General features: G+C 61.8%; 225 protein-coding genes, 5 pseudogenes and 1 riboswitch (2 of these 231 only partly in view). Of the genes and pseudogenes, 96 read left to right on the top strand and 134 right to left on the bottom strand.

What is annotated here, in order from left to right; translation table 11 throughout:
* The 3 genes from otnI to ACYF6X_RS13105 all read left to right on the top strand — a co-directional run.
* Positions 1-264: the 3' end of a 2-oxo-tetronate isomerase gene (otnI, locus tag ACYF6X_RS13095; protein ID WP_130018437.1), read on the top strand. 513 nt of this gene lie to the left of the window's left edge; 264 of the gene's 777 nt are visible here — the last part of the coding sequence; its start codon lies beyond the left edge, outside the window; the stop codon is at positions 262-264.
* A 105-nt stretch (positions 265-369) separates the two neighbouring features.
* Complete coding sequence (locus ACYF6X_RS13100; RefSeq protein ID WP_063988821.1) at positions 370-1740, top strand: GntP family transporter; 1371 nt, start codon at positions 370-372, stop codon at positions 1738-1740.
* Between the two features lie 63 nt (positions 1741-1803).
* The gene (locus ACYF6X_RS13105; RefSeq protein WP_063988820.1) at positions 1804-2334 is read left to right on the top strand and encodes a GNAT family N-acetyltransferase; all 531 of its coding nucleotides are present in this window, start codon (positions 1804-1806) and stop codon (positions 2332-2334) included.
* 3 nt (positions 2335-2337) lie between these two features.
* On the opposite strand, the gene ACYF6X_RS13110 is transcribed toward ACYF6X_RS13105, so the two are convergent.
* Complete coding sequence (locus tag ACYF6X_RS13110; RefSeq protein WP_130018436.1) at positions 2338-3210, bottom strand: LysR family transcriptional regulator; 873 nt, start codon at positions 3208-3210, stop codon at positions 2338-2340.
* 91 nt (positions 3211-3301) lie between these two features.
* Here ACYF6X_RS13110 and ACYF6X_RS13115 point away from each other — a divergent pair, with 91 nt between their 5' ends.
* A complete protein-coding gene (locus ACYF6X_RS13115; RefSeq protein ID WP_130018435.1) occupies positions 3302-4282 on the top strand; it encodes a nitrilase family protein in 981 nt (326 codons plus the stop codon).
* 90 nt (positions 4283-4372) lie between these two features.
* Here ACYF6X_RS13115 and ompX read toward each other — a convergent pair whose 3' ends face one another.
* Entirely contained in the window at positions 4373-4891 is a 519-nt protein-coding gene (gene ompX / locus ACYF6X_RS13120; RefSeq protein WP_033637662.1) for an outer membrane protein OmpX, read from the bottom strand.
* A gap of 400 nt (positions 4892-5291) precedes the next feature.
* On the opposite strand from ompX, the gene rhtA reads away from it, so the two are divergent.
* Together rhtA and nanQ are read left to right on the top strand one after the other, a co-directional pair.
* Entirely contained in the window at positions 5292-6179 is an 888-nt protein-coding gene (gene rhtA, locus ACYF6X_RS13125) for a threonine/homoserine exporter RhtA (RefSeq protein WP_004939202.1), read from the top strand.
* A 132-nt stretch (positions 6180-6311) separates the two neighbouring features.
* Positions 6312-6779, top strand: coding sequence for an N-acetylneuraminate anomerase (gene nanQ / locus ACYF6X_RS13130; protein ID WP_063988817.1), 468 nt, complete (start codon positions 6312-6314; stop codon positions 6777-6779).
* Here the strand turns inward: nanQ and ACYF6X_RS13135 are convergent.
* Entirely contained in the window at positions 6761-7312 is a 552-nt protein-coding gene (locus ACYF6X_RS13135) for an AAA family ATPase (protein WP_130018434.1), read from the bottom strand. The two genes, nanQ and ACYF6X_RS13135, sit on opposite strands and share 19 nt — an antisense overlap.
* A gap of 356 nt (positions 7313-7668) precedes the next feature.
* Here ACYF6X_RS13135 and dps point away from each other — a divergent pair, with 356 nt between their 5' ends.
* The 6 genes from dps (at position 7669) to ybiO (ending at position 13520) form a co-directional block, all read left to right on the top strand.
* Positions 7669-8172 carry a DNA starvation/stationary phase protection protein Dps gene (dps, locus tag ACYF6X_RS13140; RefSeq protein WP_004939215.1) on the top strand — a complete coding sequence of 168 codons (504 nt, stop codon included), beginning with the start codon at positions 7669-7671 and terminating at the stop codon, positions 8170-8172.
* Positions 8173-8312: 140 nt separating this feature from the next.
* Positions 8313-8579: a DksA/TraR family C4-type zinc finger protein gene (locus ACYF6X_RS13145; protein ID WP_063988815.1), complete on the top strand. Its 267-nt coding sequence runs from the start codon at positions 8313-8315 to the stop codon at positions 8577-8579.
* A gap of 339 nt (positions 8580-8918) precedes the next feature.
* Positions 8919-9662, top strand: a complete 744-nt coding sequence (glnH, locus tag ACYF6X_RS13150; RefSeq protein ID WP_004939223.1) for a glutamine ABC transporter substrate-binding protein GlnH — start codon at positions 8919-8921, stop codon at positions 9660-9662.
* Between the two features lie 101 nt (positions 9663-9763).
* A complete protein-coding gene (gene glnP / locus ACYF6X_RS13155; RefSeq protein ID WP_019454487.1) occupies positions 9764-10423 on the top strand; it encodes a glutamine ABC transporter permease GlnP in 660 nt (219 codons plus the stop codon).
* On the top strand, positions 10420-11142 hold the full coding sequence (glnQ, locus tag ACYF6X_RS13160; RefSeq protein ID WP_004939230.1) for a glutamine ABC transporter ATP-binding protein GlnQ: 723 nt from the start codon (positions 10420-10422) through the stop codon (positions 11140-11142). The genes glnP and glnQ overlap by 4 nt, the downstream gene beginning before the upstream one ends.
* Positions 11143-11294: 152 nt before the next feature.
* On the top strand, positions 11295-13520 hold the full coding sequence (gene ybiO, locus ACYF6X_RS13165; RefSeq protein ID WP_130018433.1) for a mechanosensitive channel protein: 2226 nt from the start codon (positions 11295-11297) through the stop codon (positions 13518-13520).
* Here ybiO and ACYF6X_RS13170 read toward each other — a convergent pair.
* From ACYF6X_RS13170 to rlmF, 6 genes are all read right to left on the bottom strand, one after another.
* On the bottom strand, positions 13517-14521 hold the full coding sequence (locus tag ACYF6X_RS13170; RefSeq protein WP_130018432.1) for an alpha/beta hydrolase family protein: 1005 nt from the start codon (positions 14519-14521) through the stop codon (positions 13517-13519). The genes ybiO and ACYF6X_RS13170 overlap by 4 nt on opposite strands.
* A complete protein-coding gene (locus ACYF6X_RS13175; protein ID WP_130018431.1) occupies positions 14509-15147 on the bottom strand; it encodes a GNAT family N-acetyltransferase in 639 nt (212 codons plus the stop codon). The genes ACYF6X_RS13170 and ACYF6X_RS13175 overlap by 13 nt, the downstream gene beginning before the upstream one ends.
* An 11-nt stretch (positions 15148-15158) precedes the next feature.
* Complete coding sequence (locus tag ACYF6X_RS13180) at positions 15159-15728, bottom strand: TetR/AcrR family transcriptional regulator (RefSeq protein WP_063988811.1); 570 nt, start codon at positions 15726-15728, stop codon at positions 15159-15161.
* Positions 15729-15910: 182 nt separating this feature from the next.
* The gene (locus ACYF6X_RS13185; RefSeq protein ID WP_130018430.1) at positions 15911-17215 is read right to left on the bottom strand and encodes a methyl-accepting chemotaxis protein; all 1305 of its coding nucleotides are present in this window, start codon (positions 17213-17215) and stop codon (positions 15911-15913) included.
* A gap of 309 nt (positions 17216-17524) precedes the next feature.
* Positions 17525-20527, bottom strand: a complete 3003-nt coding sequence (locus tag ACYF6X_RS13190) for an autotransporter outer membrane beta-barrel domain-containing protein (protein ID WP_130018429.1) — start codon at positions 20525-20527, stop codon at positions 17525-17527.
* Positions 20528-20736: 209 nt separating this feature from the next.
* The gene (gene rlmF / locus ACYF6X_RS13195; RefSeq protein WP_197816395.1) at positions 20737-21702 is read right to left on the bottom strand and encodes a 23S rRNA (adenine(1618)-N(6))-methyltransferase RlmF; all 966 of its coding nucleotides are present in this window, start codon (positions 21700-21702) and stop codon (positions 20737-20739) included.
* A 118-nt stretch (positions 21703-21820) separates the two neighbouring features.
* Between rlmF and ACYF6X_RS13200 the strand changes: the two genes are divergently transcribed.
* The 3 genes from ACYF6X_RS13200 to ACYF6X_RS13210 all read left to right on the top strand — a co-directional run bounded on the left by ACYF6X_RS13200 (position 21821) and on the right by ACYF6X_RS13210 (position 23800).
* Positions 21821-22450 (top strand): flavin reductase family protein, encoded by a 630-nt coding sequence (locus tag ACYF6X_RS13200; RefSeq protein ID WP_130018428.1) that lies wholly within the window; start codon positions 21821-21823, stop codon positions 22448-22450.
* A 167-nt stretch (positions 22451-22617) separates the two neighbouring features.
* The gene (bhsA, locus tag ACYF6X_RS13205) at positions 22618-22878 is read left to right on the top strand and encodes a multiple stress resistance protein BhsA (protein ID WP_063988808.1); all 261 of its coding nucleotides are present in this window, start codon (positions 22618-22620) and stop codon (positions 22876-22878) included.
* A gap of 286 nt (positions 22879-23164) precedes the next feature.
* Positions 23165-23800 (top strand): carbonic anhydrase, encoded by a 636-nt coding sequence (locus ACYF6X_RS13210; protein WP_004939270.1) that lies wholly within the window; start codon positions 23165-23167, stop codon positions 23798-23800.
* A 63-nt stretch (positions 23801-23863) separates the two neighbouring features.
* On the opposite strand, the gene ACYF6X_RS13215 is transcribed toward ACYF6X_RS13210, so the two are convergent.
* The 4 genes from ACYF6X_RS13215 to ACYF6X_RS13230 are packed head-to-tail and all read right to left on the bottom strand — an operon-like array spanning position 23864 to position 28875.
* Positions 23864-25720 carry a M3 family metallopeptidase gene (locus tag ACYF6X_RS13215; RefSeq protein ID WP_107227404.1) on the bottom strand — a complete coding sequence of 619 codons (1857 nt, stop codon included), beginning with the start codon at positions 25718-25720 and terminating at the stop codon, positions 23864-23866.
* 46 nt (positions 25721-25766) lie between these two features.
* Positions 25767-26726: a DNA-binding protein YbiB gene (ybiB, locus tag ACYF6X_RS13220; protein WP_406880024.1), complete on the bottom strand. Its 960-nt coding sequence runs from the start codon at positions 26724-26726 to the stop codon at positions 25767-25769.
* A gap of 38 nt (positions 26727-26764) precedes the next feature.
* A complete protein-coding gene (locus tag ACYF6X_RS13225; RefSeq protein WP_130018427.1) occupies positions 26765-27394 on the bottom strand; it encodes an FMN-binding negative transcriptional regulator in 630 nt (209 codons plus the stop codon).
* A gap of 56 nt (positions 27395-27450) precedes the next feature.
* The gene (locus ACYF6X_RS13230; protein WP_130018426.1) at positions 27451-28875 is read right to left on the bottom strand and encodes an MFS transporter; all 1425 of its coding nucleotides are present in this window, start codon (positions 28873-28875) and stop codon (positions 27451-27453) included.
* Between the two features lie 99 nt (positions 28876-28974).
* Here ACYF6X_RS13230 and ACYF6X_RS13235 point away from each other — a divergent pair, with 99 nt between their 5' ends.
* Complete coding sequence (locus ACYF6X_RS13235) at positions 28975-29814, top strand: helix-turn-helix transcriptional regulator (RefSeq protein WP_107227400.1); 840 nt, start codon at positions 28975-28977, stop codon at positions 29812-29814.
* On the opposite strand, the gene ACYF6X_RS13240 is transcribed toward ACYF6X_RS13235, so the two are convergent.
* The 4 genes from ACYF6X_RS13240 to prpB form a co-directional block, all read right to left on the bottom strand.
* On the bottom strand, positions 29811-30440 hold the full coding sequence (locus ACYF6X_RS13240; protein ID WP_130018425.1) for a LysE family translocator: 630 nt from the start codon (positions 30438-30440) through the stop codon (positions 29811-29813). The genes ACYF6X_RS13235 and ACYF6X_RS13240 overlap by 4 nt on opposite strands.
* A gap of 80 nt (positions 30441-30520) precedes the next feature.
* Positions 30521-31972, bottom strand: a complete 1452-nt coding sequence (locus ACYF6X_RS13245; protein ID WP_107227473.1) for a bifunctional 2-methylcitrate dehydratase/aconitate hydratase — start codon at positions 31970-31972, stop codon at positions 30521-30523.
* A gap of 40 nt (positions 31973-32012) precedes the next feature.
* Positions 32013-33176 (bottom strand): bifunctional 2-methylcitrate synthase/citrate synthase, encoded by a 1164-nt coding sequence (gene prpC, locus ACYF6X_RS13250; RefSeq protein WP_063988802.1) that lies wholly within the window; start codon positions 33174-33176, stop codon positions 32013-32015.
* Positions 33177-33209: 33 nt separating this feature from the next.
* A complete protein-coding gene (gene prpB / locus ACYF6X_RS13255) occupies positions 33210-34100 on the bottom strand; it encodes a methylisocitrate lyase (RefSeq protein ID WP_063988801.1) in 891 nt (296 codons plus the stop codon).
* 245 nt (positions 34101-34345) lie between these two features.
* Between prpB and prpR the strand changes: the two genes are divergently transcribed.
* On the top strand, positions 34346-35935 hold the full coding sequence (gene prpR, locus ACYF6X_RS13260; protein WP_130018424.1) for a propionate catabolism operon regulatory protein PrpR: 1590 nt from the start codon (positions 34346-34348) through the stop codon (positions 35933-35935).
* Between the two features lie 3 nt (positions 35936-35938).
* Here prpR and ACYF6X_RS13265 read toward each other — a convergent pair whose 3' ends face one another.
* On the bottom strand, positions 35939-36847 hold the full coding sequence (locus tag ACYF6X_RS13265) for a DMT family transporter (protein ID WP_130018423.1): 909 nt from the start codon (positions 36845-36847) through the stop codon (positions 35939-35941).
* A gap of 136 nt (positions 36848-36983) precedes the next feature.
* Between ACYF6X_RS13265 and ACYF6X_RS13270 the strand changes: the two genes are divergently transcribed.
* On the top strand, positions 36984-37418 hold the full coding sequence (locus ACYF6X_RS13270; RefSeq protein WP_130018422.1) for an Lrp/AsnC family transcriptional regulator: 435 nt from the start codon (positions 36984-36986) through the stop codon (positions 37416-37418).
* Here ACYF6X_RS13270 and dinG read toward each other — a convergent pair whose 3' ends face one another.
* From dinG to ACYF6X_RS13290, 4 genes are all read right to left on the bottom strand, one after another.
* The gene (gene dinG / locus ACYF6X_RS13275) at positions 37419-39617 is read right to left on the bottom strand and encodes an ATP-dependent DNA helicase DinG (RefSeq protein ID WP_033646901.1); all 2199 of its coding nucleotides are present in this window, start codon (positions 39615-39617) and stop codon (positions 37419-37421) included.
* 66 nt (positions 39618-39683) lie between these two features.
* Positions 39684-40076 carry a tautomerase family protein gene (locus tag ACYF6X_RS13280; RefSeq protein ID WP_107227395.1) on the bottom strand — a complete coding sequence of 131 codons (393 nt, stop codon included), beginning with the start codon at positions 40074-40076 and terminating at the stop codon, positions 39684-39686.
* The gene (locus tag ACYF6X_RS13285; protein WP_049200944.1) at positions 40066-40398 is read right to left on the bottom strand and encodes a carboxymuconolactone decarboxylase family protein; all 333 of its coding nucleotides are present in this window, start codon (positions 40396-40398) and stop codon (positions 40066-40068) included. The genes ACYF6X_RS13280 and ACYF6X_RS13285 overlap by 11 nt, the downstream gene beginning before the upstream one ends.
* A 124-nt stretch (positions 40399-40522) precedes the next feature.
* Entirely contained in the window at positions 40523-41179 is a 657-nt protein-coding gene (locus tag ACYF6X_RS13290) for a glutathione S-transferase family protein (RefSeq protein WP_063988796.1), read from the bottom strand.
* Positions 41180-41420: 241 nt separating this feature from the next.
* Here ACYF6X_RS13290 and ompC point away from each other — a divergent pair, with 241 nt between their 5' ends.
* From ompC to ACYF6X_RS13305, 3 genes are all read left to right on the top strand, one after another.
* Positions 41421-42518: a porin OmpC gene (gene ompC, locus ACYF6X_RS13295; protein WP_025302059.1), complete on the top strand. Its 1098-nt coding sequence runs from the start codon at positions 41421-41423 to the stop codon at positions 42516-42518.
* Positions 42519-42696: 178 nt separating this feature from the next.
* Positions 42697-43548 (top strand): GNAT family N-acetyltransferase, encoded by an 852-nt coding sequence (locus tag ACYF6X_RS13300; RefSeq protein ID WP_107227393.1) that lies wholly within the window; start codon positions 42697-42699, stop codon positions 43546-43548.
* Positions 43549-43565: 17 nt separating this feature from the next.
* On the top strand, positions 43566-44396 hold the full coding sequence (locus ACYF6X_RS13305; protein WP_130018421.1) for a 5'-nucleotidase, lipoprotein e(P4) family: 831 nt from the start codon (positions 43566-43568) through the stop codon (positions 44394-44396).
* A 3-nt stretch (positions 44397-44399) separates the two neighbouring features.
* On the opposite strand, the gene ACYF6X_RS13310 is transcribed toward ACYF6X_RS13305, so the two are convergent.
* The 6 genes from ACYF6X_RS13310 to ACYF6X_RS13335 all read right to left on the bottom strand — a co-directional run bounded on the left by ACYF6X_RS13310 (position 44400) and on the right by ACYF6X_RS13335 (position 48982).
* A complete protein-coding gene (locus ACYF6X_RS13310; RefSeq protein WP_107227390.1) occupies positions 44400-44918 on the bottom strand; it encodes a GNAT family N-acetyltransferase in 519 nt (172 codons plus the stop codon).
* Positions 44919-44920: 2 nt separating this feature from the next.
* Complete coding sequence (locus ACYF6X_RS13315) at positions 44921-45490, bottom strand: helix-turn-helix domain-containing protein (RefSeq protein ID WP_130018420.1); 570 nt, start codon at positions 45488-45490, stop codon at positions 44921-44923.
* Between the two features lie 68 nt (positions 45491-45558).
* Complete coding sequence (locus ACYF6X_RS13320) at positions 45559-45870, bottom strand: AzlD domain-containing protein (RefSeq protein ID WP_038880577.1); 312 nt, start codon at positions 45868-45870, stop codon at positions 45559-45561.
* Complete coding sequence (locus tag ACYF6X_RS13325) at positions 45867-46577, bottom strand: AzlC family ABC transporter permease (protein ID WP_130018419.1); 711 nt, start codon at positions 46575-46577, stop codon at positions 45867-45869. Before ACYF6X_RS13325 ends, ACYF6X_RS13320 begins: the two co-directional genes overlap by 4 nt.
* A 71-nt stretch (positions 46578-46648) precedes the next feature.
* Positions 46649-47497, bottom strand: a complete 849-nt coding sequence (locus tag ACYF6X_RS13330) for an AraC family transcriptional regulator (RefSeq protein WP_107227389.1) — start codon at positions 47495-47497, stop codon at positions 46649-46651.
* A gap of 30 nt (positions 47498-47527) precedes the next feature.
* Positions 47528-48982: an MFS transporter gene (locus ACYF6X_RS13335; protein WP_130018418.1), complete on the bottom strand. Its 1455-nt coding sequence runs from the start codon at positions 48980-48982 to the stop codon at positions 47528-47530.
* Between the two features lie 103 nt (positions 48983-49085).
* On the opposite strand from ACYF6X_RS13335, the gene ACYF6X_RS13340 reads away from it, so the two are divergent.
* The 4 genes from ACYF6X_RS13340 (at position 49086) to ACYF6X_RS13355 (ending at position 51718) form a co-directional block, all read left to right on the top strand.
* The gene (locus ACYF6X_RS13340) at positions 49086-49739 is read left to right on the top strand and encodes a helix-turn-helix transcriptional regulator (RefSeq protein ID WP_063988789.1); all 654 of its coding nucleotides are present in this window, start codon (positions 49086-49088) and stop codon (positions 49737-49739) included.
* A 177-nt stretch (positions 49740-49916) separates the two neighbouring features.
* Positions 49917-50411 (top strand): DUF2878 domain-containing protein, encoded by a 495-nt coding sequence (locus ACYF6X_RS13345; RefSeq protein ID WP_063988788.1) that lies wholly within the window; start codon positions 49917-49919, stop codon positions 50409-50411.
* 103 nt (positions 50412-50514) lie between these two features.
* Positions 50515-51435, top strand: coding sequence for a drug/metabolite exporter YedA (gene yedA / locus ACYF6X_RS13350; protein WP_063988787.1), 921 nt, complete (start codon positions 50515-50517; stop codon positions 51433-51435).
* 106 nt (positions 51436-51541) lie between these two features.
* Positions 51542-51718, top strand: a complete 177-nt coding sequence (locus tag ACYF6X_RS13355) for a hypothetical protein (protein WP_016928550.1) — start codon at positions 51542-51544, stop codon at positions 51716-51718.
* Here ACYF6X_RS13355 and ACYF6X_RS13360 read toward each other — a convergent pair.
* The gene (locus ACYF6X_RS13360; RefSeq protein WP_063988786.1) at positions 51706-52617 is read right to left on the bottom strand and encodes a LysR family transcriptional regulator; all 912 of its coding nucleotides are present in this window, start codon (positions 52615-52617) and stop codon (positions 51706-51708) included. The genes ACYF6X_RS13355 and ACYF6X_RS13360 overlap by 13 nt on opposite strands.
* Positions 52618-52715: 98 nt before the next feature.
* On the opposite strand from ACYF6X_RS13360, the gene ACYF6X_RS13365 reads away from it, so the two are divergent.
* The 3 genes from ACYF6X_RS13365 to ACYF6X_RS13375 all read left to right on the top strand — a co-directional run bounded on the left by ACYF6X_RS13365 (position 52716) and on the right by ACYF6X_RS13375 (position 54280).
* On the top strand, positions 52716-53081 hold the full coding sequence (locus ACYF6X_RS13365) for a DUF6516 family protein (RefSeq protein WP_130018417.1): 366 nt from the start codon (positions 52716-52718) through the stop codon (positions 53079-53081).
* The gene (locus tag ACYF6X_RS13370) at positions 53081-53461 is read left to right on the top strand and encodes an HVO_A0114 family putative DNA-binding protein (protein WP_077267519.1); all 381 of its coding nucleotides are present in this window, start codon (positions 53081-53083) and stop codon (positions 53459-53461) included. Before ACYF6X_RS13365 ends, ACYF6X_RS13370 begins: the two co-directional genes overlap by 1 nt.
* Before the next feature lie 138 nt (positions 53462-53599).
* Positions 53600-54280, top strand: coding sequence for an SDR family oxidoreductase (locus tag ACYF6X_RS13375; RefSeq protein ID WP_242512573.1), 681 nt, complete (start codon positions 53600-53602; stop codon positions 54278-54280).
* A 6-nt stretch (positions 54281-54286) separates the two neighbouring features.
* Here ACYF6X_RS13375 and ACYF6X_RS13380 read toward each other — a convergent pair whose 3' ends face one another.
* From ACYF6X_RS13380 to ACYF6X_RS13415, 8 genes are all read right to left on the bottom strand, one after another.
* Positions 54287-55048: a phosphate/phosphite/phosphonate ABC transporter substrate-binding protein gene (locus ACYF6X_RS13380; RefSeq protein ID WP_080473363.1), complete on the bottom strand. Its 762-nt coding sequence runs from the start codon at positions 55046-55048 to the stop codon at positions 54287-54289.
* A gap of 28 nt (positions 55049-55076) precedes the next feature.
* The gene (locus ACYF6X_RS13385; RefSeq protein ID WP_048233049.1) at positions 55077-55850 is read right to left on the bottom strand and encodes an ABC transporter permease; all 774 of its coding nucleotides are present in this window, start codon (positions 55848-55850) and stop codon (positions 55077-55079) included.
* Positions 55847-56782, bottom strand: a complete 936-nt coding sequence (locus ACYF6X_RS13390; protein ID WP_460923854.1) for an ABC transporter ATP-binding protein — start codon at positions 56780-56782, stop codon at positions 55847-55849. Before ACYF6X_RS13390 ends, ACYF6X_RS13385 begins: the two co-directional genes overlap by 4 nt.
* Positions 56779-57933 (bottom strand): ABC transporter permease, encoded by a 1155-nt coding sequence (locus ACYF6X_RS13395; RefSeq protein ID WP_277986708.1) that lies wholly within the window; start codon positions 57931-57933, stop codon positions 56779-56781. Before ACYF6X_RS13395 ends, ACYF6X_RS13390 begins: the two co-directional genes overlap by 4 nt.
* 67 nt (positions 57934-58000) lie before the next feature.
* Positions 58001-58930 (bottom strand): glycine betaine ABC transporter substrate-binding protein OsmF, encoded by a 930-nt coding sequence (osmF, locus tag ACYF6X_RS13400; protein WP_060442279.1) that lies wholly within the window; start codon positions 58928-58930, stop codon positions 58001-58003.
* Positions 58931-58970: 40 nt separating this feature from the next.
* Positions 58971-60002, bottom strand: coding sequence for a fatty acid desaturase (locus ACYF6X_RS13405; protein WP_130018414.1), 1032 nt, complete (start codon positions 60000-60002; stop codon positions 58971-58973).
* 865 nt (positions 60003-60867) lie between these two features.
* Positions 60868-61236, bottom strand: coding sequence for a cell envelope integrity TolA C-terminal domain-containing protein (locus ACYF6X_RS13410; protein ID WP_063991274.1), 369 nt, complete (start codon positions 61234-61236; stop codon positions 60868-60870).
* Between the two features lie 43 nt (positions 61237-61279).
* Complete coding sequence (locus ACYF6X_RS13415) at positions 61280-62191, bottom strand: LysR substrate-binding domain-containing protein (RefSeq protein ID WP_130018413.1); 912 nt, start codon at positions 62189-62191, stop codon at positions 61280-61282.
* 140 nt (positions 62192-62331) lie between these two features.
* Between ACYF6X_RS13415 and ACYF6X_RS13420 the strand changes: the two genes are divergently transcribed.
* The 3 genes from ACYF6X_RS13420 to ACYF6X_RS13430 are packed head-to-tail and all read left to right on the top strand — an operon-like array spanning position 62332 to position 65462.
* Positions 62332-62976 carry a hydrolase gene (locus tag ACYF6X_RS13420; protein WP_046686653.1) on the top strand — a complete coding sequence of 215 codons (645 nt, stop codon included), beginning with the start codon at positions 62332-62334 and terminating at the stop codon, positions 62974-62976.
* A gap of 47 nt (positions 62977-63023) precedes the next feature.
* Positions 63024-63569 carry an antibiotic biosynthesis monooxygenase gene (locus ACYF6X_RS13425; RefSeq protein WP_038880135.1) on the top strand — a complete coding sequence of 182 codons (546 nt, stop codon included), beginning with the start codon at positions 63024-63026 and terminating at the stop codon, positions 63567-63569.
* 21 nt (positions 63570-63590) lie between these two features.
* Entirely contained in the window at positions 63591-65462 is a 1872-nt protein-coding gene (locus tag ACYF6X_RS13430) for an amidohydrolase (protein ID WP_130018412.1), read from the top strand.
* 102 nt (positions 65463-65564) lie between these two features.
* Here the strand turns inward: ACYF6X_RS13430 and ACYF6X_RS13435 are convergent, their stop codons facing one another.
* The 3 genes from ACYF6X_RS13435 to ACYF6X_RS13445 form a co-directional block, all read right to left on the bottom strand.
* Positions 65565-66695, bottom strand: coding sequence for a Gfo/Idh/MocA family protein (locus ACYF6X_RS13435; RefSeq protein WP_130018411.1), 1131 nt, complete (start codon positions 66693-66695; stop codon positions 65565-65567).
* 228 nt (positions 66696-66923) lie between these two features.
* Positions 66924-67547, bottom strand: a complete 624-nt coding sequence (locus ACYF6X_RS13440) for a glutathione S-transferase family protein (protein WP_130018410.1) — start codon at positions 67545-67547, stop codon at positions 66924-66926.
* A gap of 9 nt (positions 67548-67556) precedes the next feature.
* The gene (locus tag ACYF6X_RS13445) at positions 67557-67739 is read right to left on the bottom strand and encodes a DUF1127 domain-containing protein (RefSeq protein WP_130018409.1); all 183 of its coding nucleotides are present in this window, start codon (positions 67737-67739) and stop codon (positions 67557-67559) included.
* A 180-nt stretch (positions 67740-67919) separates the two neighbouring features.
* Here ACYF6X_RS13445 and ACYF6X_RS13450 point away from each other — a divergent pair, with 180 nt between their 5' ends.
* Positions 67920-69359: an aminotransferase-like domain-containing protein gene (locus tag ACYF6X_RS13450; protein ID WP_130018408.1), complete on the top strand. Its 1440-nt coding sequence runs from the start codon at positions 67920-67922 to the stop codon at positions 69357-69359.
* Here ACYF6X_RS13450 and ACYF6X_RS13455 read toward each other — a convergent pair.
* Complete coding sequence (locus tag ACYF6X_RS13455) at positions 69347-69769, bottom strand: NUDIX hydrolase (RefSeq protein ID WP_130018407.1); 423 nt, start codon at positions 69767-69769, stop codon at positions 69347-69349. The two genes, ACYF6X_RS13450 and ACYF6X_RS13455, sit on opposite strands and share 13 nt — an antisense overlap.
* A 106-nt stretch (positions 69770-69875) precedes the next feature.
* On the opposite strand from ACYF6X_RS13455, the gene sseA reads away from it, so the two are divergent.
* A complete protein-coding gene (gene sseA / locus ACYF6X_RS13460) occupies positions 69876-70721 on the top strand; it encodes a 3-mercaptopyruvate sulfurtransferase (protein WP_130018406.1) in 846 nt (281 codons plus the stop codon).
* Here the strand turns inward: sseA and ACYF6X_RS13465 are convergent.
* Positions 70718-71587, bottom strand: coding sequence for a LysR substrate-binding domain-containing protein (locus ACYF6X_RS13465; protein WP_107227471.1), 870 nt, complete (start codon positions 71585-71587; stop codon positions 70718-70720). The two genes, sseA and ACYF6X_RS13465, sit on opposite strands and share 4 nt — an antisense overlap.
* 105 nt (positions 71588-71692) lie before the next feature.
* On the opposite strand from ACYF6X_RS13465, the gene ACYF6X_RS13470 reads away from it, so the two are divergent.
* The 3 genes from ACYF6X_RS13470 to ACYF6X_RS13480 all read left to right on the top strand — a co-directional run bounded on the left by ACYF6X_RS13470 (position 71693) and on the right by ACYF6X_RS13480 (position 74110).
* Entirely contained in the window at positions 71693-72262 is a 570-nt protein-coding gene (locus ACYF6X_RS13470; protein WP_063991264.1) for a DUF4865 family protein, read from the top strand.
* A 76-nt stretch (positions 72263-72338) separates the two neighbouring features.
* Positions 72339-73556 (top strand): FAD-dependent oxidoreductase, encoded by a 1218-nt coding sequence (locus ACYF6X_RS13475; protein WP_130018405.1) that lies wholly within the window; start codon positions 72339-72341, stop codon positions 73554-73556.
* A 41-nt stretch (positions 73557-73597) separates the two neighbouring features.
* On the top strand, positions 73598-74110 hold the full coding sequence (locus tag ACYF6X_RS13480) for a GNAT family N-acetyltransferase (protein WP_063991262.1): 513 nt from the start codon (positions 73598-73600) through the stop codon (positions 74108-74110).
* Between the two features lie 22 nt (positions 74111-74132).
* Here ACYF6X_RS13480 and ACYF6X_RS13485 read toward each other — a convergent pair whose 3' ends face one another.
* Entirely contained in the window at positions 74133-74645 is a 513-nt protein-coding gene (locus ACYF6X_RS13485; protein WP_063991261.1) for a DUF2165 family protein, read from the bottom strand.
* Positions 74646-74779: 134 nt separating this feature from the next.
* On the opposite strand from ACYF6X_RS13485, the gene ACYF6X_RS13490 reads away from it, so the two are divergent.
* Positions 74780-75043, top strand: coding sequence for a type II toxin-antitoxin system ParD family antitoxin (locus tag ACYF6X_RS13490; protein WP_107227373.1), 264 nt, complete (start codon positions 74780-74782; stop codon positions 75041-75043).
* Between the two features lie 71 nt (positions 75044-75114).
* Positions 75115-75327 (top strand): type II toxin-antitoxin system RelE/ParE family toxin, encoded by a 213-nt coding sequence (locus ACYF6X_RS13495; protein ID WP_233221914.1) that lies wholly within the window; start codon positions 75115-75117, stop codon positions 75325-75327.
* Between the two features lie 7 nt (positions 75328-75334).
* Here ACYF6X_RS13495 and urtE read toward each other — a convergent pair whose 3' ends face one another.
* From urtE to trpS, 15 genes are all read right to left on the bottom strand, one after another.
* Positions 75335-76033: an urea ABC transporter ATP-binding subunit UrtE gene (urtE, locus tag ACYF6X_RS13500; protein ID WP_063991260.1), complete on the bottom strand. Its 699-nt coding sequence runs from the start codon at positions 76031-76033 to the stop codon at positions 75335-75337.
* A 12-nt stretch (positions 76034-76045) separates the two neighbouring features.
* Positions 76046-76852: an urea ABC transporter ATP-binding protein UrtD gene (urtD, locus tag ACYF6X_RS13505; RefSeq protein ID WP_130018404.1), complete on the bottom strand. Its 807-nt coding sequence runs from the start codon at positions 76850-76852 to the stop codon at positions 76046-76048.
* Positions 76849-77925 carry an urea ABC transporter permease subunit UrtC gene (gene urtC, locus ACYF6X_RS13510; protein ID WP_041034054.1) on the bottom strand — a complete coding sequence of 359 codons (1077 nt, stop codon included), beginning with the start codon at positions 77923-77925 and terminating at the stop codon, positions 76849-76851. Before urtC ends, urtD begins: the two co-directional genes overlap by 4 nt.
* A complete protein-coding gene (gene urtB, locus ACYF6X_RS13515; protein ID WP_130018403.1) occupies positions 77925-79505 on the bottom strand; it encodes an urea ABC transporter permease subunit UrtB in 1581 nt (526 codons plus the stop codon). Before urtB ends, urtC begins: the two co-directional genes overlap by 1 nt.
* 56 nt (positions 79506-79561) lie before the next feature.
* Positions 79562-80830, bottom strand: coding sequence for an urea ABC transporter substrate-binding protein (gene urtA, locus ACYF6X_RS13520; RefSeq protein ID WP_063991257.1), 1269 nt, complete (start codon positions 80828-80830; stop codon positions 79562-79564).
* Positions 80831-80856: 26 nt separating this feature from the next.
* A complete protein-coding gene (locus ACYF6X_RS13525) occupies positions 80857-81576 on the bottom strand; it encodes a GntR family transcriptional regulator (protein ID WP_063991277.1) in 720 nt (239 codons plus the stop codon).
* Between the two features lie 14 nt (positions 81577-81590).
* Complete coding sequence (gene uca / locus ACYF6X_RS13530; protein ID WP_130018402.1) at positions 81591-85211, bottom strand: urea carboxylase; 3621 nt, start codon at positions 85209-85211, stop codon at positions 81591-81593.
* A 2-nt stretch (positions 85212-85213) separates the two neighbouring features.
* Positions 85214-87043 (bottom strand): allophanate hydrolase, encoded by a 1830-nt coding sequence (atzF, locus tag ACYF6X_RS13535; RefSeq protein ID WP_130018401.1) that lies wholly within the window; start codon positions 87041-87043, stop codon positions 85214-85216.
* Between the two features lie 254 nt (positions 87044-87297).
* Positions 87298-90441 carry a right-handed parallel beta-helix repeat-containing protein gene (locus ACYF6X_RS13540; protein ID WP_130018400.1) on the bottom strand — a complete coding sequence of 1048 codons (3144 nt, stop codon included), beginning with the start codon at positions 90439-90441 and terminating at the stop codon, positions 87298-87300.
* Positions 90442-90629: 188 nt separating this feature from the next.
* A complete protein-coding gene (locus ACYF6X_RS13545) occupies positions 90630-91094 on the bottom strand; it encodes a YehS family protein (protein ID WP_004939471.1) in 465 nt (154 codons plus the stop codon).
* Positions 91095-91325: 231 nt separating this feature from the next.
* Positions 91326-92225 (bottom strand): phosphonate ABC transporter, permease protein PhnE, encoded by a 900-nt coding sequence (gene phnE, locus ACYF6X_RS13550; RefSeq protein WP_033637591.1) that lies wholly within the window; start codon positions 92223-92225, stop codon positions 91326-91328.
* The gene (gene phnE, locus ACYF6X_RS13555) at positions 92222-93085 is read right to left on the bottom strand and encodes a phosphonate ABC transporter, permease protein PhnE (RefSeq protein WP_063991254.1); all 864 of its coding nucleotides are present in this window, start codon (positions 93083-93085) and stop codon (positions 92222-92224) included. The genes phnE (ACYF6X_RS13550) and phnE (ACYF6X_RS13555) overlap by 4 nt, the downstream gene beginning before the upstream one ends.
* 78 nt (positions 93086-93163) lie before the next feature.
* On the bottom strand, positions 93164-94096 hold the full coding sequence (gene phnD, locus ACYF6X_RS13560; RefSeq protein WP_025302014.1) for a phosphonate ABC transporter substrate-binding protein: 933 nt from the start codon (positions 94094-94096) through the stop codon (positions 93164-93166).
* 41 nt (positions 94097-94137) lie between these two features.
* Positions 94138-94971, bottom strand: coding sequence for a phosphonate ABC transporter ATP-binding protein (phnC, locus tag ACYF6X_RS13565; protein WP_130018399.1), 834 nt, complete (start codon positions 94969-94971; stop codon positions 94138-94140).
* A 117-nt stretch (positions 94972-95088) separates the two neighbouring features.
* The gene (trpS, locus tag ACYF6X_RS13570; RefSeq protein ID WP_130018398.1) at positions 95089-96096 is read right to left on the bottom strand and encodes a tryptophan--tRNA ligase; all 1008 of its coding nucleotides are present in this window, start codon (positions 96094-96096) and stop codon (positions 95089-95091) included.
* A gap of 290 nt (positions 96097-96386) precedes the next feature.
* Here trpS and ACYF6X_RS13575 point away from each other — a divergent pair, with 290 nt between their 5' ends.
* Positions 96387-97262: an NAD(P)-dependent oxidoreductase gene (locus ACYF6X_RS13575; protein WP_130018468.1), complete on the top strand. Its 876-nt coding sequence runs from the start codon at positions 96387-96389 to the stop codon at positions 97260-97262.
* Between the two features lie 33 nt (positions 97263-97295).
* Here the strand turns inward: ACYF6X_RS13575 and ACYF6X_RS13580 are convergent, their stop codons facing one another.
* From ACYF6X_RS13580 to ACYF6X_RS13590, 3 genes are all read right to left on the bottom strand, one after another.
* The gene (locus ACYF6X_RS13580; protein WP_107227365.1) at positions 97296-97823 is read right to left on the bottom strand and encodes a cysteine hydrolase family protein; all 528 of its coding nucleotides are present in this window, start codon (positions 97821-97823) and stop codon (positions 97296-97298) included.
* 29 nt (positions 97824-97852) lie between these two features.
* Positions 97853-98956 (bottom strand): suppressor of fused domain protein, encoded by a 1104-nt coding sequence (locus ACYF6X_RS13585; RefSeq protein ID WP_038880072.1) that lies wholly within the window; start codon positions 98954-98956, stop codon positions 97853-97855.
* A 163-nt stretch (positions 98957-99119) separates the two neighbouring features.
* A complete protein-coding gene (locus ACYF6X_RS13590; protein WP_130018397.1) occupies positions 99120-99992 on the bottom strand; it encodes an oxygenase MpaB family protein in 873 nt (290 codons plus the stop codon).
* Positions 99993-100233: 241 nt separating this feature from the next.
* Between ACYF6X_RS13590 and ACYF6X_RS13595 the strand changes: the two genes are divergently transcribed.
* The 4 genes from ACYF6X_RS13595 (at position 100234) to ACYF6X_RS13610 (ending at position 103465) form a co-directional block, all read left to right on the top strand.
* On the top strand, positions 100234-100677 hold the full coding sequence (locus ACYF6X_RS13595) for an acetyltransferase (protein ID WP_015377088.1): 444 nt from the start codon (positions 100234-100236) through the stop codon (positions 100675-100677).
* Between the two features lie 263 nt (positions 100678-100940).
* Entirely contained in the window at positions 100941-101966 is a 1026-nt protein-coding gene (locus ACYF6X_RS13600) for a methionine ABC transporter ATP-binding protein (protein WP_130018396.1), read from the top strand.
* Entirely contained in the window at positions 101959-102627 is a 669-nt protein-coding gene (locus ACYF6X_RS13605; protein ID WP_033637581.1) for a methionine ABC transporter permease, read from the top strand. Before ACYF6X_RS13600 ends, ACYF6X_RS13605 begins: the two co-directional genes overlap by 8 nt.
* 19 nt (positions 102628-102646) lie before the next feature.
* Positions 102647-103465, top strand: coding sequence for a MetQ/NlpA family ABC transporter substrate-binding protein (locus ACYF6X_RS13610; RefSeq protein WP_063991248.1), 819 nt, complete (start codon positions 102647-102649; stop codon positions 103463-103465).
* Between the two features lie 282 nt (positions 103466-103747).
* On the opposite strand, the gene ACYF6X_RS13615 is transcribed toward ACYF6X_RS13610, so the two are convergent.
* Complete coding sequence (locus tag ACYF6X_RS13615) at positions 103748-104392, bottom strand: TetR/AcrR family transcriptional regulator (protein ID WP_063991247.1); 645 nt, start codon at positions 104390-104392, stop codon at positions 103748-103750.
* Positions 104393-104568: 176 nt separating this feature from the next.
* Between ACYF6X_RS13615 and bhsA (ACYF6X_RS13620) the strand changes: the two genes are divergently transcribed.
* The 3 genes from bhsA (ACYF6X_RS13620) to dapF all read left to right on the top strand — a co-directional run bounded on the left by bhsA (ACYF6X_RS13620) (position 104569) and on the right by dapF (position 106266).
* On the top strand, positions 104569-104826 hold the full coding sequence (gene bhsA, locus ACYF6X_RS13620) for a multiple stress resistance protein BhsA (RefSeq protein ID WP_033637578.1): 258 nt from the start codon (positions 104569-104571) through the stop codon (positions 104824-104826).
* Between the two features lie 193 nt (positions 104827-105019).
* Positions 105020-105277 carry a multiple stress resistance protein BhsA gene (gene bhsA, locus ACYF6X_RS13625; RefSeq protein ID WP_130018395.1) on the top strand — a complete coding sequence of 86 codons (258 nt, stop codon included), beginning with the start codon at positions 105020-105022 and terminating at the stop codon, positions 105275-105277.
* A 113-nt stretch (positions 105278-105390) separates the two neighbouring features.
* Entirely contained in the window at positions 105391-106266 is an 876-nt protein-coding gene (dapF, locus tag ACYF6X_RS13630) for a diaminopimelate epimerase (RefSeq protein WP_107227364.1), read from the top strand.
* Here dapF and ACYF6X_RS13635 read toward each other — a convergent pair.
* Both ACYF6X_RS13635 and ACYF6X_RS13640 read right to left on the bottom strand, forming a co-directional pair.
* The gene (locus tag ACYF6X_RS13635; protein ID WP_063991244.1) at positions 106241-107539 is read right to left on the bottom strand and encodes an SLC13 family permease; all 1299 of its coding nucleotides are present in this window, start codon (positions 107537-107539) and stop codon (positions 106241-106243) included. The genes dapF and ACYF6X_RS13635 overlap by 26 nt on opposite strands.
* An 84-nt stretch (positions 107540-107623) precedes the next feature.
* Positions 107624-108529 carry a bifunctional helix-turn-helix transcriptional regulator/GNAT family N-acetyltransferase gene (locus ACYF6X_RS13640; RefSeq protein ID WP_130018467.1) on the bottom strand — a complete coding sequence of 302 codons (906 nt, stop codon included), beginning with the start codon at positions 108527-108529 and terminating at the stop codon, positions 107624-107626.
* A gap of 500 nt (positions 108530-109029) precedes the next feature.
* Here ACYF6X_RS13640 and amyA point away from each other — a divergent pair, with 500 nt between their 5' ends.
* Positions 109030-110520 carry an alpha-amylase gene (amyA, locus tag ACYF6X_RS13645; RefSeq protein WP_063991242.1) on the top strand — a complete coding sequence of 497 codons (1491 nt, stop codon included), beginning with the start codon at positions 109030-109032 and terminating at the stop codon, positions 110518-110520.
* Positions 110521-110640: 120 nt separating this feature from the next.
* Positions 110641-111489 (top strand): PA4780 family RIO1-like protein kinase, encoded by an 849-nt coding sequence (locus tag ACYF6X_RS13650; RefSeq protein ID WP_063991241.1) that lies wholly within the window; start codon positions 110641-110643, stop codon positions 111487-111489.
* A 9-nt stretch (positions 111490-111498) separates the two neighbouring features.
* On the opposite strand, the gene ACYF6X_RS13655 is transcribed toward ACYF6X_RS13650, so the two are convergent.
* Positions 111499-111717: a DUF7661 family protein gene (locus tag ACYF6X_RS13655; RefSeq protein ID WP_025301999.1), complete on the bottom strand. Its 219-nt coding sequence runs from the start codon at positions 111715-111717 to the stop codon at positions 111499-111501.
* Positions 111718-111786: 69 nt separating this feature from the next.
* On the opposite strand from ACYF6X_RS13655, the gene ACYF6X_RS13660 reads away from it, so the two are divergent.
* Positions 111787-112614, top strand: coding sequence for a helix-turn-helix transcriptional regulator (locus ACYF6X_RS13660; RefSeq protein ID WP_130018394.1), 828 nt, complete (start codon positions 111787-111789; stop codon positions 112612-112614).
* Here ACYF6X_RS13660 and ACYF6X_RS13665 read toward each other — a convergent pair.
* The 3 genes from ACYF6X_RS13665 to lsrG form a co-directional block, all read right to left on the bottom strand.
* On the bottom strand, positions 112590-113180 hold the full coding sequence (locus ACYF6X_RS13665; protein WP_063991239.1) for a LysE family translocator: 591 nt from the start codon (positions 113178-113180) through the stop codon (positions 112590-112592). The two genes, ACYF6X_RS13660 and ACYF6X_RS13665, sit on opposite strands and share 25 nt — an antisense overlap.
* A gap of 83 nt (positions 113181-113263) precedes the next feature.
* The gene (locus ACYF6X_RS13670; RefSeq protein ID WP_063991238.1) at positions 113264-114169 is read right to left on the bottom strand and encodes an EamA family transporter; all 906 of its coding nucleotides are present in this window, start codon (positions 114167-114169) and stop codon (positions 113264-113266) included.
* Between the two features lie 87 nt (positions 114170-114256).
* Positions 114257-114550, bottom strand: a complete 294-nt coding sequence (lsrG, locus tag ACYF6X_RS13675) for a (4S)-4-hydroxy-5-phosphonooxypentane-2,3-dione isomerase (RefSeq protein ID WP_043146917.1) — start codon at positions 114548-114550, stop codon at positions 114257-114259.
* A 192-nt stretch (positions 114551-114742) separates the two neighbouring features.
* Between lsrG and lsrK the strand changes: the two genes are divergently transcribed.
* The 6 genes from lsrK (at position 114743) to ACYF6X_RS13705 (ending at position 120294) form a co-directional block, all read left to right on the top strand.
* Complete coding sequence (lsrK, locus tag ACYF6X_RS13680; protein ID WP_165384397.1) at positions 114743-116308, top strand: autoinducer-2 kinase; 1566 nt, start codon at positions 114743-114745, stop codon at positions 116306-116308.
* Between the two features lie 221 nt (positions 116309-116529).
* The gene (locus tag ACYF6X_RS13685) at positions 116530-117714 is read left to right on the top strand and encodes an MFS transporter (protein ID WP_063991236.1); all 1185 of its coding nucleotides are present in this window, start codon (positions 116530-116532) and stop codon (positions 117712-117714) included.
* Between the two features lie 59 nt (positions 117715-117773).
* Positions 117774-118667, top strand: coding sequence for a LysR family transcriptional regulator (locus tag ACYF6X_RS13690; RefSeq protein WP_107227358.1), 894 nt, complete (start codon positions 117774-117776; stop codon positions 118665-118667).
* Positions 118668-118746: 79 nt separating this feature from the next.
* Positions 118747-119088: an HNH nuclease YajD gene (gene yajD / locus ACYF6X_RS13695; protein ID WP_016928619.1), complete on the top strand. Its 342-nt coding sequence runs from the start codon at positions 118747-118749 to the stop codon at positions 119086-119088.
* A 271-nt stretch (positions 119089-119359) separates the two neighbouring features.
* Positions 119360-119995, top strand: coding sequence for an AAA family ATPase (locus ACYF6X_RS13700; RefSeq protein WP_033637564.1), 636 nt, complete (start codon positions 119360-119362; stop codon positions 119993-119995).
* A complete protein-coding gene (locus ACYF6X_RS13705) occupies positions 119992-120294 on the top strand; it encodes a hypothetical protein (RefSeq protein ID WP_063991234.1) in 303 nt (100 codons plus the stop codon). Before ACYF6X_RS13700 ends, ACYF6X_RS13705 begins: the two co-directional genes overlap by 4 nt.
* Positions 120295-120319: 25 nt before the next feature.
* Here ACYF6X_RS13705 and ACYF6X_RS13710 read toward each other — a convergent pair whose 3' ends face one another.
* The 5 genes from ACYF6X_RS13710 to ACYF6X_RS13730 all read right to left on the bottom strand — a co-directional run bounded on the left by ACYF6X_RS13710 (position 120320) and on the right by ACYF6X_RS13730 (position 125811).
* Positions 120320-122563 (bottom strand): xanthine dehydrogenase family protein molybdopterin-binding subunit, encoded by a 2244-nt coding sequence (locus ACYF6X_RS13710; protein WP_130018393.1) that lies wholly within the window; start codon positions 122561-122563, stop codon positions 120320-120322.
* 2 nt (positions 122564-122565) lie between these two features.
* Positions 122566-123018, bottom strand: coding sequence for a (2Fe-2S)-binding protein (locus ACYF6X_RS13715; protein WP_063991232.1), 453 nt, complete (start codon positions 123016-123018; stop codon positions 122566-122568).
* Positions 123019-123034: 16 nt separating this feature from the next.
* Positions 123035-124366 (bottom strand): c-type cytochrome, encoded by a 1332-nt coding sequence (locus ACYF6X_RS13720; RefSeq protein ID WP_130018392.1) that lies wholly within the window; start codon positions 124364-124366, stop codon positions 123035-123037.
* Positions 124363-124887: a MarR family winged helix-turn-helix transcriptional regulator gene (locus ACYF6X_RS13725; RefSeq protein ID WP_063991231.1), complete on the bottom strand. Its 525-nt coding sequence runs from the start codon at positions 124885-124887 to the stop codon at positions 124363-124365. Before ACYF6X_RS13725 ends, ACYF6X_RS13720 begins: the two co-directional genes overlap by 4 nt.
* Positions 124888-125055: 168 nt before the next feature.
* Positions 125056-125811, bottom strand: coding sequence for a CDP-diacylglycerol diphosphatase (locus ACYF6X_RS13730; RefSeq protein ID WP_165384396.1), 756 nt, complete (start codon positions 125809-125811; stop codon positions 125056-125058).
* Between the two features lie 236 nt (positions 125812-126047).
* Here ACYF6X_RS13730 and ACYF6X_RS13735 point away from each other — a divergent pair, with 236 nt between their 5' ends.
* Complete coding sequence (locus ACYF6X_RS13735) at positions 126048-126848, top strand: alpha/beta fold hydrolase (protein ID WP_130018465.1); 801 nt, start codon at positions 126048-126050, stop codon at positions 126846-126848.
* A gap of 28 nt (positions 126849-126876) precedes the next feature.
* On the opposite strand, the gene ACYF6X_RS13740 is transcribed toward ACYF6X_RS13735, so the two are convergent.
* The 5 genes from ACYF6X_RS13740 to ACYF6X_RS13760 all read right to left on the bottom strand — a co-directional run bounded on the left by ACYF6X_RS13740 (position 126877) and on the right by ACYF6X_RS13760 (position 130993).
* Positions 126877-127602, bottom strand: a complete 726-nt coding sequence (locus ACYF6X_RS13740; protein ID WP_107227354.1) for a substrate-binding domain-containing protein — start codon at positions 127600-127602, stop codon at positions 126877-126879.
* On the bottom strand, positions 127595-128374 hold the full coding sequence (locus ACYF6X_RS13745; protein ID WP_130018391.1) for an ABC transporter ATP-binding protein: 780 nt from the start codon (positions 128372-128374) through the stop codon (positions 127595-127597). Before ACYF6X_RS13745 ends, ACYF6X_RS13740 begins: the two co-directional genes overlap by 8 nt.
* Positions 128367-129368, bottom strand: a complete 1002-nt coding sequence (locus tag ACYF6X_RS13750; RefSeq protein WP_063991226.1) for a FecCD family ABC transporter permease — start codon at positions 129366-129368, stop codon at positions 128367-128369. The genes ACYF6X_RS13745 and ACYF6X_RS13750 overlap by 8 nt, the downstream gene beginning before the upstream one ends.
* A complete protein-coding gene (locus ACYF6X_RS13755) occupies positions 129365-130414 on the bottom strand; it encodes an ABC transporter substrate-binding protein (protein WP_041033993.1) in 1050 nt (349 codons plus the stop codon). The genes ACYF6X_RS13750 and ACYF6X_RS13755 overlap by 4 nt, the downstream gene beginning before the upstream one ends.
* Before the next feature lie 186 nt (positions 130415-130600).
* Positions 130601-130993, bottom strand: a complete 393-nt coding sequence (locus ACYF6X_RS13760; protein ID WP_130018390.1) for a hypothetical protein — start codon at positions 130991-130993, stop codon at positions 130601-130603.
* A gap of 353 nt (positions 130994-131346) precedes the next feature.
* On the opposite strand from ACYF6X_RS13760, the gene ACYF6X_RS13765 reads away from it, so the two are divergent.
* Positions 131347-132375 carry a methyltransferase gene (locus ACYF6X_RS13765; RefSeq protein ID WP_130018389.1) on the top strand — a complete coding sequence of 343 codons (1029 nt, stop codon included), beginning with the start codon at positions 131347-131349 and terminating at the stop codon, positions 132373-132375.
* Here ACYF6X_RS13765 and ACYF6X_RS13770 read toward each other — a convergent pair.
* The 3 genes from ACYF6X_RS13770 to ACYF6X_RS13780 all read right to left on the bottom strand — a co-directional run bounded on the left by ACYF6X_RS13770 (position 132372) and on the right by ACYF6X_RS13780 (position 136698).
* On the bottom strand, positions 132372-133295 hold the full coding sequence (locus ACYF6X_RS13770) for a DUF7916 family protein (protein ID WP_130018388.1): 924 nt from the start codon (positions 133293-133295) through the stop codon (positions 132372-132374). The two genes, ACYF6X_RS13765 and ACYF6X_RS13770, sit on opposite strands and share 4 nt — an antisense overlap.
* A 72-nt stretch (positions 133296-133367) precedes the next feature.
* Positions 133368-135665, bottom strand: coding sequence for a beta-glucosidase BglX (gene bglX, locus ACYF6X_RS13775; protein ID WP_130018387.1), 2298 nt, complete (start codon positions 135663-135665; stop codon positions 133368-133370).
* 112 nt (positions 135666-135777) lie between these two features.
* On the bottom strand, positions 135778-136698 hold the full coding sequence (locus tag ACYF6X_RS13780; RefSeq protein WP_406880023.1) for a LysR substrate-binding domain-containing protein: 921 nt from the start codon (positions 136696-136698) through the stop codon (positions 135778-135780).
* 118 nt (positions 136699-136816) lie between these two features.
* On the opposite strand from ACYF6X_RS13780, the gene ACYF6X_RS13785 reads away from it, so the two are divergent.
* Complete coding sequence (locus tag ACYF6X_RS13785; RefSeq protein WP_130018385.1) at positions 136817-137971, top strand: methionine aminotransferase; 1155 nt, start codon at positions 136817-136819, stop codon at positions 137969-137971.
* A gap of 34 nt (positions 137972-138005) precedes the next feature.
* On the top strand, positions 138006-138785 hold the full coding sequence (locus tag ACYF6X_RS13790) for an ABC transporter substrate-binding protein (protein WP_063991220.1): 780 nt from the start codon (positions 138006-138008) through the stop codon (positions 138783-138785).
* A gap of 34 nt (positions 138786-138819) precedes the next feature.
* Here the strand turns inward: ACYF6X_RS13790 and ddlA are convergent, their stop codons facing one another.
* Positions 138820-139923, bottom strand: coding sequence for a D-alanine--D-alanine ligase (ddlA, locus tag ACYF6X_RS13795; protein ID WP_130018384.1), 1104 nt, complete (start codon positions 139921-139923; stop codon positions 138820-138822).
* A gap of 168 nt (positions 139924-140091) precedes the next feature.
* On the opposite strand from ddlA, the gene ACYF6X_RS13800 reads away from it, so the two are divergent.
* From ACYF6X_RS13800 to ACYF6X_RS13820, 5 genes are all read left to right on the top strand, one after another.
* Positions 140092-140295, top strand: a complete 204-nt coding sequence (locus tag ACYF6X_RS13800; RefSeq protein ID WP_006324220.1) for a ParD-like family protein — start codon at positions 140092-140094, stop codon at positions 140293-140295.
* On the top strand, positions 140292-141086 hold the full coding sequence (gene map, locus ACYF6X_RS13805; RefSeq protein WP_130018383.1) for a type I methionyl aminopeptidase: 795 nt from the start codon (positions 140292-140294) through the stop codon (positions 141084-141086). Before ACYF6X_RS13800 ends, map begins: the two co-directional genes overlap by 4 nt.
* Before the next feature lie 125 nt (positions 141087-141211).
* The gene (dld, locus tag ACYF6X_RS13810) at positions 141212-142918 is read left to right on the top strand and encodes a D-lactate dehydrogenase (RefSeq protein ID WP_130018382.1); all 1707 of its coding nucleotides are present in this window, start codon (positions 141212-141214) and stop codon (positions 142916-142918) included.
* Positions 142919-143140: 222 nt separating this feature from the next.
* Positions 143141-143566 carry a PAS domain-containing protein gene (locus tag ACYF6X_RS13815; protein WP_060421025.1) on the top strand — a complete coding sequence of 142 codons (426 nt, stop codon included), beginning with the start codon at positions 143141-143143 and terminating at the stop codon, positions 143564-143566.
* Between the two features lie 5 nt (positions 143567-143571).
* Positions 143572-145095, top strand: coding sequence for a flavodoxin domain-containing protein (locus ACYF6X_RS13820; RefSeq protein ID WP_130018380.1), 1524 nt, complete (start codon positions 143572-143574; stop codon positions 145093-145095).
* A 13-nt stretch (positions 145096-145108) separates the two neighbouring features.
* Here ACYF6X_RS13820 and ACYF6X_RS13825 read toward each other — a convergent pair whose 3' ends face one another.
* The 3 genes and pseudogenes from ACYF6X_RS13825 to ACYF6X_RS13835 form a co-directional block, all read right to left on the bottom strand.
* The gene (locus ACYF6X_RS13825; protein WP_063991215.1) at positions 145109-146116 is read right to left on the bottom strand and encodes a FecCD family ABC transporter permease; all 1008 of its coding nucleotides are present in this window, start codon (positions 146114-146116) and stop codon (positions 145109-145111) included.
* The gene (locus ACYF6X_RS13830) at positions 146113-147069 is read right to left on the bottom strand and encodes an ABC transporter substrate-binding protein (RefSeq protein ID WP_130018379.1); all 957 of its coding nucleotides are present in this window, start codon (positions 147067-147069) and stop codon (positions 146113-146115) included. The genes ACYF6X_RS13825 and ACYF6X_RS13830 overlap by 4 nt, the downstream gene beginning before the upstream one ends.
* Positions 147070-147085: 16 nt before the next feature.
* Positions 147086-147775, bottom strand: a pseudogene (locus tag ACYF6X_RS13835) (ABC transporter ATP-binding protein); the annotation flags it as partial.
* Positions 147776-147866: 91 nt separating this feature from the next.
* On the opposite strand from ACYF6X_RS13835, the gene ACYF6X_RS13840 reads away from it, so the two are divergent.
* Both ACYF6X_RS13840 and ACYF6X_RS13845 read left to right on the top strand, forming a co-directional pair.
* Positions 147867-148157 (top strand): hypothetical protein, encoded by a 291-nt coding sequence (locus ACYF6X_RS13840; RefSeq protein WP_130018378.1) that lies wholly within the window; start codon positions 147867-147869, stop codon positions 148155-148157.
* A gap of 244 nt (positions 148158-148401) precedes the next feature.
* On the top strand, positions 148402-149253 hold the full coding sequence (locus ACYF6X_RS13845; RefSeq protein ID WP_130018377.1) for a DMT family transporter: 852 nt from the start codon (positions 148402-148404) through the stop codon (positions 149251-149253).
* A gap of 57 nt (positions 149254-149310) precedes the next feature.
* On the opposite strand, the gene ACYF6X_RS13850 is transcribed toward ACYF6X_RS13845, so the two are convergent.
* A complete protein-coding gene (locus ACYF6X_RS13850) occupies positions 149311-149901 on the bottom strand; it encodes a Yip1 family protein (protein ID WP_004939641.1) in 591 nt (196 codons plus the stop codon).
* A 205-nt stretch (positions 149902-150106) separates the two neighbouring features.
* On the opposite strand from ACYF6X_RS13850, the gene ACYF6X_RS13855 reads away from it, so the two are divergent.
* The 6 genes from ACYF6X_RS13855 (at position 150107) to ACYF6X_RS13880 (ending at position 153900) form a co-directional block, all read left to right on the top strand.
* On the top strand, positions 150107-150574 hold the full coding sequence (locus ACYF6X_RS13855; protein WP_130018376.1) for an acyltransferase: 468 nt from the start codon (positions 150107-150109) through the stop codon (positions 150572-150574).
* On the top strand, positions 150574-151116 hold the full coding sequence (locus ACYF6X_RS13860) for a GNAT family N-acetyltransferase (RefSeq protein WP_063991211.1): 543 nt from the start codon (positions 150574-150576) through the stop codon (positions 151114-151116). Before ACYF6X_RS13855 ends, ACYF6X_RS13860 begins: the two co-directional genes overlap by 1 nt.
* Positions 151117-151220: 104 nt before the next feature.
* Positions 151221-152072: a DUF1460 domain-containing protein gene (locus ACYF6X_RS13865; RefSeq protein WP_063991210.1), complete on the top strand. Its 852-nt coding sequence runs from the start codon at positions 151221-151223 to the stop codon at positions 152070-152072.
* A 130-nt stretch (positions 152073-152202) separates the two neighbouring features.
* Positions 152203-153015, top strand: a complete 813-nt coding sequence (locus tag ACYF6X_RS13870; RefSeq protein WP_038879912.1) for a MetQ/NlpA family lipoprotein — start codon at positions 152203-152205, stop codon at positions 153013-153015.
* Between the two features lie 158 nt (positions 153016-153173).
* Positions 153174-153713 carry a GNAT family N-acetyltransferase gene (locus ACYF6X_RS13875; protein WP_063991209.1) on the top strand — a complete coding sequence of 180 codons (540 nt, stop codon included), beginning with the start codon at positions 153174-153176 and terminating at the stop codon, positions 153711-153713.
* 103 nt (positions 153714-153816) lie between these two features.
* Positions 153817-153900, top strand: coding sequence for a small membrane protein YohP (locus tag ACYF6X_RS13880; RefSeq protein WP_016928643.1), 84 nt, complete (start codon positions 153817-153819; stop codon positions 153898-153900).
* Positions 153901-153942: 42 nt separating this feature from the next.
* On the opposite strand, the gene ACYF6X_RS13885 is transcribed toward ACYF6X_RS13880, so the two are convergent.
* The 5 genes from ACYF6X_RS13885 to ACYF6X_RS13905 form a co-directional block, all read right to left on the bottom strand.
* A complete protein-coding gene (locus ACYF6X_RS13885; RefSeq protein ID WP_107227341.1) occupies positions 153943-154863 on the bottom strand; it encodes a DUF808 domain-containing protein in 921 nt (306 codons plus the stop codon).
* A gap of 122 nt (positions 154864-154985) precedes the next feature.
* The gene (locus ACYF6X_RS13890; RefSeq protein WP_080490877.1) at positions 154986-155903 is read right to left on the bottom strand and encodes an AEC family transporter; all 918 of its coding nucleotides are present in this window, start codon (positions 155901-155903) and stop codon (positions 154986-154988) included.
* Between the two features lie 11 nt (positions 155904-155914).
* A complete protein-coding gene (locus tag ACYF6X_RS13895; RefSeq protein ID WP_025301958.1) occupies positions 155915-156919 on the bottom strand; it encodes a TauD/TfdA family dioxygenase in 1005 nt (334 codons plus the stop codon).
* A 169-nt stretch (positions 156920-157088) separates the two neighbouring features.
* Positions 157089-158009, bottom strand: coding sequence for an alpha/beta fold hydrolase (locus ACYF6X_RS13900; RefSeq protein WP_130018375.1), 921 nt, complete (start codon positions 158007-158009; stop codon positions 157089-157091).
* A gap of 115 nt (positions 158010-158124) precedes the next feature.
* Positions 158125-158529, bottom strand: a complete 405-nt coding sequence (locus ACYF6X_RS13905) for a VOC family protein (RefSeq protein ID WP_130018374.1) — start codon at positions 158527-158529, stop codon at positions 158125-158127.
* Between the two features lie 76 nt (positions 158530-158605).
* On the opposite strand from ACYF6X_RS13905, the gene ACYF6X_RS13910 reads away from it, so the two are divergent.
* Positions 158606-159061, top strand: coding sequence for a GNAT family N-acetyltransferase (locus tag ACYF6X_RS13910; protein WP_063991204.1), 456 nt, complete (start codon positions 158606-158608; stop codon positions 159059-159061).
* 70 nt (positions 159062-159131) lie between these two features.
* Here ACYF6X_RS13910 and pbpG read toward each other — a convergent pair whose 3' ends face one another.
* From pbpG to ACYF6X_RS13925, 3 genes are all read right to left on the bottom strand, one after another.
* Complete coding sequence (gene pbpG, locus ACYF6X_RS13915; protein WP_038879897.1) at positions 159132-160061, bottom strand: D-alanyl-D-alanine endopeptidase; 930 nt, start codon at positions 160059-160061, stop codon at positions 159132-159134.
* A gap of 151 nt (positions 160062-160212) precedes the next feature.
* Positions 160213-161316, bottom strand: coding sequence for an adenosylhomocysteinase (locus tag ACYF6X_RS13920; RefSeq protein WP_107227337.1), 1104 nt, complete (start codon positions 161314-161316; stop codon positions 160213-160215).
* Positions 161317-161361: 45 nt separating this feature from the next.
* Complete coding sequence (locus ACYF6X_RS13925) at positions 161362-162306, bottom strand: GlxA family transcriptional regulator (protein WP_063991202.1); 945 nt, start codon at positions 162304-162306, stop codon at positions 161362-161364.
* 91 nt (positions 162307-162397) lie between these two features.
* On the opposite strand from ACYF6X_RS13925, the gene ACYF6X_RS13930 reads away from it, so the two are divergent.
* The gene (locus ACYF6X_RS13930; protein ID WP_130018373.1) at positions 162398-163075 is read left to right on the top strand and encodes a DJ-1/PfpI family protein; all 678 of its coding nucleotides are present in this window, start codon (positions 162398-162400) and stop codon (positions 163073-163075) included.
* Between the two features lie 50 nt (positions 163076-163125).
* Positions 163126-163689, top strand: coding sequence for a DedA family protein (locus ACYF6X_RS13935; protein ID WP_060420973.1), 564 nt, complete (start codon positions 163126-163128; stop codon positions 163687-163689).
* 16 nt (positions 163690-163705) lie between these two features.
* Here the strand turns inward: ACYF6X_RS13935 and ACYF6X_RS13940 are convergent, their stop codons facing one another.
* Entirely contained in the window at positions 163706-164599 is an 894-nt protein-coding gene (locus ACYF6X_RS13940; protein ID WP_063991200.1) for a LysR family transcriptional regulator, read from the bottom strand.
* 112 nt (positions 164600-164711) lie between these two features.
* Here ACYF6X_RS13940 and ACYF6X_RS13945 point away from each other — a divergent pair, with 112 nt between their 5' ends.
* Together ACYF6X_RS13945 and ansP are read left to right on the top strand one after the other, a co-directional pair.
* Positions 164712-165149, top strand: a complete 438-nt coding sequence (locus ACYF6X_RS13945) for a PACE efflux transporter (protein ID WP_130018372.1) — start codon at positions 164712-164714, stop codon at positions 165147-165149.
* A gap of 436 nt (positions 165150-165585) precedes the next feature.
* On the top strand, positions 165586-167052 hold the full coding sequence (gene ansP / locus ACYF6X_RS13950) for an L-asparagine permease (RefSeq protein ID WP_130018371.1): 1467 nt from the start codon (positions 165586-165588) through the stop codon (positions 167050-167052).
* Positions 167053-167089: 37 nt separating this feature from the next.
* Here the strand turns inward: ansP and ACYF6X_RS13955 are convergent, their stop codons facing one another.
* The gene (locus tag ACYF6X_RS13955) at positions 167090-167869 is read right to left on the bottom strand and encodes a HalD/BesD family halogenase (RefSeq protein WP_107227335.1); all 780 of its coding nucleotides are present in this window, start codon (positions 167867-167869) and stop codon (positions 167090-167092) included.
* A 116-nt stretch (positions 167870-167985) separates the two neighbouring features.
* Here ACYF6X_RS13955 and ACYF6X_RS13960 point away from each other — a divergent pair, with 116 nt between their 5' ends.
* Positions 167986-168882: a LysR substrate-binding domain-containing protein gene (locus tag ACYF6X_RS13960; protein ID WP_063991197.1), complete on the top strand. Its 897-nt coding sequence runs from the start codon at positions 167986-167988 to the stop codon at positions 168880-168882.
* On the opposite strand, the gene ACYF6X_RS13965 is transcribed toward ACYF6X_RS13960, so the two are convergent.
* Positions 168867-169619, bottom strand: coding sequence for an SDR family NAD(P)-dependent oxidoreductase (locus ACYF6X_RS13965; RefSeq protein WP_063991196.1), 753 nt, complete (start codon positions 169617-169619; stop codon positions 168867-168869). The genes ACYF6X_RS13960 and ACYF6X_RS13965 overlap by 16 nt on opposite strands.
* Before the next feature lie 151 nt (positions 169620-169770).
* Between ACYF6X_RS13965 and ACYF6X_RS13970 the strand changes: the two genes are divergently transcribed.
* From ACYF6X_RS13970 to ACYF6X_RS14005, 8 genes are all read left to right on the top strand, one after another.
* Positions 169771-170535 (top strand): arylamine N-acetyltransferase family protein, encoded by a 765-nt coding sequence (locus ACYF6X_RS13970; RefSeq protein WP_130018370.1) that lies wholly within the window; start codon positions 169771-169773, stop codon positions 170533-170535.
* Between the two features lie 827 nt (positions 170536-171362).
* The gene (locus tag ACYF6X_RS13975) at positions 171363-171992 is read left to right on the top strand and encodes a response regulator transcription factor (RefSeq protein ID WP_063991159.1); all 630 of its coding nucleotides are present in this window, start codon (positions 171363-171365) and stop codon (positions 171990-171992) included.
* A complete protein-coding gene (locus tag ACYF6X_RS13980; RefSeq protein WP_130017453.1) occupies positions 171992-173533 on the top strand; it encodes an MASE1 domain-containing sensor histidine kinase in 1542 nt (513 codons plus the stop codon). The genes ACYF6X_RS13975 and ACYF6X_RS13980 overlap by 1 nt, the downstream gene beginning before the upstream one ends.
* 84 nt (positions 173534-173617) lie before the next feature.
* On the top strand, positions 173618-174922 hold the full coding sequence (gene uhpC, locus ACYF6X_RS13985) for an MFS transporter family glucose-6-phosphate receptor UhpC (protein ID WP_130017452.1): 1305 nt from the start codon (positions 173618-173620) through the stop codon (positions 174920-174922).
* The gene (locus ACYF6X_RS13990) at positions 174919-175950 is read left to right on the top strand and encodes an ABC transporter substrate-binding protein (RefSeq protein WP_130017451.1); all 1032 of its coding nucleotides are present in this window, start codon (positions 174919-174921) and stop codon (positions 175948-175950) included. Before uhpC ends, ACYF6X_RS13990 begins: the two co-directional genes overlap by 4 nt.
* Positions 175951-176017: 67 nt before the next feature.
* The gene (locus tag ACYF6X_RS13995) at positions 176018-178096 is read left to right on the top strand and encodes an ABC transporter permease (RefSeq protein ID WP_130017450.1); all 2079 of its coding nucleotides are present in this window, start codon (positions 176018-176020) and stop codon (positions 178094-178096) included.
* An 11-nt stretch (positions 178097-178107) separates the two neighbouring features.
* A complete protein-coding gene (fbpC, locus tag ACYF6X_RS14000) occupies positions 178108-179154 on the top strand; it encodes a ferric ABC transporter ATP-binding protein (RefSeq protein ID WP_130017449.1) in 1047 nt (348 codons plus the stop codon).
* 246 nt (positions 179155-179400) lie between these two features.
* Positions 179401-179667, top strand: coding sequence for a hypothetical protein (locus ACYF6X_RS14005; protein WP_107227326.1), 267 nt, complete (start codon positions 179401-179403; stop codon positions 179665-179667).
* Positions 179668-179709: 42 nt separating this feature from the next.
* Here the strand turns inward: ACYF6X_RS14005 and dusC are convergent, their stop codons facing one another.
* The 3 genes from dusC to rhlE form a co-directional block, all read right to left on the bottom strand.
* On the bottom strand, positions 179710-180642 hold the full coding sequence (gene dusC, locus ACYF6X_RS14010) for a tRNA dihydrouridine(16) synthase DusC (RefSeq protein WP_130017448.1): 933 nt from the start codon (positions 180640-180642) through the stop codon (positions 179710-179712).
* An 84-nt stretch (positions 180643-180726) separates the two neighbouring features.
* The gene (locus ACYF6X_RS14015; RefSeq protein ID WP_130017447.1) at positions 180727-181686 is read right to left on the bottom strand and encodes a D-2-hydroxyacid dehydrogenase family protein; all 960 of its coding nucleotides are present in this window, start codon (positions 181684-181686) and stop codon (positions 180727-180729) included.
* 114 nt (positions 181687-181800) lie between these two features.
* Positions 181801-183162 (bottom strand): ATP-dependent RNA helicase RhlE, encoded by a 1362-nt coding sequence (rhlE, locus tag ACYF6X_RS14020; RefSeq protein ID WP_063991153.1) that lies wholly within the window; start codon positions 183160-183162, stop codon positions 181801-181803.
* Between the two features lie 297 nt (positions 183163-183459).
* Between rhlE and ACYF6X_RS14025 the strand changes: the two genes are divergently transcribed.
* The 5 genes from ACYF6X_RS14025 to ACYF6X_RS14045 are packed head-to-tail and all read left to right on the top strand — an operon-like array spanning position 183460 to position 189178.
* A complete protein-coding gene (locus tag ACYF6X_RS14025) occupies positions 183460-184158 on the top strand; it encodes a CerR family C-terminal domain-containing protein (protein WP_107227324.1) in 699 nt (232 codons plus the stop codon).
* A gap of 18 nt (positions 184159-184176) precedes the next feature.
* A complete protein-coding gene (hlyD, locus tag ACYF6X_RS14030) occupies positions 184177-185163 on the top strand; it encodes a secretion protein HlyD (RefSeq protein ID WP_107227323.1) in 987 nt (328 codons plus the stop codon).
* 8 nt (positions 185164-185171) lie between these two features.
* Positions 185172-186908, top strand: a complete 1737-nt coding sequence (locus ACYF6X_RS14035; protein ID WP_130017446.1) for an ATP-binding cassette domain-containing protein — start codon at positions 185172-185174, stop codon at positions 186906-186908.
* Positions 186905-188059, top strand: coding sequence for an ABC transporter permease (locus tag ACYF6X_RS14040; protein WP_130017445.1), 1155 nt, complete (start codon positions 186905-186907; stop codon positions 188057-188059). Before ACYF6X_RS14035 ends, ACYF6X_RS14040 begins: the two co-directional genes overlap by 4 nt.
* 12 nt (positions 188060-188071) lie before the next feature.
* Positions 188072-189178, top strand: coding sequence for an ABC transporter permease (locus ACYF6X_RS14045; RefSeq protein ID WP_063991148.1), 1107 nt, complete (start codon positions 188072-188074; stop codon positions 189176-189178).
* Between the two features lie 75 nt (positions 189179-189253).
* On the opposite strand, the pseudogene ACYF6X_RS14050 reads toward ACYF6X_RS14045, so the two are convergent.
* From ACYF6X_RS14050 to moaA, 16 genes and pseudogenes are all read right to left on the bottom strand, one after another.
* Positions 189254-189376 (bottom strand): annotated as a pseudogene (locus ACYF6X_RS14050) (transposase); the annotation flags it as partial.
* A gap of 338 nt (positions 189377-189714) precedes the next feature.
* Entirely contained in the window at positions 189715-189942 is a 228-nt protein-coding gene (locus ACYF6X_RS14055; RefSeq protein WP_107227319.1) for a hypothetical protein, read from the bottom strand.
* Positions 189943-190295: 353 nt separating this feature from the next.
* A pseudogene (locus ACYF6X_RS14060) lies at positions 190296-190695 on the bottom strand (RHS repeat-associated core domain-containing protein); the annotation flags it as partial.
* 75 nt (positions 190696-190770) lie between these two features.
* Positions 190771-191043: an immunity protein TriTu family protein gene (locus ACYF6X_RS14065; protein WP_130017444.1), complete on the bottom strand. Its 273-nt coding sequence runs from the start codon at positions 191041-191043 to the stop codon at positions 190771-190773.
* Positions 191028-191964, bottom strand: a pseudogene (locus ACYF6X_RS14070) (RHS repeat domain-containing protein); the annotation flags it as partial. The pseudogene ACYF6X_RS14070 and the gene ACYF6X_RS14065, both read right to left, overlap by 16 nt.
* Before the next feature lie 63 nt (positions 191965-192027).
* A complete protein-coding gene (locus ACYF6X_RS14075; RefSeq protein ID WP_130017443.1) occupies positions 192028-192423 on the bottom strand; it encodes a hypothetical protein in 396 nt (131 codons plus the stop codon).
* A gap of 11 nt (positions 192424-192434) precedes the next feature.
* Positions 192435-193646, bottom strand: a pseudogene (locus tag ACYF6X_RS14080) (RHS repeat-associated core domain-containing protein); the annotation flags it as partial.
* Positions 193647-194017: 371 nt separating this feature from the next.
* Positions 194018-194455: a type IV secretion protein Rhs gene (locus ACYF6X_RS14085; RefSeq protein WP_130018808.1), complete on the bottom strand. Its 438-nt coding sequence runs from the start codon at positions 194453-194455 to the stop codon at positions 194018-194020.
* On the bottom strand, positions 194455-198654 hold the full coding sequence (locus ACYF6X_RS14090; protein WP_460923924.1) for an RHS repeat-associated core domain-containing protein: 4200 nt from the start codon (positions 198652-198654) through the stop codon (positions 194455-194457). Before ACYF6X_RS14090 ends, ACYF6X_RS14085 begins: the two co-directional genes overlap by 1 nt.
* The gene (locus ACYF6X_RS14095) at positions 198651-198860 is read right to left on the bottom strand and encodes a hypothetical protein (protein WP_406880091.1); all 210 of its coding nucleotides are present in this window, start codon (positions 198858-198860) and stop codon (positions 198651-198653) included. The genes ACYF6X_RS14090 and ACYF6X_RS14095 overlap by 4 nt, the downstream gene beginning before the upstream one ends.
* A gap of 119 nt (positions 198861-198979) precedes the next feature.
* Positions 198980-199690 (bottom strand): Bax inhibitor-1/YccA family protein, encoded by a 711-nt coding sequence (locus ACYF6X_RS14100; RefSeq protein ID WP_033637508.1) that lies wholly within the window; start codon positions 199688-199690, stop codon positions 198980-198982.
* 130 nt (positions 199691-199820) lie between these two features.
* A complete protein-coding gene (gene moaE / locus ACYF6X_RS14105) occupies positions 199821-200288 on the bottom strand; it encodes a molybdopterin synthase catalytic subunit MoaE (protein WP_130018670.1) in 468 nt (155 codons plus the stop codon).
* A gap of 2 nt (positions 200289-200290) precedes the next feature.
* Positions 200291-200536: a molybdopterin synthase sulfur carrier subunit gene (gene moaD / locus ACYF6X_RS14110; protein WP_019453985.1), complete on the bottom strand. Its 246-nt coding sequence runs from the start codon at positions 200534-200536 to the stop codon at positions 200291-200293.
* Entirely contained in the window at positions 200533-201012 is a 480-nt protein-coding gene (gene moaC, locus ACYF6X_RS14115; protein ID WP_049201144.1) for a cyclic pyranopterin monophosphate synthase MoaC, read from the bottom strand. Before moaC ends, moaD begins: the two co-directional genes overlap by 4 nt.
* Positions 201013-201015: 3 nt before the next feature.
* Positions 201016-201531 (bottom strand): molybdenum cofactor biosynthesis protein B, encoded by a 516-nt coding sequence (gene moaB, locus ACYF6X_RS14120; RefSeq protein ID WP_130018671.1) that lies wholly within the window; start codon positions 201529-201531, stop codon positions 201016-201018.
* A 147-nt stretch (positions 201532-201678) separates the two neighbouring features.
* Positions 201679-202665, bottom strand: coding sequence for a GTP 3',8-cyclase MoaA (gene moaA / locus ACYF6X_RS14125; protein ID WP_165384407.1), 987 nt, complete (start codon positions 202663-202665; stop codon positions 201679-201681).
* Positions 202652-202796, bottom strand: a riboswitch (molybdenum cofactor riboswitch). (Overlaps the previous gene by 14 nt.)
* A 259-nt stretch (positions 202797-203055) precedes the next feature.
* On the opposite strand from moaA, the gene yvcK reads away from it, so the two are divergent.
* The gene (gene yvcK, locus ACYF6X_RS14130) at positions 203056-203973 is read left to right on the top strand and encodes a uridine diphosphate-N-acetylglucosamine-binding protein YvcK (protein ID WP_063991146.1); all 918 of its coding nucleotides are present in this window, start codon (positions 203056-203058) and stop codon (positions 203971-203973) included.
* Positions 203974-203979: 6 nt separating this feature from the next.
* On the opposite strand, the gene ACYF6X_RS14135 is transcribed toward yvcK, so the two are convergent.
* The 3 genes from ACYF6X_RS14135 to ACYF6X_RS14145 form a co-directional block, all read right to left on the bottom strand.
* Positions 203980-204246 carry a VF530 family protein gene (locus ACYF6X_RS14135; protein WP_063991145.1) on the bottom strand — a complete coding sequence of 89 codons (267 nt, stop codon included), beginning with the start codon at positions 204244-204246 and terminating at the stop codon, positions 203980-203982.
* A 100-nt stretch (positions 204247-204346) separates the two neighbouring features.
* Entirely contained in the window at positions 204347-206359 is a 2013-nt protein-coding gene (gene uvrB, locus ACYF6X_RS14140) for an excinuclease ABC subunit UvrB (RefSeq protein ID WP_130018672.1), read from the bottom strand.
* 531 nt (positions 206360-206890) lie between these two features.
* Positions 206891-207013 carry a hypothetical protein gene (locus ACYF6X_RS14145; RefSeq protein ID WP_277986712.1) on the bottom strand — a complete coding sequence of 41 codons (123 nt, stop codon included), beginning with the start codon at positions 207011-207013 and terminating at the stop codon, positions 206891-206893.
* A gap of 452 nt (positions 207014-207465) precedes the next feature.
* On the opposite strand from ACYF6X_RS14145, the gene ACYF6X_RS14150 reads away from it, so the two are divergent.
* Entirely contained in the window at positions 207466-208188 is a 723-nt protein-coding gene (locus tag ACYF6X_RS14150) for an ATP-binding cassette domain-containing protein (protein WP_130018673.1), read from the top strand.
* Between the two features lie 27 nt (positions 208189-208215).
* Here ACYF6X_RS14150 and bioD read toward each other — a convergent pair whose 3' ends face one another.
* The 4 genes from bioD to bioB are packed head-to-tail and all read right to left on the bottom strand — an operon-like array spanning position 208216 to position 211822.
* Entirely contained in the window at positions 208216-208890 is a 675-nt protein-coding gene (bioD, locus tag ACYF6X_RS14155; RefSeq protein WP_063991142.1) for a dethiobiotin synthase, read from the bottom strand.
* The gene (bioC, locus tag ACYF6X_RS14160) at positions 208883-209650 is read right to left on the bottom strand and encodes a malonyl-ACP O-methyltransferase BioC (protein WP_063991141.1); all 768 of its coding nucleotides are present in this window, start codon (positions 209648-209650) and stop codon (positions 208883-208885) included. Before bioC ends, bioD begins: the two co-directional genes overlap by 8 nt.
* Positions 209634-210785, bottom strand: a complete 1152-nt coding sequence (gene bioF, locus ACYF6X_RS14165) for an 8-amino-7-oxononanoate synthase (protein WP_130018674.1) — start codon at positions 210783-210785, stop codon at positions 209634-209636. Before bioF ends, bioC begins: the two co-directional genes overlap by 17 nt.
* Entirely contained in the window at positions 210785-211822 is a 1038-nt protein-coding gene (gene bioB / locus ACYF6X_RS14170; protein WP_025301918.1) for a biotin synthase BioB, read from the bottom strand. The genes bioF and bioB overlap by 1 nt, the downstream gene beginning before the upstream one ends.
* A gap of 88 nt (positions 211823-211910) precedes the next feature.
* On the opposite strand from bioB, the gene bioA reads away from it, so the two are divergent.
* The gene (gene bioA, locus ACYF6X_RS14175) at positions 211911-213185 is read left to right on the top strand and encodes an adenosylmethionine--8-amino-7-oxononanoate transaminase (RefSeq protein WP_130018675.1); all 1275 of its coding nucleotides are present in this window, start codon (positions 211911-211913) and stop codon (positions 213183-213185) included.
* A gap of 4 nt (positions 213186-213189) precedes the next feature.
* Here the strand turns inward: bioA and ACYF6X_RS14180 are convergent, their stop codons facing one another.
* Positions 213190-213591 carry a YkvA family protein gene (locus tag ACYF6X_RS14180; protein WP_038870940.1) on the bottom strand — a complete coding sequence of 134 codons (402 nt, stop codon included), beginning with the start codon at positions 213589-213591 and terminating at the stop codon, positions 213190-213192.
* 156 nt (positions 213592-213747) lie between these two features.
* Between ACYF6X_RS14180 and ACYF6X_RS14185 the strand changes: the two genes are divergently transcribed.
* The gene (locus ACYF6X_RS14185; RefSeq protein WP_130018676.1) at positions 213748-214230 is read left to right on the top strand and encodes a kinase inhibitor; all 483 of its coding nucleotides are present in this window, start codon (positions 213748-213750) and stop codon (positions 214228-214230) included.
* Positions 214231-214297: 67 nt separating this feature from the next.
* On the opposite strand, the gene pgl is transcribed toward ACYF6X_RS14185, so the two are convergent.
* Positions 214298-215293, bottom strand: a complete 996-nt coding sequence (pgl, locus tag ACYF6X_RS14190) for a 6-phosphogluconolactonase (RefSeq protein WP_130018677.1) — start codon at positions 215291-215293, stop codon at positions 214298-214300.
* Between the two features lie 178 nt (positions 215294-215471).
* Here pgl and ACYF6X_RS14195 point away from each other — a divergent pair, with 178 nt between their 5' ends.
* Entirely contained in the window at positions 215472-216290 is an 819-nt protein-coding gene (locus ACYF6X_RS14195; protein ID WP_063991136.1) for a pyridoxal phosphatase, read from the top strand.
* 31 nt (positions 216291-216321) lie between these two features.
* Here the strand turns inward: ACYF6X_RS14195 and modC are convergent, their stop codons facing one another.
* From modC to ACYF6X_RS14240, 9 genes are all read right to left on the bottom strand, one after another.
* Positions 216322-217389 (bottom strand): molybdenum ABC transporter ATP-binding protein ModC, encoded by a 1068-nt coding sequence (gene modC / locus ACYF6X_RS14200; protein WP_130018678.1) that lies wholly within the window; start codon positions 217387-217389, stop codon positions 216322-216324.
* A complete protein-coding gene (gene modB / locus ACYF6X_RS14205) occupies positions 217390-218079 on the bottom strand; it encodes a molybdate ABC transporter permease subunit (protein WP_015377003.1) in 690 nt (229 codons plus the stop codon).
* On the bottom strand, positions 218076-218849 hold the full coding sequence (modA, locus tag ACYF6X_RS14210; RefSeq protein WP_130018679.1) for a molybdate ABC transporter substrate-binding protein: 774 nt from the start codon (positions 218847-218849) through the stop codon (positions 218076-218078). Before modA ends, modB begins: the two co-directional genes overlap by 4 nt.
* 158 nt (positions 218850-219007) lie before the next feature.
* Positions 219008-219157, bottom strand: coding sequence for an AcrZ family multidrug efflux pump-associated protein (locus tag ACYF6X_RS14215; RefSeq protein WP_004939813.1), 150 nt, complete (start codon positions 219155-219157; stop codon positions 219008-219010).
* A 146-nt stretch (positions 219158-219303) separates the two neighbouring features.
* The gene (locus tag ACYF6X_RS14220) at positions 219304-220092 is read right to left on the bottom strand and encodes an ABC transporter ATP-binding protein (protein WP_130018680.1); all 789 of its coding nucleotides are present in this window, start codon (positions 220090-220092) and stop codon (positions 219304-219306) included.
* Complete coding sequence (locus ACYF6X_RS14225; RefSeq protein WP_063991132.1) at positions 220089-221114, bottom strand: FecCD family ABC transporter permease; 1026 nt, start codon at positions 221112-221114, stop codon at positions 220089-220091. Before ACYF6X_RS14225 ends, ACYF6X_RS14220 begins: the two co-directional genes overlap by 4 nt.
* Before the next feature lies 1 nt (position 221115).
* Positions 221116-221871 (bottom strand): class I SAM-dependent methyltransferase, encoded by a 756-nt coding sequence (locus ACYF6X_RS14230; RefSeq protein WP_063991131.1) that lies wholly within the window; start codon positions 221869-221871, stop codon positions 221116-221118.
* Between the two features lies 1 nt (position 221872).
* Positions 221873-222868, bottom strand: coding sequence for an ABC transporter substrate-binding protein (locus ACYF6X_RS14235; protein WP_242512584.1), 996 nt, complete (start codon positions 222866-222868; stop codon positions 221873-221875).
* Between the two features lie 4 nt (positions 222869-222872).
* On the bottom strand, positions 222873-223172 hold the 3' end of the coding sequence (locus ACYF6X_RS14240; RefSeq protein WP_107227301.1) for a TonB-dependent siderophore receptor. 1863 nt of this gene lie beyond the right edge of the window; 300 of the gene's 2163 nt are visible here — the last part of the coding sequence; its start codon lies beyond the right edge, outside the window; the stop codon is at positions 222873-222875.

A 223172-nucleotide genomic window follows, 5' to 3' on the forward strand; every position in this document is an offset into this window, starting at 1 on the left:
AACGTGTTCATTCAGTTCGACTTTTTCCACGCACAGTTAGTGGATGGCAATATCAGCGGGCTGCTGGAGACGCTGGCCGGGCGCTACGCGCATATCCAGATAGCCTCCGTGCCGGATCGCCATGAGCCGGACGAGGGCGAACTGAATTATCCGTGGCTGTTCGACAGGCTGGATGCGCTCGGCTATCAGGGTTGGATAGGTTGCGAATACCGGCCGCGCGGTGATACCGCCGCCGGGCTCGGCTGGCTGAAGCCTTACCGCTAACGCCGTCGCCGACACCAGGAAATCGATTTTATAACAATGAAACGCACCCGTATCGCCACGCGGCGATCGCGGTGCCCAACGCTTACCCAACGAAAGGCTTTTTTCATGTCTACCTCTCTGCTGTTGCTGATTGCCGTACTCGGCGTGGTGCTGCTGTTATTGATGGTCATCAAGGCGAAGGTGCAGCCCTTCGTCGCGCTGTTGGTGGTCAGTCTGCTGGTGGCGTTGGCCAGCGGCATTCCGACCGGCGAAGTGATGAAAGTGATGACCGCCGGGATGGGCGGCGTGCTTGGCTCGGTGACCATCATCATCGGCCTGGGGGCGATGCTTGGCCGCATGATCGAACACTCGGGCGGCGCCGAGTCGCTGGCGCAACGCTTCAGCCAGGGGCTGGGGCCGAAACATACCGTCGCCGCACTGACCCTCGCCGCATTCATTCTCGGCATTCCGGTATTCTTCGACGTCGGTTTTATCATTCTGGCGCCGATTATCTATGGCTTCGCCAAGGTCGCCAAAGTGTCGCCGCTGAAGTTCGGCCTGCCGATGGCCGGCGTGATGTTGACGGTACACGTCGCGCTGCCGCCGCACCCCGGCCCGGTCGCCGCCGCCGGTTTGCTCAACGCCGACATCGGTTGGCTGACCATCATCGGCCTCGCGATCTGTATTCCGGTCGGCGCGATCGGCTATTTCGCCGCCAACTACCTCAACCGCAAAACCTATCCGTTATCGATAGAGGTGCTGGAACAACTGCAGCTGGCGGCGCCGGAACCGCGTCCGGAAGGGCAAGCGCCGCTCAGCGATCGCATCAACCCGCCCGGCGCCGGCCTGGTGGCGGCGCTGATCGTCATCCCGATCGCCATCATCATGCTCGGCACCGTCTCCGCTACGCTGTTGCCGGCCGGCTCGGCGCTGCGCGATACGCTGTCGCTGCTGGGCTCACCGGCGGTGGCGCTGATGATCGCCCTGCTGCTGGCCTTCTATTTCCTGGCGCTGCGCCGCGGCTGGAGCCTGCAGCACGCCAGCGACGTGATGGGCGCCGCGCTGCCGACCGCCGCAGTGGTGATCCTGGTGACCGGCGCGGGCGGCGTGTTCGGCAAGGTGCTGGTGGAATCTGGCGTCGGCAAAGCGCTGGCAGAAGTACTGACAGCCATCGGCCTGCCGCTGGTGCCCGCCGCCTTTATCATTTCGCTGGCGCTTCGCGCTTCGCAAGGGTCCGCCACCGTGGCGATCCTGACCACCGGTGGCCTGTTGTCGGAAGCGGTCAGCGGCTTGAATCAGCTACAGCTGGTGCTGGTGACGCTGGCGACCTGTTTCGGCGGACTGGGGCTTTCCCACGTCAACGACTCCGGTTTTTGGATCGTCACGCGCTATCTGGGGCTGTCGGTGGCCGATGGCCTGAAGACCTGGACGGTGCTGACCACCTTGCTCGGCCTGAGCGGCTTTCTGCTCACCTGGCTGTTGTGGCTGGCAGTGTGATTTCTCTGGCATACTGAATGCCATTGTTTTTCATCGCCTTTCACCCTGTGCAGGAGCAGCAACATGACCGTAATCAACACCGCGCCAACGCTTGTCACCGAACGCCTGCGGCTGGACGCGCACACGCTGGACGACTTCGACTCGCTGGCCGCTCTGTGGGCCGATCCGCTGGTGGTACGCTATATCGGCGGCACGCCGCGCGACCGGGAAGACTCCTGGGGGCGCCTGATGCGCTACGTCGGCCACTGGGCGCTGTTGGGGTACGGGTATTGGGCGGTGCGTGACAAACAGAGCGGCGAGTATCTCGGCAGCATCGGCTTCTCCAACTTCCTGCGCGACATCACCCCGGCGCTCGACGCGCCGGAAATGGGCTGGACGCTGGTGAGCTCGGCGCACGGCAAAGGCTACGCCACCGAGGCTTTGCGGGCGGCGCTGGCCTGGGGTAAGACGCACCTGCCGGGCGAGAAAACCGTCTGCATCATCTCGCCGGAAAACCAGGCCTCGCTGGCGCTGGCGAATAAAGTCGGCTTTAGCGAAAGCCACCGCAGCGAGTATCACCAGAGCCCGATCGTCGTGCTGCATTGCCCACTCTAAAACCTAACCGCGTTGCATCGCCAACGCCGTCTGAATGAAGTTGTCCCGCAGCGCGTCGGTGCGTTGCGGGTCCCAGGCGATGCCGACCTGCCACTCCGTTTCCTCGCCGCTCAGCGGCAGAATGTCGATGCCGGCCGGCGCGATATGCGTGATGCTGTGCGGCAACAGCGCGACGCCGACGCCGGCGGCGACCAGCGCCAGCAGCGTCTGGATATCGCCGGCCTGCTGCACCACGGTCGGCGTCAACCGGTGAGCGGCGATAAACCGCAGCGACTGATCGCTCAGCCCACGCCCACGTTTAGGGGTCAACTGCAGCAGCGGCAGCTGATTGAAACGCGCCATCAGATCGTCGGCGCACAGCGCCAGCGCACCCGGCGCAGCCAGCACCAACCGGTCACTCAGCATTGCCACGCCGCACAGCGGCGTATTGACCGGCAAACGCACGAAGCCCGCCTGCAACTCCCCCTGTAACAGCAGCTGATACTGCCGTTCCGACGGGATATCCTCCAGGCCGATCGCCACCTCGGGAAAACGCCGGCGAAAGGCGGCTACCAACTGCGGCGCCAGATGAAAGCAGGAAAGGCCAAACCCCAACGCCAGCCGCCCCGCCTCCCCGAGTGCCACCCGCCGGGCGCGCCGCTGAAACTGCTGGTACTGTTCCACCAGCGCCTGCGCCTCCGGGTAGAGCCGCTGGCCGCCGGCGGTGAGCACCGCCCCCTGTCGGCCACGCTCGAACAGCCGAACGCCGAGCTGGGTTTCCAGCGCCTGAATCTGCTTGCTCAGCGCCGGTTGGCTGATGTACAGCCGGCTCGCCGCCTGCCGATAGTTGCCCTGTTCGGCCAGCGCCACCAGGGCGCGCAGTTGTTTTATATCCATTCCATTAGGTTATCGAATAGGGAATTTAATTGATTATACAGTAATCAATCTACCTGCTGTAATCAACGCAGACCCTAACCGGAGAGATACCATGACCATCTCATTGCGCGCCGCCACGGTGCAATTCCAGCATCGCGCCAACGATAAGAATTACAACCTGTCGACCATTGAGCGCTTTATCGCTCAGGCGGCCGAGCAGCAGGTACAGCTGCTGGCCTTCCCAGAAATGTGCATCACCGGCTACTGGCACGTGCGCCATCTTTCCGACGCCGAAGTGCGGGCGCTGGCGGAACCGATCGCCGCCAGCCCTTCGCTGGCGCGTATTCGCCCACTGGCGGAGCGTTACAACATGGCGATCGGCGTCGGGCTGATCGAGCTGGGCGACGACGGCCGTTGCTACAACGCCTACGCCGTATGCCTGCCGGACGGCGCGCTGCATGTGCACCGTAAACTGCACGCCTTCGAACACCCGGCTATCGCCAGCGGCGATCGCTATACGGTGTTCGACACCCCCTGGGGCGTGCGCGTAGGCGTATTGATCTGCTGGGACAACAATCTGGTGGAGAATGTGCGTGCGACGGCGCTGATGGGCGCGGAAGTGCTGATGGCCCCGCACCAGACCGGCGGCACTCATTCGCGCAGCCCGCACGGCATGAAGCCGATCTCACAGGCGCTGTGGCAGCGGCGGGCGGAAGAGCCGCAGGCAATAGAAGCCGCCTTTCGCGGTGAGCACGGCCGCGGCTGGCTGATGCGCTGGCTGCCCTCGCGCGCTCACGACAACGGGCTGTTTTTGCTGTTCAGCAACGGCGTGGGCCGCGATGACGATGAGGTACGCACCGGCAATGCGATGATCCTCGATCCCTACGGCCGCATCGTGGCGGAGACCTGGGCGGCGGAAGATCGGATGGTCAGCGCCGATCTCGACCTGGCGCTGATCCCGCTCAGCACCGGCCGCCGCTGGATTTATGGACGCCGCCCCGAGCTGTACGGTTCACTGACCGAACCGCAAGGCTATGAGCGCGATGCCCGCAGCGCGCGCTTTTCGACGCAGCCGACGGGGCGCGGCGGCTAATGACAGATAAAAAAAATCCGCCCGAAGGCGGATTTTTTATCCGCGCAGCAACCTGTGCCGCGCATTCACGCCCGCAGGCATGAAGAAATCTTAGAAGCGGTAGCCTACGCCAACGTTCCAGCTGCCAACGTCCACGCTGCGGATGCGGCTCTGCTCGTAGCCAACGTCCAGGGCAACGTTTTCGATTGGGTTGAACTGCAGACCGGCACCGTAGGTGAAGCCGTAGTCGCTGTTGCCACCTTTGTTACCGCCAGCCTGGGCGTTGTCGATGTTTTTGCCGTAGCCAACACCGATCACACCGTAGATGCTCGCCCAGTCGTTGAAGCGGTAAGCTGGACCTGCGGTGATGGAATCGTACTGAGATTTCTTGTAGAAACCGTTTTCAGAACGATTTTTTTCCAGGTGGGTGAAAGAGCCGATCACACCCAGTGGGTTGTTGTCGAACTCGTAACGGTATTTCAGGTTGAAACCGTCGGCCTTGTTAGCAACGCCTTGGAGATCACCCTGCGCATAGCCAGCGGATACGGTGCTCTGACCAGCGAATGCGGTACCTGCGCTAACTGCTAATACGCAAGCTGCTACTGCGGAAAGACATGCAATTTTTTTCATAACCACCTCAAACGCGTTTTATTATTAAGTACATCCATTTGTTCATGCTTTGAAAATATAACAAAAATTAGCGTGAAACTCTGCCTTGAAATGAGTGTCTAATGCTTTATATCGTGTAACAGAAGATTTCAAGAACAGTGTATCTGCTTCTTTTCGCTCTATTTTCGGCCGTATTCTACGGCTTTCTGTGACAAAAATCACCAATTTAATATCCAGATAATTCTTAAGAAAAAGCGCACTTTTTGACCAAATTCGCCACATCTCATCCGAGGATCGGCGGATTTCACCGCGATGCGCGCTTTTCTCAGACAGATTTTCGCCATTTCATTTACACTGCTCGCATCCCCGTTTCGACCGTTTTCTCAAGGCTGAGGAACGGCGCAAAAAAGGCCCGTTAAGGATGTCGTTATCTACTTCCGGCAGAGCGCCCTCCGCGCTGCTGCCCATCTGTCTGTTAATCATCGCCATGGTGTCTATCCAAAGCGGTGCCTCGTTGGCCAAAAGCCTGTTCCCGATCGTGGGCGCAGAAGGCATTACGACGCTGCGTCTTTTCATCGGCACCCTGATTCTGTTCATTATCTTCCGCCCGTGGCGTATGCGCATCGTCGCCGGCAGCCGCTTGCCGCTGCTGATTTACGGCCTGTCGCTCGGCGCGATGAACTACCTGTTCTACCTGTCGCTGCGCACCGTGCCGCTCGGCATCGCCGTAGCGCTGGAGTTTACCGGCCCGTTGGCGGTGGCCATGTTCTCTTCGCGGCGGCCGATAGACTTCCTCTGGGTGGCATTGGCGATCGCCGGGCTGTGGTTCCTGTTGCCGCTCGGCCACGGCGTGGGCGGGATCGATCCGTTCGGTGCCGCCTGTGCACTCGGCGCCGGCGCCTGCTGGGCGGTCTATATCATTTTCGGCCAAAAGGCCGGCGGCGATCACGGCCCCGGCACGGTGGCGCTCGGTTCCTTGATCGCCGCGCTGGTGTTCTGCCCGATCGGCGCCTGGCAAACCGGCAGCGTGCTGTTCAACCTCGATATTCTGCCGGTGGCGCTGGCGGTGGCGATCCTCTCCACCGCGCTGCCTTATTCGCTGGAGATCATCGCGCTGCCCAAAATTCCGGCGCGCACCTTCGGCACCTTAATGAGCCTGGAACCGGCGATGGCGGCGCTGTCCGGCATGCTGTTCCTCGGCGAACACCTGAGCGGCGTGCAATGGTTGGCGCTGGCGGCGATTATCGCCGCCTCCATGGGCTCCGCCCTGACCATTCGCCCCAAGCCGCGCCTCGAAAGCCTTTCCTGATCGCCTGACTCGCCTGCCGACCGCAACGCCGGAATGCAGGCGGGTTAACTGTTTTCCTCGTGACAAATCGGCATACTTCCCCTTAGCCTGTATCGCAGGCTCTTTGGACTTTCGCTCACATGGAGAATAACAGTGATTCACAACAGCCTGTTCAACCCACGCTTCGGCCGCGGACTCGCGCCGGCGCTGGTTTCAACCCTGACCGAGTTGCGCCGATGCGACCTGCCCGAACTGGCGCTGGGCCATCACCCGATCGACGGCGACAACATCTTTATGGACGTGATGACGCTGACCACCGTGCCTACGGCGGAAAAGCGCGCCGAAATGCATCAGGAGTACATCGCGCTGCATCTGCTGATCAGCGGCGAAGAACGCATCGAATACGGCCTGGCGGGCGACTGGCATCGCGAACATCCGCACGCAGAAAATAGCGACCTTCTGCTGCTGGATATCAAACGCCACCCGCAAACGCTGCACATGACGCACGGCATGTTCGCGATCTTTTTCCAGATGGAACCGCACAAGACCGGCTGCCTGTGGCAGCGCCCGCAGCAAATCAAGAAAGCGGTGGTGAGGATCCATCACCGTCTGCTGCTGTGAACCTGCGGCAGCGTCCGTAGAAAATCGGCGGCCTGGCGGGGAGAGCGCAAGCGCTTGAAACGGCGCCCTACATCGGTACGGGCCATCTCCGCCAGGTATTTTCGCCGGTTCTTCGAGTAAGTGCGGATCGTCCACAGCACGATCGACTCGCGGCTAAAGAAAGAACGGCGGAAACTTTCCCGATTGCCGGTGCCCGGCCACAGCTCGCTTTTGCTGGCCGCGCGACGGCACGCACGGCGCACGGCCTGCCACAGCGTGTGGCAGAAACCGTAGTCCAGCCACAGGATATAATCGACCTCGCGCCACTTGAGCGGTTGCGTGCGGCTGTAGTTGCCGTCCAGCACCCAGCCTCCTCCCGCTTCGGCCAGCGCCTGCTCAAGCCGCGCCAGGAACGCGTCATCGGGCGTCCCCTGCCACTCAGGCCGCCAATAGAGTCTGTCCATCTCGATATAGGGAACGTCAAGGCGTTCCGCCAGTTGACGCGCCAGGGTGCTTTTACCGCTGCCGCTGGTGCCGACGACGTTAATTTTCATCACTCGCCAATAAAGACTGGGGATAATTCCCTTACTTTAGCCGTATCTATTACGGCTATCAATCTGAATAGGCTTGGAATTAACACCACGATAACAAAGTGGATATTTATCCGGAGCAGTATGCCTGTAGAAAATAAGATAACAGGGATAAATCGTCACTGATCTAAATAATAACCAAAAACAAAAATCGCAATAAAATTCATCAAATTACACAAAAACAAAAATCAAATAAAAATAGTGCCATTAGGCCATTCCTATTTGTGCAATAGCCATTTTCGTGCGGCAAAAATAAATACCCCTGCTATAATTGTTCCCGTGACGAAATAGGACAACGACTAATCAAGAGGATATCTGATATGAGTACCGCTAAACTGGTGAAAACGAAATCTTCTGATCTGCTGTATACCCGTAACGATCTGGACGAAAAAGTTAAACTGGCCGCCATCAAGGCGCTGAACCATCAGGTCGTGCAATTCATCGATCTTTCGTTGATCACCAAACAGGCGCACTGGAACATGCGCGGCGCGAATTTCATCGCGGTCCATGAAATGCTGGACGGCTTCCGCACCGCCATCATCGAGCATCAGGACACCTTCGCCGAACGCGTGGTGCAACTGGGCGGCGTGGCGCTGGGCACCGTACAGGTGGTCAACGATCGGACACCGCTGAAAAGCTATCCGACCAATATCCACAGCGTGCAAGAGCATCTGAAGGCGCTGGCCGATCGCTACGGCGCGGTCGCGAATGACATCCGCAAAGCCATTACCGAAGTAGAAGACGAAGACACCGCCGATATGTTCACCGCCGCCTCGCGCGATCTGGACAAGTTCCTGTGGTTCATCGAATCCAACATCGAATAACGCGAAAGCGTTGCAGCGCGCCCGTCGTTCCGGGCAGAACAGGCTGGGCTTTGCCCGGCCTGTTTTCTTTTGCGCGACCGTTGCATTGTACAAAAAACGCCCCATATTAAACGGTGAGGTTCCTTTGTCAGGAGGTAACGATGGCCAGTGGCTGGGCGGCGGACGGCGCCGTACAGGATCAGATTGATTCCACCGTCGACGATGCGGTGCAGCGCGCTCGTGAAGCGCTCGGGCACGGCGAGAGCGAACGCTATTGCCAGGAATGCGGGGAACCGATCCCCGAGGCGCGCCGCCAGGCATTAACGGGCGTGCGTTTTTGCCTCGCCTGCCAGGCCGAACAAGACAAAAAACACGCGGCCGCCAGCCTGTACAACCGGCGCGGCAGCAAAGACAGCCAGTTGCGCTAGCATTATCTGCTCCCCCTTTTTCTCCCTTCGCGGCCCCGCGTGCACCGTCAGTGCATCATGAAAGTTAGAGTTAGTTATCAATATTGAAGCAAAAACGTTAAAGAACGGTTGTTTCACAGCCAAAATTTGGTTAATGATAGCCCCGTGCACCAAGATAATTCTTACGCACCATTTCGGTGCCTCATTGTGGTGCACAACCATAACAATTCGCCTTTCCGGCACAACATCACGCAATAACTCTTTGTTTTTATGGTAGTTGAAAACATGGCACGATTTTTTCATGGCACCAACTGCAATATAAAAAATGGGTAATCCGCAACCTGTACAGGAATTCCTCTCATGAAGTCGATTTTTAAAGTCTCCCTGGCCGCACTCTCTCTGGCCTTTGCCGTAAGTTCCCACGCAGCAGACAAACTGGTGGTTGCCACCGACACCGCTTTCGTTCCTTTTGAGTTCAAACAAGGCGACAAATACGTCGGCTTCGACATCGATTTGTGGGCCGCCGTCGCCAAAGAGCTGAAGCTGGACTACACCCTGAAACCGATGGACTTCGGCGGCATCATTCCGGCGCTGCAGACCAAAAACGTCGATCTGGCGCTGGCCGGCATCACCATCACCGATGAGCGCAAGAAAGCCATCGATTTCTCTGACGGCTACTACAAGAGCGGCCTGCTGGTGATGGTCAACGCCGACAACAACAGCGTGAAAAGCATCGACGATCTGAACGGCAAAGTGGTGGCGGTGAAGAGCGGCACCGGCTCGGTGGATTACGCCAAGCAGCACATCAAAACCAAGGATCTGCGCCAGTTCCCTAACATCGACAACGCCTACATGGAGCTGGGCACCAAGCGCGCCGATGCGGTGCTGCACGACACGCCAAACATCCTATACTTCATTAAGACGGCCGGCGCCGGCAAGTTCAAAACCGTAGGCGATTCGCTGGAAGCGCAGCAGTATGGCATCGCCTTCCCTAAAGGCAGCGACGAGCTGCGCGAGAAGGTGAACGGCGCGCTGAAAACCCTGCGCGAGAACGGCACCTATAACGAGATCTACAAGAAGTGGTTCGGCACCGAACCTAAGTAAGCTGTGAATTTGGCAAGTTATTAACTTAAGCACAGGGGGCGCTTACCCCCTGCGCTTCGTTGTATCTGATACCCACGTTTGGGATCACCGGGAGAAATATCATGCAGTTCGACTGGAGCGCCATCTGGCCCGCCATTCCTATCTTGTTAGAGGGCGCCAAAATGACCCTGTGGATTTCGGTCCTCGGTCTGATTGGTGGCCTGATCATCGGCCTCGTCGCCGGCTTTGCCCGCACCTACGGCGGTTGGATCGCCAACCACATCGCGTTGGTGTTTATCGAGGTGATCCGCGGCACGCCGATCGTGGTGCAGGTGATGTTCATCTACTTCGCCCTGCCGATGGCATTTAGCGACTTGCGCATCGATCCGTTCACCGCGGCGGTGGTGACCATCATGATCAACTCCGGCGCCTACATCGCGGAAATCACCCGCGGCGCGGTGCTGTCGATTCATAACGGTTTCCGCGAAGCTGGCCTGGCGCTCGGCCTGTCACGCCGCGAAACCATCCGCTACGTCATTATGCCGCTGGCGCTGCGCCGCATGCTGCCGCCGTTGGGCAACCAGTGGATCATCAGCATCAAAGACACCTCGCTGTTCATCGTGATCGGCGTGGCGGAGCTGACCCGTCAGGGTCAGGAAATTATTGCCGGTAACTTCCGCGCGCTGGAAATCTGGAGCGCCGTGGCGGTTATCTATCTGATTATTACCCTGGTGCTGAGCTTCGTGCTGCGTCGTCTGGAAAGAAGGATGAAAATCCTGTGATTGAATTTAAAAACGTCTCCAAGCATTTTGGCCAAACCCAGGTGCTGCACAACATCGATTTGAAGATCGACAAAGGCGAAGTGGTGGTGATCATCGGGCCGTCCGGCTCAGGCAAATCCACCCTGCTGCGCTGCATCAACAAGCTGGAAGAGGTCACTAGCGGCGATCTGATCGTCGACGGCCTGAAAGCCAACGATCCGAAAGTGGACGATCGGTTGATCCGCCAGGAAGCCGGCATGGTGTTCCAGCAGTTCTACCTGTTCCCGCACCTGACGGCGCTGGAAAACGTCGCCTTCGGCCCGATCCGCGTACGCGGCGCGAAGAAGTCCGATGCGGAAAAGCTGGCGCGCGAACTGCTGGCCAAGGTCGGTCTGGCGGAGCGTGCCCACCACTACCCGTCCGAACTGTCGGGCGGGCAGCAGCAGCGCGTGGCGATTGCGCGCGCGCTGGCGGTGAAGCCGAAAATGATGCTGTTCGACGAGCCGACCTCCGCGCTCGATCCGGAATTGCGCCACGAAGTGCTGAAGGTGATGCAGGATCTGGCCGAGGAAGGGATGACGATGGTCATCGTCACCCATGAAGTCGGCTTTGCCGAAAAAGTGGCGTCGCGCCTGATCTTTATCGATAAAGGCCGGATTGCCGAAGACGGCAACCCGCACGACCTGATCAACCATCCGCCAAGCCCGCGTCTGCAGGAGTTCCTGCAGCACGTGTCCTGATCCTGCGGTTTAACGGCGGGCGCGCCACGCGCCCGCCGCTTTCATTCCGCACGCGTTCCCACGCCCCATCGCGTTTCCTTTCCTACTATATTCATTGTTTTCATCGTATTGCTCTGACATCCGCCGATCACAGAACGCCAAAGAGAGGAACAATGCCGCCAAACGCATACTCCCGACGAGGTTCTCATCTGCGAGAACACCTGCTTTCCCTGCTGCTGTTGCTGACCCTAGGCATCTTCGCACCACCGGCGCTGGCGCAAAACGCGCCGCCGGCGCCCGCCGACAAAAGCGAGCAGCAGAAGGCCGCCTATGCCGCGCTGGCCGATCTGCTGCAAGACGACCAAGCGCGCGCAGAACTCATCAACCACCTGAAACAGGCCGCCGGCGACGCCCCCGCCGCCGCCCCGGCAACGCCGGAGGAATCAACGCCGGCCACGCTGAGCGACAGCCTGAACTCGCTGGCGCAGGAAGGCATCGGCACCTTTAACCAGAAGCTCGGCGCGCTGCAAAAGCTGATCGACTCCGGCCCGAAGCGCGTTTTCAATCCCGCCGGCTTTTTCCGCGCGCTGGGCTACTTTCTGCTGACGGTGGCGGTCACCTTTGCGCTGTTCCACCTGATCCGGCGGCTGATCGCGCCGCTGTACAAACGCATGGGCAGTTGGGGGCACAACGCCCGGCTGCAGCGCGGCCCGTGGTATAAACGCCCCGCCGCCATTCTCGGCGCTTTCGCCGTCGATCTGCTGGTACTGCTGCTGGCGCTGGCGGCGGGCAACCTGTTCGCCCGCCACGTCCACGCCGACAGCGCCACCATTCTGCGGCTGCAGACCCTGTTTCTCAGCGCCTTCGCGGTGATTGAGTTTTTCAAAGCGGTGCTGCGACTGATTTTCGCCCCCAACTTCGACTACCTGCGCCCCTTCCCCTTCAGCGACCAGAGCGCGCGCTACTGGAACACGCGCCTCGCCTGGCTCAGCGGGCTGATCGGCTACGGCCTGATGGTGGTGGTGCCTGTGGTGGCGGTACAAATAAGCTACCCGGCCGCCGCCGCCGTCAACCTGGTGGTGATGCTGGCGCTGACGCTGTACGCCATTTGGCTGATCCTGCACAACCGCAAGCCGATACAGCAACAAATCAATCTGCTGGCCGAGCGGTCGATGGCGTTTTTCAGCGTGATCCTGCGCGGCCTGGGGCATATCTGGCATCTGCTGGCGATCGCCTATTTTCTGGTGTTGTTCGTGCTGTCCCAGTTCGACATCGGCAACAGCCTGCGCTTTATGATGAGCGCCACGGTGAAAAGCCTGCTGGTGGTCGGCGTCGGCGCCCTGCTGTCCGGCATGCTGACCCGCTGGATTTTCCGCCGCATTTCGCTGCCAACCGACGTCAATCTGCGCTATCCGATGCTCGAGCGGCGCATCAACTCCTATATCCCCAACGGGTTGAAGATACTGCGGGTGATGGTGGTGCTGGCGGTGACGCTGTTCCTGCTCGACGCCTGGCACCTGATTAATCTGTACCAGTGGGCGGGCAGCGAAAATGGCCAGCGGACGCTCGGCGGGCTGGTGCATATCCTGCTGATCCTGCTGATCGCCGTCTTCAGTTGGACGCTGATGGCCAGCATCATCGAGCACCGCCTGGCGCTGGAACTGAGCAATGGCGTGCGGCCGAGCGCGCGCGAACGCACGCTGCTGACGCTGTTTCGCAACGTGCTGGCTATCGTTATCAGCACCATTACCGTGATGATCGTGCTGTCGCAGGTGGGGTTGAACATCGCGCCGCTGCTGGCGGGCGCCGGCGCGCTGGGGCTGGCTATCAGCTTCGGCGCCCAGACGCTGGTGAAAGACGTGATCACCGGCGTGTTCATCCAGTTCGAAAACGGCATGAACACCGGCGAATACGTCACCGTCAGCGGCATCACCGGCACTGTGGAACGCATGACCATCCGCTCGATCGGCCTGCGCGACGATTACGGCGTCTACCACATCGTGCCGTACTCCTCGATCACTACGCTGGCCAACTATGCGCGCGAATTCGGGGTATACCGCGCCAACTATACCGTCAGCCGCGACGAGGATATCGATCGGGTCAATGAGGTGCTGCATCAGGCCATCGCGGCGCTGAAGCAAGATGAACAGGTGAAGCATTTCCTGATTGGCGAGCCGGTGTTCAACGGCGTGGTAGCGCTGGGCGACCGCTCGTTCACCACCCGCGTGACGGTGCGCACGCAGGCGCTGAAACAGTGGGTGGTGCAGTACGCCCTCGATCGGCTGGTGAAAATTCATTTCGATCGGGCCGGCATCGGCATGCCTCAGCAGGCGATGCAGATCTCCCGCGCGCCGCAACTGCACGAAGAACAGGCGCCGCCCGCTGCTCCCGGCGGTTAGCGCCCGCAGGGCTGAGCGGCCAGGAAGGCCGCCACGTCCTGTCGGTAGGCGTCGTATTGCACCGAGCGCGGGGCAAACAGACCCACCGCGTTGATCAGCCACGGATGGCGGGCGAACAGCGGTTTGATCATCACATGATCGGCTTCATCGATGCGCGTCACCGTCAGCAGCGAGGCCGGGATCGTCTGCCGATACACGCGCTCGGTTTCGTCCGTGTCCACGTTGACGTCGCGCCCGCCCAGGATCAGGTGCACCGGCGTAGTGAAATACCGCAATCCCGCCGTCGCGTCGCTGGCCATGTTAGCGCGGATAAAGCGCCAGCGGTCGGCGCTCAATGCAGCGGCGGCGCCATACTCGCGGCGGTACTGCGCGTAGCCGTCCGGTTGCTCGAGCAGCGTCTGGATATGGCGCCAATGCGCCTCGCGCGCCTGGATTTGCGCTTCATCGTTCCCCGCCGCCGCCATCGCCGCCCGGGTGTTATAGCGCCCCTGCCGCAGCCAGTTGATCGCCGGCGCCAGCGCCAGCGTGAAGGCGATGTCGGGGCGCAAACGCGCCACCTCCGGCATCACCCATCCCGCCTGGCTGGTGCCCCACAGCCCCACGCAGCGCGCATCAAAGCGCCCGTCCCGCCGTGCCCAGTCGATGATATCGGCGGTTTCCCGCGCGCGATCCGCCATGGTCTGATGCAGCCAGTTGCCGCCGGAGCCGCCAACGCCCGGCTTATCGAAGGATAAAACCGCGTAGCCCTGCTGCGCCATCGCCTCCCAAATGCCGTAATAGCCTTCGTCGCGGCTGGCGTTGGCCGGCCCATCGCCGTGCACGAACACCACGACGCCGGGCTTGATCGGCGCATGCTGCGGCAACACCAGCGTGCCGGTCAGCCGGTTGCCGCCGGCGGTCACCGTGACCGGTTCGGTGACAAAACGAAAGTCGTTGACGTAAATGACCCACCCGAGCGCCAGCAGGAGCAGCGCCACGCAGCACAGTCCTATTTTGTGCACGACGCCTCCCCGCAGCGTCTCTCCATCAACACCCAGTCGGCCTGACCGAACAGCCATCCCAACGAAGCGTAATGCTCTTCGCGCCGCACCTGAAAACCGCAGCGCCGGTACAGACGCAGCGCATCCACGTTGCGCCGGCTGACGTGCAGGCTCAGACGCCGGCCCGCGCCTTGTTCAGCAGCATAGTCGTTCATCCACTGCAGCAGCCGCTTGCCCACCCCTTTGCCACGCTGACTCTCGGCCACCGCCAGGTAGGAGAGATACAGCTCATTGGCCGCCGGGGTGTGCTGCAACACCGCCATTTGCAGATACATACGCCAAACGTTCAGCCAGCCATAGCGGCGGCACAGCCGCCAAATCGGCAAGGTGCACGGACGCCGCCCGGCGTTATTCTCGCCAGCGGCCGCATTGAGGGCAAAGGCCGCCACCACCTGTTCATCCTGCTTCACCACAAAGCTGCGCTCCCGGCTGCCGCTTTGCTTCCAACGCCATAGCCGATAGAACAAACGCCACTGAAGGCGGGCGCTCAGACGGCGTGCGCGCTGAAACTTGTCGCAGAACGCGGCGTAGATCAGCGCCGCCGTTTGCCGGCGGTCAGCATCGCGGTACGACTCAATGTGCAGCATATCCACCTCGACTAGGGATGCCGGTAGAGCAGCTGTTCCAACAGCCGCACCGGCGTGGTCTCCTCCGGCGCAGGCGACGTAAAGATCGCCTGCCGCCAGGCCTGACTTTCGATCACGTCCAGCACCAGCTGCGCGAGCGGCAACGGCGCTATCGCCGGTGCGATCTCACCGGTTTGCTGCGCCTCGGCGATAACCGTCGCCAGCGCCTCAATCAGCTGCCGCTGGTTGGCGCTGAACGGCTCGGCCAACGCCGGGTTGCGTGCCACCTCCGCCACGATCTCCGCCGACAGCTGCACATTGGCCGGTTCGGCGACAAAGGCGTGATAGGCGGTAAAAAAGGCCGACAGCGCCTGTTTCGGCCGCGTTCTGTCGGCCCGCAGCCCGGCGGCAAACTCGGCGAATACGCCGTTTTCCAGCAGCGCAATTTCGCCGATCAACGCCTCCTTGCCGGTAAAGTGGTTATAGAGGTTGCCGACGCTGACGCCCGCCGCCTGCGCGATATCCCGCATACTGGTCTGGTGAAATCCCCTGTGGGTAAAGCTGTGCAGCGCGGCCTCGACAATCTTTTCTCGGTTTCCCATCGGCAACTCCCGAAACGGTGAAGGGGGCGCCTGGCGCCATCGAATAAACATTAATGAATGAACGTTCGTTCATATTTAAGGATAGCATAGGCCGGTAAAATTGAACCGCGGCTCAACGGCGTGTGAATCGGTGGGAAGATAAAAACGCCGCCCTCATTTTCGGCGGGCGGCGCGATGAAAACTCAGTGCAGCGCGTCGCCCTGCTTCACCGACGTAAACGCCTGCATCAGTTTCACGACGTCGTGCATGCCGATGTTGACCTGATTGATCACTTCCCCGGCATCGTGGGTCAGCGCCACGCCGCCGCCGGCCTGCTCTACGCAGGTCGCCATGCCGGCAATCGCCGCCGCCACGCCTTGCTGGATGGACTTGGTCATGCGTTCGATCTCGGTCGCCGCCTTGCGCGACTGTTCCGCCAGCGTGCGCACTTCATTGGCCACCACGGCAAAACCGCGCCCGTGCTCACCGGCGTGGGCGGCTTCGATGGAGGCGTTAATCGCCAGCAGGTTGGTTTGGGAGGCGATTTTACGAATGGCTTCGACGATGGTGCCGATCTGCTGAGAACACTTACCGAGCTCGGTGACCACGTCCGAGGTTTCGCGCGCCGCCGCTTCGACCTGCTGCATGCCTTTCACCGCCTGCTGCACGATGATCGCGCCCTGCGCCGCCTGCCGATCGGTGTCGAGCGACAGATGATGCGCGTTGCGAACCATCTCTTCTTCATGCTGCTGCTGTTGCATCAGCCGGGTGATGTCCTGGGCAATCTTCACCACTTTCACCACCTGGCCTTCGTTGTCGAGGATCGGGTTGTAGCTGGCCTCCAGCCATACCCGTTCGCCGCGCCGGTTGAGGCGCTCAAAACGCCCGGTAATGAACTCGCCACGCGCCAGGCGCTGCCAGTGCCGCCGATAATCGTCGGAATTGGCGAACGCCGGCGGGCACAGCACCGCATGCGACTGCCCGCACGCCTCTTCCAGCCGATAGCCCATCAGCGCCAGCATATTGTCGTTGGCGCTGACAATGGTGCCCTGCGGCGAGAAAGCGATCATCGCCATCGAGCGATTCAGCGCTGCCAGCAGGCTGCGATGTTCCTGCGCCTGGGTCACTCGCTCGGTCACTTCGCTGGCGATCTTGACGATTTCCACCACCTTACCCTGTTTATTCAGCACCGGCGCGTAGGTGCCCTGCAGCCATACCGCCTCGCCGTTTTTCGCGATGCGTTTTATGGTGTCCGTGATGGGTTGGCCCTTATTCAGCGTCTCCCAATGTTTGCGGTACTGCAGGCTGGCGACATAGTTCGGATCGCAGAAAATACGGTGATGCCGGCCAATCACGTCATCGCGTTGAAATCCCAGCGTGCTGAGGAAAAGATCGTTGGCGCGCAATACCGTACCGTCCGGTGAGAAGACGATCATGGGAACGGCGTGTTCTATCGCGCTCAACTCGGCGCCTTTGTGGGTAGTTAACTGACTGAATCGTAACAGCATAAGGTGTAATCCTTGTGGCAGATGATGGCGCTTTTCTTATTTTTGCCTGGCCACATACCGCGCCCACACGCAGACGTGCCATCGCGGAAGGAACGGGCAGCGCCGTTCCTTCTGGTTATTGCTATTAACCGGATTAAATTTATTTATTCAGTAAAGTAATTATTAGAATTTAAATAAACCAACAGCCTAAGATTTTTATTATTAAACCCGTATTGAGAATAACGTAAGTGATGAAAATTGAAAGGTAAAATGCGGATTTTTGTCGGCGCCGGCAGGATAACCGGCGCCGTTGAGCTACAACATCACCTCTTACGCGACCAGCGACTCCGGCTCAACCACCGTGCCGTTGAGCATGATTTCCGGAACATAGCGCAGTTCGTTGAGCAGACTTTGATGATCCTGTCCCAAGAGCAGGATGACGCTGTCCGCTTCATCCAGACGGTGGTCATCATTGTTATCGACAATGAGATAGCTGCTGTTTTGCCCGCCCAGAACACTACTGACCCCGACCTTGGCGCTCAATGCGCCAGGCTGGCCGAGATCGAGCAACGCGGCCAACAGCTGGCTGGCACTCCCCCCTGGTTCGGCCGTCAGGGCACCGATTCTCGTCTCCACGCCTTGCGCATCGCTGACGCCATAATCCGCCAGCGCGCCGCCACCGGTACCATGAACGATCCGCAGGCCTGAGAGCACATCGTCGATGCTGCCCTGCGTCAGCGAAAAGTCTTTTAACGTCACGCCTGACGCCGCCGTGCTACTCTGCAGCGTCACGTGGCTTTTGCCTGCGCCGGCCACGATCGTCGTATCTCCCAGCACGTTAAATTGATCGCTGCCTCCCCCGCCTTTGACCAACAGCTGCTCTCCCTGTAGCCCAAGATCTTCCAGCAACGGCGCCAATTTGGCCTGCGCGTCACCACTTAACGGTAGCGAATCCAACATTTGAATGATCGTGCCGTCACCGCTGCCGCCATGAGAGGACGTCAGAGTAAACCCATTACCGGCGAAGGCCGAAGCGTCAACCAGGCGGACCTGAGTATACCCCTCGGTCAGCGTGAGGTTGAAATTCGCGCCGCCGGACAACGTAATGTCTTGCATCTGATCATTTTGCCCCGTCAGCGTCAGCGCGCCATTTCCCCAGGCGCCGGTGGTGACGGCGATCAGCGTCAATGGGTTTTCATCGCCATGCGAGTCAAGCGCCAACGATCCGGCGTTACCGCGCCCGGAGAACAACAGGTCGAAACGATCGGTGGCATTCTCAAGGAAGGCTATCTCCAGCCGGCTGTCCGCATGATCACCGATGCCGCTGATTTCAAGGCGTGCCGCATCGGCATTGGCGTTGATCACCTTGACGTTATCCGCCCGGCCGGACAACAGCAATCCCTCACGGCCAAGCGCCTGCGCCGCCCAACTCTGCACGATCGTCCCTCCGTCCGTTCCCTCTACGGTGGCGTTGCCACTCAATACCCCGTAGTCAAACACATGAGCACTCGTCGCCAGCGCTTTCGTGCTGTAACCGTTCCAACCGATTTGCGTCAGCGTGGCTTCCGCCTGGCCGATATAACCCGCCATATCTATCTGTTCGAAATGACTGAAATTGGCGGCATTGCTGCTCACCGTACTGATGCGCGCGCCAAAAAGATCGAGCGTCGAGGTCATTTTGACGATCAGGTTGGCGGACAAAATATCGTGCCCGTCACCGCCATCGGCGCTGAACACCCACCCCACATGATTGGCGCCGCCATTGGCATTGCCTCCCCATAGCAAACTGTCATTACCGTTGTTCAGATAAAAGTGCCCTTGGGCGGCGGCGAGGTCGGCCTGCGAAGTGAGCTGCACCCGATCGTCGCCATAGGTGCCATGCACTATCACATTGGCATTGTTTACCGTCATGTCCACCCCATACCGAGCGGCAGGGTGGTTATGCAGCCAGATATCCGCCGCAGCGTCGCCATTGACGATCAGATAAGAAAGCTGCGAGGCATAGCTCAGGTCAACCATAACGTCTGCGTCAGCATGCAGGAACACCCTGAACAGCACGGCGGTTTCCGCATTGCTCAGCGTATGGTGAGCATGCGTATTCACCGTACCCGACGCGTTGCCGCCACCCTCGCTGGTGGCGAGAGAAGCGGTCGTTTTATACGCCAGGCTGGCGCCGACATCGCGCGCGAACATCCACTGTTCATACTTAGCGTCACCAGCCGGCGGCGCATTGATCAGATCGGCAATCACCGCCTGCGTAACCAGTGCCTTGTCGCCGCCCAACGCCCGATAGTGTTCTAACTGCTGTTCATCCGCCGCCCGGCCATGCACCGCCTGATAGACGTGCTGAATAAAGTCGTCGCCCTGCAAACCACCGACCTGCGCCTGAAATTCCGGCGTCGCCAGAAGGGCCGTGACCAATTCGCTATAGCTCAAGGTGCCGGAGGCCAACGTCTTGCTCCAATTGTCCAGCGAGACGCTGTCCACTGCCCGCTCGGGCAATGCACGGAACAGCGCCGCTATCTGCTCCAGATACTCGGTCGCCGGCAGTTCGCCCGGCGAATATTCCTGGCCCGCCGCATTGAAATGCTGTTGAGCCGCCGCATCTTCCGGCGCCACCACGCCGCGCAACTGCGCGATCATATCCACCAGCAGATCGCCACGCGTCGCGCCTTCCGCCAGCCGTTGCTGGTAAGCGGCCAGTTCAGGAGCCGTCGGCGGCCGTTCGAATCCCTGAGCGAACAGATGCAAAATGAAGTCATGATCGGAAAGATCGTTAAGCGGCAGGGTGGCAATCTTGCTCTGCGCCAACGCAGCCAGATCGCCCCCCTGATTGAGCAGCTGGCCGTCATGCGCAATTTCATCGGTCTGCCAGGGCGCTCGCAGCAGATAAAACATCGCCTGCGCGTCGCCGCTTCCGCCGGCGGCATCGGCTGCCGTGCCGGGATACAAACCTTCTGCAATGCGCTGATCGAGCGCATCACGCTGCGCCAGCATCACCGGATCGTCCCCCAGATAGTTAAAGAGGTCGATGACAACGCTGGCGACAGCGCTGTTGAAATGCCCCTGCTGTAGCAAGGCATTGATGTAATCCGGATCGGGAGCGGTATTGTAAACGGAGAAATAAACCTGGCTGAGAATGTCGTATTCGCTTTGGCCGCTCATCCAACCGGCATCGGGTTGGCTCATTAAAATACTGGCCATATAGGCGGGCGGCTGGCTGCCGATATCAAATGCGCTGTCGTAGTAATCGATTTCCGCCGCCGTCGGCAAACGCCCGAAAATCCCGATGATTAAGGCGCCGACCTCTTGTTGCGTAGCTAAAGGAATCATAATAAATCCCGTCAGTGTGATGGATTACGTTCGCGGCATGGCTGCACCGCGGCCTGTCTCCTACATAGGGAAGAGAGACATTGCACACTGCCTGAATGGGTTTTATTGGTATTTCTACAGTTAAGAAATGCTGATGCGATAAGTCAATAAAACGGGGAAAACCGGTCCTCGGTATGAGACTTTGCTCCCATACCGAGGCACCTGAAGACCTAACGCCAGCGTTCGGCTGCCCAGGCGGCCTGTTGCTCGGCGTCGTGGAAGGTCCAGGCGACGAAGCGGCTGATCTTCTGCCCTTGCGCCATCTCGATGGTGCGTACCTCGGCCGCGCCCGCCACGTTCAACGCATGGTAGATGGACGGCAGCGTGGTGTTTTTCGAAATGAGCGAGGTAAACCACAGGCAGTTGTTGGCCTTGCCGACGCTCTCTTCCACCATCTTGCGCACGAAGGCTTCTTCGCCGCCTTCGCACCACAGCTCGTTGTTCTTGCCGCCGAAGTTTTGCACCGGCTTGTCGGCCACTTCCCCTTTGCCCAGTTTATGCAGCTTGCGGCGGGTGCTGGCGCGCGCTTCCTGCTCGGACGCATGGAACGGCGGATTGCACAGGGTGGCGTCGAATTTCTCGGCCGCGCCGATGATGCCGCTAAAAATCAGCTCAGGCTGTTTTTGCAGCCGCAGACGCACGCTGTTGCGCAGCGTCGGGTTCATCTCGACGATCATCTTGGCCGCGTTGAGCGACACAGGATCGATTTCAGACCCGGTGAAACGCCAGCCGTATTCGCGCAGGCCGACAATCGGATAGATGCAGTTGGCGCCGACGCCGACGTCGAGGATCGCCACACCCTTGCCGCGCGGGATTTCGCCGCCGTTGCTGGTCGCCAGCAGATCCGCCAGGTGGTGCAGATAGTCGGCGCGGCCGGGGATCGGCGGGCACAGGTAGTCCGCCGGAATATCCCAGTGTTCGATGCCGTAAAAGTGTTGCAGCAACGCACGGTTGAGCATTTTCACCGCCGCCGGATCGGCGAAGTCCACCGAGACATCGCCCCAGGCGTTCGGTTTCACGAACGGCGCCAGCGCCGGGCAACTGGCGATCAGCGCCGGAAAGTCGTAGCGCGAACGATGACGGTTACGCGGATGCAGGCCGCTTTTCTGCTGCGGGAAGGTTTTCTTTTTTTCCACCGTGACGGGCTCTCTTGAAGGTATTTCCGGCGCGTAAGATAACACATCCGGCCCGGAATGGCGCAGCGGCGGGAAACCCGGCACAATGAAAGCTTCATCGATTGCCACAGGGTCCCCCATGAGCCGTGAATCTCGTTATTATTATGAACCCGCCGCCGGCCACGGCCTGCCGCACGATCCGCTGAACGCCATCGTCGGCCCGCGCCCCATCGGCTGGATTTCTTCCCGCAGCGCCGCCGGCTTGCGCAATCTGGCGCCCTACAGCTTTTTCAACTGCTTCAACTATCGTCCACCCATCATCGGTTTCGCCAGCACCGGCTGGAAAGACAGCGTGGCGAATATCGTGGAAACCGGCGAGTTCGTTTGGAACCTCGCGACGCGCCCGCTGGCGGAAGCGATGAACAACAGTTCCATCAACCTGCCGCGCGGTGAGGACGAGTTTGCCTTCGCCGGCGTCACGCCGCTGCCCGGGCGCCGGGTCAAAGCCGAGCGCGTGGCCGAAAGCCCGGTGAACTTCGAATGCCGGCTGACCCAGTACATTCAGTTGCAAACCGCCGCCGGGGAACAGGTGGAAACCTGGCTGGTATTGGGCGAGGTGGTGGCGGTACACCTCGATCCGGCGCTGCTGGACGAACACGGCGTCTACCAGACCGCCGCCGCCGAACCGATCCTGCGTGCCGGCGGCCCGACCGCCTACTATGGCATTTCCGAACAGCACCGTTTCGATCTGGCGCGCCCGACGTGCTGATCGTCTCCCCCGTTTAGGTAGAAGATGAACGGGGGAATAAATAATCAAAAAATCTGAAAGAAACCATCAACACTCTCCGATTTCATCCCGCCTGTCACTGCGCAATAATCTTCCCATCGAAAGGCAACCCCCTTTCTCCCTAATTCACTTTGACAGGAATAACGAACATGAAAACCATCAAAACTTTTGCTGCTGCTATCGCCCTGGCCACCGTTTCTTTCACCACTTTCGCCGCTGAGCACGTTAGCGCCCAGGATGCCGCCCAATTCGAAAAAGCCGGCGTGATCGTCGCCAGTGGCTCAACCGACCTGAGCAGCCTGACCTCTCAGCTGGCCGCCAAAGCCGACGCGGCAGGCGCCAAGGCCTTCACCATCACCTCCACCAGCGGCAACAACCTGATGCACGCCACCGCGGTTATCTACAAATAATCACCGCCCCAGACGTCAAAAAGCCCGCCGGCTATCACCCCGGCGGGCTTTTTCATGTTCAAGTGTATTAGCGCCGAATGGGTACGACAGCGAGTTTCTTACCGTCTGCTTTGTCAGCAACCCACGCGTAAACGAACCGGACAATGCTGCCGGAAATAGGTAGAAACCCCGTATTTAATGGGGTTTGCAGGGGGGATGAGCACACATTTTTTTACCACCCCATTGCTGGACTAACGGGAGAGGATGATTATCATGTTACGCAGACTACAGATGCAGAGAGCGTTGTATGCAACATATCATTGAAGGTTTCCTCAGTTTCCAGAAAGAGATTTTCCCGCAGCGTAAGGAACTCTTTCGCAGCCTGGCCTCCAGCCAAAATCCTAAAGCGCTGTTTATCTCCTGTTCTGACAGCCGCCTGGTGCCCGAGCTGGTGACTCAGCAAGAGCCTGGGCAACTGTTCGTTATCCGCAACGCCGGTAACATCGTCCCTTCCTTTGGCCCGGAGCCGGGTGGGGTTTCTGCGACGATCGAATACGCGGTGGTGGCACTGGGCGTGACTGATATCGTGATTTGTGGCCACTCGAACTGCGGCGCCATGAAGGCTATCGCGTCCTGCCAATGCCTCGACCCTATGCCTGCGGTAGCCCACTGGCTGCACTACGCGGATGCGGCCAAAGCGGTGGTCGAGAAGAAAACCTGGAATAGCGAAACAGACAAAGTTAACGCTATGGTGGAAGAGAACGTTATCGCCCAGCTAAATAATATCAAAACCCACCCTTCTGTTGCGGTGGGTCTGCGCAACAGCGGGCTGCGCCTGCACGGCTGGGTGTACGACATCGAAAGCGGCGAAATTCGTACGCTGGATAGAAACACCAAGAGCTTCGTGTCCCTGGCCGATAATCCCGACGTCTATTTCGAATAAAATAACGCCCGGTTTTAACCCTTAAATAAAATCCACGCTGCCGCGTGGATTTTATTGTCAGCCTTAAACCAAACGCGCCTCTATCGCCGCGGCGAAGTCGCGGCACATCCGTTCGTCACCGTCGGCGTTGTCCGCCAATACCGTCTCGCCGTCTACCACCCGAATGTGCGCCTCCAAATCGAAATCCGCCGGCGGCTGCGGGCGCGTGGCGGCGGCGGCCATCGTCTGCTGCGCCTCATGCCACGCCTGTGCCACCGTCTGGTTACAGGCCTGCGCCAGAGAGTCCGGGTTGAACCCTTCGCCGGTCAGGCTGCGCAGCGTGTCGTCATGGCTGACGCTGTTGCCCGGTAACCAATAGTGTTGCGCCAGATCCGGGCCGATGGCCGGATTGTCCGTCAGGTAACCGTCGCGCTGCAGGAAGAACTGGCGGGTTTGCTCTACCGCCATCATCGCCAGCAGATAGCCCTGGTAAGAGCAGGCGGACTCCAGCGACAGCAGATGCGGGATCGCCAGCGTCGGGCGCGGGCTGCCGCTGATGCCGAGGATCTTTTGCTCGACCTCGCGCGCCAGCGCGGTGATGGCTTCCGGCGTACGCTGCTCGTCATCCCACTGATACAGCGCCCACTCGAAGTACGGCACCAGCAGGATATGGCGTTCGTTGAACGCGCGCATCGGCTGGCGCGCCGCGATGCCGGCTTCGATCAGCGCATCGGGCACCGCTTCACCAGCGGCGTTTTTCGCATAGCGTTTCAGCCAGTCGGCGTCGTCCAGCAGGCTGTCGCAGAACATCGACTGGGTTTCGGCATAGGCCATCGAGGTCGGCGGGAACTCCTGCGAGAAGCACGGCGCATTCTGGCGAATGTTGGCGAAATGCGCCGCGTGGCCGCCTTCGTGGAACAGGGTGTTGAGCCCGTAAGCGCCGCTTCCCACCTGCTCCGGCTGCGCCAGGCTGGTGAAGTTGATGCGCGCCGGCACCCATTCCCCCTGGCGCACAAACGGCGGTACCGGGCCGTGCATAAAGCCGTTCTCATATTTGCCTTTGCGCACCAGCAGATCGAGGTTCATCTCGGCGCCGCCAAAGCCAATGTGCAGACGTTTGAAGCTGTCGATCCAGCGTTCCAGCGAACGAGAGAACGGGAAGTAAGGATCCAGTTGGCGGGTGACGTCGCCGGCGCTGGCGAAGCGCACGTTCCACGGCTCCAGCGCCTGGCTGCCCTTGTCGGCCGCCAGCTGCTGCAGGCTGCGCGCGTTGGCCTCGCGGGTTTCCCGCTCGAAACGATCCAGAATGGCGAACAGCTGCTCCGGCGTCATGCGCTCGGTTTTGTTCACCTTGTAGTCGAAATAGTTGCGATAGCCCATCTGGCGCGCAAAACGGTTGCGCAAGCCGATCAGCTCCGGCAGGCCATTATGCAGCAGCCATTGCTCCAGATCGCGCAGCGCCTGCTGCGAGCTGCGGCGGTAGTCTTCGTTCGGGTTGGTCGCCTGGTTGGTCAACAGCTCGCCGAGCGAGGCCGCCACCCGCCGGCCCTCGGCGTTCAGGTGCGTGACCTGGTAGCCCTTGCGGCGCGAGTAGAGATCGGATTCGGCGTGAATGATCTGATCCAACAGCGCCTGCGCCTGCGGATCTTCGATGGCGTTGCAGTCGAAGAAACGCAGCCAACCTTGCAGGCCGTGGATCAGCGCATCGCGCTGCGCCTCCTGCGGCAGGGCTTCCAATCCGGCCAGCAGATTGCGGATCTCCGCCAGACGACGCGGTTCGGCGATAAAGCGCTTATAGGCGCTTTCCGCGGCGGAAAAGCGCGCCGACAGGTCTTCACCGCCGGTGCCCATGTAGTTTTGCCAGAACAGCTCTTCTTTGGCGCGGTGTACGTCGAGGTAATCCTGGTTCAATTGATTGAAGTAATCGAGAGCCTGTTGCATAACCGTCCTTCTCAGCCGATGAGGAAATATCCCAGTATAGTCGCGCTCAGGCCTGATGCAGGCGCTGCAGCCCCTGTTCCAGCGTCTCGCTCTCGCCGGCGGCCACCAGACAACAGGCGATCTGCCGCTGGATGGCCTGCGGGATCGCCACCTCGCCCGCCAGGCAGCGCTCGGTCCAGCGCGCGGTAGTTTCCACGTCTTTCGCCGCCGGCAACGTCGGCGTTTCATCCTGCAAGGTGCGCTCCAGCAACACGCGCTGTTCGCCGCCGGCAATATAATGAATCTGCGGGCAGCGCAGCGGGTTGGCGTAGGCTTCGCCTTCGGTGCCGTGCATCAACAGCCCGCGGGCGCCGATCTGGCGGAAAAACGACGCTACCCGGCCGACATACTCCGGGTGTGAGACGCTGGCGAGGCGCAGCGCATCCTGTTCGCCGAACGGCGTCGCCAGCTTGGCCAGCGTATGCGCGCTGTTGCGCACCCCCATGCGCCAACGCAACCCGAGCTGCCGCGCCAGCGGCGCCGACAGCGCAGAAACCGGCATGAATACCGCCTCGCCGTTATCGAGACGCTGCTGGGCGTGAACGGCCTGTTCCGACCACGGCAGCCCCAGGGCGTGGAAAATCTCGGCGCTGGTCACGCGGGTACTGTCGTCCAGCACGCCGTGCACCACCACCGGCAGGCCCACTTTCGCGAGAAGCAGCGCCAGCAGCGGCGTCAGGTTGGCCTGCTTGCGCGCGCCGTTGTAGCTCGGCAACACCACCGGCAATGGCCGCCCCTGCGGCGCCTGCAGCGGCAACACCTGCTGCTGCATCGCCTGGTAGAAGCCCAGCATCTCCTCTTCGGCCTCACCCTTGATGCGCAGCGCGATCAGAATGCCGCCCAGCTCCAGCTCGGGGACCGCCCCGGCCAGCATCGCCTGATACAGCTCAAAAGCGGTCTGCCGGTCCAGGTCGCGCGCATGATTTTTGCCGCGGCCTATTTCTTTGATAATTTTGGTGTAATCCATCCGAAAGTTCCCCTTGCTCACTCTTCGGTTAGCATACCCTATCCGCGCCGCCGCTCAACCTCCGCCGCCAGCCGCCGCTGCGTTTCATCGCCATCGCGCAGCCCGGCGATCACCCCATCGGCATCGTCGGCGCTGCGGTTTTGGCTCATCTTCCATTTGCCTTCGCGCCGGGTGACGGCGATCTCGATACCGACGATGCCGTTAAGCTGCGCGGCGATGTAGTTGGCCGGCGCGTCGTCGAGCCGCCAGGGCGCCGGGCGGCGCCCTTCCTGTTGCGCCGTCAGGTCGATCAGCTGGCGGCGCAGCCAGGCCGGGTCGTCCATCACCGTCGGCACGCCATACAGCTGCACCACGCTGTAATTCCAGGTCGGCACCACTTTGCCGGTCTGGCGCTTGCTCGGGTACCAGCCGGGCGACACATAACCTTCCAAACCCTGAAAAATCACCAGGCATTCCGCCGCGTGCTGCAGCCGCCGCCAGTGCTCGTTGGCGCGCGACAGGTGCGCCCGCAGCCGGATCTGCCCCTGTTCGACATCGGCCAGAAACGGCAGCGGATCGGCCGTCAATCCCTGCTCGCCGTGGCTGACCAATAGCCCCAGCGGGTGGGCGCGCACCAGCGCCAGTTGGGCATCCAGATCGTCTTCGCGAAATGCGGCGGGTTGAAACATCAGTGTGGCTCCTTACGCTCTCTCATGATGAAGACAGTAAAGCACCCGCCGGCGGCCTACTTAAGATCCGCTTTCTGACTATTTCGAGTGATCCGGTTTAACAAGATCAGGGCAATGCCCATCGCCAACAGATTAAATACCATGGCGCCGGCAAAGGCCTGCGCATAGCGTTCCGCCGCGCCGCCATTCGCCAGCAGCGGCACGAAGCCGACGCCGCTGACCACGATGCCCAGCGCGCCTCCCACCTGCTGCACGGTGGCGACCAGGCCCGCCGCCATGCCCGCCTGCCGCTCCGGCGCCAAACCGAGCACCAGATTCAGCAGCGGCGTCATGCTCAGCGCCTGGCCGAATCCCAGCACCACTAACCCCGGCAGCAGCCGCAGCGGATGCGCCAGCCCCGCGCCCCACAGCGCCTGGGCCATCAACACCGCCAACCCGGCGGCGTAAATCGCCACGCCCACGCTCAGTACGCCGTTGCCCCAACGCAGCGCCAGCCGAGGCGCGAGCATCGACGCCAGCATAAAGGCCGCGCTGGCCGGGGCGAACAGGCTGCCCGCTTGAAAAGGCGTCAGCCCCGCCCCCGCCTGCAGCAGCAGCGCGAAGCACAAGAAAAACGAGGAGGCGGTGGCATAAATCGCCAGCACCACCGCCATGCCCGGCGCGAAGCCTGCCTGGCATAACAGCGCCGGATCGAGCACCGCATCACCGCCGCGCCGCGCCAAACGGCGCTCCCAACGCAGGAAGCCCCACAGCGTCACCATCGCCAACGCCAGCATCGGCGCTATCCACCACGGCCAGCCGCGCGCCGGCCCTTCCAGCAGCGGCAGCAGCAACAGCGACAGGCCGATCGCCGCCAGCGACAGGCCTACGCCGTCCAGCCGCTGCGCCTGCGCCACCCGCGATTCGGGAATCCGCCGCGCCGCCCACAGCGCCAGCGCGCCGATCGGCAAATTGATCAAAAAGATCATGCGCCAGCCGCTGCCGAACAGGTTGGCCTCGATGATAAATCCGCCGAGGATCTGGCCGAAGATCGCCGCCAATCCCAGCGTCATACCTAGCCAGGCGAAGGCGCGCCGCCGCTGTTGCGGCGCATACAGCACCCGCATCAAGGCGTAAATTTGCGGAAACAGCAGCGCCGCCGTCGCCCCCTGCAGGATACGCGCGGCGATCAACAGGTTGAGCGATCCCGCCAACCCGCACAGCAGAGAACTCAGCGTGAATCCCAGCATGCCGAGGCTGAACAGACGCCGACGCCCGAAGCGATCCCCCAGGCGCCCACCGGCGATCAGCAGCACCCCGAACGCCAGCTCATAGCCGGCGACGATCAGACCGACACCGGCGAAATCGGCGGCGAACTGCCGCTGGATCACCGGCGCCGCCACGTTGACCACAAACAGATCGAACACCGTGACGAAGCCGCCCAACAGCAGTACCGGCAGGCCGGGCAGCGCTCGCCGCTCACGAGATAATGAATATTCCATACCACCTCCAGAGATTATGATGGTCGCAGTATGGAACAGGGTTTAAACTGTTACTATATAGCCACTTATACTATTACTAACAGCAACAGGACGGCCGACATGCCCCCACGCACCCTAGAGCGCACCCGCCACGAACTGGCGGATTTTCTACGTCAAAAGCGAGAACAGCTGTCGCCGGAGGCGGTCGGTTTGCCGAGCGGCAGCCGCCGCCGCACGCCGGGGTTGCGGCGCGAGGAGGTCGCGGCGCTGGCCGGCGTCGGCCTCACCTGGTACACCTGGCTGGAACAAGGCAGGGAAATCAATGCGTCGGTGGCATTTTTGGAGAACCTGGCGCGGGTGCTGCAGCTCGACGCCGCCGGCCGCTACCACCTGTTTTTATTGGCACATCAGCGGCCGCCGGTGCCGGTCGGCCATCAATGGTGCCAGGTCTCGCCGCTGGTGCGGCGGCTGCTGGACGACCTGCCGCTGCGGCCGGCCTACGTCATGAACCTGAGTTGGGACATCATCGCCTGGAACCCGGCGGCGCAGCGGCTGTTCGCCATCGGCGAACGCCCGGCGGAAGAGCGCAACATGTTGTGGATGCTGTTTGCCGATCCGCAGCTTAATGCGCGCCTGTTGGAGTGGGAGGCGCAGGCGCCGCAAATCCTGGCCAGCTTCCGCCGCGACTACGCCCGCGCGCCGGAGGATGAGGTAATGCGCCAACGGGTACAGGCGCTGGAGCGGGTATCGCCGCCGTTCCGCCGGCTCTGGCGGCAGCACGATATCCACGGGCGCTGCCAGGGGCGGCGCAGCTTCACCCTCCCGGAAATCGGCCCGGTCACCTTTGACCACGCCTCTTTCATCGTCGACGAAGAGAACCACCTGCGGCTGGTAATGTACAGCGCGCTACCGGAGGAACCGGCCAGCGCGGCGTTTGAAGCGCTGCTGCGCGAGGGCTAGCGGCGGCTGTCGAAAATGAGCTTGCAGGCCAGCCCGGCGAACACCCCGCTCAGCAGATAGTTCGGCCAGCGGGCGCTGAAGCGGCGGCCGGCGAAGCGGCTTTTCATGCCGCTGACCGCCAGGATCACCCCGCCGTTAATCAGCAACCCCACCAGATTCAGCACCGTCGCCAGCGCCAGCATCTGCACCACCACCGAGCCTGAACGCGGATCGATAAACTGCGGGAACAGCGCCAGCACGAACAGCGCCATTTTCGGGTTGAGGATGTTGGTGAACAGCCCCTGGCGGAAGATGCGCGCCGTCGGCACCGCCTGCAATCCGGCAGAAGCCTGCAAACTGCTGCCGGATCCCAGCGTTTTCCACGCCAGATAGAGCAGATAGGCGGCGCCCAGCATTCTCACCGCGTCGTAGGCCAGCGGCACGGCGACGAACAGTTGCGACAACCCCAGCGCCGCCGCCAGCGCGTGGCAATACGTGCCGAGCTGAATGCCCGCCAGCGAAGCGAAACCGGCGCGCCGCCCCTGGCTGACGCTGCGCGAAGCGATCAGCAGCATATCCGGGCCGGGGGTCAGCGCCAGCGCCACGCAGGCACCAGAAAACAACAACAGCGTTGCGGCATCAATCATGAATCACCTGATAAGAAGATGGACGGGAATGGAGCGTCCATCATAGCGACGCCGACGTGGCTTGTCAGCGTCGCCTCGCTTCAGATCACCCACAGATCGAGGTATTCGTTGACCGGCATCTGCGCCAGCCGCTGCCGGTCCAGCGACACCTCGAGAATGCGCTGCTGCTGCAGGGCCGGGAACTGGCGCGCCAGGTTGGTTTTGAACTTCTCGATCAGCAGTGGGATGCCCTCTTCGCGCCGCCGCGCATGGCCGATAGGGTACTCCACCGCCACCTCATCCAGGCGGCTGCCATCAGCGAACTCTACCGTCAGCGCATTGGCGATCGATCGTTTTTCCGGATCGTGATAATCGCGGGTGAAGGCGGGATCTTCATGGCAATGGATCTTGCCGCGCAATGCGTCGATGTGCGGATCCTCGGCCACCCGATCCTCGTAGTCCCCCGCCGTCAGCCGGCCGAACAGCAGCGGGATCGCCACCATATACTGAATACAGTGATCGCGATCCGCCGGGTTATCCAGCGGCCCCTGCTTGTCGATAATGCGCAGGCAGGCCTCGTGGGTGCGGATGCTCACCCTGGCGATGTCGGCGGCGGTTTTGCCGGCGGCCTGCATCTGGCGGTGCAGCGTCATGGCCGCCTCCACGGCGGTCTGGGCATGGAACTCCGCCGGGAACGAAATTTTAAACAGCACGTTCTCCATCACGTACGCGCCGTACGGCCGCTGGAAGCGGAAGGGTTTGCCGTTGAATGAAACGTCGTAAAACCCCCAGGTCGGCGCCGTCAGCGCCGAGGGATAGCCCATTTCGCCGGTGGCGGCCATCAGCGCCAGCCGCACCGCGCGGGCGGTCGCATCCCCCGCCGCCCAGGATTTGCGGGTGCCGGCGTTCGGCGCGTGGCGATAGGTACGCAGCGACTGCCCGTCCACCCACGCCAGCGACACCGCGTTCAGGATCTCCGCCCGGCTCAGGCCGAGCAGCTGCGCCACCACCGCGGTGGACGCCACCTTCACCAGCAGCACGTGATCCAACCCCACCCGGTTGAAGGCGTTTTCCAGCGCCAGGCAGCCCTGGATCTCATGCGCCTTGATCATGGCGATCAATACCTGCCGCATGGTCAGCGGCGCCTTGCCCGCCGTCACCGCCTGGCGCGAGAGCCAATCGGCCACCGACAGGATCCCGCCCAGGTTGTCCGACGGGTGGCCCCACTCCGCCGCCAGCCAGGTGTCGTTGAAGTCGAGCCAGCGGATCATGGCGCCGATATTGAACGCCGCCTGCACCGGATCCAGCTGGAAGCGGGTGCCCGGCACCCGGCTGCCGTTCAGCACCTCGGCGCCCGGCACCACCGGCCCCATCAGTTTCTTGCAGGCCGGATAGCTCAGCGCCTCCAGCCCGCAGCCGAGAGTATCGAGCAGGCAATAGTGGGCGGTGCGGTACGCCGCCGGGGTATCGACGGCCTCTTTCATCACATAATCGACGATATCGATCATTTCGCGATCGAACGGCGGACGGCGGGTATTGGCAGACTCAAGCATCATGATTCCCGAAGACTCCATAGTGAATAACAATCGGCGCTCAGCGCTGATCCAGCGGTACGAACGCCCGCGCTTCCGGCCCGGTATAGTTGGCGGACGGGCGAATGATTTTGTTGTCCTGCCGTTGCTCGATGATGTGCGCCGACCAGCCGCTCACCCGCGCCATGACAAACAGCGGCGTGAACATTTCGGTGGGCACCCCCAGTTGGTGATAAGACACCGCCGAGAACCAGTCGAGGTTGGGGAACATGTTTTTGGTGTCGCGCATGACGCTTTCCAGCCGATCGGCGATGTCATACAGCTTCATCGCGCCCGCCTCCTGCGACAGGCGCAACGCGATCTCTTTGATCACCTGATGGCGCGGATCGGAGACGGTGTACACCGGGTGCCCGAAGCCAATCACCACCTCTTTGTTGTCGATGCGGCGGCGAATGTCGGCTTCCGCTTCGTCCGGCGTTTCATAACGTTGCTGGATCTCCAGCGACACCTCGTTGGCGCCGCCGTGTTTCGGCCCGCGCAGCGCGCCAATGGCGCCGACGATCGCCGAATAGACGTCGGATCCGGTGCCGGCGATCACCCGGCCGGCGAAGGTCGAGGCGTTGAACTCATGCTCGGCGTACAGGATCAAGGAAGCGTGCATCGCCTGTTCCCAGCTGGCGGAAGGCGTTTCGCCGTGCAACAGGTGCAGAAAGTGGCCGCCGATGGAATCGTCGTCGGTCTCCGGCTGAATGCGCTCGCCGTTGTGGCTGTAGTGATACCAATACAGCAGCATCGATCCCAGCGACGCCAGCAGCCGGTCGGCGATGTCGCGCGCGCCGGCCGCGCCGTGCTGCTCTTTTTCCGGCAGCGTGCAGCCAAGGGCCGAGACGCCGGTGCGCATCACGTCCATCGGGTGAGACGCCGCAGGCAGCGCCTCCAACACCGTGCGCACGCTGGCCGGCAGGCCGCGCAGCGCTTTGAGACGGTGTTTATAGGCCTGCAGCTCGTCGCGGTTGGGCAACTTGCCGTGGATCAGCAGGTGGGCGACCTCTTCAAACTCGCAGTGGCGCGCGAGATCGAGAATGTCGTAACCGCGGTAGTGCAGATCGTTGCCGCTGCGCCCTACGGAGCACAGCGCGGTATTCCCGGCGGGTACGCCGGATAACGCCACGGATTTTTTCGGCTTAACGCCAGTCGGGCTTTGCGGGGGGATCGCTTGGCTCATACTGTCCTCATTTGGCTTCTGCGTGAATGGCGCCTATTCGTCGCGCTGGCGAGCGAACAGGGCGTCGAGTTTCTCTTCGAACAAATAGTAGTTGATGCTTTCGTACAGCTCGTTGCGGGTCTGCATGGTGTCGATGACGCTTTTCTGCGTGCCCTCCTCGCGCAGGGCGCGGTATACCCGCTCCGCCGCGCGGTTCATCGCCCGGAAGGCCGACAGCGGATACAGCGCCATATCCACCCGAGCGCTGCGCAGCTCGTCGATGGTAAACAGCGGCGTCGCGCCGAATTCGGTGATGTTGGCGAGGATCGGCACCTGCGTCGCTTCGGCGAAACGGCGATACATGCCCAATTCGGTGATCGCTTCCGGGAACAGCATGTCGGCCCCAGCCGCCACATAAGCCTGAGCGCGCTCGATGGCCGCCTCCAGCCCCTCCACCGCCAGCGCATCGGTGCGCGCCATGATCACGAAGTCCGGATCGCTGCGCGCATCCACCGCCGCCTTGATGCGATCCACCATCTCTTCGGTGGAGACGATGGCCTTATTGGGGCGATGGCCGCAGCGCTTGGCGCCGACCTGATCTTCGATATGCAGCGCCGCCGCCCCGGCCTTGCTCACCGAGCGCACCGTGCGGGCGACGTTGAACGCCGAAGCGCCGAAACCGCTGTCGACATCCACCAGCAGCGGCAGCGGGCAAACGTCGGTGATGCGGCGAATGTCGGTCAGCACATCGTCCAGGGTCGAAATGCCCAAATCCGGCAGCCCCAACGAACCGGCCGCTACGCCGCCGCCGGAAAGGTAGATGGCCTGGAACCCGGCCCGCTGGGCCAGCAGCGCATGGTTGGCGTTGATCGCGCCGGCGATTTGCAGAGGTTTTTCTTTACTCAGGGCCTGACGAAAGGCGAGCCCGGGTGAGCGCAGCGTCATGACGTTCTCTCCGATTAGCTAGATGAAACAGACAGAGCAAAGGGCGGGCCAGGTTGTACTTCGGTGAGGAGAAAAATTAAAAACGTTAAAAATAAGTGAGTTAAAAGATCTGCAGCGCCATTGGCCAGGCAAAGGAATAAAAAACGTTTCAGTTAACGTTTCAATTGCTGTTGCACGTAGCGAATTTGAAACATAGCTGAAACCGGGCTACACCTAATGCAGTCTCTTCCATTCGGTAACCCGCCATGAGCGATCACATCACACCGGACAAACCGGTGATCTGGACCGTCTCCATCACCCGCCTGTTCGATCTGTTCCGGGACATCAGCCTCGAGTTCGACCATCTGGCGACCATCACCCCGATCCGCCTCGGCTTTGAGGAGGCGGTGCAGCACATCCGCGCTCGCCTGGCTACCGAGCCTTGCGACGCCATCATCGCCGCCGGCTCCAACGGCGCCTACCTGAAAAGCCGCCTGTCGGTGCCGGTCATTTTGGTCAAGCCCGGCGGCTTCGACCTGCTGCAGGCGCTGAGCAAGGCGCGCAGAACCGCCGATCGGATCGGCGTCATCACCTATAAAACCCCCCTGCCCGCGCTGCTGGAGTTCCAGCAGACCTTCGATCTGCCGCTGGAGCAGCGCAGTTACGTCACCGAAGAGGACGCCCGCGGCCAGATCGCCGAGCTGAAAGCCGTCGGCATTCAGGCCGTGGTCGGCGCCGGCCTCATCAGCGATCTGGCGGAAGAGGCCGGGCTCACCGCCATTTTTCTCTATTCCGCCGCCACCCTGCGCGCCGCCTTCAGCGATGCGCTGGACGTAACGCGCCTGATGCTGGGCGGCGGCAAACGCGGCGGTGACTACGCCGCGCGCAATACCCTGCAGCCGCGCTACGGGCTGGGCGATTTGCAGGGCGAGTCCCCGCAGATGGAGCAGGCGCGGCGCACCATCATGCTGTACGCCCGCTCGCCGGCCGCGGTATTAATTGAAGGAGAAACCGGCACCGGCAAGGAGCTGGCGGCGCAGGCGATCCACCGGGAATACTTTTCCCGACGCGGCGCACCGTCCAGGGGCGCGACGCCGCCGTTCGTCGCCATCAACTGCGGCGCCATCGCCGAATCGCTGCTGGAGGCGGAGCTGTTCGGCTATGAGGAAGGCGCCTTTACCGGCTCACGGCGGGGCGGCCGACGTGGGCTGCTGGAAACCGCCAACGGCGGCACCCTGTTTCTGGATGAGATCGGCGAAATGCCGCTGCACCTGCAAACCCGGTTGTTGCGCGCGCTGGAAGAGAAAACTGTCACCCGGGTGGGTGGGCAACAGCCGGTAACGGTCGACTTTCGCGTCATCAGCGCCACCCACAGCCACCTGGAGCAGGCGATTCAACGGGGCGACTTTCGCGCCGATCTGTTCTACCGCCTGAGCGCCCTGCGGCTGCAGCTGCCGCCGCTGCGGGCGCGCGGCGACGATATCGCGATGTTGGCGGAACACTTTCTGAAACGGTCACTGGCGGCGCTCGACGTGCCGCTGACGGAGCCGCTGCGCGCCGCCCTGGCCGGCTGTTACGCCGCGCTGAGTCATTACGCCTGGCCCGGCAACCTGCGCGAACTGCGCAACATGATGGAGCGGGTGGCGCTGATGCTGAGCACCGGCGCCGCGCCGAGCGGCGAGACGCTGCGCTGGCTGTTGCCGGAGCTGGCGGCGGCCACACCGCCCGAGACGCCGGTAGCGCCCGTCTCCGCTCATGAGGCGCTGGCGCGGTGCGGGGGCGACCACGCCGCCGCCGCCCGGTTGCTCGGGATCAGCCGCACCACGTTATGGCGCCGGCTGAAAAAAACGAACTGAGCATCAGCCGGCGCGCCGGCCGTCTGAGGCCGGCAGCAGCCGCGCTCGCCGCTCGCCCAGCAGGTTCATGCCCGCCGCCGCCAGCAGAATGATCGCCGCGCCCAGCAGCTGCCATGCAGACAGCCGGTGGCCAAACGCCAGGCGATCCACCAGCATGGCGGCGATCGGGTAGATGAACGACAGCGAACCGATCAGGTTAGTCGGCAGCTTCTGCAGGGCGCCGTACATCAACACATACATCAGGCCGGTGTGCAGCACGCCGAGCGTCGCCAGCATTCCCCACTGCCCAGCGCTGGCCGAAACGTGGAAATCCACCAGCGGCAACAGCATCACTGCCCCCACCGCCACCTGGATCAGCGCGATAAGATGCGGCGGCGTGCCCTTCAGTCGCTTGGCCGCCAGCGCCATCAGGGCGTAGAAAAACGCCGCCCCGAGCGCCAGCGCGATGCCCGCCAGATAATGACTCTGTTCCCCCGCCTGCCGCGGCTGCGCCAGCACCACCAGCATCATGCCGCCGAACGCCAGCCCCAGCCACAGCAGTTTGCGGGCGGTCAGCCGCTCCCCCAGAAACAGCGCCCCCAGCCCCACCAGCATAAACGGCTGGGTGTTGTACACCGCCGTGGCGATGGAGATAGACGCATAGGAGTAGGCGGCAAACAGCAGCAGCCAGTTGATCACCAGCGCGACGCCGCCGGCGATCGCCAGCAGCAGCGTGGCGCGCGTCAGCACATCGCGCCGCAGTTGCCCCAGCGCGCCGCACACCGCCAGCAGCACCAGCGCCCCCACCGCGCAGCGCCAAAACACCACGTTGATAACCGGCTGGCCGGACATCAACACAAACCAGCCGATAGAGCCGGAAATCAACATCGCCGCCGCCATCTCCAGCGATCCGCGTTTTATCTCTGCATTCATTCTGCGTTCCTCCAAACTTGCCCAGAGGCATAGCTTGCGGCTTCACGGCACTGCTTTCCATAGCACAAAGAAGGCAGATATGCTTAACTGCCTTTTTCTCGTAGCTATAATAAATAAAATACCTAATGGAGGCGTTATGGATGATATCGATCGCCAAATCCTGACCATTCTGGCGGAAGATGCGCGTGCATCGTTGAAGACGCTGAGCGCGCAGGTGGGGCTGTCGTCGCCGAGCACCTCGGAAAGGCTGCGGCGGCTGAAGGAAAACGGCGTGATCCAGGGCTATACCCTGAACGTCAATCTGCAGGCGGTGGGCTACGCCTTCGAGTCGCTGGTGCGCATCAAGCCGCTGCCGGGCATGCTGAAAAAGGTCGAACAGCTGATTCAGGCGATCCCGGAAGTGGTCGAATGCGATAAGGTGACCGGCGAAGACTGCTTTATCGTACGGCTGGTGGCGCACTCGATGGAACAGCTCGACCACACCCTCGATCGGCTGGCCGAACACGCACAGAGCAACACCTCGATCGTGAAAACCACGCCGGTTAAACGCCGCCTGCCGCCGCTGCTCTGATTAACGCCGCCGCTTGCGGGCAAACGGGTTGCCACGCTTCTTCTCTTTTTTGGCCGCGTCGGCGGCGGATTTCAGCGCCGCCAGATGCGCCTTGTCGGCCTCCGGCACCGCGCGCTGTTCGATCGGGAACACCGGCAACGACGCCAACAGCCGCGAACCGTAGTTTTTGGTCAACAGCCGGCGATCGTAGATCACGATCTCGCCGTAGCATTGGTTGCTGCGGATCAGGCGGCCGACCTGCTGGATCAGGTTGAACGAGGCGCTCGGCAGGCTCTGCACTTCGAACGGATAGCGCTTCAGCGATTTCAGCCACTCGCCTTCGGTAATGATTACCGGGCTGTCGATCGGCGGGAACGCGATTTTGTGAATGTGTACCTGGGTCAGCAGCTCGCCTTTCAGATCCAGCCCTTCGGCGAACGATTGCAGCCCCACCAGCACGCTGGCGACGCCCTTCTCCACCCGCTTGCGGTGCTCTTCCACCAGCCGGTAGCGCGGCTGGTCACCCTGCACCAGCAGCATCAGCCGCAGATCGGTCACGTAGCTGAGGAAAGTCTGCATCGCCCGGTGGCTGCTGAACAGGATCAGCATGCCTTTGTGTTTGCCGCTCGCCTGCTCGGCGCGGAAACATCGCGCCATCTCCTCGAGGTGCTCCGCCTCGTTGGCGAGCGCCGGTTCAAAGCGCATCTGCGGAATGACAATCTTACCCTGTTCGACGTGATTGAACGGCGAAGAGAGCGTTTCGAAGCGATCGCCGGCCTTCTCGCTCAACCCGCTCATCTCCTGCAAACGCGCGAAGCTGTTCAGCGAACGCAGCGTGGCCGAGGTGACCACCACGTGCGGCACCTTGCGCCACAGCAGCTTCTCCAGCTGGTCGCTGACGCGAATGCCGACGCAGTGCAGGTAGAGATGGGTAACGTTATCGCGCAGCTCGCGCGTGACCCATTTGGAGATCGGCGCGTTGGACGATTTATCGAGCGCCGCCAGCCGCCACAGCTTGCTCATCGCCTCCAGATAGCCCAGCGTGCGGCTCATCTGAATGATCGACCGGTGCAGGCGCACGATGTCATGCTTGCCGGTCTGCTCGGTGAGATCGTTAAGCACGAACTCCGCCAGCCCGCGCAGCGCATCGGTCAGTTTGAACAGCCGCGCGCAGCTCTCCACCATCTCCGCCGGCAGCTCGCCCATCTCGAAACGGTGCTCGGCCGCTACGCTGTCGCCGGGCAGGTAGGCACTGACCTGATGCTCGAAGATCTGCACCAGCTCGCGCAGCTCCTCGCAATGGTTCTTCAACCGCTCGCTGTTGGCCAGCCCCGGTGGATTCTTCGGCCGGTACTGCGTCATGCACTGCTCGACCTGGCGCACGATCATGTCCAGCTGCAGGTTGGTCGACAGCGCGGTGATTTCCCCGTCGATCTCCAGCGCATCGCGCGCCACCTCCGGTAAATGGTGGCCTTCGTCCAGCACCAGCAGCAGCTCTTTCGGGTTCGGCAGCACCGACTCCGTCTCCAGCGCCGCCATCACCAGGGCGTGGTTGGCCACCACCACGTCGGCGCTCTCGATCTCTTTGCGGGCAATATAAAACGGGCATTCGCGAATGTAGTGGCAGTTGCGCCCCAGGCAGTTGGCCTTGTCGGTGCTCAGCTTGGCCCACAGCGGATCGTCGATGCTCTGTTGATAGTGATCGCGCAGCCCGTCCCACTCGAAGCGGGCCAGCGCCTTGGTCAGCTTCTGGCACAGCGCCTGCTCTTCGCCGCTGGAGGGCGCCAGCTCGTCGTCGAGGAACAGCGTCAAATCGCCCTGTTGGCTGACGTCGGTGCTCATCGCCGCCAGGTTGCGCGGGCACACGTAGCGCCCGCGGCCAAAGGCGCCGGTAAATTTCAGATCGGGGATAATCTTCTTCAGCAGCGGCAAATCCTTGCTGTAGATCTGGTCCTGCAGCGCCACGTTGGCGGTGCTGACCACCAGCGGTTTGCTCTCCGCTCGCCCGACGGCGATGCCCGGGATCAGGTAAGACAGCGTTTTGCCGACGCCGGTCGGCGCCTCGATCGCCAGATGGCGCGGGTAGTCACCGGCCAGCGTCTTCGCCACCTCGGCGATCATCTGGCGCTGGGGCGCGCGGGAAATAAAATCCGGTATTTGCTGCTGCAGGGCTTTGTACCACTGGCCAATCTGATCTTTAACTGCGGAGGAGAGCGCCATTCAACTCTTATCTAAACGAAATGATGGCGCTATTGTCCCACAGACCGCTCGCGGCGTCAGCCCGAGTTACGTCTGCGGATCGATCATCGAGGCGCGCCCGGCGCTGAACGACCACTCGTCCAACTGGGTGGTGGTGATCACCACCATCACATCCTCGGGGCGCAGCCGCAGGTTTTCCGCCAGCAGCGCCGCCAGCCGCCCGTAGAAGCGCCGCTTGGTGTCGGTGTCGCGCGGCCGCCCGGCGGTGATATAAAACAACACGAAATCCGCGCTGCGCGGCCCGCCAAGATAGTCGCGATCGTAGACAAGCTCACCGGGGCGGTATTGATCGATCACCTGAAATTTATCCGTCGGCGGCACCTCAAAGGCCTCCACCAGCGCCTGATGCAGGCTGTCGGACAAGGTTTGCAGATAGTCGGCGGACTTGCCCTGATGCAGAGCGATGCGGCTAAACGGCATGATTGGCCTCCTGTTCCAGCTCGCGTAGGCGCGCCACGGCCGATGCCGCCGCGGGCCAGCCGGCGTAGAACGCCAGATGGGTGATAAGCTCGGCCAATTGCTGACGCGTCACGCCGTTGCGCTGCGCCAGCTGCAGGTGAAACGGCAGCTGTTCCACGCGGTTGAGCGCCACCAGCGCGGCGACGGTAATCAGGCTGCGCTCGCGCGGGCTCAGCGCCGGCCGCTGCCAAATATCGTCAAACAAAACGCGGTCGCTGAGCTGCGCCAGCTTGGGGGCAATATCGCCGAACGCCTGTTGTCCGGCCTGGGATTCTGATGGCATCACACTCTCCTGTCAGTTGCGGATAGCCTTACGCTACCCGCCGCCGCAGCGAGTGAAAATCGGGATTTTCGGCAGTCTCGGTTCAGAAAAACGGGAGGGTTCCCCGCCGGGCGGCGGGGAGATTTCAGGACTCCAGCGGGGCAACGCCGTCGAACTGCGCGCTCAGCAGCGCATTCAGCGCCGGCCGCTGCTCCACCCGTTCAGCGATGGCGTACAGCCGCGGACAGTGTTGCCGGAACCACGCGCGGCCCGGCCGCCAGTGGCACATCACCGCCACGTACAGATCCAACGCGCTGAAGCTCTTGCCGAGAAACCACGGGCCCGCTGCGCCGGCGGCGGCGTTCAGCTGCTGCAATAAACGCTCGCGATAATCCATTACCGCGTTTTTCAGCTGTTCCGCCCCCGCCGCCTGCGGCTGCCAGCGCTGCGGATGGTCGGCATAGGTGAAGGTGGGGTAAATCTCCGCGTTGATGAACAGCAGCCAGCGCAGAAAACGCGGCAACAGCGGCGAACCGCCGGGCGGCGCCAGCTCGGCGTGCGGTGCGCGATCGTGCAGCAACAAAATAATCGCCGCACTCTCCGTCATCACTTCATCATTGGGCAACACTAAGGTGGGCACCTGGCCCAGCGGGTTCAGCGCCAGCAGGCGATCGCGCTCCGGGCCGTCCTGCGTGTAGTCCACTTCCTCATAGCCCCAGGGGAAAGCCGTCAACGCCAACGCGGCGGCCACGATCGTCGAACCGCAGCCCTGCGTACCGAACAAAGTATAAGTATCGTGCATGATTCCTCCCGCAGCGGAACAAGGTATCGGTAACTGTAGACCAGCCGCCGACCGTCGGTTGAAGAAAAAATTCACCCTTTGCGCGACTTTTTTAATCGTTCGACATGAAAATGAATTTTTTGTCATAAATAGATCACATTACTACGGTAAAAATTCTCCGCCGCCAACAATCAGGCGGCACAGTGAAACAGCAATGCAACTGATGATAAGCGTCTTTCAATCGAATAAAGCAGGGTAACTCATGAAACGTAATCTTCTGGCCGTTATTATTCCGGCACTTTTACTTGCGCAAGCGGCACAGGCAGCAGAAATCTACAATAAAGACGGCAACAAGCTCGATTTTTACGGCCGTGTAAAAGCCCTGCATTATTTCTCCGATGATGCCGGCAACGACGGTGATAAAACTTACGTGCGTATCGGCTTTAAAGGCGCGACTCAGATTAATGATATGCTGACCGGCTACGGCCAGTGGGAATATCAGATCGCCGCCAACCATACTGAATCCGACGGCACTAAAGACACCAAAACGCGTCTGGGCTTCGCCGGTCTGAAATATAAGGACCTCGGCTCCTTCGACTACGGCCGCAACTACGGCATCATTTACGACGTCGGCGCCTGGACGGATATGATCCCTGAATTCGGCGACGATGCTTATATCAAGACCGACAACTTCATGAACGGCCGCACCAACGGTGTCGCCACCTACCGTAATAACAACTTCTTCGGTCTGGTTGACGGCCTGAAATTTGCCGTGCAGTACCAGGGCAAGAACGAAAACGACGGCCGCTCCGCCAGCAAGGCGAACGGCGACGGTTGGGGCCTATCCTCCAGCTACGAAATCATCGACGGCCTGAGCGTAGGCGCCGCCTATGCCTCTTCCAACCGCACCGCCACGCAAAAGGCGGGCACCTTCGGCAAAGGCGACAAGGCCGATATCTGGGCCGGTGGTCTGAAATACGACAACAACAACGTCTACCTGGCCGCGACTTATTCGCAGAGCCGCAATATTGCGCCTATTTCCGGCACCGCCACCATCAATAACAACTCGACTTCCGTTAGCGGCTTCGCCAATAAAGCGGAAGGGATTGAATTGGTCGCGCAATATCAGTTCGACTTCGGTCTGCGCCCATCGCTGGGTTACGTTCAGCAGAAAGGCAAAGATATTGAAGGCATCGGCGATGTCGATCTGGTGAAATATTTCGACGTGGCGGCGACCTATTACTTCAACAAAAACATGTCCACTTATGTCGAATATAAAATTAACCAACTCGATGACGACAACAAGCTGGGCCTGAAAAACGACGACGTCGTTGTTCTCGCTCTGACCTACCAGTTCTGATGTGATGAATGAATAACCACCACTGCAAACTTTAGCGTCACTTGATACCCAGAGTTTTATTTCGCCGGGCGGCTGCGTCCGGCTTTTTTGTTTTTATTTTCCCGCCAACGAATGCCCCCGCTTGCCTTGCAAAACAAACGGGTCTACATGTATAGCTTTCCCCCGAGCGGAATCAGCCATGCATAACGACGGACGCTTCGACTTCCACCACGCCCTGCGCTACAGCAGCGACGAGCTGGCAAACATCCTCAACCACTGTTTTGAAAACTACATGGTGCGCTTCGTGCTCGACGGGCCGACCTTCGCCGCCCGCTTCGGTGCCGAAGATCTCAGCCTGAACGACAGCCTGATCGTCACCCATCGCCAGGAACCAGTGGCGGTGGCGCTGATCGCCCGCCGCGGCCGGCACAGCCGGGTGGCGGCCTTTTCCGTGCGCCCGGAGATGCGCGGCCAGGGGCTGGGCAAGGCGTTGATGCAGCGCCTGGTGGCGGATGCCCGCCAACGCGGCGACCGTCGGCTGTCGCTGGAAGTGATCGAAGGCAACGAAGCCGCGCTGGCACTGTATCATCGCGCCGGGCTGCGCATCGTGCGCACCCTGACCGGCCATCAGGCACCAGCGGAAGTGCCGCCTGGCACGGCGGTGCTGCAGGCGGTCGATCCGCTGACCGTCAGCCATCGCCTGACGGCGGAAGGCGCCACCGACCTGCCCTGGCTGATCGCCCCCGAATCGCTGTTCAAGCTGCCGGGCAAACCGCAAGCCTATACGCTCAATCGTCAAGCCTACGCCGTGGTGATGCCCGGCGCCGAGCACTGCTGGCTACGCCTGATCTACGTGCCGCCGCAGCACCGCGGCCAGGGGCATGCCCGCGCCTTGCTGGCCGCTCTGCAAGCGCAGTTCGCCCCTTTGCCGCTGGCCGCCAACGTCTTTGTGCCCGAGGTGGCCGCCCCCTTCTTTACGCATCTTGGCTGGCGGCAGGATCCCCTGCGCCAGTTCGAGATGGATATGTTGCTGGACAGCCCACAAGACTAAAACCAAGAGAGATAACGATGGCAGGAAAACAGGCAAGGAAACTCACCCTCGGCGCGGCGGTTGGCGTCGCGCTGCTGACGTTGGCCGGTTGCGCGCAGCCGCCGCACACCGACGCTCAGGCCCAGCAGCGGCTGGCGGATCAGTCAGTGCTGGCGGTGAACTGGTTCCAACAGTCCGGCGAATACCAAGCGCTGGCGCATCAGGCGTTCAACAGCGCGCAGCGCGCCTTCGATCAGGCTAAGGCCGCGCCGGGCCGTAAAAAGGCGGTGGTGGTCGATCTGGATGAAACCATGCTGGATAACAGCGCCTACTCCGGCTGGCAGGCGCAGCAGGGCCAGCCGTACGACGGCGCCACCTGGGCCCAATGGACGCAGGCCGAACAGGCCGGCGCGGTACCGGGCGCGGTGTCGTTCGCCCGCTACGTCAACGCCCATCAGGGCACGATGTTCTACGTGTCGAACCGCAAGCAGAGCGAATACGCCGCCACGGTGGCCAACATGCAGAAGCTCGGTTTCACCGGCATGTCGGAAAAGACCGTGCTGCTCAGCACCGACACCTCCAATAAGCAGGCGCGCTTCGACGCCATCAAACAAGCCGGCTATGACATCGTGGTGTACGCGGGCGACAACCTGAACGATTTCGGCGCCGCGACTTACCACCAGGACAATGCGCAGCGCCGGGCGTTCGTCAGTGAGAACCAGGGTAAGTTCGGCACCGAATTCATCGTGCTGCCCAACCCGCTGTACGGCGATTGGGAAAGCGGCCTGACCCGCGACTACAACAAGCTGACGCCGCAGCAGAAGCTGCAGGTGCGCCAACAGGCGATCAAAGCCTGGCGCGGGCGCTAAGCCTCACAGCAGTTTGTACATATAGCAGGTGGCCTCCAACGCCCCGCCGTCGCTGGCGCGGGCGTATTGTGGGATGTCGCCCGCCGCTTCGAACCCCAATTGGCGGTACAACCCCTGCGCCGCGCTGCCGCTCAGGGTATCCAGCACCAGCAGGCTGCGGCGATGACGCGCCGCCAGCGCCTGCACTTCCTGCATCAACAGCCGTGCGACGCCCTGCCGCCGCGCCTGCGGGTGCACCATCAGTTTGACCACTTCCGCCCGGTGGCGGCCATTGTCCGGCATCGCCAACAGCAGCTGCACGGTGCCGACCGGCCGACCGTTCGCGAGCGCCACCAGCATCGCGCGCTCTCCCCGCGCCAGGGCCGGCAGCAGCCCCTGCCAAAACGCCCGCGCCTGATCCACCGTAAAGGGCATGACAAAACCGATACTGGCGCCGTGCGCCACGCTGGCGTGCAGCATCTCGGCCAGGTCGTCCATGGCGTTTTGCGCCGCGTCGGCGCCCCACTGTTGCAATTCAATCATGGCTATGGCCTGCAGATAACGAGCGTGTAATGGGCCGGCTCATCGCCGGGGACATGGAAACGGGAAGCGCCGAACAGGCGGTAGCGCAGGCAGTCGCCGGGCGACAGCCGGAAAACGCGTCCTTCCAGCGTCAGCTCCAGCTGCCCGGACAGCAGCCAGAGGTGATGCTCCAGCGCCGGAATCGACGGCAGGTCGTAATCGATCTGCGCCCCGGCATCGAGCCGGGCTTCGATAAACTCGGCCTTATACAGCGCGGCAGGCGGGGAAACGGAGCGACGGTGAAAACCGCTGGCGCGATCGATCCACACCGGCTGTTGCGGTGGCCGCAGCAGCTCCGGCGGTTCGTCTTCGATTTCGCTCAGCAGGCGCGACATGGTCAACCCGTAGGCGGCGCACAGCCGGTTCAGCAGCGACGCCGTCGGGCTGGTTTCGGCGCGCTCCACCCGCGAGAGCGTCGCCCGGCTCAGGCCGGTGCGCTGCGCCAGCGCCTCCAGCGACCACCCCTGCTGTTGGCGCAAATCCGCCAACCGCTGCGCCAACCTCTGGTCGGCCGTCTCCAAACCGTTATCCATCGCTCACACTCCGTTATAAATCCCATATAAGAGAAATAATCTCAAACTAGAGATATGGCAAGCGAATTTTAAAAAATGCCGCGCAGCGCGATAAATATCAGCAGGCTCAGCAACACCACCGCCAGCATGTTGCGCAGAAAGAACGCCAATATCACCGCAAACACCGCCCCCCACAGGTAAGGATTATCCGGCGCGGCGCGCAGCTGGTCACCGCTGAAGGCGACAATCGGCCCGCAAATTGCCGTCAGCACCGCCGGCACGGAAAAGCTCAGCAGGGTTTTGACGCGCGGCGATAACCGCAGCGGCAAGCCCGGCGCCAAAAAGCAGTAGCGGTTGAAGAACACCACCAGCCCCATCAAGACTATCGTCAGCCAGATCATCGGCGCCCCCCGCTGCATAGCAGCCCGACCAGCATCGCCGCCACGGTGGCGATCACCAGTGCGCCCGGCGTCTGGAAATGGTGCAACACGATGGAAAGCAGCAGCGCGGTCAGCACGCAGGCCAACACCGGCAGGCTGCGCACCAGCGGCACCACGATGGCGATAAAGGTGGCGACGATGGAAAAATCCAGCCCATAACCGTCCAGATCCCCGGCGCTGCCGGTGGCTACGATGCCGAGCAGCGTGGAGAGAAACCAGCACAGGTAAAAGGTCAGCCCGGCGCCCAGCGCATACCAGCGGTCGAAACGCGCCGGCGCCTGTTCGCCGGTCAGCGCGAACAGCTCATCGGTGAGCAAGAATCCCAGCGCCAGCCGCCAGCGTAACGGCAGCGGCGCAATGCGCTCCCGCAGCCGCAGCGCATAGAGAAAATGCTGGGCGGTGACGAAGAAGGTCGACAGCAGGATCGCCAGCAGCCCGGCGCCGCCCTTGATCATGCCCATCGCCACCAGCTGCGCCGCCCCGGCGAACACGATGGCCGACATGCCCAGCCCCTGCGCCGGCGTCAGGCCGTTTTGCAGGGCCATCGAGCCCGCCAGTATGCCCCACGGCACCACCGCCAGGCACAGCGGCAAGATCGTCATTCCCCCCTGCAGCGCGGGGCGCAGGCGGGCAGACGGCGGCGTGATGAGGGGGATTGAATCAGTCATGGGCTTCTCCTTCGGTTGAAGAAGCCAGCTTACGGCGCAGGCGCACACGGGTATTGCACCCGATTGCCCGACTATTTCAGCGATTTGACGTAGTCGCCCGGCGTGATGCCCATCGACTTGCGAAAATGGCGGTGGAAATGGCTTTGATCGTGAAAACCGCAGCTCAGCGCGCTGTCCAGCACGCTGCTGCCGGCCTTCAGCATGCCGCGCGCCTTGCGCAGCCGCGCCTGAATTTGATAGGCGTGCGGCGGCAAACCGGTGGCCTGCTGAAACTGCCGCAGCAGGTAATAAGGGCTGAGCGCCACCCGCTCCGCCAGCTCCAGCAGCGAAATGTCCGCCTCGGGGAAATCGTCGAGAAAGGCTTTCACCCGCGCCACCTGGCTTTGCGCCCGGCTCTGCGGCGTGGGATCGATACGGCTTTTACCGTGCCGCAGCATCAGCCAGGTCAGCGCCGAGAACACCATAGTCTCTTTCATCAACCGGTTCTCATCGCTGCGCAGCAGGCTGAATGCCATCCGCAGCTGGCCGGCCAGGCCGACGTCGTGCACCACCGGGTTGGGGAAATAAGGCGTCGCGCCGGCGCCGGTTTTCAGATCGCGCGACAAAAACGCCAGCAGCTCCGGCGTCGGGTACATCGCCTGATACGACCATCCCTCTTCGGTGGCGGAACTGCCGGTGTGGATGTCGTCGGCGTTGACCAGAATGATGCTGCCCAGCGGCGCCACGTGTTCGCCGCCGGTGCGGTAGAAGCGCTGGGCACCGTCGTCGATGACGCCCACGCAGAAGCCTTCATGGCTGTGGCGCGAGAAGGTTTGGCGGCGGTAGGTGGCCTGCAGCACTTCCAGCCCGCCGAGATCGTCGACGTGCATGAAATGGGCCTGTTCCCGGGATGCTTTGCGCGCTATGCCTTCCGCCTTCATCTTGCCTACCTCCGCTGAATGAGCGCCATTCTAGCACTCGCGCGAGGGCGGGTTTTGTACAAAATTGCCCGTCTCGGCGCCCGGCGGCGCGATCGCCGCGCAGCGCCAGGCGCTGAATATCGCCAGCAGCGGCGCCAGCGCGAACGCCAGGAACAGCCAACGCGCCGCCGACGCTGCGCCCGCCGCGCCGCCCGGATCGTTCAGCCCCGCCAGATTGGCGATCATCCCGGCCAGCGCCGCACCGAATGCGGTGGCGAACAGCTGCACCGTGGTAATCGAAGCGCCGGCGATGTCTTTGTCCGCTTCGGGCGCCACCTGCAAAATGCGCGTCAGCAGGTGCGGCCAGCCGAAGCCGATGCCGAATCCCACCAGCAACAGCGCAATGACGATCGGCGCCAGCGCCTGCCAATGGCCGCCGGACGGCACCGGCATCAGGATCGCCAGCGCCAGCAGCCCCACCAGCACAAACAGCGGCCCGCTGACGATCGCCCGGCGAATGCCCGCCCCACGCCAACCGGAGCTGAGGATCTCGGACAGCGTCCAGCCGGCGGCCATGGCGGCGGCGATATAACCGGAGATCAGCGGCGACTGGCCGTGCAGCAGCTGCAGGAAATAAGGCACGAAGATCTCGCTGGTCATGCCGATCACCAGCAACGCGGTCGTGATGTAGAGCGCCGCCAGCGATGAGCCGCGCCGCAGTGCGCCGTGCGGCAACAGGCGGGCCCTCGAGTGCGCTTCACGCTTCAGCAACCAGGCCATCAGCAGCAGCGAGAGCGCGATGCCCGCCAGGTTGATCCAGGCGCTGTGCGCCAGGCTGCCGGCGGACACCACCAGCACCGCCACGGTCAGCAACAGCAGCTGCGCGGTCGGCAACGGCGCAGCCGCCTGCTGCGCTTTGCCCTTGGGCAGGATCAGGAAGGTAAACGCGGCGTACAGCGCCATGATCGGCAGCAGAATGCCGAAGGCCCAGCGCCAGGCGTTCAGCTCGGCGAAAATACCGCCTACCGCCGGCCCCACCAGGGTGGCGATGCCCCACATCGCCGAGATGAGCGCCATGGCGCGCGGCCACAATCGCTGCTCGAACACCAGGTTGATCATCGCGTAGGAGAGCGCAAAGATCAGGCCGCCGCCGAAGCCCTGCACCGTGCGGCCGATCAGCATTACCGGCATGCTCGGCGCCAGCGCGCACAGCGCCGCCCCGGCGATGAAAAACAGCGAAGCCACCAGATAGGCGCTGCGCGCGCCGTAGCCGCTGAGCAGCCGGGCCGACAGCGCGGAACCGAGGATCGACGCCACCACGAACAGCGTGGTGTTCCAGGCGTAGAGATCCAGCCCGCCGATATCCTGCACCACCGAGGGCAGAATGGTGGTGGCGACCAGAATATTGATGGCATGCAGCGCTACGCCGAGCGAAAGCGCGATCGCACTGGCCGCATTTTTGCCGGAGAAAAGGTCGCTCCAGCGGCTATCGTCATGGGTTATCACGGTTGTCGTCCTGTTTTCAGAGGAATGGCATTGAGTTGATCATAAGATTGCGTTAAATTTAACAAGAGTTATCTTGGAATAAGTTAGGGCGAGGCGGAGAAATATGTCAAGAATAAACTTGGAAAATAGCGGCGGCACCGCACAATCGGTCAGTGACCGCTTGCTGACGCTATTGAAAACCCGCGGCCCGCAGCAAGCTTCTGACGCAGGAAAGGTGCTCGGCACCACCGGTGAGGCGGCCCGCCAGCAGTTCGTCAAGCTGGCGAAAGAGGGGCTGGTCGAAGCGGTGGCGGAAACGCGCGGCGTGGGCCGCCCGGTGCAGCTGTGGCATTTGACCTCGGCCGGCAACGCACGCTTTCCCGACACCCATGCGGATCTGACGGTGCAGCTGCTGCGCACCGTGCGCGACAAGCTGGGCGAACAGGCGCTCGACGTGCTGATCGAGACCCGCGAGCAGGAAAACCGCATCAACTACAAGCAGGCGATGATCGGCGCCACCGATCTGCGCGAACGCGTGGCGCGGCTCACCGAAATCCGCTGCCGCGAAGGGTATATGGCCGAATGGCGCCAGGAGGAGGACGGCGCCTATCTGCTGGTGGAAAATCACTGCCCGATCTGCGCCGCCGCCACCGTCTGCCAGGGCTTCTGCCGGGCGGAGCTGAGCATCTTTACCGAAGTACTGCAGGCACAGGTGGAGCGCGCCGAACACATTCTGGCCGGCTCGCGCCGCTGCGCCTACCGCATTTCGCTCCTGTAACACCGGTTTTTGCCCACGTTTTCAACCGGTACAGATTATTCTGCTTGTGCACCCCGCACCTTCCCTTCTAAGGTTGAATTAACGAACATTCAGGCAAACGGCGGGCCTCGCGTCCGCTCTGGCAAATCCGTCGGCGCTAAGCGCGCAGCGGCAGAGTAACCCCACGGGAGTTGAACGATGAAGAAGCCGCATGCCGGATTCTGGCTGGCGACGCTGGGACTGGGCGTTTGCTGGCTGCTGGCGCTGCTGACTCGCGATCGGCTCAATGGCATACTGCTGGCCGGCGCGGCGCTGGCGCTGATCTTTACCCCTGCCGCCCGCCGCAAAGGCGCGGCCCTGGCGGCCCTGGGCGGCATCGGCATGGATGGGCTGTGGAGCTACAGCGGCGTGCTGCACTACAGCGGGGAACACGGCCTGCCGCTCTGGGCCCTCGCACTGTGGATCGGCTTCGGCTGTTGGTGGTATTGGCTGCTGGACGTGGTCAGAGCGGCCCCCTGGCCGCTGGCGGTGCTGGGCGCCGCCGTCGGCCCCTTCGCCTACGCCGTGTCCTGGAAGCTGGACGTGTTGCTGCCCGGCGTGCCGCCGGAGTTCATGCTGCTGCTGCTGGCCATCGGCTGGTCGATTTACCTGCCGGCCGTCAGCTGGCTGCAGTGGAAACGACGGGACAGCTGAACGGCGGCCGGGAAAAATAATGCCGAAAGCCATTGCTTATCCGCTGCCCGATCGGGTTTACTGAGCATTCTAATAATAATCATCCCTGCAAAACACAATCCCTATGCTTAGCCAACCAAGCCGTCGCGTCCTGCCGTTGATCGGGGCGTTGTTCACGTTATATATCGTTTGGGGTTCCACCTATTTCGTCATTCGCCTCGGCGTCGCGCAATGGCCGCCGCTGATGATGGCCGGCATTCGCTTTCTGACCGCCGGCATCGTGCTGTTCAGCTTCCTGGCCTGGCGCGGCCATGCGCTGCCGACGCCGAAGCAGTGGCTGGCCGCCGGCGCCATTGGCATTCTGCTGCTGGCGGTAGGCAACGGCCTGGTGACGGTGGCGGAACACCAAGATGTGCCGTCCGGCATCGCCGCGGTGATGGTGGCGACGGTGCCGCTGTTCACCCTCTGCTTCAGCCTGCTGTGGGGTATGCGCAATTCCAAACTGGAATGGGCCGGCATCGCGCTCGGGCTGGTGGGCATCGTGCTGCTCAACACCGGCAACAACCTGGTGGGCAACCCGACCGGCGCGCTGCTCATTTTGCTGGCGTCGGCCAGCTGGGCCTTCGGGTCGGTATTGGGATCGCGCATCTCGCTGCCGGCCGGGCCGATGGCCGGCGCGGCGGAGATGCTGGTCGCCGGCGTGGTGTTATTGGTCGCCAGCCAACTGAGCGGCGAGCACCTGACGCAGATGCCGAGCACCAGCGGCTTTCTGGCGCTGGGGTATCTGATCGTCTTCGGCTCGATGCTGGCGATCAGCGCCTATATGTTTTTGTTGAAGAACGTGCGCCCAGCGGTCGCCACCAGCTACGCCTACGTCAACCCGGTGGTGGCGGTGCTGCTCGGCATCGGCTTTGCCGGCGAATCGCTGGCGCCGCGCGAGTGGCTGGCGCTGGCGATCATCGTGGCGGCGGTGGTACTGGTGACGCTGGGGAAATACCTGTTCGCCCGCCCGGCCCGCGTGCAGGCCATCGACAGTGAACGGTAGCGATCGCAAAGGGCGGTCCGCGGGCCGCCGTTAAAAACGATTCTTGTTTCACCCGGCGAAGGGGCTATAATTCCCGCTGTTCCAAGCAACCTGCGAAATTATTCCTATGCTGAAAAAAGCGTTCGTCATCGTCATCGCCCTGTGCGCCTTTGGTTCTCTGGGCGGCGTATTCCTCGCCGGGCTGAACATCTACACCCGTTCCACCACCCCGCACGAAGAAAGCGCGCCTGCCGGGGATGCCGCCGCCACGCCGGCGCAAACCGAAACCCTTCAGGCCAAGTGATCGTCCATCCAACGCTGGCAGCGCTGCTGTAAAAAGCGCTGCAGCTGCCTGACGCGTTCCGACACCTGCGAGCGATGCGGGCAGACCAGATTGATCGGCACCGCGTCGCTGCGCCATTCCGGCAACAGTTGCACCAGCCGCCCGGCGCGAATATCCGCCGCCACGTCGATCGCCGACTTGCGCACCACGCCGTGGCCGGCCAGCGCCCAGCGCCGCGCCACCTCACCGTCATCGGTAAAATAGCTGCCGTTCAGCGGCACTTCGACCAGCTCCTCACCGCGCCATAGCCGCCATTCCACCTGCCGTTTGCCGCTGGGCTGATACACCAGAATGCTGTGCCGGGCCAGATCGGCCGGCGTTTGCGGCACGCCATGCCGCCGCAGGTAATCCGGGCTGGCGCAAATCAGCCGCCGGTGCTGCGGCAAGATCGGCAGCGCCACCAGCGAAGAGTCGGCCAACGGCCCGAAACGCAACGCCACGTCCACCGGTTCGCGAAACAGATCGGCCTGCCGATCGTTGATCAGGAGCTGCAGCTGAATATGCGGATGCTGTTGCCGGAATTCGTCCAGCCAGCCCAAGAGCAGATTACGGCCGAAATCCGACGGCGCGGAAATCTGCAGCACCCCAGACAGCCCCTGATGCTTTTCGCGGATCGCCTGCTCCCCTTCGGCCAACGCACCCAACGCCAGGCGCGCGCTGTCGAGATAGCGGGCACCCTCCTCCGTCAACCGCAGGCTGCGGGTGGAACGCACCAGCAGCCGCGCGCCCAGCTGCTGCTCCAGCCTTTTCACCGCAATGCTGGCCGCCGCCGGCGTCATATCCAGCGCGCGCGCCGCGGCGGAAAAACTGCCGCCGTCCACCGTGCGGACAAACACCTCGAGATCGGCAAATGAGGTCATGTATTTCCCTTCTTGGAGAGCCGGATTCACGGCGTATTGGATTGACGATAAAACGCCCATTTGTTATGATTAGATCATAACAAATGGAGCTTTGATTAATGGATGAACACAACGGACTGGACTACATCCTTAGCCTGCATGGCACGCGGGTCAATCGTGAAGATGGCTATTGGTGGAAAATCGAGGCCTGGACGGTGACCCAAACCGCCTTTATCCCTCACGGCATCCGTTACAATTTGACCCTGCACGATAACCACAATACCCGGGTTTTTGGCATAGACAACGCGCATGCCATTAAAACCCCTCACAAAGGAAAATTTTCAGGCCGCGTCGTTTACGATCATCAACATGATTCCCCGACGGACAAAGGCTCACCCTACGAGTTTTATTCCGCCTATCAGTTGGTGGAGGATTTTTTTACCCGGATAGATGAAGTCATACGCAAGAGAGAAAATCGAGGTTGATGATGAAAGCACTGATTGGCGTGATGCCTGAAGAACTGATTCGCAAGCGCATACTGGCGATCGCGAAAGGGGAATACCAGCCTCAGGAACGTGAACCCAAAGTCTGGTTCACGTCGATGATTGCGCTGGCCCAGGTGCTCAGCAACGAGAATATCGCCCTGCTGCGTCTTATCGACACCGCTCGCCCCGAGACCATCAGCCAACTGGCCGAACTGTCTGGCCGCCAGGTCAGCAACCTGTCGACCACGCTGAAAACACTGAACGGGCACGGCCTGGTGGCACTGGAAAAACAGGGGCGTTCGGTAAAACCCCGGGCGCTGTTTACCGACTTCGAAATTATCGTGGATCAGAAGTTAAATGCCCGCTTTAGCGCCGCGTGATCTTTAAAATTCATTAACAAGTGTTTGTCAGTAAGGCCGATTGTTAGGTCATTTTCAATCAGGAAAGATAGATCCCGTTGAAACTTACCCTAAAAGAGGCCTTAACATGACGATTCCCCACTGAAACGACAAAAACTAGTGATCCTGGGCGGCACCAGCGGCATTGGCGCCGCGGTGGCCTACGCAGCGGCGGCGCGCGGCGCTGAAGTGGTGCTGGCTTCGCGCCGCCTGCCCCACGCCAAGGAGAAGAACGACGCGCTGCGCCTGATGCAGGCCGACCTGACCGATGAAGCGTCGCTGCGCGCGCTGTTTGCCGCCGTCGGCGATTTCGATCATCTGGTGATCACCGCCGGGCCGCTGGTGGCAGCGAAGCCGCTGGCGGAGACCGCCTTTGAACAGGCGCAGACCGACTTCAACGTCAAATTCTGGGGAAGCTTGCGCGCGGTGCAGGCTGCGCTGCCGACGCTGTCGCCACAGGGCTCCATCACCCTGACTTCCGGCCAGCTGTCGCGTAAATACCTCGGCGGTCATCTGGTCAAAACCGCCATCAACGCCGCACTGGAAGCGGCCGGCAAGCAGCTGGCGAAGGAGCTGGCACCGCGGCGGGTGAACGTGGTCAGCCCCGGCATCACCGCCACCGAAGCCTACGACGGCATGAGCGCCGCGCAGCGTCAGGCGCTGTTCGAACGGGTTGGCGGCAGCCTGCCGGTCGGCAGGGTCGGCCAGGCGGCCGACGTCGCGGCGGGTTACCTGCTGGCGATGGAGAACGGCTTCGTGACCGGCAGCGTGATCGACATCGACGGCGGCGGCCTGTTGTAACGGCAGCTAGAGCGCCGTTACACCCTGCGCGGCGGCCTGCTGTTCCAGCACGGTGATAATCTGGTAGGCCGAACGCGGCACCAGGCTGAAATCGCCGATCAGCAGGCGGTCGCTGACCGCCTCATCCAGCATCGCCCGGGCGCCGGCGCGCAGGATTTCCACCTGTTCCGGCGGCGTGCCTGCCGCTGTGATCAGCGGCAGTCCGGGCACCGCCGCCGTGCGGCCGATGATTTTCAGCCCCTCCAGCGCCTGCGGCTGCGCGCGGCGCAGCAGTTCCATGCTGATCGAATCGATGGCGGCGATATCCGCCTGCCCGCTGCGGATCAGCTTCAGCGACTGATAATGCGCGCCGGAAGCGATAGCCGTACCAAAGAATTTCCCGTCCTGCGCCAGCGGCGCGATCAGCGCGCGCAGGCCATTGTAGCCGGACTGGGAATCGGTGCTGTTATAGGCCACCGTCCGACCGCGAAAATCCGCCAGCCGTTCGCCGGGATCGCCCGCGCGCACCACCAGCCAGCTGCGGTAATTCGGCCCGTCGCACCCTTCAACCCGGTAATGGTAGGTGCCGATCAGCTGCACCTGCGACAGGGTGCTGACCAACGGATAACCGCAGGTTTGGCTGAGCAACAGATCGTCGCGCCGCCAGTGCTGCGCCAGATCGTCCGGCCAGCTGAGCCGTTCCGGCGCCGCCGGCAACCCCAGCCGCAGCAGCTTGCCACGCAATACCTGCCAGAAGGATTCGGCCTGCTCCCGGCCAACGCCGTACATCGGTAGAGACACCTGCATCATTTCCCCCTTACCCCGCCGGAGTGGTCGCCAGCGTCTGCTGGCGCCAGGCGGTGAGATAACGCACCCAACGTTCGAACAGCATATCGGTGATAATAGCCAACAACGCCACCACCGCCGCGCCCTGGATCACATAGGCGGTGTTAAACCCGCTCAGGCCGATGATGATCGGCGAGCCGAGGGTCTTGGTGCCGACGGTGGAAGCGATGGCCGCCGTGCCGATGTTGATGATCACCGACGTGCGGATCCCGGCGACGATCACCGGCGCCGCCAGCGGCAATTCGACCCGCCACAGAATTTGCCAGGCGCTCATCCCCACGCCGCGGGCAATCTCGCGCGTGGCGGGCGGCACCGATTCGATGCCCGCCAGCGTGCCCTGCAGGATCGGCAGCAGGCCGTACAGCACCAGCGCAATGATCGCCGGCTGTTCGCTGAAGCCCATCACCGGCACCGCCACCGCCAGCACCGCCACCGGCGGGAAGGTCTGCCCCACCGCCACCACCGTTTCCACCAGCGAACGAAACTCCCGGCCGCTGCGCCGGGTGACGGCCACGCCGGCCGCCACGCCGAGAGCCACCGCGATCAGGCTGGAGATCGCCACCAGCGACAGGTGCGCCCCCACCAGCGCGATAAAGCTGTCCTGCTGATAAATGGGCCGCTCCAGATCGGGGAACCAGGCGGCGAACAGGCCGCGCAGATGATCCATGCCGAACACCAGCGCTAACAGCAGCGCCAGCGTCCAGGGCAGCGGATCGCGCAGCAGGCGCCAGACGCGCCCGCTCATGACAGCGCCTGCCCGGCGATCAGATCGTTGAAGTGCAACACCCCCAACGCTTCGCCCCGTTCATCCACCACCGGCAGGCAGTCGCTGCCGCGCGCCACAAACACCGACAGCGCCTCGCGCAGGCTCATGGCGGCGGCGATCGGTTCGCCCTCGGCGGCGCCGGGCCGCACCCGCTCCGCCACCGTTCCCAGCGACAGCAGCTTGATGCCGCGATCGCTGCGCCCGAAGAAATCCCGCACGAAGTCGTTGGCCGGCGCGGTCAGCAGCGCCAGCGGCGTGCCCTGTTGCACCACCCGCCCCTGATCGAGCAGCACCAGGCGGTCCGCCAAGCCCAGCGCTTCATCGATGTCGTGCGTCACCAGCACGATGGTGCGGCCGGAGAGCTGATGAATGCGCGCGATCTCCGCCTGTAGCGCCGCACGGGTGACCGGATCCAGCGCGCCGAACGGTTCGTCCATCAGCAACACCTCGGGATCGGCGGCCAGTGCACGCGCTACCCCGACCCGCTGCTGCTGCCCGCCGGACAGCTGGTGCGGATAGCGGCGACGAAACAGATCCGGCTCCAGATGCAACAGCTCCAACAGTTCGGTCACCCGATCGCGAATGCGCGCGCACGGCCATTTCAGCAGCTGCGGCACGGTGGCGATGTTCTCCTCCACCGTCCAGTGCGGAAATAGGCCGATCGACTGGATCGCATAGCCCATGCGCCGCCGCAGATCCTGCGGTTTGAACGACTGGATCTCTGCGCCGGCAAAGAGAATCTTGCCCCGATCGTGTTCGATCAGGCGATTGATCATTTTTAACGTCGTGGACTTGCCGGAACCCGAGGTGCCGATCAACACGGTGAATTCGCCTTCGGCGATGTGCAGCGTGAGATCGTCGACCGCCGGCTTGCCCTGAAAAATTTTGCTGACTTGCTCAAAGTGAATCATCGGCGCGATACGTCCAGGATTGAAACCCAAAATTTAAACAGCGAATCGACGATGACCGCCATCATGACCACCGGGATCACCCCCAGCAGAACCAGATCCAGCGCGCTGCTGAGCAGCCCCTGGAACACGATGGCGCCAAAGCCGCCGGCGCCGATCAGCGCCGCCACCACCGCCATGCCGACGGTTTGCACCGCCAGGATGCGCACGCCGGTCAGGAACAGCGGCAGCGCCAACGGCAGCTGCACGCGCAGGAAGATCTGCCCGCGCGTCAGCCCCATGCCGGTGGCGGATTCGATCACCCCGGCCGGCACGCTTTGCAGCCCCGCCACCACGCTGCGCACCAGCGGCAACAGCGCGTACAGCACCAGCGCCACGATCGCCGGCGCCATGCCGATGCCGCTGACGCCGTGCTCCGCCAGCCAGGGCACCGCCGTCGCCAGCCCCGCCAATGGCGCGATCAGCAGGCCGAACAGCGCGATGGACGGCACGGTCTGGATAATGTTCAGCGCGGAGAAAATCGGCCGCTGCCAGCGTTCGGAGCGAAAACACAGCACCCCGAGCGGCACGCCGATCGCCAGCGCCGGCGCCATCGTCGCCAGCAGAATCGTCAGGTGCTGCAGCAGCGCGGCGTCAAACACCTCCTGGCGATTGTGGTACTCCTTCAGCAGCGACAGCTGATCGAGCTGATGCCCGAACAGCAGCAGCGCCGGCGGCACCAGCACCAGCGCGTTGCCCAGCATGCGCCACAGGTGCGACGCGGTGATGCGCGCCATGGCGTCGGCGGCGATCAGCAGGCTCAGCGCCATCGTCAGCCAGCATCCGCTGCCCCAGGAGGTGCGCGCCAGGCGCGATCCCTCCTGCGCCAGGCGTTCGGCGGCCTGCCCGCTGATCCAGAAAGCCAGCGTCAGCACCCCACAGGCGGCCAGCGCCGCCAGCAGCGCCCGCCCCCGCGTCGGCGGCAACAGGCTGAGGACTGCCAACGCCGCCAGCGGCAACAGCAGCCACAGCGCCGGGCCGTGCAGCAGGGAGAACAAGGAGAGACTTTTGCCCGACAACAGGCGATTGGGGGCATAACTGAGGAACGGCAGGCCGAAAGCGGCCAGCAGCAACAGCATGAACAGCGTCAACAAGACGCGATGTTTTACGACGATAGTCAAAGAAACGCTCCGGCTCCCTCGGTTTACCCCCTCTCCCGACGGCAGAGGGGGCACCTCGGCATTATCCCTTAACAAACCCTTTCTCTTTCAGGTAAGCGGCCGCCACCTGTTTGGCGTCCTGGCCTTCCACGGCGATCTGCGCGTTGAGTTTTTGCAGCGTCGGCCCGTCCAACGAGGCGAACACCGGCTTGAGCAGCTCAGGCAGATTGGCGTGCGCTTTCAGCGCCGCTTCGCGCACGATCGGCGCCGGCGCATAAATCGGCTGTACGCCTTTCGGGTCCGCCAGCGTCTGCAACCCCAGCGCCGCCACCGGGCCATCGGTGCCGTAGGCCATCGCCGCGTTGACGCCAGAGGTCTGCTCCGCCGCCGCCTTGATGGTCACCGCCGTGTCACCGCCGGCCAACGACAGCAGTTGGTCCTGATTCAGTTTGAAGCCATAGGCATTCTGGAACGCCGGCAGCGCATCCGGCCGCTCGATAAATTCCGCCGAGGCCGCCAGCTTGAACTTGCCGCCGCCGTTGATCCACTTGCCGAGATCCGACAGCGTCTTCAGATGGTTGGCCTCCGCCACGTCCTGACGAATGGCGATGGTCCAGGTGTTGTTGGCCGGCGCCGCATCCAGCCAGACGATTTTGTTTTTGTCGTAGTCGAGCTTTTTCACCTTCTCGAAGCCGGCCTGGGCGTTCTTCCACGCCGGATCTTTCTCATCGGAGAAGAAAAACGCGCCGTTGCCGGTGTATTCCGGGTAGATGTCGATCTCGCCGGAGGTGATGGCGCCGCGCAGCACTTTGGTGGTGCCGAGCTGCAGCTTGTTGGTGGTCTTGATGCCGTTGGCTTCCAGCACCTGCACGATGAGGTTGCCGAGCAGCGAACCTTCGGTATCGATCTTGGAGCCGACGCGCACCGAGTCGGCCGCCTGCGCCAGACCGCCGGTGGCCAGCAGGGCCAGTGCGACGGCAAAGGAACGTCCGCGTGATAAGGTGATTGCCATACTTTTCCTCTGGTTATATGTTTTCCGGCTCATGGGCCGGTTAGGTTGGAAAATCCTGAGAAACGCGCTTCCAGCGCGCAATAAATTTTTCCGTCGGCAGGGCATCGCCTTCCCCCTGCGGTTCATCGGCGCGCAATGGATGAACGCCAACGTCGATCGGCGTTAGGGCGTAATCGCGCAGCCACTCGCCATAGCCTTGCGCGACAAATCCCTGGCTGCGCCGCTGATACGCCTCAAGCTCCGCCAGATAAACTTCGCGCAACCCATACCAGGGCAGGCCGGGCAGATCGTGATGCACTAAATGGTAGTTCAGATTGAGAAACAGTAGCCGCCACGGCCAGCCCGCCTCATTAATAATAGAACGTGCCTGCGGTGCGTCCACGGCGCGATGCTCAAAAAACGATCTTACCTTGGTCAGCGCCAGTGCCGGGTAGCTGATGGCCAGCAGGTAAAACGCCGTGCCGATACCCTGCGCCTGCAGCCAGTTCAGCAACATCGCCAACAGCGACAGGTGCACCAACCACCTTGCCCAGGCGCGCCACTCCCCGGCGGCGAGCGCCTTCGTCGCCCCGGCCAAGGTCGCGGCGATATCCAGCGCCGGGCCGAGAAGTACCCGGCCGATCAGCGTATTGCGCACGGCAGCCAGCAGCGGCAACAGGCGGGGATAGCGCCGCCACTGCGCGGCGCTGAAGTAATAGCTTTCGGGATCTTCGTACGGATCGGTCAGGTGGTCGTTGCGGTGGTGGCGCAGATGCGAATCGCGATACAGCCCGTAGGGATACCACACCGCCAGCGGCAACAGGCCGAACAGCTGATTGACGCGCGGCCAGCGCGTCGGATGGCCGTGGATCAGCTCGTGTTGCAACGACAGGTACCAGGTGGTCAGGAGGATCAACAGCGGCGCGCCAAGCCACGGGCCCAGCGTTTGCCATCCCATCGCCACGCCGAACCAGCCGCCGTACACCGCCGCCATGATCCCCCAGGTGGGCAATTCCATTCGCCAATACCGGCGCCGATAAAGCTGCCTGATTCGTTCGCGCTGTTCGGGGTGCAAATAGTGGGCGTGGGACATGCTGCGGCTCGCGGTAAGAGATTTTCTCCCAGTATCCGTGAGCCGTAGCGGCGTTCAAAATAACGAAAATGGCAAAGCTAAGTGAAAATTCAGCGGGTTGCGTACTCGTAAAAGCGAAAAAACGGGCCGCGGAGGCGGTAATATCAGTCAGTTAAACCTGACTGGCATTTTTTATCCCATCTTTGTGTGTTTCGTGTAGCCTGAATTGCCGTAAATGTTCCGCATTTCTCTGTTACTACAATGAACGGCAATTGGAGGGGCCGAAGGCGCGGCCCCTCCACCCGCGCCTTCGCTTAACACCGTCTGTCCGCTGTGCGGATACCCTCGCCGCGTCTGCATTGTCGGGCGGGTCGGCTGCGACAAACGTCCCTGTTAGTCTCGCCTCAACCGGCCTTCCCTGGCCGGTTGCCCCTGACAACGCCGTCTTGCTCGGCAGCCGGTGATGCACACTAAAGGTCAACACCCAAGCAGGCAGCTACCGCGCTATCTGTCCGTTATGAGTTTATGGCAGAGAAGAGGAATTGGAGATGAGCACGGTATTGGACGCCCTTGAAGACGCCGAACGCAGGCATAGCGCATTAGGAGAAACCGCCATGGACGGCGGTTTCAGGTGAGACAGGCAGGGACGCCTGTCGCAACCGGCCTCAATGCGGTATGGCGGAGGGAGGGGAGTTGGCAAAGCCAACCGTCTGATAGGGCAAAGGCGCGGGTTGCCAGGGGCCGCGCCTTCGGCCCCTGGCTCGGTCGAGGTGCAGGAGCCTCATGATGCACCTCTCATTTATCGACCGAAAACGTCACGAGTACTTCAAAAAAAACGCTAACAGACAAGCATTAACCACGCAGGCGGCCCGTCCTTTACCTCCCTTCAGGGAACGAAATCGAGCACCACGGCGTTGAACAGCGCGTACTCAGTGGCGGTGGCCATCGGCGGAAACTGCGCGTGCTGCACCGCCGCGCTGGCCGCTGCGCACAGTGGCGCGTCGCCTCTTACGATCTTGCTGCTCGCCAGCTTGCCGTCCGGCCGCAGACGAATGCTGATGGTGCAGCGTTGGCCGCGCGCGCGTTCAGGCAAACGCAGCTCGCGGCTCACCGCGTTATGCACCCGCACCGGATAGCTGAGCGGTGCCGTGGCCTGCGTCTCGGCCTGCGGCTCCGGCAACGGGATGCCGGCCTGACGCCCGGTGCCGCAGCCGCTCAGCAACAACAACGCCAACAGGCCTAGTGTTTTTTTCATTCCCGATGTCCTTATTGGGGGATTTATCCTTATCGAGCGGCCCTCACTGCGCCGCCGGGTAAGCCTCGCCGTCATCCGCGAAACGCTGCAGCCGCTCACGCCACCACTTGGCCGCCAGACCGCTGGCGCTTTCCCGCCAGCCGAAATAGGCAACGTCGCTGCAGCGTTCAGATTCCACGCGTTTCGCCACCAATTCCCCGCTGTTCAGGTAAGGTTCCGCCAGAGAACGCGGCAGATAGCCGCAGCCCAGCCCGGCCAATTGCGCCTGCAGCTTGGCGTCGAAGCCGAAGACCGTCAGCGTATCCTGTTCTTCCAGCAGGTTCAGGCTCTGCGGCGCGTTGACCCGCGAGGTGTCGCGCACCACCACCGCCCGGTGCTGACGGATTTCGTCCTTCGGCAACGGTTCCGGTAGCGCCGCCAGCGGATGCTTCGGCACGACGGCGAACACGTAATCCAGCTGCCCCAGCCGGCTGAACGCATAGCCCACCCGCGACGGCGGCTCGCAGATGGCGCCGATGATAATGTCGGCGCAGCCATAAACCAGCGATTCCCAGGAACCGGCCAGCACCTCGTGGCTGAAACGCAGCCGGGTATGATGATGCTGCCGATAGAACTCGTCGATCAGCGGCAATAGGCGGGCGAACGGGAAGGAAGCGTCGATCCCGAGCGTGATCTCGCTTTCCCAGCCGTTCTCCACGTAGCGCGCCTGCTGCTCCAGATCCTGCGCCGCTCGCAGCAGCACCCGGCCTTTTTCCAGCATCAGCTTGCCGGTATCGGTGAACTTCGCCCGGTGGCCGGAGCGGTCCAGCAGGGTGATGTCGAGATCGTTCTCCAGCTTCTGCACCATATAGCTCAGCGCCGAAGGGGTTTTAAACAGTGCGGCGGCCGCGGCGGCGAAAGATCCGTGCCGGTCCAGCGCGTCCAAAATCAGCAACGCTTCCAGGTTTAATCTCATGCTTTCTCCCGTGTATAAAAAAACTCAACAAGTCGGCAAAAATTCTGCGGTATCTTTGAAATCGCCCTCTGCCTACCATGGGTTTTATCGGCGTTACACTCATCAGATGTTCAACCGAGATATCACTGGGAAGGTAAATTATGTCCAAGTTTCAACTGCTTGATAAAGACAACTCCGCATTGATTTTTATCGACCATCAACCGCAAATGGCCTTCGGCGTGGCTAATATTGATCGTCAGCAACTGAAAAACAACGTTGTTGGTTTGGCGAAGGCAGGCAAGATTTTCAACGTCCCTACCCTTTTCACCTCAGTCGAAACCGAAAGCTTCAGCGGCTATATCTGGCCGGAACTGCTGGCGGTACACCCTGAAATCACCCCGATTGAACGCACCTCGATGAACTCCTGGGAAGACGCGGCCTTCGTTAAAGCCGTGGAAGCCACCGGCCGCAAAAAGCTGGTGATCTCCGCGCTGTGGACCGAAGTGTGCCTGACCTTCCCTGCGCTGATGGCGCTGGAAGCCGGCTATGAAGTGTATGTGGTGACCGACACCTCCGGCGGCACCTCCGTCGACGCGCACGAGCGTTCGATCGAGCGCATGGTGCAGGCCGGCGCCGTGCCGGTGACCTGGCAGCAGGTGCTGCTGGAGTACCAGCGCGACTGGGCGCGCAAAGACACCTACGACGCGGTGATGGCGCTGGTGCGCGAACACAGCGGCGCGTACGGCATGGGCGTCGACTACGCTTACACCATGGTGCACCACGCACCGGCTCGCACGGTGAAATAATCCCCTTGCCCCGGCCCTGCGCCGGGGTATTTTCAGGAGTCGGTTTTATGGCCCATCCGCAGCATGTCACGCTGGTGATCACCCACCGTTTGGCGCCGGGGAACGAGCAGGCCTATGAGGCTTGGCTGAACCGCATCATGCCCGACGCCGCGGGCTTCACCGGCCATTTGGGCGTCAACGTCATCCGCCCTTCCGGCGACGAACAGGCCTATACGGTGTTGGTCCGCTTCGACAACCTCGACAACCTGTACCGCTGGATCCACTCGCCGCTGCGCAAGCAATACATCGAAGAAGTCACCCCGCTGCTGCTGGAGAGCGACCATATCGAGATCCGCCCCGGCGCGGAGTTCTGGTTTACCCCGCCCAACCCCGGCGTGCGCCAGCCGCCCCAGTGGAAGCAGTTCATCATCACCCTGCTGGTGATTTTCCCTTCCACCAATCTGGTGCCCTGGTTTTGGGGGTTGGTGCTGCCGCAGTTGGACGGCACGCTGCTCGGCCATTTTCTCAATGACGCCACCGTGGTCGCCCTGGTGGTGTACCTGTGGATGCCTATCGTGACTCGCGTTTTTCATCAATGGCTGACCCGCCGCTAGGCGGTTCGCCGGGAGAATGTTATGAACCACCACGCTTCATTGATCATCACCAACGGCAAGTTTCACACCGTCGATCGCCAAAATCCCACCGCACAGGCGGTCGCCATCCGCGACGGCAAGTTTCTGGCGGTCGGCAGCGAAAGCGAAGTCATGCAGCACGCCGGGCCGGAAACCCAGGTGATCGATCTGCACGGCCACACCGCCATTCCGGGCCTGAACGACTCGCACCTGCACCTGATCCGCGGCGGCCTGAACTATAACCTGGAGCTGCGCTGGGAAGGCGTACCTTCGCTGGCCGACGCCCTGCGCATGTTGAAAGAACAGGCGCTGCGCACGCCGAACCCGCAGTGGGTACGGGTAGTCGGCGGCTGGACCGAATTCCAGTTCGCCGAGCGCCGCATGCCGACGCTGGACGAGATCAACCAGGCGGCGCCGGACACGCCGGTGTTCATTCTGCACCTCTACGATCGCGCGCTGCTCAACCGCGCGGCGCTGAAGGTGGTCGGCTACACCAAAGACACACCGAACCCGCCCGGCGGCGAGATCCAGCGCGACGCCAACGGCAACCCGACCGGCATGCTGATCGCCAAGCCCAACGCCATGATCCTGTACGCCACGCTGGCGAAAGGGCCGAAGCTGCCGCTGGAGCAGCAGGTCAACTCCACCCGCCAGTTTATGCGCGAGCTGAACCGTCTGGGCCTCACCAGCGCCATCGACGCCGGCGGCGGCTTCCAGAACTACCCGGAGGATTATCAGGTGATCGCCGAGCTGCACGAGAAAAAGCAGCTGACCCTCCGCATCGCCTATAACCTGTTCACCCAGCGGCCGAAGCAGGAGCTGGAAGACTTCGAGCTGTGGACCGACATGCTCAAGCCGGGCCAGGGCACCGACTTCTATCGCCACAACGGCGCCGGCGAGATGCTGGTGTTCTCCGCCGCCGACTTCGAAGACTTCCTGCAGCCGCGCCCGGATCTGCCGCCGGGCACCGAGGACGAGCTGGAACGGGTGGTGCGCCATCTGGTCGAGCACCGCTGGCCGTTCCGCCTGCACGCCACCTATGACGAATCCATCAGCCGCATGTTGGACGTGTTCGAGAAGGTGAACCGCGACATTCCGTTCAACGGGCTGCACTGGCTGTTCGATCACGCCGAAACCATTACCGAGCGCAATATCGAGCGGGTCAAGGCATTGGGCGGCGGCATTGCGGTGCAGCACCGCATGGCGTTCCAGGGCGAATATTTCGCCGACCGCTACGGCATCGAAGCCACCAAACATACGCCGCCGGTGGCGAAAATGCTGGCGGCCGAACTGCCGGTCGGACTGGGCACCGACGCCACCCGCGTCGCCAGCTACAACCCGTGGACGGCGCTGTACTGGCTGGTTTCCGGCCGCACCGTCGGCGGCATGGCGATGTACGACGACAGCGCCCGCCTGGATCGCGAAACGGCGCTGATGCTGTGGACGCAAGGCAGCGCCTGGTTCTCCACCGAACAGGGCAAGAAAGGCCAGATCAAGGTCGGCCAGTTGGCGGATGTGGCGGTGCTGTCGCAGGACTATTTCAGCGTGCCAGAAGAGCAGATCAAAGGCATCGAGTCGGTGATGACGGTGGTGGACGGCAAGGTGGTCTACGCCGCCGGCAGCTTCTCGCCGCTGGCGCCGCCGCCGCTGCCGGTGCTGCCGGAGTGGTCGCCGGTCACCCAGGTGCCGGGCCACTACCGCTCCGCGCCGCCATCGACGGCGGCCAAAGTCGGCGTGCTGAGCCAGGCGCACCAATGCTGCGGCCCGTGCGGTGTACACGCGCATCAGCATGACATTGCGCGCCGCTCCAGCATCCCGGTGTCGGACGAGAATGCCTTCTGGGGCGCGTTCGGCTGTTCGTGCTTCTCATTCTAAGTTGCCAGGTCAGCAACTTATTATGTAACTAGCTTAATAAGATATTAAGTTAGCAACATAGCAAACTAATGGCGCTGTCCACGGGAGAGCGCCATTTCATTTTCAATCGCGGTTGATCTCCAGCCAGCGCCGCTGCTCGGCGGAGGCGGCTATCGCATCCAGCACGCAAGACACCTTCCAGCCTTCTTCAAAGTCCGGCCACATGCGATCGCCCGCGGCGATGCCATTGACCAGATCGCGGATCTCCACCGTCTTCTGATCGTTAAAGCCGATGCCGTGCCCGGCGCTGATGCAGAACGCCGCGTAGTCCGGGTGCTTCGGCCCTACCAACAGCGTTTTGAACCCTTGCCGCTCCGCCGGCTCATCGTGCCGATACAGCTTCAGCTCCGCCATCCGTTCCTGGGTATAGCTCAGCGTGCCCTTGGTGCCGGTGACCACATAGGTCAGCCCCATCTTGCGCCCGCAGGCAATGCGCGAGGTTTCGATAGTGCCCATCGCCCCGCCAGCGAAACGCAGCAGCGCGCTGGCCTGATCTTCGTTTTCCACCGGCAGCAGGCGCGCCGGGTCTTGCGGATCCGGACGCTGTTTGATCACGGTCTGCATATCGCCGGAAACCGCCACGATATCGCCCACCAGGTAGTGGGCCATATTGACGATGTGCGCCGCCAGATCCCCCAGCGCACCCAGCCCGGCGCTGGCGCGACGGCAATGCCAGTCAATCGGCGTGCGCGGGTCAGCCAGATAATCCTCATTGTGGGTGCCGTAAAAATGCACCACTTCGCCGATTTCGCCGTTGGCGATGATCTCGCGCGCCAGCTGGCTGGTCGGGTTCTTCATGTAGTTGAAACCGACCAGCGTTTTTACGCCCTTGGCGCGGGCGGCCTGCACCATCTCCGCCGCGTCGGCGGCGTCCAGCGCCAGCGGCTTTTCCGAATACACGTGCTTGCCGTGGCGTATCGCCTCCAGCGCCATCTCTTTGTGCAAGAAGTTGGGCGCGCAGATGTCCACCACGTCGATCGCCGGATCGGCCACCAGCTGCCGCCAATCGCCGGTCGAACGCGCAAAACCGAACTCGCCGGCGCGCTGCGCCGCCAGCTCGGGCGTCACTTCCGCCAACATCTCCAGCACCAGCTCCCCTTTCAGAGGAAAGACCGTGGGGGCCTGCGCATAGGCGATAGCGTGACAACGCCCGATATAACCGGTGCCGATTAACCCAACGCGTACCTGTTTCATCATTTTCTCCCGTGATCGAAATCCTGCGTAGAACAAGGCGTCGCTCAATGAAACGCGCCCTCTGATAACGGGTTTATATGGAATATAAATTTCAATAACAAGCACACGGGAAAATAAAGTTCATATTCGTGATGCCGTTCATGAAACGTTGACGGGATAATGCAACGAGGAAAGTCCGGACACGGCGGGTCGTATCCGGACGAGATAAAATGAACCGTTTATTTCATATCACGGTAAACCGTTGGCGCCGTGCTGCACGTAGCCAGGGCGTTGCAGCAGGCGCTGCTGATAGGCCGCCAGCGCCGCATAATTCGGCCGCTCGAACGGCGTCATCAGCCAGCGGTTCAGCGACAGCCCCAGCACCACGTCCGCCAGCGTGAAGGCGGCGCCGGCGGCATAAGGGCCGTGCTGCGCCAAATGCTTGTCCAGCAACCCCATCAGCCGGTTCCACTCACGCTCGGCGGCGGCCAGGCTGGCGGCATCCTGATAATCCGCATGCCCACGCACCCGAGACATGAACACATAGCGCCAGGCGCCGTTCAGATCGGTGGCCTGCCAGTCCATCCACATCTCCACCGCCGCGCGCGCGCCGGGTTCCTGCGGCAGCAGATCGCGGCGCCCTTCTCGCCCCACCAGATAGCGGCAGATGGTGTTCGACTCCCACAGCACCCGCTCGCCGTCGATCAGCACCGGCACCAGGCCGTTGGGATTCAGCGCCAGAAACGCCGGCTCCTGCGTGGAGCGAAAGCCGCTGCCCCAGTCCTCCCGCGCCAACGGCAGCCCCAGCTCCTGGCAGGTCCACAACACCTTGCGCACGTTGATCGATGAAGCCTTGCCCAAGACTCTCAGCATCGGTTTTCCTTATTCTTTCCAGAACGGTTTATAGCCTTCACGCAGCGCTTCCGCACGCGACAAACCAATATCGATCAGCCGTGCATCGTCCAGCAATAATAATTCTTTTCGCGTCCTGTAACGTTGCAGATACAGACGCCAGCGTGACCAACCTGATGAGCGCCGCCGCGGCGCGCCAGTAAACAGAGCCATCTTGTTATTCTCCCTGATGTTTTCGCGTTGCAGTCATCATGCTCGCCGAGAGAAAAACAATACAGATTCACGCTGGTGCTATTTTTTTCATACAGCTGCACCAAAAAACCTGCTGAATGGTTTACTTTGAAAGCATCTGTACCGGTTTTTTAACCCTTATCACCGATGAGAGACCTCTGTATGACACGCTACGCCACGCTGGCCGCCATTCTCAGCCAACGCATTCAGCAAGGGTTGTATCCGGCCGGCCATCGCCTGCCTTCGGTGCGCGCGTTGAGCCAGGAGCACGGCGTCAGCATCAGCACGGTGCAGCAAGCCTACCGGCTGCTGGAGGAGCAGCGCCTGGTGGAGGCGCGGCCGAAGTCGGGCTACTTCGTGCAAACGCGGCGCGCGCAGGCCGAGCTGCCCGCCATGACGGCGCCGGTGCAGCGGCCGGTGGACATTTCGCAATGGGAGCAGGTGCTGGAGCTGGTGCGCAGCCGGCCGCGCGAAGGTCTGATCCAACTGGGGCGCGGCATGCCGGATATCGCCGAGCCGACGATGAAACCGCTGATCGTCGCCCTGCGCAACGCCGCCCGCCACGGCGACCTGCGCAGCCTGTATTACGACAGCATTCAGGGCGTGGCCGCGCTGCGCGAACAGGTCGCTCGTCTGTTGCTGGATTCCGGCTGCCAAATCAGCCCCGATCAGTTGCTGATCACCACCGGCTGTCAGGAAGCGATCTCCGCCGGGCTGCGCGCCGTTTGCCAACCCGGCGACATCGTGGCGGTCGATTCGCCCTGCTTCCACGGCACCATGCAGACGCTGAAGGGCCTGGGCATCAAGGCGCTGGAAATCCCCACCGATCCGCTCACCGGCGTCAGCCTGGCGGCGCTGGAGATGGCGCTGGAACAATGGCCGATCAAAGCGATTCTGCTGACGCCCAACTGCAACAACCCGCTGGGCTACATCATGCCCGACGCCCACAAACAGCGGCTGCTGACGCTGGCGCAACGCCACGACGCGGCGATCATCGAGGATGACGTTTACGGCGACATCGCCTATCACTACCCGCGGCCGCGCACCATCAAGTCATTCGACGACGACGGCCGCGTGCTGCTGTGCAGCTCGTTTTCCAAAACGCTGGCGCCGGGGCTGCGCGTAGGCTGGATCGCGCCCGGTCGCTACCTGGAGCGGGTGCTGCACATGAAATTCATCGGCTCCGGCGCCACCGCCACCCAGCCGCAGCTGGCGATCGCCGAATTTATCCGCGGCGGGCACTATCTGCAGCACCTGCGGCGCATGCGCGCCCGCTACCAGCAGAACCGCGACCGCATGACCGACCTTATCCTGAAGCACTTCCCGGCCGGCACCCGCGTCAGCCGGCCGCGCGGCGGCTTTATGCTGTGGATCGAACTGGACGAAGCGTTCGACACCCTGCGGCTGAACCGCCACCTTGAGCCGCAAGGCGTACAAATCGCCGCCGGCAGCATTTTTTCCGCCGCCGGTAAATACCGTAACTGCCTGCGCATCAACTATGCGCCGACGCTGACGGCGGAGATCGAACAGGCGGTGCAGCGGGTCGGCGCCACCATCCAGCGGCTGATGCCAAGCGGCGTGCTGCAACCTCAGCCGGAGTGAAGCAAAAACTCCGCCACCCGGCGGCGCAGATGTTTGATGCCCTGCGGATGGTGAATAAACTGCGCCACCGGCATCATCTGCCAGCGCTGGCCTTCATCGCCGAAGCGAATGGCGGCGATCTGCGCCGGGGCGATCTCGCCGGCCATAAACCAGGTCGGCGGGGAGCCGGGCAAAATGCCGTCGTAACGCCGCCGCCAGATAACCTGGCGTTCGGCGATCGCCACGCCGAATTCTTCCTGCGTCTCCCGCTGCACGCACTGCAGCGGCGTTTCGCCGTTTTCCCGCCCGCCGCCGGGCAGATCCCACAGGCCGGGCCACGGAATGCCCGGCTTGTCGTCCCGTTGGTAAACCAGCAAGCGATCGTCGCACAGCAGCGCGATCTTGGCCCCGCCAAACGCCTCGTCCGTCATGTTTTCTCCGCCCCTTGCCCATCCTCTTTGACTGAACATCATACTTCATCCCCGCGCGGCCTGGTGTATAGTGAAAATCCGTTTTCACAACAGGCGAACAATAACGATGAACTCTCCGTTTCTGGTGACCCCTCAATGGCTTGCGCAACATATCAACGATGAAAATCTGGTGGTGATCGACGTCCGGATGTCGCCGGTCGGGCTGACGCCGAAGAAAGACATGCTTGCCGAGTTCGAACGCGGCCATATTCCCGGCGCGGTCTATTTCGATATCGACGAGGTGGCGGACAAAAACACCGCGCTGCCGCACATGCTGCCGACGGCGGCGGAGTTTGGCGCGGCGGTGGGCAAGTTGGGCATCAGCGAACGCGACACCCTGGTGATTTACGATGAGGGCAACCAGTTCTCCGCGCCGCGCGGCTGGTGGACCTTCCGCAATTTCGGCGCCCGGCATGTTTACGTGCTGGACGAAGGGCTGAACGGCTGGACCGCGCTGGGCCAGGCGCTGGCAACCGGCCCGGCGCAGCCTGAGCCGCAGACGTTCAACGCCCGGTTCAATGCCGACGCGGTGGTGGATATGCGGCAAGTGGAACAGGCGTTAGGCACGCCGGTGCAAATTCTCGACGCGCGCGCCGCGCCGCGCTTTTATGCCGAAGCGCCTGAGCCGCGCCCCGGCCTGCACCGCGGCCATATTCCCGGCAGCATCAACATTCCGTACGGCGAACTGCTGGAAAACGGCCGCTTCAAATCGCTGGAGGCGCTGCGCCAAACCTTCAGCGACAAGGGTGTGGACATCAACGGGCCGATCATCACCAGCTGCGGCTCCGGCGTGACGGCGGCGGTGCTGGCGTTCGGCCTGCTGTCGCTCGGCGCGCCGCAGGTCAAGCTGTATGACGGCGCCTGGAGCGAATGGGGCCAGCTGAGCGGCAAGCAGCCTATCGCCAAAGATTAGGTTTCGATCCGCTCGACCACGATCTGCGCCAGCCGCTGCACGGCGGCGGAAGGCTGATCCTCGGCGCGGTGCAGCACCACGCCAAGCTGGCCGAGAGCGGGCAGCAGATCGGGCGCCAGCGGCGCCAGGCCGGGCGGCAAACCCGCCGCCGTGCGCACCGTAACGCCCAATCCGGCGTTCACCGCCGCCCACACGCCGTTCAGGCTGCGGCTGGTAAAGGCGATGCGCCAGGGAATGCCGGCGCGATCCAGCGCCTGCGTCGCCGCGCTGCGCATCAGGCAAGGCGCGTCGAACATCACCAGCGAAAGCGGCTCATCCCCTTCTCGCCACGGCGCCAGCGCGAAGCCGGGCGACGCTATCCAGTGCAGCTGCCGCTGCCCCAGCGCCTGATGAAACGGCGTGCTCAAGCCGCCATCCCACGCCAGCGACAGATCCAACTGGCCTTTCAGCACCCAGTCGATCAGCTCGGCATTGCGGGCGATGCGCGCCTCAATGCGCACCTTCGGATTGGCGCGCGCGAAGCTGCCCAATACCTGCGGCAGAAACGTCTCGCCGAAGTCCTCCTGCAGCCCCAGCCGCACCGTACCCTGCAGATCCAACCCGCGCACCGCGGCGGCGGCTTCGTCATTGAGCTCCAGCAGGCGGCGCGCGTAGCCGAGCAGGGTTTCCCCCGCCTCGGTCATCACCATGCCGCGCCCGGCCTTGCGCAGGATCGGCGCGCCGACCTGCTGTTCCAGCTTTTTCAAATGGGCGCTGACCGCCGACGTCGAGCGCCCTAACCGTTCAGCGGCCTTGGCGAAGCTGCCCAGTTCGACGCCGGTAACGAAGCTGCGTAAATCCTCGAGATCGAACGTTATTCGCCCCATGCTGACCATCCTGATTTTCTGAACCATCAATCAAAATAATACCGATTTTACTGATAAAGATGGCGTGTCACGCTCTCCAGGTCAATGTCTTTCCGGAGAATCCTTATGCTCGCGATGCAATACCGTTTCACCCTGCCCGCCGATTACGACATGGCGATCGTCCGCCGCCGCATCGCCGATTTCGGCCATCGGCTCGACGCCTGCCCACAGCTGATCGTCAAAGCCTATCTGTACGCGCAGCGCAGCGAAGGGAGCGCCGAGAATCTCTATGCTCCCTTCTACCTGTGGAACAGCAGCGCCGGCATGAGCGACTTCCTGACCGGCGAAGGTTTCAGGGGCCTCAGCCAGGCGTTCGGCTGGCCGCGCGTCAATCATTGGCTGCCGTGGCTGGCGCATTTCGATCGTCCTCATCTGACCGAGGCCGCCTGGGCGACCTGCCAGGAACGGGCCATCATCCCCTACAGCGATCTGCCTGCGCTGCGTCGGCAACAGCAAGCGGCGCCCGGCGCGCTGGCCTCCATCGTGGCGTTCGATCCCGCCGAGTGGCGGTTAGTGCGGCTGGATTTATGGCGTGAACCGCCGCAGTCCCCCGCACAAAACGGCCAGCTGTTCCGCGTCGGCCATCTGTCCGTCCCCTTTGACCACACTGCGCCGCGGGTTGACAGTCAAACTTGATATTGATAATCATTATCAACACTAAACATTCATTTGCGGTTCGCGGGATGCGGGCCGCTCTCCGGGGTCAACCGCCATGCCGTCATCACCGATCACACCTTACGCCACCACCTGCTGCATCGTGGGGGGCGGCCCCGCCGGGCTGATGCTCGGCTATCTGCTGGCGCGGGCGGGGATCGACGTGACGGTGCTGGAGAAGCACGCCGACTTCCTGCGCGATTTTCGCGGTGACACCATTCACCCGTCGACGCTGGAAGTCATGCACCAGCTGGGCCTGCTCGATGAACTGCTGACGCTGCCGCACCAGCGCGCCGAATCCCTGCACGCCGAAGTCGCCGGGCGCGACATCAAGCTCGCGGATTTCACCCGCCTGCCGACGCGCTGCAAATTTATCGCCTTTATGCCGCAGTGGGAGTTCCTCAACTTTTTGGCGCAGCAGGCCGCCGCATTCCCCCATTTCAGGCTGCTCACCTCGACGCAGGTTCATGAGCTGCTCTACGACCGCGGCCAGGTATGCGGCGTGCTGGCCGACACGCCGGAAGGGCCGATCCGCGTGCGTAGCCAGCTGGTGATCGGCACCGACGGCCGCAACTCGGTGGTGCGCGAGCAGGCGGCGCTCAGTAGCCGCTCATTCGGCGCCCCGCGCGACGTATTGTGGATGAAGCTCAGCAAGCAGCCGGGCGATCCGGCCTGGTCGATGGGCCATACCGGGCCGAAGCAGAACTTCATCATGATTGATCGCGGCGACTACTGGCAGTGCGGCTACTCGATCGATAAAGGCAGCTTCGACGCGATCCGCCGCAGCGGCCTGGAGAAATTTTTGCTGCACCTCGCCGAGGTGGCGCCATTCCAGGACGATCGCCTGCAGGAGATCGTCGAGTGGGATCAGGTGAAGCTGCTGAGCATCCGCATCGATCGTCTGGATCGCTGGGCCAAACCGGGGGTGCTGTGCATCGGCGACGCCGCGCACGCCATGTCGCCGATCGGCGGCGTGGGCGTCAACCTGGCGATTCAGGACGCGGTGGCCGCCGCCAACGCCCTGATCCCGCCGCTGCGCCAGCATCGGCTGCAGCTGAAGCATCTGCTGAGCGTGCAGCGCCGGCGCGAATTCCCCACCCGGGCCACCCAGTTTTTGCAGATCAAAATGAGCCAGCGCAAGCCGGGCGAACGCCGCCCAGCGGGCGGTTCGCGCCTGATCGCCCGCGTCGGCAACAGCCGCTGGCTGCCGCGCCTGTTCGGCCGCATCATCGGCCTGGGTTTTCGCCGTGAAACGCCGCGACATCTTGAAAATTAACCCGCTATACTCATCGGTTCCCGCTTCGATGAGGTTCATTCATGTTCACCGTCCGTCAGGCATTGCTGGAAGATTTAACCCAGGTGCGCGATATCGGCATCCGCACCTATCGCGCGCACTTCGGTGAGCTGTGGCGCTACCCGCACGAGCTGGAGGCCTTTCTGGCCGAGGATTTTTCCGTCTCCGCGCTGGAACGGACGCTGCGCGATCCCGATGTGTGCTGGCTGTTGGCCTATGAGAATGACGCCCTGGTCGGCTATGCGCGGCTCAACGTCGACAGCCTGCTGGCGCCAACACAAACCCGCGGCGCAGAGCTGCAGAAAATCTATTTCCTGCCGGGCCATGCCGGCAACGGCTATGGCCAGCGCCTGTTCGAACAGGTGCAGCAGCGGGCCATCGAGCGCCGGCAGAAGACGCTGTGGCTGGAGGTGCTGCAACGCAACACCGGCGCCCAACGCTTTTATCAGCGCCAGGGATTGAGCATTTGTGGCGAGACCTGCTACACCAGCGCCCAGGGCTCGATAGGCATCTGGTATATGAGCAAGGCACTGTAACCGCGCCCCGCTCCGCCGTCGTTTAGCGCGGCTCCCGCTGCAGCATCAGGAACAGCAAGGCAAACGCATTGGGCGCCAGGTAGATCAGCGCCCCCAGCTGCACCGCCAGCGGATCCTTCTTGGCCTGCCAGGCCATAAACCAGTCGCCGGCGACCACCATAAAGCCGACGCCCCACACCGCGATCGCGCAAAGCGCCCCCAGCATCGCCCAGGCCTTGCCTTTGGCGAAGGCGGCGTAAGGGCCTTTCAATCGCCCAAGCATCAGCGCCACGCCTACGGCCGCGAATAGGCCGGCCAGCGTTTCCAGCGTGGTGATGACAGCCAACCCCAACATGCAGGCCCAGTCGGCGCTGATCGCGCGCCACATCAGCCCCGGTGTTTGATAGGTATCCTGCATGGCGAGCAGCGGCCCCACCGCATTGCGCGCAGTGCCGGCGAAATCCGCCGTATTGTTCAACAGGCTGAACAGCCCCCACAGGGCTGGAAACAGGGACAGGACGATGCAACCGAGGCGTGACACAGTGATTTCGTTCATGGTTATCCTTAATGAATAAACGGGTAACTCCCGCCCTCATGACGGGACCGCTATTGAGATCCTGATAGTTTGACGTGCACAATGTAAGAACTAATCTTACAATGACGCAGCATAGCCGAAAGTGAGGAGGAACAATGGGCAGAACATTAACGGTAGATCTGGGTGACGAACTGCGTAGTTTCGTCGAAGACCTGGTGGCCAGCGGCGATTACCGCACGCCCAGTGAAGTCATCCGCGAATCGGTGCGCACCTTGCGCGAACGTACCGCCACCTCAAAGCTGGAAGAGCTTAGGCGCCTGATCGCCGAAGGAGAGAACAGCGGCGAAGCTGTCGAATGGGATCGTGATGTGTTCATGGAAAGAATACGGGGCAAAGCAAAAGGATGCGCAGATAAGTAACCGTTCGTCCAAAAGCGTTGGACGATATGGAAGAGATCTATTTTTACGGGTTGGCGCGCTTTGGCTTATAGGTGGCCGAAGATTATCTGCGCCGCCTGCATCAGGCTTTCGATAACCTTAGCCACCACCAACTCGGCAGAAACATCGATGCTATCGGCCCCGGCCTATGGGTATTGCCCGTCGCCAACCACCTGATTTATTTTCGTCAGCACAGGCGGGAGGTGAATATCATCAGAGTGCTGCATCATTCCCGCGATCCGCTCAGTCAATCCTTTTTCAGCTGATCCAACGTCAAATCGCCACCAGCCCGCGTACGCCGTCCTGTTCCATGGCGCTGCCGGCGCCGCGCTGCACGATGCTGCCGCGCGACATCACCAGATAGCTGTCCGCCAGATCGGCGGCAAAGTCATAGAACTGTTCCACCAGCAGGATCGCCATATCGCCCTTCGCCGCCAGCTGCTTGATCACCGCGCCGATCTCCTTGATCACCGAAGGCTGGATCCCTTCCGTCGGCTCGTCGAGGATCAGCAGCTGCGGCCGGCAGGCCAGCGCCCGGCCGATCGCCAACTGCTGCTGTTGCCCGCCGGAGAGATCGCCGCCGCGCCGATCCTTCATTTGCCGCAGCACCGGAAACAAGTCATAGATCGGATCCGGCACCGTGCGCGCAGCGGCGCCGGAAAAGCGCGCCAGCCCCATCAGCAGATTTTCCTCCACCGTCAGGCGCGGGAAAATCTCCCGCCCCTGCGGCACATAGGCGATGCCCGCCTGCACCCGCTGATGCGGTTTTTTACCGGTGATGGTTTCGCCCTGCCAACGGACGCTGCCGCTGCGCGCCGGGACCAGCCCCATCAGGCATTTCAGCAGCGTGGTCTTGCCCACGCCGTTGCGCCCCAGCAGGCAGGTCACCTCGCCGATGCGCGCCTCGAACGACAGGCCGCGCAGAATGTGGCTGCCGCCGTAATACTGATTCAATTCCTCTACCTGCAGCATCGTTACGCCTCCTCAGCGCCCCAGATATACCTCAATCACCCGTTCATCGGCCTGCACCTGCGCCAGCGATCCTTCCGCCAGCACCTGCCCCTGGTGCAGCACCGTCACGCGATCGGCGATGGTTTCCACAAACCCCATATCGTGCTCCACCACCATCAGCGAATGCTTACCCGCCAGCTCGCGGAACAGTTCGGCGGTGTAGTCGGTTTCGGCGTCGGTCATGCCGGCCGCCGGCTCGTCGAGCAGCAGCAGGTGCGGCTCCTGCACCAGCAGCATGCCGATCTCGAGAAACTGTTTCTGCCCGTGGGACAGTAACCCGGCGGGCCGGTGGCGCTCATGCCCCAGCCGCAGGGTCTTCAGCATCTCGTCGATGCGGTCGCGCTGCTCGCTGCTTAACCGAGCGCGCAAGCAGGCCCACACCGACTTGCGGGTTTTCTGCGCGATCTCCAGATTCTCGAATACCGTCAGCGCCTCGAACACCGTCGGTTTTTGAAACTTGCGGCCGATGCCGGCGTGGGCGATCTGCATCGGCACCAGCCGGGTCAGATCGACGGTCTGATCGTAAAACACCCTGCCGCTGTCCGGCCGGGTCTTGCCGGTGATCACATCCATCAGCGTGGTCTTGCCGGCGCCGTTGGGGCCGATCACGCAGCGCAGTTCGCCGACGCCAATGCGCAGCGACAGATCGGTCAGCGCGCGAAAACCGTCGAAGCTGACGTTGACGTTGTCGAGCTGCAGCACCGGATCGGTTTGCTGCCGGTATTTATCCGCCGGCAGCGGGTGGGTAAACAGCTCGTCGGTCACTTGCATCGCTTTCATGAGGTTTTCCTCCGGCGCAGCAGGCCGATCACCCCTTTGGGCAGAAACAGCGTGACGACGATAAACATCAGGCCGAGGAAGAACTGCCAGTATTCGGGAATGGCCATGGTGAACCAGCTCTTGGCGCCGTTGACGATGCCGGCGCCGAGCAGCGGCCCCACCAGCGTGCCGCGCCCGCCGAGCGCCACCCAGATGGCAGCCTCGATCGAGTTGGTCGGCGACATTTCGCCGGGGTTGATAATGCCGACCTGCGGCACATAGAGCGCGCCGGCCAGCCCGCACAGCACCGCCGACAGCGTCCAGACGAACAGCTTGAAACCCTTCGGATCGTAGCCGCAGAAGGTCAGCCGGTTTTCCGCATCGCGCACCGCGGTCAGCACCCGGCCGAACTTGCTGCGCGCCAGCGCAAAGCCGATGGCCAGGCTGGCGGCCAGCAGCAGCACCGTCGCCAGGAACAGCGCCACCCGCGTGCCGGCGGCGGTGATGGGAAAGCCGAGCAGCGTGGTGAAACCAGTAAAGCCGTTATTGCCGCCGAAGCCGGTTTCGTTGCGAAAGAACAGCAGCATGCCGGCATAGGTCAGCGCCTGGGTCATGATCGAGAAATACACCCCTTTGATTTTCGAGCGGAAGGCGAAGTAGCCGAACAGGAAGGCCAGCAGGCCCGGCACCAGCACGATCAGGCACAGCGCCCAGGCGAAATGCTGGGTGCCGCTCCAAAACCACGGCAGCTCATTCCAGGAGAGGAACGCCATAAACGCCGGCAGCCCGTCGCCCGCCGCCTGCCGCATCAGGTACATGCCCATGGCGTAGCCACCGAGCGCGAAGAACAGCCCGTGGCCGAGCGACAGCAGCCCGGCATAGCCCCACACCAGATCGAGCGCCACCGCCACCACCGCGTAGCACAGGATCTTGCCCGCCAGCGTCAGGGTATAGGTGGACACCGCCAGCGGATGATCCGCCGGCAACAGCGTCATGAACGGCATCACCAGCAGCACCAGCAACGCCAGCGCGCCGATGCTTAACGCCAGCCGGGGCGCTTTCTGCACGCCGGTTACGGTCAATGGTTGGCTCATCAGTCAATCACCCTGCCCTTGAGGGCGAACAGCCCCTGCGGGCGCTTTTGAATAAACAGAACGATCAGCACCAGGATCAGGATCTTGCCCAACACGGCGCCGATCTGCGGCTCGAGGATCTTGTTGACGATGCCGAGGCCGAAGGCCGCCGCCACCGTCCCCGCCAGCTGGCCGACGCCGCCGAGCACCACCACCAGGAACGAATCGATGATGTAACCTTGCCCCAGCTCCGGCCCGACGTTGCCCAACTGCGACAGCGCCACGCCGCCGAGCCCGGCGATACCGGATCCCAGCCCGAAGGCCAGCATGTCCACACGCCCGGTGGGCACGCCGCAGCAGGCCGCCATCGCGCGGTTTTGCGTCACCGCACGCACGTTCATACCGAGCCGGGTCTTGTTCAGCAGCAGCCAGGTCATCGCCAGCACCAAGAGCACGAACGCGATCACCGCGATGCGGTTCCACGGCAGCACCAGGTTCGGCAACAGCTGCACGCCACCCGACAGCCACGCCGGGTTGGCGACCTCGACGTTCTGCGCGCCGAACAGCACCCGCACCAGTTGGATCAACACCAGGCTGATGCCCCAGGTGGCCAGCAGGGTTTCCAGCGGTCGGCCATACAGGTGGCGGATCACCGTACGCTCAAGCAGCATGCCGATCCCGGCGGTGATGGCGAACGCTACCGGCAGCGCCGCCAGCGGATAGAGCGCCAGCCAGTGCGGCGCAAACTGCTGAAACAGCCCCTGCACCAGGTAGGCGGAATAGGCGCCGAGCATCAGCATTTCGCCGTGCGCCATATTGATGACGCCGAGCAGGCCGTAAGTGATCGCCAGCCCGAGCGCCGCCAGCAGCAGGATCGAACCGAGCGACAGGCCGCTGAACGCCTGGCCGAGCAGATCGCCGATCATCAGGCGATGCTGCACCTGCTGCAGGCTGCGTTGCGCCTCGGCGCGCACCGCGGCGTCCGGTTCATTGGCCACGTCGGTCAACGCTTGCAGCCGCGCGCGGGTGTCCGGCTCACCCGATTCGCCCAACAGCCGCACCGCATTGAAACGCACCTGCGGATTGCCGTCGGCCAGCTGCAGGTTAGCCAGCGCCAGGCTCAGCGCGTCGCGAACCTGTGGGTCTGTTTCCCGCGCCAGCTGCCGGGCCAACAGCGGCAGCTGCTCGCCGTTCGCTTCGCGCTGCAGCGCGCTCGCCGCCTGCAGCCGCACCGCCGCGTCCGCGCTGACCAGCCGCTGCGCCGACAATGCGTTGGCGATCAGAATGCGTAGCCGGTTGTTCAGCCACACCTTCTTCGGTTCACCAACCGGGGCCGCCTCGCCCTCGAGCGGCAGATAGCGCTCGCCCTGGCGGATAAAGGCGCGCTTCGCCCCGTCGATCGCCACGGTTTCCTGCTGCAGCCCCTGCAGCAGCGGCAGGCGCGCGGCGTCCGGCTCGGCCGCCCAGGCCTGCAGCAGTTTGGCCTGCTGCGCACGATTGGCCGCCGCGAACTCATCGGCCGGCCCGGCCTGCGCCAGCAGGGGCCAGGCACACAGCAGCCACAGCCCGACGCGCAAAGAAGATAAAAACGGAGATTGCATCAGCTGCCTCTTCTGTTGGGCCGGCGGGCGTTGGGCCGCGCCGGCGCTGAGTGACGTTACTTGCCGCCTTTCACCGGGTAATCCGGCTTCTTGTCGTTGCCGGCGATATACGGGCTCCACGGCTGCGCGCGCACCGGCGCTTCGGTCTGCCACACCACGTTGAACTGGCCGTTGCCCTCGATCTCGCCGATCATCACCGGCTTGTGCAGGTGGTGGTTGGTCTGGTCCATGGTCAGCGTGAAGCCCGACGGCGCGGCGAAGGTTTGCCCGGCCATCGCCGCGCGCACCTTATCGACGTCGGTAGTACCGGCCTTTTCCACCGCCTGCGCCCACATGTGGAGGCCGACGTAGGTGGCCTCCATCGGATCGTTGGTGACCGCAGTGGCGTAATTCGGCAGGTTGTGCGCCTTGGCGTAGGCTTTCCACTGGCTGACAAACTGTTTGTTGGTCGGGTTATCCAGCGATTCGAAGTAGTTCCAGGCCGCCAGGTTGCCCACCAGCGGTTGGGTGTCGATGCCGCGCAGCTCTTCCTCGCCGACCGAGAAGGCGATCACCGGCACGTCGGTGGCCTTGACGCCCTGGTTGGCGAGTTCTTTGTAGAACGGCACGTTGGAGTCGCCGTTGATGGTGGAGATCACCGCCGTGTTGCCGCCGGCGGCAAACTTCTTGATGTTGGCGACGATGGTCTGGTAATCGCTGTAGCCGAACGGCGTGTAGACCTCTTCGATATCCTTGTCCTGCACGCCTTTGCTGTGCAGGAAGGCGCGCAGGATCTTGTTGGTGGTGCGCGGATAGACGTAATCGGTGCCCAGCAGGAAGAAGCGTTTGGCGCCGCCACCGTCCTCGCTCAGCAGGTATTCCACCGCCGGGATCGCCTGCTGGTTCGGCGCCGCGCCGGTATAGAACACGTTCGGCGACATCTCTTCGCCTTCGTATTGCACCGGGTAGAACAGCAGCCCATTCAGCTCCTCAAACACCGGTAACACCGACTTGCGCGACACCGAGGTCCAGCAGCCGAACACCGCCGCCACCTTGTCCTGGCTCAGCAGCTGGCGCGCCTTCTCGGCGAACAGCGGCCAGTTGGAGGCCGGATCCACCACCACCGGCTCCAGCTTTTTACCGAGCACCCCGCCTTTGGCGTTGATCTCGTCGATGGTCATCAGCGCCACATCCTTCAGCGGCGTTTCGGAAATCGCCATGGTGCCGGAGAGCGAACTCAGAATGCCGACCTTGATGGTATCGGCGGCCTGCGCGCTCCAGGCCAGGCCCAGGCCGACAGCGGCGGCGGACAGCGCAAAAGCTTTGATAAAACGACGACGTTGCATAGTTCGAACTCCTGATGTGTGTGAAATCAAAATCGTTGCGCCGAGCGCGCAGGCTGCTGGGCCCGCGCCTGATGCAACATGTGCAGCGTTATTTTTCGTACCTCTGCCTTGCTGACGGCGATATGCTCGCCGAGCAGCGCTTGCGCCGCCCCGCTTTGCCGCTGCAGGATCGCCTGCAAAATGGCGGCGTGTTCGCGGTAGGTGGCGTCCACCCGCGCCTGCTGGGTGAAGTCCAGCCGGCGAATGATGCGGATCTTTTCGGTCAGCTCGCGGTGAATGCGCGCCATTTCGCCGTTGCCCGCCGCGGCCACCAACGCCTGATGAAACTGCTCATCGTGCTGCGACACCGCCTGGCCGTCCGCCAGGCGCGGCGCTTCGGTCCAAAAATGGCTCAGCGCCGCCAGCGCGGCCGGCGTTTCCCCGGCCGGCCATTCGCACAGCCGTTTCACCGCCTCTTGTTCCAGCACGATGCGCAGGTCGTACAGCTCTTCGAAGTAGGCGAAGTCGAACGGCCGCACCTGCCAGCCGCTGCGAAACAGCACCTCGACATAGCCTTCGCGCTCGAGCCGAAACAGCGCCTGACGCACCGGCGTGCGGCTGGCCGCCATGCGCTGCGCCACGTCGCTTTCGCTGAAGCGATCGCCCGGCAGCAGGCGAAACTCGAAGATGTCGGCCTTGAGCTGCAGATAAATGCGCTCCGCCAGTCCCTCCGGCCGCGCCTTGTGCTCCCCGTTGGTGATTTGCATCATCGCCTCTCCGTTCAGACCGCTTTTTCCAGCCACAGCAGGGCGTCGCCCGGCCCGACCGGCCGCCCCTGCCGGCAGCTGATACGTTTGACGATCCCGGCGCGCGGCGCGGTGACCGCCAATTCCATCTTCATCGCCTCGACCACGATCAGCGGCTGCCCGGCCGCCACCGCCTGCCCCGGCTCCACCAGGATCTTCCACACGCTGCCGTTCAGATCGGCGCTGACCAAATCGCCGTCGATCGCGTCTTCTTCAACCGGCGGCAACAGCTGCGCCTCGGCCTCGTCGTCATCGCTGCGCCAGCGCGCTACTTCGGCGCTGAACGCCTGCTGCTGGCGATGCTGGAAGTCGGCGATCGCCTCGGCGTTGTCGGCCAGGAAATCGGTGTAGGCAGCGAAGTCGAATTCGCTCTCTTCGATACGCACCTGCATGCGCCCTTCGCGGAACGCTTCGCGCTGCTCGTCCAGTTCTTGCTCGCTGACCGGGTAGAAGCGCACCTGATCGAAGAAGCGCAGCAGCCAGGGCTCACCGGCGGTGAACTGCGGGTTTTTGAGGAATTTGTTCCAGATCGGCAGCGTGCGCCCCACCAGCTGGTAACCGCCCGGCGAATCCATGCCGTAAATGCACATGTACATGCCGCCGATGCCGACCGTTCCTTCGGCGGTGTGGGTGCGCGCCGGGTTGTATTTGGAGCTCAGCAGGCGATGGCGCGGATCGAGCGGCACCGCGCAGGGTGCACCGAGGTAGACGTCCCCCAGCCCGAGGATCAGGTAGCTGGCGTCGAACAGAATGTCGCGCACCTGCTCGCGTTGGCTCAGACCGTTGATGCGCTGAATGAAATCGACGTTGTTCGGCAGCCAGGGCGCCGAGGCACGCACCGTCTGCTGATAGCGATCCACCGCGCCCAGCGTGGCCGAATCCTCGAACGCCATCGGCAGCCAAACGGTGCGCGTCGGCACCTTCAGGCGGCTGACGTCCCCCAGCGCCCGTTCGCGCGCCAGCAGGCGCTGCAGCAGATCGGCCTGGCTAATCTGCCGGCTGTCGTAGCGGATTTGCAGCGAACGCACGCCCGGCGCCAGCTCCGCCACGCCCGGTATCGCCTCCTGCCGCAGCGACTGCATCAGCAGATGAATGCGCAGCCGCAGCGCCAGATCGAGCACGTTGTCGCCGTACTCCATCAGAATGTAACCGTCCCCCGCCTGGCGATACGCCACCGCCGGGCGCCCTTCCGCCGCCGGCAGCGCCGCCAGCACCGCGGCGGAAACGGTCTCCGCCGGAGCCAGATCCGGCGGCGGCAGGGTGATGGCCTTCACCGCCGCCAGCGCTTCGATGCTGCCCAACTGCGCCTGCTCCAGCGACTGCGCCTGGCGAAAGCCGATCGGATGGAACCGGATGCGGTCGCCCGGCTTCACCTGCCCCACTTTCCACAGCTCGGCCTTGGCGATGGTCACCGGGCAGACGAAGCCGCCGAGGCTGGGCCCGTCGCGGGTCAGGATCACCGGGAAGTCGCCGGTGAAATTGATCGCGCCGATGGCGTACTCGCAGTCGTGCACGTTGGAAGGATGCAAACCGGCTTCGCCGCCGTCCTCCCGCGCCCATTCGGGCTTCGGCCCCGCCAGGCGCACGCCGAGGCGGTTGGAGTTGTAATGCACCTGCCAGTCTGCGGCGAAGAAGGCCTCTATTGATTCAGCGGTGAAAAAGTCCGGCGCGCCGTGCGGACCGTACAGCACGCCGATGTGCCACTGATCGCCGTAGTGCGGGATCAGGCTGTCGTCCATCGCCTGTGGCGCGGCGATAGGCGCCGGCGTGGTGCAGGCCGCCAGCGCCGGTTGAGCGATCGCCAGCATGTCCGCCACGCGCAAGGTGCGCCCGGCGTGGCCGCCGAACTGCCCGAGCGCGAAGGTGGAACGGCTGCCGAGATACACCGGCACGTCAAAGCCGTTGCGTACCGCCAAATAGGTGCGGCAGCCGTGCGTGGCGCGCCCCAGCGTCAGCACCTGCCCAGCCCGCACTGCGATCGGTCGCCAGTAAGCGACCGCTTCGCCGTCCAGGTCGGCCGGGCAGCTGGCACCCGTCAGCGCGATGATGGCGTCGCAATGAAAGCGCAGCGTCGGCCCCTGCAGGGTAAACTCCAGCCCGGCGGCCGCCGGGTGGTTGCCGACGATGCGGTTGGCCAGCCGGAACGCGAAGTCGTCCATCGGGCCGGACGGCGGTACGCCGATGTCCCAATAGCCGAGGCGGCCGGGATAATCCTGCACGCTGCTGTAGGTGCCGGGTTGCAGCACTTCGAGGCAGTGCGGCTGGAAACGCACATCGTCCAGCAGGCGCGTCCAAACGTCGCCGCGCTGAAATTGCGGCGTGGCGATCACCTGTCGCAGATAATCGAGGTTGGTGGCGATACCGTGCAAACGGGTCGCCGCCAGCGCGACGCGCAGTTTTTCCAGCGCCTGCGCGCGGTCAGCGCCGTGCACGATCAGCTTGGCGATCATCGGATCGTAAAACGCCGAGACTTCGCTGCCGGTCGCCACCCACCCGTCGAGGCGCACGTCGGCGGGGAAATGCACTTCAGTCAGCACGCCGGGGCTGGGCTGGAAGTTTTTCAACGGATCTTCGGCGTAGAGGCGCACTTCGATCGCCGCGCCCTGCGGCGCGCGTTGCAGCGCCGCCCAATCCAGCGCGTCGCCCGCCGCCACCTGCAGCATGCCTTCGATCAGATCCAGGCCGGTGACCATCTCGGTGATCGGGTGCTCTACCTGTAAGCGGGTGTTCACTTCCAGGAAGTAAAACTCGTCGCGCGCGGCGTCGTAAATGAATTCCACGGTGCCGGCGCTGCGGTAATTCACCGATTCGCCCAGCGCCACCGCCGCCCGATGCAGCGCTTGACGGGTCGCTGCTGGCAGGTGCGGCGCCGGGGTTTCTTCCACCACCTTTTGGTTGCGGCGCTGCAGCGAGCAGTCGCGCTCGCCGAGCGCCACCACCCGCCCCTGGCCGTCGCCGAAAATCTGTACCTCGACGTGGCGCGCCCGATCGACAAAGCGTTCGATAAAGGCGCCGGCGTCGCGGAAGAACTGCTCTCCCAGCCGTTTGACGCTGTCGTACGCGTCGCGCAGTGCCGCCTCATCGTCACAGCGCGTCAGGCCGATGCCGCCACCGCCGGCGGTGCTTTTCAGCATCACCGGGTAGCCGATGCGCGCGGCGGCGGCAACCGCCTGCTCGACGCTCTCCAGCAAGCCGGTGCCCGGCGTCATCGGCACTCCGGCCAACGCCGCCAGCTCGCGCGCTCGGTGCTTGAGGCCGAACTCGCGGATCTGCGCCGCCGTCGGGCCGATAAAGGCGATGCCCGCCGCCTCGCAGGCGTCGGCAAACTCGGCGCTCTCGGACAAAAAGCCGTAGCCGGGGTAGATCGCCTGCGCGCCGGTGGCCGCCGCCGCCGCGAGGATTTTGTCGATGCGCAGGTAGCTGTCGGCGGCCTTGTCGCCGCCGAGCGCCACTGCCCTGTCGGCCTCGGTGACGTGCGGCGCATTGCGGTCGGCGTCGGAATAGACCGCTACGCTGGTGACGCCCAGGCGTTTCAGGGTGCGAATGGCGCGGCAGGCGATCTCTCCGCGGTTAGCGATCAGTACGGTAGTAAACATGTTCATGCCCCCTTAACGCCGGCGAGATAGTCACGCCAGCCGCCAGACTCGGTAATATCCGTGGCGCCTTCCAGCGCCCAGGCTTCGCAGATAAACCCCTTCACCCGCCGGCCGTCCGCCAGCAGCAGCGTGCCGATGCCCAAGGGCGCCGGGATCTCCGCCATAAACTCGCCGAAACGGGCCAGCGGGATGTCCCACAGCTCAACGCGGATCGCCGCCCCCTGCGCCACGCGCGCCAGACCCGGCTTCGGCGGCTCGGTATCGGCCAGCGCATACAGGCGATAGCAGGGGGCGGTGACGGTTTGCTCCACCCGCACCGCGTCGCGCTGCGTCAGCTGGGCGTTGAGCGGCATGCCGCTGAGGTGAGCGCCCACTACCGCCAGACGCACATGTCCCGCCGACGGCGCCGGCGCGGGCTGCGGCGGCAATGCTCGGCCGATAGCGCCGAGCGGCAAGGCGCATTGCCGTTGCCAGCGCAGGCCAAACGCCGCCAGCGCCCGGTCATGCCAGGCGGGCGCAATCAGGGTAATGCCCGCCGGCAACCCGTCTTCGCGCAGCGGTCCCGGCAGCGCCAGCGCGCTCAGATCGGCCAGGTTGGTGAAATTGGTGTAAGTGCCGAACTGCGAATTGAACAGCACCGGCTCCTGCGCCATCTCCGCCAGGGTGCGAATAGTGGGCGCGGTCGGCACCACCAGCGCGTCGAACGACGCCAGCCGCTGGGCGATCTGCCGCGCTAATTCGGCACGCAGGTATTCCGCCTTGTAGGCGTCGCAGGCGCTGTAGCCCAGGCCGTTGCCGACGATGCCGCGCACCACCGGATCGATAGCCTGCGGGCTCGCTTCCAGCACCTGCTCAATCGCCACGGTGCGCTCCGCCACCCAGGGGCCGTAATACAGCTGCTCCGCCAGGGTGCGAAACGGCGCGAAATCGAGGGGTTCCAGCGTGGCGCCGCCCGCCTGCAGCTGCGCCAGCGCACGGTGAAACGCCCGCTCAGCCTGAGCGTCACCGAAAAACTCCAGCTGGGCGGGGATGGCGAAACGCGGCGCGGCGGGAATATCCGCCGGCGCGGTATGCGGATCGGGGCGGGAATACGGATCTGCCGCGTCAAAGCCGCTCGCCAGCTCCGCCACCTGTGCGGCATCGGCCACCGTCAGCGCGAAGACCGACACTGTATCGTTCAACCGGCAGGCCGGCACCACGCCGCGGTTGGACAACCGGCCCTTGGTCGGCTTCAGCCCGACGATGTTGTTGAACCCGGCGGGCACGCGCCCCGAACCGGCGGTGTCGGTGCCCAGCGCGAACGGCACCAGGCCGCGCGCCACCACCGAGGCGGAGCCGGAGCTGGAACCGCCGCTGACGTAGCGGCTGTCGAAGCTGTTGACCACCGCGCCGTAAGGTGAGCGGGTGCCCACCAACCCGGTAGCGAACTGGTCGAGGTTGGTTTTACCGAGTGCGATCGCCCCGGCGGCGCGCAGATGGGCGACCACGGTGGCGTCCGCCGCGGCTTGATAGGTGAACGCCGGGCAGGCGGCGCTGGTCGGCCAGCCGCCGACGTCGATATTGTCTTTGATGGCAAAGGGCACGCCGAACAGCGGCAGGCGGCTGAGATCGCCGGCGACCGCTTCCAGCCGTTGCGCCAGCTGCCGATACTGCTGCTCGCGCTGCGCCGGCGTGGCGAGATACAGCCAGGCGTTATCGTCCGGGTTCAGCCCGGCGATCAGCGTTTCGATCGTCGCGCTGACGCAGGCGAGACGCTCGCCCGCCGGACGGGTTTGATAATGGTGCTGCCATTCACTGAGGGTAAAACCGCACGCTTCAACAGGGTCGCTCATCGGCTGAATTCCATCTGGTACACAAGATGGGATTCAACAGAGCAACCGGCGTGCCAATTTTTAATCTCATGATTTCAATAAATTATAATTAAAACTTATGACAGTGACGGTGAACGGCCTGCACCAACGGCGCGCAACGGGAGAACAAAAAGAGTGCAATGGCGGGATGGCAAAGCGTAAAAATCGGGGCGACGACACTCGCCGCCCCGGGAGGCCGATGGAGATCAATACGCAATATGTTGCAGGCCAGGTTGCTACCAGTTTTCTAACGTGATCCTTCTCCAGGTATTGGCCGCCGTACAAACATAAAAGAATGCGGCGTCTGCCGACCATTGGCCGACTTTACCGGGGGCGGCGGCCGAAGCGGGGACGGCGACTCTGACACCTATGGGGTCTCCGTTCACGTTTGCTGAATCATAAATATTCACCACTTTTATGTGGCCAGAGGAGAATTGGTTATTCGGCCCACCAATAGGGTAAGCGCCGTTGCCGGCCGGGTAAATGCCATTATCCGCAACCGTTAACTGCTTAGTGTACAACCCGCTCCATTTGAATGAAGGTTGTCCTAAGGCGGTCGCGATATCCTTCTGCGGCGAAAAATCCGCGGGGGAGATGGATACGCCACTGCTGGTCGTATTGTTATTAGCGCCAAGCGTAAACTTAGGTGCAAAACTAATGAAAGAAGCCCCGTCCTGAGCCAGTCTTACGCCTGGTTCAAACCCCTGAAGGCTATTGCCTGGAGAAATGCCGCCAAAGTAATGGTAGTTGGTATTCCCCCCTCTGGCGGCATAGAACAGGTTATCGGATTCACCCTTGATGCCATGAAAAATGGCTGGATAAGCGCCATTGCTGACCCTGTCCGCCAAGGACCACGGAAGCTGCCTCGGAGCCATATCGGCGATTGCCGCGTTGGCGAATCTTGCCGTATTGCTCATCATGTTATCAAACACAAATGCCGCCGCGATGCCGTTTACCGGCTCTGCCGCCACATTGTAAGTGGTATTACTCACGTTATAGAAACCGCCTCGACATTCAAAGGTGCTTCCATCACTCTGAAGAATGGTTTCACCTTCGCAAGTAAACTGCCCCAGGATGTTATTGGTGTTGGTTCGGGTGAGTTTAATCGCCGTAGCGCCGACGCCGCCGAACAGGTGGATATAACAGAAACCATTGTACCACCGCACCGTGTTGGCGTTTCCTCTCAGCTCCAGCCCCACGCCGGCATCCGTATTTGTGCCACCATCGCCCGGATTGCCGGAGACTTTGATCTGACATTGAATTTCGTGGAACCCCACGCCGTGGAAGGAGCTATCCCCGCCATTGCTCTCCATCAATATGTTGGACAGGCCGCGGTGGAACCGGCAAGAGTGAAAACTTACGAACTCGGTAAACGCACCGGCATAGCCATTCAACAGATGTAGGTTCACAAAAAATTTCATAATCAGCAGTCTTTCATGCCGCATGAAGCAGGAACCATTGATCCGATAGCCGGTGCCCGTATATAACGCACCCTTGGACGGCGTAATCGTCACGTCGCTGATATATCTGTTGGTATGGATCCCGGAACCGCCTTTCGACTCAAAACACGCATGATTATTAGACGTCGGTTTAAAGAAGAATGTCGTACTAATCCAATTTTCACCCTCTATCGCAATGCCTTTATCTCCGGTGTAGTTTTCCCCCCCTAAATTTAACGTATCCGTAATGTAATAGTTGCCAGCAGGAACATAGAGCTTCTTGTAGCCTTGATTAATCGCATAGGCGATAGCCTGTTTAAACGCCTGCGTATCATCCGTTCCAACGCCGGCTGTATCATTCCAATCGCCCTTCGCACCGAACATCTGAGGGGTAATGTGGTCCACGCCTTCATTCGGGAAGGAATATTGAATAAGTCGATTGCCCGTTACCCCAGCAATCGTAGAGAGAATCGGTTTAAAAGCGCAATCCCAGACGTTCTTGCCAATGAGGGTCGTTTCGTCAAATGCCCCGCCTAACTCCAGTGCCCGGGCAGGCGCAGCAAGCTTAATCACATTCCCTTCAATAATAGCGTTTTTCCCATTCAAAAAGCGGATATAACCAAAATCAGAGTCCGTTACCCGATTGCCGGAAAACACCGTGCGGTCGCCATAGAGCTTGATCCACACCTGGCTGCTGGTCCATCCGGAGTTGGTTATTTTGTTGCCGGTCATCACGCAGCTATTGGCGAACAGGGCGACCTTACAGTTATTGATAATATTGCCTGAAAGGGTCGCCTCCGTTGCGGCAATGCCATTGAAGGCCGACGCCGTGGAGGTACCACAGAAATTTAAAAAGTTATCTGCGATAACAGACTCCGCGACAGAAATATCGTTATTTCCGTGATAGTCGATGCCATTCTCAACGGTATCTTCAACGTGATTCCCAATAATTCGTGAATTATTCGTAGGAATTTTGGTGGGGTTATTTACTAAGGAATAGTCTATCTGAATGCCGAACCTTTCGATCGTTTTGATATAGTTATTAGAGATATTAATGTCACTGATTCCACCCAGTGCGATGCCATAGCTGGTATTAACAATATGGTTATTGGCAACGGTCAGGTTAGTGAATGAATGAGGCGTTCCGGTCACCTCGTTATTGAGCGTCACCCCGCCCCCTCTTTGCGTGTGCCCTGCCCCTGCCGGTTTCGCAGGCTTGTGCCCATCGTGAATATGATTGTTCACGATTAAGATGTCATAAGCCTCTCTGTTCACGCCCGTTTTCAGCAGGATCCCGTCGCCCTGGTGATTCGTCAGCTCGTTATTCTGGATCGTGATATGGCGGCCGCCACGAACCGCGATAGGTTCCTCTCCCAGATCTTTAAGTAAATTGTTCTCAAGAGTAACGGACGTACAGTCAGAAAGGCCTAAAGCATCAGTATGCATACTGATGACGCAATTCCTCACCGTGAAGTTTTCACAACGGGTGAAAGCCATGCCGGTACACGCGCGAGTGGCATACCACCAAATAGGATCTGCATCTTTCTGGGTCGCCTTTCTCGTGATCCTCAGATCTTCTACGATAAAATTCGACTGCTCAACGGTATTAAAAATGTTGATTTGAGGCGTATCGTCATCCAGGTGAATTTCACCACCGCCATAAACATGACAGTTGCTGGGGATCTGCAAAGGCTGCCAAGCCGTACCCAGCGTCAATCTATAAACATTCGCCATTCTGACCTGGCGTTTTTTTATCGATTTAGCGGCGTCGATAGCCACTTTAGCGAACATGGCGCTGACAGCCTCTCGATCATCGGCCAGGCCATCGCCTACGGCGCCGAACTGTTCAGGGGTATATTCAACGAATTCGCCGCCGTCATTGGCCTGAGCGGCGGCTTTTCCTGCGTTGAACTGCGGATCTTCTTTTGACATTTGAGCCATTGAATTACTCCTCTGGATTTTACGTTTCAATCGACATTGAACGAACCCTGGAAAAGTAACCGGAGGGGCGGCCCGCCCACCATCGATGGCGGATGGCTGAGGGCCTGTACAACAACGGCAGGCGGGAGAGCGGCAATAAAAAAGGCGCAACCTTGCGATTGCGCCCGATGTTCGGTGAACGTTGCGTATTACTCGCCGCGAACGCGCTGCGCCAGCCCTTTGAGGAAGTAGCGCAGCATCTGATCGCCGCACGGGCGGTAGTTCTTGGTGCCTTCTTTGCGGAACAGCGCGCTCAGCTCCGGCTTGGAGATGCGGAAGTCCACCGCGGTGAAGATCTGGTGCATGTCGGTGTCTTTCAGCTCGAACGCCACGCGCAGCTTTTTCAGCACTAGGTTATTGGTGATCGGCAGTTCAACCGCCGGCGCCGGGAACTTATCGTCCTTACCGCGCTTGAAGAACACCAGGCCGTTGAGGAAGTGCGCCATCACTTCGTCCGGGCACTTCTCGTAGCCCGGCTCGCCTTCTTTGATCACGTAAGCGTCCATCGCCGACACCGCCACCTCGAAATCGTCCAGTTTGATAATCTCGACCATTTTGGCGTTGTTAATGCTCAGCATATAGCGCACGCTGCGCAGCACGTCGTTGTTCATCATGGGATTGCATTGCCTTTACTTGTCTAACGGGGACGTGCGCATTGTAAAAAAATGCCCCATACCCAAAATAATTGGAGTTGCATCGCGGCGGCAAATTTGTAAGCCCCCGGAGCATAGTTAACTATGTGACCGGAGCGCGCAAATGCAGCCAACAAAGAGGCAGCTCCAAGTATGACGGGTATGGCCGCACACCTTGAATGTGCGGCAGTATAGGGATCGGCAAGGGGTTTCTCAATCGATTTGGCTTTTTTGCTGATACAGTGGGATGTCTTCGCCGATGATGTACTTGTTGCGCAGCATCGATGAGACCTTGTCCATGATCATCACCACTACCACCAGGATCAGGGTGATGAACATCACCACGTCCCAGTTCCACAGCCGCATGTTCTCCGCGTACACCAGGCCGATGCCGCCGGCGCCGACGAAGCCCAGCACCGCCGCAGAACGGGTGTTGGATTCGATCTGGTACAGGCTGAGCGCCAGGAAGGTGGGGAACGATTGGGTGAAGATGCCGTAGCGGTGCTTCTGCAACCCGTTGGCGCCCACCGCCGTCAGGCCGCGGCTGGGGGACTTGTCCACCGCCTCGTGCCCTTCGGCGTACAGTTTGCCCAGCAGCCCGACGTCCTGCATCACGATCGCCAACACCCCGGCCAGCGGCCCCATGCCGACGGCGCGCACGAAGATCAGCCCCCAGATCGCCATGTCGATGCCGCGCAGCACGTCCAGCAAGCGGCGCACCAGCACGGAGATCGGCCGCAGCAACGGCGTCGACATCACGTTGCGCGCGGCGAAAAACGACAGCGGCAGCGCGATCAGCGACGCGGTGATGGTGCCGGCGAACACGATGGCGATGGTGATGCCAATCTGCTGGAAGTAGTACATGAACGGCCAGTTGACGAAGTCGTGCCAGACGAACATGCGCAGGAAATAGCGCCCCAGCTGCTGGCAACCGTTGATAAACTGCGGCCAGGTAATGCCGAAGACCAGGAAGAAGAACACGTAATACAGCACGATCGCCAGCGCGATCAGGCCGACGGTGCGCAGGTAGCGCCCCTGCTGCGCGAAGATCGCCGGATGCTGTTGTTTCAACTGGCGCAGCGTTTCCGCCGACGCCGGAGTGCCCGCTATCATTTTGCCCCCTCCACCACGCGCTTGCGCAGCTCGCCCGACACGTAGTCGAGCACGGAAACCACCACGATGATCAGCAGCAGCGTCATGCTGACCTGATCGTAGCGATCGAGTTTAATGTTGGTCATCAGCTCCTGGCCGATGCCGCCCGCCCCCACCAGCCCCAAAATGGTCGACTGACGGAAGTTGATCTCCAGCCGCATGAAGCTGTAGGAGAGAAACACCGGTTTCACCTGCGGCCACAGGCCAAAGCGCATGCGCTGCAGCGGCGTGGCGCCGCAGGCCGCCAGCCCGCGCACCGGTTTGTTGGAGGCGGTTTCGATCGATTCGTAGAACAGCTTGGTCAGGCTGCCGATGGTGTGCAGCGCCAGCGCCAGGAAGCCGGGAATGGCGCCGATGCCGAACGCCATCACGAACATCACCGCCCACGCCAGCTCCGGCATGGTGCGCAAAAACGCCACCAGCGTGCGGATCGCCAGCCGCACCGAGGCCGGGGTATAGGTGTTGCCGGCCGCCAGAAACGCCAGCACGGTCGCCACCAATACCGAGAAAATGGTCGCCGCCAGCGCCAGCTGCAGAGTCTCCCAGATCAGCGGCAGCTGGATGTTCAGGCGGTAACCCCAGTAGGCCAGCGAGCCTTCGGTGCGCCCGTCGGCGAACAGCAGAGGCCAATGCAGCGTCGGAACGGTTTCGGCCAGGTAGTCGAAGAAGTGCGGAATAGACACCCAGACGGTGTGCAGGTTGAACTCGGCGAGGTTGCCGGCGCCCAGGTACAGCACCACCAACCCGAGCGACCACAGCAGCGCTTCGCGCTTTTGCTTGCTGCGGATCCGTTGGTAATAGTGTGCGAAATCGGTATTCAAAAGAGGTCTTCCATCTTTATGGAACAAGGGGTTCAGCATGCTGAACCCCTTCATTCGGACGGCCGAGGCAGCCGGGAATTAACGGTCGCCTTTGGTCAGCTCGCGCTTCATATCGATGATGGTCTGGTATTCCGCCAGGGTGGTGTCGCCGATGTGTTGTTTGCCGCCCATCGCTTTGATAAAGCACTGGTGATCGTCTTTATCCAGCTTCTTGATGGCGGTGACCACTTTGGCCTTGAAGTCGGCCGGCAGCGAGTTGCTCACCAGGATCGGACCGTTCGGGATCAGCGGCGACTGCCAGATGATGCGGATCTGCTTCATCAGGTCCGGGTGATCCATGCGGATCATGCGAGTGAACGCGCCGCTGGTGTAGCCGGTGTTGTAGTCGCCGATCATCGACGCCCAGGTCACCGCGCCTTCGAACTGGCCGTTCAGCACGCCGAGGATGTCCTGCTCGTGGCCGCCGGAGAAGGTGACGCTGGAGAAGGTGTTGTTGTATTTGTTGTCGACCGTGCCGCCGAACAGCTTTTTAAACGCCTGGTTCGGGATCAGGAAGCCCGAGGTGGAATCCGGATCGGCGAAGCCGATGGCCTTGCCCTTCAGGTCTTCCAGTTTCTGGTACGGGCTGCCGGCCTTCACCACCACCACCGAGTGGTAGCCGCGCGACTGGTCGACGTCATCGACCGCGATGCCGACGATGTCTACCGCTTTCGGATCCTTGATGTAGACCGAGGCGAACGACGACGGCGACATGCTCAGCACCAGGTCAATCTTGCCGCCCAGCAGGCCCTGGATCACGCCGGAATAGTCGGACGAGTTGCGCAGCTTGGTATCGACGTTCAGCTCCTTGTCCAGGAACTGCTTCACGCACTGGTTATCGCCGATCTGCTGGGTGGCGTTCTGGCCGCCGAGAATGCCCAGGTTCAGCTCTTTCGGCGCATCCGCTGCGGCAGCATTAAATACCATCATCGCGCCGGCCATCAGGGTGGTCAGACTCAATACTTTTTTCATCAGGTGTGCCTTGTGTGTAAAGGGTAAAGGTCAAAAGTGCTTCAATGGATCTGATTGGCTTCTTCGCCATACAGCTGGTGCAGGATCCGTTCGTTCAGTTGCGAAGGATGCCCGTCAAACACGATCTTCCCGTGGGCGATGCCGATCACCCGCGAGCAATACTCTTTCACCAGTTCGACCGAGTGCAGATTCACCATCACCGCGATGCCGTCTTCGCTGATTTTCTGCAGCGCGTCCATGATGCGGCGGGTGTTTTTCGGATCGAGCGACGCGACCGGCTCATCGGCCAGCAGGATTTGCGGGTTTTGCATCAGCGCGCGGCAGATGGCGACGCGCTGCATCTGGCCGCCGGAGAGGTTCTCGGCGCGCTGCAGCGCATGCGGCAGCATGTTGAGCCACTGCAACAGCTCGATGGCGCGAGCGCGGTCGGCGTCATCGAACAGTTTGAAGAAGGATTTCAGGGTTGAAGTGTGGCTCAGACGGCCCAGCAGCACGTTGGTCATCACGTCCAGCCGCGGCACCAGGCAAAAGTCCTGGAAGATCATGCCGCAGCGCGCGCGCCACTGGCGCATCTGGCGGCCGGCCAGTTGCGCGATATCCTGCGCGATGCCGTCGTCTTCGAAGTGCAGCATCTCGCCGCAGCTGGAAGGAATGGTGCCGTTCAGAGTGTGCAGCAGCGTGGACTTGCCGGCGCCGGAACGGCCGATCACCGCCACGAATTCGCCGGCGTGCAGATCGAAATTGATGTCATCCAGCACGCGCTGCTGCGCTTTGTAGGCCTTGCCGAGTCCCTTTACCGATAATACTTTGCGGGATGCGGCGGCGTGCTGCCCTGGAAAGTCGTGCTGTGCCAATTTTAACAGTGCCTGAGCCATATGATTTCTCTGGTTTCAGTGGCTAATCATTATGGGCACCTATTAACGGATAAGTTTATGACAGTGGGATGATCGTTTTATGGCCGGGGCGTGACGCGTGCCGCCCCGGCGTTCGCCTCACGCCAGGGTGAAGAAGTCCAGCCTCAGCGCCGTCTTGACCTGCTGCAGCGTCTGCTGGCTGACCTGATGCGCGCGGCGGGTGCCCTGCTGCAGGATGCGCGTCAGCTCGCCTTTATCGGCGATGAATTCGGCGCGGCGGGTGCGGATCGGCTCAAGCAGGCTCTGCAGGCAATCCTCCAGCAGCCGTTTGATTTTCACGTCCCCCAACCCGCCGCGACGGTAATGCGCCTTCAGCTCCGCTACCAGCGCGGCGTCTTCGCAGAAGGCGTCCAGGTAGGTGAACACCATGTTGCCCTCCACCCGGCCGGGATCGCTGACGTTGAGATGGCCGGGGTCGGTGAACATGCTCATCACCGCCTTGTGCACCTCGTCGGCGCCAGCGCCAAGCTGGATGGCGTTGCCGCGCGATTTCGACATCTTGCCCTGCCCGTCCAGCCCCGGCAGACGCCCGACGTTGCTCAACAACGGCTGGCACTCCGTTAATATCGGTTGGCCGACGATGTGGTTGAAACGCCGCACGATCTCATTGGTTTGCTCCAGCATCGGCAGCTGATCCTCGCCGACCGGCACGTGGGTGGCGCCAAAGGCGGTGATGTCCGCCGCCTGGCTGACCGGATAAATCAAAAAACCGGCCGGCAGGCTGCGAGCGAAATCCTTCTCGGCGATTTCGTTTTTCACCGTCGGGTTGCGTTCCAGCCGCGCCACGCTGACCAGGTTGAGGTAGTACATCGTCAGCTCGGCCAACGCCGGCAGCGCCGACTGCAGGCAGATCGTGGTCTTGTGCGGATCGATGCCCACCGCCAGATAGTCGGCCACTACGTTGAGCACGTTGGCGCTGATTTTTTGCGGGTTGTTGCCGTTGTCGGTCAGGCCCTGCAGATCCGCCACCATCACCGTTTGGTTATGCTGGTGCTGCAGTTCGACGCGCTGGCGCAGCGAGCCGACGAAGTGGCCTAAATGCAGTGGGCCGGTGGCGCGATCGCCGGTAAGAATGGTGTAACTCATGACAGTGCTCCTGAAGGTCTGTAGACCGCCGGATCAACGCCACAAAAAATAATGCCGCCAAACCGGCGGCATTAAAAAGAGATGTGAATACTCGTGCCGCCTCAGAAGAGGCGCCACCATGACTGATTGTGGGTGGAGTGCATCGATATATTCATGCCATCAAGGTATACCCGCAGCGGCAGCGCGTCAATAGCCCGCCGCCGGCGCGTAAGACGGCGTTACACTCCGACATTTGCGTTCCTGGCCTGGCGCGCTAGGGTAAAACCTTCAACCTGAAAAAGGAGCGCATGATGAAGATCGGATTTGCCGGACTGGGTGGGATGGGCAGCGCCATGGCGGCCAACCTGTTGCAGGCGGGCTTCGCCTTAACGGTATGGAACCGTTCGCCGCAGGCGGCACAGCCGCTGGTGAGCGCCGGCGCGCGGCAGGCCGAACGGCCGGAACAGCTGGCCGATGCCGACGTGCTGATCACCATGCTGGCCGACGATGCCGCCACGCAACAGGTGGTGGTGGGCAGCGGGTTGCTGCAGCGGATGAAACCGGGCGCGCTGCATATCAATATGGCGACCATCTCGGTCGAACTCGCCAGGCGTTTGACGGCGCTGCATGAGGAACACGGCATCGGCTATCTCGCCGCGCCGGTGCTGGGGCGGGTCGACGTGGCGGCCGCCGGCAAGCTGAATATTCTGGCGGCCGGCGATAGCGGGCTCCTGAAGAAAGCGCAGCCGCTGTTCGATGCCCTCGGCCAGAAAACCTGGCACTTCGGTGCCGATCCGGCGCAGGCCAACGTCGTCAAGATCGCCACCAACTTTACGCTGGCCAGCGCCATTGAAGCGATGGCGGAAGGCAGCGCGCTGGTGCGCAACTACGGCGTGTCCGGCGCCGACTACCTGCAGATGCTGAGCGGCACCGTCTTCGCCGCCCCGGCCTATCAAGGCTATGGCGCGCTGATCGCCGCCGAGAAGTATTCCCCCGCCGGATTCCGGCTGGCGCTGGGGCTGAAGGACGTCGGGCTGGCGCTGGCTGCCGAGGCCGACAGCCATACGCCGATGCCGTTCGCCGGGGTGCTGAAAGACAATTTCCTCGACGCGATGGCGCAAGGGGATGCGGAGCTGGACTGGGCCGCGCTGGCCAAAGTGGCGGCGCGGCGGGCGGGCCTGAAATAACGAACGGGGGCGTTAGCCCCCGTTTTTCCGTTCTCAGAACACGATGTCCGCCGCGGGCACGGCGCGGATCGGCACGCCGAAGCTTTCGATATTCGACAACGTCTCGTTATGGTGGGTGCGGATCAGCAGACCGTCGGCATAGGGTTTGTCGTGGCAGGTGTGGGCATCCGCGGCCAGCGTCACCGGATAACCGTGCGCCGCCGCGCTGCGCACCGTGGTGTCGATGCAAAACGGCGTGGAGTAGCCGCAAACCACCAGCTGCGATACGCCGTGGGCGATCAGTAACGCGCCCAGCGAGGTGCGCAGGAACGAGTCCGGCGTGGTTTTATCCACCCGGTGATCGCCCGGCGCCACCTTTAGCGCCGCGAGCACTTGCCAGGCGGCGCTGCCGTGCCGCAGCTCATCGTCCGGCGTGTGGTGCTGAATCACGACAACCGGCACGCCCGCCAAGCGGGCGCGCTCGCTCAGCTGATTGATGCGCGCAACGGTGCCCGCGGCATCCGCCGGCGGCGGCGTAAACAATCCTTCCTGCACATCGATAATCAACAGCGCGGTGGTCATGGCGGCTCCCGAAGAGAAGATAAATAGCGTCAGCACACCGGCTGGCGCGGGCGGAAAATATGGTCGACGCCCTGCTCGCGCAGCCGGTTCACCAGATCGTGCCCGCCGTTCGGCGTGGCGTGCGCCAGTTGCCGCTCGGCGGTAAACACCGGGCTGGCCCAGAACAGGTTCACCGGATCGCCGTACTGCTGCGGCAGAGCCAGGTGCGCGCTATGCGGGTAGAAGGACGACGATAAAATATAACCCTCGTAGCCCAGCGGCGCCACGTCCGACTCCAGCGTATGCCCTTCGCCGATCCAGGTCAGCCGCGCCCATGGCGCGTGCGCGAAACCGGCCAGTGCGCTGGCCATCTGCACCGCGTTGTCTTCGGTCATGTATTGGCTGTCGATGGCGATCGCCATCTCCATGCGGCGATAGCGCGAAGCCTCGTCATTGAACAGGATCTCCACCCACGGCATCGGCCGGATGCTGACCCCCATGGTGAGGAAGTAATAAATGCCGTCGCGCTCGTGCTGGGTGATGGCCATCGGCGGCCACTTGCCCTGATCGATGGCGTAGTACTTCACCGAAGGGCCAAAATGCGGCTCATAGCGCGCCTGAAAATCGCGCTGCATCTTCGGCCACGGGTTGCCCTCTTCACGCTGCCAGCTGCGCCAGAACTGGCGGGTGCTCTCCGCCTGCGCATACTGGGTGTTGGTCGAGGCCGAGCCGAGCGGATAAGCCAGTGGGCTCTCCTTGATGCAGCTGGCGGAATAGCACACCGAATGGTCGATATACAGACTCCAGCCGGGGATCACCGCCAGCAGTTGGCCGTAATACCACAGGGCCGCGCCGTCGTCGCTTTCGCTCCACACCACCATCAGCCCTTCCGGGTTCAGCGGCGCTTCGCCTTCCAGGTTGCGGCAATACTCCGCCGCCAGCATCGGCGGCTGCCCTTGTTCCAGCGCGGCGCGATCTTCCTGCAGCGGCGCGGCGGCCAGGTTGCGCAGCCAGCAGGCGCGCACCTGATAGCGATCGCTGTAGGCTTCGGCGGGATAGATATAAAAATAGGCTGCCCGGTGATCTTGCTGAACCACCGCAACCAGCGTCTGGTTCTCATTGCTGACTTCAGCAAGTACGTATGACTCGTTCATATCACCTCAATAGGGTCAGGGCGCGGCAGAATCGGCTGCGCGCCAAAAATGGAATGTGGCTTTGCCCCCAAGTGTAAAACGCATTACTGGCCGGATCACCCGTAAAAGTCTCAAAAGCGTCCGTAAACGAAGATAAACAAAGGTTAATTATAGCGGCTGTGACTCATGACGGCTGAGTGATGCGCCGCACCGCGCGCTGATAGGAGCCGTTGCGCATCGACGCGCCCAGCACCTTGCCAAGGCCTGCGGCGCCCGTCCGCACCAGCCGCCGCCGCAGCGCGCCCGGATGAAAACCGAACTGCCGCTGCGCCCAATCGGGTAACAGATCGATGCCCGCCTGCATCACCACCCCTCCGAGTGGGCGCGCCAATACGCTCGGCGCCGGCGCTTTCAGCAGAATGCGCGCCACCTCTTGCGTGCGTTCATCGCAGACCAACTGGGGCCGCATTGCCTGCAGGTATTCTTCTATCTCCGCGCAGGACTGAGGAATTGCGGTCGCCCCCAGCGCGGCGGCCACGCGCGCCGCTTCGCGGTAGTATTGATCCTGCAAATCGCGGGAAAGATGGGGGTTGCGGTAGCGCAGGTGACTGGCCAGAAAACGGCTGCTCTCCGCGACGTGCACCCAGGTGAGCAGCGCCGGATCGCTGGCAGCATAAGGCGTGCCGTCGCTGCCGACGCCGGTCACCCGCAGATGGATAGCTTTGACTTTGGCGATCAGCCGCTCCGCCTCGGCGGTCGGGCCGAAGGTGGTGACCGACACGAACTGGCTGGTGCGGCGCAGGCGGCCAATCATATCGTCGCGGAAGTTGGAGTGATCCCACACCCCGGCCAGCGCCAGCGGGTGCAGCATCTGCAGCAGCAAGGCGCTGACGCCGCCGCACAGCATCGGGGTGAAATCGCGGTGTACCTGCCAGATGACCGACTGCGGGCCAAACAAGCCCGGATCGCCCGGCGGGTTCTCAAAATCGACGCCGCCGAGCGCCAGCCCGGTCAGGCTGAGCACCTGTTTTTCTATCGCTGCGCGTACCGCTTCCATCCTGCTGCCCTCTCGCTCATTCAGCGGCCAGTGTATCACGTGGCGGGCGCCCCATTACGCCCTGCGGCGGTTGAAAGCATTAACTTACTGAATTACAGTTGTTATACCGCTGGCAGAAAGGCGGGCCTATTCGATCCACTGCAGAGGCGCTTTGCAGGGCGTTAACCCACGTTAATTCGGCACTAACCCCACAAAACCTCTATCTAGTTTTTTTCCTCCAACTTAGATAGCAGAGAGTTCGATGATTACCATCAGAGCACGCGCGGCGGAAGACAACGCGCAATTGGCAGATATCTGGCTGCGTTCGGTGCGCGCCACTCACCATTTTTTAACCGAAGACAACATCGCGCAGCTGTTCCCGCTGGTGCTGAACGACTACCTGCCGGCGGTTAACGTCTGGGTGGCTGAAGAGCGGCCGGGGCACCCCTGCGGCTTTATCGGCCTGAACGGCAACAAGGTGGAGATGCTGTTTATCGACGCCGATCAGCGCGGCAAAGGGGTGGGCAAAGCGCTGCTGACCCACGCGGAAACGCTGCACGATGAACTGCAGCTGGACGTGAACGAGCAAAACCCGCAGGCCAGCGGTTTCTATCGCCACTACGGGTTTGTCATCACCGGCCGCTCGCCGCTCGACGGCCAGGGCAACCCGTTCCCGCTGCTGCACATGAAGCTGGATAAACGCTAGCCCTCCCGCCGGCCGCCCTGCGGCCGGTTTTCTCCCCCCTGTTTCACCCGCCGTTTTATATATCAAATCAGAATAAGTAATAGAATTTACATTCTTCCTGTCACTATAAACCCTCGGTAGGATTGCCCGGTATTCACCCGCAACAGAGGTTCCGTCCGCCACTCCCCGCCGGGTTGTGCCCGCCGAAAAGCCGAACGATCCCTGTCCGGCGCACCGAGCTCTGGACGGAATGCTGTGAAGCATCGATAAGGATCCGCTTCGCTATGATCGTTCTTTCGAACGTTTGCAAAACTTTTGACAGCACACAGGGCCGCGTCGTGGCGGTAGACAACGTCAGTCTGGCGGTAGAGGCCGGGCAAATTTACGGCATCATCGGCTACAGCGGCGCCGGCAAAAGCACGCTCATCCGCCTGCTTAACGGCCTGGAAACGCCCACCAGCGGCCGCATTGACGTAGGCGGCTTCGATATCGCCCGCGCCAAAGGCAGCCACCTGCGCCAGGCGCGCCTGAAAATCAGCATGGTATTTCAGCACTTCAACCTGCTGTGGTCGCGCACCGTCAGCCAAAACATCGCTTTTTCCATGCAGATCGCCGGCGTGCCCAAGGCGCAGATTGCGCCGCGCGTGGCGGAACTGATCGCGCTGGTCGGCCTGCAGGGGCGCGAAGACGCCTACCCGTCGCAGCTCAGCGGCGGCCAGAAACAGCGCGTCGGCATCGCCCGCGCGCTGGCCAATAACCCGAGCGTGCTGCTGTGCGACGAGGCCACCTCGGCGCTCGATCCGCAGACCACCGACGCCATTCTCGACCTGCTGCTGGACATCAACCGCCAGCTGAAATTGACCATCGTGCTGATCACCCACGAGATGCACGTGGTGCGCAAAATCTGCCACCGCGTGGCGGTGATGGAAAACGGCCGCATCGTCGAAGAAGGCCCGGTGCTCGACGTGTTCACCCGGCCGCAGCAGCCGATCACCCGGCAGTTCGTCAAACAGGTGTCACAGTATGCGGACACCGAAGAGAGCTTCAACCCGCTGCTCATCGCCCACCTGCCGGGGGCGATTTTCAAGCTGACCTTCGTCGGCGTGCAAACCCATCAGGCGGTGATCTCTGAAGTGATCCGGCGCTATGCCCTGACCGTCAACATTCTGCACGGCAAGATCAGCCACACCCTCAACGGTTCGTTCGGCGAACTGTATATCCACGCCGAAGGCAACGAACAACAAGTCGCCGACATGCTCAACCTGCTGCACGAAAGAGACATCGCCGTCGAGGTTATCCAACATGATTGAATCCCTGTTCCCCCACCTGCGTCTGGATCAACTGTGGGACGCCACCTGGGAAACGCTGTACATGACCGGCATCGCCGGTTTGGCCACGCTGGTGCTGGGCATCGTGCTCGGCGTGCTGCTGTTTTTAACCTCGAAGGGCCAGCTGTGGCAGAACCGGGCGGTCTACTCGCTGATCTCCGTGTTGGTCAACGTCTTCCGCTCCATTCCGTTCATCATTCTTATCGTGCTGCTGATCCCGTTCACCAAGTCGCTGATCGGCACCATTCTCGGCGCGGACGCGGCCCTGCCGGCGCTGATCGTCGGCGCGGCGCCGTTCTACGCCCGGCTGGTGGAGATCGCGTTGCGCGAGGTCGACAAAGGGGTGATCGAAGCGGCGCGCTCGATGGGCGCCAAAAACCGCACCCTGATTTTCCGCGTATTGCTGCCGGAGAGCTCGCCGGCGCTGGTTTCCGGCATCACCGTCACCCTGATCGCGCTGGTGAGCTACACCGCGATGGCCGGGGTGATCGGCGCCGGTGGCCTGGGCAACCTGGCCTATCTGGAGGGGTTCCAACGCAACCACAGTGACGTGACGCTGGTGGCGACGCTGACGATTCTGCTGATCGTTTTCGTCATTCAGTTCATTGGCGACACCCTGACAAGAACGCTCGATAAACGTTAATTAACCAAGGAAAACGATGATGAAAAAGCACCTACTGATGTTGGCTTTCGCCTCTGTCGCCACCCTCGCCTCTTACGGCGCCGCCGCCGCGACCAAGCTGGTGGTCGGCGCCTCCAACGTGCCGCACGCCGAGATCCTCGAACAGGCCAAACCGATACTGGCGAAGGAAGGCATCGATCTGCAGATCAAGCGCTTTCAGGACTACATCCTGCCGAACACCGCGCTGGCCAGCCACGACATCGACGCCAACTACTTCCAGCACGTGCCTTACCTGAACTCGGTGCTGAAAGACCACGCCGACGACAAGAGCTACGACTTCGTCAGCGCCGGCGCGATCCATATTGAGCCCATCGGCATCTACTCGAAGAAGTACAAGAGCCTGAAAGATCTGCCGGAAAACGGCAAAATCATCATGCGCGACGCGGTGGCGGAAGAAGGCCGCATCCTGTCTATTTTTGAACGGGAAGGGGTGATCAAGCTGAAACCGGGGGTGAGCAAGGTGGACGCGCGCATCACCGACGTGGTGGAAAACCCGAAACACCTGAAGTTCCAGGCCAACGTTGAGGGCGCGCTGCTGCCGCAAATGTACAACAACGACGAAGGCGACGCGGTAGTGATCAACGCCAACTACGCCATCGACGCCGGGCTGAATCCGACCAAAGATCCGATCGCGGTCGAAAGCGGCGAAAACAACCCATACGCCAACATCATCACCGTGCACAAGGCCGACGTGAACAAGCCGGAGATTGTGGCGCTGGTGAAGGTGCTGCACTCCAAGCCGATTCAGGACTTTATCCGCGAGAAATACCAGGGCGCGGTGATCCCGGTCAATCAGTAATCGGTTACACGGCCCGGTAAAAGCCGCAATGCCGCTCACTTAAGCCTGAGTGGCATTTTTTTATCCAGCCTCTGGGCGTTCTGTGCAGGGGAATTGCCGTAAATGTCCGCATTTCTCTGTGGCCAATATGAACGGCAATTGGAGGGGCCGCGCCTTCGGCCCCTGGCTCGGTCGAGGAGCGTGAGCCACATGGGGCATCTCACTTTTATCGACCGAAAATGTCACGAACGCCTGCAGAAAAACGCTAACTGATCAGCATTGCGGTAAAAGCCGGGCCGGTTGTTACACCTTATTGCCAATCTGGCTGAGCCGTGGCCACACCAGCATCAACGCCTCCAGCAACCGCAGCAGATCGCTCCGGCTTGCCCCTTCGCGCGCCTGCACCGACATGCCTTCAATGGTGCAAATCACGTATTTCGCCAGCAGTACGGTGTCGGTTTTCGCCAGCAGTTCGCCCTGCTGCACCTTGCGATCGAAGCAGGCTTTCAGCGCCGCTTCCTGCGCATGATGCTTCCTGCGCAGCATCTGGGCGACGTCATCGGACGCCGACGACAGCGCGGCCGAGGCGCACACCATGAAACAGCCTGACGGCGTATCGGGATCGGTAAACACTTCGACGGAAGAGCGCACGTAGGCTTCGACGATCTCGGCCACCGGCAGATCCTGCTCCAACAGTTGGTTGGTGCAGGTGGTGTATTTTTGCAGATAGCGTTCCACCGCCGCGCGGAACATCCCTTCCTTGTTGCCGAACTCCGCATACAGCGTCGGCGCCTTGGCGCCGGTCACTTCCACCAGATCGGCCAGCGAGGTGGCTTCATAGCCGTGCCGCCAGAACAGATCGAGCGCGCTTTCCAGCGCCCGATCGCGATCAAATTGTTTCGGTCTGCCGCGGCTTTTTTTGCCGCAGACCGCTTCATTGATGCCCATCGTTCCTCTCCTATCCCGCTCCACGGCAGGGTTAGCACAAATAACTTAACGATCATTATAAAAAAATATTGCGCCCTCGTCGAGAACCGATTAGCATTTAGTTATCGATCGTTAAGATAATTTAGCGAAGCAGATTAACCCCCTCTATTTACCGTTATCGGAAAGGAAATAACATCATGAAAAACTTAAAATTAACCTTAGCAGCTCTCACTCTGGCCAGCGTTTCCTTCGGCAGCTTCGCCGCTGATTTGGTCCAGAACCAACCGGCAGACCAGCAGAAAGTGGGCGTCATCACCGTCAGCGGCGCATCCGATCTGACCTCGCTGGAAAGCAGCCTGGCCGCCAAAGCCGATCAGGCCGGTGCCAAATCCTTCCGCATCATCGGTGCCGGCGGTAACAACCAACTGCATGGCACCGCAGAAATCTATCAATAACAAGGTATTAAACCAGCGGATCGCGAGAAATTCTGCTCCCGACGCCAGGGCGTTAAAAAAAATTAATTAACGAGCATTAAAAAAATACTTGCAATCCGTCAAACCGGCATCTAACATTAAATTATCGATCGTTAATTAATTTAACGACCTTACAAAACTAACATCGTAAAGAACAAAGATAGGAAATAAGACCATGAAAAACCTGAAAATGACCATCGCCGCCATCGCACTGGCTTCCGTCTCCTTCGGCAGCTTCGCCGCCGAACTGGTCAACGCTCAACCGGCCGATCTGCAAAAAGCCGGCGTCGTCAGCGTCAGCGGTGCTTCCGACCTGAGCAGCCTGGAAAACAAACTGGCGGCCAAAGCCGACGCAGCCGGCGCCAAATCCTTCCAGATCATCGCAACTACCGGCGACAACAAATTGCACGGTACCGCGATCATCTACAATTAATTGCCACACCGGCAATCGCGCAAAAGGGCGGCTCAGGCCGCCTTTTGTTTGTTTTGATGCCAACGTTCTGTTGTAAGCTGTAGCAACCTTTTCTTGCTGAGCCGAGCAACGCCATGACTCCCCTGCTGTTTCACAAATATCACGGCCTGGGCAACGACTACCTGGTTTGCCACCGTTCGGTCGCCGATCGTCTGAGCCAGGAACAGATCCGCCTGCTGTGCCACCCGCATTACGGCATCGGTTCCGACGGCCTGCTGATCGACAGCGGCGACGCCGTCAATCCCACCCTGCGCATCATCAACCCGGATGGCTCCGAAGCGGAGAAAAGCGGCAACGGCCTGCGTATCTACGCGCGGTATCTGTTCGACAGCGAGCGCGTGGGGCATCAGCCGTTTCTGGTGCATACCGCCGGCGGCGACGTGCGTTGCCAGGTGGCGGAAGACGCGCATCAGATAACCGTGGAGATGGGGCGCGCCAATTTCAGCCCGGCGGCGCTGCCGGCCTTGATCGATCTGCCGGAGGCACTGAACTATCCGCTGCCCCTGATGGAGGAGACGTTAAGCGTTTCGCTGGTGTCGATGGGCAACCCGCACTGCGTGGTGCCGGTGGAAAAACTGGATCTGGCGCAGGTGCATCGGCTCGGACCGCAGATTGAACGCCATCCGCTGTTCCCGAAACGCACCAATGTACAACTGGTGGAAGTGGTCGATCGCCAGACGCTGCGCATCGGCATCTGGGAGCGCGGCGCCGGTTTTACCCTCGCCTCCGGCAGCAGCAGCTGCGCCGCCGCCAGCGTGATGCGCAAGTTGGGACAAGTCGACGATCGGGTTAGCGTGCGGATGCCGGGCGGCGAACTGCAAATCGCCTTCAGCGGCGATTTTCAGGTCAGCATGCGCGGACCGGTGCATAAAATCGCCACCCTGACGCTGGACGAAGATTGTTTTGCCGGCGGCGCGGGGCTGTTTACGGGATCCACCCCAGCAGCCTGAACCACAGATAATCCAACGGCACCAGCAGCGCAAAACTGAGCGCGGCCAACAGCAGGCACAGCTTTAGCCCTTCGCGCGCCGGCACTTTGCCCATCCCCATCGCCACCACGATCGGCGAGGCCTGATACGGCAGCAGCGGCGTGGCGTAACCGATCACCTGGGTCATCAACACCGTCAGCAGCGGCAGACCGCTGCCCGCGGACAGCGCCTGCGCCAGCGGGGTAAACAGCGCCGGCACGCCGTTGGCGGTCACCACGAAATTCAGCAACGCGGTGATCCCCACCAGCGAACCGAATGCGGTGAACGGTTTGCCGTGCAGATCCGGCATCATCGCCAGCAGCGCACCGCCCAGCCGATCGCCAAGCCCCGAGTGGCTGACCAGCGCAGTCAGCCCCAGGATCCCCGCCACGTAGATGCAGGTGCGCACGTTAACCCCGGCGGCGAACTGCTCGCCGTTGAGAAACCCGATACGTGGCAACAGGCAGAAGCAGGCCGCCGCCAACCCGATCCAGGCGGGGGCGATGCCGTGCCAGCTGTCGGTCATCCACAGCAACACCGTGGCACCCAACAGTGCGATCAGCCGCCATTCGGCGGCGCTGAGCGGGGTTTGCGCCGCCTCGGCCGCCACCGGCTGCGGCCGCGCACGGAACAGGCCGCAGATGCACAGCGTCAGCAGCGCGCCTTTGGCGATCCCGAGCACCGGGGCGTGCAACAGCAGGTAGGAAAGATAAGCGAAGTGGCTGCCGTAGGCGCTTTCCGCCGCGCCGCTCATCACCAGGTTGGGCACGTTGGCCGGCAGGATGCTGGCGGAGAGCTGGAAGGTGCCGAACCCCACCGCCAGCGCCAAACCGATGCGGCCGCGCGAGCCCTCCACCAAACCGGCGCGATCGGCCAACGCCATGACGATCGGCATCAGCAGCGTAATGCGCCCCATGTTGGAAGGCATGACAAACGCCAGCGCGTAGCTTATCGCCACCACCCCGCCCACCAGGCGGAGCCAGGAGCCGGCCAGGTGCGGCAAGAGCCGGTTGGCCAGGCGATCCGCCAAACCGGTGCTGCGGATGGCGGTGCCCAGCACAAAACCGCTGAGCACCAGCCAGAATGCGGAAGACGCGAAACCGGAAAAGGTCACCGCGGCAGGCGCCAGTTGCAACACCATCACCGCCGCGAAGAACAGCAGCGCGACCAAATACTCCGGCAAGCGGGCGCTGGCCCATAGCGCGATGACCACCAGCGTGACCAGCGCGGACAGCGCCATCGGATCCCCCAGCATAGTTTCCTCCCTGATAAAACGTTGTGATTGTTATCAAACGGTTAACAGGGTGGCACAAGGCGCGGGCGCTAACCTTGAAACCGCTCACATATCGCCGTTCTTCAGATTTTTCAGCATGCACACGTTGCAACCGTGATGGCCGGTGTTGCCGCGCCGTTCCGTCAGCAGCGTGAATCCCAGCGCGTAGTACAACCCGATCGCCTCTTTCAACTGTTCGGTGGTTTCCAGGTAGCAGTAGCGATACCCCGCCGCCCGCGCCGCCTTCAGCGCCTGCACCACCATATAGCGCGCCATACCCAGCCCACGCGCGCCGGGTTTGAAGAACAGCTTCTGCAGCTCGCAATAGCCGGGCTCTTCGCCCGCCAGCGGCGCCATGCCGACGCCCCCCACCACCTGCCCGTCCCGCTCCAGCACCCAGTAGTGGCCGCCGTTGTCGCGATACAGGCCGGTCAGCCGATCGAGATCCGGATCGTGCAGGCTGACGCCTTCCATCTTGTCCATGCCGTACTCACGAAACACGTCGCGAATGATCGCCGCCATCGCCGCATCGTCGCGCGCGGCGATCGGCCGCACCCGCAGGTTGGCGTCGCGCTGTTTGCGTGCGCTGCGCAGCGCCGCGGTCATCTTTTTCATCGCCGCGGTGGTGCTCGCCAGCTCATCGTCGTTCAACTGCGCCAGCGCCGCCTGCATAAAACCGTCGGCGTCGCTCTCGATGCCGGCCAGCGCCTTGCCGCCGTTTTTACTCAGCCGATGCAGGTTGTGCCGCTTGTCATCCGGATGATCCACCGTTTCTATCACGCCGGCGGCGACCAGACTGCGCAGCGCCCGGCTGGCGCTGGCCTTGTCGATGCAAAGCCGGGCCGCCAGCTCGGTGACGCCCAGCGGCTGCTCGCTGACTTCAATCATCAGATGGATCTGCAGCGGCGAAAAGCGCGAGCCGTTGCTCTGCTTGTTCAACATGCCGAATTCTCTGACCAAACTGCGCGCCAATGCTCTGAAATCCCTGATGTTCACGACGTTATGCTCCCCTGTTCTTCCACCTTCACGCTAGGTTGGATGGATTATTGGTTGATAGTGTTACCTAATTTCGAACATAACGATAACGCATAAACAATTGCGAATGAATAACCAACGGGGCACCTGAATATGTCAAAATATTTCACTCACAAGAACTTAAAACCAAAAAAATAATCACTTTAAAAATTAAAACTCAAATTAAAATTTAAAATTAAAATAAAAAACCAATTAAAATGAGCGCAAAAACAGCAAACCTTGAAATAGCAAAAAATAAAATAAATATCTATTTGAAAAATAAAATATAAAAATTAAAACGTGAAAACTTGATAGCAACAACTTAACCGCTATCTGGTCAACGTCGGTTACATATTTACGCCTGCCTTCGCACGCCTCCCTGCACCATTGTCCCTTTTGCCAAAAGTAGCCCATGCTTTAACTGCTCCTCTCCTTCTGGCTAACCGGGACGCTGGCTCATGACGAAAAAAACCACCCTGCTGCAATTCTTTCACTGGTACTACCCCGACGGCGGCAAACTGTGGCAGGAGGCCGCCGAGCGCGCCCCGCACCTGGCCGAACTGGGCATCACCGACCTGTGGCTGCCGCCCGCCTGCAAGGGCGCTTCCGGCGGCTACTCCGTCGGCTACGATACATACGATCTGTTCGATCTCGGCGAATTTGACCAGAAAGGCAGCGTGGCCACCAAATACGGCGACAAGGCGGCGCTCGAACACGCCGCCAATACGCTGCGCGAACACGGCGTGGGGGTGCTCTACGACGTGGTGTTCAACCACAAGCTCGGCGCGGACGAGAAAGAACAGGTACACGTGTTCAAGGTGGACGCCAACAACCGCAACGACATCGACGACCAGGGCTTCGACGCGCTGGCCTACACCCGCTTCACCTTTCCCGGCCGCCAGGGCGTGCATTCCGAGTTTATCTGGGATTACACATGCTTCAGCGGCGTCGATTACGTTGAGCAGCCGGACGACAAAGGGGTGTTCAAAATCGCCAACGACTATGGCGACGACGGCTGGAACGATCAGGTCGACGACGAAAAAGGCAACTACGACTATCTGATGGGGGCCGACGTGGAGTTCCGCAATGCCGCCGTGACGGAGGAGCTCAAATACTGGGCGCGCTGGCTGTTGGAAAGCCTGCCGTGCGACGGCTTCCGCCTGGACGCCGCCAAACACATTCCCGCCTGGTTCTTCAAAGAGTGGGCGGATCACGTGCGCGGCAGCGCACAGCGCGACCTGTTTATCGTCGCCGAATACTGGTCGCACGATCTGAGTGCGCTGCAACAATACATCGAGCTGGTGGACGGCAAGGTGATGCTGTTCGACGTGGCGCTGCACCTGAAGTTTCATCAGGCGTCGAAACAGGGCGACGGCTTCGACATGGCGCAGATCTTCACCGATACCCTGACCGCCGCCGATCCGGCCCACGCGGTAACGCTGGTCGCCAACCACGACACCCAGCCGTTGCAATCGCTGGAAGCGCCGGTAGAACCCTGGTTCAAACCGCTGGCCTACGCGCTGATCCTGTTGCGCGAACAGGGCGTGCCCTGCGTGTTTTACCCCGACCTGTATGGCGCCAGCTACCGCGACAAGGGGCGCGACGGCGGCGAGTACCAGATTGACATGCCGGCGATCCCGGAGCTGGAGAAGCTGATTGCCGCCCGCCAGCGTTTCGCCAACGGCCCGCAAACCGACTACTTCGACGACAGCCACTGCGTGGCCTTCAGCCGCGCCGGCACCGCCGAGGCCCCCGGCTGCGTGGTGGTGCTGACCAACGGCGGCGAGAGCGGCAAGACCGTCGCACTGGGCGCCGATTTGGCGCACATCGCCTGGCGCGATTTCCTCGGCAACCGTCAGGAAGAAATCACCACCGACGACCAGGGCAGCGCCCATTTCCCGGTCAACGCCGGCGGCGTCAGCGTTTGGGTGCCGGCCGCCAGCCTGTGAGCGCCCGCCGCCGCGTAATGATGACGCGGCGGCAAAACTAATGTTTGCCTTTCGGGTCTAACTTACGCTATCAACTGCGCAAGCCATTCACACCGGAGCCTAAATAGGGTACAAGGCTGCATGAAAATTCCAAAACGACTCCAGCCGCTGGTTGATGACGGGTTAATCGACGACGTCATCCGCCGGTTGAAAAGCGGCAAAGAAGCCGACGTGTTTATCGTGCGCTGCGGCGATGAGATCCGCTGCGCCAAAGTGTACAAAGAGGCCGAGAAGCGCAACTTCAAGCAGGCCGTTCACTATCAGGAAGGGCGCAAGGTGCGCAACAGCCGCGACGCGCGCGCCATGAGCAAAGGCTCCAAATTCGGCCGCCAGCAGCAGGAAGAAGCCTGGCAAAACACCGAAGTGGACGCACTGTATCTGCTGGCCAAGGCCGGGGTGCGGGTGCCGCAGCCGGACATCTGCCTGGACGGCGTGCTGCTGATGGAGCTGATCACCGACGAAGAAGGCCTGGTGGCGCCGCGCCTGAGCGATGTCATCCTGACGCCGGAACAGGCGCGCGCCGATCACGCCCTGATGATGAACTACGCGGTGCGCATGCTGTGCGCCGGGCTGGTGCATGGCGACCTGTCGGAATTCAACGTGCTGATGGATAAAGACGGGCCGGTGATCATCGATCTGCCGCAGGTGGTGGACGCCGCCGCCAACAACCACGCCAAAAGCATGTTCGAGCGCGATATCGGCAATCTGGCCGAGTATTACGGCCAGTTCGCGCCGGAGCTGCGCGACAGCCAATACGCCAAAGAGATTTGGGCGCTGTATCAGGAAGGCAACCTGACACCGGACAGCACTCTCAGCGGCCGGTTCAGCGAAATCCAGAAACGCGCCGACGTCGGATCGGTGCTGGAAGAGATCCAGGCCGCCGGCGAGGAACACCAGCGCCGCATGATGGCGCGCAACGCGGAAGAGTAACGCGCCGCGCTATTCGACGCGAAACACGTCCGGCCGCTGCGGCGTCGCCGCCTCGTGATAGATATCCCCCAGATAGCCGGCGATCTCCTCTTCGCGCAGATCGGCCGGCAGCACGATATCGTGACTGGGGGCATATTTGCGCTCCGGCAACGTCACGCGGAACAGCCGCCATTCGTCCCCGATGCGCTTCACGCCCAGCAGACGGCCGAACACGTTAAAAATCATCATCCGCCATTCCCTCTCTCGTCGCTTTCAGGCTATAACACTGTGATGCCGCCGCAGTGAAAAGGAAAGCGTATGAGTGAAAAAACGCCGCAGTTCTGGCGCGATCCGCAGTTGCCGTTCGTCGAAGCCCGCGCCATCGCGGATGGCCGCCAGGTGTGTTACAGCCTGCACAGCCACGAATTCTTTTCCATCGGCGCCATCACCGGCGGCGTCAGCACCTATGTCAACGGCGAGCGGCGCATGCAGGTCAGCGCCGGCGATTTGGTTGTCATCAACCCGCAGCAGGCGCATGCCTGCAACCCCATTGCCGAACGCCGTTGGTCGTACATCATGTTCTATCTCGATCTCGCCTGGCTCGGCGCGCTGCAGCAGGAGCTGCTCGGCGGCGACGGCGACCGTTTTGTTCCGTTCAGCCAGCCGCTCAGCCGCGATCCGGCGCTGTTCCACGGCCTGAACCAGCTTTATGCGCTGCTGACGGATCCGCTGTGCTGCGCGCTGGAAAAACAGATCGCCATGGTGGAGTATTTCAGCGCCCTGCAGCTCGGGCTGGGCGATGTCCGCCAGCCGGAGACACCGTCGCATACCCGACTGGAAGCGGCGGCGGCGTTTATCGACGCGCACTGCACCCGGCCGCTGACGCTGGACGACATTTGCCGCGCCGCCGCGCTGTCCCCTTCTTACCTGATCCGCGCCTTCCGCCAGCGCTACGGCATGACGCCGCACGCCTATCTGGTCAACCGCCGCGTGCAGCACGGCCATCGGCTGTTGAAGAGCGGCCTGCCGATCGCCGCAGCCGCCAGCGAAAGCGGCTTTGCCGATCAGGCGCACTTCCAGCGCACCTTCAAGCAGCTGCTGGCCGCCACGCCGGGGCAGTATCAAAAACCTTCCGCCAGCAGATAGCAGGCGCTGGCCGCCAACAGCAGCGCCATCGCCCGGTTGAAACGCCGCACGTTGCGCGCCTGCCTGAGCAGGCCACGCAGCATCGCGCCGACATAGGCCCAGCAGGCCACCGAGGCATAGCAAATCACGAAGTAGAGCCCGGCGAACTGCCACAGCAACAGCATATCGCCGTCGCCGACAAAGGCGCCGAGGCTGGCCACCGACGCCAGCCACGCCTTGGGGTTCAGCCATTGCATCAGCGCGCCGTACCAACAGGAAGGCGCCCGCGCCGCGCCGTTGCCCAATCTGCCGTCGTCAAACGCCAGCCGGTAGGCCATAAACAGCAGGAAGGCCACGCCGGCCCACTGAATCAAGCGGGTCAATGCCGGCCACAGGATCAGCAGCTGGTGCATGCCCAATCCCAGCAGCACCAGCAACAGGGTAAACCCCAGCGTAGCGCCGAACACGTGGCGCTGGGTCGCGCCAAAGCCGAATTGCGCCCCGGCGCTCAAGGCGACGATGTTGACCGGGCCGGGAGTGATGGAGGCCGCCAGCGCAAACGCGGCCATGGAAAGGTAGATGTTCATGATGGGCACCTGAGAAAGTATTCACAGGCGCCAGAATGCCGGCCGCCGCCGACAACGTATTGAACAGAATTGCCCTGTTCGGTTTAACGCGCGATCGCCGCCCGACGGCGCGGCAGCCCGAAGGTGTTGACCGCCATGCCGGCCAGCACCAGCAATGCGCCGCCGAACTGCGCCGGCGACAGCGCTTCGTCCAGCAGCAGCCAGGCGGCGAACAACCCGACCAGCGGCACCAGCAGCGTCAGCGGCGCAACCCGCCAGGTTTCATAGCGCCCCAGCAGGCTGCCCCACACCGAATAACCGAACAGCGTGGCGGCGAACGCCAGATAGGCAACCGCCAGCCAGGTGCCGACCTGCACATGACTCAGGCTGCTTAGCACCGCCTCAGGGCCGTCGAACAGCCAGCTGCAAGCCAGGAACGGCACGACCGGGATCGGCGCGCTCCACACCACCAGCGATAAAATATTACGCTGCGGGAAACCGGCCAGGATCTTCTTGTTGGTCAGGTTGCCCAGCGCCCAGGAAAACGCCGCCGCCAGCGTCAGCAGCAGGCCCGCCAGGGGGACCGCGCCGCTGCCCGGCTTATGCAGGCTGGCCTGCGCCAGCACCAGCATGCCGCCGCTGGCGATAGCGATGCCGACGAAATGGTTGACGCGCAGCTTTTCGCCCATCAGCACGACACCCAACAGCAAGGTGAAGAACACCTGCGCCTGCAGCACCAGCGAAGCCAGCCCCGCCGGCATCCCCACCTTGATGGCGACGAACAGAAACGCGAATTGCGCGAAGCTCATGGTCATGCCATACAGCAGCAGCCATTTCCACGGGATAGTCGGACGCGGGATAAAAAAGATCGCCGGCAACGCCACCAGCAAAAAACGCATCCCGGCCAGCAGAAACGGCGGCATGCCCTGTAAACCGAACTTGATCACGACGAAATTCACGCCCCAGATCACCACCACCAACAGCGCCAACAGCCGATCGCGCAATGTCATCCTCGCCCCGCTTATCCCATTGAAAATTCGCTTTAGCTTGCAGGTTACAACCAAACCGGGCGCATGGACACCGGCAAACGCCGGCGATTATTCCGGCATCAGGCCGATAAAGGTGGTCTTCTTGCGCGGGCCGGTCATCAGCGCTTCCAGCTTCTCCACGCACTGCAGGTAGTGCGGGGTCTGCTTGTGCGCCGCCACCGCCTGCTCGTCGCGATAAGCTTCGTAGATGTAAAACCGCGTCGGAATCTGTTCATCCTGCAGCACGTCGAAGCGCAGGTTGCCCGGCTCTTCGATTGCCCCCCGATGATTGGCGCGGAAAACATCGATAAATTCGTCGATTTTGTCCTGTTTAACGTTGATCTCAACCAATGTGACGTGCATGGCAACTCCTTGTTTAAACGGCGTACCGCAAAATGACTCTTTCCAACCATAGGTTTATTCCCGTCGATTGCCCGCCGCAACGGCAATTTTGCCGCCTGGCTCACAAATCGCATCGGCGACGCCCACTCCTTCCCCGGCGGGGTAAGGCGGTGGCATCTATAGTTAACACTCCTCCCCCTGAGAGCATAGGCTATGGATAACTACTTGATGGCGCTGGACGCAGGAACGGGCAGCATTCGCGCGGTGATCTTCGATGTGGCGGGCAACCAGATCGCGCACGGCCAGGCGGAGTGGCAACACCTGGCGGTGTCGGGCGTGCCCGGCTCGATGGAGTTTGACCTCAGCCGCAACTGGCAGCTGGCCTGCCAGTGCATTCGCCAGGCCTTGCAGCGCGCCGGGCTGACGGCGCAGGCGATACGCGCGGTGGCCTGCTGCTCGATGCGTGAAGGCATCGTTCTGTACGACCGCAACGGCGTGCCGATCTGGGCCTGCGCCAACGTCGATGCGCGCGCCAGCCACGAAGTCAGCGAGCTGAAAGAGCTGCACAACCACGGCTTCGAACGCGAGGTGTATCAATACTCCGGCCAGACGCTGGCGCTGAGCGCCATGCCGCGCCTGCTGTGGCTGGCGCACCATCGTCCGGACATCTACCGCCAGGCGGCGACGCTGACCATGATCAGCGACTGGCTGGCCAACATGCTCAGCGGCGAGCTGGCGGTCGATCCTTCCAACGCCGGCACCACCGGCATGCTGGATCTGACCAGCCGCGACTGGCGGCCGGCGCTGCTCGACATGGCCGGGCTGCGCGCCGATATTCTGTCGCCGGTGAAAGAGACCGGCAGCGTGCTGGGGCGCGTCACCGAACAAGCGGCGCAGGAGAGCGGGCTGCTGCGCGGCACCCCGGTGGTGATGGGCGGCGGCGACGTGCAGCTCGGTAGCCTGGGGCTCGGCATCGTGCGCGCCGGGCAGACGGCGGTGCTCGGCGGCACCTTCTGGCAGCAGATCGTCAACCTGCCGGAGCCGGCCATCGATCCGGAGATGAACATTCGCATCAACCCCCACGTCATTCCCGGCATGGCGCAGGCGGAATCCATCAGCTTCTTTACCGGCCTGACCATGCGCTGGTTCCGCGACGCTTTCTGCGCGGAGGAAAAATTGCTGGCGGAGCGGCTGGGGGTCGATGCCTACAGCTTGCTGGAAGAGATGGCGGCCAGGGTGCCGCCGGGTGCCTACGGCGTGATGCCGATCTTTTCCGACGCCATGCATTTCAAAACCTGGTACCACGCGGCGCCATCGTTCATCAACATGTCGATCGATCCGGAACGTTGCAACAAACAGACGCTATTCCGCGCGCTGGAGGAGAACGCCGCCATCGTCTCCGCCTGCAACCTGGAGCAAATCGCTGCCTTCTCCGGCGTGCAGGCGCGCTCGCTGGTGTTCGCCGGCGGCGGGGCCAAGGGCAAGCTGTGGAGCCAAATCCTCAGCGACGTCACCGGTTTGACGGTGCGGGTGCCGGTGGTCAAAGAGGCCACCGCGCTGGGCTGTGCGATCGCCGCCGGCGTCGGCGCCGGGCTGTACGAGTCGCTGGCCGAAACCGGTGAGCGCCTGGTGCGCTGGGAACGTGAGTATCAGCCGGACATGGCCCACCACGCGCTGTATCAGGAACAGAAAGAAACCTGGCGGCAGGTTTACGCCGATCAGCTGACGCTGGTGGATAGCGGCCTGACCACTTCGCTGTGGAAAGCGCCAGGGCTGTAAACGCTACGCGGCATTCGGTCATAACCTTATGCCGTTTTATTCATTTCCCCTCAGCGCGGCGCAAGCCGCGTTTCCACTCGCCGCCGGCGATTGTTTCCCCTCAGAAACAGTGTAACCACCGCAAACGGATTTATCCGCGGCTTCGGCCTGCCGTAGATTGTGATTTCGGTCACACCGCGCCCCGAGCGCGGCCTGCGCATTCACCCAAGACGAGCGGCATTATGCTGAATAATAAAGATAAACCTGCATCATCCCCGTGGCCGGCGATCTTCTCGCTGACGGTCGCCTGTTTTGTCATGGTCACCACCGAGTTTCTGCCGATCGGCCTGCTGACCAACATCGCCCCTTCGCTCGGCGTCAGCACCGGCACTGCCGGGCTGATGGTCACCATGCCCGGCATCGTGGCGGCGGTGGCCGCCCCCGCATTGAGCCTGATTTCCGGCCGCCTGGATCGGCGTTTACTGATGCTGGGGCTGTCGCTGCTGCTGATCGTCTCCAACCTGGTGGCGGCGCTGGCGGTTAACTTCCCGATGATGCTGTTGGGCCGCGTGCTGCTGGGCATCTGCGTCGGCGGCTTCTGGTCGTTCGCCGCCAACTACGGCCGCCATCTGGTGCCGGAAGCCAGCCAGGGCCGCGCCACCGCGCTGATCCTCAGCGGCATCTCGGTCGGCGCGGTGTGTGGCGTGCCGGCCGGGGCCCTGATCGGCGATCTGTTCGGCTGGCGCGCCGCCTTCTTCGGCGGTGCGGCATTGGCGGTTGGCGTGCTGCTCGCGCAGCTGCGTTTGCTGACCTCGGTGCCGCCTTCCCGGCCGGTCACGCCGCGCGATCTGGTGCTGCCGCTGCGCCTGCCGATGGCGCGCATCGGCCTGATCGCCATCGTGCTGTTGTTCATCGGCCACTTTGCCGCCTACACCTATCTGCGGCCCCTGCTGCAACAGGTGTTCGTCCTCAGCCCGTCAGCGATCTCACTGCAGCTGTTGGCCTATGGCGCCATCGGCCTGCTGGGCACCTTCCTCGGCGAGCGTCTGGGGGAGTACAGCCTGCGCGCCACCTTCATCCTGATCGCCGCCATGCTGGCGGGCATTCTGATTGTTTCGCCGCTGCTCAGCGGCCTCGGCGGCGCCACGCTGATGGTGTTGGTCTGGGGGCTGGCCTTTGGCGCGGTGCCGGTATGCGCCACCAACTGGATGTTCGCCGCCGTGCCGCAGGCGCCGGAAGCCGGCCAGGCGCTGCTGGTGTGCGTCATTCAGATCGCGCTGGCCTCCGGCGCACTGCTGGGCGGCGAGGTGGTGGACTGGCAAGGCGTCAGCAGCACCATGCTGTTCGGCGGCGCGCTGATCCTCTCCGCCACGCTGGTGTTCGGCCTCAGCTTGCGATCCGGCGCGATTGGCGCTAAACAGTGTTAATCCTTATTTATCCGCAGAAACATGCCCCGGCCGTCGCCGGGGCATGACGTTGGGAACCTATGGACCATCATTTGCTCGCTATCCGGGTATTTAACCGCGTGGTGGAAACCGGCGGCTTTACCCGCGCCGCCGATTCGCTGGGCATGCCGAAAGCCACGGTGACCAAGCTGATCCAGAATCTGGAGGATCACCTGCAAACCAAGCTGTTTCAGCGCACCACCCGCAGCGTGTCGGTTACCCGCGAGGGCGAATGCTATTACCAGAATACGGTGAAATGGCTGGCGGATTTGGAGCAGATGGAAGGCTGCCTGACCGAATCGCAAAGCTCTCCGCAAGGCGTGCTGCGCATCGACACCGGCGGCGGCACCGCGCGCCGGCTGCTGTTGCCCGCCCTGCCCGACTTTCTGGCGCGCTACCCGCAGATCCAGATCGATCTGAGCGTCGGCGACCGCGTTATCGATCTCATTAGCGACAGCACCGACTGCGTGATCCGCAGCGGCCCGCTGGCCGATTCCAGCCTGATCGCCCGCCGCCTGTTCGATCTGGACTGGGTGAGCTGCGCCACCCCGGCCTACCTGGCGCGCCACGGCACACCGCGCCACCCGTGCGATCTGGAGCAGGGTTTCCCGATGGTGCACTATCGCCACCCGCTCAACGATCGCATTCACCCGCAACGCTATGTCGAACGCGGCAAAGAGATCGCCATCCAGCAACGCTATCCGGTCAGCATCAACGAAGGCAACGCGCTGCTGGCGGCGAGCCTGGCCGGGTTGGGCATCATCCAGACCTACCGCTTTATGGCGCAGCCGCATCTCGACAGCGGTGAGCTGGTCAGCCTGCTGCACGACTGGCAGCCGCCGCCGGAGCAGATGTACGTGGTTTACCCGTCCAACCGCCACCTCAGCGGCAAGCTGCGGGCGTTTATCGACTGGGCGGTGGAGACGTTTCGCTAGCGGCAGGATGAGCCGCACGTTGTAGCCGCACGCAATGTGGTATTATTTGCCGCATAGTGATTCACGACGGACGACCACCATGGCCTATATCCCCAAAAACTATGCGAAGCTGGAAACCGGCTACCGCGAAAAAGCGCTGAAACTGTTCCCCTGGGTGTGCGGACGCTGCTCGCGCGAGTTCGTTTATTCCAACCTGCGCGAACTGACGGTGCACCACATCGATCACGATCACAGCAACAACCCGGAAGACGGCAGCAACTGGGAAATGCTGTGCCTGTACTGCCACGACCATGAACACTCGAAATACACCGAGGCCGATCAATACGGTTCGACGGTGGTGGCCGGTGAAGACGCGCAGAAAGATGTCGGCGTCGCCACCCACAACCCGTTCGCCAATCTGAAGGCGATGATGAAGAAATAATGTCGGCGACAGCTTAATAGGCAACTAACTTATTAAGCTGTTAAATTAACAAAACCTGCCTCCGCACCGCCACTTCCCAGAGAATTCCTACTTACCCATCCGGGCCATCCAGCGCAAAATAAGCTGCGCAGTTAACGACATACTGGCTTGGCAAGCCGCCGCAGTTGGTGCATATTGTTCGCGAGTTGTTCTTGTTAACCTGTTTGATTATCAACCTAATAAGCACATTAACTTAATAAGTTATCAGCTTAATAACTTGAGAGATGGCAGCATGATTGTCCTGATTGGCTCGCAAAAAGGCGGCGTCGGCAAATCGACGAAAGCGGTGAATATCGCCGGGTATTTGATTCTTAAGCAAGGCAAGACGGCGATCATCGTCGATGCCGACGACCAGAAATCGATCATGACCTGGTACAACGACCGTCAGAACGTCGAGGGGTTACCGCACATTCCTGTGGTGGCCGCATCGGGCAAAATCAAGGAAACCCTGCTGGAGCTGGATCGCCATTACGACTACGTGATCGTCGACACCGCCGGCCGCGACAGCGCCGAACTGCGCTCCGGGCTGCTGGCCGCCGATCTGTTCCTCTCGCCGCTGCGCCCTTCGCAGATGGATCTCGACACCATAGGCTATCTGTCGGAGATGTTCTCCACCGCGCAGGAGTATAACGAGAAGGTCAAAGGCTACATCGTGCTGAACATGTGTCCGACCAATATCTTCATCAATGAAGCCAACGAAGCGGCGCAGGTGCTGAGCGAATACCCGGAGTTCACCCTGGTGAGCCACCGCCTGTGCGACCGCAAGATTTACCGCGACGCCTGGGGCGAAGCCATCACCGTGCACGAGGCGAACAACGAAAAGGCACAGAGCGAAATTGAATGCCTGGTGAAAGAGGTGATCCTGTGAAGAAGCGCACACCCACCCACCGCATGTCGGAAGACGAATTCATCAACAGCGCCACCTCGCACACGCTGCCGGTCGCGGCGCCCGCACCGGAAGCCAAACCGGCCGGCCGCAAGCGCACCTATAAGGCGATCTCCGTCAGCCTGACGGACAACCACATTGAAGCGATCGATGAAGTGATCGTGCAGGCGGCGCGCAACGGCATCGTGCGCATCACCCGCTCCGACATCATCAAGCTGGCGATCGACGGGCTGGCGGAGAAAAGCGAAGCGCAGCTGCTGACGCTGCTGAAGAAGCTCTGACCGCGCGGCAGCCGCCGACGGGCCGTTAAACCGAGGAGAACTCGCGTGGGAACGGCATAGTACGATAGGTTTTGCCGGTGGCCTTATGCAGCGCGCTGGCCATTGCCGGAGCGACCACCGCAGTCGATACTTCCCCGCATCCCTGCGGTGCACGCGCGCTATCGAGCACCGCCACTTCCACCTTGGGCATTTCGGCGATCGCGAGCAGCGGATAACGATCGAAATTCCCTTCCACCACGCCGCCCCGTTCAAAATGCAGTTCGCTGTGCAGGCAGGTGGTCAGCGCAAAGCCGATGCCGCCCTCTACGTTGGCGCGTACCAGATTTGGGTTTATCACCTTGCCGCAGTCAATCGCACATACCGCGCGGAGCACCCGCAGTCGCCCCTCCTGAATGGCGATTTCAACCACCAAACCGACGTAGGTGGTGAAAGCGTTATTGCGGCCGAGCCAAATATTGCACGACATACCGCGATAAACGCCCGGCGGCGGTTCGTGCTGCCAACCCGCCGCCGCCGCGGTGGCGTCCAGTACGCGCAACGCTTCCGGAGTGTCCTGCAGCAGATGCCGCCGATACTGATACTCGTCCCGCTTGGCCTTATGGCTGAGTTCGCTGATAAAGCTTTCCAAAAAGAACAGGCTGGCGACGCTGCCGACACCGCGCAGATAGCTCAGGGAAATCGGCTGTTCAACGATGCCGGCCTCCACCTTCAGATGAGGGATGCGATACGGCGTGCTGTAAACGCACTCCACCATACTTTCATCCCATCCCCCGGCCTCGTGTACCGTTTCGCGCCGCATTTGCCAAAAGAGAGACTGCCCCGCATAGCGCGCCCACAGCGCCAGCGGGTAGCCGTTTTCATCCAGCAGCGCCCGATAATGGCTGATGCAGGCCGGACGATAATATTCATGCCGCATGTCAATCTCGCGCGGATAGATCACCTTGACCGGTTTTCCTACCGCCCGGGAGGCGGCGGTAGCATGCATCACGGCATCCGGCAGATATTTGCGCCCAAAGCTGCCCCCCAGGTAGGTCGTATTCACCACCACATCCGCCGGCTTCAGCCCGAACATTTTCGCCAGAACGTTGCGCACCATGTCCTGCCCCTGGAAAGGGCCCCAGGTTTCGATACGGCCCTCTTCATAATGACTGGTGGCATTGCAAGGCTCCAGGGTGGCATGCGCCACATAAGGCGCGCTGTAACGCGCCTCATGCAGGCGCGAACCCTGCTCAGCGTCATGGATCAACGCCGACGCCTCACCGCGATCAACCGCCGGCACCAAGGTATCGCCGTCCAGCATCGCCAGATTCTCCGCCGCAATCGCGCTATCGTTCAGCGCTTGCCCTGCGCCCGGCAGCCAGTCGACCTCCAGCAAATCCGCCGCCTTTTTGGCCTGCCAATAGCTCTCCGCCACCACGATCACCGTATTGAGCGACATATCGTGATCCAATCCGACCATGTTGTTCATCGACCACTGCCGGGTCAGCACCAGATCCACCACGCCCGGCATGGCCCGAATCTGCCGTTCATTACGCACGGCGACCAGCTTTCCGCTGAGGTCGGGCACCATCCAGGGGACGCCGATCAGCATCTCCGGCAGGTCGATATCGATACCGTAAATCGCGCTGCCGTCCACTTTCTCCGGCGTATCGACCCGCAACAACGGCTTGCCGATGAAACTCTCTTGCTCTTGCGCTTCGCTCTTTAAACCAGGCTGCGGATCCAACGGCAACTCGGCGGCATAGCGCACCAGATCGCCGTAGGCGACCTTGCGCTGCCCGCCTTCCTCAATCACCCAGCCCTTCTCCGTGCGACACTGCTGCGGTGAAAGCGCGAGATGTCTCGCACCGGCCCGCAGAAAGAAATCTCTCGCCTGCGCGCCGGCCAGCCGGGTGCGCTGATAAAATTTGGTCATGGAGGTTGAAGCGGCGACAAATTGCGCGAAAGCCTCGCCCCCGGCAACCTGACGGTAGGCATCGCGGCCGGTGACGAACTTCACCGTCACCTGCGCCCAATCGGCATCCATTTCCGCCGCCACCACTTCGGCCAGGCCGGTGTAAATCCCCTGCCCGACCTCACATTGCGACACGCCGATAACGATGCGGCCGCCGCTATCGATCCAGATCCAATCGTTCAATTCGTACTGACCGTCGGGCGGCACCGCGTCCTGTGAAACCACGGCCGCCAAGCTGCGCGTCGATATCGGCAGCAGCATGGCGGCCACCGCCAACGCGCTGCCTTTTAGCAAGGTTCTGCGGGTGATCGCCATGCTTAGGGTTCTCCCTTGTCGGCGGCGCGGTGCACCGCTGCGCGGATACGGTGGTAAGTGGCGCAGCGGCACAGATTGGTCAGGCCCGCCTCTATCTGCCGGTCGTCCGGCTTCGGGTGCTCCGCCAACAGCGCGCTGACTGCCATGATCATGCCCGATTGGCAGTAGCCGCACTGCGGCACATCCTCCGCAATCCAGGCCTGCTGCACCGGATGACTGCGATCGGTGGACAACCCTTCGATGGTAGTCACCTGCCGATCGCGTACCAATTGCAGCGGATAGCAACATGAACGCACTGCCTTGCCGTCGACATGTACCGTACAGGCGCCACAGGCGCCGATACCACAGCCGAACTTGGTGCCGGTTAACTTAAAATGTTCCCGGATCACCCACAGCAGCGGCGTATCCGGCTCGCCGTTAAATTCGACCGCCTGGCCGTTCAGATTGAACTTCATGCCATCCTCTCCCCAATCAATGCTTCATCCGACGTTTCACCCACGCCCCGATGACGATCAATGCCAGCAATACACCGCCCCAGAACACATAAGGCAATGACGCGATCAACCACGGTTTCTCACCGCCAGCCCGCTGCCGAGCCACTTGCTCCGGCGTTATCCTGACTGCCGGATTGCCGAATTGCTGTAATACGTAATTGCCCAACTCGGTCAGTTGCCGGTCATCCAGGCTATCGGCGAATCCCGGCATCCAGGTTTGCAGCGTCTCTCCCTGGCGCTGCACGCCATGCAGCATCACCATGATCAGGTTATTGGCCTGCTCGCTGCCAACGGTGGAATTGTGAGTCAATGAAGGGAAATGGCCGTCGTAGGCGCCTTCGCCGCCCAGGCGATGGCAGCTGGCGCAGGCAGCGGCATACAGCGCCTGCCCGGCTGCACGGCCTTCACCGCCCCCCTGGTATTGATAGGCCGCTTTCGTTCCTTGCACGGTGACGATCGGCGGCGTCTGTTTAAGCCAGTCGGCGATGGCGTCGAGATCGTCGTCACTCAGGAAACGCAGGCTATGCTCCACCGCCTCCGCCATGCCGCCGGCCGCCTGGGCTTTGTCATTGCGCCCGGTGCGCAGATACTGCACCAACTCTTTCCGGCTCCAGCCGCCGATGCCGCTGACGGGATCCGAGGTGATATTCGGCGCGATCCAACCGCCGGCCTCTCCTCCCGCCAGATAGCGATCGTCGCGTTCGGCCATCATCCCGTTACGCGGGCTGTGACACGCCGAGCAATGCCCCAAAACATCCACCAGATAGCGACCCCGCGCTTTTTGCTCATCTTCATCGCCGGGCCTTTTTTTCAGAAACAGCCAGTTCCAGCCGTGGATCGCATAACGCCAGGAAAAAGGGAACGCCAGTTGGGTCTCAGGCACCGCACGATCGACCGGTGCGACCCCGATCATAAAATAGCGATACAGCGCGTGCAGATCGTCATCGCTCAATCCCCGATAAGCGGTATAAGGCATGGCAGGATACAAGGGTTGACCATCCCGCCGGATGCCCTGCGTTAACGCGCGGCGAAACTCGGGTTCACTGTAGTCGCCGATGCCGGTTCCTTTGGCGGGCGTGATATTGCTGGCGATGATATCGCCCATCGGCGAAGCGATGGCATAACCGCCGACGTAGGGGGCGTCCTGTTGGCTGCTGCCGCGGTGACAAGCCGCGCAATCTGCGGCGATCGCCAGGTATTTTCCGCGTGCGATGACCTGTTGGTCATTCTGGCTGGCGAAAACCGGGCAGGAGAAGATCCCCAACGCGATAACGCACAGCTGTCGTGCTCTTCGCCAGCCGCCGTTCACGCTTCACCTTCCGGCTTCACCGCACCCGCTCGCTCCTCCGCCAACAGCGCAAACTCGTCCGGCAACAGATTTTCCTGTTCGAGCATCGCTATCGCGTTATGTTTGATGCCAAACAATACGCGATAAAAAGCCTCCAGATCGCCGGCCGAAATGCCGTTGAGCAGCTTTTGCCGCGCCTGTTGGCTGGAGTGATCCAACTGCGCCAGCATCTCCTGCCCGGCCACGGTCATTCTCACGCCTTTAGCGCGCTTATCTTCAGACAGGGCATCGCGAGCGATCAGCCGATTTTTTTCCAAAAACAGCAACGCACGCGACATCGTCGAGACTTCGGCGTTCAAATGCTGCGAAACGTCTTTCAGGGTGCAGCCATCCCCCAAATCGGCAATCGCACTCAGCGCCAGCCAGTGCGGGCGCGTCAGATTGGTCATTTTCACCGACTGGTCCATCGCCGTGCGCCACAGGCGATTGGCCACATCCAGATGGATGCCCAGTGCAGCAGGAAGTTTGCGTGGTTGTGACATACCGGTTTGCTCTCGATTATTTATTTGCTTGTGCAAACAAATAATAGATCGGACGTTATGACGGGATCAAGCAGATGTCGCAGAATAAAATAAAATCTAGTTAATACAGATCGGTATAGCGCATTTTAACAGATTCGCTCCCCGGTAACGGGGAGCGATAAGAAAAACTCAGTTGCCCGCCACCGCGCATTGGTAGTCCTGAATTTCGCCGGCCGAGCCCAGATTCAGATCGGTCAGCTTCAAACGGTTCGCCAACAGCAGCATCTCGCCCTGTGGGCTGACCGCCAACGCCAGGCCATAATTGCCGATGCTGTCGCCCTGCTCGACCACATAGTTCTGCAGTAAATGGAAAGGATCTTCCTGGGTTAAATCGGTGCCCGCCAATTTTCTGGCCAGATATTGGTGACCGACCAATTTCACCGCCAGCGGGCGCCACTGTTGATCTAATTGTTCCGCCTGCTGCCCCAGTGCGTTATAGACATCCTGACGCAGGCAGGCGACGTGAATATGCAGCTGATTCTGAGAACGACCATATTTCGAATTGACCGCCAGAGAAAGCCACGCATCTTTTAACGGTTTACCCAGCTCGCCGGATATATGTTCCCTGTTATTCCAGGCCTGGGCGAAATAAGGCGGCGCGTGCTCCGTCTGCAATGCCGGGCTCTCGATGCCGCTGACCTTTTCGGTTGGCATCACCAGATCGTGATAGGGGCCTTTGCTGTCCTTAAACAGCACATAACCCTCGGTTAAATCAACCTTTAAGCAGGGCGCCGGATCGTTGTTCTGCTGCTGATTGGGCACGCACTGTTGGCTGACGATTTGCCACAGCGCATTCGGATTACCACGCCCGAAGAACCACCACAGCACCGCCGCCAGCAGCAAAATGACAAGCAAAATAATTAATAGTCTGAAAAGTCTTTTCATCGTGACTCCCTGTTTACCTATTCCATCTTGAAAGGAGCGCCAGCATAAACCAAGGCTCTTATCGTCACCAGAATATTATCCTTAGCGTTACCTTTCATTGACGTCTTGTTATCAAGAGAAATTAAAAATAAGGGTTTACCTAAGTAATTTAAGGTAAATTAATACCTCAGGTTGAATATGAGTGTGATATAAGCAGCCGGACTCTCTTTATATAAGGAACCGATAAGATGCCAACGATGGGCAAATCCCTGCATTATCTCGACGTGGGCTCAGGCTTTCCGTTGCTGCTGGGCCACAGTTATCTGTTCGAGCTGAACATGTGGGCACCGCAGTTCGAAGCGCTGGCGAAACGCTACCGCCTGATCGTGCCGGATCTCTGGGGCCACGGCGACTCACCGGCGCTGCCGGCCGGGCGAAACAGCCTGTCGGATATCGCCGCCGATCATTTGGCGCTGATGGATCATTTGGATATTGAAGAGTTCGGCATCGTCGGCCTGTCCGTCGGCGGCATGTGGGGCGCCGAACTGGCAGCACTGGCGCCGGAGCGGGTCAAGGTGCTGGCGCTGATGGACAGCTATCTGGGCGACGAAACGCCGGAGGCGCGGCAGCGTTATATGGGCATGCTGGCGGCCGTTGAACAGGCCGGTGCCATCACCTCGCCGTTGCTGGAGTATATCGCCGCGCAGTTTTATTCCGACGAAGTACCCGATGCGTTGTCGCAACCATTGTTGGCCCATCTGCAGAGCCTGCCCGCCGCTCGCCTGCGCGAGAGCATCGTCCCGCTGGGCCGGATGATCTTCGGTCGCCCCGACAAGCTGCCTCTGCTGAAAAACATTACCGCCGCCAGCATCGTCATCACCGGCGCGCAGGATAAACCGCGCCCGCCGGCTGAAGGCCAGCGCATGGCCGATCTTCTCGGCTGTCGGCACGTGCTGATCCCCAACGCCGGGCATATCAGCAACAAGGAAAACCCGACGGCGGTCAACGAAATCCTGCTGGCGTTTCTGGCTGAAAACACCACCCCGCTGTTCTGGTAAGATTCCCCGGGCCGCCTGGCCCGGCGAGTCATTCCGCGCGCCGCATAAACCCGTGTCGGCTCAGGATTGCCTGCCCCGTTTCGCTCAAGATAAATGCGGCCAACCGCTGCGCGCCGCCATCCAACAGGCATAAACCGTAATCTGCCTCGATGTCCAGCGGCGGCGCCAACGGCCGCACCGCCAACGTCGGGTAGGCGGCTAAAGCCGGAGCATAGCTGGCGTAGCCGAGAAAAATATCCGCCTGCCCGCCGGCGATCAGATATTCCGCCGCCAATCGGCCCGCCGGCACCGGGGCGGAATCCATGCCGCCAACCAACGGCAGCGCCCGGCGGCGCAATGCTTCCCCTTGCCCCGGCCAGTATTGCTCACAGCGTTCGAAAAGCTGCAGCGCATAATCGCCGGAAGGATCCGCTCCCGGTGTCGAGGTAGCAAGGCGCCAGTGCGGATCGAACAGCACCTGCGGCAGCGGACGTTCGGTTAATGCCGGCACGTTACGAACCGTCACGCAGAGCCGATTGCGCGCAAAAATCTGCACCGCCCCCGCCATCCCAAGATCCGCCAACCTTTGCGGGTGCGCCACGTTGGCCGAAGCGAACAGCTGTGGCCGCTCACCATTCTCTATCCGTTGGCGCAACAACCCCGCCGGGCCGAATTCCGCCGTGACTTTTTGCCCGGCGTGCCGCTGAAATGCCGACAGCAGCGGCGCAAACGCCAGCCGCAGGCTGCCGGCGGCAAACAGCAGGAGATCACTCATCATGTCGCTCCAGTTGGCTGCGATACAGCGGCACCAGCGTCGCGTAGCGGCGGCCCGCCACCGTCAGCGGCACCCGTTCGATCGCCAGTTCGAACAGGGGTGACAAGGATTGCGCCGTTAACACCTCGCGGCAGGCCCCGAGCCGGCTGCGCCCTTCCTTGCCCAACAGCAAAGCCCGATCGGCCACCGCGTGAGCATGGTTGGGCTGATGCGTGGAGAACACCACCGCCAACTGCTGCTCCCGCGCCAGGCGGACCATCAAGCTCAACACCCGATCCTGGTAATGCAGATCCAGCGCCGAAGTCGGTTCATCCAGAATCAACACCTCGCAGCGCATCGCCAACGCGCGGGCGATCATCACTAATTGACGTTGGCCGCCGGATAGGCTGCCAAACTCACGCTCTGTCAGGTGCTGCAAATCCAACGACTGCAACGCTTCTCTCGCCAGCCGATGGTCCTCGGCTGACGGTGAACGGAACAGGCCGACATGGCGCGCCCGCCCCATCAATACGATATCCAGCACCCGATAGGCGAACGGCGGCGCAAAGTGCTGCGGGACAAAGCCCATCTCACCGCGGCGCTCAATCTCGCCGGACTGCGGCGTCAGGCTGCCTAACAACAGCTGCAGCAGCGTGCTCTTGCCACGCCCATTCGGGCCCAATATCGCCAGCACTTCGCCGCGCCGCAGCTGAATGTCCAGATGTTGGAACAGCGGAGCCCCGCCCGGCCAGGCGAAACTCACGCCCCTGGCGGCCAATAAGGTGTCAGTCATGCCAGCCTCTCACTTGCGCGCGGCGCAGCAGCAGCGCGAACAGCGGCGCGCCAATCAGCGCGGTCAGAATGCCCAGCGGGATTTCGCTGCTGCTCAGCGTGCGCGCCAAATCGTCGATCACCAGCATGTACAAGGCCCCCAGGCAAAGCGAAGCCGGCAGCAGACGCCGATGATCCGGCCCCACCAGCCGCCTCGCCACGTGCGGGATCACCAAGCCGACCCAGCCGATGCTGCCGCTGACCGCCACCTGGGCGGCCACGATGGCGGCGCACAGCGTCAAAATCAGCCAGCGGGTGCGCTCCACGTTGATGCCCAATGCACCGGCATCCTCATCGCCCAACGACAGCAGATTGATGCGCCAGCGCAGCGCCAACAGCAAGCCGCCGGCCAACAGCAAAGGCACAAACAGCATCAGCAGCTTTTGCCGATCGGCGGTGGCAAAGCTGCCAAGCAGCCAAAACACGATGCTCGGCAGTTTCTCTTCGGTATCCGCCAGATATTGCATCAGGCTGACGCAGGCGGAGAAGAAGCCGCTGAGGATCACCCCCGCCAGTACCAAAGAGAGGATATTGCGCCGCGCAATGGCGCTGGTGAGAGTGAAAATCAGCAGCAGCGCCGCCATGCCGAAAACAAAAGCCGACAGCAGCAGCGCCGCCAACGGCAGGCTGAGCAGGATAGCCAGCGTGCCGCCAAACGCCGCGCCGGAAGACACGCCGATAATATGCGGATCGACCAGCGGGTTGCGAAAGACGCCTTGCAAAGCCGCGCCGCACAGGGCCAGCGCTGCGCCGGCGCCCATCGCCAACAGCACTCGCGGCACGCGCACGCCCAGGATCACCTGGCGTTGGATAGCATCGATGCCGGCATAATGCTGCCCGGTGAACGGCTCCAGCAAAATCATCAGGCTGTGCGTCATCGGCACCTGAAAGCGGCCAACGCCGAGTGAAAACAGTGCGCAGCACAGCGTCAACAACGCCAGCCAGCCCAGCCTCATTGCCCGCTCTGGCAGCAGGTGGCGCGGTAATAACGTTGATAGTAAGCGTCGACCCGCTGCTGCAGATTGATATCGGCAAAACGCTGCGGGTAAAGTTTTTTCGCCATCCACAACTCACCCAACGCCATCGCCTCCGGCATTGGATACCCCCAGGCCTTGGCGTACTCCGGCATCAGGTAGACCCGCTTATTCTTCACCGCATCGATCGGCTGCCACTGCGGTGACGTCAGGATCTGTTTCACCACGTCCGGGTAGCGCTCCTGCACGAAAATCACCGCCGGATCCCACTTCAGGACATCCTCGATAGAAACCTGTTTAAACCCCTGAATGTCCTTCGCCGCCACGTTGAGCGCCCCGGCGTGCCGCATCATCAACCCGGTATACTTGCCGGCGCCGTAAGTGGTGAGATCGGGGTTGGCCATATACACCCGCACCCGCTGATTTTCCGGCAGATCGCGCAGCCGTTCGGCGACCAACGCGCGCTGCTGAATAACGTCCTTAATCAGGGCTTCGGCCTGAGGCTGACGCGACATCACTTCGCCGATCAGGCGAATGCCATCCTGCAGCCCCAGCGTATAGGCCCGATCTTCATCGCTCAGCTGCGGATTCATTTTACCCGCCTGATCGGCCGCCTCGCGGCGCAGCGAGATAGCCACCACCGGAATGCCCACCCGTTCGATCTGCGCAATCATCTCCGGCGGCGCATAGTTGGCCACGAACACCACCTGCGGATGCAGGCCGAGCAGGCTCTCGATATTCACCGACGTCAGATCGCCCGGCATCGGCAGGGTTGCCAACGTCGGCGCCAGCCGCAGGTAGTTTGGCCCCAGCTGCTTTTTCCAACTGCTGAGCACGCCGACCACCTGAGGCATCGCATCAAGCTGCACCAACAGGTTCAACGTCTGGTGTTGCAGCACCACCGCGCGAGTGATGCGATCGGGCAGCGTGACCTGGCGATTGAGCTGATCGGTGACCTGGCGATCCGCCTGGGCGGCGGTGGAAAACAAAACAAGCGCCAACAGCAGGCGAGGGAGAAAGTTAAACATGGCAGTGACCGGTTGATTATCGTTGTATAGCAAATGATATAGCGATGAGCATGGCGAAACAATCAGCGGGATCAAACCGGATGCGGGTACTCGGGAGGTAAAACGAGGCGTGAATGCGATCCTGGAAGCGGATCCGCCGGTGTGGCGACGGATCCCATCGGCCCTGAAAGGGCGCGTGAAGAAGACTTATTGACCGATAGACGTCAGACCCTGGCGGATCCCTTCGTCAGCCTGCTGGCACCATGCCTGCAGCCCCTGCGGCGCTTCTTTTTCCAACGCAACCACTTTGCCGTCGTCGTTCAGCACATTGCCTTCACGGCCCATCGCTTCGCGCTTGTCGCCGTCGCGGGTGTCGACGCCGCCGGGAATAGCCGCCACGTAGACCACCATTTTCTTGGCGTTGTCGATGCTGTCGGCTTTCAGGAAACCTTTATCGACGCAGTAAGACATCAGCCCGGCGGTATTGCGCGTGATGTCATAGACGTTTTTCAATGCGGCAGGATCCATCCCTTCAGCGTTAGCGGTGTTGAACAGGCCCAGAGTCGCGGCAATCATGCCGGTCAGAATGCTTTTTTTCATTGTTAACTCGTTTTAATAATGAATTATTTAATTTTTAATTATTCACAAATACAATGTGAATACCGCTACGGTATAACGGCGGCCTAGATTAGCACAACCCTAATGCATTAATAGCGGTGATTAAGTTAACTCTCAATAAAATAAAAACGCATGATGGGGTAATAACCTCCGCCCGGCGTCATTTTTTCACGTTAGGTTTGGCCGTGCTCAATTCATAGTAAAAATAATCTCACCCAGGAATTATTTACAACAAAAGCGTTGACCTGCGGCCAATCGCGCTCCCGCCCTTTGCTAAAACCACCGGCGTGGCATAGCCTGTTAAGACGCGCCATGCCTAGTGGGAGGGGATTCACATGAACCATTCCGTCCGGCCGCCGCAATGCGACGACAAAACCATTCTTGATATCACGATGAATTTATATCTCTATCCGGCGGTGCTTATCGCGCATCGCCTGGGTATCTTTGAGTTTATTGCTCTGCACCCCCGCAACCTGACCGATATATGCGCTCAGGCCAATGTGGAAAGACGCCCGGCGGAAACGTTGGTCATGGCGTTATTGGCATTGAAATTGATAGACAGAGACGGTGAAACATTCTCTCTCACGCCGGAAGCGGAAACCTTTTTGTTAAAAAACAACCCGCATTATTTCGGTTATTTCTGGGATTTGATGGTTGAAAACAGCGACATTTTCTCGCTGAAAAACCTGGAAAGCGCCATCAGAAAGAATACTTCGCAGGTGTACGGCGAGCAGGAACTGTTTGAAACGCATACGCTCGACGCCGACAGAATGCGGCGGTTTACCCACGCCATGCACAGCCTGAGCATGGGATCGGCCAGCGTTTGGCCGGCGCTGTTGCCCCTCGGCGCCTGCCGCGCGGCGCTGGATATCGGCGGCGCCTCCGGCGCCCATGCCATCAGCCTGGCGGCCCACTGGCCGACGTTGACCTGCACCGTGTTCGATCTGCCGGAAGTGTGCCCGCTCGCCGCCGACTACGCGCGCCATTACGGCCTCAGCCACCGCATCGGCACTCACAGCGGCGATATGTGGCGCGATCCCTACCCGGCGGCGGATCTGCACCTGTACTCCAATATTTTCCACGACTGGCCGATGGACAAGAACCGCTTCCTGGCGCAAAAGAGCTATGCGGCCCTCCCGCCCGGGGGCAGGATCGTGATCCACGAAGTGCTGTACAACGATGACGGCGATGGCCCGCCTGCCGCCGCGGGCTACAGCCTGATGATGATGGGATGGACGCAGGGCCGCCAATACTCCGGCAGGGAAATCGGCGACCTGCTGCGCGACGTCGGCTTCGGGCCTGCTCAGGTGCTGCCGTCGCTCGGCTATTTCAGCATCGTGACGGCGCAAAAACGCCAGGCTTAGCGGTTCACCGAGCGCGCCATGCGGCTGTAGGTGTGGCGCACGCCGCGAATCGCCACGCTGTAAGCGAAGATGTTTTCCGGCAGCGCCAGCCCCAGATAGCCGGTATCGCCGATGTGGTGCAGATCCGCCCCGGCCATTTTGCTCATCAGCGCAATCTGCCGCACGGTCTGCACGTCGGCTCCCTCTTGCGAGGTGCCGATCGCCGTCATCGCCAGCGCGCCTTGCCGCTGGGCAAAGGCGATCAGCGCCGCCACTTTCTCCTGCGACATGCCGGGAATGGTGCCCGGCGCCGGCAACAGCACGATGTCCGCACCGTTCTCCACGAACAGCGCGATGTCCCGCTCGCCGATCAGCTGGCTGCCGCTTTCGCGCACAATACCGGCGCCGTGCATCTTGCCGGTCACCAGCACCATCTCGTCGCCCACCTCATCGCGGATCGCTTTCAGCGCGGCGGCGATCGCCTGATTGCTGACGCCGTTGCTCGGGTTGCCGGTCAGCACCAGCATGCGCGCGCCAAGCTGATACAGCTTGCGGGCATTCTCGGCGGTGGCGGCTCGCCCCGCCGTCATCTGCCAGAAATCGTTATGTTCGGTGGCGAAGGCCGGATCGACGGCCTCCAAGTTCACGCCGATCACCCGTCCGGTCAGCCGCTGCAGCGTGCGCAGCGCCTCCTGTGGCGGCACATCAGCGGGCAGGCCCGCAATATGCGGCTGGTCAACGTCGAACAGGTTCAGCAGCAGCAGGTCGGCGCCCTGGCTGGCCGCCAGCTCGGCGTTGGTGACGTTATTGAGCAGCGGCTGAGTGACCGCGATGGTTTCGCTGACCAAAATGCGCCCTTCGCTGGCGCGGATGGCATAGAGCAGATCGGCTTTGCCGATATCGGCCAGATCGCTGGCGCTGCAGTCCAGATAGCGTTTCATGAGGCAAGCTCCGATGACGTTAGCGGGAATGGATGCCCCCTCGCTCAGCGCGGCTGAACGAGGGGGACAGGGTTACTTCAACATAAAACTTTGCGCCTGCACGTTGTCGGAGTCCAGGCCGACGAACACGTTGAATTTGCCCGGCTCCGCTCCCCATTTCAGGCTGGCGTTGTAGAACTTCAGATCGTCTTCGCTAATCGGCAGCTCAACCTGCTGCGACTGGCCAGCCTTCAGCGTCACTTTCTTGAAGTTGCGCAGCTCTTTTACCGGCCGGCTGACCGAGGCGGTCACGTCCTGCAAATACAGCTGCACCACCGTGGCGCCGTCGTACTTGCCGGTATTCTTCAGCGTGACGCTGGCGGTTAGCTTGCCGTTGCGCGCCATCGTCGGGCTGGACAGTTTCAGATCCGACAGGCTGAAGGTGGTGTAGCTCAGGCCGTAACCGAACGGATACAGCGGGCCGTTCGGCGAATCGAAGTAGCGCGAGGTGTACTTGCCCGGATTCTCCTTGCCGAACGGGCGACCGGTGTTCAGGTGGTTGTAGTACATCGGGATCTGGCCGACCGAGCGCGGGAAGGTCATCGGCAGCTTGCCCGACGGGTTGTAGTCGCCGAACAGCACGTCCGCCACTGCGTTGCCGCCCTCGGTGCCGCTGTACCAGGTTTCCAGCATGGCGTCCGCCTGCTCGCTCTCCCAGCTCAGCGCCAGCGGCCGGCCGTTCATCAGCACCAGCACCAACGGCTTGCCGGTGGCTTTCAGCGCGGCGATCAGATCGCGCTGGCTCTGCGGAATCGTGATGTCGGCGCGGCTGGAGGCCTCGTGCGCCATGCCCTGCGATTCCCCCACCACCGCCACGACCACGTCGGCCTTGTTCGCCGCCTGCACCGCTTCGTCGATCATCTGCTGCGGCGAACGGGTATCGAACGCCACCGCCGGCTCATACTCGTTAAGGTAGTCGATAATGCCTTTATCCTGCGTGACGTTGGCGCCCTTGGCGTAAAGAATGCGCGCCTTGTCGCCCACCGCCCGCTCCAGCCCTTCGCGCAGGGTGACCGACTGCTTGACCACCCCGGCGGCCGACCAGCTGCCCATCACGTCGCGCTGGCTGTCGGCCATCGGCCCGACCAGCGCGATGGTCGCCTGTTTGCTCAGCGGCAGCGTCTGCTTATCATTCTTCAGCAGCACCATCGTCTTGCGCGCCACCACCCGCGCCTCGGCGCGGTGCAGGCGGCTTTCGGCGTTGGTGTCCTGCGGGTCGGAACCCGCCGGGCCCAGATGCACGTATGGATTGGTGAACAACCCCATGTCGTACTTGGTGTTCAGCACGTCGCGGCAGGCGCGATCGATATCGCTTTCAGGCACCAGCCCGTCTTTCACCAGACCCGGCAGGTATTTGTCGTAGAACTCGTCGCTCATGCTCATGTCGACGCCGGAGGTGATGGCCAGCCGCACCGCGTCGCGCGCGTCGGCGGCCACGCCGTGTTTTATCAGTTCTTTAATCGCGCCGTGGTCGCTGATGGTGATGCCTTTAAAGCCCCACTGATCGCGCAGCAGATCTTTCAGCAGCCACGGGTTGGCGGTGGCCGGCACGCCGTTCACCGAGTTGAGCGACACCATCACCCCGCCGCTGCCGGCATCCACCGCCGCTTTGTAAGGCGGCAGATAGTCCTGATGCATGCGCAGCGGGCTCATGTCGACGGTGTTGTAATCGCGGCCGCCTTCGACGGCGCCGTACAATGCAAAGTGCTTAACGCTGGCCATCACCGAACCGGGTTTGGCCGGATCGCCGTTCTGGAAACCGTCGACCATTACCTTGGCGATTTTCGATACCAGCCAGGTGTCTTCGCCGAAGCCTTCGGAGACCCGGCCCCAGCGCGGATCGCGGGTGATATCGACCATCGGCGCGAAGGTCATGTTCAGGCCGTCGTCGCTGGCCTCCTGCGCCGCTACCCGAGCGCTGAGCGCGATGGCTTCCAGATCGAAGCTGGCCGCCAGCCCCAGACTGATCGGGAACACGGTGCGCTGGCCGTGCACCACGTCATAGGCGAAGAACAACGGGATCTTGAGGCGGCTGAGCTGCATCGCCTGATCCTGCATCACCCGAATGTCCGGGCGGGTGACGGTATTGAAGATGGCGCCGATCTGCCCTTTGCGGATGCCCTCGCGGATCGCTTCTTTCGGGTTATCCGGCCCGACGCTGATCAGCCGCAGCTGGCCGATCTTCTCTTCCAGCGTCATCTGCTTCATCAAATGGGACACGAAGGCGTCGCGCTGCTGGGCGTGAATGCCCTGCGTTATCGGCGTTTCCTGCGCAAAAGCCGGGCTGAGGGCCAGACCGGACAACATACTCACCACACAAAGCCATTTCATCTTGTTTTATCTCAGGCGTGTTTCCGCCGCCAAAGCCGCGGGGTTTAATCGGAGTGAAGAAACAGTTTGCCACACTCTGTTTCATCGCCAAGGGAATTCGCATCGGTAATGTTTACAAAGCATTACAGGTTATCGGCAGGTAATTCTGCAGCCGGGCGCGGCTGTCGGCAGCCTCCGCCGCCAGAAAATCGACCAGTGCGGTTAACGTCGGCGGCGCTACCGTGCGTTCAGGATAGACCAAATAATAGGCCGCGCCGCTGCTGACGCAGAGCGGGAACGGCGTCACGATGCGCTGCGCCTGGATATCCTCCTCCAGCAGGCACAGATCGCCGATGGCGATGCCGAACCCCTGCAGCGCGGCGCTCATCGCCAGATCGAGAGTATCGAAATGCTGGGCCTTACCGGACGGCAGCGCATCGGCGCCCGCCGCCTTCAGCCAGCGCAGCCAGTCGCGCCGATCGCGCGTCGGATGCAGCAGGGTTTTATCCGTCAAATCCGCCAGCCGGGGCGCCGGCGGCAGGAACGTCGGCGTGCAGACCGGCGTGAGGATTTCGTCGAACAGCAGGTGCGCGATCAGCTTTTTACCCGGTGGCCGACCGAATACCACCGCGGCGTCAAACTGCTCGGTACTGAAATCCAGACCGTGCGACACCGAGGCGGTCAGCTCGATATGCATGTCCGGCCGTTCATTCTGCAAGCGAATGATGCGCGGCAGCACCCAGCGCATGGCGCAGGTCGGGCATTTGATGCGCAGCGCCCCCGGCGGGGCGGCGGCCCGCGTCAGCGCCTCGTCCAACTGCCCCAGCGCCAGCTGCACCGGCGCCAGCAGCTGCGCGCCCTGCGGCGTCAGCGCCAAACCGCGCGCCTGGCGGCTGAACAGCGGATAGCCCAGGCGCTGTTCCAGCCCGAGAATTTGCCGGCTGACCGCTCCCTGCGTCAGGTGCAGCTCCCGAGCGGCATGGGTAAAGTTGAGGCGTTGCGCCACCACCACGAAGGTTTTCAACACGTCGAGCGACGGCAGGGATATCGGCATAGCGGGCCTCGATTAGGTATGATCGTAGTGCATGGCAAGTATGACAAACTTTCCCTTGTCCGCCTACGCCGCCTGATGCTTAATCGCTCAACACTTCCCTGTTTGCCTGGAGCCCATCATGCAGAGCGCCTGCTCATCCCGCTCGAAGCTGCCGGACGTCGGCACCACCATTTTCACCGTTATTGGCCAACTCAGCGCCGAACATCAGGCTCTCAATCTGTCGCAGGGCGCGCCCAACTTCGCCGGCGACCCGCAGCTGATCGAGGCAACGGCGCAAGCCATGCGCGCAGGTCATAACCAATACGCGCCGATGAGCGGCGTGGCGGCGTTACGTGCTGCTCTGGCGGAAAAAGCTGAACGATTGTATGGCGCACGCTATGACGCCGACGAAGAAATCACGGTGATCGCCAGCGCCAGCGAAGGGCTGTACTCGGCGATCAGCGCGCTGGTGCATCCCGGCGACGAGGTGATCTATTTCGAACCGGCGTTCGACAGCTATGCGCCGATCGTGCGCCTGCAGGGCGCCACGCCGGTAGCGATCAAACTGTCGCTGCAGGATTTTCGCGTCGACTGGGACGAAGTGGCCGCCGCCATCAACGGCAAAACGCGCATGATCATCGTCAATACGCCGCACAACCCGACCGGCGCGGTGTTTGACGAGCACGACATCGAGCGCCTGACCGCCCTGACCCGCGACACCGACATCGTTATCCTGTCCGACGAGGTCTACGAACACGTGGTGTTCGACGGCGATATTCACCACAGCATGGCGCGCTATCCGCAGCTGGCGGAACGCAGCGTGATCGTGTCGTCGTTCGGTAAAACCTACCACGTCACCGGCTGGCGCGTCGGCTACTGCCTGGCGCCGGCGGCGCTGATGGACGAGATCCGCAAGGTGCACCAGTTTATGGTGTTCTCCGCCGATACGCCGATGCAACACGCCTTCGCCGCCGCGCTCGCCAACCCGCAGAGCTACCTGGGGCTGGCGGCGTTTTACCAACAAAAGCGCGATCTGCTGGCCAGCGCCTTGCAGGATTCGCGCTTTGAGCTGCTGCCCAGCCGCGGCAGCTTCTTCATGCTGGCCCGTTTTAGCGGCTTCAGTCACGAAAGCGACAATGATTTCGCCGTCCGCTTGATCCGCGAAACGAAGGTGGCGACGATCCCGCTGTCGGCGTTCTACAGCGACGGCACCAATACCGGCCTAATCCGGCTGAGTTTTTCCAAAGATAACGAGACCCTGCTGGAAGGCGCGCGCCGCCTGAGCCAGGCGTAATTTTTTGTCCGACCATGGGAAAGGGGCACTGCCTATGAAAGCACTGAAAACGCTGTTCGCCGCCGGATGCCTGCTGGCCGCCGGCACTTCGCTGGCGGCGGAAAACAGCCTGCGCTTCGGCCTGGAAGCGCTGTATCCGCCGTTCGAATCCAAATCCGCCAGCGGCAAACTGGAAGGGTTCGATATCGAACTGGGTGACGCGGTGTGCGCCGCCGCGCAGTTGAAATGCAGCTGGGTGGAAACCTCGTTCGACAGCCTGATCCCGGCGCTGCAGGCGCGCAAGTTCGACGCCATCAACTCGGCGATGAACGTGACCGAACAGCGGCGCCAGGCGATCGCCTTCACTGACGCCATCTATCAGGTGCCGAACCGCCTGATCGCCAAAGCCGGCAGCGGCCTGCTGCCGGACGCCAAATCGCTGGCGGGCAAACACGTGGGCGTGCTGCAAGGATCGATTCAGGAGATTTACGCCAAAACCCATTGGGCGCCGGCGGGCGTGGACGTGGTGTCTTATCAGGATCAGAATCAGGTTTACCTCGATCTGGCGGCTGGTCGGCTTGACGCCACGCTGGTGATGGCGCCGTCGGGGCAAAGCGGCTTCCTGTCGCAGCCGGACGGCAAGGGCTTCGCCTTCGTCGGCGAGGCGGTACGCGACGACAAAATCCTCGGTGAAGGTATTGCCTTCGGCCTGCGTAAAGGGGATGAGCCGCTGAAGAAAAAACTGGATGCCGCCATCGCCAAAGTGAAACAGCAAGGCACGGTGGCGGCGCTGTCGAAGAAGTATTTCGGCGACATCGACGTGACGGTAAAGTGATAGACGGGGGCGGCACCGCCGCCCCCTGCCGCGTTTAGCGATCGAACACCGAGCTGTTCAGCGCGCGATCCTGCTGATGGCGTTCCAGCGCCAATTCGATCAGGCGTGTGATAAGTGCCTGATAGCTGACGCCGCTGGCGGCCCACAGCTTGGGATACATGCTGATGTTGGTGAAGCCCGGCAGCGTGTTGATTTCGTTGATTACCACCTGGTTATCCGGCGTCAGGAACACATCCACCCGCGCCAGGCCGAAGCACTCCAGCGCGCGGAACGCCTTCAGCGCCACCTCGCGGATGTGGTCGCTCACTTCCGGCGCGATCGCCGCCGGCACCACCACCTGAGCGCCCTGCTCATTGATGTATTTGGTGTCGTAAGAATAGAAGGCGTCGCTCAACACGATCTCGCCGCACATGCTGGCCTGCGGGTCGTCGTTGCCCAGCACCGCGCACTCGATCTCGCGGCCGACGATCGCCGACTCCACCAGCACTTTGTGATCGAAGCTGAAGGCCAGCGATACCGCCGCGTCGAACTCGGCGCGGTTTTCCACCTTGCTGACCCCGACCGACGAGCCCTGGTTGGCCGGCTTGACGAACAGCGGCAGGCCGAGGCGCTCGCTCAGTTGCTCAAACGTGAATCCGGCGCGGTTGGCGCGCGTCAGGGTGACGAACGGCGCCACCGCCAGCCCGGCGTCGCGCAGCAGGCGCTTGGTCACGTCTTTGTCCATGCTGACCGCCGAGCCGAGCACGCCGGCGCCGACGAACGGCATATTGGCCATGCGCAGCAGCCCCTGCAGCGAACCGTCCTCCCCCAGCGTGCCGTGCACGATCGGGAAGATGACGTCGAGTTGGCCCAGCGCGCCGGCGCTGCCCGCTTCGATCAGCTGCTGTTTTTCCTGGCCCGGGATCAGCGCCACGTTCTTGTTCGAGCGGTTCAGCGCGATCAGCGCCGGGTTCTCGGCGTTGAGCAGGTAGTTGGAGGCGTCGTTGATGTGCCACTGCCCCTGTTTGTCGATCCCCAGCAGCGTGACGTCAAACTTCTCTTTGTCGATTGCATCCACAATGTTTTTGGCCGACTGCAGCGACACCTCATGCTCCGCCGACTTACCGCCAAAAATCACCCCAACACGTAGTTTAGTCACGCCTTAAATCCTTCTGAAAAATCATGGCAAAAAAGTCGTTCATCACAATAAACGCATTGCCTAGCGGCGGCAATCGTTGTTGCCAGAATCTTCTTACGCCACAGATTGCCACATCACGACCATCCTAAACGTATACACTTCGTATATCGTTCACTTAGGGAGACGACGATGGGCATCGTAAAAATTTCAGACGCGCTGCACGACGATCTGCGCCTCGCCAGCCTGACCATGACGCGTTCGATCAACGCGCAGGCCGAGTACTGGATCAAGATCGGCATGCTGGCGGAGTTCCATCCGGAACTGACCTACCCGCAGCTGGTAAAAAAAATGATGAAAGATAACGCGCTGACGCTGAAGGAGATTGTCGGGTGAAACAGATTGTGATCAAAACGCCGGAAGAGATTGCCAAAATGCGCCATTCCGGCGCCCTGCTGGCCAAAGTGTTTGCTATGCTCGATGAGGTCATCGTCGAAGGCATCTCCACCATGGAGATCAACGACCGCGCCGAGGCGTTTATCGTCGACGAGCTGAAGTCGCGCCCGGCCAGCAAGGGGCAGTATGATTTCCCCTATGTGCTCAACACCTCAATCGACGACGTGGTGTGCCACGGGGTGCCATCGGCCAGCAAAATCCTGCGTTCCGGCATGATTATCAACGTAGACATCACGCTGGAAAACGGCGGCTATATCGCCGACTCCAGCAAGATGTACTGCTTCGGCCAGGTGACACCGCTGGCCAAACGGCTGGTGAACAACGTCTATGAATCGATGTGGCAAGGCATTCGCGCAGTAAAACCGGGCGCTACCCTGGGGGATATCGGCCATGCCGTCCAGCGGCATGCCGAGCAGGCCGGCTACAGCATCGTGCGGGAGTATTGCGGCCACGGCATCGGCCGCGATATGCATGAAGAGCCGGCGGTGCTGCACTACGGCCAACCCGGCAGCGGTCTGGTGCTGCAGGAAGGCATGGTGTTCACCATCGAGCCGATGATCAACCAGGGCGACCGCCGCATCAAGCAGAAGAAAGACGGCTGGACGGTGGTGACGCGCGACAAAAAACTGTCGGCGCAGTGGGAGCACACCGTGGCGGTCACCGCCGACGGCGTGGAGATCCTGACGCTGCGCGACGAAGAGCGCCGGGCCGGCTACGCCGAGCGCTACTAAACCCGCAAGCCATTAGCTTGGCAAGCTGATAGCTTAATAAGTTATTTAATTGATAACCTCTTAGCTTATATGCGGCACTCCGGCGCCGCGGTTAAAGCGACGGAGATGACAGGGAGACAGGCAGCATGCAGTCAGGCAATCAGACGTTTATCAATCAGCTCAAGGACATCGTCGGCGGCCCGCAGTTGTTGACCGGCGATCGCAACACCGAGCGGTATCGCAAGGGGTTCCGCTCCGGTGAAGGCCAGGCGCTGGCGGTGGTGTTTCCCACCAGCCTGCTGCAGCTGTGGCGCATTTTGCAGGCCTGCGTGGCCGCCGACAAAATCGTCATCATGCAGGCCGCCAATACCGGCCTGACCGAAGGATCAACCCCCAGCGGCAACGACTATGATCGCGACATCGTCATCGTCAGCACCCTGCGCCTCGACCATATTCAGGTGCTGGACAACGGCAAGCAGGTGGTCGGCTTCCCCGGCAGCACCCTGCACCACCTCGAGAAATTGCTCAAACCCTACGGCCGCGAACCGCATTCGGTGATCGGTTCCTCCTGCATCGGCGCCTCGGTGATCGGCGGCGTGTGCAACAACTCCGGCGGCTCGCTGGTGAAACGCGGCCCGGCCTACACCGAAATGGCGCTGTACGCCCAGCTCGGGGAAGACGGCCAGCTGCGCCTGGTGAACCATTTGGGCATCCGCCTCGGCGACACGCCGGAAGAGATCCTCACCCGGCTGGAAAAAGGTGACTATCGCCCGACAGACGTCGAATACGGCGAGCTGCGCGCCTCGGATAACGAGTACGCCAGCCGGGTGCGTGACGTCGATGCCGACACCCCTTCCCGCTTCAACGCCGACAAACGCCGCCTGTTCGAGGCATCCGGCTGCGCCGGTAAGCTGGCGGTGTTCGCGGTGCGGCTCGACACCTTCGAGAAAGAAGGCAAAGAGCAGGTGTTCTATATCGGCACCAACGACACCGCGGTGCTGACCGAACTGCGCCGCCACATGCTGAGCCAGTTCGAAAACCTGCCGGTGGCCGGTGAGTACATGCACCGCGATATCTTCGACATCGCCGAGGTGTACGGCAAAGACACCTTCATGATGATCGACAAGCTCGGCACCGATCAGATGCCGCGCTTCTTCACCCTGAAAGGCCGCATGGACGCCAGCCTCAACAAGCTGCCGCTGCTGCCGCACAACCTGACCGACCGGCTGATGCAGGGCCTGAGCCATCTGGCGCCGAGCCACCTGCCGAAGCGCATGAAGGAATACCGCGAACGTTTCGAACATCACCTGCTGCTGAAGATGGCCGGCCCCGGCGTAGACGAAGCGCAGCGCTACCTGACCGACTATTTCGCCCAGGCCGAAGGCGCTTTCTTCGCCTGCACGCCTGACGAAGGCAAAAAGGCCTTCCTGCACCGCTTCGCCGCCGCCGGCGCCGCCGTGCGCTACCATGCGGTGCACGCCGACAAGGTGGAGGATATTCTGGCGCTGGATATCGCCCTGCGCCGCAACGACACCGACTGGTTCGAAACCCTGCCGCCGGAGATCGACAGCCAGCTGGTGCATAAGCTGTATTACGGCCACTTTATGTGCCACGTTTTCCATCAGGACTACGTGGTGAAAAAGGGCGTCGACAGCCATGCGCTGAAGGAAAAGATGCTCGAGATCCTTAACCGGCGCGGCGCCGAGTATCCGGCGGAGCATAACGTCGGCCACCTGTACCACGCCAAGGCAGATCTGCAGGCGTTCTACCGCACCGCCGATCCAACCAACAGCTTCAACCCCGGCATCGGCAAAACCAGCAAACGCAAAGGTTGGGCCGAAGGCCCCCGCTAAGACCGCCCGATAGGCCCGCCGCCGCACCCGGCGCGGGCTTCCTCCCCACTGCCTACCTCATCGTGACCTTTCTGCGCCCTTAAAGATGCATTTTTATTGCAACTTATAAATTTCCCGATTACCATTCATCGCAAATGAGAATCAATTACAAAGCTGTCATGACGGATACATGACGTCCGCCGTGGCAATCACCGCGAAGTTGTTAATGAGAAGGAACCTACCATGAGTCAGACCCTCGATTCCGCCCAGCTGTTGTCCGCGCTCGATAAAGTGATGGTGATCTCCACCACCGATCTGCAGGGCACCATCACCTACGTCAACGATCTGTTTTGCCAGCTGACCGGCTTTTCCCGGGAAGAGCTGGTGGGCCAGCCCCACAGCATCGTGCGCCACCCTTCGGTGCCGAAAGCGGTTTACAAAGCGATGTGGGACACCATCAAGGCAGGCGGCATCTGGACCGGCATCATCCCGAACGTCGGCAAGGGCGGCGTGCTGTACGTGGTCGATACCACGGTGCAGCCGCTGTATGACGCCCAGGGCAATATCGCGGCCTATATCAGCATCCGCCGCGTGATCAACGATCTGATGACCGACTTCGAATCGGTGGAATTCGCCAAAGAACAGTTCGACAACCACTACGACAAGTAACCGCCATGGCCGACCTTATCGAACGCATCCTGATTGGTTACGGTTCGGAGTCGGGCAACGCCCGGGCGCTGGCGATGCGCCTGGGCGAGCAAAGCAGCCTGCAACCCTACCGCCCCGTCGTGAAAGAACTCAACGCCATCCAGCCCGCCGATGTGGGCGAACGTGACGCCCTGCTGATCGTCTCGAGCTCATTTGGCGACGGCGAACCGCCCGCCAACGCCGAGCGTTTTTCCGACGCGCTGGCGCAATGGCCGGATCGCCACCGGTTGCGCTACGCCATCTTCGGTCTCGGCGACACCGCGTACCCGCATTTCTGCGGCTTCACGCAGGCGCTGGATACACGCCTGACGCAATACGGCGCCCGCGCCATCGTCAATCGCGTCGACGCCGACGTTAACTTCGAACCGTTCTTCGTAACCTGGCTGACGACGCTGGAGAAGGTGCTGGCCGGCGATGTCCAGGCCGGCCGCGATTTGCATCTGCGCGTGACCGCCTACGGTGAAGACCATGCGTTCAGCGCCCCCCTCCTCGAACGGCGGCCGCTCAGCGCACGCACGCCGCAGGCCTGGCACCTGCGGCTGAATATCGCCGGCAGCGGCATCGTTTACCGGGCGGGGGATACCGTCTATCTGTTGCCGGAAAACGACGAAGGATTATTGATCCGGCTGGCAGACTGGCTCGGCAGACCGGAGGCCGCCGACGCGCTGCGCCGCCGGGAGCTGCGCCAGCTCAGCAAAACGACGCTGCGCGAACTGGCGCAGTTGGCCGACAGCGAAGAGCTCAAAGGCTTGCTTAAGATCCGCCAACGCAAAGCCCTGGAGAGCTATCTGTACGGCGCCGATCTGCTGGACGTGCTGCACGATTTTTGCCCGCCGCAGGCGGTCACGCTGGAGAACCTGCTGGCGCTGCTGCCCGTTTGCCTGCCGCGCGCCTACTCCATCGCTTCGGCAACGCGGGCAGAGAGCCTCGATCTGTGCGTGCGCGACGTACATTATGAACGCGGCGGCCGCATCCGGCGCGGCACGGCGACCGGCTGGCTGCTCAGCCAACCCGGCCCTTTCCGCCTCTTCTGCCGCGCCAACCCCGGCTTTTACCTGCCGCGCGATACCACTGTGCCGGTGCTGCTTATCGGTACCGGTACCGGCATAGCGCCCTTGATAGGCTTGCTGCGCGAAATGGCCGCCCAGGGTGAACGGCGCGAAACCGTGCTGATCTTCGGCGAAAAACGGCGTGATGAAGATTTCCTGTATCGCGAGGAATTGGCTGCACTGAACGCGGCGGGCGTACTCACGCGGCTCATCACCGCCTTCTCGCGCGACGCCGTCGCCAAATACTATGTGCAGCATGCGATCGGCGATCATGCCGATGCCATCAGCGGCCTGCTGCAGCGGGGAGCGCATGTCTACCTGTGCGGCAATCGCCAGTATCTGGAACATGCCGTGGCGACGGCGCTGGAGCAAGCCTGCGGGGCGGAAAACCTGTGGCAGACGCTGATTGAGCAGCAGCGCCTGCATCTGGAACTCTATTGAATCAGGGTGGCGTTCATCGTTCCGCACGCAGCAGCAAGGACACGATGAACGCGCCCCCCAGCCCCGCCGTAATGATGCCGATGGGCAGCTCCTGATGGGGGATCAGACTGCGGCTGAGCATGTCGCCGCCGGTCAGCAACATCGCCCCCAGTAGGCCGCACATCGGCACGGATAAACGGTGGCGCACGCCCACCAGGCGCCGGGCCAGATAAGGCACCATCAGCCCGACAAAGCCGATCACGCCCGTCAGCGAAACGAGAAACGCCGTGGACAGTGCGCAGCACAGAAAGGTCTCGGTGCGCAGCCGCGCCACGTTGACCCCCATCGAATGGGCGGTTTGTTCGCCCGCCAGCAGCGCGTCCAGCGCCCGCCAACGCAGCGCCGTAAACCCGGCCAGCAGCACGAAACTCGCTAGTGGAATGAACAGATTATCCCAACGCGCCAGCCCCAGCCCGCCGAGCGACCAGAACAACACCGAGCCGGCCGCCCGCTGATCGCCGGAAAACACCAGGTAGCTGGTGAGCGCGCTGAACAAAAACGAGACCGCCAGGCCGCAAACGATCAGCTGCTCGGCGCGCCTGACCCGGCCGACGCGAAACAGGATCATCACCGCCAAGGCGGACAAAATGCCGCCGGCGAAAGCGGACAGTGGCAAGGTCAGCACGCCCAGCGCATCGCCGAAGCGCGTGATGACCAGCACCGCACCGGCGGAGGCGCCGGAGGAGAGCCCAAACAAAAAAGGATCGGCCAGCTCATTGCGGGTGGTGGTCTGCAGCAGCGCGCCGGTCATCGCCAGCCCGGCGCCGGTCAAGGCCGCCAGCAAGGCTCTGGGCACCCGCAGTTGCACGACGATGGTATCCAGCATGCCGGAGAGGGGCGCCGATGAAAGCCCCAATGCCGCCATCGTCTGCCGCCATGACAGCGCGACGCTGCCCAGCTGCAGGCTCCAGATCATTAACCCGCACAATACCGACAGCGCCAACGGCGCGAGCAGCATAAACCGCCGGGTCGGCGAGTTCATTCAGCCTCCGGCGCGTACAGCGCCCGCGCCAGCTTTTCCACCGCGCCGATGTTGGCCGGCCCCGGCGTCAGCTCCGCATACTGCAGTTTCAGATAGCGGTGGTGCCGTACGGCAGGCGTCAATTTCATCAACGGGTGAGACTCGAGGAAGCGCCGCAGCGCATCGGCGCCCGATCCGGTCTGGTAATCCAGCAGAATAATGAAGTCGGGCTCGGCCGCCGCTACCGCCTCCCAGGACGCCGTCGTCCAGCTCGCCGGCAAACCGTCCATCACGTTGCGGCCGCCCGCCGCTTCGATGATCGCCGTCGGCATAGCGTATTTGCCGCTGGTGAAAGGCTTCTCCTCCCCCGAGTCATAGACGAACACCTTGAGCGGCGCCTGGCCCGTCGGCCTGGCGGGCAGCGCAGCCAACCGGCGCTTCCAGCCCTCAACCAGCGCAGTGGCCTCTTGCCGCTTGCCGAAAATCTTGCCGAGCTTCAGCTCATCGTCATACAGCAGATTCATATCGGCCTTCTGCGGCCGCCCGCCGGCCTGTATGCAGCTCTCGCTCAGCACCAGCGTTTTGATGCCGAACGGGGCGAGCTTCTCCGGCGTGACGTCGCCGCCGATCTTCATGCCGTAATTCCAACCGGCGAAAAAGAAATCCGGCTGTGCCGCCAGCAGCGTTTCCAAAGTGGGATATTTTGGCGCCAGTTCGGGAATGGCGCCCATCTCGGCCTTGAAGTCGGGCGTCAGTTTGTACCAGCCGGTGATGCCGGTCAGCCCGACAATGCGATCCTGCAGATGCAGTGCAAAGGCCATCTCGGCCATGTTGATGTCGTTGATGACGGCGCGCTGCGGCGCCTGGTTGAAGGTGACCGGCACACCGCAGCTTTCTACGGTGACGGGAAAATGTTCAGCCGCCGCCGACCTGGCGGCCAGCAGCAGAAGCAGGATGAATACGCGTGCGTTCATGTTTCTCTCTGGTTTATCAAGCGCAATGGGGAACGTCAAAAATGCGCAGCGTTTTCCCGCTGACGGGATGCGCTACCTTGAAACTGTTCATGCCGAACACCGGCAAAATCACCGAAGTCTGTAACACCGACTCGGGCGTACCACAGGCCACCTGACGGCTTTCGTTGAGCACCAGGATCCGATCGGCAAACGCCTCTGCCACGGGCAGGTCATGCAGTACCGCAATCACGGCGATGTCTTTATTTTTCACTAACGACAGCAGCGCCGAGCGCCCGGGCGGATCGAGGTGATTGGTCGGTTCATCCAGCAACAACAGATCGGGAGACTGCGCCAACGCCCGAGCCAGCGCCGCGCGCTGACGCTGGCCGCCCGAGATCCGCCCCAACGGGTGGTGCCTGAGCGGCGCCAGCCCGGTTTCCCCGATGGCCTCGTCAACGATGCGCTTTCCCGTCGCAGAGCGTTCGCCATGCGGCAAACGGCCCAACGCCACGTAGTCCTCAACCGACAGTCGCAAATCCGGCGAATCGTTTTGCGCCAGAAAGGCGATGCTTTTGGCACGTTCCGCCGCCGGCCACGCGGACAAGGCGCGCCCTCGCCAGTGAATGACGCCGCCGTCCGGCCGCATTTCGCCGATCAGGGCACGCAGCAGGCTGGACTTGCCGCTGCCGTTAGGGCCGATCACCGCCAGCTTCTCACCGGCGCGCAGCGCGAAATGGATGTTGTCGAGTATCAATGCCTCACCGTGGCCGGTCAGGCTAACCCCATCAACGTGGAGGATGTCGTGAACTGAATTCATCATGTTTAAATTGTTATATTATAACATATCAATGTTTTTACCACGATTACGCGCCTTCTGCAAAAACGAATCGCAACGTCTTTTGCCCCACGTGCTGCGTGGAGCCAGGCAGGGAGCAAGCCGCGCCCCTGCGTCAACACTGCGCGACCAAAGCAACATAGCACAGCCTTTTATTAATGATAATGATTTTCATTATCAATTAAATCATAGTGATTTCCGATTGCGCACCCCGGCGAACTTGGTTATGTTTGAAGCGATGAGTCTCATTCCCGGTTTTCAGGAACTCACATGACCTACCTGGCGCACAGCACAGATCCGACAGACGCGACCATTCCGGCCGTCGTTTTGCTGTGTGCTTCCTCCGCCCCACCCGCCGTTTCCTCTGTCGTTTCAGCGGTTGCCGCTTACCCGCCACGCATTGTGGTCGTGCGCTAAGCCAAACCGACTTTTTACCTCCGGCTTATTGATCTGTAGCGTTCAGGCGTAGACCGCCGCGCGCGCCGGAGCCTGTAATTTTCACGACAGGTGAAATTGACATGCGATTACCTTCTCTCTGGGCCAATGCCGGCCTGGCTACGCTGTTCGTCCTGCTTTGGAGCAGCGGCGCGATCTTCTCCCGTTGGGGGTTGGAGCACGCCTCCGCCTTCGCTTTTCTGTTCTTCCGCTGCGCCATCGCGCTGGCGGTGCTGTTGGCCATCGGCCTGTGGCAGCGCCAGTGCCTGCCCGCTCTCGGCACCCGCCGGCGCGTCGCGCTGATTGGCGTGTTAATGATCGGCAGCTATCAAATCTGCTATCTGCTGGCGCTGGAACAGGGTATTACGCCCGGCGTGCTGGCGACGTTGCTCGGCGTACAGCCGATCCTCACCCAGTTCATCACCGAACGGCGCTGCACCGGGCTGCGGGCGCTCGGCCTGGCGCTGGCAATGGTCGGGCTGACGCTGGTGGTGTACCAAAGCCTGATGGTGGCCCACTTCTCGCTGAGCGGCATGCTGTTCGCCTTTATCGCGCTGGGCTGCATGACCGCCGGCACCCTGCTGCAAAAAGGCATGACGCAGCCGCCGCTGGCGGTCTTGCCGCTGCAGTATGCCGTCGGGTTGCTGATGTGTACGCTGGCGCTGCCGTTTGAGCCGCTGCGGGTCGAATGGCGGCCGGCGTTCGTGCTACCGCTGCTGTGGATGGCGGTGGTGATCTCGGTGCTGGCGACCTTCTTACTGTATCGCCTGATCCAGCGCGGCAACCTGGTGCAGGTCACCAGTCTGTTCTATCTGATCCCGGCGGTGACCGCCCTGCTGGACTACCTGCTGCTCGGCCACGCGCTGGCGGCGCTGAGCCTGCTGGGCATGGCGGGCATCGTGCTCGGCGTGATGTTGGTTTTCCGCCGCGTATAAAAGCAAAAGCCCCCGCGCCGTTCCACCGGCGCGGGGGCGATAACAACAGCCGTTAACTCAGAACAACCAGGAACCGTACCCCCACAGCAGCACCGTCACCCCAAGCAGCAGCTCGAGCAACAGGATACCGATAGCGAAGGTCGAGCTGGAGAAGATGAACCCTTCCTTACTGTCGATATTCAGGAAGTGCGGGATCCCCAGATTCAGCAGATAGCCCGAATAGCACAGGCCGATAATGCCGACAAACAGACACAGCCAGACGACCGGATAGAGCGCCACAATCCCGCTGAGGAACATCGGGGTCGCCACGTAGCCGGCGAACACCATGCAGCGGTGCAGGCTGGGGCGCGATTCATAACGCCGCGCCATCCAGTGAATGACTTTCCCCATGGCCGCTACACCCGCCAGCATCAGCAGGTAAAACGCCACGGCGGTATAAAGCGCGGTAAACATGTCGAGCCTGATGGCATGTCCCTCGCCGGAGAGCCAGCCCAACTGGGTGGTGCCGATAAAGGCGCAGACCACCGGGATGGCTGCCAAGAGCAACACGTGATGGGTGTATAGGTGCGAGACGCTTTCATTCTCGCTTTTGATCTGTTCGAACTCGGCGCTGGGATGCGCCAGAAGTCCCCAAACATGACTGACCATGAGACACCTCCTATCTCGCCGTAGGCCGCGATCGGCGAACGAATTTCACACCTCCGACGGACTGCTACCCGTGCGAGGATTGCGGCCACGGGGCTCTCTCCCCTGTACTAATTATAGTCTTTCGGCGAAAAAACGTGCGGAAAGCGCAACGCCGCGGCGCTTTGTCTTATACTCCCACCATAAAAACCAGGCTGCGAGGAAGGCCATGTCATCCGTTATCACCACCCGCCAGGCGGGGATCGTCGGCGTCGACGCCGGGCGCAACGTCACCGTTGTCGAGCCCTGCAATCTGTACGGCTGCCGGCTCGGCGACGATGTCTTCGTCGGCCCGTTCGTGGAGATCCAGCGCCACGTCAGCATCGGCGCGCGCAGTAAAATTCAGTCGCACAGCTTTATCTGCGAATACGTCACCCTCGGCGAAGCGTGCTTTGTCGGCCACGGCGTCACCTTTGCCAACGATCTGTTCAAAGACGGCGCGCCCAATGCCGATCCGGCCAGTTGGGGGCGCACACGCGTCGGCGATCGGGTATCCATCGGCTCCGGCGCCACGATCCTGGCGGTGGAGATCTGCAGCGACGCGGTGATCGGCGCCGGGGCGGTCGTGACCCGCGACATCACCCGCAAGGGGATTTATGCCGGCAACCCGGCGCGCCTGCTGCGGGAGCTGCCGTAATGACCCCGGCCATCCGCATCGCAGCCATTGAGGCGCTGCCCGATGATTACCTGACGCGCGGCGATTTCGGCTTTACCATCCGCTGTTACGCCCTGCCGCAGTTCGACACGCCGGTCGACAGCTGGCCAACCCACCCGGTGGCGCCGTTTCGCAAGCAGTATCCCCTGGCGCCGTTCGCCAACGAAGACAGCGCGACCTTCCTGGCGTATCGCCAGGACGACGCCGTTGGCCACATCACGCTGAGCAAAAACTGGAACGGTTATACCCTGATTGACGAGATCGCCGTCAGCGCTCACGCGCGCCGTCAGGGCATCGCCGGGGCGCTGCTGGACTGCGCCAAACAGTGGGCGCGGCAGCAGGAAACCTCGGGTATGATGCTCGAAACGCAGAACAACAATCTGGCCGCCTGTCGCTGCTACCAGCATTACGGGTTTATTCTCGGCGGCATCGACCGTTTGCTGTACCGCGCCGAGCCGGAGATCGCCGATCACGAAATCGCGCTGTTCTGGTATTTGCCGTTCAATAGCGAAATCGGTTACTGATTTATCGGCCGCTATTGAGGCTATGTTTACTTTTTAACCCCTACCATCGGATGAGAACTGTTATCACTGACTCTGATAAGCCAGCGACACCCAGGGAGGGCCGTATGAACCAGAACAAGGTTGTTTTACTGATGTTAGCTATCGCCATGAGCGGATGCGCCGAGCGCCCTGCCGCCGTCTCCCCCGCGACGCCGCCGACCGACGTCACCGTTTCGCCGTCGGGCGCGCAGCCGGAGATGGACGCCAGCACCCGCAGCAAGCTGCGTGAGATCCTCGCGCTGCGCGCCGGTTGGCCCGCCGCACAGCCGCATGGCCGCACCGTCGATTTGATTTCGCGCGAGTTTCTCGGCACGCCCTATCTCGCCAACCGCCTGATCGGCTCGCAGAGCACGCCCGAGAAGTTGGTGATCGACTTCCGCGGGCTGGATTGCTTCACCTACATCGATTATGTGGAAGCGCTCAGCACCGCTCGCAGCGAGGGCGAGTTCGTACAGCGTCTGGTAGACATTCGCTACGTCGACGGCAAAATCGCCTTCCCGCAGCGCAAACACTTCTTCACCGACTGGGCGCAGCGGCCGCACCAGGTGGCCGAAGACATCACCGCGCAGCTCAGCCCGCACGCCGTCACCCTCGTGAAAACCCTCAACCGCAAGGCGGACGGCAGCAGCTACCTGCCCGGTTTGCCCAACGTACAACGCAGCGTGACCTATATCCCCAGCGACAACGTCGACGACAAGGTGCTGGCCCAGCTGCACACCGGCGATTACATCGGTATTTACACCAACCTGGACGGGCTGGATGTGACCCACACCGGCATCTTCGTGATGACCGACAACGGTCCGGTGCTGCGCAACGCCTCTTCGCGCAAGGCCAACATGCAGGTGGTCGATTCGCCCTTTATGGATTACGTGATGGCTACGCCGGGCATCGTGGTGCTGCGTTCGCTCAGCCGATAATCCCCCGCCGCATAACGGCTATAAGCTATAGCCGTTTATGCTGAACGAGCGTTTGACTTCATCGGCGGTTCAGGCTTAGCTGTAAGGACAAAAAACAACTGATTTTATTGTTCTTTTCAGGGAGACTTCGATGACCTTACGCTGGCGTATCACCCCTCTGGCGGCGGCCTTCGCCGCCGTATTGGCGCTTCAGGGCTGCGATCAAAAAACCGATCAGAATCATATCAAGGTCGGCGTCATCAACGGCGCGGAACAGGACGTGGCGGAAGTCGCCAGACAGGTGGCGAAAGAGAAATACGGGCTGGACGTCGAGCTGGTCGGCTTTAGCGGTTCACTGCTGCCGAACGACGCCACCGACAAAGGCGAACTGGACGCCAACGTGTTCCAGCACCGCCCGTTCCTCGAACAACAAAATAAAGATCACGGCTATAAGCTGGTGGCGGTCGGCAATACCTTTGTCTTCCCGATGGCCGGCTACTCGAAAAAGATAAAATCGCTCAAAGAGCTGCCGGACGGCGCGGTGATCGCCATCCCGCTCGATCCGACCAACCTGGGGCGCGCCCTGCTGCTGCTGGAAAAAACCGGATTGATTACGCTGAAGCAAGGCAAGGGGTTGTTGCCTACCGCCCTGGACATCAGTGCCAACCCGCACCATTACCAAATCATGGAGCTGGAAGGCGCCCAACTGCCGCACGTGCTGGACGATCCGAAAGTCACCGTCGCCGTCATCAGCACCACCTACATCAACCAGACCGGTCTGACGCCGACCAAAGACGGCATCTTCATCGAAGATAAGGACTCGCCGTACACCAACATCATCGTTACCCGCGAAGACAACAAGGACGCGCCGAACGTGCAGAACTTCATCAAGGCCTATGAGTCTGACGAAGTGGCCAAAGCCGCCGAGAAAATCTTCAACGGCGGCGCGGTAAAAGGCTGGTAATTCCGGGCACAGCGCCACAGGGGCTCTCCCCAAAGAGCCCCTTCCCGCTCACCATCGCCTTTTCTTATCTCACCATAAGAAAACCCGATTTACCCCGGCGGCAAGCGGCGCGCATAATGGCGCTTATCCGCTGATTTCCAAGGTAAACAGGCATTATCATGACGCTCTCCGCTCCCGTACTCAGCCTCCTCGATGCCACGCCGGACGATATGGCCGCCGTGCTGCGCATTTACACCCACCACGTGCTGTACGGTGCCGCCTCGTTTGAAGAACAGCCGCCAGCCTTGGCGGAAATGCAACTGCGGCGGAGCAAGGTGCAAGAAGCCGGGCTGCCCTGGCTGGTGGCGAAAAGCGAAGGCCGTATTGTGGGTTACTGCTATGCCACGCCGTATCGCCCCCGGCCGGCCTATCGTTTTACCGTGGAAGACTCGGTATATATCGCCGAGGGGCAACAGGGCAAAGGCGTCGGCAAGGCGCTGCTGAGCGCGCTGATCGCCCGCTGCGAGCAAGGCCCCTGGCGCCAGATGCTGGCGATCGTCGGCGATTCCGCCGCCAACCGCGGTTCGCTGGCGCTGCACCAGTCGCTCGGCTTTACCAGCGTAGGGACGTTAAAGGCCGTGGGGTTCAAACTGGGGGAATGGCGCGACACCCACATCATGCAGCGCGCGCTGGGCGCGGGCGACAATCGGCATCCCTGAATGCATGGCGACGCACGATAGGAAGTTAGCGTCTATAGTGAAGAGTGATTTCATTGAGTTAGCGCCAATCGTGCGCCACATTTAACCGGTAAGGGAGAAGTAAATGAAAATTATTCTGTGGATTGTCGCCATCATCTTTATCGTGGGTTTGTTGACGATTACCGGCGTTCTCAAACTGATCTTTTAATCCGTCTCATACGTCCCGCCCCTCTCGGGGCGAGACTTTTCATCATGCCTTGAAACGCGCGCGCACCGCCCCCAGCGCCGACACCACCGCCAGCACCACGCCGCCGGCCACCAGCCCGAACGCCACGTTCAGCAGAGCCGGAACCACTCCCTGCAAAAGATGGCCAAACGTCGGCACCACGGTGGTGTACGAAGCCCAGTCTTCGAACAGATGATGCACCGGCGGCAGGCCGTGGGTCAGGATGCCGCCACCGACCATAAACATGGCAATGGTGCCGACGATCGACAGCGTCTTCATCAGATAAGGCGCGGCACGCACGATGCCGCTGCCGAGGGAGCGTGCCACCGCGCTGCTTTTACGGCTTAGATACAGCCCCAGATCGTCCAGCCGGACGATGCCGGCGACGATGCCGTACACGCCAAGCGTCATCACGACGGCGATGCCGCACAAGACGATCACCTGCTGGCTGAAGGTGGCGCCGGCGACCGTGCCCAAGGTGATGGCGATAATCTCGGCGGAGAGCACGAAGTCGGTGCGTATTGCGCCTTTCACCTTACGTTTCTCATAGGCCGCGGCATCCTCATTGGCGCCGGGACCGTCCGATTTTTCTTCCTGTGCCGCCTTGCCGTGGCTCAGGCTGTGAAACACCTTTTCGAACCCTTCGTAGCACAGGTAGGCGCCGCCCACCATCAGCAGCGGCGTAATCGCCCAGGGTGCAAAAGCGCTGATCAGCAGCGCCAGCGGCACCAGGATTGCCTTGTTGATCAACGAGCCTTTGGCGACGTTCCACACCACCGGCAGCTCGCGGTCGGCTTTAACGCCGGTGACCTGCTGCGCGTTGAGCGCCAGATCGTCCCCCAGCACCCCGGCGGTTTTTTTCGCCGCCATCTTGCTCATTAACGAGACGTCGTCCAACAACGAGGCGATGTCGTCGATAAGGGTAAGTAAGCTACTTCCTGCCAAAATGATTCATCCTTTTCATGTTCACGGGCCATTCTATATTTAGCATAGCGGTAAAGCGTCATGAAAGGATATGGGAGGATCGCGGAAAATGCCGGGCGGGCGAATGCCGCCCGGCGCCGGCGTTAGAGCGCTACGCTGCCCAGGATGAACGTCACGGTAATCACCGACAGCAGCGTCGTCCAGGTGATGATGGAGGCCATCGCTTCATGATCGCCCCCCATTTGCCGCGCCAGAATATAGGCGTTGCCGGCGCAAGGCACGGCGGAGTAGAGAATGGCGATGCTGGCCGGCACGCCGGTGGCGCCGAAATAGTGCACCAGCGCAATGGTAATCAGCGGCATGGCCACCAGTTTCAGCACGGTCGCATAAGAGATGGAAACCAGCTTGCGGATATGCATGCTGACGATCAACCCTGCGCCGACCGACATCAGGCTCAGCGGCGTGGCGGCGTTGGAGAGATAAACGAACAGCTGTTTAAGCGCGCCGGTGATGTGCAGGTTGCACAGGTTCATCAGCACCCCGAATAGCGCGCCGATGATCAGCGGGTTTTTCGTCAGCGCCAGCAGCGCACCGCTCAGGCTTTTCTTGCTGCCGGTGCCGTAGTGGTTCATCACCAACACGCTCATGATGTTGGTCAGAATGATCATGTACGCCACGAAGAAACCGGACAGCGCCACCCCCTCGCTGCCGAACAGCGATTGCGACAGCGCGATGAATACATAAGAGTTGTATCTGACTCCGCCCTGAAAAATGGAGGTAAACAGATCGGCCGACGTATTGAAGAACAGTTTGCCAACGAAAATAATCAACGCGATGGCCAGCGTGGAAACAATGGTCGCCACAACGGGATAAAAGCTGTCCGCGCCGCTAAAATCCGCCTCGCTGATATCCAATATCAACAGCGCCGGAAAAAACAGGTAATAAACGAATTTGTCTGAGAAGCCCCAAAATACGGCGACGTCTTTAACATAGAGTTTCGAAAAATAACCCAGCACGATTAACAAAAAAATCGGCAATATAGAAAGAAAAACGTTCAGCATGAATAATAACCTTAAATCGAGAAAATGCGCTCTTCAACCTGATTGAGGTTGCGGTGATTCCACAAACTTGCCGAGATGAAGACGCGTTGCACCCAGCGCAACGGCGTATCTCTTTCATCGAAAGAAGGCGTGAATTTATCGCGCGAATGCAGCGCAAAGCGGTTATCGATATACACCAAATCGCCCGGGCAAATATCGATACCGATGGCGTTTTCTTTCACCAACCCGTAGAAACGCTCCAGCGCGGCTTCCGCTCGTGGCGTGCTGGCCGCAATCATGCCGGGATAAAAGACGGCGCTCACATCCGGCAATACGTGATTTTGCGAAATCAAAGGCACCAGCGCGGTTTCTTCGCGCCCGGCCTGGGTGGACTGGCGCCAACGGTAGGGCAGCTTGATGCTGTACAGCGGGCTGGCCAGCGTTTCGACGTCCTCGCGGCTCAGTTGAGCGATCGCCAGACGCGAATCGGAGATGCGCGTCATCGGGCTGTGCGGATCGCGGCGCACGCCGGCCAGCAGCAGGCCCATTGGCGAGACGTTGAACTGCTCCAGGTGTTTCAGCGCTGCATTTTCAATATGGAAATCCAGTTCAACATCGAACCCCAGACCGGTATATTCTTTTTTGGCTTCGCGTTTGGGGATCAGATTATTAATCAGTTCCTTCCCCTCGAAATACATCGAATAGGGCTCGCCGATTAACGAAGAAATACCCACCAACAGGTTTTCGCTGATATTACCGGATTTGGCCGAAGGCGTGTATTGGTTCGGACAAGGGGAAAAGAACACTTCTTTATCCACCGGCACATTTTTTAAAATAAGGTAAGGCCGTGGTTTGATTGACGCCTTTTGCTGGCTTAATGCGGCGCTTAATCTGTGGGGTAAGTGGGTAATCATGGCCGATCGTATGGCGTGAATATACGCATCACCGCCGGCCGGATCGTAAGCAATTTTATCTAATGCCGAAAATAACTCGTTTCTTTCCTGATCCGTCAATTGAAAGACGTTTTGGTAATCCATCCTGAGCATTCCTTGACAATAAGAATATCATTAGCAAGCCTAATGAAAGCGGCAGGATGTTAACACCTTGCAATCAAATTCATAAAGATTTATTAACTAATTTCGTGATCTTAATCACCACTCCTCCGTCCAGTTACTGACGGAGAAGAAGTGGTTAAAAAACAAACAGCTACGTGGGGACGTTTCCATCAGACGCGATAGCGAATACGCGCGAGAGGTAGCGCAGGACATGACCGTGGGCCGCAAAGACGCACGATAAATGCGTACTGCTCTCAAGCAAGCCAAAGGCAACATGCACGCTGCCATGCTGTTCGACGAAACGCTGCAGCGATTGCGCGCTGAACAGCTCGTCTTGCGCCGCCGCCAGCAACAAAGTCGGCAATCGCAGCGCCGCCAGTTGCTTTGCCGGCGTGCGTGGCGTCAAGGCGTTAGCCATATTAACGCTGTATTGGCAGACAAAATCGGGTGCGGCGGCCAGCACGGCCGGGGGAAAATTCAGGCTGACCGCCCGGGATTGCCCAAACCACCGCCCGCCGCTCAGCGCATTGGCCACAAAAGGCCATTGGCGCACCTGGGCGAAACGGGCCGCCGCCGGCAGATCGCGGGCCATCCCGGAAAATGGCCCCAGCTCGGGCGCCAGCAGGATCAGGCTGTCCGCCTGCTGTTCGCAAGGATAGCGGGTCAAGTAGTTGAGCAACATTCCGGCGCCGCTGGAATGGCCAAGCAGGTGTCTGCGCGCCAACGGAAAACGCAGGCGCATTTCCGCCAGCATGACATCGACATCGCGCCAAATACGCTCAGGCCGCTCAACCGTCCCCCGCTCTCCCGAGGAGTCGCCATGCCCGCGAATATCGACCAGGCACACCGCGAACGTTGGCTCGGCGGCCAACTGGCGTGCAAGAATGTCATACCCGGCGGCGCTGTTAACCCCGCCGCCGTGATAAACCAGGATCACCTCTTCGCTCTCGGCAGTTTGCCGATACAGGCGATAGCTCAATCCCTCAACGCGGCCGGACGACGTGCCCACCTGTGCCCCCGGCCACTCACCGTAAGACTTTGCTTGCTCAACATAGCGGTCAAAATCAATCAAATCGCACCTTTCCCTGATGTTGTCGGTATTCCCCACGGCAGAGCCGCTGCCCCGGTGATAAGCATATGAAACGACAGCAGGAACTGCCATGCCTTTTGCACGCGCCCCCTTAACGTCAGGGCAGATCCCCCGCCGGCACATTGAGCTGCCAGGAAAGCCCAAAGCGATCGCTGAGCCAGCCGAAGCGAGCGCTGAAGCCGTAGTCGTCGAGCGGCATCAGCACCTTGCCGCCCTCCGCCAGGCGGTGGAAAGCCTGCTCCAGCGCCTCTTCGTTAGGCAGATTGATGAACAGCGATACCGCCGGGGTGAAGCTGAAATCATGGCTGATCGGGCTGTCGATAAACACCAGATTCTGCCGGTCGAAATCGATGGTGGCATGCTTGATCAGCCGCCGGCCGTCCGGCGTCGGGTCGTAATGCTGCACCTGCATGAGCCGAAAACGCGCAAACACCTGGCTGTAGAGGTCGATCGCCTGCTGCGCCTCCCCCTGGAACATGACAAAGGTCGAAACCTGACTCATAACATCCTCTCCGGCAATCGTTGTGGTATTAATGGAGGATAGCGGATTACCGTTGAAGCGGCGGAAAGGAGCAACCATGAGCATCATTCATCGCCTGGCGCAGCCGGACGATCTCAACGGCCTGTTGGCTCTGTATCGCGAGCTGCGTCCGCAGGACGCGCCGCTGCGCACCGACGACGCGCGCCGCACCCTGCAGCGCCTGCTGGACGATCCGGCTATCCGTCTGGTGGTGGCGGCGGACGAGGAACAACCGATCGCCACCTGCATGCTGGCGCTGATCCCGGGGCTGGCGCATCAGGCGCGGCCGTTCGGCGTCATCGAGCACGTGGTGACGGCGGAGCCCTATCGCGGCCACGGCGTGGCGCTCGCAATGATCGAATACGCGCTGCAGCTGGCCTGGCGCAAGGGCTGTTACAAGGTGATGCTGCTGTCGGGGCAGCAACGCACCGGCGCGCACCAGCTTTATCTCAAAGCGGGTTTCGACGGCGATCGCGAGCGGGGATTTGTCATCAGGCGGCCCGAGGGCCGATAGCGGCCCGAGGGCCGATAGCGGCCCGAGGGCCGATAGCGGCCTGCTGCAAACGAGCAGGCCGCCAGGCGGGTCATTCGGTGGCGTTTTTCGCCAGGCTGGCGTCTTTTTGGCGACGATAGTCGCGGGCGGCGGCCGGAATCGGCGTAACCTTGCCGGTTTCGATCCAGCTGCGCAGCCGGTTGGCGTCGGCGAAGTGGGTATATTTGCCGAAGGCGTCCAGCACCACCAGCGACACCGAGCGGTTACCGATTACCGTACGCATCGCCAGGCAGTGGCCCGCCTGGTTGGTGAAGCCGGTTTTGGTCAGCTGGATATTCCATTTCGGGTTATACACCAGATGGTTGGTGTTGCGGAACGGCAGCGTATAGTTCGGATCTTTGAAGCTGGCCATGCGCTCGGTGGTGGTGCTGAGCTGGCCAATCAACGGGTATTGTTTGGTGGCGATCAGCAGCTTGGTCAGATCGCGCGCCGTCGACACGTTATGAATAGAGAGCCCGGTCGGTTCCACATAATGGGTATTGGTCATGCCCAGCGCCTTGGCCTTGGCGTTCATCGCTTTGATAAAGGCGTTGTAGCCCCCAGGATAGTGGTGCGCCAGGCTGGCGGCGGCGCGGTTTTCCGACGACATCAGCGCCAGCAGCAGCATATCCTTACGGCTGATTTCGCTGTTCAGCCGCACCCGCGAATACACCCCTTTCATCTCCGGCGTCTGGTGGATATCCACCGCCAGCATCTCGTCGAGCGGCAGGTGCGCGTCCAGCGTGACCATGGCGGTCATCAGCTTGGTGATCGAGGCGATCGGCACCACCTCATCCGGGTTGCGCGCGTACATCACCTTATGGGTTTGCATATCGACAACCATCGCGCTGCCGGAGGCCAGCTCCGGCTGGGTGGCGTGCAGGGCGGCGGCGTTGTCGCTGGCCAGCGCGCGCGGCGCAAAGCCTGCGCCCGCCTGCAAAGCGAGCAGGGTCAGAACCAAAACACGTATTTTCACAGGCATTACTCTGAAATGGGGGCTTGAACTCAGCGAATTATATGTGAGGGTTCAGCGCTTGGCACTGGGATTGTATGGCGGATTTGTGACAAATTCTGTCGGCCGAAAAACGACGCAGCCCGCGGGCGCTCTGGGATGAACGCCCGCGTAGAAAAAGTTACAGCGCCGGCTGCCAGGCCGACTGCGGCAGCAGGTACAACCCCGGCGTTTGCCGCGCCCCCGCGCCGACGATATGGCCGATGCCGGCCGCCATCACCGCCAGCGTCACGTCGAAGGCGTTGAGGCTGTCGCCGTAGCCGGCGGTCAGGTTGAACATCGAACCGTTGGCCAGCAAATAGACCGTCTTCTCATTGAGTTGGTAAGCGTTCACATAAGGCATCGGCTCGTGGTGCGGCAGGCCTTGCAGGAAGCCGACGTCGATCTCTTCCGCCACGTGGCCGACGTTGAGGATAAACACGCCGTCCTGCGCCTGCTGCAAATGCTGCGCCGAGAGCACGTTTTTCGCGCCGGTCGCGGTGGCGATCACGTCCGCCTGCGCGACGGCGCTCGCCAGATCCACCACCTGCCAGCCGTCATAACGCGCCTGCAGCGCGCGCGCCGGATCGATTTCTGCCACCATCACCTGGCCGCCGTAAGCCCTGGCCGCCGCCGCCGTCCCCTGCCCGACCAGGCCGTAGCCGATCACCAGCACGCGCTTTTCGTGCAGCGTCAAATGGGTGGTCTGGAAGAAGGTGTGCCAGGCGGTCAGCCCAACCATATGCCGATTGTGCAGCCCCTCTTTCACCGGCAGATCGTCCCAGTTGAAGATCGGGTAGCGCGGCGCCACGCCGTTCAAACGGTTGATGCCCGATCCGGTGGCCTCCAGCCCGGCGACGATCTGCGGGCCGCTCGGCGATTGGTGCAAACGGGTGGTCAAGTCCGCCCCCATTTCGCACAGGTGAGTCGGCTGCCAGGCCAGCGCGCGGTCGAAAGATTCCGACCATTCGCCCGCGTTCATGTCACGCCAGGCATAGGCCTGCGCACCCCGCCGTTCCAGCCAGGCCACCACATCGTTCTGCACCGTAGTGGGATTGCAGGTGGTCAGAAAGATCGCCGCGCCCTTGTCCAGCAGGCCGGCCACCAGCGGCGCCATTTTCAGATCCAGGTGCATATTGCACGCCAGCCGTACCCCGTGCAGGTCCGGCAACGCCGCCACCGCCGCCCGGGTGCGCGGCATATGGCGCATCGCCCAGTTCAATTCGCTCTCGAAATCCTGATACATCCGTTGCTCCTCTGGTGTGCCCCGCCGCCAGGCGTGGCTAAAAAGTTATCCCGCGCGGCCGAGCCGGCGGATCGCCTGTGGCGACAGGCCAAATACCCGGATAAACGCCCGCCTCATGCGCTCCGGATCGCTGAATCCCACCGAGCGGGCGATCGCCTCCAGCGGCTCGGCGCTCTCTTCGATGCGCACCCTGGCCGCCTCCACCCGCAGCTGTTCAATCACCTTGGCCGGCGTCTGCCCGGTTTCGGCGCGGAACAGCCGGCCAAACTGGCGCTCGCTCAGGCAGGCGGCGTCGGCCAGATCCGCCACCGACAGCGGCAGGTGCAAGTGCTCACGCGCGTACGACAGCGCGGCGCGCATGCGATCCGACGACGGGTTCAGCGCCAGCAAAAGCGAGTACTGCGACTGCCCGCCGGGGCGCCGGTGATAGACCACCAGCTGCCGCGCCACGGCCGCCGCCATCGTGGCGCCCAGATCGTCCTCGATCAGCGCCAACGCCAGATCGATGCCGGCGCTGATGCCGGCCGAGGTCCAGATATCGCCATCGCGAATGAAGATACGGTTGCTGTCGACGCGGATGCGCGGATAACTCTGCTGCAGCCGCGCCGCGTGATACCAGTGGGTGGTGGCGCGTTTACCGTCCAGCAAACCACAGGCCGCCAGAATAAACGCGCCGGTGCACACGCTGGCGATGCGCCGCGCTCGCCGGCTGTGGGTGGTCAGAAACGCCACCAGCGCCGGCGACTGGGCCGCCATCACATTGCCGCTGCCGCCGGCCACCACCAGCGTATCGAAACGCTCATCGCCGCACGGCTGCGTGGCGATCTCCACCCCGGCCGAGCTGGCGACCATCCCACCCTGCGGCGAGATCGCCACGCAGCGGTAGGCCGGCGGATCGGTAAACTGGCTGACGTTATCGAACGCCGCCAGCGGGCCGGCAAAGTCCAGCAGGTTGAAACCGGGGAAAACCACAAAACCGATCGTTTTCATGATGGCGCTTTTTGAGGGTTATCTGTCATATCAGCCAAAAACAGGGCGGCTATTATGGCCCAGGTCCAACGATAAAAATGAGGCGAATGTCATGTCTGAACCACTCGTGATTGTATTTCCCATCTATCAAGGCGTCACACAGCTCGACTTCACCGGCCCGCTGCAGTTTCTGCGCCACATGCCGGGCGCGGAAATCATCGTCGCTTCGGTAGACGGCGCGGATGTCGAATCGGAAGGCTTGCACTTCACCCAGCTGCGCCCGCTGCCGGAGATCGCGCGCTGCGACGTGCTGTGCGTGCCGGGCGGCAGCGGCTGCACCCAGGCGCTGCAGGATGAAGCGTTCATGCGGCAAATCCGGCGGTTGGGCGCCGATGTACGCTACCTGACCTCGGTGTGCACCGGTTCGCTGATCCTGGCCGCCGCCGGCTTGCTGCCGGGCAAACGCGCCGCCTGCCACTGGTCGATGCGCGACAGCCTGAAGCTGTTCGGCGCCATCCCCAGCGCGGCTCGCGTAGAGCGCGACGGCAACGTGATCAGCGGCGGCGGCGTCACCGCCGGCATCGACTTTGCGCTGGCGCTGATCGCCGAACTGCACGGCGAAGACACCGCCCAGACGATCCAGCTTTATCTGGAATACGCCCCGGCCCCGCCGTTCACGGGCGGCACGCCGGAACTGGCCCCGCCGCACATTTACGCCAAGGTACAGGCACAAATGGCGGACAGCCTGGCGCGGCGCAGAGCGTTGGTGGCCCAGATCGCCCAAGGCTAGCGATCGGGCGTATACTTGCCCTTATGCGTCAGTCACATAAGGAGTAAGGAATGACCGATTTGGCCCACTACATTACGGACTACGGCTACTGGGCGTTGTTTATCGGCTGCCTGGCTGAGGGAGAAACCATCACGCTGCTGGGCGGGATCGCCGCCCACGAAGGGCTGCTGCACTGGCCGTGGGTGATCGCGGTGGTGGCGCTCGGCGGCACGTTGGGGGATCAGCTGCTGTACTTCACCGGCCGCCGGTTCGAGGGCCGGGTCATCTCGCGGCTCAAAGGGCAGGAAAAGCGCATCGCGCGCGCCAGAAGGCTGATCGCTCGCCACCCGATGCTGTTCGTTATCGGGGTGCGCTTTATGTACGGCTTCCGCATCATCGGCCCGGTGCTGATCGGCGCCAGCCGCCTGCCGCCGTCGCGCTTTGTGCCGCTCAACATCCTCGGCGCCATTCTGTGGGCGACGATCTTCGTCATGCTCGGCTATTTTGGTGGCCAGGCGATCGAAAGCTTCTTTACCGGCTTCAATAAAAAACTTTCCAGCCTGCTGTTTGTCGCACTGGCGATCGCCGCCATCCTGCTGGTGCGCTTCTGGTGGCGCAAACGCCACGCGGAATAAGCCAGCGCGCCTGGCGTCAACTTTCCTGTGGCGCCGCGCGCATCAGCTCGACCAGCTCGCGCGCCGCCTTGTCCAGCGGGCGGCTCTTCAGCCAGATCAGATGCATCGGCAAGCGCAGCTCGTTCTTGGTGTTTTTGAATTTCAGCCGCACCAGCCGCCCCTGCGCCAGCAGCGGCTCGGCCAGCGACAGCGGGAAATTGCCCCACCCCAGGCCCGCTTCCACCATGTTCAGCGCCATCGGCAGGCTGTCGGTGCGCCAGTAGGCCTCCGCCACCTGGGGGCGCAGATCGCCGATCGGCAGATCGCGGCTGGCCACCATGATCTGCCGCACGTTGATCAAATCCTCGAGAAACAGCTCGCCCGCCGCGCCCTCCAGCGCCGGATGCTGCGGCGATACCATCGCCACCAGCGACTCCGCGCCCACGAAGTGGAACTGCTCCGTGCTGTTGATGTTGAGCCCGCCGAACGCCAGACAGACGCCGATGCGCTCCTGATGCAGCATGTGCAGCACGTCGTCCTGCGGCGCGCTGAGCACTTCGATGTTCAGCAGCGGATAACGCTGCGACAGCGTTTTCACCGCCGCCAGTAGGCCGGCACCGTTGATGTCCGACGCCACGCCGATCGAAAGCGTGCTTTCCAGCCCCTGGGAAAGTTCGATGGCGTGCACCTGCAGCTGCTTGAGCTGCCCGGCGATCAGGCGGGCGTGCGGCGCCAGGGCCAGCGCCAGCGCGGTCGGCGTCGGTTCGCGGTGCGAGCGATCGAACAGCGCGAAACCGAGCTCCGCCTCCATGTTGGCGATGCCCATGCTGACGGCGGACGGCACGCGCCGCAGCGCGCGGGCGGCGGCGGAAAACGAACCGCGATCGAGCACCGCCAGAAACAGTTCGATATTGTCGCTGGAAAAATTCATCGTTCAACCTGTCAGTAAAACTGACAGCTCCTGACTTTTTCTATCAATGTGATTGACGTTATCTTAGCCGCCGTCGCCACAGAGGCAACTAAAAACAGATCGGGAGAAAACAATGCAAGGCGTCAAACGCAAACTGGTGTATGTCACCGCTTATGAAATCATCGGCATGGCGATCTCGGCGCTGGGGCTGGCGCTGCTGTCGGGCCATGCGCCAAGCAGCACCGGGCCGCTGGCGGTGGTGATCACCACCATCGCGGTAAGCTGGAACTTTATTTACAACTATTTATTCGAGTGGTGGGAAAGCCGCCAGGCGTCGCGCACCCGCACCCTCAAGCGCCGCATTTTGCACGCCGTGGGCTTTCAGCTGACGCTGGTGGTGTATCTGATCCCGCTGATCGCCTGGTGGATGGGCATCACGCTGTGGCAGGCGCTGCTGCTGGACATGGCGCTGATCGTCATCATTCCTTGCTACACCTTCCTGTTTAACTGGGCGTTCGACAAGCTGTTCGGCCTGCCGGCTTCGGCTCTGCCGGCCGGTGAAACCGCCTAAAAAGCCCCCGCGTCCGATTCGCCTGCGCACGCTAATTACTGCGCAGGCGCCATCGCTTTATTTTCCGCCCGCCTTCCCCCTCACGCAAAATAACTTCTAAATCCCTTTAATTTGCACGGTAATTATTATTCTGTGATTTCAATCACTTTTATCGTTCGATATTTCCGTGTTGATAATGAGACTCATCTTACTGAATAATATGCGCTTTTGTTTTCAGTTTAAAAAATACACACAATTGTTCACGCTTTGTACGCAGGTTTTTTTGCCACCTTTATCGGGAAACGGTAGCATGCCACGCCGTTATTTAACGGCGGCTGTATACACAACAAACAGCGGAATGATGCCACGACCTCATTCTCATTACGATTGCTGATGGCAATCGTTTGCCCTGTAGCTCAGGGCGGAGTTCATCATAGACAGGTAAACAGGACGGATAATGCACTCACAAAAAAAGTCGGCGGACGATAAACACGCCGCCAGAAGACGCTGGCTAGACTCTCATGAATCCGGTTATCACAAAAGCATGGGCAACCGGCAGATCCAAATGATCGCCATCGGCGGTTCGATCGGCACCGGCTTGTTCCTCGGTACCGGCGGCCGTCTCGAGTTGGCCGGGCCGGCGCTGGCGCTGGTCTATCTGGTGTGCGGGATCTTCTCTTTCTTCATCCTGCGTGCGCTGGGCGAACTGGTGCTGCATCGCCCTTCCAGCGGCAGCTTCGTTTCCTACGCCCGCGAGTTTCTCGGTGAGAAAGCCTCTTACGTCGCCGGCTGGATGTATTTCCTCAACTGGGCGATGACCGGCATCGTCGATATCACCGCGGTGGCGCTGTACATGCACTACTGGGGCACCTTTGCCGACGTGCCGCAGTGGCTGTTCGCCCTCGGTGCGCTCGGCATCGTCGCCACCATGAACATGATCGGCGTGAAATGGTTCGCCGAGATGGAGTTCTGGTTCGCGCTGATCAAGGTGGTCGCCATCGCGCTGTTCCTGATTGTCGGCGTCGTCTTCCTCGGCACCGGCACGCCGGTCGCCGGCCACACCACCGGCATGCACCTGATCACCGAAAACGGCGGCATGTTCCCGCACGGCCTGCTGCCGGCGCTGGTATTGGTGCAAGGGGTGATCTTCGCCTTCGCCGGCATCGAGCTGATCGGCACCGCCGCCGGCGAGTGTAAAGATCCGGCCAAAATGATGCCCAAAGCAATCAACAGCGTGATCTGGCGTATCGGCCTGTTCTACGTCGGCTCCGTGGTGCTGTTGGTGCTGCTGCTGCCGTGGAATGCCTATCAGGCCGGCCAAAGCCCGTTCGTCACCTTCTTCAGCAAACTGGGCGTGCCTTACATCGGCACCATCATGAACATCGTGGTATTGACCGCCGCGCTGTCCAGCCTTAACTCCGGCCTCTACTCTACCGGCCGTATCCTGCGTTCGCTGGCGATGGGCGGCTCCGCGCCGAAGCTGATGGCCAAAATGAGCAGCCAGCAGGTGCCTTACGCCGGCATCCTGGTCACCTGCGGCATCTACGTGATCGGCGTGGTGCTCAACTACCTGGTGCCGTCGCAGGTGTTCGAGATCGTGCTGAACATCGCTTCGCTGGGCATCATCGCCTCCTGGGCGTTTATCATCGTTTGCCAGATGCGCCTGCGCAAAGCCGTGCGCGAAGGCCGCGCGCAGCCGGTCTCGTTCAAAATGCCGGGCGCGCCGTTCACCTCCTGGCTGACGCTGGCGTTCCTGCTGATCGTGGTGGTGATGATGGCGTTCGACTACCCGAACGGCACCTGGACCATCGCCACCATTCCGGTGCTGGCGGTGCTGCTGACGCTGGGCTGGTTCGGCCTGCGCAAGCGCGCGCAGGAAGTGAAGCTGGAGCAGCAGGCTCACGAAGAGCTGAACCCGCACTGAATCGACAAACCGCCCTCCGGGGCGGTTTTTTTATCCGCTATAACCGGCCGTAGAACGTCATTCTGGCGCTTTCCGACAGCATCACGTCCGGCTGCGCATTGTAGGCCAGCACCACCAGCATGCGCGTAGTGTCGCCTTCGGTCGGCGTCACCCGGTGCATGGCGTTGCGCCCGCGAAACAGCACCAAATCCCCCTCCTCCATCGCCAGCCGTTTGACCGCCCGCTCGCCGTCCAGCACCTGCGTGACCCCTGCATAGTTCATCTCGCCGCGATCGGCGTCGCGCAGGTTCTCCACGTACTCGAAACGCCCACCCGCCGCCGGTTTCTGGATCAGCAGCGTGATGGCGAACGAGGAGTTGTCAAAATGCCAGCCCAGCTCCTGGCCGGTGTGGGCGTAATGCAGGTTGATCGACGACAGCCGATCGGCGTAGGGATACAGCTGCGCCTCATCCAGCACCGCGCAGAGAAACGCGCGAAACGCCGGGGCGTCGTACAGCGCGCGCAACGGCGACTGCGGCGGAATATCTTCGTCGGTAATGCAGCCCTTGGACGACACCACCAGCCGGTTGCGCGCGTGATCGGCCGGCAGCGCGTCGTCCTGCGGCCGCAGATACACGTTGTGTTGGCTGGTGGCGTAAAACGCCGCGCGGTGCTGTTCGGCGCCTTCCAGCCTTACCGTCGCCAGCGCGGCGGCGCGCAGAAATCCCGGCAGCACCAGCGCGCCGGCGCGCTCCAGCGTTTGCCGGCAACGGGCGCGGAACGCGGCGTCGTCGATGGGATGGGCGGACAGATCGATAATATCGGCAAGTTGCGGCATGACGTTCCCCTCGTGTGCGATAGCCGGATGCCTCTCACTGTAGCGAATGGCGCATTGCCGCCATAACAAAAATACGTTATGGATAAGCTAACCAATTCTTAGCGATAGCCCTGCCCATGCACTCACCGTCCCGCGCGCGCTTGCCCAAGCTGAGCGCCATTCTGGCGTTCGAAACCGCCGCCCGCACCGGCAGCCTGGCCCGCGCGGCGGATACGCTGGCGCTGACCGCCGCCGCCGTCAGCCAGCAGATCCGCCAGCTGGAGCAACACCTGGGGATCACGCTGTTCATCCGCGCCAAAAGCGGCGTCACGCTGACCGAACAGGGCGCGGACTACCTGGCCTACGTGCAGGAGGCGTTCGAAACGCTGCGCGTGGCGCAGCAGCACGTCGAGCGCCAGCGCGGCAAACAGGCGCTGACGGTATTCGCCCTGCCGGCGTTGGCCTCCAAGTGGCTGAACCCGGCGCTGGGCGACTGGTTGGCGCAGTGCCCCGACGGCGATCTGCGGCTGCACGCCACCCATGCGGCGGTCGATTTCGCCCATTCGGCGGCAGACTTCGCCCTGTGCTTCGGCGATCAGGATTATCCGCTGCTGGAAAAGGTGCGGCTGTTTCAGGATCGGGTGCAGCCGGTGTGCAGCCCGGCGCTGCGCGATCGCGGCGACTGGACGCAGCTCCCGCTGATCCACGTCGACTGGGGCAAAGAGAGCCAGTTTCTGCCGGGCTGGCACGAGTGGTTCACCGCCGCCGATCAAATGCCGCCGGCGCGGCGCGGGCTGACCTATAACCTGACTTCGCTGGCCATCGACGCCGCCGTGCAAGGGCGCGGGGTGCTGCTCGGCCAGCGGCGGCTGATCGCCCGTGAATTGGCGGAAGGCCAGCTGGTCACCCTGGCCGAACCGGCGCTGCCGCTCAGCAAGCCCTACTACGTGGTTTACCCGCCGCGCACGCTGGAAAAACCTGGCGCAGCGGCGTTTCTCAGTTGGCTGCAGGCGCTGGCTCAGCGCGCGGTATAACCGCCGTCGATGCTGTAAAACGCGCCGGTGGTGAAACTGCTGTCGTCCGAGAGCAGGAAAGCCACCGTTTTCGCCACCTCTTCCCGCGTCGCCATTCTCCCCATCGGGTGCGAAGCGGCCATCTGCGCCCGCGCCGACGCCGGCAGCGCCCCCATCGCCGGCGTATCCACATAGCCCGGCCCGACGGCGTTGACGCGCACGCCGCGCGTGGCGAATTCCAGCGCCGCCGAGCGCGTCAGGCCCAACACGCCATGCTTGGCGGCGGTATAAGGCGCAATCCCGGCAATGCCCACCACGCCGTTGGCGGAAGAGAGGTTCACCACCGCCCCGCCGCCGCCGGCGACGATCGCCGGCAGGCCATACTTCATGCCGAAAAACGTGCCGCTCAGGCAGGTGGCGATCACCTCATGCCAGTCTTCGACCGCGTACCGATCGATGTCCACCTCGTGCGGGCCGGTGATCCCGGCGTTGTTGACCAGTAGATGCAGCGCGCCGCAGCGCCGCACCGTCTCTTCAATGCCCTGCTGCACCGACGGCGCATCACGCACGTCCATCCGCAACGTCATCACCCGTCGGCCCTCGGGATCGAGCCGCGCGGCGGCTGCGACGAGAGGCGCTTCGTGGCGGCCGGTCATCACCACCGTGGCGCCGCGCCGAAACAGCTCGGCGGCGATCGCTTCGCCGATGCCGGTGGAAGCGCCGGTCACCAGCGCCACCCGATGTTTGAAATCTTGCATAGCCATTCTCCTGCAACGTTGAACTCAGGGGAACAGGCTAGCGCCGGCCAGTGACAGTTTGCGGCAGCAGCAACAGCGCAGCACGTAATGCGCTCACAAAAGCCGCAAAGCCCGCTATTTTATGCCTACTTTTTCTCATGCGAGACTCCCTGTGGATACCCAACGCTACCTACAGCATATCGGCTTTACCGGCGCCGCCCGCCCTGACCTCCCCACGTTGCAACAGCTGCACCATCGCCACATGCTGAGCGTCCCGTTCGAGAACCTGAGCATTATTTATCATCAGGGCATTCAGCTGGCGCCGGAGGCGCTGTTCAGCAAGGTGGTCGAGCGCAACCGCGGCGGTTTCTGTTATGAGCTGAACACGCTGTTCGCCCTGTTGCTGCGGGAGATCGGTTTCAAGGTGAGCTTCATCTCCGGCGAGATCCGCGCGCGCGACGGCCATTTCGGCCCGCCCTACGACCATCTGGCGCTGCGGGTGGATCTGGCAGGCCTGGCCTGGCTGGTGGACGTCGGTTTCGGCGACTCCTTCCTGACGCCGCTGAAGATCGTCGCCTCCGAGCCGCAACCGCAGGCCAGCGGCACCTTCCACCTGGAGCAGGAAGGCGAGTATTACCTGCTGGAGCGCCGCAACGGCGACCAACGCTCGCATGCCAAAACCCTGTATCGCTTTACCGCCCAACCGCGCGAGCTGCACGAGTTCGACGAGATGTGCCGCTTCCACAGCACCTCGCCGCAGTCGCATTTCACCCAGCGCCTGGTGTGTTCACGGCCGACGGAGCACGGCCGGGTGACCCTCAGCGACATGAAGCTGATCGTGACCGAAGATCACCAGCGCCACGAAACGACGCTGCATTCGGAAGAGGAACGGCGCGCCGCGCTGTGGCAGCATTTCGCCATCGATTTGGATCGTTGACGGCGCCGGCGGCGTAATGCTGGTCAGTTAGCGTTTTTCTGAACGTATTTGTGCAGTTTTCGGTCGATAAAGGTGAGATGCGCCATGAGGCTCATACGCCTCGACCGAGCCAGGGGCCGAAGGCGCGGCCCCTGGCAACCCGCGCCTTTGCCCTATCAGACGGTTGGCTTTGCCAACTCCCCTCCCTCCGCCATACCGCATTGAGGCCGGTTGCGACAGGCGTCCCTGCCTGTCTCACCTGAAACCGCCGTCCATGGCGGTTTCTCCTAATGCGCTATGCCTGCGTTCGGCGTCTTCAAGGGCGTCCAACCCTGTGTTCATCTCCGACTTCTCTGCCATAACGTCATAAAGAACAGGTTGCCCGGTAGCTGCCCGCACGGGTGTTGACCTTTGGCGCGCATCACCGGCTGCCGAGCAAGACAGCGTTGTCAGGGGCAACCGGCCAGGGAAGGCCGGTTGAGGCGAGACTAACAGGGACGTTTGTCGCAGCCGACCCGCCCGACAATGCAGACGCGGCGAGGGTATCCGCACAGCGGACAGATGGTGTTAAGCGAAGGCGCGGGTGGAGGGGCCGCGCCTTCGGCCCCTCCAATTGCCGTTCATTGTAGTAACAGAGAAATTCTGGGCATTTACGGCAATTCATCCTGCACGCCACGTACAGAGACTGGATAAAAAAATGCCAGTCAGGCTTAAGTGACCAGCATTACGCACAGCGGCGCCCTTTTATTACGATTCTGTTACACCGATTGCATAACCGCGCTTGGCTGATTGCCAGCACCGCGCCGGCAGGCATCATAGGGTCATGATTCGGCAACAGAGTGCGAAAAATGATCCGTGTGATACTGGTGGATGACCATGTGGTGGTGCGCTCCGGCTTTGCGCAATTGCTCAACCTCGAGGACGATCTCGACGTGGTGGGGCAATACAGCAGCGCGGCGGCGGCCTGGCCGGCATTGCTGCGCGACGACGTCAGCGTCGCGGTGATGGACATCGCCATGCCGGATGAAAACGGCCTGAGCCTGTTGAAGCGCCTGCGGGCGCAGAAGCCGCAGTTCCGCGCGATTATCCTCAGCATCTATGACTCCCCCACCTTCGTGCAGAGCGCACTGGACGCTGGCGCCAGCGGCTATCTGACCAAACGCTGCGGGCCGGAAGAGCTGGTGCAGGCGGTGCGTTCCGTCGATATGGGCGGCCATTACCTGTGCGCCGACGCGCTGCGGGCGCTGCGCGGCGGCGAGCAGCCGGCCACGGCGCTGGAAGTGCTGACCCCGCGCGAGCGTGAAATCTTCGATCTGCTGGTCAAAGGCGACAGCGTAAAGGAGATCGCTTTCAAGCTCGATCTCAGCCATAAAACGGTGCACGTGCATCGCGCCAACGTCCTGGGCAAGCTGCAGTGCAACAGCACCATCGAGCTGGTGCATTTCGCCCTCGATCATCAGCTGCTGGCGGGGCATTGATGTCACCCCGTTTCCGGCCCTGGGTTATCTCGCTGTTTATCCTGTTGGCCTGGGGCAGCGGCTGGCTGATGCTGTGGACGCTCGGTTTCTATCTGACCCGCAACGGCAACCAGGCGGCGCTGTTTCTGCCGCACGGCGTCTATCTCGCGCTGCTGATCTTGCTGGTACGCCGCTATTGGCCCGCTCTGATAATACCGCCGGTGCTGCTGCTGTTCTGGCTGCACGGCGAACGCCTGATGAGCGGCTACAGCCTGCTGGCCGCGCCGTTCATCACCCTGCTCCCGGCCGCGCTCGCGCAGCGATTCTGGCGCCGTTTTCCACTCTACTGGCAGCGGCTGACGCTGCTGCTGGCTGCGGTGACCGCCGCCTCGCTGCTCAACACCGCCCTGCTTTCGCCGTTTGTGCCAAGCCCGGCGATGCTGCTTGGCCTGGCGTCGTTTACCGGCGGCGTCTTGCTGACCCCGTTCGTCTACCTGATCTTTGAATTTCTGCGCCAGCAGCACCGTTACCACCTGCTGGGCCTAGACACCCCCAACCCGCCGCTGCGCGCATCCTTAATCATCTGGTGCAGCCTGTTTTTCGTTATCGGCATCGGCACGCAGATGGTGCTGTCGCCGGAAATCGAACGCCTGCTGCTGATCGTGGTGTTTCTGCCGAACGTGGTGATGGCGTGGAAGTTCGGCTGGCAGGGCGGCGTGCTGTCCGGCCTGCTCGGCAGCATGATGATCACCCTCGCCCGGCAGGTCGGCGTGGGGTTCGGCAATCTGGTCGAGCTGGAAATCTTTCTGGCGACGCAGGCGCTGCTCGGCATCGGCCTGGGCATCGCCATCAGCCGCCAGCAGCACCTGGCGCAAAACCTGCACCACTATCAGCGTCGCCTGGAAGAAGAGCTGGCGGCGCGGCGGGCGCTGACCGAAAAACTGATCCACACCGAAGAAGACACGCGGAAAAACCTGGCGCGCGAGCTGCACGATGAAATCGGCCAGAACATCACCGCGATTCAAATCCAGTCGCAGCTGGTCAAACGGGCGCGCGATCCGGCGCAAACCCAGGCCGCGGCGCACCAGATAGGCGAGCTCGCCCGGCGCATTCATCACTCCACGCGCCAGCTGCTGCGCCAGCTTCGCCCGCCCGCGCTGGACGAGCTGGCGTTCAAAGAGGCGCTTCACCATCTGCTGAGCGAATTCGCCTTTGCCGAACGGGGCATCCACTGCCGTTTCGATTACCGGCTGAGCGACACGCCCGCCGGCGAAACGGTGCGCTTCACCCTCTACCGCCTGCTGCAAGAGCTGCTCAACAACGTGTGCAAACACGCCGAGGCCAGCGAGGTCGCCATCGTTTTGTATCAGCAAGGCGCGCTTTTGCACCTCGAGGTGCGGGACAACGGCATCGGCATCCGCGCGGACAAGGTGCCCGGCCTCGGCATTCAGGGAATGCGCGAGCGGGTCAGCGCGCTGGGCGGCGAGCTGACGCTGGAAACGCAGTGCGGTACGCGGGTAATTGTTAACCTGCCCACAAATTTGCAACAAATCGCCGACTAACTAGGAAAAAGTCTTAGCCACTCCAGACTTTCTCTCATCCCCTTTCCCTTTCACCTTCTTATAGTCACCACCAGGGAGGCGGCTATGCAGGCACGCTCGGCATCTGAAATCGATCATCGTTACCGCGCGCTGCGCCCGCGACTGCTGCTGTACATGGTCATCGGGTACGCCGCCTTTTACCTGACGCGCAAAAGCGTGAATTACGTGCTGCCGGCGCTGCAAACGGATTTGGGGCTGGATAAAGGGGACATCGGCCTGCTCGGCTCGCTGTTTTACCTGAGCTACGGCCTGTCGAAATTCGCCGCCGGGCTGTGGCACGACGGCCACGGGCAGCGCAGGTTTATGGGGATCGGCCTGTTCGCCACCGGCTTGCTGAACGTGGCGTTTGCCTTCGGCGAATCGCTGACGCTGCTGCTGGCGGTCTGGGCGCTGAACGGCTTCTTTCAGGGCTGGGGCTGGCCGCCCTGCGCGCGGCTGCTGACCCACTGGTATTCGCGCAACGAGCGTGGCTTCTGGTGGGGCTGCTGGAATATGTCGATCAACCTCGGCGGCGCGATCGTGCCGCTGATCAGCGCCTTCGCCGCCCAGCGCTGGGGCTGGCAGGCGGCGATGCTGATCCCGGGCGCCGTCAGCATGGTGTTGGGCCTCTGGCTCACGCGGCAACTGACAGGCACGCCGCAGGAAGAAGGCCTGCCGTCGGTCGGCCAGTGGCGCCACGATCCGCTGGAGCTGCGCCAGGAACAGCAAAGCCCGCCGATGGGGCTGTGGCAGATGTTGCGTACCACGATGCTGAAGAACCCGATGATCTGGCTGCTCGGTGTCTCTTACGTGCTGGTCTACCTGATCCGCATCGCGTTGAACGACTGGGGCAATCTCTGGCTGACGGAAAGCCACGGCGCCAACCTGCTCAGCGCCAACGCGACGGTGATGCTGTTCGAGATAGGCGGCCTGCTCGGCGCGCTGTTCGCCGGCTGGGGCTCGGATTTGCTGTTCGGTGGGCAGCGCGCGCCGATGATTTTGCTGTTCACGCTCGGGCTGATGGTTTCCGTCGCCGCGCTGTGGCTGGCGCCGGTGCATCACTACGCGCTGCTGGCGGGCTGTTTCTTTACGGTGGGCTTTTTTGTCTTCGGCCCGCAGATGCTGATTGGCCTCGCCGCCGTGGAATGCGGGCACAAAGGCGCAGCGGGCTCCATCACCGGTTTTCTCGGCCTGTTCGCCTACCTGGGGGCAGCGCTGGCGGGCTGGCCGCTGTCGCAGGTCATCGAAGGCTACGGCTGGTCAGGCATGTTCAGTTTGCTGTCGATCGCCGCCGTTCTTATGGGTTTATTGCTGATGCCGCTGCTGATGGCGAGCGTCACCACCTCTACCGAGAGAAGGATAAAACAATGAAAAAAATGTGGGTCACGACCCTGATAGCTTCCGGCATCGCGCTGGCCACGCTGAGCGGCGCCGCGCACGCCAAGGGCCGCCTGGTGGTTTACTGCAGCGCCACCAATGAAATGTGCGAAGCGGAGACCAAAGCCTTCGGCGAGAAATATGACGTGAAAACCTCGTTCATCCGCAACGGCTCCGGCAGCACGCTGGCGAAAGTGGACGCCGAGAAGAAAAACCCGCAGGCGGACGTCTGGTACGGCGGCACGCTCGATCCGCAATCCCAGGCCGGTGAAATGGGGCTGCTGCAGCCCTACACATCGCCGAACCTCGACCAGGTGATGCAACAATTCCGCGACCCGGCGAAGCTGAAAGGCAACTACTCCTCGGCGGTCTACGTCGGCATTCTCGGCTTCGGCGTCAATACCCAGCGCCTGAAAGAGAAAAACCTGCCGGTGCCCAAGTGCTGGAAAGACCTGACCAAACCGGAATACAAAGGCGAGATTCAAATCGCCGATCCGCAGAGCTCCGGCACCGCCTACACCGCGCTGGCGACCTTTGCCCAGCTGTGGGGGGACGATCAGGCGTTCGATTACCTCAAGCAGCTGAACGCCAACGTCTCGCAGTACACCAAGTCGGGCATTGCCCCGGCGCGCAACGCCGCCCGCGGTGAAACGGCGATCGGCATCGGCTTCCTGCATGACTACTCGCTCGAAAAAGAACAGGGCGCACCGCTTGAGCTGATCTCGCCTTGTGAAGGCACCGGCTACGAAATCGGCGGCGTCAGCATCCTCAATGGCGCGCGCAACCTCGATAACGCCAAGCTGTTCGTGGATTGGGTGCTGTCGAAAGAGGCGCAGGAACTGGCATGGCAGAAAGGCAAGTCCTATCAGATCCTGACCAACACCACCGCCGCTACCTCGCCGAACTCGCTGAAGCTCGACGACCTGAAGCTGATCAACTACGACATGGACAAGTACGGCTCGACCGAGGTCCGCAAGGCGCTGATCAATAAATGGGTCAGCGAAGTCAAGATGGGTAAATAAACCCGCATTCTGCGCCTGTTGCCGGGTAAGCCTCACGCCTTACCCGGCCTGAACATCCGGGAAACTTATGTCACATACACATGCACTCCATCTCGTGAAAAAACGAGATGCGATATTCCTTTGGGTCTTGCTTGGCTGGCTGGCGTTCGCCCTGCTGCCGAGCTGGAGCCTGGATTACGGTCTGCTGGAGTCCACCGGCGATGAGCTCCTCGCGGCCTACGGCTGGTCAAACCGCAATGTCAGCTGGCTATGGTGCCTGTTGCCGAGCCTGCTGCTGCTTCGCCCTTACGCCCCGGCGGGCGGTGAACGGCGGCGGCGCCACGCGTTCGATGCCGGCTGGGCGCTGCTGTGCATGGCTTTTATCGTCGTCAGCGCCACGGTGGCGGGACGCGGCTTAGGCTACGCCACCCTGGTGCAATTGACCGCGCTGGGCGCCATCATGACGCTGGCGCTGACCCGCCTCGAATGGCTGGGCGGCGACCGTTTCGTTATCGGTGCGCTGGTCACCATCGTGGCGCTGATCGGCGTCTTCATCGTCTGGCCGAGCATCGCGATTTTCATTCCGATGTTCACCGACCAGGCGGGGGCATTCGCGCCGTTGGCGTTTATGAACGTGCTGTCGCAGGCGCATATCGTTCAGGTGATCCTCAACTCCATCGCCCTGTCGATCGCGGTGGGTGCCGGCTGCACCTTCTTCGGCCTGGTGCTGGCGATTTACACCACCCGCATCGCCAAGCGCAGTGCCATTATCGGCCGCATCTTCTCCATCCTGCCCATCGTCACGCCGCCGTTCGTCGTCGGCCTGGGCGTCACGCTGATGATGGGGCGCTCCGGCTACGTCACCGAGTGGATGGTGGCCTGGTTCGGCCTGACCAACACCAACTGGCTTTACGGCTTTACCGGTATCTGGCTGGCGCAGGTGCTGGCATTCACCCCGATGGCGTTCATGATCCTCGACGGCGCGATCAAGACCATTCATCCTTCGCTGGAAGAGGCCTCCTACACCCTGCGCGCCAGCCGTTGGCAAACCTTTAACGGCGTGTTCGTGCCGCTGCTGAAACCGGCGCTGGCCAACGCGTTTCTGATCGTGGTGGTGCAATCGCTGGCCGACTTCAGCAACCCGCTGGTGCTCGGCGGCAACTTCGACGTGCTGGCGACGCAAATCTATTTCTACATCACCGGCTCGCAGCTCGACTATCAGGCCGCCAGCACCCTCGGCGCCTTCCTGCTGCTGTTCTCGCTGTTGGTGTTCTGCATCCAGTACCTGTGGATCGGCAAGCGTTCCTACGTCACCGTATCCGGCAAATCCTACCGCGGCGACGTACAGCCGCTGCCGGTCACGCTGGTGTGGGGCGTGATCGCGTTGCTGGCGGTGTGGATCGCCTTTAACGCCCTGCTTTACGGCAGCATTTTCTACGGCAGTTTCACCGTCAACTGGGGGGTGGATTACACGCTGACGCTGGATAACTTCACCAAGCTGTTCGGCCAGGGCATGAGTGACGGCGCGTGGCCTTCGCTGCTCGACACGCTGCTGTACGCCGGGATCGCCGCGCCGATCACCGCCGCCTTCGGCCTGCTGATCGCCTGGATCGTGGTGCGCCAGCAGTTCAGGGGCAAAAAGACCATCGAGTTCACCACCATGCTGTGCTTTGCGGTGCCGGGCACCGTGGCGGGCGTCTCTTACATTCTCGCCTTCAACAGCGCGCCGGTGTACCTCACCGGGACGGCCGCCATCGTGATTATCTCGATGGTGATGCGCAACGTGCCGGTGGGCATTCGCGCCGGGATCGCCGGGCTGGGCCAGATAGACAAATCGCTGGACGAAGCCTCGCTCAGCCTACGCGCCGGCTCGCTGCGCACCATCACGCACATCCTGCTGCCGCTGCTGCGCCCGGCGATCCTGTCGGCGCTGATCTACAGCTTCGTGCGCGCCATCACCACCGTCAGCGCCATCGTCTTCCTGGTCACCCCCGATACCCGGGTGGCCACCGCCTACATCCTCAACCGCGTGGAAGACGGCGAATACGGGGTGGCGATCGCCTACGGTTCCATTCTGATCGTGGTGATGCTGGCGATTATTTTCCTCTTTGACTGGCTGATCGGCGAGGCACGCATCTCCCGTTCAAAAGCCAAAAACCAGGCGTAATGGAGCCCATGATGAGCCAGAAAAATTTCGTTGAACTGCGCAACGTCTCCAAACGGTTCGGCAGCAACACGGTGATCGATAACATCACGCTCACCATCCCTCGGGGGCAAATGGTGACGCTGCTCGGCCCTTCCGGCTGCGGCAAGACCACCATTTTGCGCCTGGTCGCCGGGCTGGAAAAGCCGAGCGACGGGCAGATATTCATTGATGGCGAAGACGTTACCCATCGTTCCATTCAGCAACGTGACATCTGCATGGTGTTTCAGTCTTATGCCCTGTTCCCGCACATGTCGCTGGGGGAAAACGTCGGCTATGGGCTGAAGATGCTCGGCATTCCGCGCGCCGAAGTGAAAGCGCGCGTGCAGGAAGCGCTGGCGATGGTGGACCTGGCGGGGTTCGACGATCGCTATGTCGATCAGATCTCCGGCGGCCAGCAACAGCGCGTGGCGCTGGCGCGCGCGCTGATCCTCAAGCCGAAAGTGCTGCTGTTCGACGAGCCGTTGAGCAACCTCGACGCCAACCTGCGCCGCAGCATGCGCGAAAAAATCCGCGAGCTGCAAAAGCAGTTTGATATCACATCGCTGTATGTTACCCACGATCAGAGTGAGGCTTTCGCGGTTTCAGACACCGTGCTGGTGATGAACAAAGGGCATATCATGCAGATGGGTTCGCCGCAGGATCTCTATCGGCAGCCGGCGTCGCGCTTTATGGCGAGCTTTATGGGGGACGCCAACCTGTTCCCGGCCAGCTTCAGCGCGGACTATGTCGATATCAGCGGCTATCGCCTGCCGCGCCCCGCGCACTTTGCCACCGAAGGCGCCGGCACGGTGGGCGTGCGGCCGGAAGCGATCACGCTGAGCGAGCACGGCGAGGAAAGCCAGCGCTGCGTGATCCAGCATGTCGCCTACATGGGGCCGCAGTATGAAGTGACGGTGGCGTGGCATGGGCAGCAGATTTTGCTGCAGGTTAACGCCACTCGCCTGCAGCCCAACGTCGGCGAACAGTATTATCTGGAAATTCACCCCTACGGCATGTTTATGCTGGCGGACGCGGCATAATAAGCATCACTCTTAAGCGTTAGAATAACGGCCATTCCGCATGGAATGGCCGGAAATAACCGTCAAAAAAACGTATTTATCTATTTTTACAATTCACCCCAAGTCCTTGTTCAACCGAGAAAATAAATATATCCGCATTCATTAAAAAATAACCACCTGGGCCGCCAAGGGTGATATTTTTATTTAGATGGGGTAAGCTTAATCCCGTAGTCGAAATTATTTAACGGCCAACTCAAGGAGAAATTCATGAGCAACAATGCAAACGCACAGGCGCAGCTGGATAATTTACGCAACGTCGCTTCCCAGCTGAAGGAAATGCGCCACTATGCGCAGGCGAATACCGAGACGCTCTCCGCACACTGGCTGGCCTTCGATCAGGGGGAATGCAAAAATAAGGCGTTCGCCGAAGCCATTAACGACCTATTGAATAAACAGGGCGCCTGCCTGGAAGGGCTGGAAAAAATCATTCAGGATATCGAGATAGAATTTAACCGTCTCGACAAAGCCGCCTGATAATACCGATTTAAAATAAACCCGCCGCGTGCGGGTTTATTTTTAGCTACGGCAGATGACGCGCGCAATATCCCCTGACGTCGTCAGCGCGCGTATTTCGCTAAACAGTTCGGTGGCTTCGTCATATTCTTTGCGCAAATAGCCCAGCCACTGTTTGATACGCGCCACATGATACAGGCCGGTGTCGCCCTGCTTTTCAAGATGGACGTATTTTTGCAGCAGCTCAACCACCTGCGGCCAGGGCATGCACGGTTCGTTGTACTTCACCACCCGGCTCAGGTTCGGCACGTTGAGCGCGCCGCGCCCCAGCATGATGGCGTCGCAGCCGGTCGCCTGCAGGCAATCCTGCGCGCTCTGGTAATCCCAGATCTCGCCGTTGGCGATCACCGGAATGCTAAGCCGTTGGCGGATCTCGCCGATCGCCGCCCAGTTGATGCGATCCGCCTTGTAGCCGTCCTCTTTGGTGCGGCCATGCACCGTCAGCTCGCTGGCGCCCGCCTGCTGCACCGCATCGGCGATTTCAAAACTGCGGCTGGAGGAGTCCCAGCCCAGGCGCACCTTCACCGTGACCGGCAGATGGGTCGGCACCGCCGCGCGCATCGCTTTGGCGCCCTGGTAGATCAACTCCGGATCTTTGAGCAGCGTCGCCCCGCCGCCGCTGCCATTTACCAGCTTGGACGGGCAGCCGCAGTTGAGATCGACCCCGTAAGAGCCCAATTCCACCGCGCGCGCGGCGTTCTCCGCCAGCCACTGCGGGTACTGCCCCAGCAGCTGCACGCGCACCAGCGTGCCCGACGGCGTACGGCTGGCGTGGCGCAGCTCCGGGCACAGCCGGTAGAACGATTTGGCCGGCAGCAGCTGATCGACCACGCGCAAAAATTCGGTGATGCACAGATCGTAGTCGTTCACGTCGGTGAGCAACTCACGCACCAAAGAATCGAGAACGCCCTCCATCGGAGCCAATAATACGCGCATGACCAATCCCAGCTAAAAAAAGACCCGCAATGATACGGGTGAATGCCCGCGCCAGACAAGCCTCTGCGGGCATTAAAAGCGCCGTCAGCCCAGCCGGCGGATCGGTTGGCCGGCGAGGAACGCCGCAATGTCCTCGACCGCCTCGGTGAAGTAGGCGCGGTAGTTGTCGTCCGCCACGTAACCCACATGCGGCGTCGCCAGCACGTTGGGCAGCTGACGAAACGCATCGTCGGCCGGCAACGGCTCCGTCTCGAACACATCCAGCCCGGCACCGGCAATCTTCCGCTGTTGCAGCACGTCCACCAATGCCGCCCGATCGACGATCGCCGCACGCGAGGTGTTGATCAGGTAAGCGGTGGGCTTCATCGCCGCCAATTCGTCGCGCCCCACCAACCCGCGGCTGCGATCGCTCAGCACCAGGTGGATAGAGACAAAATCGCTCTGCTCGAACAACGCCCGTTTGGACGGCGCCAGTAGGGCCCCCTCCTGCGCCGCCCGTTCCGCCGTCAGGTTCTGGCTCCAGGCCAACACCCGCATGCCGAACGCCTGCGCCACCCGGGCCATCTGGCCGCCGATCTTGCCCAGCCCCAGCAACCCCAGCGTTTTCCCCTGCAGGGTAACGCCGAGATCCCGCTGCCACGGGCCGTTGTTTTTCAGCCCGACGCTTTCCGGCACGATATGCTTCGCCAGCCCGAGCAGCAGCGCCCAGGTCAGCTCCATCGGCGCCGCCGACCCGCTGCTGGTGCCGCACACCACGACGCCGCGCTCGGCGGCGGCGGCCAAATCGATAGAAGCGTTGCGCATGCCGGAGGTGATCAACAGCTTCAGCTTCGGCAGCCGCGCCAGCAGCGAGGCGGTCATCGGCGTGCGCTCGCGCATGATGACCAGAATGTCGCACTCCTGCAGATGCACCGCCAGCTCCGTCTCATCGGTAAAGTGTGCGCTGATGGCGGACACCTCCACCCGATCGGCCAGCGCCGACCAGTCCGCCATCTTGAGCGCCACCTGCTGGTAATCATCGAGAATTGCGCACTTCAATTTCATCTCCGTCTCCTGGAATGTAGGGTTAGCCACCGTCCAGCCTAGTACGAAAATGCCGTTCCGCCAGGCAAAAAAAAAGCCGCCCGTATCGGCGGCTTACTCTTTGAGCAATCAGGCTTATTCAGCCGGTTTGCGACTGCGTGGGCGACGCGAAGCCGGCGCGCCGGAACGGCGCTGGCCATCACCCTGCGGGCGGGCGTTACCGTTGCCGCGGTTTTCACGTTGGCCACCGTTCGCGTTGCCGCTGCGCTGACCACCGCCGTTACCGGAACGTTGACCGCCGCCGTTGCCGCGCCCGCCACCCTGACGGCCGTTGATGATCGGCTCGGCCTTGATGGTCGGATCCGGCTCGTAGCCCGGCAACGCGATACGTGGAATTTCACGCTTCAGCAGACGCTCGATGTCGCGCAGCAGCTTGTGCTCATCCACGCACACCAGCGAGATAGCTTCGCCGGTGCGCTCCGCGCGGCCGGTACGGCCGATACGGTGTACGTAGTCTTCCGGCACGTTAGGCAGCTCGTAGTTCACCACGTGCGGCAGCTGGTCGATATCCAGGCCGCGCGCCGCGATGTCGGTCGCCACCAGCACGCGGATGCGGCCGTCTTTGAAGTCGGCCAGCGCACGGGTACGGGCGCCCTGGCTCTTGTTGCCGTGGATCGCCGCAGCGGTGATGCCGTCTTTGTTCAGCTGTTCCGCCAGGTGGTTGGCGCCGTGCTTGGTGCGGGTAAACACCAGCACCTGTTTCCAGTCGCCTTCGCCAATCATCTGCGACAGCAGTTCCCGCTTACGCTTCTTGTCGACGAAATGCACGCTCTGTTCAATCTGCTCAGACGCGGTGTTGCGGCGCGCCACTTCTACCGAAGCCGGGTTGTGCAGCAGCTTATTGGCCAGCGCCTTGATGTCGTCGGAGAAGGTGGCGGAGAACAGCAGGTTCTGACGCTTGGCCGGCAGCTTGGCCAGCACGCGGCGGATGTCGTGGATAAAGCCCATGTCCAGCATGCGGTCCGCTTCGTCCAGCACCAGAATTTCGATTTTGGACAGGTCAACCGCGTTCTGATGTTCCAGATCCAGTAGACGGCCCGGCGTTGCCACCAGGATATCGACGCCGCCGCGCAGCTTCATCATCTGCGGGTTGATGCTCACGCCGCCAAACACCACCAGCGAACGCAGGCGCAGGTGTTTGCTGTAGGCATCGACGTTTTCGCCGATCTGCGCCGCCAGCTCACGGGTTGGCGTCAGGATCAGCGCGCGCACCGGGCGACGGCCCTTGACCGGATGGTCATGCTTGCTCAGCAGCTGCAACAGCGGCAGGGTAAAACCGGCGGTTTTACCGGTGCCGGTCTGGGCGCTGGCCATCAGGTCACGACCTTCCAGCACGACAGGGATAGCCTGACGCTGAATTGGCGTCGGTTCGCGATAGCCCTGTTCTTCAACAGCGCGCACAATTTCAGCACTTAAGCCGAGGGTTTCAAATGACATAAAGAGAAAAACTCCAGATCCCCCCTAACCTAACGGTGTTCGGTGCAGTTTCCTGGGAGGATGATCAGACGGGGCATTAAGCATGACCACGAGGGATTGGCACAAACTGCAGTGCACCAGGCGGCGATTGTAACAGAAGTCGCGTAATAAAAAGCACTTTTACGCACCCAGAGCACAATCTGCCGTAAATTCAGCATTGTCTGAAGCCGATCACATAACTCATTGTGATTAGCGGTTGCGTTTTAAGCAATCTGGCATAAAGTTAATCATATGATTGATTAACTTTGAGCGTGACCCATGCCAGCTTCCGTCCCTCATCAGGCCGCCGGCCGAGCGCGCGGCGAGCAAACGCGCCGGCAGCTGCTCGCCGCGGCGACCGAACTGTTCGGCGAATGCGGCCTGCAGGGCGCCACCACCCGCGACATCGCCCAGCGCGCCGGCCAGAATATCGCCGCCATCACCTATTACTTCAGCTCCAAAGAGGGGCTGTACCTGGCCGTGGCGCAGTCGCTCGCCGATTTCATCCAGCAGGCGTTCGCCCCGCTGGCCGACGAGGTCGATCGCTTCTGGCAACAGCCCGCCGCGCAGCGCTCACCCGACGCGGCGCTGCGTTTGCTGCAGCGTGGCCTGCTGGCTTTCAGCGACCTGATGACCCAGCCGCACACGCTGAACCTGAGCAAAATCATGTCGCGCGAACAGCTCGCCCCGACCGAGGCCTACCCGCTGATCCACAGCCAGGTGATCGCGCCGATGCACGCGCGGCTGTGCCGCCTGCTGGCAGCCGCGACCGGCATCGACGAACAGGCGACCCGCCTCGTGTTGCATACCCATGCGCTGATCGGCGAGGTGCTGTCGTTCCGCGTGGCGCGCGAAACCATCCGCCGCCAGGCCGGCTGGCAAGCCATTGGCGAGGACGAAGCGGCGCAGATCGGCGCCGTGCTGAGCGAACATATTGAGATTCTGGTTACCGGGCTGCGCCAACGTCATGGCGCGTAAATTCAGGCAGGGAGTGTTATGAACAAAAAACGCAGTGCCTTGATCGTATTGTTAATTCTGCTGATCGCGGCCGCCGCTTACGGGGTATGGCATTACCAACAGCAGCAAGATAAGCCGTTGACGCTGTACGGCAACGTCGACATCCGCACGGTAAACCTCGGCTTTCGCGTCGACGGCCGCCTGGCGTCGCTGACGGTGGATGAAGGCGATGCCGTTCAGCCGGGCCAGCTGCTTGGTAAGCTGGACGACGCCCCTTACCGCAACGCGCTGCAGCAGGCCGAAGCCAACGTCGGCAGCGCGCGCGCCAAACTGTCGCTGCTGCAGGCCGGCTACCGCAGCGAAGAGATCGCCCAGGTACGGTCGGAAATGGCGCAGCGCCAGTCCGCCTTCGCCTACGCCGACAGCTTCCTGAAACGCCAGCAGGGGCTGTGGGCGAAAAACGCCACCTCCGCCGACGCGCTGGAGGATGCGCGCACCGCCCGCAATCAGGCGCAGGCCAACCTGCAGGCGGCGAAGGACAAGCTGTCGCAATACCGCAGCGGCAACCGCCCGCAAGAAATCGAACAGGCCAAGGCCGACGTGGCGCAGAGCGAGGCGGCGCTGGCGCAGGCGCAGTTGAACCTGCAAGATGCCACGCTGGTCTCCCCTTCCGCCGGCACAGTGCTGACCCGCGCGGTGGAGCCGGGCACCATGCTCGGCGCCGGCGGCACGGTCTTCACCCTGTCGCTGACCCGGCCGGTGTGGGTGCGCGCCTACGTCAACGAAACCAGCCTGAACCAGGCGGTGCCCGGCACCGAACTGGAGATCTACACCGACGGCCGCCCCGACAAGCCTTACCACGGCAAGATCGGTTTCGTCTCGCCGACCGCGGAATTCACGCCGAAAAGCGTTGAAACGCCGGATCTGCGCACCGATCTGGTGTACCGCCTGCGGGTGATCGTCACCGACGCCGACGACGCGCTGCGCCAGGGCATGCCGGTCACCCTGCGCTTCGCCAAACCCTGAGGCCGGCCATGGAACAGGCGCACACCATTGAGCTGGAAGAGCTGGAGAAGCGCTTCCCGTCGCTTGAGAAACCGGCGGTCGCCAGCCTGACCACCACCCTGCGCAGCGGCGCGGTGATCGGGCTGGTCGGCCCGGACGGCGCCGGCAAAACCACCCTGCTGCGCATGCTGGCCGGGCTGCTGCAACCCAGCAGCGGCAAACTGCGGATCGCCGGGCTGGATCCGATCGCGCAGGATCGTCAACTGCACGCGATCCTCGGTTACATGCCGCAGAAGTTCGGGCTGTATGAGGATCTGACGGTGATGGAGAACCTGACGCTGTACGCCGATCTGCGCGGCGTCACCGGCGATCTTCGCCGCCAGACCTTCGAGCGGCTGTTGAAATTCACCGATCTGACCCGCTTCACCGAGCGCCTGGCGGGCAAGCTGTCCGGCGGCATGAAGCAGAAACTCGGCCTGGCCTGCACGCTGGTGGGCGAACCTCAGGTGCTGTTGCTGGATGAGCCGGGCGTCGGCGTCGATCCGATCTCGCGCCGCGAGCTGTGGCGCATGGTGCACGAGCTGGCCAACGACGGCATGTTGATCCTGTGGAGCACCTCTTATCTCGATGAGGCCGAGCAGTGCCGCGAAGTGCTGCTGCTCAACGAGGGCGAGCTGCTGTTCAGCGGCGCGCCGCAGGAGCTGACCCGCCGTATGGCCGGACGCACGGTATTGATCGCCGCGCCCCCCGGCAGCCATCGATCGCTGCTGCAGCGGGCGATCTGCCTGCCGGCGGTCACCGACGGGGTGATCCAGGGCAAGTCTCTGCGCCTGATCCTGAAGGAAGGCGAAGATCACCGGCAGCTGTTGCAGGCGCTGGATCTGCCGGACGCCGAACTGGACGAAGCGGATCCGCGTTTCGAGGATGCGTTTATCGATCTGCTCGGCGGCGGCCCCAACCACCGCTCGGCGCTGGCGGAGATCATGCCGACCGTCAACGGCGCAAGCGGTGAAACGGTGATCGAAGCGGTGCAACTGACCAAGAAATTCGGCGATTTCGCCGCTACCGATCACGTTGATTTCCAGGTGCGGCGCGGCGAAATTTTCGGCCTGCTCGGGCCGAACGGCGCCGGCAAGTCCACCACCTTCAAAATGATGTGCGGCCTGCTGATCCCCTCCAGCGGTAAGGCGCTGGTGCTGGGGATGGATCTCAAGACCAGCTCCGGCCAGGCGCGCCAGCGCCTCGGCTACATGGCGCAAAAATTCTCGCTGTACGGCAACCTGACGGTGGCGCAGAACCTGAAGTTCTTCTCCGGCGTCTACGGCCTGAGCGGCAAGGCGCAGCGCGACAAAATCGACGAGATGTCCCGCGCCTTCAACTTCGCGCCGATCCTCGATCAGACGCCGGACGCGCTGCCGCTCGGCTTCAAACAGCGCCTGGCGCTGGCCTGCGCGCTGATGCACGAACCGGATATCCTGTTCCTCGACGAACCGACTTCCGGCGTCGATCCGCTGACGCGGCGCGAGTTCTGGTTGCACATCAACGGCATGGTCGACAAGGGCGTCACGGTGATGGTGACCACCCACTTTATGGACGAGGCGGAATACTGCGACCGCATCGGCCTGGTGTACCGCGGCAAGATCATCGCCGCCGGCACGCCGGACGATCTCAAACAGCAGGTGGCGCGCGACGACAATCCCAACCCCTCGATGGAACAGGCGTTTATCGAGCTGGTGCAGGGCTACGACGAGGAGGAATCACGGTGAGCAATAACCGCATCCCAATCGACGACGGCGGCTTCTCCTGGCGCCGGCTGCGCGCGCTGTGCCTGAAGGAAACGCGGCAGATACTGCGCGATCCCAGCAGCGGCCTGATCGCCTTCGTCATCCCGCTGATGCTGCTGTTTATCTTCGGCTACGGCATCAACCTGGACTCCAGCAAGCTGCATCTGGGCATTCTGATGGAGCAACAGAGCGAAGACGCACGCGATCTGGCCCAGGCGTTCGCCGGTTCCCCCTATATCGAACCGACCATCAGCGACAACCGCCAACAGCTGATCCAGCAGATGCAGGCCGGCACGATCCGCGGCCTGGTGGTGATCCCGGTCGATTTCGACCAGCGCATGGCGCGCCCGCACGACAGCGCCCCTATCCAGATCATCACCGACGGCAGCGAGCCGAACACCGCCAACTTCGTGCAGGGCTATGCCCAGGGCGTATGGCAAATTTGGCAGCAGCAGCGCGCCACCGATCGGGGCAACAGCGACAAACCGCTAATTGACGTGCAGATGCGCTACTGGTTCAACCCGGCGGCCATCAGCCGGCACTACATCATTCCCGGCGCCATCACCATCATCATGACGGTGATCGGCGCCATCCTCACCTCGCTGGTGATCGCCCGCGAATGGGAGCGCGGCACCATGGAGGCCCTGCTGTCCACCCAGGTGACGCGCAGCGAGCTACTGCTCTCCAAACTGATCCCTTATTACTTCCTCGGTATGATCGCCATGGCGCTGTGCATGGCGGTGGCGGTGTGGGTGCTCGGCGTGCCCTATCGCGGTTCGCTGCTGATCCTGCTGCTGATCAGCAGCCTGTTCCTCGCCAGCACCCTCGGCATGGGCCTGCTGATCTCCACCCTCACCCGCAATCAGTTCAATGCGGCGATGGTGGCGCTGAATGCCGCCTTCCTGCCGTCGATCATGCTGTCCGGTTTCATCTTCCAGATCGACAGCATGCCGGCCATCGTGCGCGCGGTGACCTACATCATTCCGGCGCGCTACTTCGTCAGCACGCTGCAAACGCTGTTCCTGGCGGGCAACGTCGGCACCGTGCTGCTGATCAATCTGCTGTTCCTGATCGCTTCCGCCGTAGTGTTCATCGGCCTGACGGCCTGGAAAACCCAGCGCCGGCTGGATTGAGGAGAAAGAGCGATGTTTCATCGTCTGTTGACGCTCATCATCAAGGAAATGCAGGCGCTGCTGCGCGATCCGCAAACCCGCGCCATTTTAATCATGCCGGTGATCCTGCAGGTGCTGTTGTTCCCGTTCGCCGCGACGCTGGAAGTTACCAACGCCACCATCGCGGTCTACAGCGAGGACAGTGGCCAGGCCTCGGTAGAGCTGACCCAGCGCTTCGCCAAAGCCAAGGCCTTTCAACACGTGCTGCTGCTGCGCAGCCCGCAGGAGATAAAGACCACCATCGACAACCAGCGAGCGCTGCTGCTGATCCGCTTCCCGGCGCAATTCTCGCGCGATATCGCCGCCGGCAACACCGCCCCGCTGCAGCTGCTGCTCGACGGGCGCAACTCCAACAGCGCGCAGATCGCCGCCAACTACGTGCAGCAGATCGTGCAGGAATATCAGAACGAGCTGCTCGGCAACCGCGCCAAACCCAACAACAGCGAGCTGGTGGTGCGCAACTGGTATAACCCGAATCTGGACTACAAATGGTTCGTGGTGCCATCGCTGATCGCCATGATCACCACCATCGGCGTGCTGATCGTCACCTCGCTGTCGGTGGCGCGCGAACGCGAACAGGGCACGCTGGAACAGCTGCTGGTCTCGCCGCTCACCACCTGGCAGATCTTTATCGGCAAGGCGGTGCCGGCGCTGATCGTCGCCAGCTTCCAGGCCAGCATCGTGCTGCTGATCGGCATCTTCCTGTACCAGATCCCGTTTGCCGGATCGCTGCTGCTGTTCTATGCCACCATGCTGATCTACGGGCTGTCGCTGGTCGGTTTCGGCCTGCTGATCTCGTCGCTGTGCGCCACTCAGCAGCAGGCGTTCATCGGCGTGTTCGTGTTCATGATGCCGGCAATCCTGCTCTCGGGTTACGTCTCGCCGGTGGAGAATATGCCGGTGTGGCTGCAGGATCTGACCTGGGTCAACCCGATACGCCACTTCACCGACATCACCAAGCAGATCTACCTGAAGGACGCCAGCTTCAGCATCATCTGGCACAGCCTGTGGCCGCTGCTGGTGATCACCGCCACCACCGGCAGCGCCGCCTACGCGCTATTCCGCCGCAAAATCGCATAAAAAGGTTCATAACGCTTTACCGGGAAACGCTGCTTTGATTTTCAAAAAGAAGTAATCGTTATCCCGGTATCCCTAGGCCATTCTTTTTATCGCCTTAACTTTATTATTTATCCCTTCCAGAACGCTGGTACTCCGACGATGCGTGGGACTCACGAATATGCCATTGACATAACCTCTCAGCTTATTGGCAAACGACTGTTTGAAGGGGTTATGCTCACTATAGCTTGATTTAACAGTCTGTGACGGCTCACGTCTGAGAGAAACTAATCAAGATATTGATCAAATATTTTAAACTCTTCAGGATAACGTTTACCACTCATGGGCACCTCTCTCTTTAAGTCATCTTAAATGACTCTGAGGTGTCTGTTAAACCCGTGGCGATTCACATTTACCACGTGTTCATATCACTGCCATATGCCTCTATCCTTGTCCGACCTTCCCCCTCATGACTTGTCTTTAACACGGAGAGGGACTCAGTCAGTTTAGTACTATATACTGTAGCCGGGTAGGTTTTAACCATTCCGGTTTTCAATTTATCATTTCAGATTTAGCTTGATGAAAGATATTACTTCATCTTTGCTCATTTCAAATTCCGGGCCAGAATCAATTCCTTTTAAATAATCTACTACATATGAGAGTTCTTCGTCAGGAATGTCATAGTCCAGATAAAATCTATAGGCGTAGTCCGCCACTTTAGATGAACTATAATTATCATCAAGAAGACAGTTCAATCCATTTAAAAACAGCGTTCTCATCTCATTCATATTAAATCACCATCCTATTCCTGTTGCTTTACCTGAAGGAGTTGCGATTCCTGCATCGATATCAGCCTTAGTTGGTGGATAATGGGGCAGGTTTAACACGTCACCATCTTTCATTTTTGGATGAACTCGATTGACCTCTCCTGCATGATTATAAGTCTCTTCCCAAGATCTTACATTCCCTGTTTTAGGATCCCATTCTGTAACATGGGAGCGTCCTCTTGTTGGCCCCTGAGTTCTAGCTAATGCCTCTTTGTCATAATAGCGAATGCGACCATCAGGTAGATGTCGAGTATTTACTGCCGTTTTTTGAGCTTTTTCTAAAGCCCTAAACTTTCGGTTCAACTTCGTTGATGGCGAGCAACTTAGCCCAAACGGATCCACCCACATCAGCGGGTTCGGCGCATACTGATACAGGTTCAACCCGCCTTCCAGCCCTATCGGATCCTGCGTGGTGAAACGCCCTACCTCGGGCTCGTAGTAGCGGAACAGGTTGTAGTGCAGGCCGCTTTCGTCGTCCTGATATTGCCCGGCGTAGCACAGCGGCTGCTGATATTGCGCGCCCTGCCGCTTCGCCGCGCCGGCCACCGTCTGGCCCTGCAGCTTGCCGAAGGTGTCGTATTGCCCGGACCAGCACAGGTTGCCCGCCGCGTCGGTCACTTCCAGCGGTGCGCTGTTCAGATCGGTGTGATACCAGTAAATATCCGCCGAGCGGCTGTCGCCCGCCTGCTCCAGCGCCGCCAGCGGACTCGCCGGATCGTTATTTAATAGTCCATCAGTGCATAAAGACGAGCATTTAAAATTAGTAAATCAAACTCAGATCAATAATCTTTATAACTGTGTTCTAAGCAATGATACAAACTCTTTAAATGCTTCTATTACAGTTTCCTCGTCTGATAATTCTCTTCGTTCATTAATTATATAGTTCCCGGTTTCAACATCAATGTTCTCCAACATACAAGATGCATCATCCCACACAGTAAAACGCGCAATCTTCGTATCATCATCTATATCAACAACCAGACTATCTGTAAAATCATTAGCATTGTACTTAACTTCATAATGGCTATTAGATAAGATCCAATCACTTATTTTTTTGAGCATGTTGAAATTCCTGATTCTGCTTTATGAGCCTTAACCTCAATGTTTTTCACAGTCGGCATTTCTGGTACTGGTAGCCCCTTACGTTTGGCTAATCTCCCCTCCAACGAGTCAGGACCAACTATTTTTGCCCAACCTTCATTAGTCTTGATTAAAGATCGTTCAGGCACTTCGAATTCAACGTACATAGTACCCGGTTTAGCTTGTTTTCCAAACGCATCAATATTTGCAGGTGATGCTACATGGGTTGCTTTGCACAACCTTACCTGTGGAAACCATTTTTTCGTATTCTGCCGGTCCCATCCAGCGACCAACAGTAACCTCAGTCAACCCCAGCGGATCCACCCACATCAGCGGGTTCGACGCATACTGATAAAGGTTCAACCCGCCGCGCAGCCCTATCGGATCCTGCGTGGTAAAACGCCCCACCTCGGGTTCGTAGTAGCGGAACAGGTTGTAGTGCAGGCCGCTTTCGTCGTCCTGATATTGCCCGGCGTAGCGCAGCGGCTGCTGATATTGCGCGCCCTACCGCTTCGCCGCGCCGGCCACCGTCTGGCCCTGCAGCTTGCCGAAGGTGTCGTACTGCCCGGGCCAGCACAGGTTGCCCGCTGCGTCGGTCACTTCCAGTGGTGCGCTGTTCAGATCGGTGTGATACCAGTAAATATCCGCCGAGCGGCTGTCGCCCGCCTGCTCCAGCGCCGCCAGTGGGCTCCACGGGCTGGCCGGATCGTAGCTCCAACTGCGGCGGCTACCGTCGTCGCGCTGCTCCTGCAGCAACCGGTAGCCTTGCCACAGGAAACGGGTCGTCTGTTCGGTTTTGCCCTTGTAGCGCACCGCCTTGCGGCTGCGGCGGCCCAGCGCGTCGTAATGGTACTGCGCCTCGAATTCGCCCTGCGGGCTGCGGCCGTGCGCCTGCACCAGCCGATATTAACTCGTGATAATAAAAAAACACTTTAATGAACTAGCCCCAGACAACCATAGCTACATTTAATCTTTATCACCATCAATATAGTTACTAAATCCTTGGAATATAAAATCATCAAACTCAATATTCACACTCCAATCATCTCCCTGCTGTGAAATAAATTTTTTACCCTTTTCACATACAATGTTAATTTTTGCATAAGAGGCCTTTTTCCAGTTGACAATATTAATATCATCACAACCAGCCCCGTTTAACTCTATGACCAAAACATTGAAATCCTTTCCCCAAGCCCCCCACTTACCCACATCAACTGCTGGTTTCTGATGTGTATGTATCTTAATTGACAAACGTCCTTCGACATCGAAAACAATCTGTCCAATATATACACTTTCTTCCAAACCATTAGGGAACACTTTTGTTAAAAACTCGTTTCTTCTTACAAAATCCAATAAATTCATATAATCACCAATTAAAAATTGTAATGGCCATGCGTACCGGGAAAACTCCCTGTATTTAAATTATCGATAGGCCTCACATTAAAATGTGGTTCTGCCCCATGTAATGCAGTTGCCTTTGTATGACCAAGACTATGCTCTTGGATTACAACAGGGCCCCCTTCTCTATTTGTATAGTGATATTGCCTGACCTGTATAGGTGCTCCATTAGCATCAAGTATCTTATTACCTTTACCATCCAATAAGTCAACCCGATCTATTTTTGGATGTTGGTTATTACTGATTTTTGCATCACGCTTAGCTTGTCTAAATGCATCTCTTCTACTGGTGCCAATATATGTGGTTTTTTTATTTTTTTCAGCACCACACGCACTCAACCCAAACGGATCCACCCACATCAGCGGGTTCGGCGCATACTGATACAGGTTCAACCCGCCGCGCAGCCCTATCGGATCCTGCGTGGTGAAACGCCCCACCTCGGGTTCGTAGTAGCGGAACAGGTTGTAGTGCAGGCCGCTTTCGTCGTCCTGATATTGCCCGGCGTAGCGCAGCGGCTGCTGATATTGCGCGCCCTGCCGCTTCGCCGCGCCGGCCACCGTCTGGCCCTGCAGCTTGCCGAAGGTGTCGTACTGCCCGGACCAGCACAGGTTGCCCGCCGCGTCGGTCACCTCCAGCGGTGCGCTGTTCAGATCGGTGTGATACCAGTAAATATCTGCCGAGCGGCTGTCGCCCGCCTGCTCCAGCGCCGCCAGCGGGCTCCACGGGCTGGCCGGATCGTAGCTCCAGCTGCGGCGGCTGCCGTCGTCGCGCTGCTCCTGCAGCAACCGGTAGCCCTGCCACAGGAAACGGGTCGTCTGTTCGGTTTTGCCCTTGTAGCGCACCGCCTTGCGGCTGCGGCGGCCCAGCGCGTCGTAATGATACTGCGCCTCGAATTCGCCCTGCGGGCCGCGGCCGTGCGCCTGCACCAGCCGGTTGTCGGCGTCGTAGCGGTAGTGCTGTTCGTACAGGCCGTTGCGCCGGCTGATCAGGTTGCCCCAGGCGTCGTAACGGTAAAACAGTTTTTGCCAGTGCGTCAGCCGGTTGTCGGCGATCGGCGCCAACGGCAGGTGCGCGTCGATGTCGCTCTGCGGGCTGCGCTCGCCCAGCAGGTTATCCGCCAGATCGTACACCAGCCGCGCGCCCGGTTTTCCCTGATTGGGTTCGCGGTGTTGCAGCAAGCGGCCTTTGATGCAACTAACAATCTAATGTTTTTACTCTTCCTCTTTTTTATTTTTAAAGAGCCGAATATCTCCTTTTCAAGCCTCTACCTTACATCTCATATTCAATGTTGCTCAAATTTGTTGTAAAACTCTAACAATCTTTACCACCATTAACTATCTTATTAATTTCAGGTCTCCACACCTCCCACTATTTTTTCTCCAAATTCACAGAATAGTTTTCAATTGAATGTTCGGGGTAGCACGTCGGCCTGGTTCTACCTGTCTAGCTCATAGGTGGTTTTCAGTGAAATAAACATCGAACTTTTAATTAACTTTCAAGGAACGATGTTTATTTAAACTGTTTTATAAGGTTCTTCGACGTCTATCCCAACAACACTTCACCTACCAGAAATACCAAAATCGGCATAACCTTCAGAACTAATTACAAGGCACCACTTTTTATTTCTTTCAAAGAAATAATGATGCTGAGGTATATTTTTTAAGGCAAAATCAAGAAATTCATGAATTTTATCAGAGTTCATCTTAACTGAGAAATCCAGAGAGGAATCATTGATGTAGTAAATCTCATCGCTCATGGAAATTTCTCTATTTACTGCATTATCCTCTAAAAAAGAAGACACCTGAGATAACCATGACTGATAGTCTCCATGTAACTTAATAAACTTATGTTCCTTTGTTTTAGACCAGCTTATCTTAGAGCCAGTCCATTCGAAAGAATCTGATAACTCATCGGCAATCGATTCCCAATCATCTACGATATTAAAAAAAATAGATTTCTCACCTATTTTATTTCTAATTTCTTCATCAAGTGTCATTACATTCCTCTCCACGGTTTCGACGGGAAATCAAATAGTTCCTGAAGCTTAGTTACTGTAGATTCTTTTGCATCAAATAAGAAGTGCTCTCCCTTATCCTTCCCACTAAAGACATTGATATGAGCACCACTTCTCTCATCATATTCAATCCTAAACCCTGTTTTACCATCAAGGGTGGTCATTCCAACAGGTTGTCCTCTGGTTGCGCCAAATTTCCCTGTATTGACTTTTTCCGCTTTGAAACCACGTTCCTCAAGCCATTTGAGTGCTTTATTCCTAGCTTGTTCATAAGAATCTTTCGGCTCTTTTTCTGTTTTACAAGGCTTACTACTCAACCCCAGCGGATCCACCCACATCAGCGGGTTCGGCGCATACTGATACAGGTTCAACCCGCCGCGCAACCCTATCGGATCCTGCGTGGTGAAACGCCCCACCTCGGGTTCGTAGTAGCGGAACAGGTTGTAGTGCAGGCCGCTTTCGTCGTCCTGATATTGCCCGGCGTAGCGCAGCGGCTGCTGATATTGCGCGCCCTGCCGCTTCGCCGCGCCGGCCACCGTCTGGCCCTGCAGCTTGCCGAAGGTGTCGTATTGCCCGGACCAGCACAGGTTGCCCGCCGCGTCGGTCACCTCCAGCGGTGCGCTGTTCAGATCGGTGTGATACCAGTAAATATCTGCCGAGCGGCTGTCGCCCGCCTGCTCCAGCGCCGCCAGCGGGCTCCACGGGCTGGCCGGATCGTAGCTCCAGCTGCGGCGGCTGCCGTCGTCGCGCTGCTCCTGCAGCAACCGGTAGCCCTGCCACAGGAAACGGGTCGTCTGTTCGGTTTTGCCCTTGTAGCGCACCGCCTTGCGGCTGCGGCGGCCCAGCGCATCGTAATGGTACTGTGCTTCGAACTCGCCCTGCGGGCCGCGGCCGTGCGCCTGCACCAGCCGGTTGTCGGCGTCGTAGCGGTAGTGCTGTTCGTACAGGCCGTTGCGCCGGCTGATCAGGTTGCCCCAGGCGTCGTAACGGTAAAACAGTTTTTGCCAGTGCGTCAGCCGGTTATCGGCGATCGGCGCCAACGGCAGGTGCGCGTCGATGTCGCTCTGCGGGCTGCGCTCGCCCAGCAGGTTATCCGCCAGATCGTACACCAGTCGCGCGCCCGGTTTGCCCTGATTGGGTTCGCGGTGTTGCAGCAGGCGGCCTTCGGCGTCGTAACCGTAGTGCACTTCGCCGCGCAGCGCGTCGCTCACCCCGGCCAGCTCGCCGCGGCCGGTGTAGCGATAAGCGCGCCACAGCACGCCGTCTTCCGGCCGGGTCAATTTGTCGTGGCCAAAGGCGCTGCTCTGCCAGCTGCGGCGGCCCATGGCGTCGTAACGCCGCTGCTGCTGCAGCGCGCCCTGGCTGCGGCCGGTTTCCCGGTGCAGGCGATCGCGGGTGAATTCGCTTACCACCTGCTGGTTGAATTTGATGGCGCTGGCGTGGCCGGAGCCGTAATACAGCCACTGCAGGCGATCGCCCTGCGGCAGCGTCAACGCCTGCAGGTTGGCCAGCGCATCCCATTGGTATTGCAGCTCGCCGTTCACGCCCTGCTCGCCGAGCAGTCGCCCGGTGGCGTCATAGCGCATCTGCACGCTGTCCGGCTCGATGCCCAGCGCCGCGCCGCTCGCCGTCGGCAGGCGGTTCAGTTCGCGCAGCCGCCCCATGGCGTCGAAGCGGTAATGCCATTCCGCGCTGGCGTTGCTGCGCCAGACCAGCTGCCCGGCCTCGTCGAAGCGGAAGCGCTGTTCGCGCTGCGTCAGCTCACCCGCGCCGCCCGGCAGGCCGACCTCGCGGTGCTCCTCCAGCAGCCCGGCCGCGCCGTAGCGATAATAGTGGCGGGTGTCGTCCGGGCGCTCTTCGGCCAGCACGCGGCCCACCGCATCGTAGCTGAAGCGGTATTCGCCGCCGTTGCCGTTCTCCAGCCGCGTCAGCCAGCCCTGCGGGCTGTAGTGATAGCGCCGGGTGCGGTTAATGCGGTCGGTGATGCTGACCGGCAACCCCAGGGCGTTGTACTGCCAGCGGGTCAGGCTGCCCAGCGCGTCCTGATGTTCGGCCAGCTGGCCGTGCGCATTCCAGTTAAAGCGCTCTTCGCCGCCGTCCGGGTGGATCAGGGTGTGCAGGCGCCCGCCGTTATCCCACCGGTAGCGCGTCTGGTGGCCTTCGGCATCGGTCTGCGCCGTCAGTTGCCCCAGCACATCGTAGGTATAAGCCGTCACGCTGCCGGAACAGTCGGTGTACCGCGTCAACTGGCCGCGGGCGTCCCACTCCAGCTTCACTTCCCCGCCCAGCGCGTCGATCACGCCGGCCGGCAGGCTCTCTTCGTCATCCGGGTAGCGGTACAGCGTGGCATTGCCCAGGGCATCGACATAGCGCGTCGGGCGCCCCAGCGTGTCCCAGTGCTGCGCTTCGCTGCTGCCGTCCGGGTACGCGACGGCGAACAGCCGGCCGCTGTTGCGCGAATATTGATAACGCGTCACGCGGCCGAGCGGATCGGTCTCCGACAGCAGGCGGCCGTAAGGATCCCATTCGCTCTGGCGCTGCGCGCCGCCGGGCAGCAGCACGCTGCACAGCTCGCCGCGTTGGTAGATAAAGCCGTAGCGGCGCTGGTCGAAATCGGTGTACTGCGCCACGTTGTCGTCGTCATCCAGCCGCCACTCCGCCCGCTTGCCGTCGCCGCGCACCGCGCTGCGGCGCCCGCCGGCGAAGTCATAGCCGAACTCCAGCGATTCCCCGGCGCTGTTGCGGTAGGCCGTCACGCGCGGCACGCCGTCGATCTCTTGCCATTGGTATTCGTTCAGCAGCCCGGCGGCGTCCTGGTGGCTGATCATCAGACCGTCGCGCCAGCCGAAGCGGCGCGTTACCTCACCGGCGCGGTTGCTCACCGTCGTCAGTTGGCCCTGCTCATCGTAGCCGTAGCGCGCCAGCGTCCGTTCGCCTTCGGCGGTTTGCAGCGCCACTTCGCGCAGGCGGCCCTGCGCATAACGGCACATCAGGCGCTGCCCGGCGCTGTCCACCAGTTCGCTCAGCAACCCTTCGTCGTCGTAAAACAGCGAGGTGGCGTTGCCGATGGCGTCGGTGATCATGCTGAGCCGACTCGGCTGGTCGCCCGCCAGCGGCGGGTAGTGGAAAATCTGTTCGCCGACGTCAAACAGCTGCCAGCTGCCGTCGTCGTTGTGCATCAGCCAGCATTTTTCGGCTTCGCAGTAGGTTTTGTGACCGCGCGGCACCCTGGGGAAAGCGACGAAGTCGCCGGAAGGCGCGCGCCACACCAGGCCGTCCTGATACGGCTGCAGGCTGCTCTCCCAGAACAGGTTCCAGCCGCGGCCCAGTACGCCGTCGCCGGGGTTACCGCTGCGCCAATAGCGCTGCCAGGCAACCGGCAGGCGCGAAGGCAGCACGAAATCGAGATCGTCTTCGCCGTCGAGGAATTTCTGGCCGCTGACGATATCCACCGGCCGAGCGATAATGCCGACGGCGGCGGTGGCGGTCATCAAGGTGCCGGCGCGGCAGGCGATGCGCGCCAGCTTGTTGATGCCGGGCAGCTTGCCCAGCAGTTTGCCGAGCGCCCCCAGCTTGCCGGCGGCGCCGCCCACGCCGCCCACCAGGCCGGCGAACAACAGCGTCAGGTCAGAGACCTTGTACAGCCAATCCGGCACTTCGGGCTTGATCGGCAAGGTGGTGACGGTGCCGCCGCCGATAAACACGTTGGGCGAGCCTTCCATCACCTGCGCGTCGCAGTTGGTTTTGTCCCCCACGCGTGAGGCGGGTTGGCCGTTGATGCTGACCTTGTCGGAGCCCTGCGCCATCTGCATGCTCGGGCCGTCGTCGCTGCAGGCCACCTGGCTGTTGGTGGCGAGCGCGGCGGGTTTGCCGTTGATGAAGACGTTGGGGGAGCCGGTGACGATATTGCCTTTGGGGGTCAGGCTACCGGCACCGGCGTCGGCAATGCCGTCGCGCGCCGCGGTGGCCGCCTCCCCGGTGAGATACCCCACCGCCAGGCTGGCGCCGATCAGCAGCACACCGACGCCGATACAGGAAGCCGCCAGGCCGGCGACGAACAGCGCACCCGCCGCCACCGCGCCTGCGGCGGCGATCAGGCCGCCGACAAGGGTGCCGGCAATCATGCCGGCCAGGGCATGGGAGTGCCCGATGGTATCGCCGACGCGGGCCGCTTCGGTCATCGTAAGGTCCTTTTACGTGAAGAGTTCATCGTTATGCCGCCCGGTAGCTGTTCAGCACCTGCTGCAGCAGCGCGTCGCGAGAAACATTGATCGAGGGAAAAACGTTCATCACCGGTCAGAAGCACTTTGACGGTGTGGTCTAGGTAACCTTCAGGTAGGGGCGCACTACCTTCGATAAAGATACAGCGGAAAGTATCGGGCATCATGCAAAATCCTTTTGCTTCACGAAAGATTAAGCATCGCATAATCGCATAAAAAAAGCTCTGCATGTCACATGCAGAGCTTTTTGATCGCCAGATACCCTATGGCTTGAAAGACGACGGATTTAGCGGCGGTTGCCGAAGATACGCAACAACATCAGGAACAGGTTGATGAAGTCGAGATACAGCGTCAGCGCGCCGACGATGGCGTACTTGCGGAAGCTGTCTTTATCATCGGCGTTCAGCTGCTCGCCCATCGCCTTGAGTTTTTGCGTGTCGTACGCGGTCAGGCCAACGAACACCACCACCCCGATGTAGGTAATCGCCCACATCAGCGCGGTGCTTTTCAGCCAGATGTTCACCAGCGAGGCCAGCACGATGCCGATCAGCGCCATGAACAGCATGCTGCCGAAGCCGCTCAGATCGCGCTTGGTGGTGTAACCGTACAGGCTCATGGCGCCGAACATGCCGGCGGTGACCACGAAGGTGCTGGCGATCGAGCTGTAGGTGTAGGCGATGAAGATGCTCGACAGCGTCAGCCCGGTCAGCGCCGAGTACAGCATGAACAGCGAAGTGGCCACCGCGCCGCTCAGGCGGTTGACCATGCCGGAAATCACGAACACCAGCGCCAGTTGGGCGATGATCAGGCCGAAGAAGGTGATCTGGCTGGAGAAGATGAAGTTGAGGATCGCGGGCGTGTTGGCCGCATACCAGGAAACGAACGCCGTCAGCAGCAGACCGCAGGTCATCCAGCCGTAAACCTGCGCCATGTAGGCCTGAATGCCGCTGTTGGCACGTTCGACGATTGAACCATTAGAGCGTGGATATCGGTCCATGACGGTTACCTTTTGCGTTGTAAACAAGATTCCGAAGCCCCGCGAACGGGGCTTCGCCTGCTATAAGCGTACCACAGAATATGCCGGGCGAAAGCGGCAAAGGTCTTGATTTGTTTCCGCTGTTGACGCGTTATTTAGCCGCGTCGTGCCAGCGCTGCGCGGCCTCGCGATCGCTGTCGCGGGCGTCTACCCAACGATCGCCCTGGCCGGTCGCTTCGCGCTTCCAGAACGGCGCGCGGGTCTTCAGATAGTCCATGATGAACTCGCTGGCGGCGAACGCCATGCTGCGGTGCGCGCCGGTCACGCCAACGAACACGATCTCGTCGCCGGGATACAGCGCGCCGACGCGGTGGATCACCGTCACCCGCTGCAGCGGCCAACGGCTGCGCGCCTCGGCCGCGATCTCCGCCAGCGCCTTCTCGGTCATGCCGGGGTAGTGTTCCAGCGTCAGCGCGCTGACGTCATCACCCAGATTATGGTTGCGCACCTTGCCGGTGAAGGTCACCACCGCGCCATCAGCGTCGCACTGCGCCAGCCACTGATACTCGTCGCCGACGTTGAACGGCGCTTCGCCCACGCGAATGCGGGTATTTTCCATGCTTATCCCCCGGTAACCGGCGGGAAGAAGGCCACTTCATCGCCGGCGCGCAGCGGATGATCCGCCGCCACCAGCGACTGGTTGACCGCCGCCAACAGCTTGCCGGATTCCAGCGCCAGCGCCCAGCGATCGCCGCGCGCACACAGCGCCTGGCGCAGCGCCTCGACGGTCGGGTAATCCGCCGGCATCGACAGGCCGCCGGTGCCCACCAGTTCGCGCACCTGCGCGAAGAAAAGAATATCGATCATACGTTCACCTTAAAATCGCCGGATTTGCCGCCGCTTTTCGCCAGCAGGCGTACCGGGCCGATCACCATGTCTTTCTGTACCGCTTTGCACATGTCATAGATGGTCAATGCCGCCACCGAGGCGGCGGTCAGCGCCTCCATTTCGACGCCGGTTTTGCCGGTCAGCCGGCAGCAGGTTTCGATGCGCACCCGGTTGTGCTGCGTTTGCGCCTCCAGCTGCACTTCGACCTTGCTCAGCATCAGCGGGTGGCACAGCGGGATCAGCTCCCAGGTGCGTTTGGCCGCCTGAATGCCGGCGATGCGCGCCGTGGCGAACACGTCGCCCTTGTGATGGCTGCCGTCGACGATCATCGCCAGCGTGGCGGGCAGCATCTCGACGAAGGCTTCGGCGCGCGCCTCGCGCACCGTTTCGGCCTTGGCGGACACGTCAACCATATGGGCTTCGCCGGCGGCGTTAATGTGGGTTAGCTGTGTCATGACTCAGGGCTTCTTCAAGTGAGGCTGGAAGTTGCACGGGCGATGGCGCGCGTCCAACTGCTCTTCGATAATCCGCTCCCAGGCGGTGCGGCAGGCGCGGGTGGAGCCCGGCATGGCGAAAATCACCGTGCGGTTGGCCAGGCCGGCCAGCGCGCGCGACTGGATCGTCGCAGTGCCGATCTCTTCGTACGACACCATGCGGAACAGTTCACCGAACCCTTCCACCTCTCTGTCGAACAGCGGCAGCAGCGCGTCCGGCGTGTTGTCGCGCGCGGTAAAACCGGTGCCGCCGGTGATCAACACCGCCTGCACGTTGTCATCGGCGATCCAGGCGGAAACCCGCGCGCGGATCTGGTAAATATCATCTTTGACGATGGCGCGATCCACCACCTGATGACCGGCTTCCTGCGCCGCGTCCTGCAGATATTGGCCGGAGGTGTCTTCCGCCGCGCCGCGGCTGTCGGACACGGTCAGGATGGCGATATGCGCCGGAATAAACTCGCTGCTCGCATGGCTCATGGTTCAATAGGCTCCTATTCTGAGATACCCAACAGCTTTCAAGTTGCAGCCAGGCGGCCAGTGCGTAAATCCCCAGGAGCTTACTCCGGTAAGTGACTGGGGTGAGCGCACGCAGCCAACAACGCTGCGGCTTGAAATATGTGGGTATCAGCCGCCGATAAACGACAGGTTCTGGGTGATCCCGCTGTTGCCCTGATGCAGGAAATGGGTCTGCTTCTTGCTCAGCAGCCCGCTCTGGATGCGTGCCTTCAGCGCGTCGAGCTGGCCGTCGTCCGCCAGCAGATCGCGCAGGGGCACCCCCTGCTCGCCGAACAGGCACAGGTGCAGATTGCCGATGGAAGAAACGCGCAGCCGGTTGCAGCTGGCGCAGAAGTCTTTCTCATACGGCATGATAAGACCCACCTCACCCTGGTAGTCCGGGTGGCTGAACACCTGCGCCGGGCCGTCGCTGCGGCCGCGCGCCTGGCGCTGCCAGCCCTGCTGCTCCAGCTGCCGGCGAATCACTTCGCCGGAAACGTGGTGTTTGCGAAACAGCTCGCCGCCCTCACCGGTTTCCATCAGTTCGATAAAGCGCAGTTGGATCGGCCGGTCTTTGATCCAGGCGAGAAAGGCGCCGAGCTGCTGGTGGTTAACGTCGCGCATCAGCACCGCGTTGACTTTGACCTTGCTGAAACCGGCGCTGAAGGCGGCGTCGATGCCGTCCATCACCTGGCGGAACTTATCCTGACCGGTGATGGCGTGAAACTGGCGGGGATCCAGGCTGTCGATGCTGACGTTGATCGCCGTCAGACCGGCGTCACGCCAGGCGGTGACGTCGCGCGCCAGACGGTAGCCATTGGTGGTGACCGCCAGGGTACGGATGGCCGGGTTTTCCCGCACGGCGGCGATGATCTCGGTAAAATCGCGGCGCAGCGAAGGCTCGCCGCCGGTCAGGCGCACCTTTTCGGTGCCCAGTTCGGCGAACGCGCGGCTGACGCGGCGGATTTCATCCAGCGACAGGAAGCTTTTCGGACTGCCGCTCGGCTTGTAGCCATCGGGCAGACAATAGGTGCAACGAAAGTTGCACACGTCGGTGATCGACAAGCGCAGGTAATAGAACTTGCGCTCATAAGCATCAATGAGTTGCGGCACCATAACACCTTTCCAAAGTCGGGAGATGCGAGCGTTTCCCCTCTGCACCCTGGTGGCTGACTTCGCCACGGCCCAGGCACCATATCGTTCCGGATGAACAACGTAGGCGCAGGGGCTAGGAGTTTGATTTCTCTTCCCGCTACCTTGAGTAGCCGGAACGAAACCGTGGTTTTCAGCAGAATTCTAGCGCTAATCGGCAACGATAGCCAACGCGTAAATTCGCTATATAATTGTCTATACATCGTTTTTAGACGCCGCGTATTCAGGTAAACCATGATAAACGTCACTTGCGCGGACGAATTGACCGGAATCACGCAAATGACACTCTTATCGCGTTTTTATGCCGGATCCGCTACCTTATGCGGGCAGTTCAGCCCCTTTGTAAGGAAATTTATGCGTAATCGTACCCTGGCCGATCTCGACCGCGTGGTGGCGTTAGGCGGCGGACACGGCCTGGGCCGTGTGATGTCGGCCCTGTCGTCCTTAGGCTCCCGCCTGACCGGCATCGTCACCACCACCGACAACGGCGGTTCTACCGGCCGCATCCGCCGTTCGGAAGGCGGCATTGCCTGGGGCGATACCCGTAACTGTCTCAACCAGCTGATCACCGAACCGAGCGTCGCCTCGGCGATGTTCGAATACCGCTTCAGCGGCAACGGCGAACTGGCCGGCCACAACCTCGGCAACCTGATGCTAAAAGCGCTGGATCACCTGAGCGTGCGCCCGCTGGAAGCGATCAACCTGGTGCGCAGCCTGCTGAAGGTGGACGCGGCGCTGATCCCGATGTCGGAGCAGCCGGTGGATTTGATGGCGCACGATCACGAAGGCAATCACGTTTACGGTGAAGTGAATGTCGACCAGCTGGCCCATATGCCGCAGGAGCTGATGCTGTCGCCCCCGGTCAGCGCCACGCGCGAAGCGCTGGACGCCATCGCGCAGGCCGACGTGATCCTGATCGGGCCGGGCAGTTTCCTCACCAGCCTGATGCCGCTGCTGCTGCTGGACGATCTCACCCAGGCGCTGCGTCGCAGCAGCGCCAGCATGATCTATATCGGCAATCTCGGCCGCGAGCTGAGCGTGGCCGCCGCGGCGCTGTCGTTAAAGGATAAGCTGACGCTGATGGAAGAGAAGATAGGCCGCCGGATGATCGATGCGCTGATCGTCGGCCCGGCGGTGGACGCCAGTGAAGTGCAGGATCGGGTGGTGATTCAGCAACCGCTGGAAGCGAGCGACATCCCCTACCGCCACGATCGCCAACTGCTGCGCCAGGCGCTGGATCGGGCGCTGGTGGAGCTGGCCGCCCGCCGCTGACCGGATTTAACCATCTCGCCCGCGCAGCCAGGGATTATCGCTGGCTGGGGCGGGATGGCTGACCATATCGATATACAGGTCTTCCACCTCTTTGCGCGCCCAGGGCGTGCGGCGCAAAAACTTCAGGCTGGACTTGATGCTCGGATCGCTGAGGAAGCAGTTGATGCGAATGCGCGCGCCCAGTTCGGACCAACCGTAATGATCCACCAGTTTATTCAGCAGTTGCTCCAGCGTCACGCCGTGCAGCGGATCTTTGGACTGGTGTTGGCTCATGTTCGGTACTCTTCGTGGTCAAATCGAGCCGCACACCATAACAGCTTTGACGCGGCCGACAAGGAATTTTGACGCCCACGGCGCGGGCGCCATCCAACGGTCAGGAAATCGCGATGAACTGCTCGCGCAGCTGGTGGATCTCGTCGCGTAGCGCAGCCGCCTGTTCGAACTCCAGGTTTTGCGCGTGGGTGTACATTTGCGCCTCCAAATCGCGGATTTTCTGATCCAGCGCTTTCGGCGTGAGGTTCTGAAGCGGCGCGCCGCCGTCCAGCGCCTTGCCCTTGCCTTTGCTCTTGGCGCGGTTGACCGGCTGGCCGATCTGCAAAATGTCGCCGATCTTCTTGTTCAGCCCCTGCGGCACGATGCCGTTGGCTTCATTATACGCCTGCTGCTTGGCGCGGCGCCGCTCGGTTTCGCCGATCGCCTTGGCCATCGAATCGGTGATGCGATCGCCATACAGGATCGCCTTGCCGTTCAGGTTACGCGCCGCGCGGCCAATGGTCTGGATCAGCGAACGCTCGGAACGCAGGAAGCCTTCCTTGTCGGCGTCCAGAATCGCCACCAGCGACACCTCAGGCATGTCGAGCCCCTCACGCAACAGGTTGATGCCCACCAGCACGTCGAACTCGCCCAGACGCAGGTCACGGATGATTTCGACCCGTTCCACGGTATCGATGTCCGAGTGCAGGTAGCGCACGCGCTCGCCATGTTCTTCCAGGTATTCGGTCAGGTCTTCTGCCATGCGTTTGGTCAGGGTGGTCACCAGCACGCGCTCGTTGATCGCCGCGCGTTTGCGGATCTCGGAAAGCAGATCGTCCACCTGGGTGCCCACCGGTCGCACTTCCACGATCGGATCCAGCAGCCCGGTCGGCCGCACCACCTGATCGATCAGATCGCCGCCGGATTTCTCCAGCTCATATTTGCCCGGCGTCGCGGAGACATAGATGGTCTGCGGCGCCAGCGCCTCGAACTCCTCGAAGCGCAAGGGGCGGTTGTCCAGCGCCGACGGCAGGCGGAAGCCGTACTCCACCAGCGTTTCTTTACGCGCGCGGTCGCCCTTGAACATCGCGCCGATCTGCGGAATGGTGACGTGGGATTCGTCGACCACCAGCAGGCCGTCCGCCGGCAGGTAGTCGAACAGCGTCGGCGGCGGCTCGCCCTCGCCGCGCCCGGACAGGTAGCGCGAGTAGTTTTCGATGCCCGAGCAGTAACCCAGCTCGTTCATCATCTCCAGATCGAACTGGGTGCGCTGCGTCAGGCGCTGCTCTTCCAGCAGCTTGTTGTTGGCCAGCAGCACCTTGCGGCGGTCCGCCAGATCGACCTTGATCTCTTCCATCGCCTGCATGATCCGCTCACGCGGCGTCACGTAGTGCGATTTCGGGTAGATGGTAAAACGCGGCACCACCTGCTCGATCTGCCCGGTCAGCGGATCGAACAGCGACAGCCGCTCCACTTCTTCATCGAACAGCTCGACGCGCAGCGCCAGCTCGTCCGATTCCGCCGGGTAAATGTCAATCACCTCGCCGCGCACGCGGAAGGTAGCGCGCTGGAAAGCCTGATCGTTGCGGGAGTACTGCAGCTCCGCCAGACGGCGCAAAATGGATCGCTGATCGATGATCATGCCCTGGGTCAGGTGCAGCATCATCTTCAGGTAAAGATCCGGATCGCCCAGGCCGTAGATCGCCGATACCGACGCCACCACCACCACGTCGCGCCGCTCCAGCAGCGCCTTGGTGGCGGACAGGCGCATCTGCTCGATATGCTCGTTCACCGAAGCGTCTTTTTCAATGAAGGTGTCGGAGCTGGGCACGTAGGCTTCCGGCTGGTAGTAGTCGTAGTAGGAGACGAAGTATTCCACCGCATTCTCCGGGAAAAACGCTTTCATCTCGCCGTACAGCTGCGCCGCCAGCGTCTTGTTCGGCGCCAGCACCATGGTCGGCCGATTCAGATCGGCTATCACGTTGGCGATGGTGAATGTCTTGCCCGAACCGGTGACCCCCAGCAGCGTCTGATGTGCCAGGCCGTCTTCCAGCCCCTCTTCCAGCTTGCGGATGGCTTCCGGCTGATCGCCGGCCGGTTTGAACTCGGAATGCAGTTTGAAAAGTTTACTCATTGCTCGGCTACCCTGTGGAGATGCGCGCGCTCAGGCGGCCAGCCGACTCTGCGCCGGACGTGGCCCCTAATTATGGAAAGTGTCGGCGATTTGCGCCAGTGCCCATGATACTGGATATAAAACCAGCTTCAAGCGGATTCGTCGCTGCGCCCGGCACTGCGGCCACGCCGCTGCACCGTGACGTTACAGCCGGGTGACATTTTTATTGTCAATAACAGATTTATCCCCAGAACTTGCCGCGAATTAACTTATTGATAGCACCGCGTCGAAAAATCATACATAGAGACCTGATCAATAACCCTGCGTCTTGATTTTAATTAATATATTGATATATAACACATTTAATAAAAAGACGAGAATGCGGGCAAAGCGAACAGAACCCGCGTCCGCTCTCGCTTTACAGCGTTTTTCTAAATCTAATACACAAGGTTATCCACAGGAATAGTGGATAACTCTCACCGCCCCGCCCGGGGCGGGAGTTACAGAAAGAAAGCTTTTCGCCCTTTACACCCGCTAAAATGGCTTTTTTAGTTATTTTTTCATAAAAATATCGCTTTGTTTATGCCGATTAATACTAAAAATCCCCATTGCCAAAATCGCATCGGCCCCTTTCTCGCGGATCGCTCTTGACGCCGGCGCAATGCCTTGCACCATGCCCTCACCGAAGAGCACCACAAGAGTGCAAAAAACGTCCGGGTTAACTTCCCCGCGTATTTTCGAGCCGCCACGGCAGCGCGCGTCAGGCCTGACGCGTGGTTAACAAGGCGATAACAATCCCCGTTTTCACCCGGCGGTAAAACTGGCCTGAGAGTTGCTTTATCTTCCCGCGCATAAATGCGGCGCGGCAGCATGATGCGCTGCCTGCCGCGACGCGTAATCTCCGCGGCGCTATCGCCCGTAAAAGCGCAAGAACGACACCAAGTCGTCACAAGCGTCGTTTTTAACGACATATTGACTGTCATTCCGTCCACCGCAGACCTTGCTCGGGCTCATCGGACGGAGGGCATTTTGTTCCAGACATTGCCACACTCGGGAAATTCGCCGCGCATGCGGCCTTTGCAGTCCTCGCCAACGAGTGAAACGGGCGTCTATGAGGAGAATGCCAAATGCTGAGACTGAGATCGGTCAATCAATTTTACGGGCAGAACCACACCCTGTGGGACATCAACCTGGAGCTGCCGCGCGGCCAGTGCACCGTGCTGCTCGGCCGCAACGGCGTGGGCAAGACCACGCTGGTCAACTGCATCATGGGGCATGTACCGGTGGTAAGCGGCAGCATGACCTGGCAACCGGCGGATCAGCCGCCGCAAAATCTGCTGCTGCAGCCGATGGAGCGCCGCGCCGCGCTGGGCATCAGCCACGTGCCCCAGGGGCGGCAGCTTTTTTCGCAGCTGAGCGTGGAGGAAAATCTGCAGGTGGCGCAAATGGCCGGGCGCGGCGCCCCTCGCCGCATTCCGCCGCTGATCTACAACCTGTTTCCCCATTTGCGTCAGATGCGCGCGCGCCGCGCCGGCGATCTGTGCGTGGGCGCCCAACGCCAGCTGGCTATTGGTCGGGCGCTGGCTCAGGAGCCGGCGCTGCTGATCCTCGACGAACCGACGGCGGGCGTACCGCCCTCGATCGCCGCCGACATCGGCAACGTGATCCGCCGGCTCAACCGCGAATTGGGCATGACCATTTTACTGGTGGAGCATCAGCTGTCGTTCGTGCGCCGGGTGGCGGACCGCTTCTGCCTGTTGGACAGCGGGCGCACGGTGGCGCACGGCGCGCTGGCGCAGCTGGATGAGGCGTTGATCGGTACCGGGCTGACAGGGCAAGAAGAAGGATGAGGGAGAGAAGCCCCCCTCATGGAGAGTTTACAGCAGGCTGATATCCAGATACTCCCCCAGCGGTGCCCGCTCGGCCTGCGGCAGGTGCGGGATTTCGCCCAGCAGCGGCGCCGGCAGCATACGGCGCAGCGTGGCCAGGTATTCCTGATGCCGCCGCCCCGGCGGCGTCACGTCGTTGGCGATCCAACCGGCCAGCGTCAGCCCCGCCTGTTGCACCGCCTGCGCCGTCAGCACCGCGTGGTTGATGCAGCCCAGTTTGATGCCCACCACCAGGATCACCGGCAGCTGCTCCTGCTGCACCCAGTCGGCGAAGGTGTACTGCGCCGACAGCGGGGTAAACCATCCGCCCGCGCCCTCGACCAGCACCCAGTCGGCGCGCTGCTCCAGCCGGCGCAGGCCGTCGGACAGCCGCGCCGCCTCGATCGGCCGGCCTTCATCGGCGCTGACGATATGCGGCGAGGTCGGTTCGGCAAAAACGTAAGGGTTCACTTCGTCGTAGCGGAGCGCCACGCCGCTGTTGGCCTGCAGCGCCAGCGCGTCGCCGTTGCGCAGCCCCTCGGGGGTCATCTCGCTGCCGGAAGCCACCGGCTTATAACCAGCGCTGCGGTAGCCCGCCCGGTTGGCGGCCTGCAGCAAGGCGCTGCTGGCGACGGTTTTTCCGACCTCGGTGTCGGTGCCGGTCACGAACCAACGTTTAATCACGATAAATCACTCCATAAACCAGATGATAGCTGAGCGGGAACTGCCCCTGCCGACACGGGTAAGCCGCCTGCAGCGCGGCGAGACGGCCGCGCGACATCAGGCCGCCCTCGCGCCCCTGATGCAGGTGCGTGGCCCCGATGCCCTTGAGCGAACGCATCAGCGTCATCACGTCCGGGTAGTTCAGGGTGCGCAGCTCCGTGACCAGCTCGTGTCGGTAGTCAGCACAGGCGGCGCGGATCTGCGCCAGCGGCAGAAAGGCGTTCACGTGGCGCTCGCCGTCCACCTGTTGCCAGGCGTCCCCCAACTCCTGCAGCGATCCCGCCGCCAGCGTGGAAAACAGGATCGCGCCGCCGGGGCGGGTCACGCGATACAGCTCCGCCAGCGCGGCGGGCAGATCGCTGCACCACTGCACCACCAAGCTGCTGAAACAAATGTCCATCGCCGCATCGGGCAGCGGCACCTGTTCGATATCGCCCAGCAAATAATGATGCGCCGCCTGCCGTTGGCGGGCGACGTCCAGCATGCCCGGCGCCAGATCGAGCGCGGTTACCTGCATGCCGCGCTCACGCCACAGACGGCTGAAATAACCGGTGCCGCAGCCGGCATCCAGCAGCCGTTCGCCCGGATGGGCACTCCCCATCCCCAGTAAGCGCTCGCCAACGTCACGCTGCAGCGCGGCGGCGGCGTCGTAGCTGCCGGCGGCACGGCTGAAGGCCGAAGCGACCGCCTGTTTGTTCACCGCGTCATTGGCTGACGTCATGTAATACCTCCAGCAGGCGATCGATGTCCTGCGGCTGATGCGCCGCCGTCAGGGTAATGCGCAGCCGCGCGCCGCCCGGCGGTACCGTCGGTGGGCGGATGGCGCTCACCCACAGCCCGCGCTCGCGCAGGCGGGTCGCCAGATCGAGCGCGCGTTGATTGTCCCCCACCAGCAACGGCTGGATGGCGGTGTCGGAATCCGTCAGGGTTAGCGCCAGCGGCGCCGCGCCCTGGCGGAAACGCCGAATGTTGTCCTGCAGCCGGGCGCGCAGTTCATCGCCCTCTCGAATGCAGGCCAGCGCCGCCTGCAGCGCACAGGCCTGCGCCGGCGGCATCGCGGTGCTGTAGATCAGATGGCGGGCGAACTGCAGCAGATACTCGGCGGTCGCCTCATCGCACAGCACTGCCGCGCCGCTGACGCCGAACGCCTTGCCGAAGGTCGCCACCAGCAGTTCAGGGCGCACGCCCTGCTGCCAGCAGCTGCCGCGGCCTTGCTCGCCGCGCACGCCGACGCCGTGGGCATCGTCCACCATCAGCCAGGCGCCCGCCGCGCGGGTTAAGCGATGCAGTTCCGTCAACGGTGCGCCGTCGCCGTCCATGCTGAACACCCCTTCGGTCACCGCCAGCCGCTGCCCTTCACAGGGTTTGGCCAGCAGATCCGCCAGCGCCTGCGGCTTGTTGTGCTGGAAGCGGCGCAGCTCGGCCGGCGACTGCGCCGCCGCCTCCAGCAGCGAGGCGTGGCTGAGGCGATCGGCTAAAATGCGATCGCCTTTCTGCATCAACGCCGCCAGCACCGCCTGGTTGGCGGCGTAACCGGAGATAAACAGCAGCGCGCGCGGATAGCCGAGCCACGCCGCCAGTTGCTCCTCCAGCGCCTGATGCGCCGCGCTAAAGCCGGTGACATGGCCCGACCCGCCGCTGCCGACGCCATAACGCTGCGCGCCCTGCTGCCAGGCGGCGATTACCCGCGCGTCCTGGCTCAGCCCCAGGTAGTCGTTGCCGGAGAAGTTCAGGTAGAGGCGATCGCCGAGCCGGATCTGGCGGCCATTGCCGCCCTCGGTGGTCTGTCGCCGACGGTAGGCGGCGTTGAGGTGCCGCTCTGCCAGCGCCTGCTCGATGCGTTGTGGCCAGCTCATCACAGCGCCGCGTTGTAAAACTCGGCGGTATCGGCGTTCAGCAGTTGCTTAGCCAGCACTTGCTGTTGCTGATTGTCGCCGTGTTCGGTGGCGGTCTGCTGCGGGTTCAGCCCCAGCTTGCGGAACAGCTGCAGGTCTTTGTCTTCTTCCGGGTTCGGCGTGGTCAGCAGCTTGCAGCCATAGAAGATCGAGTTGGCGCCAGCCATAAAGCACATCGCCTGCGTCTGTTCATTCATCTGTTCACGGCCGGCGGAGAGGCGAACATAAGAGGACGGCATCATGATGCGCGCCACCGCAATAGTGCGGATGAAGTCAAACGGATCGACGTCGTCGTTATCCGCCAGCGGCGTGCCTTTTACCTTCACCAGCATGTTGATCGGCACGCTCTCCGGCGGCTTCGGCAGGTTGGCCAGCTGCACCAGCAGCCCGGCACGGTCGCGCACCGTTTCACCCAGCCCGACGATGCCGCCGGAGCACACTTTGATGCCGGCGTCGCGCACTTTGTCGAGCGTATCCAGGCGTTCCTGGTAGCTGCGGGTGGTGATGATGCTGCCGTAGAACTCCGGCGAGGTATCGAGGTTATGGTTGTAATAATCCAGCCCGGCTTCCGCCAGCCGCTCGGCCTGAGTGCCGTCCAGTGTGCCCAGCGTCATGCAGGTTTCCATGCCCATCGCTTTCACGCCCTGCACCATCTGCTGCAAATAAGGCATATCGCGCTCGTGCGGGTTCTTCCACGCCGCGCCCATGCAAAAACGGGTCGAGCCGTTCGCCTTGGCCTTGCGCGCCGATTCCAGCACCTGCTCGACCTGCATCAACCGCTCCGACTCCAGGCCGGTCTTGTAGCGCGAACTCTGCGGGCAGTATTTGCAGTCTTCCGGACAAGCGCCGGTTTTGATCGACAGCAGTGTGCTGACCTGCACCTGACGCGGGTCGAAGTGTTGGCGGTGTACGGTTTGCGCCTCGAACAGCAGTTCAAGCAGCGGTTTATCAAACAGGGCCTGGGCTTGCCCTACTGTCCAGTGAATGCGGTCGGCCATCATGGCGTCTCCAAAACGAAAAAGTGTCGCCAGTTTAAATATTGTGGATATACTGTCAACCAATCTTAATTCAATTTGGTTTACAAGTATGTCCATCACTGCTTCCGACCTGGCGTTTGACCAACGTCATATCTGGCACCCCTACACCTCCATGAGCCGCCCGTTACCCTGTTACCCGATCGAATCGGCCAGCGGCGTCGAACTGCAGCTGGCGGACGGCCGGCGTCTGGTGGACGGCATGTCCTCCTGGTGGGCGGCGATCCACGGTTACAACCACCCGCGCCTGAATCAGGCCGCCAGCCAGCAGCTGGAGAAGATGTCGCACGTGATGTTCGGCGGTATTACCCATCCGGCCGCCATCTCGCTGTGCCGTCGGTTAGTGGCGATGACGCCGGAAGCGCTGCAGTGCGTGTTCCTGGCAGATTCCGGTTCGGTGGCGGTGGAAGTGTCGCTGAAGATGGCGCTGCAGTATTGGCAGGCGCGCGGTGAGCGGCGGCAGCGCATCCTGACGCTGCGCCATGGCTATCACGGCGATACCTTCGGCGCGATGTCGGTCTGCGATCCGGACAACTCGATGCACAGCCTCTATCAGGGCTACCTGGCGCCGCACCTGTTCGCCACCGCGCCGCAGTGCCGCTTCGACGAAGAATGGCGCGAAGAGGACATCGCCCCGTTCGCCGCGTTGCTGGAGCAGCACGCCGGTGAAGTGGCGGCGGTGATCCTGGAACCGGTGGTGCAAGGTGCCGGCGGCATGCGCATCTACCACCCGACCTACCTCAAGCGGGTGCGCGAGCTGTGCGATCGCTATCAGGTGCTGCTGATCGCCGACGAGATCGCCACCGGCTTCGGCCGCACCGGCAAGCTGTTCGCCTGCGAGCACGCACAGGTGGTACCGGACATTCTCTGCCTGGGCAAGGCGCTGACCGGCGGCTACATGACGCTGTCCGCCACCCTGACCACCCGCCACGTGGCGGAGACCATCAGCAACGGCGCGGCCGGCTGCTTTATGCACGGGCCGACCTTTATGGGCAACCCGCTGGCCTGCGCAGTGGCGGACGCCAGCCTGGCGCTGCTGGCGGAAAATCGCTGGCAGGCACAGGTGAGCGCCATCGAAACCCAGCTGAAGCAGGAACTGCTGCCGCTCGCGGCGCTGCCGAAGGTGGCAGACGTGCGGGTGCTGGGGGCGATTGGCGTGGTGGAGATGCGCGAACCGGTGAACGTCGCCGAGCTGCAGCGCGGGTTCGTCGAGCGCGGGGTGTGGATCCGGCCGTTCGGCAAGCTGATTTACCTGATGCCGCCTTACATCATCGAAGCGGAACAGCTCAGCCGCCTGACCGCCGCCGTGGCCGCCGCCGCACGTTAATAGCTTACCAATGCTGGTCCAGATAGCGGGCCAGCAGGCCCAGGCACAGCAGCCAAAGTAAAATGATCATCGCCGCCGCCATGCGGCCGGTGGGGTTATCGACGCGCTTTTGCGCCTTCTCGCGCAGCTCGGCCATCAGCGGCTTGGGGATCAGGCGCACCGCCAGCATGATGCCCAACGGCACGATGATCACGTCATCCAGATAGCCCAGCACCGGAATGAAGTCCGGGATCAGATCGATCGGCGAGATCGCATAGCCGGCCACCAGCAGCGCGATCAGTTTGGCGTACCACGGGGTGCGCTTATCACGGGCGGCCAGCCACAGCGCGTAAATATCGCGCTTGATGCTTTTGGCCCAACGGCGCAGCCAGCCGAACCACGGCGTGCGTTTTTTCAGTGAGATCATGGTGGCGTTGTTTGGCTATCCGGCGGTCTGTAGGGAGGAAGATGCGGCCATGGTAACCGATCCGCGCCGCCGTTGGCGAATGGCAATCCCACTTGTATTGTCACGGCGAAACGATCTAGCTTAAGGGTCCGCGTTTACCGACAACTGGGAGTCACTATGGCTTTTCGTTTGTACAGCAACGATCTGCAGGACGGCGGCAAACTGCCGCAGCCGCAGGTCTTCAACGGCATGGGCTACCACGGCGATAACCTGTCGCCCCATCTGGCCTGGGACGGCGTGCCGGCCGGCACCAAAAGCTTCGTGATCGCCGTTTACGATCCCGATGCCCCGACCGGCTCCGGCTGGTGGCACTGGATCGTGGCCAATATTCCCGCCGACGTGCGCGAGCTGCCGCAGGGCGCGGGCTCCGGCAAAGCCCCACTGCCCGCCGGCTCGCTGCAGACCCGCACCGACTTCGGCTCGGCCGGCCACGGCGGCGCGGCACCGCCAGAGGGCGAAAGCCACCGCTACCAGTTCACCGTGCATGCGCTGGACGTGGAGCGTATCGAAGTGGATGAGGGATCCAGCGGCGCGCTGGTGGGCTTCAACGTCCATTTCCACAGCCTCGGCAGCGCCACGCTGACGGTGACGTTCAACTGATTCCCCGCCAATAAAAAAGCGCGATTCAACCGAACCGCGCTTTTTCCATACTCGTCTGACCGCCGAATTACTTCGCCAGCACGCTCACCCACATCGGGCCTTTGCCCACCGGATAGCGCGCCAGCGTGGTCAGCTCGCCGCTGCGCTGGTCAATCTCATGCACCGCGATGTGATCGGATTTCTGGCCGGACGAAATCACGAAGCGGCCGCTGTGATCGATATTGAAACCGCGCGGCTGCGCTTCGGTCGGGTGATAGCCGACCACGCTCAGCGTGCCGCCGTCTTCGGAAACGCTGAAAATGGTCAGAATGCTGGCGGTGCGATCGCTGGTGTACAGGAAGCGGCCGTTCGGGGTGATATGGATGTCCGCCGCCCAGCGGGTGCCGTCGAAGTCGGCCGGCATGATGTCCAGCGTCTGCGTCACGGTGTAGTGGCCGCCGTTTTCCGAGATGGCCAGCACGTCCACCGTGCCGTCCAGCTCATTGACGCAGTAGGCGAACTTGTCGTTGTGGTGGAACGCCATATGGCGCGGGCCGGCGCCAGCGGCGGTCACCACCGCTTCCTGCGCGTGCGGCGTCAGCTGGCCTGCCAGGCTCAGGTTGAACAGGCGGATGCGGTCTTCTTTCAGGCACGGCACCAGCACCAGCTGGTTGGTCGGATCGATGTTCGCCGAGTGCGGTGCGGTCAGGCCGTCGATCTGCTGAATAAGCGCCGTCACCACGCCGTCATGGCCAATCGGGCTGATGCTGGCGCAGTTGCCGCTGTAGGAGGCGGAGAACAGGTAACGCCCCTGCAAATCGGTGGAGATATGGGTCGGGCTGCCCGGCAGCGGCGCCATGCCGGCCTGCTGCAGCGTGCCGTCCGCCTCGATGCGGTAGCTGACGATGCCGAACGCCGGACGTACGCCGACGTACAGGTGGGTCTTGTCCGGATGAAGGGTCATCGGCTGCACCTGGCCCGGCACATCAACGGTTTGCAGCAGCGCCAGCGCGCCGGCGTCGTCCAACTGCCAAACGTGGATCTGCTGGCTCTCCGGGCTGGCGACATAAACGATTTGCTTCATGTGTTCTCCTTGCAAAGGGTAAAAGAGGAACCGGTTTCAGGCCGTTCGATTGCCCCTAGCTTACCGCACATCCGTCGCATGGCAACCCCGCTTAGCACCGGAAGCTCACGCGGTTTTCTCCGTTGGCTATCCGGTGTACCATCGAATTAATTTTATGGCTAACGATAACGAGAACCCTATGAGCTACCGCGTCATCGCCCTCGATCTTGACGGCACCCTGCTGGACAACCAAAAACGCATCTTACCGCAGTCGCTGGAAGCACTGACGCAGGCGCGCGCCGCCGGCGTCCAGGTGGTGGTGGTCACCGGCCGCCATCACGTCGCCATCCATCCTTTCTACCAGGCGCTGCAGATAGACACCCCGGCCATCTGCTGCAACGGCACCTACCTGTATGATTTTCAGCAGAAAAAGGTGCTGGCCGCCGATCCGCTGGCGAAAGATCAGGCCAAGCAGGTGCTGCAGATGCTCAAACAGACCGACATTCACGGGCTGATGTACGTTGACGACGCCATGCTGTACCAGGAGCCGAGCGGCCACGTGACCCGCTCGCTGGCCTGGGCCGAAACTCTGCCGGCGGCGCAGCGCCCGACGCTGCTGCAGGTCGGCAGCCTGGCGCAGGCGGCCGACGACGCGCAGGCGATCTGGAAATTCGCTACCTCGCACGCCGATACCCTGGCGCTGCGCGAGTTTGCCGACACGGTGGAGAAAGAGCTGGGGCTGGCGTGCGAATGGTCCTGGCACGATCAGGTGGATATCGCCAAAGGCGGCAACAGCAAAGGCAAGCGCCTGCGCCAATGGGTAGAGTCGCAGGGGCTGAGCATGGATCAGGTGGTGGCGTTCGGCGACAACTACAACGACATCAGCATGCTGGAAGCGGTCGGGTTGGGTGTGGCGATGGGCAACGCCGATGACGCGATCAAGGAACGCGCCGATCTGGTGATCGCCGATAACCTGCAGCCGGGCATCGCCGAGGTGATCCGCACCCGCGTACTCTAGTTTTTTCGCCCTCCCGCCGGGAGGGCCTGTCTTAGCGGCTCTCGCGGCTGATCGACACGCTCTTCACCTGTGCGTACAGCCACTGCCCGGGGCGGATCGCCAGTTCATCGCGCGCCCACGGCGTGATCCGCGCCCACAGCACGTGCTCCCCGACCGCCAGCTTCACTTCCACCTGCCCGTCCACCTCCAGATACTCGCTCACCTTGGCCGGCAACACGTTGCGAATGCTGCTGTTGACCGGCGGTTGCAGCACCAGCGAGACGTCGGCGGCGTTGATGCGAATGCGCAGTTGGGTGCCCAGTTCGGCGTCGATGCCGCTGACCCACAACCTTTGATCGCCAAGCGCCAGCGCGGTCATGGCATAGCGTTGATGATGCTCAATCACGCTGACGCGCAGCACGCTGCTCTGATCTTCACGCTGCAGCCACGGCCGCAGCGCGCTGCTGGCCCAGACGGCTTCCAGCCCGCCGAACGCAAGCACCTCGCCGCGATCCAGCACCATCACCTGCTCGGCCAGGCGCAGGATCTCGTCCAGGCTGTGGCTGACGTAGAGGATGGGGATGTTGACGTCCTGCGCCAGCCGCTCCAGATACGGCAGCAGCTCGCGTTTGCGCGGCAGGTCGAGCGAGGCCAGCGGTTCGTCCATCAGCAGCAGCTCCGGCGCGGTCAGCAGCGCGCGGCCGATCGCCACCCGCTGTTTTTCACCGCCGGAGAGCGTCAGCGGCAGCCGATTGAGCAACGGCCCGATGCCCAGCAGCTCGACGATAGTATTGAACTGCGCGCGCATGCCGGCCGCCATGCCGTACTGCAGGTTGCCGCGCACCCGATAGTGCGGGAACAGCCGCGCATCCTGAAACACGTAGCCGATGCGGCGCTTTTCCGGCGGCAGGCAAAGGCCCGCGGCGGTATCCACCAGCGTACGGCCATTAAGTGCGATGCGCCCCTGCTGCAAGCGGGTCAGGCCGCCGATGGCGTTAATCAGGGATGTTTTGCCCGCGCCGGACAGGCCGAAAATCGCGGTGATGCCCTGCGCCGGCAAATCGGCGCGGACGTTGAGATTAAGGTCGCCCAGCTGCTGCGAGAAATCCAGCTCCAGCATTTACACCCCCATCCGTTTGCGGCCCCAGCGGGCCAGCCATTCGGACACCATCAGGGAAGCCAGCGACAGCACGATGGCGATCACGCACAGGCGCGCGGCGGCGGCTTCCGCCCCCGGCGTTTCAATCAGCGTATACATCGCCAGCGGAATGGTGCGGGTTTCACCGGGAATGTTGGAGACGAAGGTGATGGTGGCGCCAAACTCCCCCAGCGAGCGGGCGAAGGCCAGCACCACGCCGACAATGACGCCGGGCAGCGACAGCGGCAGCGTGATGGTGAAAAACACCCGCCACGGGTTGGCGCCCAGCGTGCGCGCCGCCTGCTCCAGCCGGGTATCCACCGCCTCCAGCGCCAGCCGGATGGCGCGCACCATCAGCGGAAACGCCACCACCGCCGACGCCAGCGCGGCGCCGCGCCAGCTAAAGCTGAAGCTGAAGCCGAACCAGTCGTACAGCCACTCGCCGATGACGCCGCGCCGCCCCATGGCGATCAGCAGCAAATAGCCGACCACCACCGGCGGCAGCACCAGCGGCAGGTGAATGACGCCGTCCAACAGCGCCTTGCCGGGAAAGCGGCAACGCACCAGCACCCAAGCCATCAGAATGCCGAACGGCAGGCTGCAAACCACCGCCAAACCGGAGACTTTCAGGCTCAGCTCAACCGCCTGCCACTCGTACTCACTCAGAATCATTTACGCGGGGTGAATCCATAATGTTCGAAAATAGCGGCCGCTTCCGGGCTCTTCAGATAGGTATAGAAAGCGCTGACCGTCGGATTTTGACGATCTTTCACCATCGCCATCGGATATTCAACCGGTTTGTGACTGTCTTCCGGGAACACGCCCACCACTTTCACCTTGTCGCTGGCGATCGCGTCGGAGCCGTAGACGATGCCGAGCGGCGCTTCACCGCGCTCCACCAGCGCCATGGCGCTGCGCACGTTGTTGGCGCGCGCCAGTTTCGGCTCCAGCGCGTTCCAGGCGCCCAGGTGCTCCAGCGCCTCTTTGGCGTAGATGCCGGCCGGCACGTGATCCGGATCGCCCACCGCCAGGCGGCCGCCGTTGAGCAGCTTGGTCCAGTCGGTCTGCTTGTCGATGGCGATCTTGTCTTGCTTATCGCTCTTGGCGGCGATCAGCACCAGTTCGTTGCCCAGCAGCGTGTAGCGGGTGTCTTTCACCATCTGCTGCTTGTCGATGGCGTAATCCATCCACTGTTGATCGGCGGAGATGAACAGATCGGCCGGGGCGCCCTGCTCAATTTGGCGCGCCAGCGTCGAGGACGACGCAAAGGAGGAAACCACCTGCACATCCTTGCCTTTTTGATACTGGGTGGCGATGTCCTGCAGCGCGTTGGTCAGCGACGCGGCGGCGAACACGGTGATCTTTTCCGCCGCCGAAGCCTGTGCCACCAGGCCCGAGGCCAACACGATCCCGCCAACCCATTTGGTCCATTGCTGTTTCATTGTTTTTCTCCGCAAGTTAACGTGCATTATCACTCTTCGTTATATAAAAAATAATATAACGTTGCGCGAAAGCTTGTCATGCGGTTTATCGGCAAAGCGTGAGATAACTTGAGGAATGCCCGCCGGGCGACGCCGGCGGGTATCGGGATGGGGAACGGTCAGTGCTGGGTGCGGTTTTCTTTCGAACGGCCCACTTTGGAGAAGACATTGAACACTTCGCCAAAACCGTAGATCAGGCCGAGGATCAGCGCCATGACCACCGGCACCATGACTACGGCAAACAACAGACTTTTCAATAATTCCAACATGATAGCCTCGCTTAACTGCCCATTGAGCGGCAAATGCCTTTCACCGCATATCGGGTTATTCTAACCCAAAAAAATCGCTAAAACCGGAGTTATTTTAGCCAGCGGGGCGAAATTGTGATCGGCCAAACGTGCCCTTTTGACCGATCTCATCCCGCCGCGGGATAGTAGATCAACGGCGGCGCGTAGCCGGCGGGCGCCGCCAGCCGGGCCTCCACCCCGTACACCGCGCGAATGTGTTCCGGCGTCAGCGCCTGCTGCGGCGCACCCGCCGCGCAGACCCTGCCTCGCTGCAGCAGCGCCACCCGATCGCAATAACAGGCGGCCAGATTCAGATCGTGCAACGTCACCACCACGCTAAGTTTTAGCCGCCGCAGCAAGGCCATAAACTGCTGCTGATGGGCGATATCCAGATGGTTGGCGGGTTCGTCCAGCAGTAGCCACGGCGTTTGCTGCGCCAGCGCGCGCGCCAGGTGCACCCGCTGCCGTTCACCGCCGGACAGCCGCTGCCAATCGCGATCGGCCAGGTGGCTAATGCCCACTTGCTCCATCGCCTGCCCGGCGAGGCGGCGATCCTCGGTACCAAAACCGCGCCAGCGGCCGATATGGGCCAGGCGCCCCAGTAGCACCGCCTCCTTCACCGGCAGCGCGAAGGCGCCGGGGGCGGATTGCTCGAGAAAGGCGATGCGCCTGGCGCGCTCCCGCCCGGAAAACGCATTAATTTCGCGCCCTTCCAGCCAAACGCGGCCCCCGGCGACGGGCTGCAACCCGGCCAACAGCTTGAGCAACGTGGATTTACCGCTGCCGTTGACGCCGAGCACGCCGGTGACCTCACCGTGCAAGGCGCAGAAATCCAGATTTTCCAGCACCGTGCGTTCGCCCGCCCGCCAGCTCACCCCCTCGGCGCACAGGCCGGATCGCGCTTTTTCAATCGTCATGCATTGACCTTCCGATACAGCAACAGCAGGAATACCGGCACCCCCAGCAGCGCGGTCAGCACGCCGACCGGCAGCTCGCGCGGGGCAAACAGCGTTCTGGCCAGCGTGTCCGCCGCCACGGCGAACAGCGCACCGCACAGCGCGCTGGCCGGCAACAGCCGCCGATGCCGCGAGCCGACCAGCCGCCGGGCGACGTGCGGCACCGTCAGCCCGATAAATCCCACCGCACCGCTGAACGCGACGATCGCCGCCGTCAGCGCGGTGGTCACCACATACAGCAGCAGCTTCAGCGGAGCCACCGCCACCCCCAGCGAAGCGGCGGTCACGCCGCCGAACGCCAGCGCGTCCAGCTCACCCGCTCGCAGCCAACAAAGCAGCAGCGCCGCCGCCAGCGCCAGCCCGCACAACCCGACCTGCGGCCAGCGCGCGTCGCTGAACGATCCCAGCAGCCAGAACATCACGCCGCGCGTGGCGTTGGCATCCGCCTGCCAGAGGGTGATCAGCGAAGTCAGTGCGGAGAGCAGCTGCGTCACCGCTACCCCGGCCAGAATAAACAGCGTGGACTCCCCCTGCAGGGAACGCCCGGCCAGCAGCATCACCAACGCAAACGCCCCCAGCGCGCCGATAAACGCGCCACCGGACACCGACAACAGGCCGCCCCCCAGTCCCAATATCAACACCGTTACCGCCCCCACGCCGGCGCCGGAGGAGATCCCCAGCACCCAGGGATCGGCCAGCGGGTTGCGGGTCAGCGACTGCAGCACGGTGCCCGCCAACGCCAGCCCGGCGCCGGCCAGCGCCGCCAATAGCGCGCGCGGCATCCGCAGCGACCAGATGATGCGCTGATACACCTCGGCATCGGTCGCCGCGCTGCCGCTGACGCCGAATACGATGCGCCAGGCGTCGTGCCACGCGATCGGCGCAGGCCCCGACAAGGTGGCGCCCAGCAGGGCCAGCGGCAGCGCCGCCGCCAACAACAGCAGCCAGCCGGCCTCACGGCCGGGCAGTAACCGCCGGATCATGCTATTTCCAGCCTGCGATCACATAGTCGTCCAACAGCTGCCACACCGTCCCTGCCTCGCTGAAACCGGCCTGCCTGAGGGCCGCGAGCTGGAAATCCACTGGCGTCGGCGGTGGCACCGGGCGGCCGGCGAACAGCGCTTCACGCTCGGCCTGATAAGCGGCCAGCGCCGGTGATTGCAGCGCGCCCGCGAACCAACGATCCCAATCCTCGACGCCGTTGTCCCAGGCGCGCTGTTGGGTCTGCTCATCATGCCGCTCCGCCAACGCTTTCAGCCGCGGCTGACGCGGGTCATAGCGCTGATGATCGGCGTTGAGGAATACGCCGCCGTCGGCCAGCAGCCCGGCGACGTTGCGGTACAGCGCCAGCTGCTGCTCTGGCATCAGCCAGTGCAGCGCCGTGCTGGACACCGCCGCCTGCGGCGCGGGGCCGGACAGCGCGGAAAAACAGGCCGGATCCGCCAGATCGGCCTGCAGAATGCGGATCCGATCGCCGTATTCCGCCAGCGCGCCGCGCGCCACCGCCAGCAGCAGCGGATCAAGATCGATGGCGGTCACTCTGGCCTGTGGAAAGCGCTGTAAAATGCGCAGGCTCAGCGAGCCCGGGCCACAGGCCAGATCCACCACGTGAAAATCCTGGCCGGCAGCCAGCGCCAGCACGTCCAGCTGGGCGTTAAAACGCGCTTCCCGTTCGGCGATGTAGGCCGCCTGCTGGCGATCCCAGGAGTCCAGCAGCGAAGAGAATGAAACGGCAGTCATATCAAGGTTCCTTGTTGGAAAAAGTCGGAGCCTGCGGCGGCAAGGCCGCCAGGCCCCGAATCAAACGGCCCAGCGCCGCCACGGTGCGGGCGGAAGGGTCCATGTCGTAACCGGGGAGGATCACGTAGCGCCGCTGGCGCACGGCGCGCAGCGTCGCGGTCAGCGGGTGATGTTCCAGAAAGGCGATCTTGTCAGCCGCGCTGTCGCCGAGGCCGCCGCGCGGCAGATCGCCAAGCACGATCGCATCCGGATCGCGGGCGGCGATGATTTCCCAGGACACCGTCGGCCACAGCTCGGGCCGATCGCCGAACAGGTTCTCGCTGCCGACGCTGCGGCTCAGCAAGCCTGGCGCGCCGCAGCAGCCCGCCACATAAGGCGTCTGCGCGCCGGCATACCACCACAGCAGACGCCAATGCGGCAGTTGCGCGCGCTGCGCCTCAAGCGCCCTCAGCTGCCCGCGCAGCCGTTCGATCAGCGCTTCACCGGCGCGGCTGACGTTGAAAATACGCGCCAGCTCCCGTAGCTCGGTGAAAATGTCTTCGAACGTCAGCACCGCGGCGATCGCGCTTTGCTGACCGCTGCAGGCGTCGGGAGAGAGATAAGTGCCGATGCCCCATTCCGCCAGCCGCGCCCGGTCGGGCGTTTCCGGGCTGTGCAGCCAGTAATAGCTGGCCGAATAGACAAAATCCGGCCGCATCAGCAGCAACGCTTCCGCCGTGGGCGGCGCCGGGCTGGTGGGCGCCCGCAGCGCATCGGCCGGCGCCGTCGGCGCGGGATCGCGCGCGCGGTCATACCCGACCACGCCGATCGCGCGGGCGGCCAGCCCCAGCGCCAGCAGATTTTCCAGCGCCGGGTTGGCGTAAACCAGCACCCGCTGCGGCGGCTGCGGGTAATCGCGCGTTACCCCGCAATTTTGCAGGCTGACGGCATCGGCACGCAGCGGCGCGCCCCCGCCCAATCCCAGGGCGCACAACAGCAGGGCAAGCCAGCGTCTCACGCCGTCAAAACCTGACCGACACGAAGGTTTCATAGCTGCGCGGCGGCGCGATCAGCGCCTGATCCGGGTAGGTGCGCTGATAGGCGTACAGCTGGTTGGTGGCGTTGCGAATGCGAAAACCGACATCGACGATCGGCGTCAGCTGATAGTCTGCCGCCAGATCGAGCGTGGTGTACGCGCGCATCTTGCGCCGGTTGGCGTCGTCGTTGTAGCTGCTGCCGACGTAGCGCAGCGAAGAAGCCAGCCCCAGGCGCTCCGTCGCCTGATAATGCACGCTGAGGTTGGCGGTCCAGTCCGGGATATA

The sequence above is a fragment of the Serratia sp. ID 25-353 genome (genome assembly GCF_054792795.1).

Excerpts from the sequence above, each read along its gene's own strand:
- ACYF6X_RS13100 (WP_063988821.1), top strand. The coding sequence starts at position 370 with ATGTCTACCTCTCTGCTGTTGCTGATTGCCGTACTCGGCGTGGTGCTG.
- ACYF6X_RS13105 (WP_063988820.1), top strand. The coding sequence starts at position 1,804 with ATGACCGTAATCAACACCGCGCCAACGCTTGTCACCGAACGCCTGCGG.
- ACYF6X_RS13110 (WP_130018436.1), bottom strand. The coding sequence starts at position 3,210 with ATGGATATAAAACAACTGCGCGCCCTGGTGGCGCTGGCCGAACAGGGC.
- ACYF6X_RS13115 (WP_130018435.1), top strand. The coding sequence starts at position 3,302 with ATGACCATCTCATTGCGCGCCGCCACGGTGCAATTCCAGCATCGCGCC.
- ompX (WP_033637662.1), bottom strand. The coding sequence starts at position 4,891 with ATGAAAAAAATTGCATGTCTTTCCGCAGTAGCAGCTTGCGTATTAGCA.
- rhtA (WP_004939202.1), top strand. The coding sequence starts at position 5,292 with ATGTCGTTATCTACTTCCGGCAGAGCGCCCTCCGCGCTGCTGCCCATC.
- ACYF6X_RS13135 (WP_130018434.1), bottom strand. The coding sequence starts at position 7,312 with ATGAAAATTAACGTCGTCGGCACCAGCGGCAGCGGTAAAAGCACCCTG.
- dps (WP_004939215.1), top strand. The coding sequence starts at position 7,669 with ATGAGTACCGCTAAACTGGTGAAAACGAAATCTTCTGATCTGCTGTAT.
- ACYF6X_RS13145 (WP_063988815.1), top strand. The coding sequence starts at position 8,313 with ATGGCCAGTGGCTGGGCGGCGGACGGCGCCGTACAGGATCAGATTGAT.
- glnH (WP_004939223.1), top strand. The coding sequence starts at position 8,919 with ATGAAGTCGATTTTTAAAGTCTCCCTGGCCGCACTCTCTCTGGCCTTT.
- glnP (WP_019454487.1), top strand. The coding sequence starts at position 9,764 with ATGCAGTTCGACTGGAGCGCCATCTGGCCCGCCATTCCTATCTTGTTA.
- ybiO (WP_130018433.1), top strand. The coding sequence starts at position 11,295 with ATGCCGCCAAACGCATACTCCCGACGAGGTTCTCATCTGCGAGAACAC.
- ACYF6X_RS13175 (WP_130018431.1), bottom strand. The coding sequence starts at position 15,147 with ATGCTGCACATTGAGTCGTACCGCGATGCTGACCGCCGGCAAACGGCG.
- ACYF6X_RS13180 (WP_063988811.1), bottom strand. The coding sequence starts at position 15,728 with ATGGGAAACCGAGAAAAGATTGTCGAGGCCGCGCTGCACAGCTTTACC.
- ACYF6X_RS13185 (WP_130018430.1), bottom strand. The coding sequence starts at position 17,215 with ATGCTGTTACGATTCAGTCAGTTAACTACCCACAAAGGCGCCGAGTTG.
- ACYF6X_RS13190 (WP_130018429.1), bottom strand. The coding sequence starts at position 20,527 with ATGATTCCTTTAGCTACGCAACAAGAGGTCGGCGCCTTAATCATCGGG.
- ACYF6X_RS13200 (WP_130018428.1), top strand. The coding sequence starts at position 21,821 with ATGAGCCGTGAATCTCGTTATTATTATGAACCCGCCGCCGGCCACGGC.
- bhsA (WP_063988808.1), top strand. The coding sequence starts at position 22,618 with ATGAAAACCATCAAAACTTTTGCTGCTGCTATCGCCCTGGCCACCGTT.
- ACYF6X_RS13210 (WP_004939270.1), top strand. The coding sequence starts at position 23,165 with ATGCAACATATCATTGAAGGTTTCCTCAGTTTCCAGAAAGAGATTTTC.
- ACYF6X_RS13215 (WP_107227404.1), bottom strand. The coding sequence starts at position 25,720 with ATGCAACAGGCTCTCGATTACTTCAATCAATTGAACCAGGATTACCTC.
- ybiB (WP_406880024.1), bottom strand. The coding sequence starts at position 26,726 with ATGGATTACACCAAAATTATCAAAGAAATAGGCCGCGGCAAAAATCAT.
- ACYF6X_RS13225 (WP_130018427.1), bottom strand. The coding sequence starts at position 27,394 with ATGTTTCAACCCGCCGCATTTCGCGAAGACGATCTGGATGCCCAACTG.
- ACYF6X_RS13230 (WP_130018426.1), bottom strand. The coding sequence starts at position 28,875 with ATGGAATATTCATTATCTCGTGAGCGGCGAGCGCTGCCCGGCCTGCCG.
- ACYF6X_RS13235 (WP_107227400.1), top strand. The coding sequence starts at position 28,975 with ATGCCCCCACGCACCCTAGAGCGCACCCGCCACGAACTGGCGGATTTT.
- ACYF6X_RS13240 (WP_130018425.1), bottom strand. The coding sequence starts at position 30,440 with ATGATTGATGCCGCAACGCTGTTGTTGTTTTCTGGTGCCTGCGTGGCG.
- ACYF6X_RS13245 (WP_107227473.1), bottom strand. The coding sequence starts at position 31,972 with ATGCTTGAGTCTGCCAATACCCGCCGTCCGCCGTTCGATCGCGAAATG.
- prpC (WP_063988802.1), bottom strand. The coding sequence starts at position 33,176 with ATGAGCCAAGCGATCCCCCCGCAAAGCCCGACTGGCGTTAAGCCGAAA.
- prpB (WP_063988801.1), bottom strand. The coding sequence starts at position 34,100 with ATGACGCTGCGCTCACCCGGGCTCGCCTTTCGTCAGGCCCTGAGTAAA.
- prpR (WP_130018424.1), top strand. The coding sequence starts at position 34,346 with ATGAGCGATCACATCACACCGGACAAACCGGTGATCTGGACCGTCTCC.
- ACYF6X_RS13265 (WP_130018423.1), bottom strand. The coding sequence starts at position 36,847 with ATGAATGCAGAGATAAAACGCGGATCGCTGGAGATGGCGGCGGCGATG.
- ACYF6X_RS13270 (WP_130018422.1), top strand. The coding sequence starts at position 36,984 with ATGGATGATATCGATCGCCAAATCCTGACCATTCTGGCGGAAGATGCG.
- dinG (WP_033646901.1), bottom strand. The coding sequence starts at position 39,617 with ATGGCGCTCTCCTCCGCAGTTAAAGATCAGATTGGCCAGTGGTACAAA.
- ACYF6X_RS13280 (WP_107227395.1), bottom strand. The coding sequence starts at position 40,076 with ATGCCGTTTAGCCGCATCGCTCTGCATCAGGGCAAGTCCGCCGACTAT.
- ACYF6X_RS13285 (WP_049200944.1), bottom strand. The coding sequence starts at position 40,398 with ATGCCATCAGAATCCCAGGCCGGACAACAGGCGTTCGGCGATATTGCC.
- ACYF6X_RS13290 (WP_063988796.1), bottom strand. The coding sequence starts at position 41,179 with ATGCACGATACTTATACTTTGTTCGGTACGCAGGGCTGCGGTTCGACG.
- ompC (WP_025302059.1), top strand. The coding sequence starts at position 41,421 with ATGAAACGTAATCTTCTGGCCGTTATTATTCCGGCACTTTTACTTGCG.
- ACYF6X_RS13300 (WP_107227393.1), top strand. The coding sequence starts at position 42,697 with ATGCATAACGACGGACGCTTCGACTTCCACCACGCCCTGCGCTACAGC.
- ACYF6X_RS13305 (WP_130018421.1), top strand. The coding sequence starts at position 43,566 with ATGGCAGGAAAACAGGCAAGGAAACTCACCCTCGGCGCGGCGGTTGGC.
- ACYF6X_RS13310 (WP_107227390.1), bottom strand. The coding sequence starts at position 44,918 with ATGATTGAATTGCAACAGTGGGGCGCCGACGCGGCGCAAAACGCCATG.
- ACYF6X_RS13315 (WP_130018420.1), bottom strand. The coding sequence starts at position 45,490 with ATGGATAACGGTTTGGAGACGGCCGACCAGAGGTTGGCGCAGCGGTTG.
- ACYF6X_RS13320 (WP_038880577.1), bottom strand. The coding sequence starts at position 45,870 with ATGATCTGGCTGACGATAGTCTTGATGGGGCTGGTGGTGTTCTTCAAC.
- ACYF6X_RS13325 (WP_130018419.1), bottom strand. The coding sequence starts at position 46,577 with ATGACTGATTCAATCCCCCTCATCACGCCGCCGTCTGCCCGCCTGCGC.
- ACYF6X_RS13330 (WP_107227389.1), bottom strand. The coding sequence starts at position 47,497 with ATGAAGGCGGAAGGCATAGCGCGCAAAGCATCCCGGGAACAGGCCCAT.
- ACYF6X_RS13340 (WP_063988789.1), top strand. The coding sequence starts at position 49,086 with ATGTCAAGAATAAACTTGGAAAATAGCGGCGGCACCGCACAATCGGTC.
- ACYF6X_RS13345 (WP_063988788.1), top strand. The coding sequence starts at position 49,917 with ATGAAGAAGCCGCATGCCGGATTCTGGCTGGCGACGCTGGGACTGGGC.
- yedA (WP_063988787.1), top strand. The coding sequence starts at position 50,515 with ATGCTTAGCCAACCAAGCCGTCGCGTCCTGCCGTTGATCGGGGCGTTG.
- ACYF6X_RS13355 (WP_016928550.1), top strand. The coding sequence starts at position 51,542 with ATGCTGAAAAAAGCGTTCGTCATCGTCATCGCCCTGTGCGCCTTTGGT.
- ACYF6X_RS13360 (WP_063988786.1), bottom strand. The coding sequence starts at position 52,617 with ATGACCTCATTTGCCGATCTCGAGGTGTTTGTCCGCACGGTGGACGGC.
- ACYF6X_RS13365 (WP_130018417.1), top strand. The coding sequence starts at position 52,716 with ATGGATGAACACAACGGACTGGACTACATCCTTAGCCTGCATGGCACG.
- ACYF6X_RS13370 (WP_077267519.1), top strand. The coding sequence starts at position 53,081 with ATGATGAAAGCACTGATTGGCGTGATGCCTGAAGAACTGATTCGCAAG.
- ACYF6X_RS13380 (WP_080473363.1), bottom strand. The coding sequence starts at position 55,048 with ATGTACGGCGTTGGCCGGGAGCAGGCCGAATCCTTCTGGCAGGTATTG.
- ACYF6X_RS13385 (WP_048233049.1), bottom strand. The coding sequence starts at position 55,850 with ATGAGCGGGCGCGTCTGGCGCCTGCTGCGCGATCCGCTGCCCTGGACG.
- ACYF6X_RS13390 (WP_460923854.1), bottom strand. The coding sequence starts at position 56,782 with ATGATTCACTTTGAGCAAGTCAGCAAAATTTTTCAGGGCAAGCCGGCG.
- osmF (WP_060442279.1), bottom strand. The coding sequence starts at position 58,930 with ATGGCAATCACCTTATCACGCGGACGTTCCTTTGCCGTCGCACTGGCC.
- ACYF6X_RS13405 (WP_130018414.1), bottom strand. The coding sequence starts at position 60,002 with ATGTCCCACGCCCACTATTTGCACCCCGAACAGCGCGAACGAATCAGG.
- ACYF6X_RS13410 (WP_063991274.1), bottom strand. The coding sequence starts at position 61,236 with ATGAAAAAAACACTAGGCCTGTTGGCGTTGTTGTTGCTGAGCGGCTGC.
- ACYF6X_RS13415 (WP_130018413.1), bottom strand. The coding sequence starts at position 62,191 with ATGAGATTAAACCTGGAAGCGTTGCTGATTTTGGACGCGCTGGACCGG.
- ACYF6X_RS13420 (WP_046686653.1), top strand. The coding sequence starts at position 62,332 with ATGTCCAAGTTTCAACTGCTTGATAAAGACAACTCCGCATTGATTTTT.
- ACYF6X_RS13425 (WP_038880135.1), top strand. The coding sequence starts at position 63,024 with ATGGCCCATCCGCAGCATGTCACGCTGGTGATCACCCACCGTTTGGCG.
- ACYF6X_RS13430 (WP_130018412.1), top strand. The coding sequence starts at position 63,591 with ATGAACCACCACGCTTCATTGATCATCACCAACGGCAAGTTTCACACC.
- ACYF6X_RS13435 (WP_130018411.1), bottom strand. The coding sequence starts at position 66,695 with ATGAAACAGGTACGCGTTGGGTTAATCGGCACCGGTTATATCGGGCGT.
- ACYF6X_RS13440 (WP_130018410.1), bottom strand. The coding sequence starts at position 67,547 with ATGCTGAGAGTCTTGGGCAAGGCTTCATCGATCAACGTGCGCAAGGTG.
- ACYF6X_RS13445 (WP_130018409.1), bottom strand. The coding sequence starts at position 67,739 with ATGGCTCTGTTTACTGGCGCGCCGCGGCGGCGCTCATCAGGTTGGTCA.
- ACYF6X_RS13450 (WP_130018408.1), top strand. The coding sequence starts at position 67,920 with ATGACACGCTACGCCACGCTGGCCGCCATTCTCAGCCAACGCATTCAG.
- ACYF6X_RS13455 (WP_130018407.1), bottom strand. The coding sequence starts at position 69,769 with ATGACGGACGAGGCGTTTGGCGGGGCCAAGATCGCGCTGCTGTGCGAC.
- sseA (WP_130018406.1), top strand. The coding sequence starts at position 69,876 with ATGAACTCTCCGTTTCTGGTGACCCCTCAATGGCTTGCGCAACATATC.
- ACYF6X_RS13465 (WP_107227471.1), bottom strand. The coding sequence starts at position 71,587 with ATGGGGCGAATAACGTTCGATCTCGAGGATTTACGCAGCTTCGTTACC.
- ACYF6X_RS13470 (WP_063991264.1), top strand. The coding sequence starts at position 71,693 with ATGCTCGCGATGCAATACCGTTTCACCCTGCCCGCCGATTACGACATG.
- ACYF6X_RS13475 (WP_130018405.1), top strand. The coding sequence starts at position 72,339 with ATGCCGTCATCACCGATCACACCTTACGCCACCACCTGCTGCATCGTG.
- ACYF6X_RS13480 (WP_063991262.1), top strand. The coding sequence starts at position 73,598 with ATGTTCACCGTCCGTCAGGCATTGCTGGAAGATTTAACCCAGGTGCGC.
- ACYF6X_RS13485 (WP_063991261.1), bottom strand. The coding sequence starts at position 74,645 with ATGAACGAAATCACTGTGTCACGCCTCGGTTGCATCGTCCTGTCCCTG.
- ACYF6X_RS13490 (WP_107227373.1), top strand. The coding sequence starts at position 74,780 with ATGGGCAGAACATTAACGGTAGATCTGGGTGACGAACTGCGTAGTTTC.
- urtE (WP_063991260.1), bottom strand. The coding sequence starts at position 76,033 with ATGCTGCAGGTAGAGGAATTGAATCAGTATTACGGCGGCAGCCACATT.
- urtD (WP_130018404.1), bottom strand. The coding sequence starts at position 76,852 with ATGAAAGCGATGCAAGTGACCGACGAGCTGTTTACCCACCCGCTGCCG.
- urtC (WP_041034054.1), bottom strand. The coding sequence starts at position 77,925 with ATGAGCCAACCATTGACCGTAACCGGCGTGCAGAAAGCGCCCCGGCTG.
- urtB (WP_130018403.1), bottom strand. The coding sequence starts at position 79,505 with ATGCAATCTCCGTTTTTATCTTCTTTGCGCGTCGGGCTGTGGCTGCTG.
- urtA (WP_063991257.1), bottom strand. The coding sequence starts at position 80,830 with ATGCAACGTCGTCGTTTTATCAAAGCTTTTGCGCTGTCCGCCGCCGCT.
- ACYF6X_RS13525 (WP_063991277.1), bottom strand. The coding sequence starts at position 81,576 with ATGCAAATCACCAACGGGGAGCACAAGGCGCGGCCGGAGGGACTGGCG.
- uca (WP_130018402.1), bottom strand. The coding sequence starts at position 85,211 with ATGTTTACTACCGTACTGATCGCTAACCGCGGAGAGATCGCCTGCCGC.
- atzF (WP_130018401.1), bottom strand. The coding sequence starts at position 87,043 with ATGAGCGACCCTGTTGAAGCGTGCGGTTTTACCCTCAGTGAATGGCAG.
- ACYF6X_RS13540 (WP_130018400.1), bottom strand. The coding sequence starts at position 90,441 with ATGGCTCAAATGTCAAAAGAAGATCCGCAGTTCAACGCAGGAAAAGCC.
- ACYF6X_RS13545 (WP_004939471.1), bottom strand. The coding sequence starts at position 91,094 with ATGATGAACAACGACGTGCTGCGCAGCGTGCGCTATATGCTGAGCATT.
- phnE (WP_033637591.1), bottom strand. The coding sequence starts at position 92,225 with ATGATAGCGGGCACTCCGGCGTCGGCGGAAACGCTGCGCCAGTTGAAA.
- phnD (WP_025302014.1), bottom strand. The coding sequence starts at position 94,096 with ATGAAAAAAGTATTGAGTCTGACCACCCTGATGGCCGGCGCGATGATG.
- phnC (WP_130018399.1), bottom strand. The coding sequence starts at position 94,971 with ATGGCTCAGGCACTGTTAAAATTGGCACAGCACGACTTTCCAGGGCAG.
- trpS (WP_130018398.1), bottom strand. The coding sequence starts at position 96,096 with ATGAGTTACACCATTCTTACCGGCGATCGCGCCACCGGCCCACTGCAT.
- ACYF6X_RS13575 (WP_130018468.1), top strand. The coding sequence starts at position 96,387 with ATGAAGATCGGATTTGCCGGACTGGGTGGGATGGGCAGCGCCATGGCG.
- ACYF6X_RS13580 (WP_107227365.1), bottom strand. The coding sequence starts at position 97,823 with ATGACCACCGCGCTGTTGATTATCGATGTGCAGGAAGGATTGTTTACG.
- ACYF6X_RS13585 (WP_038880072.1), bottom strand. The coding sequence starts at position 98,956 with ATGAACGAGTCATACGTACTTGCTGAAGTCAGCAATGAGAACCAGACG.
- ACYF6X_RS13590 (WP_130018397.1), bottom strand. The coding sequence starts at position 99,992 with ATGGAAGCGGTACGCGCAGCGATAGAAAAACAGGTGCTCAGCCTGACC.
- ACYF6X_RS13595 (WP_015377088.1), top strand. The coding sequence starts at position 100,234 with ATGATTACCATCAGAGCACGCGCGGCGGAAGACAACGCGCAATTGGCA.
- ACYF6X_RS13600 (WP_130018396.1), top strand. The coding sequence starts at position 100,941 with ATGATCGTTCTTTCGAACGTTTGCAAAACTTTTGACAGCACACAGGGC.
- ACYF6X_RS13605 (WP_033637581.1), top strand. The coding sequence starts at position 101,959 with ATGATTGAATCCCTGTTCCCCCACCTGCGTCTGGATCAACTGTGGGAC.
- ACYF6X_RS13610 (WP_063991248.1), top strand. The coding sequence starts at position 102,647 with ATGAAAAAGCACCTACTGATGTTGGCTTTCGCCTCTGTCGCCACCCTC.
- ACYF6X_RS13615 (WP_063991247.1), bottom strand. The coding sequence starts at position 104,392 with ATGGGCATCAATGAAGCGGTCTGCGGCAAAAAAAGCCGCGGCAGACCG.
- bhsA (WP_033637578.1), top strand. The coding sequence starts at position 104,569 with ATGAAAAACTTAAAATTAACCTTAGCAGCTCTCACTCTGGCCAGCGTT.
- bhsA (WP_130018395.1), top strand. The coding sequence starts at position 105,020 with ATGAAAAACCTGAAAATGACCATCGCCGCCATCGCACTGGCTTCCGTC.
- dapF (WP_107227364.1), top strand. The coding sequence starts at position 105,391 with ATGACTCCCCTGCTGTTTCACAAATATCACGGCCTGGGCAACGACTAC.
- ACYF6X_RS13635 (WP_063991244.1), bottom strand. The coding sequence starts at position 107,539 with ATGCTGGGGGATCCGATGGCGCTGTCCGCGCTGGTCACGCTGGTGGTC.
- amyA (WP_063991242.1), top strand. The coding sequence starts at position 109,030 with ATGACGAAAAAAACCACCCTGCTGCAATTCTTTCACTGGTACTACCCC.
- ACYF6X_RS13650 (WP_063991241.1), top strand. The coding sequence starts at position 110,641 with ATGAAAATTCCAAAACGACTCCAGCCGCTGGTTGATGACGGGTTAATC.
- ACYF6X_RS13655 (WP_025301999.1), bottom strand. The coding sequence starts at position 111,717 with ATGATGATTTTTAACGTGTTCGGCCGTCTGCTGGGCGTGAAGCGCATC.
- ACYF6X_RS13660 (WP_130018394.1), top strand. The coding sequence starts at position 111,787 with ATGAGTGAAAAAACGCCGCAGTTCTGGCGCGATCCGCAGTTGCCGTTC.
- ACYF6X_RS13665 (WP_063991239.1), bottom strand. The coding sequence starts at position 113,180 with ATGAACATCTACCTTTCCATGGCCGCGTTTGCGCTGGCGGCCTCCATC.
- ACYF6X_RS13670 (WP_063991238.1), bottom strand. The coding sequence starts at position 114,169 with ATGACATTGCGCGATCGGCTGTTGGCGCTGTTGGTGGTGGTGATCTGG.
- lsrG (WP_043146917.1), bottom strand. The coding sequence starts at position 114,550 with ATGCACGTCACATTGGTTGAGATCAACGTTAAACAGGACAAAATCGAC.
- lsrK (WP_165384397.1), top strand. The coding sequence starts at position 114,743 with ATGGATAACTACTTGATGGCGCTGGACGCAGGAACGGGCAGCATTCGC.
- ACYF6X_RS13685 (WP_063991236.1), top strand. The coding sequence starts at position 116,530 with ATGCTGAATAATAAAGATAAACCTGCATCATCCCCGTGGCCGGCGATC.
- ACYF6X_RS13690 (WP_107227358.1), top strand. The coding sequence starts at position 117,774 with ATGGACCATCATTTGCTCGCTATCCGGGTATTTAACCGCGTGGTGGAA.
- yajD (WP_016928619.1), top strand. The coding sequence starts at position 118,747 with ATGGCCTATATCCCCAAAAACTATGCGAAGCTGGAAACCGGCTACCGC.
- ACYF6X_RS13700 (WP_033637564.1), top strand. The coding sequence starts at position 119,360 with ATGATTGTCCTGATTGGCTCGCAAAAAGGCGGCGTCGGCAAATCGACG.
- ACYF6X_RS13710 (WP_130018393.1), bottom strand. The coding sequence starts at position 122,563 with ATGGCGATCACCCGCAGAACCTTGCTAAAAGGCAGCGCGTTGGCGGTG.
- ACYF6X_RS13715 (WP_063991232.1), bottom strand. The coding sequence starts at position 123,018 with ATGAAGTTCAATCTGAACGGCCAGGCGGTCGAATTTAACGGCGAGCCG.
- ACYF6X_RS13725 (WP_063991231.1), bottom strand. The coding sequence starts at position 124,887 with ATGTCACAACCACGCAAACTTCCTGCTGCACTGGGCATCCATCTGGAT.
- ACYF6X_RS13730 (WP_165384396.1), bottom strand. The coding sequence starts at position 125,811 with ATGAAAAGACTTTTCAGACTATTAATTATTTTGCTTGTCATTTTGCTG.
- ACYF6X_RS13735 (WP_130018465.1), top strand. The coding sequence starts at position 126,048 with ATGGGCAAATCCCTGCATTATCTCGACGTGGGCTCAGGCTTTCCGTTG.
- ACYF6X_RS13740 (WP_107227354.1), bottom strand. The coding sequence starts at position 127,602 with ATGAGTGATCTCCTGCTGTTTGCCGCCGGCAGCCTGCGGCTGGCGTTT.
- ACYF6X_RS13745 (WP_130018391.1), bottom strand. The coding sequence starts at position 128,374 with ATGACTGACACCTTATTGGCCGCCAGGGGCGTGAGTTTCGCCTGGCCG.
- ACYF6X_RS13750 (WP_063991226.1), bottom strand. The coding sequence starts at position 129,368 with ATGAGGCTGGGCTGGCTGGCGTTGTTGACGCTGTGCTGCGCACTGTTT.
- ACYF6X_RS13755 (WP_041033993.1), bottom strand. The coding sequence starts at position 130,414 with ATGTTTAACTTTCTCCCTCGCCTGCTGTTGGCGCTTGTTTTGTTTTCC.
- ACYF6X_RS13760 (WP_130018390.1), bottom strand. The coding sequence starts at position 130,993 with ATGAAAAAAAGCATTCTGACCGGCATGATTGCCGCGACTCTGGGCCTG.
- ACYF6X_RS13765 (WP_130018389.1), top strand. The coding sequence starts at position 131,347 with ATGAACCATTCCGTCCGGCCGCCGCAATGCGACGACAAAACCATTCTT.
- ACYF6X_RS13770 (WP_130018388.1), bottom strand. The coding sequence starts at position 133,295 with ATGAAACGCTATCTGGACTGCAGCGCCAGCGATCTGGCCGATATCGGC.
- bglX (WP_130018387.1), bottom strand. The coding sequence starts at position 135,665 with ATGAAATGGCTTTGTGTGGTGAGTATGTTGTCCGGTCTGGCCCTCAGC.
- ACYF6X_RS13780 (WP_406880023.1), bottom strand. The coding sequence starts at position 136,698 with ATGCCGATATCCCTGCCGTCGCTCGACGTGTTGAAAACCTTCGTGGTG.
- ACYF6X_RS13785 (WP_130018385.1), top strand. The coding sequence starts at position 136,817 with ATGCAGAGCGCCTGCTCATCCCGCTCGAAGCTGCCGGACGTCGGCACC.
- ACYF6X_RS13790 (WP_063991220.1), top strand. The coding sequence starts at position 138,006 with ATGAAAGCACTGAAAACGCTGTTCGCCGCCGGATGCCTGCTGGCCGCC.
- ACYF6X_RS13800 (WP_006324220.1), top strand. The coding sequence starts at position 140,092 with ATGGGCATCGTAAAAATTTCAGACGCGCTGCACGACGATCTGCGCCTC.
- dld (WP_130018382.1), top strand. The coding sequence starts at position 141,212 with ATGCAGTCAGGCAATCAGACGTTTATCAATCAGCTCAAGGACATCGTC.
- ACYF6X_RS13815 (WP_060421025.1), top strand. The coding sequence starts at position 143,141 with ATGAGTCAGACCCTCGATTCCGCCCAGCTGTTGTCCGCGCTCGATAAA.
- ACYF6X_RS13820 (WP_130018380.1), top strand. The coding sequence starts at position 143,572 with ATGGCCGACCTTATCGAACGCATCCTGATTGGTTACGGTTCGGAGTCG.
- ACYF6X_RS13825 (WP_063991215.1), bottom strand. The coding sequence starts at position 146,116 with ATGAACTCGCCGACCCGGCGGTTTATGCTGCTCGCGCCGTTGGCGCTG.
- ACYF6X_RS13830 (WP_130018379.1), bottom strand. The coding sequence starts at position 147,069 with ATGAACGCACGCGTATTCATCCTGCTTCTGCTGCTGGCCGCCAGGTCG.
- ACYF6X_RS13840 (WP_130018378.1), top strand. The coding sequence starts at position 147,867 with ATGTTTAAATTGTTATATTATAACATATCAATGTTTTTACCACGATTA.
- ACYF6X_RS13845 (WP_130018377.1), top strand. The coding sequence starts at position 148,402 with ATGCGATTACCTTCTCTCTGGGCCAATGCCGGCCTGGCTACGCTGTTC.
- ACYF6X_RS13850 (WP_004939641.1), bottom strand. The coding sequence starts at position 149,901 with ATGGTCAGTCATGTTTGGGGACTTCTGGCGCATCCCAGCGCCGAGTTC.
- ACYF6X_RS13855 (WP_130018376.1), top strand. The coding sequence starts at position 150,107 with ATGTCATCCGTTATCACCACCCGCCAGGCGGGGATCGTCGGCGTCGAC.
- ACYF6X_RS13860 (WP_063991211.1), top strand. The coding sequence starts at position 150,574 with ATGACCCCGGCCATCCGCATCGCAGCCATTGAGGCGCTGCCCGATGAT.
- ACYF6X_RS13865 (WP_063991210.1), top strand. The coding sequence starts at position 151,221 with ATGAACCAGAACAAGGTTGTTTTACTGATGTTAGCTATCGCCATGAGC.
- ACYF6X_RS13870 (WP_038879912.1), top strand. The coding sequence starts at position 152,203 with ATGACCTTACGCTGGCGTATCACCCCTCTGGCGGCGGCCTTCGCCGCC.
- ACYF6X_RS13875 (WP_063991209.1), top strand. The coding sequence starts at position 153,174 with ATGACGCTCTCCGCTCCCGTACTCAGCCTCCTCGATGCCACGCCGGAC.
- ACYF6X_RS13880 (WP_016928643.1), top strand. The coding sequence starts at position 153,817 with ATGAAAATTATTCTGTGGATTGTCGCCATCATCTTTATCGTGGGTTTG.
- ACYF6X_RS13890 (WP_080490877.1), bottom strand. The coding sequence starts at position 155,903 with ATGCTGAACGTTTTTCTTTCTATATTGCCGATTTTTTTGTTAATCGTG.
- ACYF6X_RS13895 (WP_025301958.1), bottom strand. The coding sequence starts at position 156,919 with ATGGATTACCAAAACGTCTTTCAATTGACGGATCAGGAAAGAAACGAG.
- ACYF6X_RS13905 (WP_130018374.1), bottom strand. The coding sequence starts at position 158,529 with ATGAGTCAGGTTTCGACCTTTGTCATGTTCCAGGGGGAGGCGCAGCAG.
- ACYF6X_RS13910 (WP_063991204.1), top strand. The coding sequence starts at position 158,606 with ATGAGCATCATTCATCGCCTGGCGCAGCCGGACGATCTCAACGGCCTG.
- pbpG (WP_038879897.1), bottom strand. The coding sequence starts at position 160,061 with ATGCCTGTGAAAATACGTGTTTTGGTTCTGACCCTGCTCGCTTTGCAG.
- ACYF6X_RS13920 (WP_107227337.1), bottom strand. The coding sequence starts at position 161,316 with ATGTATCAGGATTTCGAGAGCGAATTGAACTGGGCGATGCGCCATATG.
- ACYF6X_RS13925 (WP_063991202.1), bottom strand. The coding sequence starts at position 162,306 with ATGAAAACGATCGGTTTTGTGGTTTTCCCCGGTTTCAACCTGCTGGAC.
- ACYF6X_RS13930 (WP_130018373.1), top strand. The coding sequence starts at position 162,398 with ATGTCTGAACCACTCGTGATTGTATTTCCCATCTATCAAGGCGTCACA.
- ACYF6X_RS13935 (WP_060420973.1), top strand. The coding sequence starts at position 163,126 with ATGACCGATTTGGCCCACTACATTACGGACTACGGCTACTGGGCGTTG.
- ACYF6X_RS13940 (WP_063991200.1), bottom strand. The coding sequence starts at position 164,599 with ATGAATTTTTCCAGCGACAATATCGAACTGTTTCTGGCGGTGCTCGAT.
- ACYF6X_RS13945 (WP_130018372.1), top strand. The coding sequence starts at position 164,712 with ATGCAAGGCGTCAAACGCAAACTGGTGTATGTCACCGCTTATGAAATC.
- ansP (WP_130018371.1), top strand. The coding sequence starts at position 165,586 with ATGCACTCACAAAAAAAGTCGGCGGACGATAAACACGCCGCCAGAAGA.
- ACYF6X_RS13955 (WP_107227335.1), bottom strand. The coding sequence starts at position 167,869 with ATGCCGCAACTTGCCGATATTATCGATCTGTCCGCCCATCCCATCGAC.
- ACYF6X_RS13960 (WP_063991197.1), top strand. The coding sequence starts at position 167,986 with ATGCACTCACCGTCCCGCGCGCGCTTGCCCAAGCTGAGCGCCATTCTG.
- ACYF6X_RS13965 (WP_063991196.1), bottom strand. The coding sequence starts at position 169,619 with ATGCAAGATTTCAAACATCGGGTGGCGCTGGTGACCGGCGCTTCCACC.
- ACYF6X_RS13975 (WP_063991159.1), top strand. The coding sequence starts at position 171,363 with ATGATCCGTGTGATACTGGTGGATGACCATGTGGTGGTGCGCTCCGGC.
- ACYF6X_RS13980 (WP_130017453.1), top strand. The coding sequence starts at position 171,992 with ATGTCACCCCGTTTCCGGCCCTGGGTTATCTCGCTGTTTATCCTGTTG.
- uhpC (WP_130017452.1), top strand. The coding sequence starts at position 173,618 with ATGCAGGCACGCTCGGCATCTGAAATCGATCATCGTTACCGCGCGCTG.
- ACYF6X_RS13990 (WP_130017451.1), top strand. The coding sequence starts at position 174,919 with ATGAAAAAAATGTGGGTCACGACCCTGATAGCTTCCGGCATCGCGCTG.
- ACYF6X_RS13995 (WP_130017450.1), top strand. The coding sequence starts at position 176,018 with ATGTCACATACACATGCACTCCATCTCGTGAAAAAACGAGATGCGATA.
- fbpC (WP_130017449.1), top strand. The coding sequence starts at position 178,108 with ATGAGCCAGAAAAATTTCGTTGAACTGCGCAACGTCTCCAAACGGTTC.
- ACYF6X_RS14005 (WP_107227326.1), top strand. The coding sequence starts at position 179,401 with ATGAGCAACAATGCAAACGCACAGGCGCAGCTGGATAATTTACGCAAC.
- dusC (WP_130017448.1), bottom strand. The coding sequence starts at position 180,642 with ATGCGCGTATTATTGGCTCCGATGGAGGGCGTTCTCGATTCTTTGGTG.
- ACYF6X_RS14015 (WP_130017447.1), bottom strand. The coding sequence starts at position 181,686 with ATGAAATTGAAGTGCGCAATTCTCGATGATTACCAGCAGGTGGCGCTC.
- rhlE (WP_063991153.1), bottom strand. The coding sequence starts at position 183,162 with ATGTCATTTGAAACCCTCGGCTTAAGTGCTGAAATTGTGCGCGCTGTT.
- ACYF6X_RS14025 (WP_107227324.1), top strand. The coding sequence starts at position 183,460 with ATGCCAGCTTCCGTCCCTCATCAGGCCGCCGGCCGAGCGCGCGGCGAG.
- hlyD (WP_107227323.1), top strand. The coding sequence starts at position 184,177 with ATGAACAAAAAACGCAGTGCCTTGATCGTATTGTTAATTCTGCTGATC.
- ACYF6X_RS14035 (WP_130017446.1), top strand. The coding sequence starts at position 185,172 with ATGGAACAGGCGCACACCATTGAGCTGGAAGAGCTGGAGAAGCGCTTC.
- ACYF6X_RS14045 (WP_063991148.1), top strand. The coding sequence starts at position 188,072 with ATGTTTCATCGTCTGTTGACGCTCATCATCAAGGAAATGCAGGCGCTG.
- ACYF6X_RS14055 (WP_107227319.1), bottom strand. The coding sequence starts at position 189,942 with ATGAATGAGATGAGAACGCTGTTTTTAAATGGATTGAACTGTCTTCTT.
- ACYF6X_RS14065 (WP_130017444.1), bottom strand. The coding sequence starts at position 191,043 with ATGCTCAAAAAAATAAGTGATTGGATCTTATCTAATAGCCATTATGAA.
- ACYF6X_RS14075 (WP_130017443.1), bottom strand. The coding sequence starts at position 192,423 with ATGAATTTATTGGATTTTGTAAGAAGAAACGAGTTTTTAACAAAAGTG.
- ACYF6X_RS14085 (WP_130018808.1), bottom strand. The coding sequence starts at position 194,455 with ATGACACTTGATGAAGAAATTAGAAATAAAATAGGTGAGAAATCTATT.
- ACYF6X_RS14090 (WP_460923924.1), bottom strand. The coding sequence starts at position 198,654 with ATGACCGAAGCGGCCCGCGTCGGCGATACCATCGGGCACTCCCATGCC.
- ACYF6X_RS14095 (WP_406880091.1), bottom strand. The coding sequence starts at position 198,860 with ATGATGCCCGATACTTTCCGCTGTATCTTTATCGAAGGTAGTGCGCCC.
- ACYF6X_RS14100 (WP_033637508.1), bottom strand. The coding sequence starts at position 199,690 with ATGGACCGATATCCACGCTCTAATGGTTCAATCGTCGAACGTGCCAAC.
- moaE (WP_130018670.1), bottom strand. The coding sequence starts at position 200,288 with ATGGAAAATACCCGCATTCGCGTGGGCGAAGCGCCGTTCAACGTCGGC.
- moaD (WP_019453985.1), bottom strand. The coding sequence starts at position 200,536 with ATGATCGATATTCTTTTCTTCGCGCAGGTGCGCGAACTGGTGGGCACC.
- moaC (WP_049201144.1), bottom strand. The coding sequence starts at position 201,012 with ATGACACAGCTAACCCACATTAACGCCGCCGGCGAAGCCCATATGGTT.
- moaB (WP_130018671.1), bottom strand. The coding sequence starts at position 201,531 with ATGAGCCATGCGAGCAGCGAGTTTATTCCGGCGCATATCGCCATCCTG.
- moaA (WP_165384407.1), bottom strand. The coding sequence starts at position 202,665 with ATGGTGCCGCAACTCATTGATGCTTATGAGCGCAAGTTCTATTACCTG.
- yvcK (WP_063991146.1), top strand. The coding sequence starts at position 203,056 with ATGCGTAATCGTACCCTGGCCGATCTCGACCGCGTGGTGGCGTTAGGC.
- ACYF6X_RS14135 (WP_063991145.1), bottom strand. The coding sequence starts at position 204,246 with ATGAGCCAACACCAGTCCAAAGATCCGCTGCACGGCGTGACGCTGGAG.
- uvrB (WP_130018672.1), bottom strand. The coding sequence starts at position 206,359 with ATGAGTAAACTTTTCAAACTGCATTCCGAGTTCAAACCGGCCGGCGAT.
- ACYF6X_RS14145 (WP_277986712.1), bottom strand. The coding sequence starts at position 207,013 with ATGGTGCAAGGCATTGCGCCGGCGTCAAGAGCGATCCGCGAGAAAGGG.
- ACYF6X_RS14150 (WP_130018673.1), top strand. The coding sequence starts at position 207,466 with ATGCTGAGACTGAGATCGGTCAATCAATTTTACGGGCAGAACCACACC.
- bioC (WP_063991141.1), bottom strand. The coding sequence starts at position 209,650 with ATGACGTCAGCCAATGACGCGGTGAACAAACAGGCGGTCGCTTCGGCC.
- bioF (WP_130018674.1), bottom strand. The coding sequence starts at position 210,785 with ATGAGCTGGCCACAACGCATCGAGCAGGCGCTGGCAGAGCGGCACCTC.
- bioB (WP_025301918.1), bottom strand. The coding sequence starts at position 211,822 with ATGGCCGACCGCATTCACTGGACAGTAGGGCAAGCCCAGGCCCTGTTT.
- bioA (WP_130018675.1), top strand. The coding sequence starts at position 211,911 with ATGTCCATCACTGCTTCCGACCTGGCGTTTGACCAACGTCATATCTGG.
- ACYF6X_RS14180 (WP_038870940.1), bottom strand. The coding sequence starts at position 213,591 with ATGATCTCACTGAAAAAACGCACGCCGTGGTTCGGCTGGCTGCGCCGT.
- ACYF6X_RS14185 (WP_130018676.1), top strand. The coding sequence starts at position 213,748 with ATGGCTTTTCGTTTGTACAGCAACGATCTGCAGGACGGCGGCAAACTG.
- pgl (WP_130018677.1), bottom strand. The coding sequence starts at position 215,293 with ATGAAGCAAATCGTTTATGTCGCCAGCCCGGAGAGCCAGCAGATCCAC.
- ACYF6X_RS14195 (WP_063991136.1), top strand. The coding sequence starts at position 215,472 with ATGAGCTACCGCGTCATCGCCCTCGATCTTGACGGCACCCTGCTGGAC.
- modC (WP_130018678.1), bottom strand. The coding sequence starts at position 217,389 with ATGCTGGAGCTGGATTTCTCGCAGCAGCTGGGCGACCTTAATCTCAAC.
- modB (WP_015377003.1), bottom strand. The coding sequence starts at position 218,079 with ATGATTCTGAGTGAGTACGAGTGGCAGGCGGTTGAGCTGAGCCTGAAA.
- modA (WP_130018679.1), bottom strand. The coding sequence starts at position 218,849 with ATGAAACAGCAATGGACCAAATGGGTTGGCGGGATCGTGTTGGCCTCG.
- ACYF6X_RS14215 (WP_004939813.1), bottom strand. The coding sequence starts at position 219,157 with ATGTTGGAATTATTGAAAAGTCTGTTGTTTGCCGTAGTCATGGTGCCG.
- ACYF6X_RS14220 (WP_130018680.1), bottom strand. The coding sequence starts at position 220,092 with ATGACGATTGAAAAAGCGCGATCCGGCCTGTGCGCCGAGGGGGTGAGC.
- ACYF6X_RS14225 (WP_063991132.1), bottom strand. The coding sequence starts at position 221,114 with ATGATCCGGCGGTTACTGCCCGGCCGTGAGGCCGGCTGGCTGCTGTTG.
- ACYF6X_RS14230 (WP_063991131.1), bottom strand. The coding sequence starts at position 221,871 with ATGACTGCCGTTTCATTCTCTTCGCTGCTGGACTCCTGGGATCGCCAG.